Origin of the sequence: Bartonella kosoyi (assembly GCF_003606325.2) — a bacterium.
GTDB lineage: Bacteria > Pseudomonadota > Alphaproteobacteria > Rhizobiales > Rhizobiaceae > Bartonella > Bartonella kosoyi.
The window spans coordinates 1264084-1494769 of record NZ_CP031843.2 but is presented as its reverse complement, the minus strand read 5'-3'; the positions used below and the strand labels follow the sequence as shown (position 1 = coordinate 1494769).

Genomic DNA, 230686 nt, shown 5'->3' with positions numbered 1-230686 from the left:
GTAAAAGTTCTGAACGACGGGGATGACCTGAAACATGAACAAGGGCATCTTCATTCGTAATCACTTTAATACCCAAATCGATGAAACGATTTTGTATCTCAAGAATCGCTTTTTCATTTCCTGGAATACTTCGCGATGAATAAATAACCGTATCTCCAGTAGAAAGCACAATATTCCTCATCCCCTCACGTGACAGCTTAGCCAAAGCAGCACATGGCTCACCTTGGCTCCCTGTGACAATTAAAACAAGTTCTTTTCGTGGGATGTAACCATAATCATCTTCCGTTACAAATGGCGCTAACCCATCCATATAACCAAGCTCTTGTGCAACCATAATACTTCGCTTAAGGGAACGCCCAATGACAAGAACTTTACGCCCAACAGCTTGAGCAGCAAGAGCAATAGAACGTATCCTACCAATATTAGAAGCAAAAGCTGCTATTGCAACACGTCCTTCAGCTTTCGAAATAATCTCAGAAAGACTGGTTTGGACCTGCTGCTCTGATGGAGATATACCATCCCGACATGCGTTTGTGGAATCACAAAGCAATGCTAAAACACCTTTATCGCCTAATGCTCGAAATCTTTTTTCATCCGTCACAGCTCCAAGCGAAGGAGTATGATCAATTTTCCAATCACCCGTATGAATTACAGTCCCCAAAGACGTTGTAATGGCTAAAGATACAGATTCTGGTATCGAATGATTAACAGCAATTGCCTCTATGGCAAAGGAACCAACCTGAAAACAATCCCCTGCTTGAAAAATATTGAATGACATTTTTTGAGATTCAAAATCTGATTGCCTTTTACTTTCCAATAACCCTGCCGTGAAAGCTGTACAATAAACTGGAACTTGTAATTTTGGCCATAAATCAAGAACAGCCCCATAATGATCTTCATGTGCGTGTGTTAAAACAAGACCACGTATATTATGTTTTTCACTTTCTAAAAAACGAATATCAGGGAGAACAAGATCAACTCCTGGTAATTCAGAACCAGCAAAACTAACGCCCATATCAACAAGTAACCATTCACGAAGATTTTGGGAGCCAAACCCATAAGCAGCTAAATTCATTCCTATTTCACCTACACCACCCAGAGGTAAAAAAACAAATTCATTTTTATTGGTTGCAACCATTAACATCTCCCAAGTCATCCAGATAATCTGATGGTAAAATAATTTCGTTAATAACCGACTGCATGAACAGAAGCAGCCGAACCAAAATGAACATCTCCCGCTGTTATAATGGCTGTCTGACCATTTTTTTGTTTTATGATACCGTTAAAATCACGATCAAGACCATCAAAAATACCCTCAACGATTTTTTCATCATTCATGACTTTGACATATTTTCCGAGGTGAGCTGAATATAAAAGCCATTTATTTCGGATTATTTCACACCCTTTTGGTTGTTTCCAAAGAAGGTAATTTCTAGAAAAAGATTCCGTCAAAACCGTAAATAACTGCTCTGCTTCAATATGCAAACCGATACTCTGTAAACTTGAAGTGGGATAGAGTGCATCTTCATAATTATATTTCACATTTATTCCAATACCAATAACCAATGCATCTTGTTGTGATGGCAATTTTAAAATTTCGAGCAAAATTCCAGAGCTTTTAGCACCTCTAAGCAAAATATCGTTTGGCCATTTTAAGCTTACAATATTGTCATTGCCTGTTTTCTTTTCAGCTTTTATAAATTGTTTTATGGCCTCTGCCACGCTGACTCCAGCAACAAAACCAAGTTGAGCAGCGGTTTGATGAACGATATCATCCATTAACAATAGACTACAATAAAGGTTCCCTTTTGGACTATTCCATGCCCTCCCTCTTCTAGCCCTTCCTTGTAATTGCTCTTGCGCAACAATCCAAAGATAACCTTGATGACCAGTTTGCGCTTTTCGTTGCGCAATGAGATTGGTTGAATCAACACTTTTGTACGATTCAATGATATATCCTTGTTTCTTTGCAAAATCTGATAAAATATAAACCATATTCATTAAAATAATACAGCGGCTGCTTGTTCTGCTAATTCAGTAAACCAAATCCCCAAAAAGGTGTAAAATAAAATAAATAATGCAGAAAGACCAAGACAAAACTGAAGCTCTTTTGATAAAATAACAAAATGCGCTTTTGCGTCATCAAACCACATAATTTTAATAACCCGTAAATAGTAAAAAGCGCCAATGACGGAGGCTATCATACCGACAATAGCAAGTGGTGTCAGACCAGCATGAACAGCAGCAGAAAATGTATACCACTTCCCAAAAAAACCAGCCATAGGGGGTATACTGGCTAATGAGAAAAGCTGTATTGTCATGACAATAGCCATAAACGGATTTGTCTTTGCTAACCCTGAAAGATCATAAATATTTTCAACATTGCCACTCTTCGAGCGCATTCCAAGAATAAAAGCAAATGAGCCAAGAGTGGCACCAAGATAAATGGTCATATAAAGAATAACGCTTTTTACCCCAAGCATATCTCCAGCCGATAAACCTACAAGTGCATAACCCATATGGCTGATCGACGAATAAGCCATTAAGCGCTTAATATTATTTTGACCAATTGCAGCAAACGCACCAAGTATCATTGATGCAAGTGCCATGAAAACCAAAATTTGTTGCCATGCAGGCATCGCGCTATCAACATGCCCTAGGGGAATAAAGGTCATCACAATAATACGGATGATTAAAGCCATTGCAGCAACTTTAGGCGCCCCAGCAAAAAATGCTGTAATCGGTGTTGGTGCACCTTCGTAAACATCAGGTGTCCACATATGAAATGGCACAGCAGAAATTTTGAAAGCCAAACCAGCTAAAATAAATACAATTCCAAAAATAACGCCCAATTGTAAATTTTCACCTTTTAAAGCAAGAGCAATTTCGTGAAAACCAATTTGACCGGAAAAACCATAAAGCAAAGAAATACCATAAAGCAGCATTCCTGAAGATAATGCTCCTAAAACAAAATATTTTATACCAGCTTCAGAAGATTTGACATTATTACGATTAATCGCTGCTAAAGCATATAAAGCTAAGGACTGTAGTTCTAATCCCATATAAAGTGACAGCATATTCCCCGCTGAAATCATCAGCATCATACCAAGGGTTGCTAAAAGAACAAGCACTGGAAATTCAAATATATTGAACTTTTGCGCATTCGCAAAACCAACAGACATAATAAGAGCAAAAAGTGCACCAATAAGCGTTAAAATTTTCATATAACGGCCAAAAGAGTCAATAATAAGCGCATTGGTTTGAAATAAGCCAGTCTTTGGAAAAACGATGAGAATAATAATGGTTGCCACAAGAAGAGCCATGGCTAAACCTGTCACGGTTAAAGAAGCACGCGCATTGGAATAAACGCCAATCATAAGCAACATGATTGCCCCTAATGCAATTAAAATCTCTGGAAGAATTAAAACTAATTGTGTTATTATTTCACTTTGCATGAGAATTCTTCCCTGATCTAGTGTAGTTTATTGATGAGGGCTTCTACGGAAAACGCCGTCACTTTAAGAAGTGGCGCTGGATAGATACCAAAGAATATTGTAAGAATAACCATCGGGTAAAGAATAAATTTTTCCCTTGACGAGAGATCTACCAATACTTTTAAACTTTCTTTATCCAAGGAACCAAAAATCACACGCCGATAAAGATAAAGGGCATAGGCTGCTGATAAGATAACACCTGCTGTCGCTAAAATAACAACAAATTTATTCACTTGAAAAACACCTATTAAGGTTAAAAACTCACCCAAAAATCCTGAAGTTCCAGGGAGACCGACATTTGCCATCGTGAAGATTAAGAAAACAACAGCATATTTTGGCATATTATTCACTAAACCACCAAATGCTGAAATTTCACGCGTATGCAAGCGATCATAGATCACGCCAACACAAAGAAATAACGCTGCTGAAACAATTCCATGCGACAGCATCTGATAAATAGCCCCTTGTATTGCCTGTTCATTCGCAGCAAAAATACCCATCGTTACATATCCCATATGCGCTATTGAGGAATATGCAATAAGTTTTTTGATGTCACTTTGAACAAGTGCAACCAACGAGGTATAAATAATTGCAATAAGCGATAATGTGAAAACAAGAGGTGCAAAATCTGCTGAAGCAATAGGAAACATAGGTAAAGAAAAACGAAGGAAACCATACCCACCTAATTTGAGTAAGACACCGGCTAAAATAACAGAACCTGCTGTCGGTGCTTCCACGTGAGCATCAGGGAGCCAAGTATGAACTGGCCACATCGGCATTTTAACCGCAAAAGAAGCAAAAAAGGCAAGCCATAACCATATTTGCATATGGGCAGGAAACTGATAATTGAGTAAAGTTGGTATATCAAGTGTTCCTGCCTGCCAATACATAGCCATAAGGGCAACCAGCATAAGCACTGAACCAAGTAAAGTGTATAAGAAAAACTTGATACTTGCATAAACACGACGTGCACCACCCCACACCCCTATAATGATAAACATTGGAATGAGGCTACCTTCAAAAAAAACATAAAATAATATTGCGTCAAGAGCACAAAAGACTCCAATAATCGCAACTTCAAGAAGAAGAAAAGCAATCATATAAGCTTTTAATCTCTCTTTAACATTCTCCCAGCTTGCTAAAATACAGAAAGGTAAAAGAAAAGCCGAAAGAACAACAAAAAGAATAGAAATACCATCAACCCCCATATGATAGCTAATGCCATTCCCTAGCCAACTGAATTTTTCAACCATTTGAAAATTGGGGTTGCTAGAATCAAATCCTATCCAAATAATTAAAGAAATAACAAAAACAAATATCGTCGTAAAAAATGCGACATTGCGTATATTATGGCGTGCTGCTTCACTATCATCTTTGATAAACAAAATCAGAAGCACACCCACAAGTGGCAAAAATGTAACCGTAGAAAGAATAGGCCAATCGGTCATTAGTTTACGCCCCCGATCATCATCCATGTAATCAGCAATGCAACACCTATAAGCATCGCAAATGCATAGTGGTAAAGATAGCCTGTTTGCATCCGAACAACTCTATTTGTAATATCAACAACACGCGCTGCGATACCATTAGGACCTAGACCATCAATAATTTTACCATCTCCCACTTTCCAAAGAAAAGAACCAACCTTAAAGGTAGGATGAACAAACAAAAAGTTATATAATTGATCAAAATACCATTTTTGGTAAAGAAATTGATATAATCCTGGCATAAAACGAGCCATTTTCTTGGGAAGAGATGGAAAAGAAATATAGAACAAATAGGCAAACATAAACCCAAGAACCATTGCTATAAATGGTGACCATTTTACCCAATTAAAAACGTGGTGGGCATCATGAAGAATATAATTGTGGCTGCTTGTAAACAATGCTCCCTTCCAAAAAGCATCATAAAAGTCACCAAAAAAGTAAGGTTGAAACACAACACCAGCAAATATTGCCCCAAGAGATAAAATAAACAGTGGCATTAACATAACTGGAGGTGATTCATGAACATGATGCATAACATCAGCTGTTGCCCGTGGCTTCCCATGAAATGTCATAAAGATAAGCCGCCATGAATAAAAGCTTGTTAAAAAGGCCGCAAAAACAAGGAGATAAAAAGCATATCCTGAAGCAATATTATGCGATGCAAAAGCAGATTCTATAATCGCATCCTTTGAAAAAAAGCCAGCCGTCCCAAAAAGTGTTCCTGGAATTCCAACACCGGTTAATGCAATGGTTCCGACCATCATCATCCAATAAGTGACCTTTATATGCTTGCGTAAGCCACCCATTTTTCGCATATCTTGTTCATCGGATACAGCATGAATGACAGAACCCGCACCAAGAAATAATAAGGCTTTAAAAAAAGCATGGGTAAAAAGATGAAAAACAGCAGCTCCATAAGCTCCAACACCTAATGCCACAAACATATAACCAAGTTGAGAACAGGTAGAATAAGCAATAACACGCTTAATATCATTCTGTACCAACCCCACAGTTGCTGCAAAAAATGCCGTTGTTGCGCCAACAATAATAATCACGGTCAAAGCAGTCGAAGAAAGTTCAAAAATTGGCGACATACGCGCAACCATAAAAACACCCGCTGTTACCATTGTAGCGGCATGAATAAGTGCTGATACAGGTGTTGGTCCCTCCATTGCATCAGGAAGCCAAGTATGTAAAAGAAACTGTGCTGATTTTCCCATCGCACCAATAAATAATAAAAGACATGTAACAGTAATTGCTGTCTGTCCATCAAACTGCCAGCCTAAAAATGTCATATTTTGTACAAAGTTATTGTCTGCAGCTTTTGCAAAAATAGAGGCAAAATCAACCGATTGGAATAAAACAAAAACACTAAATATTCCTAAGAGAAAACCAAAATCTCCAACACGATTGACCACAAAAGCTTTCATTGCAGCTTTATTCGCAGAATCACGCTGAAACCAAAATCCAATAAGCAAATAAGAAGCAAGTCCTACACCTTCCCAGCCAAAAAACATCTGGATCAAATTATTGGATGTCACCAACATAAGCATCATAAATGTAAACAAAGAAAGATAAGAAAAAAAACGGGACCTTGAAGGATCATGGTGCATATAACCAATTGAATAAATATGCACCAATGCCGAAACACTGTTTACAACAATAAGCATGACAGCTGTTAATGTATCAATATGGAAAGCCCAATTAAAACTTAAATTACCAACAGCGAGCCAATGTAATACTAATACATCAATTGCTGAACTATGACCAAGTGCAAGATTGAAAAATGCTATCCACGACAATATGGCAACAATCACCATAAAGCTACAGGTTATCAATTCACTCGCACGATCTCCTATCGTTTTTCCACCTAGCGCGGCAGTGAGAAAACCCAAAAGCGGAAGAAAGACAATCGTATAATACATCACTGGTTAGCCTTTCATTACATTAACATCTTCAACCGCAATGGAACCACGATTACGGAAAAAAACGACAAGAATTGCTAAACCAATGGCAGCTTCAGCAGCTGCGACGGTTAAGACAAATAAAGCAAATATCTGACCAACGAGATCATGAAGAAATGCCGAAAATGCAACAAAATTGATATTAACAGAGAGTAATATAAGCTCAATAGACATCAAAATAATAATCACATTTTTTCTGTTGAGAAAAATTCCAGCAATGCCAATTGTAAACATCAAAGCAGAAACAGTGAGATAATGCGCAATATCGATATACATATCCATAGCCCCCCTTAAATACCTTTACCTGATTCAACTTGCTTGATTTCAATAGCACTTTCTACCGTTCTAGAAACTTGCTCCGCAATAGACTGTCGTTTGACTCCCGACTTATGGCGAAGTGTTAAAACAATAGCACCAATCATTGCAACTAATAAAATTATTCCAGCAATTTGAAAATAGAAAACATAATCCGTATAGAGAATATCTCCTAATGCTTGTGTATTTGTTCGCTGTCCTAAATCCGGCATTGATTGTGTAACATGCGTTCTTACAACTGGAGAAAAATGGCTACTCACAAAAACAACAATCAATTCTACAGCGATAATAATGCCAATAAGAGCTCCAATAGGTGCATATCGAAGAGCACCACTCTTTAACTCAGCAAAATCAACATCCAGCATCATAACGACAAATAAAAATAAAACAGCAACAGCTCCAACATAAACAACAAGCAGAATAAGCCCCAAAAACTCCGCTCCTGCAAGCAAAAATAAAGCCGCTGCATTAAAAAATGCAAGGATTAAAAATAAAACAGAATGCACAGGATTGCGTGCTGTAATAACAATCACTGCACTTGTTAACATCATAAAAGCAAACAAATAGAAAAATGCCGCCGCTAGATCTGTTAGCATAGGCTTCTCCTTAATTATTCAAACAATTGGTACAAACTTCATACCAGATTACACTTTATCGGAAAATTATCCGACACCTCATTGAGCGATACACTTAACGATAAGGTGCATCTATCAATATATTGCGAGCAATTTCTCGCTCCCAACGATCACCATTCATTAAAAGCTTTTCTTTATCATAATAGAGTTCTTCACGCGTTTCTGTTGCAAATTCAAAATTTGGACCTTCAACAATAGCCTCTACTGGACAAGCTTCTTGACAAAAACCACAGTAAATACACTTAACCATATCAATATCATAACGAACAGTTCTCCGCGTACCATCATTACGTCGCGGTCCTGCCTCAATTGTTATCGCTTGCGCAGGGCAAATTGCTTCACATAATTTACAGGCAATACATCGTTCTTCACCATTCGGATAGCGACGCAATGCATGTTCACCACGAAAACGTTGAGAAACAAAACCCTTTTCATAAGGATAATTAATCGTAGGCTTTGGCGAAAAAAATTGACGCATGGCTAAGAAAAAAGCACTCACAAACTCCAATAAAAGGAGTGACTTTGCCGCCTGAATAAAACCTGACATCGTAAAATCTCCTCTTAAACGAAATTCGTAAACTTTAAAAAAGCCGCAGTTATCACAACCATTGCTAGTGAGAGAGGAAGAAAAACCTTCCAACCAAGCCGCATGAGTTGATCATAGCGATAACGTGGAACAAACGCTTTGACCATAGCAAACCAAAAAAATACAAAACAAACTTTTAAAACAAACCAAATAACACCAGGAACCCAATTAAGCCACCAAACATCCAAAGGGGGCAGCCATCCCCCTAAAAATAAAATGGTTGTCAAAGCGCACATTAAAACAATAGCAACATACTCACCAAGAAAGAAGAGCATGTAAGGCGTTGAAGAATATTCTACCATATGACCAGCAACAAGCTCTGACTCCGCTTCCACCAAATCGAATGGAGGACGGTTTGTCTCTGCTAGCGCGGAGATAAAAAATATAATAAACATTGGAAAAAGAACAAACCAATTCCAATCGAGAAAACTATTAAAAGGAAGACCAAGAGTTGTACCAAGCCCGTGACTTTGTTTCTGCACAATTGTTGTAAGATCCAATGAACCACTTACTAAAATGACAGTCACAAGCACAAAACCAATAGAAACTTCATAAGAAACCATTTGTGCTGCTGAACGAAGAGCTCCTAAAAAAGGATATTTTGAATTTGATGCCCATCCCCCCATAATAACACCATAAACTTCAAGAGATGAAATGGCTAAAATGTAAAGCAAGCCGACATTAATCTTCGCAACTTCCCAGCCCTCATTGACAGGGATAACAGCCCAAGTTGATAAAGCAAGTGTCGCTGAAACAAAAGGCGCTAAAAGAAAAACCCCCTTATTTGCACCTGCTGGGATAATAGGTTCTTTCACAACAAATTTAATTAAATCTGCAAAAGACTGTAGTAATCCCCACGGACCAACAACATTGGGACCACGCCGCAATTGTACCGCAGCCCAAATCTTTCTATCTGCATAGAGAAGATAAGCAACTAAAACCAACAAAACGACCAAAAGAAGAAGTGTTTTTCCAACGATAATAAGTAATGGCAATAGCCAAGTCATAAAGAAATCATACATCATTATTCCTTTTCCTTTGCCCTTACTCTACAGCTTGCATAGCACGGCTTCTTGCAAGAGATGAACATTCAGCCATAACGGCAGAAGCACGTGCTATTGGATTTGTCAAATAAAAGTCTTTAACCATAGAAGTAAATGCTTGACTTTCTAGAGAAACCATTTTTGAACCAAGCGCCTTAAGATCACTTATATCAGAAGGCATTATATCATCAACCGCATCAAGATGTGGATAATCATTAAACAAGCACTGCCTTAATTGAGAAAGAGAATCAAAGGGGAGCCTTTGTCCTAAAACATCCGATAAGGCACGTAAAATAGCCCAATCTTCTTTTGCTTCACCTGGAGCAAAACCAGCCCGATTTGTCATTTGAACACGCCCTTCTGTATTCACATAAAGCCCTGATTTTTCCGTGTAGGCCGATGCAGGTAAAATAACATCAGCAGCATGTGCACCATTATCACCATGGCTACCAATATAAATTTTAAAAGCTTTTATATTGGCCAATTCCACTTCATCAGCACCAAGCAAAAATAAAACTTCACAGGTTTTAAGAATATTTGCAACCCCAAGTTGAGACGTAAAACCTATGTCCAACCCTCCAACGGTCGACGCTGCATTATGAAGAACCCCAAACCCATTCCATTCTTCACTCAGAGCTCCAATATTATCCGCTAATTTAGCAAGGCTTTTTAAAACAGATAACCCTTTATTTCCGCAAACAGCCCCCTCTCCGATAAGAATAAGAGGCTTCTTTGCTTCTTTTAAAACATTAAAAAAAGCATCCTCTCCCCGAATAAGTGTCTTTAATGCGTCACTCCCAGATCCAAGATAAGAATAAGGATACCGTAAATCGACTTCCTCTCCAATGAGCGCGATAGGAAAATTTCCCATCCGTTGGCGTTTTAAAATACGCGCATTTAAAACAGCAGCTTCATGGCGTGGATTAGATCCCACAATAAGTAGGGCATCAGCCCGTTCAATCCCTGCAATTGTAGGATTAAAAATATAACTCGAACGCCCAAACTCAGGTGATAAAGAAACCCCTCGTTGACGACAATCAAAGAGCTTGGAACCCAACGAGATCAGCAATGCTTTAAGGGCATACATTTCTTCAACAGAAGCAAGATCCCCAGCAATAGCTCCAATTTTTTCTGGCGAGATTTTTGAGAGAATCATTTTAATTTTTGCAAAAGCTTCTGTCCAACTGACAGGTTTAAGTTTTCCGTCTTTACGTACATAGGGCCTATCAAGCCGCTGAGTCCGTAATCCATCCCAAATAAAACGCGTTTTATCAGAGATCCATTCCTCATTTATATCTTCATTCGTACGCGGCATAATTCGCATAACTTCACGGCCGCGGCTATCAATACGGATCGCACTGCCAAGCGCATCCATAACGTCAATCGATTCTGTTTTAATCAATTCCCAAGGACGCGCATGAAAGGCATAAGGTTTTGAAGTTAAAGCTCCTACTGGACAAAGATCAATAACATTTCCCTGTAATTCAGATGTCATTGCTTTTTCAAGATATGTCGTAATCTCAGCATCTTCACCACGACCAATCAACCCAAGCTCAGAAATACCTGCTACTTCCGTTGTAAAACGAACACACCGTGTGCAATGAATACATCGTGTCATAACAGTTTTGACAAGAGGCCCAATATATTTATCTTCTACAGCACGTTTATTTTCTGTATAACGAGAACAATCACGCCCATAAAGCATTGCTTGATCTTGAAGGTCACATTCCCCTCCCTGATCACAAACAGGACAATCCAAAGGATGATTGATGAGAAGAAACTCCATCACACCTTCACGCGCTTTTTTTACCATCGCCGTATTGGTAAAAATTTCTGGTGCTTCACCATTAGGCCCCAGTCGTAAATCGCGAACCCCCATCGCACAAGAAGCCTGAGGTTTTGGAGGTCCACCCTTGACCTCAACCAAGCACATACGACAATTTCCAGCAATTGATAAAGTTTCATGAAAACAAAAACGCGGGACTTCAGCACCAGCCGCCTCCGCTGCCTGAAGCAACGTGTAGTAATCAGGGACTTCAATCTCTTTACCATCAACTTTGATATTTATCATCACCCATCCAACCTGCGGACAATCCACTTAAAATTTGCATTCGGTTGCTCTTAAAAAAATCTTCTATCCCACTGCTTCCAAAGCAATATTCTTTCTTTGAACAACATTTCGTGTATATTCATCAATCCTACGCTCGATTTCCGGACGAAAGTTGCGGATCAACCCTTGTACAGGCCATGCTGCAGCATCGCCAAGTGCACAGATCGTGTGCCCTTCAATCTGTTTAGAAACCTCAAATAGCAGATCAATTTCACGCTTTTGCGCTCTTCCCTCAACCATACGTCCTAAAAGGCGCATCATCCATCCCGTACCTTCACGACATGGTGTACATTGACCACAACTTTCATGCTTAAAAAAAGCTGATATCCGCCAAATCGCCTTGATAATATCGGTTGATTTATCCATCACAATCACACCCCCTGTGCCAAAAGAAGATCCGACATCGCGCATCCCATCAAAATCCATGATTGCATCAACCATATCTTCACCGCGAACAACCGGACAAGAAGCACCACCTGGAATAACGGCTAAAAGATTATTCCATCCGCCACGAATACCCCCCGTATGTTTTTCAATTAATTCACGGAAAGAAATACCGAGAGCTTCTTCAAAGGTACAAGGAGCATTCACATGCCCAGAAACCATAAACAACTTCGTTCCGACATTATTTGCACGCCCAATTGATGAAAACCACGAAGCCCCTCGACGTAAAATCGTTGGAACAACCGCTATCGATTCAACATTGTTGACGGTTGTTGGACAGCCATAAATCCCCATATTTGCCGGAAATGGTGGTTTGAGACGAGGTTGACCTTTTTTCCCTTCAAGACTTTCGAGAAGTGCTGTTTCTTCACCACAAATATAAGCACCAGCCCCATGATGAATAATAATATCACAAGCATGACCATATTTTGTTTTTTTTCCAAGCAAGCCTGCTTCATAACATTCATCCACAGCCGCTTGAAGCGCTTCACGCTCACGAATATATTCACCACGAATATAAATAAAAGCAACATTTGCTCCCATTGCAAACGTAGCAATAGCACATCCTTCAATCAAAGTATGGGGATCATGGCGTAAAATATCGCGGTCTTTACATGTTCCAGGCTCTGATTCATCAGCATTAACAACCAAATAATGAGGACGACCATCATTCTGCTTTGGCATAAAGGACCATTTCATTCCGGTAGGAAAACCAGCACCACCACGACCGCGTAAACCTGACGCCTTCACCTCTTCAATAATCCAATCACGACCTTTATCAATAATCTCTTTTAGGCCATTCCAATGCCCACGCAACATCGCAGCCTTTAATGATTTATCTTTTAAACCATAAATATTGGTGAAGATCCGATCTTTATCAGCAAGCATACCCCACCTTTTTTTCTATTACCCGTAGCATTTTTAGCTTTTCCTCAAATGCAATTTTTAAAAAACTTCTTAAAACTCTCTACTTTCAATTAAACGTCGTTATAATATGGATAAAATAATGAAATATCTTTTCAAAAAAATATCTCACTCAGATCCCATTCCTTTATGATCCTTTTTCTTTGAAGATTTGAGAGATTTCCTTTTTTCTTCATCCTCAAGAAGAGAGGTTAAACCACTAATCGGTTCCGATGATTTACGACTGTTTTGTGGCCCCACCGTTATTTCAGAACCTTTTCCTGCTTCAAATGCATCAATAATCTCTTCAAGACGCTCTGCTGTAAGATCTTCATAAGTATCTTTAAAAATCATAACCATAGGAGCATTCACACAAGCGCCAAGACACTCCACCTCCTCCCATGATAATGTTCCATCCTGATTAGTCGTAAAAGGTTCATGATGAATTTTTTTCTGACAAACTTTAATCAATTCATCAGAACCACGTAACATACAAGGAGTCGTACCACACACCTGAATATGCGCTTTTGTTCCTACAGGCTTAAGCTGAAACTGAGTATAAAAAGTAGCAACTTCTAAAACACGAATATACGCCATAGAAAGAATTTGAGCAATATGCTCAATTGCAGCACGTGTCACCCAACCATCTTGCTCTTGTGCACGCATTAATAACGGAATAACAGCCGATTGTTCGCGCCCTACAGGATACTTTTCTATAGTACTTTTCACCCATATCTGATTTTCCTTTGTAAAAGAAAATTCTGTGGGCTGATAGACATCATCTGCAAGACGGCGTACGGACATTAGCGATCAACCTCCCCAAAAACAATATCAATTGAACCCAAAATAGCTGTAGCATCCGCCAACATATGGCCTCTGGTTAAAAAATCCATAGCTTGAAGATGAGCAAACCCAGGAGCACGCAACTTAACACGATAAGGCTTATTGGTTCCATCAGAAACAAGATAAACACCAAACTCACCCTTTGGCGCTTCTACTGCAACATAGACTTCTCCAGGAGGCGTATGAAAACCTTCCGTATAGAGTTTAAAATGATGAATTAGCGCTTCCATCGAGCTTTTCATTTCACTTCGCTTTGGTGGTACAATTTTGCGATCCAAACTCGAAACGGGTTCATTCTTTTCAGTCCCCAATAATCGTTCTACGCATTGACGCATAATTTTTGCTGATTGGCGCATTTCTTCCATACGAATAAGATAACGATCATAACAATCACTATTTTTACCTATAGGAATATCAAATTCCATTTCATCATAACATTCATAAGGTTGACTTTTACGCAAATCCCATGGCACACCAGCTCCACGGATCATAACCCCAGAAAAACCACGCGCCCAAGCTTCGTCAATACTGACAACACCAATATCCACATTACGCTGTTTAAAAATTCGATTTGGTGTCACAAGCGCATCAAGTTTTCCAAGAGAAACAAGAAACGGATCAATAAAATTACCAATATCCTCAACTAAAGATTCGGGTAAGTCTTGATGCACACCACCGGGACGAAAATAATTTGCATGAAGACGAGCACCACAAGCACGCTCATAAAAAATCATCAATCTTTCACGTTGCTCAAACCCCCAAAGCGGTGGGGTCAAAGCACCAACATCCATCGCTTGTGTCGTTACATTAAGCAAATGATTAAGAATACGCCCAATTTCAGAAAACAAAACACGTATCAATTGCCCTCTTTTAGGAACTTTAATACCCAACAACTTTTCAATTGCAAGAACAAAAGCATGTTCCTGATTCATAGGAGCAACATAATCTAAACGATCTAAATAAGGCCCCGCTTGAAGATAAGTCTTTGTTTCCATTAATTTTTCAGTACCGCGATGCAATAACCCAATATGTGGATCTACACGCTCAACAACTTCACCGTCCAACTCCAAAACCATGCGCAAAACGCCATGCGCTGCAGGATGCTGCGGACCAAAATTGATATTAAAGTTTCGAACATTGACCTCAGCCACAATCAACCCCTTATTTTTTTAAAACTTCATATCAAATCTTAAAAAAATCTATCATACTAAAAACATTTAACTACTTAAGAAATACACGACTCTAATATAATGCCTTATCAAAACCAATCTTATTTTTTTCCATCTTCTTTTCCATCACAGGGTAAAATATATTCTGCTCCTTCCCAAGGAGAAAGAAAATCAAAATTACGCATTTCTTGGCGCAAAACAACAGGCTCATAAATGACCCTTTTTGCTTCGTTATCATAACGGCATTCAACAAATCCTGTTACAGGAAAATCTTTGCGTAAAGGATAGCCTTCAAACCCATAATCTGTTAAAATCCGTCTCAAATCTGGATGATCTGAAAATAAAATCCCATACATATCATAGGCTTCTCGTTCATACCACTCTGCACCAGGATAAACCGCGCAAGCTGAAGTAACAGGCGTATTTTCATCTGTGCGAACTTTGACACGTAAGCGTAAATTCTCACGAGGAGATAATAATTGGTAAGAGACATCAAAGCGCTTATCGCGAGAAGGATAATCCACACCACTAATATCTGTAAGATTAATAAATTGACAGCGAGAATCATCACGAACAAACATTAAGACATCGGTAATTGCATCAAGACGTGCCACAATGGTTAATTCACCAAAAGCAAGAACGGACTCTTCAAGTTTATTGCCTAACTTGTTTTTCAAATAAACCGCAAGTTCAACTAATGCTTCATCCATCATAACACGAAAACTCTCTAACGCTCTATGGATCCGGTACGACGGATTTTTTTCTGTAACAACAATATTCCGTATAATAATGCCTCTGCTGTAGGCGGACACCCTGGAACATATATATCTACAGGCACGATACGATCACATCCACGCACCACTGAATAGGAATAATGATAATATCCCCCACCGTTTGCACATGACCCCATAGAAATCACATAACGTGGCTCTGGCATCTGATCGTATACTTTTCTTAAAGCAGGTGCCATCTTATTTGTTAGAGTCCCTGCGACCACCATCACATCAGATTGACGGGGTGAAGCTCGTGGTGCATATCCAAAACGCTCATTATCATAATGAGGCATTGAGCATTGCATCATTTCAATAGCACAACAAGCCAAACCAAAACTCATCCACATTAAAGAACCAGTACGTGCCCAAGTAATCAAGGCATCTGCTGAGGTAATTAAAAAACCTTTATCTGATAATTCAGCATTAATATCACGAAAAAACTTATCATCTGATCCTATCAATTTACCCGTATTGGGGTCAATGATTCCTTTTGGTTTTGGAGCGGTAATCGTTGAATTATTAGATCTTAATTCCATTCAAGAGCTCCTTTTTTCCATTCATATATAAATCCAATAGTCAAAATCGCTAAAAACACAATCATCGACCAAAAGCCAAACATACCTATCGATTCGAATGAAACAGCCCAAGGAAAAAGAAAAGCAACTTCAAGATCAAAAATAATAAACAAAATTGAAACCAAATAGAAACGAATATCAAACTTCATACGTGCATCACTAAATGAATTAAACCCACATTCATACGCCGATAACTTTTCAGGATCGGGAGAACGATACGCTACAATGTAAGGTGTAATCAATAAAACCCCAGCAATAACCGCTGAGACAATAATAAAAATCAAGACTGGCAAATAAGAGCTCAATAAATAAGCCATAACCCTCTTCCATCTTAATAAAACGCCTGAATTTAACATAATGACCCGATATTGCGAGATCAAACAGACAAATTTAATAATCGCTCTATTAATTCTACTCATACTGCTTGAAAGGTATACAGAGCGATACTTTTCTTATCGGCATAGGTAACGCAGAGCAACAAAAGACGCAAGCCCTATTCTTACAAACCATGTAAAAAGGAAGAAAAAATATATACCCCCTAAATTAGACACTCCACCTAATTCACAGCACACGAACATCGTAAAAAGAAATCCATAAAGAAATATAAAATGGCGCGAGTGACGGGGCTCGAACCCGCGACCTCCGGCGTGACAGGCCAGCACTCTAACCAACTGAGCTACACCCGCGCATTCTTTCGCACCAATTTATTCTCGGTACAAGCGGTCGTGTAAGGGGTTCGTTCGTTTATGTCAAGAAGGATTATGCATTTTTTAAAAAAATTATCAAATAACATCTTTATTCTTGCGTTTAGAAAATTTTTTCCTTAAAGAGGACCTATTCAGTTGCTGATCATTGCATTGGGCGATTAGCTCAGCTGGTAGAGCGCCTCGTTTACACCGAGGATGTCGGGAGTTCGAGTCTCTCATCGCCCACCATACTCTTTTACTTTTTATTTAAATTGCTGATTTTGCGTATTTTTTGAGAAGTGAGGAATCCCTGAATAAATGTAAGGGTGTAGATTTTTGAAATTTTTTTGTTAAGCTTTATGCTTTTGGTTTATGCCTGATTAGCACTGTTAAGTTGTATTCTTTAAAATACACAGTTTAACAAATGCTCTAGCATTTTCGGAATTGCTTTCCATCTCTTTAATATCATTCAAAAAATTAAAAGATGTTATTACGAAAGCTTGATTCTTTCATAAAAGGATTTCTCTCTATTGATCTAAGTGTATCGCTCAAAAAGCTTGTTCTTCTATTCAAATCAATCCCTTGCAAATCTTGCGTAAAATTTTATTCAAATAGTGTAAGAATTAATAAAACTCACTGTTAATCAATAAAAACTTTGCCGTGATTATTTACTGAATTTTTCAGTTTTTTCTCTATGAGAATAAATCAGCTGTTTTCTTGAAGTAAATCTTTAATTATACGATATATCTAATTTATCTCTCATAAACTGTCAGAACAATGATATCTTCTTTTCGCACAATATGGACGATCTAAATAGAGTAAATATCTGGAAAGGTAAAATAATTCAAAAATATACGTCCGAAAAAAAATTACTGTAATTTATAAAACATCCCCAACTAAACATATCTTATCACTACGAAAATGATTGTCAGAAATTTTAACAATAAAAATATTGTTTTCTGACAAACTTTTAGACAGGAAAATGAAATGATAACTGTCATATTTGCCTTTTATTTTTTCAAAAAGAATTATTATGTTTACAAGTAAAAATATTAAGGTAACACACTCGAAGAATTGGCTTATGAGGGATTATTTTGCTTGAAATTTAAATAATTTTATAAAAAACACTTTAGAATGCCTATTAAAATGATTGACCTTTTGTAAGAAGTTTGTCAAAAAGCGTATCTAATTTGGAGGGGTGGCCGAGCGGTTTAAGGCACCGGTCTTGAAAACCGGCGTGCAGGAGACTGTACCGTGGGTTCGAATCCCACCCCCTCCGCCACAGCGCTTTTATCGTGCTCTAACTTCTTGATTCTATATATCTTTTTTTAAGGTTCGGGATAAATAAATAAAGGTTCGGGAATAGAATTTTCCAATGTACCTCTACAGAGCACTTCCTTTTTTCCCAACTTTCTCCAACAATTTTTTAAATTCTGCCGAATCCTGTTGTGAAAAATTCTCTAAAGTTTTAACAAACATACTCATAGCTTCACGCCCAAATGAATCAGAAGGTTTGATTGTAAAATTCTTACGACAAATATCAGCCTCTTTTCTTAAGAGAGAAGCCATATCTCGATCTAAGTCATAAAGCTCTATGATCTTGTCTTCCATTCCTACTGGAATGGATTTCTTGCCAATCTCAACAGAAGATAAAAATGCTACAGATATGCCTAGTTTATCAGCCATATCTAAGAGTCGTTCGAAACGATCAATGCGAATTTTTCGTAAAATTTTGCCAAATGATGTAAGCATATAAAAAGTCCTGCTAGAAAAAAATCTTCTTATGATTCTAGCAAATATTTTTGAGATTTTCTCAATTATTAGGAATCAGAACTTCTTTTCTAGGTATTTTTTGAGAACTTTTATGAAAGATTTTTGGGGAGCTAATTTTTTGAAAACCACTGCTTTAAGTGTGCAATGACATTATCTATCGCATCTATGAAGCGGGCAAAATCGAGGATAAGCAAAAAAAGAAAAAAGGCTATCCACTTCATGAAACGAGACATCACTTTCACACTTTGATAGGTAATGATGATTTCTTGAAGCATTTCTTTTTCCGCTTCTGTAAGCTCTGTGTGTTTTTCAGCTTTTTTTCTTACCATGTTTCCACCCACATAAGCGTTCACCCTGTTTATTATGTTTTAAAATCTCTCTTGCTAAGTTTGAACTGATAACCTTCACATCTCTCTTGTCTAAATAAATAGGCAACCAACCAACACAAGAAGAAGCATATTTATGGGTCACGCAACCAGTCAGAGAGAGCAGCACGCACATCAGCATCACTTTTCTGATTAACTTCATTTTCCACCTCAAGTCGTGCTGTTGCTGTCTGTAAAATATTTTCTGTTTGCTTTTGCTGTTCCGCCTTTTTTCCAAGAGTGAAAGCTTTGGCTAAAACTATAAAAAAAGCGGCTAAAGCCGCACCTGTTAACATCAAATTTTTTTTCATCCATAAGATCATAAACAGTGTTCCTTAAAGCGCTTAGCAACAAAGAAAATACCAACCCCTGCTGCTAAAACCATAATAGCAGCGAAAGCCCATTGAATAGGACCATTGCCAGCTAAAAAACCACCAAGACCTGAGAAAGAACCAATAATAGGTGCTAATGCTTCTGCTTTAAAAATACCTGTTGAATCCTTTGTTTCTACCGTTTGATAGTTCGAGGAAACAAAAGCACCTTTCGCCCATAAGCCTGCTTCTGCTGCACGCCGGTGTACGAGACCTTGTAAACGTTTCCCACCCGCTTTGGTCCATTTTTGTAATTCGGCAGGTATTGCTTCATAATCGCCTTTGTTCAGTCTTTTAAGTAACGTAGAATTTTGGAAAGCTGGAATACCTACATTATAACAAAAGGAAACAAGAGCACCAAACTGCTCGTCACTTAAAATCACACCAACTGCTTTTTCTACAGCTTGTTCATATTGCCGCAAATCTGCTAAAAGCATGTTTTCAGCTTTTTTTTCTGTAATCATCATGCCCTCAACAACGGTTGGTTTACCAGCTTTCCCCGTATGTCCATAGCCAATAGTCCAAACACCAGAGATATCTTGATAAGCCCGTAATCGCAAACCTTCCCACTGTTTTAAACAATGTAGACAATCTTTATTTATTTTCCGTGCCATTACTTTATTCCATCCTATAAATACACCTTTATGAGTACTGCTCCATCACCGCCATCGCCGCCAATTTTGTCACCACCGTGTTTCCCATCGAAATATCCGCCGCCACCACCACCAGCTCCATTCCCTCCGCGCCCCCCTTTACCACCTTTATAACTCTCACCACCTTGCCCCATGATAGACCCCATACATTTACCACCACCTCCCCCTCCTCCACCAAGAAAAGAACTTCCACCGGTACCTGCTCTTTTTCCGTCTATTCCACTTCCTCCACCATTCCCACCAGAAAAAATAAAGCTCTCACCACTGATGCCCCCTCTGTTTCCTCCTCCATCCCCACCTTTCCCTCCAAAGTTAACCAGAGCCATAGAGACGGAATATCCTCCTTCTGCTGTAACAAGCCCTTTAATCATTGTCCTACCACCATTGCACAAAATGTTACTGTCATTGCCTTTACCACCACGACCAATGTAAGCTGTTTTTAATTTATCTAAATCAGAACCTTTTATTTTAACATGCACGCATTGACCGCCTCCTCCTCCACCATCCTTAACGCCTCCACCACCACCAGCTCCATTCCCTCCGCGCCCCCCTTTACCACCTTTATAACTCTCACCACCTTGCCCCATGATAGACCCCATACATTTACCACCACCTCCCCCTCCTCCACCAAGAAAAGAACTTCCACCGGTACCTGCTCTTTTTCCGTCTATTCCACTTCCTCCACCATTCCCACCAGAAAAAATAAAGCTCTCACCACTGATGCCCCCTCTGTTTCCTCCTCCATCCCCACCTTTCCCTCCAAAGTTAACCAGAGCCATAGAGACGGAATATCCTCCTTCTGCTGTAACAAGCCCTTTAATCATTGTCCTACCACCATTGCACAAAATGTTACTGTCATTGCCTTTACCACCACGACCAATGTAAGCTGTTTTTAATTTATCTAAATCAGAACCTTTTATTTTAACATGCACGCATTGACCGCCTCCTCCTCCACCATCCTTAACGCCTCCACCACCACCACCCCAAGCCCATACTTCGATATCGGTCTCATCAGTAATACCATCCGGCAATCGAATATCCCCACTTTCTGTCATGAGAATTTCAACAGGTTTGCTAACCCCACCACCATTGTTGCCACCGCCATTGCTATTGCTACTATTGGCTTTGATTGAAGCCATCAGATTGGCTGGTGAAATAAGCGCGTTTATTGTTTTTGTGCCATCAATCCAATCTTGTTCTGCAAGAGGTTGAATGAGATCAACTTTTTTCTGTACACTGCGCGCTATCTCTTGCGCTTTATCGGCTTCTGTTTGTGCAATATTTGCCTCAGCTTTTGCACTGTCTCCCGTTTTTTTTGCTGTCTCAGCCGTTTTTTTTGCATCTACTGCATAATTTTTTGCATCTTTCGCTGTATTTAATGCAACATCCGCAACATTTTTTGCTTCACTTGCAACATGAATCCCTTGTTCTACATCGTCTTCAACTTTATCAATTTTTGCAATCTGTGCACGTTCTGGAGGAGTTAAGATAAGATGCTTTTTCCCCTCCTTCATATTCTCCATATCAAATGCATCTTTTTCTATTTTATCTGGATCATAGACTGATTTTGACATACCGAAAGACTTTGACCCTACAAAATAACTAATGGTGTTTTTGAGATCTACCGGAGATATGGGATAATAAACACCTTCATCTCCCTTCCGCCATTTTTCCATCGTTGGTTGAGTAGAACTCAACCATCGTAGCTTTGATCTTTCCTCTGTGGTTAAGATCTTTTTGGTAGGACCCTCGTGCATATTTTCCATAGAAAATGCATTTGCACCCACATTATCGGGGTCATATGTAACAGCCTTCATATCGCCAAGTCCTAAAGGCGATACTTTTACCCAGCCAGCACCTGATAAAATCGTATTCTCACAAGCTTCACCACTTGCTTCAATATCGTGAATTGTGACCTTATCTTTGTAAGCAAGAGCTCCACTATCTCTCTTTGCAAGCGCCTCATCAGCTTTCTTTCCTTGAGCTGCACTCGCAAAATATTCTACCTCATAAGCCGCAGCACTTCCCACTGAAACCGGTGCAAGAGCCTTACTATCTAAAACACCTTCTTTGACTTCTTCTTTTGTTGCTGGTTCAAGCATAAATATATGTGTGTGATAGGGTAATGGCATCGCGTTTCATTCCTTAATCAGTTCGTTGTCTTGTTGTGTGAGAGAGAGGATTGCAATTCATCAATAAGTTTTTGCATGGTCTCTATGCGTTTATCTGTCGCTTCTTTATATTCTGCCAAAGCGCTTAAAAGATCATGCTGTATGTCGCTTTTGACAAGATCAAGCACCTTATTTAAAGGTGCGTGGACCATTCTATTGCTTGCATAAAAAAGGACGCGAATTTGCTCCGCGTCCGCAATATCATCAATAGCAGACGGATTATTGATCATCTGAAAACCTTATGATTTTATGGCATAAACAACCGGTATATTAACAGGGCGTGTTTCTGCCTCGCCCGTTGAAGAAATCGTTACCTTATGCGTGTGCACTCCAGCAGGTTGTGTTGTTCCTCCAAGAACGGCATAGTGATAAGAGGGATTTCTTCTACCAATATCGTTGGCACTCCATCCCACTCCATTATACTGAAACTCGTGTGTATGCTGCCCTGCTTCTTCAATGGTGGCAACATGCGTATGCGATTTAAGGCAATCTTGCTGTATATCGGCAAATTGTCTATTCCTATCTAAACCGCGTCCATCATCAAAGCCCCGTAAAAACATTCCTCTAAAGTCTGGAACTTTAAAGGTTGTATCGCTATCTTTTCCCCATTTATCCCCTATTGCCTCGAATAATTGCGGATAATCTTTTCGTTTATAGCTTGCACCATCACACAAGAGCCAACCATTTGGGACTTCTTGCATAGCAAAAGTTGCAATAAACCCGCAAGGAAAGGTTTCGACCTTTGGTGGTGGAATGGGGGTAGGATTTAAAAGATACCAACCATCACGATCTTTTGTTGATACACCATCATTATAGACTATTTCATAAATTCCCCCCGTTTGTAACTCACCGCCTATCAATGGCACTATCCCCGTATTGGTTGCTTTATAGAGTGACTTTGCTCCTATATTATTCACATTGATTGTCGCAGGTCCCACATTTGTACCACCCGCTTTAAAGCGTAGAATGATATCATTTTTATATTTTTCTAGAGGTGAAACCGTTGTTAACGTTATGGATGTTGTTTTATCTTCCCCATTCACCATAAATTTTGTATCAAGAGAACCACCATTATCGGCAAGATATTCACGTATACGCTGCATCATGACCCGCGCACTATCATTGACAGAACTAGGTGGTTGTCCCTCTGCCCAATTAATCATGCTATCTGAATGCGCATTTTTATCAGCTGTTAACGACCAATCATAAATATTAGACATGATAAGCCCCCGTTCTTCTTAATAATTCTTCTCGTAATTGTTGCTCTTTTTGCTGCCCATATGAGCGAACAGAATTTCTCCTTGAAGGATCAATAAGAGGCGTTAAATCTATCGGGCGTGCACTTGATTGTGAAAACCCCGCCATCATTGGTTGTTGCATCATTTGTTGATGTGCCATCTCTATTTGTTGATTTTGTGCATCTTTATTCCGTCTTATCAAATCAACCAGATTCATCACCCCCTTTTTAAGCGCACCAGCATCAATCTTTTGCCCCTGCAATGATGTATTTTTCTGCAATGGCATATTTCCCATAGACCGTCCTATGAGAGTATCTCCACTTTCATGAGCATGCATTCTGTTTGGTAATGGCGTGTCATATGCTATCAACGGCTCTCTTGCTTGATCACCTTGAATCGCCTTTTGAAATCTCTCAACACCGCGCAAGGCAAACGTTTCATTAGGCGTGGTTTGGAAGTTGCCTTGGGGGGATTGTGTCATACCCTTCGAAGCACCTCCCGTTTTATTGTAAAGTCCATAAATATGATTCATAAAATCCCCTGCGGTTGCCTCCACATTTCCTCCGTTAAGGACAACTGCTTGATGCCCTAAAAGCTGGCTTGCTGGCATATTGGGATTTTTGATAAGTTTTACAGCCCCTGCTGGTCCTTGTTGGTGCGCCAAATAAAGTTCTGCTGGTGATGGCTCTCTGCCTAATGCTGTGGCTAAATAACGCGTGTTGTCCTTCGTTAATCGCGCCATAGCATCAGTTGCTTGAAAGGGATCAAACTTATTATTCAGTTGATACTGTTTTGCTGTTGAATCGAGAAATTGATACAGCCCTCCTGCATTACTTTTGCTATTTCTTGCATTTGGATTGCCCTTACTTTCTATCATAGCAACCCGTTCAAGAAAGCTTTCTGGCAAACCATATTTTTGTGCTGCCTGTGAGATAGCACGTTTCACATTGGGATGAAAATTGATCATTAGTTTATAACCGTTCTATCAACACTGCTATTCAAAAGAATGCCAACAAAATTGATGAGTTTTGTGTGATCTTCTTTGGTTATTAAGCGTTTCTTTTCTGCTTCATGAAACTTTTTAATTAATTCAACGGCTTTTTCTCTTGCTAACCCAAACTCCCCTTTTTCACGCGCTGTTATGAGAGCCACAATATCCCTTTCAGTCTCTTTATGAATGCCTAAGAGTTTGCGTCTCCATTCCCTTGCAAAAGTTTTCATAGCTGCCTTGATGAGACCAATCTTTCCTATACTCACCCCTTCTATTGTCTTTTCTTCTACTTCACCCATATGGTTTGGCAAGCGTGCAAAAAGCCTTGATCTCTCCACCTCTGGTCGCAACACTTTCATAAGCTGTTTGGCTTTATCCTCACCAAAAATATGCTGTAATTTTTCTTGACCATTTTGCGTATCAAACAAACTCAAAAGATTATGGTCAAAATTTCTTGCATTGCCTGCCGCATGTTCTAGTTGTGAGCGTACACCTTTTTGAAAGGCATCTTTTTCCATCACCCCAAAATCCGAAAGTTGACTTTTAATTGTATCGAGATTAACGCTCTTCTTCAGCGCTTGCTCTCCTTGCTCTAGGGCATCGCCAATAGTACGCTCGTCATAATAAATTTTCCGTGCTTTAGCATAATCTGGAGATGACGTATCCAAAATGTCCAGAATGCGTTGTTTGAACAGAGTCAAATCTCGCGCATACCCTCGTTTTCCTTTGAGACGCGCAGAATTAATTTGATCATCCAAAACCTCTTTCATCTTATGTAAAATCCGCATATTCAGCTTTGGATATCCATTGCTTCCTACAACTGTTGCATCCGCTTCATTGGGCATTTGCGCAATTGCTTTTTTATAGGCTTTTTGAAAGGCAGGAGTTTTTTGCAATTGCGATAAATCTTTACTGACAGCATTGGAAATAGGAGAAGCTTTCGCCCTTTCATAAAATGGTTCAGCTTTTTTCTGTGCTTGTTTGATAATCTCTTGCTTTAAATTAAGCGTATCGACCTTTGGACCCATCACATCTGTCAATGCATCCTTTACCCGTAGTGCACTCGCATCTTGCCTTTCATTCAAACGATTACTTATGAGCGAATATGTATCAGAATCTTTTTTTGCCGCTCTAAAAGCTCTGTCTGCAAGCTCATTATGAAGATCAATAATCATTGAATCAGGACCACGCTGTTTTAATGCTCTCTCAAGCTTATCGACACCTTCATCCCCTAAAGTTTGGCTTACATCCCTAAGCGCTCTATCGCTTATCTGAAATGCTTCTTTTTCTGCCATTTGCGCGGCTTTTGCCGCCATTTCAGCTGGACTTACCGGTCCTCTCAATGCTGCTTTGAGTGATTTTGTTACAAAAGGTGTCACTTTTGACACACCACTGGCAACAAATGGCGTTGCACCACCTAGCCCTGCACCAAACCCAGCAGACATGAGAGTATCTGCAAACCCTTCTCCCTCACCACTGCCTGCTATTCCGCCATAAATAGCTCCAGTTTTTGCTGCACGCCCCAAGCTAAACTTTGCCGCCTCTTTACTTGCTGCGGCTTTTATTGCTGCTTCACCTGCCGCTTTTGCTGCTGTGCGTTCTGCACCTTCTGCCAAAGCAGATTGCACCGCCCTTTCTCCTGCTGCTAGAGCTTTACTGGTTATTTGTGCTCCTGTGGCACCTGCTCTGCTTCCCAAAAGCACATCAGCTCCAATTGCCGCACGACTAGCAGCTGTAGCTGCTGCTGCGGGTGGAAAGAGGGCAGAAGCAATTACGGGTGCCGCAGCACCCGTTACATTTCCCAGAAGAGATGCATAAAAATGATCTCGGTTCGCCGCCCTTTGATAGTCACGCCATCGCTTTGTCACTTCATTATATTTTTTAACCGCCTTTTCATCTCCCTTCCAATAATCCCAAAACCCTGCTTCTAATATTCCAGCTAGTTCATCATCATAGCCCATAGTTAACCCATGAAGAGCTCCCCATCCAAAAGCACCCGCAGCACTTGGATGTGGACCATCTTCTTCTGTTTCTTTTGTGGTACCTTTATTTTCTGTAAAAGAACCACTCAACTTTTCCTTATTTTTTGAAAAAAGCTCTTGAAGCTGTTCTGGTGTATAGTCACTTACATGCCCAATGACTCTCGTATTTTTTCTATGAATGAGAGGAGGAATTAATTCAGCCATTGGTTTGTTTCTCCTTAATGCGTCCATCACTATCAATAAACAGTATGCCTTCCGGCAATGCTTCTATCTGTTTTTCTAGTGAAACATCGGACTGCGTGTTATTTTCCTTATAAGCATCTTCTCCATAGGCTGCTCGGACGAGTTCGCTTGTTGCCTCTGCGCCACCAAAAAGAATTGCTCGTGTTGCCGCATTGGATTTATTGAAAGTGTCAATAACGGTTTTTAAAGATTTCTTCATTTGCTCTGCGGAAAGGTTTTGATACAGTGCCGCTACAGAGTTTTGTAAGGTTTGCAATTCCATATTAGACAAGTTCCCAAAGCCAGATGCACCATTTGGTGAAAATGCTTTCGCTTTTCTCAAGGCATCAATCCCAATATTCGCCTTTAATGAATCAAGCATATGCCCAAAATCTTTTGCCTTAAAACCAGGTACGAACGACCCCCAATAACCCGTAAAACCAGTAACATGCGGGTGTTCCTCAACAATTTTTAGCAATTCTTTAGATGCCGAGAGTATACGATTGGACCTCTCCGTTGTATCCAGAATTTGCATTTGTATTTTTTGATTTTTAATTTCCTGTTCGCGTTGCTCTTGGATTAATTTATGTTCTGCACCACTGCCTGCAATTGGCATCGCACGTATGCCGTTAGGGGCATTTTCATCCTTAACAAACATATAACCTGCTTCGGGCTTTGACAGCATGCTATCAGTATTTCCCCCTAATCCAGAAGCAGTAGAACGTTGTCCCCCTTGGACTGGGATAATTTTTCCGGTGCTTGTTGAGACTTGGAAAGCCATATCCTCAGGCAATCCCTGCTCTGCCTTTTCTTCCGCTGTGAGTGTTCTATAGCCTTCTTGGGGGCTTAACGTGTTGCCTATGACCTTCTGAGCAAGATCTGGATATTGCGCAACTGCTTGTGCGTCTTCATTACTATACCCTTTTGAACGCAAAAACTCTAAAGTTTTCTGACTATCGCTTGTCTGAGGGCTTAATGTGCTGCCAATGATTTTCATGGCAAGATCTGGATATTGCGTGATAGCTTGCGCATCTTCATCGCTATATCCTTTAGACTGTAAAAATTGCAAAGTTTGTTTATGTTGTGCGCGTTCCTTGTTGCCCTGCCGCATAAGAATAGATGCATTTGAAAAACTTTCCTGTGGTGTCTTTCCTAACGCAAGCCCCGCAAAAAAATCCATGAGATGCTCGGAAAATTCTGATTTTCTAAAACGCTCCCATAAGTTGCTTGGATTTTCGTCTTTATGGATAAAGTTCCCAACGGCGTTTACATAATCCGTTGCTTGTTCTGGCATATCATTTGTTTTTAAATGTTCTTCTTCTGAAATAGGCGTATGAGAAAGTGTTTCTTCATTGATAGGGCTGCTTCCTTGCGGATTTTCTGTCATAAACTGCCTATTGCTTTGCGCAATATAATCCATGGCATCTTTCTGCTGTTTCTGTACTCCATTCTCATCAGCTTTATCTGTGTTAGCAACAAACGAAGATTGAAAAGGCAATGTTTCAACGACTTCTTGCTCTGAAATGCCATGCTTGTCTTGCTCTACACCCTCTTTCTCTTTGACAAAATAATTTGAATAATCCGGCAAGGGAGGCATTTGGTTTTTTAAATCATCCGTAGACATAATCAATTCTGCTGGCGTTTTTTTCCCAACTTCTCTTCCTGTTTGAGAGCCACGAATAAGCCCACTAAAATCGACTTTTTCTGGCTTATTAGACTCGTCGCTCGCATCAAAAGGATTTGTGCAAAAAGCAGCGCGTTCCAAAAAACTGGGCTTGTATCGTCCTTCAAACGGTGTGTTTGAAGGCGTGGAATGTTTTTGAAAAAAATATTTAGGTAACTGAAAAAGACCCTGATGTATTAAAGGACGCAAAACTTTTGGATCAAGCAACTTTAAAAGAGAATTCGTGTTTTCTTGTTCCATCACTGCACCCTTTCCATTTCAAATCCAAGCTTGCTATAATCCACATGCAAAAAACCTGTCGCATTATTGTAAAAAACAGCTTCAGGTTTTGATTTCAAAACATCTTGTGCCATCACCCCGCGATAGCGCTCTGGATAACCCTTGTAGTTGTATTCGTAAAGTGTATAGCCATTTCTCTGCCCAGCTTCTGTGATGTTTTCTTTTGCTCTGATGTCACTAAGCCCAGCAAAAGTACCAAGGATAGTTCCAACATTTCCAACGATCTCCCATGGGTTTGGTTTTGGCTGCGGAGTCAATGTTGTCGTTTGTCCCGTTTGCATCCCGTAATTTCCAGCAGAAGCCGTACCAGCTGCAAGCAACTTACTTAACTGGTCCCAATCAAGATTATTCTGCTGTTCCCATTTCTGTCGTTCTGCATCTAATTGTTGTTGATGATTGGCATCAAGCAAACCGCCTCCCGCCAATGCATTGATATTAGCCTGACTTTGACCTTGAAAAAAGTTATTAGCGCCCGCCAATTGATTTTGATTGGCTTGATCAATCATTCCATTGGCTTGCATCATATTGTTGACGTCTTGGTTATATTGCTGTGAGAGAGCTTGGGTTGCTATGCCGCCCAACTCATCTGCTAAAACACCCGTATGTGCACCAGAACCATAACGCCCCGCGCCCGCCAATGAACTGTTAATTGTGTCTGAAGCTTTATTTAACGTGTTTTGAAGTGCTTCATTAAAGTAAGGGTTGTTGCCTATTTGCTGCCCTGAAGCCATGTTCTTTAAATTTTGGCTGGTTGAATTTTGCCCTGTGGCTAATCCATTTAAAGTGTTATTATCATAGTTATGCGTATTATTGCTAAGCCCATTAATCGCATTCTTTGTTTGATCACTTAAACCTGCTACACGCTGTCCATCATAGACGGCTTTTCCACTGCCTTGATTATAAAAATTCATGGCATCTTTAGCAGCACGTTCAAAGATGCCTTTTGCCCATTCAGGTGGTGCATTTGTTTGCGTGGTATTTTGCGTCGTCTGAATTGGTTTTGAACTTTTTCCCATGTTAAAGCTGCTTTCTATATTCTAAAAGATTAACGAAATAGCCATGCGATTTAAGGGATTTTTCCCACCCACGCCGACCGATAATGATAAGTTCTTTCGCCCCTTTTTCTTTGTAATAGGCTTCAATTTGGGGAATAAGCTTCGTTAAGGGCGCTCCTCCTTTTCCCCCAAGCGTAATAATAACCGCTCGCAACACTCCAGTGACAAGTTTTTGTAACTCTGTTGTGACATGTGCCATAAAGTTTTCCTGCTCATCCACAATAATCCAGAGAAGCTTATCTCCCTTCAAAATATCATTTAAAATAATCTCTGGAGTATAATCATCAGGGAATTTTTTATGAAAATAAGATATTGATTTTATAACCTTATCCAAATAGGGCGCCATTTGTTCAACACTCCATTTTTCGGTGTTATAAATTTTAAAATTCATCTTATGCCTGCGGGTTTTAGCGTCACATCAAAGCCTGTTATATGAGTCCATGGTGTGCTTTCTGGTATCCTAAGTCGCAAAGCGTGATAGCGTGCCCTAGAGCGAATATTGTACATCCCACTGCTATAGCCCGCATAACGCTCTTTCGCCCAATTTAATTGACTTCTATTATCAATGATAAAAGCAGCTCCAACGCTTAAAAGACCATTTGTCGTATCTGCTTGAACAAAAGCCTCACTCATAAGATTAATCTGTCTGCCTGTATCTCCTACAGTTTGTGAAGCAATGACAGCTTCCATAGGAGAACCAGCAAAAAAACCAAATCTATTGTCTTCTGTAAACGCTCCCAACATTGGCGCGCCATTTTGCCACATTTTACTATCAAGAGAAGCACGTAAATCTCTCAAGCATTCTTGTACTTCGTCTAAACCTTCTAATGTATAACCTGCCGCAAAGAGAGGAAATAAGAGAAGTCTCTGACCTTTGATGACGCTCCATATTTGCAAAAGCCAATCATAAACATAGATACTCATCCCCATCATATCGTCATTTATAGAAAAATAAACGCGTGAATAGACCGGATCAATACAGGCTCTCATCTCATCAATGGCAAAGTTATTGTACAGCGTAAAGATTGTTTTATCGACTTTGCCAAAGCCAATAGGCAACATCTCACCGGTATTGTTGATTTGATAAAAACCATCATCAGAAACAAAAAAAGTATAGTCTCCACGACTTGTAATTGCCGTGCTACTTTTTGCCCCTATTTTGTCTTTTATTTTGACAAAACTAAATATTATTTTAGATCCCGGAACAAAGGTTGCATGATAAATAGCAGAACGCATAAAAATAAGCGGGTTAGTTGCTTGCGTTGCTCCTTGTATATATTCTCCATCTGGAAAATCCTGATAATCGCAACTTTTCTCACCAACCTTCCAGTGTGTTGCATCATTGAGACCTGACCAATGAACGCGATTTGGCTTATCTGTTAATTTCATCAAACAGACAAAATCTCCCCAAATACGAACAAGTCCAGCACGCGGGGGATTCCCTCCTAAATCCTCAAATCTCTCTGCTGTCTTTAAGGCGAATATTTGCGGTGTATCATTGTTATTAACGGCAATGATATAATCACCAAAGACGGCAAAAGACCAAGGTGCCGTTTCATTGGCGTGATATTGTTCCCCAAGCTTGCTAATATCTTTCCAGCCGCGCGTGCTGTTATCATATTCATAAAGTTTTGTTGACGTCCCTACAATAATCCGCACACCACTCAATGATCTTACTGCATAGACTCCCAAAATAACATCCGGAAAAGGTTCTGAAACCGGTGCAACTTTGGGAACTGGAATATAGGAATTGGGTGCTGGCAAAACATTCACGATCTCGCAAGAATAACCACTATTAATAAATGCAACATCTGGTCTAAACTCAGCAATAGGAATAAAGGTCATCAGAAATCCGTATGTTGAACTCTCAACAAATTCTTGCGCCGTGAAGTCTCAATTTGTAGCGCATCAAGTTGCTCTTGAAACATAGCAAAGGCTGCTGCTGCCATCTGTGGTTCTTTAATAATATTTGTGTAAATTTCATATTTTGCGCGGGTTTTGATCAGTTCATAGGCTTCCAAAAACCATATTGAAGCTTCTTGCGCACTCTCAATGTCTTTTATTCTTATCGGATCAAAAATAAGCCTGATAGAATAAATTCGGTCTGGGATTGGATACAAAATAAGCTTTTGTTCAAAATAACTGTATCGCGTAGGCATGCTATGGTTACAATCATTCACAAGGCTCTCAATAACAAGCGGGTCGGTATGCAAAAGCTTTGATTTGCTGTGATTATCCTCATAAATGTACGCATCAACAATACGAACAGCAGCTGGAATAACTGGATTTTCCTCAGCTCCATAACGGCTTTTGCCATTCATAGTGGTCAAAACAACTTCACGGCTTTCATTGAAATAAAAAGGCAATCGTTCACAAAACCGAATAGCCGAAAATATCGCCTTTTGAACTTGGTCAATATATTCATCTGTTTGATCATCAATTTCATCCTGAATATCATTCACCATCTGAATGAAATTTTTATCATGAGGAACAATGGTCTGTTTGTCTCCAATCGGACCACCCGTCTGTACTATTATTGTCATATGACTCTCTTCCAAATGCCTTAGAATATCTTGAGAGAAGAGGGGACGCAAAAAACAAACGCCCCCTTATGCCTTTAACGATTGGTGTAAAACTCAACAATCACCTCAGCATCACCTTTGGTGCTTTTCTTGTCTCGTGTCATATAAATCGTATTTTCAGCTTCTAATGGAACATCTCGTACTTCCATGGGCACATACACATTGCCATCGGTATTTTGAGTAAGTGCTTTTGTTCCATAATCATCACCATGAGGCTCTTTTCCAAATGTAGCTGTTACATCTTCAAAATCCTCCATAGCATAAACTTTAATGCTTTTGATAAAAGCCCCTCGGGGTAAAACACCAATTTTCGTGATCAACCCTTGGTCTGTACATTTAACACGTGCCCGAAAAAAACTAACCTGCTGTGTACAATTGTTGCGTCCTTGCAAAGGAGGTGGCAATCCCTCATCTATCATGCCAACAGTCTCAACGGTTTCAACAGGTTCAACAGGCTCCTGTGTAATTAGCGATTTTTCTGCCATAATTGTCATCCTTTAATAATTAGCTTGCTTCAGAAAAAGAAGGGATAACAATCGTGCCAAAATCTTGTCCCCCTTGATCAGAATTTGGCAAGGCATAGCGTGACTTTTTCATGCCGATAATGGTTTTTGCTGCAACCCCAAATTCACGTTGATAATCAAACAGTTCTTCAACAAGTTTATAGCGTGTTCCCCCTTTCCCATCGCCTCCTGTTGCTCCATTACCAACGCGCCCATAAGCCATGATAACGCTTTGCGCACCAAGCAACACGGCACGGCGAACAGATGTTACAGGTTCTTGTGTCTTTGAATTGATACCATTGGGAACATGTTCAGCTTCACGTAAGATGACACCGTTATACATCCCCAAAGAGCCATCAAAAATTGGGTTCTGAGACCGTGAACCATCATAAGCTGCTTTGGTAATGTCTAACCACTGCCCGCTCTTGGTATTGGTCCGTAATTGGGTCACTTGTGTTGGGTGGAGATACATCACATAAGCAGATTTTCCATCAACACGAACAGGGCGCAAACGTGGATTAGCAAGTTTAGCGCGTTCGACAGCCTGATCTATAAGATCTAATGTAAAAACATCGTCTTTTGTAAGTTCTTCATCAGTTTTTTTCTTATTCGGGCGAATAATACGCAATTTGCTTGGCTCTAATGGAGCATTAAAACCATAATGTACGGGTTTAAGGGTTATGGTACGTCCTTCAAAGTGAATCCATGGTGCTGTATAACCTGCTGCCTGAATAAAGAACATCAAACTTAAGCGGTCTGCATACCAATCAACAAGTCCATCCTTTGCTTCTGTTCGTAAATTAAATAAGACACGTTGTTGATCAATGGTGCCTTCATATTTTACGCGTACAGCATGAGAAAGCTCGTTAATACGCACCGTTTCATTCATAAATTGGAGTGCTTCTTCATTCCCCTCCAGCGTTTGTCCCTCGCTAACGCCGTCCCCCATCAGTTGAACTCGTAATCCGCTCGTCACAGAGTCACCAGCGGATTTTCCTAACATATCTAATACTTGGATAATGCTGTTTTTGCCTTTTCCCATCAGCGGTGCAATGGGCAACGCCTTTGAAGTTTCTGTGTTTAGCATCTTAGCCCAAACGCCAACGGCTAATGGGTCATTAAGATTTACCTGTGTTACTGCCATTTCAAACAATGCCTTTCTTGGTTTTTAAAACTCGCCTTGCGGCATAACCAAACGATAACAATCACTTGGTTATCTCTGTTGCGCCACCACGCACATCTCACGCTCTGCTCATAATTTGCTCAAATTTTTCGGGATTTTTCTCCACCCATACAGCAAATTCGGCTTCTGGCATGGAAAAGAGTGTTTTCACGTCCATACCACCTGTTGGAACTTGTCCACCACGCGCTGTAAGTGTCCGCGCTGCTTGAGAACGCTCTTGAAGGGTTTCCACGTCATCCTTTATTGGTGCTCCACTATAGCCAAAAGCCTTTGCTTTTTGCACCAGCACCTCTATTGGGTTTATACTGGCTTTCTGACACTGCTGGCATATTTGACGTAATTCAGCACCAATTTGCTGTTGCCGTGCTACAGGGTCTTTCCATTGTGGATAAAGATCTGCCTGCGCTTGTAGGACACTATCTGCTCTTTCGTAGAGATAATCGGTGATACTGTCTAAATCTGGATATTTATCTTGTACCTGCGCTTTGGATTCTTCAAAATAATCCCCTAACTGCTGGCGTTCATATTCCTCTTGATTCAAACGTTCTTGGCTCTCTCTTATACGAGAAAACTCATCAAGCAATTTCTGTTGTTCCTGTACCTTATGACTAAGCCATGCAACATGTGCTTTTGGATCATCTTCTAGGGTAGGAATATTTTCATCGCGGCGTCTTACCGCCTCTTCTTGCATTTGTGCATATTTCTGCGCAAACTCAATGGCAAGTTCACGCGCTTCCATAGCATTTTGCTCTGCCTTTTGGCGTGCTTGTCGTTCTTGCTCTATCACACCAGAATGGGGCTCTTCGCCAACCGGTTCGACAGGGGGCTGTTCAGAACTTTCTTCTGCTTCAAACTCCTCTTCAACTTGCTCAGGCTCGACTAACTCAACAGCATGATCACTGGCAAAATGTTCGTCATAAATTGCTTGTTCTTCAGGTGTAAACTCTTCTTCCATATTCTCTTTTGCTCCTTTAATAGATTTGCGCTCTTGCTGTTGTTGCTCGATACTGTTCCAACTGCGCTCGATACGCCTTTCGCTCTAGGTCGCGCTGCGCTATCTCATTTTTTGCCTGTTGAAGTTCTAGCTGCATGCGGGCTTGTTCTTGTTTCAAGAAAAGTTCAATATTTTTCTGCTGCAACGCTACCTGCTTTTGTTGTGCATCAAGTTGATAAAGTGTGCCCTTTGCTTGTGCTTCTTGCTGGAGAGCAGCAATCTTTGCTTGTTGCTCTGGAGTTAATTGTGCTCCTTGGTTTTGTTGCATCATTTGCTGCTGTTGTTGTTCTTGTTGTGCCTGCTGGGCTTTTGCTGTTAAATTTGCCACCAATGTTGCCGGTAGTGGAGAAAGCTTTAAAAGATCTGGAATCATCTCCGGTGTTAAGAAACCACCAAGCAACGGCAACATTTGCGTAATTGCCGCAAAAGTTCTCTCTTTTTCATTGGGGCTTGTTGGTGAATCATCGACAATAATGTCGTATTCAAGCGTTGTGACAGCTTCACGTGTTAATGGAACATACTGCGCATTTTCTGGTCCAGAAATTCGAACCAAACGCCCATCGGAAAGATAGTTTTGAATCAGATAAAGGATAATCTTTCCCTGTCGACATCGATAAAGCTTAAGATTATCAAATAAGCCCGCAAGCAAATTAAGCGTTGATTGCCGGCGTGTATTTTCTAACACATTCGCTTGATTAACCTCTCTTGTGCCTATAAACTCTGCCGACAATCCTGTGACATGTGTTATTGCTTCACGCGATTCATTAAACAACTGAAAAAAGCCATTAGGGAATTGTGCACTTGGCTTTGGTTGGATTTTTCCTCCTGTAAGCGCCCCGTTTTTAACCCACGTAATCGTATCGGTTCGTGTCCAATTTTCTAATGCTTGGCGCTCATCATCAAAAGCTCCACGTTCTGCCATCAAACCACCTTTGGCTTGACTGTTTAAAATATACATGACTTGGCTAAAATATTTATTCGACCATTTTTGCGGATCTTTTGCGGGGCGAACAATCCCGTAAAACTGGTTTTTAAGCTTATCCAGTGTGCCTGTGATACATTCCCAGCCAAGCTGTCCATCTGGTGCTAAAGGTTTATCAGGCTTTGCTAAAAGACGCCGTCCCAGAAAAGCCCGCTTGACCACCTTTTTATTAAAACGCACCCCTTGTAGTTGTGGTGAAACCCTTTGAAGCTGTTCAAACTCTTGTTTACTATAACTGCGCATCTGTCCTGTTTGAAGATCAGGTGCCTTGAAATAAGCTTCATATTCAAACCAACGGCATTCAACCAGCGTAACATAGCTTTTTTCAAAAGCCGACTGTGATAAAGAATCTGCATTGGCATGATCATTATAAGCATCAAGTGAGACATGATACTCCTCACAAGCGGTTGTATTATCTGTTGTCCAATCAGCATGGAGATCTTCAACTGCCACATTAGGAAAAAGACTTTTAGCATCCTCAATGGGTTTACGATCAACATACCACATACGCTGCGCATCAATGAGATTGGGTCTTACGGCATTGGCATCCCATACCATTTTCAGTGGATCTAAACGCTGGACAGCAGGAATTCCTTCAGGTTCTGTTTCATAATCAAGCCGTGTATCTGTCCAGCCCATGCCGCAAATGACCATATCTTGAAAAGCATCGGAATCGGCATATTCCGCTTCTGCCTCATCACGAAACCATTCTGCTGCTCCAGTGAGTAATTCATTGGATATTGCGGCTCCTGCTTGCCTTGGTTGAAACTGTACTTCACGCTTGTTATTACGCTCAGCCCCAACAATTGCGTTAACAAGGGGGGCAATACGGTTAAAGGTCATAACAGGGCGGCGTTGTGCTTTCAAAACCGCAAGATCTTCTTCAGCCCATTGACGACCATTATAAAAATCAAAATCTTCACGCGCTTGTTCACGCCATTCATTGACGTGTTCAACATCTTCTTTATACCAAGATTTTAAGCGCCTATAGAGTTCATATTCATCAAAATCTGTCGTTTTTTTAGAGTTATAACCTAGAATGCCATCCATGATGCCGCTTCTCTTTCTATAGCGCGATAACGTTCTTGTTGCGGTTTAATGCGTGGTGCTTCATAAACAATGCACATCAATCCAAAGGCATCCGCACCATGACTGGACCAATCATGCTCTGCCCCCAAACCAATACCCCGCTTCTCATCCCACTTCTCGTGATACCAATTGAGTGCCTTACGCCCCGCTACAGTCGTCTCCTCATGAAACCAAACTGAAGGCAAAATACGTCGCACTGCCTCGATACGCATTTTGACAGCACCAGCCCCTTGATTAGGGATGACTTGCGTTTCAAAACCCGCATCATTTAAAGCACTCTCAAAACTCACGTTGTGCACACGGTCTCTTGTTGCCCCATCATGGGGGAGAACCATTAATGCCTTCTCATAGCCATTGTGACGCAACCAACCGATATGCTCGGATAACGGCTGCCCTTGCGCTTCGTAATAATCAAGCACTCTGATCTCTCTACCTACAAATTGTGCTATCCATATCGCTGTTGCATCTGCCTTGGCTCCTGTGCCCCCAATATCCCAAAATGCCCGTATCTGCATTAAAGGATCACGCGCAACACGCCCTATCCGCCCCTCTTGCTCGGCTGCCAACATTTCCTTTTGATAGTAAGCGCCCTGAACCGCTGTAAGATAAGCCCCTTCCCATATATGCTTATAAGTCTCGGGGCGGTTTCTCAAATCATCAAGCCGCGCTTCATTCAAGATCTTAGGAAACTTCGGATTGTCTGACCAATTGATCTTTACACGCTTAATAGCTTCATTGTCTGAAAACCGAAACCGCCTTTCAACCGGTGCATTATCTCGCAACGGGTTCCATGTGACCCATAACTCTGCTCTCCAATCCTCTCCCTCTTCACGTAAAGTCGGTATAAGCGTCTGCCAAGCTGTCTCAGTAACGGGCTCTGCCTCATCAACCCAACAGAGCAAAATACGCCCCATGGATTTGATACTGGCTATATTGCGGTCTAGTCCAGAAAACTGAAACGCTATACGACCATCATTTGATTTAATCGAAGCCTCTCCAACCTTGTAATAGTCCCTTAAAAAGTCATGGGCTTCAATGGCGCGCTTAATCTCCTCTAAAGAACTTTCTGCAAGCGAATTTTGAAACTGACGTGCACAAAGAATAGTCCCTGATATTCCCTGCATGCCAAATTGATAGCCTTTTAAAGCAGCCATTAAGGCAAATGATCTTGTCTTCCCAGAGCCTCGTCCACCCCAAGCCGCTCGTACCAAAGCATCCCCTGTAAAAATAGGGATAAGTTTTGGTACAATCTTAATCTGTCTTGTTGTCATGAACCAAAGGCGCTATTTCCACACGCCCTATCATCTTAATGGCGCCCCCATCTTCCCCCGTCACTTGCAAGGGCAAGATCTTCCCAAGCAACGCTAAATAAGCCGCAGGGCATCTTATTGCCTGCTTTTCCAGATAAGAGATCAAACCATCATCACCATATTTTTTACCAGCACGCTCTGCTGCTTTAAGCACAGCCTCTTTCAAAAGACGTGTTGTTTTATTGGGAACGCCTTTAACCCGCCCTTGCCCCGCCTTTGGTGGCATTTTTTTGGATTGTGGAGCCTGCTTTGTATTTTTCGCTGTCATAAAATACTTTCTCCAAATAACAAAAAACCCCGCAAAACGCAGGGCTCTAAATCATCATGTCAATTTAATAAAAGGAGTTGACGAGGAATTCTCTGCTGTAATTTTAGACGCAATTCGACCAGTACAGCAGCACCATAAAACACCATTATTCACACCATGTCAACAAAAAAATCACGATATTGTATATTTTTTTATTTTATTACCTAAATATAGTGTCTTTAGCACCAAGCAACACCTCACAATTGTACCTTCTAAACGAATCAATTATATGGAAGCGCAAAGTTATTGATTAGCAAAAAGCGGGGGGAATAATGGAAATAATCATAGTCATAGGAGGAATATTAATAATAGCAACTTTGCTGTCTTTTAGGGGCTATTTAAGAATGAATGACTATGAAGAACAATTCGAGTTACTTCAGGAACAGAAAGATCGAGAAATAGAAGTATACAAAGAACAAATTACGAAATCGGATATAAGTCTTTTAAAGAAGGCTCAAGAAATATCGCGAAAATGGATTAAGCAATGGAATACAGAAATTAGGCTGTGGGAAAGGGATATACTAAGAATAAAACATCCAATGATGATAGATGAAGATTGTAAACACCACCATCCCATCATAAAAGATATCTGTACTCAAGAATATAAAGAAATATTGTTTCTCTATGAGAAAGCTCTAGAAACAGAGCTTACTCCTGAGTACAACGAAAAAATCAACGCTTTAATGATGCACACCCACCCTATTTTTAAGAAAACTTATCTAAAAGCAATGCGATTAATGAAAAAAAATGGGATAGTTGTTGAAAAGTTCATAGATCCACTTACAGAAAAAACATGTCATAAGCCTACAATGTTGTTGTTGCATTGGTGGCTATATGTAGTTGATGATATGATCGCGTCTCTGTATGAACAACAACAAGAAGACAAATCTAAAGGAGTATATAAAGAGCTAACATCTATGGAAATCTACTGGCGTAATATATCTAAAAATACAGAATATGAAGAGATAGAAGAGATACTAGAATTCCCATACCATCTGGTCCCTAAGTACGAATCCCTTTTAATTTGTAAAAAGGAACTTCTAGTGTTGTTAAATAACATTTCCGATATTTATAAAGCAGCAAGAAAAAAGTTTATTTATTATAAGAGTCTTCTTGAAGCTGTTACAGAAGGATATATTGCTTTAGATGAGGATTGCTCTGCCGACGAGGTGAAATGGCGACTAAATGAGTATAAAGAAAAAGATAATCTACAAAATTCTGAAGATATTCCAACATTTGAGAGAGCTTATCAACTAGGAGCAATAGAAAGAATTAAATCAATGCTATGATAGGTTAAGCTATTGGAATACACTTATAGGACAAGAGAAGCTAAATATAATCTTCAGTGCTGAAAAAATGAAAACATTGAAAGAGGCTTCCAACGAAGAAAGCAGACAGTTTAATATTCAAATGCGAGAGGCGATTTTTAAAAATAAATATTTTAATTTCGACAGATCTTACGGACACTTGATACAGTATCTGTTATGATATCTAAGCAGTTGTAAATTTTTCTAAAAAACATTTATGCAAATTTTTTCTTAGTTTTTCATATCTAATCGTCCAAGCCAAGCTCTTTCCTCACCTCTTCAGAGCTATAAAAAGTACCCTCTCCCCTTTGAACGCACTCTCTTACTTGTGAAGCTAAATAATAATCCTCCGCTTCCTCTATTCCACGTTCAATAATCTCGCGTAAATAAAAAGACTTTGTACGTCCTGTCTTAGCAGCTAAATTATTCAAACGTGTTTCGAGATCACTTGGCAACCGAATAGATATCGTCATAACGCAGTCCTCATCTTTGTATTCATTGTAATACAAATACAACGAATTGTACAGAAAAACGTTTCACGTCATATCGCTTGCTTTGGCAACATTCTCATAAATGCCGCAAGAAGTTACGTAAGAAATGTTGCTAGTTTAGCAAGGACTTCGTTCATAATCATGGGGGGAACTGCTTCCATTCTCTTCCCCTGACGCGCTGCTATATCGAGAGCACGTGGTTGATCACAACGTATCACACCTGTTGTATGTAATCCCACTCCCATTAATGAAACAGCAAACCCTGCGGTTCTCGCAAAATTTCCTCCGCTTGTAATAGGCAAGACAATAGGTGTTTTTGTTACACGATTAAATGGCTCTGGTGACACAATTAATACAGGACGCGTTCCTTTTTGTTCATAACCCGAAGATGGATCAAGAGATACAAGCCAAATTTCGCCTCGCTTCATCACAACAGCTCTCTACCAACAGGTTTAGCATCAAACCATTCCATATCATCATCCGCAAAATCGTCCGAAGGATTACATTGCGCTAACAATTCTTCAAGAGTGTAATTTGGTAGTGACTGTGGCTTTACAATCAATCGTCCATTATCAATAGCTAAACCCACTTGCGTGTTTTCAGTAAGATGAAGAACATCAAGTAATGCCGGCGGTATAGAGAGCATAACAGACCCACCAACCTTACGTAATTTTGTTGTGTGCATAAAACACTCCCTTTAATATTATATAAAAATATAACATTCTAATGCATATTCTTCAAGAGCTTTTCACGCTTTTATGGAAAAAGAACAATAAACATCTACCATTTATTTTTTTTATCAAAATATTTATGAAGCGCATTCAGAGCAATCTGCAATGAATTTACAAGATGTGGTAATATTTGATCTTCTACAACAAGATATTGTAGAGCTGCATAAAGATTATACTGTTTATAGAGGTATTGTGTTTCTTTGATTACCTCTTGCATGTTACAGAACTGTTCTGTTGCACGTTCAACCCACTTCTCTCTTGCTTTGTCATCAGAAGATGATGGCATTTCATCATAAACAGCGCTTGGCAAACCTTTTGCACACGAATAGTCATTTTTCACTTCAAGATATTTTTGCGCAGCATCATACTGATCTTGAGTAAGAACGCCTTGCAAACAAAGCCGCCCAACATAAGACCCAGCAAGCGGATTTTTAGCCTCTTCTATGGTCAAACAGAAGCGTTTAGCACGCATTTCAATTGCCAATTGATTAACAGGATCTTGACGTACTTTCACTTGTGAAATGTAGGCATCTTTCTTTCTCATACATCCCCCGTATCTGTGGAAATCCACATTCTTATTTTTGCTCTATTTTTTAATCAAAATGGCATGCTGTCATGAGCAGATATGCCATAATCATCAGCACCTGAAGCAATAGCATAACTTTGAGAAGTGACAGATGAAGAGGACGCAGATTGCTCTTTCTTTGCATCAAGCAAATGCAACTCGCCTTTGTATTGTGGTAAAACAATCTCTGTTGTGTAACGGTCATGACCATTTTTATCTTGCCATTTACGGGTTTGTAATTTGCCTTCTACGTAAACCTTTGAACCTTTATGGAGGTATTGAAGAGCAATTTTTGCCAAATGCGGATTAAAAACCACAATGGAATGCCATTCCGTTTTATCTATTTTTTGATTGGTCTTTTTATCGGTATAGCTTTCAGAAGTTGCCATACGAAAATTGACTATTTCTGCTCCAGAAGTCATCGTTTTGCTTTCGGGATCATCCCCTAAATAGCCAATTAACATTACTTTATTTAGCATGTTTTAGTTACCTTAAATTTGTATTTAAATATGTACAAAATCCTAGCATAATTTATCTATTTTTTAAATTATTTCAGTTAATTAATCACAGTTTTTTAAAGTATTGCATTATAATTTTATTTGATAAATTATTCATAAAAAAGATGTGTTATATAGATACCTCAGTCTTGTATTTAAAACTCTTGATATACATACATAAATGTATTAACATAAGATATGAAAATAAGATTTGAATGGGATGAAGCTAAAGCAAAAATTAATCTTAGAAAGCATCGTGTAAGCTTTGAAATAGCAGCACGTGTTTTTGCAGACCCATTCGCCATGGTTAAACAAGACCGTATTGAAAACGGAGAATATCGTTGGCAAACTTTAGGGCTTGTGGACGGTTTTTTATTACTCCTTGTAGCACATACTGTCCATGATGATAAAGATGGCATAGAGGTTATCCGTATTATTTCAGCGCGGCGCGCCAACTTGAAAGAGAGGAAACGTTATGAAGAAGAAATTTCGTTATGAGATTGACGTAGGTAATTTATCGCCTTTGACGGATAAACAAAGGGTTGAAATTGATGAACTAGCGGCAATGCCGGACAGTGCAATTGATCATAGTGATATTCCAACATTAGATGATGCATTCTGGAAAAATGCTGTTCGTAATCCATTCTATAAACCAACGAAAACTATCACAACAGTGCGTGTAGATTCAGACGTATTAGCATGGCTTAAGAGTCAAGGAAAAGGCTACCAGACGCGGATTAACGCCATTTTACGTGATGCTATGCTTCGTTCAATGCGTTGACCTCTCCCTCCTCTAAAAAGCAAGGATTAGAGAGTTATATTAAAAAACTAAGCCGCTTTTACAATTGGTCTTGCTAAAATCTGTTTTGCTTCTTTGATTAATGTTTTGTATTTTGTTTTCTTTTTTTGTATCTACTCAATTGAATATCAAGTGCTTTTTCTAGTTCACGGTCCATTTCATCACAAGACAATGGGTACCCTATCTCACCATCATCTGTAATCTCACAAATCAGTGTATCTTGACCGTGCTTTTCTATCTTCTTATTTGCACTGTCTATTAACGCTTCATAACTCAATACGCTTGTAGGAATAGCGCCCCCGTAAACCCATGCTTTTACTTGCGCTTTGGTGCTAAAATCTGCATTTTCTGGTATGATGTAATACTGACCGCCGTCAAACTTTTCACACTCTCTTGTGCCATCTTCATATTCGTAGAGATTGTAAAAATACTCTGCCGCCCCATCTCCCCAAGGAACATACCCAACAGCCGTTGCAATAAATTTTTTGTGCATTACTTGCATAGGCTGTTTACGTTTTTTAAAGAATCGTCGTTTTAATATTTCCATTTTAATTCCTATTTTTACCAATAGGTTTATTTATCTCAAATTTGACCGTACAGAGCGTTTTATATTACGGATGTGGTTTTCATCATAAAATCTTTAAATCGCTTTGTACGGCGCCTTTTTATCGATTTAAACGCATATCTAATTACAAAACGATCAGCACTTTTCACTATTTTGCTGTTTTTAGGCTGCTTTGGAACTGCTACTGTCATGACACTCTTCACTAGGCTTGCCTATTCTCATGAATGAAATGCGCTTGCCTCCTAAGGCTAGGTTACGCGTATTTTCAACAGCGATAAAAACTTTCTCAGCAGTGCCATAAAGCCCGCTTTCTAAATCGCGACAATACTGCACAAGATCAGCACAAGAGGGGACAAAGGTTGTTGACATGCCTTTGGCTTCTCCCCGTATAAGATTTTTAACAGCTTGCAACAAAGACCAGAGTGAAATGCCGTTAAGAGCTGTGATATAAGCCTTTGCACGTGCCTCTGGATTTGAAACTTTTTTCATTGTCAAACCGCTTTCAAGCATATCAAGAGCCTCAGCAATATCTTCAACAGACGCTTTCAAGGTAAGCAAGTTTTGGACTGTCTGATACACTCCGAAAGCTTGTTCCTCCAGTACTGGTGTCAATTTCATGCCACTGATCAAGGTCCACGGATACTCCTTTGTGACGTATTGCGCCATCTGTTGTGCAATGTTTTGAAGTGGATTCACTAAATCCTGCTTCACGGATAAGGTTACGGATTGTCTCTCCGGTACCACCACAAGTTTTCTGATCTTTTGAAAAGTTTCCATTGTTTTCACCATTGTTGTTCGTGTTTTTTGTTTTTTCTAAATTTTCGATAGCCTTTCGCACCCAGTTACGCCACGTTGCTTGCCAATCGATTTTGGTTGCATTTGCTCCAGCTTTTGAATGCCAGTAATCTCGAAACTTTGCGATTTCCACTTTCACACGCTCTGGAGGCAAGCCCTCTTCGATTGCAAAGTCGTAATCGGGTTCAAAATCCGCAGGCAATCGACAACCCCGATTAGCTTTTGACCGCTTGGCTTTCTTAGGAACGCTTGCTTGCTCGTGAAGGGATGGTTGGTTATCTGCTACCGTTTCGATTTGTTCTGATTGGCTTTTGAGAGCATCAACCTCGATTGACTCTTCAACCAAATCGGTTGTTTCTAAATCTTCAAAATCAGTTTCTTTTTTTGCTAATACGATAGTATTAGTTTTTTTATTATATATGTTATTGTTAATGTTATATGGTATCGTTTCCGTATCGCTTTCGTATTCATTCCGTATAGAATTCGTATCGCCTTCGTATTTAGCTTGTATAGATTTCGTATTATGCTTTACGTCTTTTTCTTTAGATTTTTTCCATCTAGCACTAACAGCTTTTGATGCCGCTTCTGATTTTCCGGCGCTATCACTTAATTCTGCTTCAACATCTAGATTCCATAAACGACCGTCTGCTAAACGAATAATATGACCCGTACTCTGTAAAACATCTAATGCTTTGACAAATGCTTTTACTGAATAGCCAGTATAATTAGCCCAAACCTTAATGTTATTTAAAAGAGGTTCACCTGTGTGAAGCATTTGCAACCGTAATCTCATATATATATTGCCTTCAATAGAAGACAAATAAGTGAGATCAAGAATCCATTTATCAGCAAAAAGCCTTGTCCATGGTATTTTACTGGACATGCATACCCCCTTCTTTCTTTAAATATAAAATTGCCAAAGCATCTGCTTCATTGTCATCACAAGGCGCGTGACCTTTTGCACGCATTGCCTTAATCATTTCTTCTTTTGAAGCATTTCCTTTTCCTGTCGTCGCTTTCTTAATGGTACCAACGGGAATGCCTTCATACGGTATCTGATGATGTTCACACCAAGCTGTTAATGTTGCTAGAAAGCCCCCATAAACATGAGAAGCGTCTGTACCCACATGCCGACGTACCTCTTCAAAATACACTGCATCAATTTCATCAACAGACCTCTTTAGTTCAGAAAGCCATTTCTTAAAGCGCAGATAACGCATACCACCGCCTTCAAAACGGCGTGATTGAAAATCTTCTGTATCACTTGTGATAAAACCATCTGCATCACGAAGCGCCCAGCCAGTCTTGGTACCTAGATCAAGACAAAGAATGGTTTGTGCATTAGTGATCATAATCCCCCCCTTAAATTAATTTGAGCTCTTTATTTTTGCCTGTTTAAGAGTGTGAATGATGCTGTTGATGTTCATTCTTTTCTGTAGAAGCAGTAATATGAGAAGGCATTACTGTTTGTGATTCATTTAGTGCACTAACTTTCTCCACTAGATGAAATGTATCTTTTCTTCGTTTTGTCATTGAACAAATAACTCTATGGGATTTGCTCCCATAATTATGAAGAAACCAATCTAGTGTAACCCAAGATAGTCCTTTTGCTTTAGACAACTGAATAATCATATTCCAGTATTTTGGAGAAATACTATTGCGATCGCGCATTTTACGCGCAGCCTCATAGCTACAACCAACTTCCTTTGCAAATTGGCGTATAGATCCCCAAGACTCCATCAAACTTTTGACACAAAAATCATTAACCATGACAAAATAGTACATTACGTACAATTTTAAATCAAGATAAAATCGTACACAATGAATTAAAAAAATAGTGGATAATGTACAGATGACTTATTTGCCAAAAGATAGACTTAAAATAGCGCGTAAAAATGCTGGATATGCAACACCAAGCGAAGCTGCGCGCGCTATACCAGCTCTTAATCAAAATACCCTAATTAGTCACGAAAATGGAAATCGTGGTATTTCACGCCAAATAGCAGAGCTCTATGGACAAGTATTTAATGTAGATCCGGGATGGATTTTGTATGGTGAATCTCCTCAAGAAAATCCAAGCCTCAATATAAGCATTCCTCTCGTTTCATGGATTAGTGCTGGAGAGTTAAGCGAGCAAGATGGGATAATGGACTTTTCAGATTGTCCTATAACAGAGGCTATTAATCTTCCCGCCGGTGAATGGATTGCTTTGCGTGTAGATGGCGCATCTATGAATAAAATTAGCCCTCCAGATTCTATAATATTTGTAAATATGCGAGACAAAAAACTTGTACCTAATGCCTGCTATGTAATTGCAGATGAATCTGGACAAGCGACATATAAACGATACAGACCTAATGATGATCCGCCTTTTCAGCCTGCTTCATACGACAAAACAATAAAAGCTCCAAAACTTGAAGGTTCTATCTCTATAATAGGTCGTGTACGACGTACTATTCTTGATATGTAAACAGAATACGCTTCTTCGTTCACATTATTAATTAGATACTATCAAAAGATTGAAACGAATTTGATTGATTTTTATCAGTCAACTACAGATTTTTGATTCCCTAAATTAGGCAATGATTCGTCATTTTTTACTTTTTTTTAAAAAAATAGTACATTATGTACTTGACTATATATCGTTCATAATGTACTAATATATCCATAAACCACGCGCAAACAATCGCCAAGAGGCGTTAGGGAGGGGAAATTATGGATAAGCCAATTCTCATTCATTCCGATGAAATTTTATTAGTTGCCTACGATAAAGAGCAATACATTGCAGAGTCTGGACCACTTGATGCAAGCCAAGTTTTAAGCATTGTTGATGAGGTAGATGATGCAATCCAAATCTTTCGCATCAATCCTTCTGAGAAGAGTTGTGAAGATATCTCTGAAGATATTGCAGAAGCATATGTAGAAGCAAATATTGAAGATCTCTATGAGGATAGTGAGGTTCATTACTTTGTAGGTGAAAGTAATGCTTACCACGATCTTTTATCTGAGTTAGCAGACGAAAAATATAATGATGAGATCTACGGGACTTATGAAGAACAAAACAAGTTGCGTCTTTGTGATGTCATTCCTAACTATTCATCATACTACATAAAGGGTTTTTAAAAGCCCCCTCTTTTCTCAAAAAATTACAACACAAACCAATGCCGTTCTTGAGAAAGAGCGGCAAAGGGAGAGTCAACTTAAAGGAAATAAACCATGGAAAAGAAGTACGAATTGACTGATGAAATGGATGAAGTTGGAGGACACACGCTTTACCGCATACGTGCCTTAAAAGATTTTGGAAATGTCAAAAAAGGTGACCTTGGCGGTTTTATTGAAAAGGAAGGCAATCTTAGTCATGGGGGCGATTGTTGGGTTGGAGATTATGCTAGGGTTTATGATAATGCTCGTGTTTATCAAAATGCACATATTTCCGGTTATGCCTATGTTTATGGTGATGCGCGGGTTTATGGAGATGCACTCGTTTCTGATGAAGCATACGTTTACAATTATGCGGAAATTTACGGTGATGCATACGTTTACGGCGACACTAAAGTTTTTGATCATGCACATGTTTATGGCAATTCTCATGTTTATTGTGAAGCACGTGTTTACGATAAGGCAAGCGTTTATGGAAATGCAAAAGTTGGCGGTAATACACACATTTACGGAAATGTAAAAATTTATGGTAATGCGGATTTACGTTATGAAGATTGGATTGGCGGCAATAGCAGAATATCCACTGGAGCAAACTAATGGAAAAGAAGTACGAACTTACAGATGAGAAAGCTGAGTTTAAAGGGGTAACTCTTCACCGTATCCGAGCTTTAAGAGACTTTGGAGTTATTAAAAAAGGTAATTTAGGCGGCTTTATAGAACATGAAAACAACCTATCGCATCATGGTAATTGCTGGGTAGGTGGTAATGCATTCGTCTTATCTTGTGCTTGCGTTTACGATAATGCTCAAGTTTATGATGATGCTGAAGTTTATGGTAGTGCACGAATTAAACATAATGCACATGTTTACGGTTTTGCCGAAATTTATGGAATGGCAACGGTTTCCGGTAATGCACGTATTTATGGTGACGCAAAAATTTATCGTGATGCGGATATTGATGGCGATGATATCATGTCCACTGGAGAAAAAGCATGGTGAAAAAATACGAACTAACTGATGAGACAACTTGGATATACGGAAATAAGTTAACTTATCGCATTCGTGCATTGAGAGATTTTGGAGATGTAAAGGCTGGTGATTTAGGTGGTTTTGTAGAGCACGAAAGAAACCTCTCGCATAATGGAAATTGTTGGGTTCGTGGTTTGTCCGCTGTTTATGATGATGCTGTAGTTTGTGATAATGCGATAGTTGATGTTGCCTCGCAAGTTAGTAAAAATGCCAAGGTTTTTGGTAATGCGCAGGTTACCAATGGTGCTAAAGTTTCCGATAATGCACGTATCTACGACAACGCATGTGTTTCCGGTACAGTGATTTATGAAAATGCGCAGATTTACGGAAATGCAATTGTTTATCCCAATGCAAGAGTTTATGGCGACGCAAAAATTTACGGAGATTCAGAGATCTGCGGAGAAAGTCGTATCACAACAAACGAAAGAAAATAAATCATGTATAAATATGAAATTAAACCTACTTGGTGTGTACAGACAGTTGTGAGAAGTGCTCAAAACCTCGGAGAACTTTGTATTACTATCTCTGGATATGAAGATGACCCCTATGTAGATACCATAATTCCTAAAGACGTCATGAAGGACCTTTTAGGTGAAGATAATTTTAAGAAAATGGTGTCAAATCACACACCTAGATGTACCTATGCATCATACGTAAGCAAAGTATTTAGATGTATTGGATTTGAAATAGGACGATTTTCTAATGATAAAGAAAAAATCTTTATTGCACTTACGTCTAATGATAGACGTAGATTTATATCAATATTAGAAACTGATGACATCATACCGCCTCTGAAATTCAATTTTTAACAACCAAACCAAACAACTTTTAAGCACAAGCGTGATTCACGCCACGGGTGAATTGCGCGCAATGGAGGAAAGCAAAATGAATGAACAAAACACGAACTTAACAGAAGTAAACAAAACAAACAATTGTGAAGTCAAATCTACAGCTATGGAACTTATTTTAACAAGAGCCTTAGAAAACGACGTCGATATGGACCGTCTCGAGCGTCTTATCGCATTGCGAGAAAAAGAAATAGAACGACAAAACTATCAATACTTTGTTTCTGATCTTTCTGCTATGCAAATGGAATATCAAAAAATACATAAAAACGCTAAGAATGCCCATACAAATAGCCAATATGCGACCCTTGACCAACATATTGATGCTGTAAAGGAAACTCTGTCAAAATACCACTTCGCTTTGTTTTCTCGTATCAAAGAACAAAGTCATGACACTATCGTCATAGAAATGACGTTGACACATCCTTCAGGAAACAAAATATCAACAGAAGGGAAATTTCCTTATGATGTTAAAGGATGCAAATCAACTATCCAATCGGTAGGCTCCACCATCACCTACGCACGTAGATATCTCTTAGGAATGCTTCTTAATGTAGCAAGCAAAGAAGACGATACAGATGGAAACATGCCTATCAAATCTGCTGTTCCACAACAGATCAATGAAATCAGAAGCCTCATATCACAAACCCAAACAGAAGAGGAAAAAATACTTGCTTATGCAAACGTTGAAAAGCTTGACGATATGTCTAATGGACAAGCACAAACGGTGTTACATCTTTTGAAAAGTAAACAAAACAAGCAAAAGGTAGAAACGGAACACTCTTTACCATCACAAGAACAACAAACGGCGGTGTGAAATGGAACAAAGAACAGCAGAGTGGTTTCAAGCCCGTTTAGGCAAAGTTACCGCTTCAAACGTTTACAACGTTATTAGTAAAACAGCAAAGGGAACCCCTACAAGCAAATATGAAGACTATAAAATTAAACTCATTACAGAGCGTTTAACAGAAGAAGTAAGCCAATTTTATACAACGCCTGCTATGCAATGGGGCATTGAACATGAAGAAGATGCCCTAAAAGAATATGCATTCATTTATGATACTGAAGTCTCTCAATGCGGTTTTATCCAACATCCCACAATCAAAATGGCTGGTGCTAGTCCTGATGGGTTTGTTGGTGATGACGGTTTAGTTGAAGTCAAATGCCCACAATCCCCAAACCATTTACGCTTCTTTATAGATGACAATATAAAGCCTGAATATCGTGCGCAAATGCAATTTCAAATGGCTTGTACGGGGCGTAAATGGTGTGATTTTATCAGTTATGACCCACGTTTTACGAGGCAATCAACATACTTGCGTATGAAAATCAAACGCATCCACCGTGATGAAGAACAAATTGAACAGATTAATCAAGCGGTCGAAGCCTTTTTAGCAGAAATAGAACAAGAGATGCAAAAGATTTTGGCAAAAGCTGCTTAAACCTATGGGGGTGCTCTCTCCTCCCAGCACCCCCACCCTCTTACTATAACTTTCAACAAATATATGATTCACAACACGGGTGAATTGTAGCTAAAATCAAGGGGAACAGATATGGCACACCGCCCACCTACTATCACGCAACCAGCCATTGCGCGGGCTTTAAGAGAAGCTAAAAAGCAAGGAGCAGAGGTTGTAGAAATCAAGCCTACTGGTGAATTATTAATTCATATCAATAAAATCGCAACACCCAAAACGGCAGATAATACTTATAGCATTGACGATTTTCCACCGCTTGAAAATGAACAAGAAGACTACGATACCAGCAAAACTTGTCGTTCTGTCGACGGTATAAAGTTTTAGCCATGCCAAAACGTCGTCCACCATATCTTGTTTGTGAACGCACACGCCATGGTAAAATCATATGGTATGTACGTATTGGTCATGGACCACGATTTCGGATTGAAGGAACCTATGGAACGCAAGAGTTTGTCGATAATTATACGCTTGCTCTTAAGCAAGCGCAAAATGGCACCTCCAAGAAAAGAAAACAAACCAGACTTGTAGAGGGCTCTTTCGATTGGTTGTTGCATCAATATTTACAAAGCATGCAATGGCATAATCAATCAGAATCTACTAAAAAAGTTAAGTATAGAATTCTGAACAATGTTTCTAAACATATCGGTGAACGCGCATATAAAAGCATAGGAAAACATCATATTCTTGATGCCGTAGAAAGAAGACGTGAGACTCCCGCAGCAGCAAAACATTTTTTGACTTCTTTAAACGGTCTCTTTAATTGGGCAGTTGATAATGCCCTTTTAAACAGAAATCCTGCTTTTAATGTAAAAGCACCAAAATCTCTTAACAGCGAAGGATTAGCGCCATGGTTAGAAGAGGATATCGATAAATATTATAAACAATGGGCTATTGGTACCCATGAACGCGTATGGGTTGATGTGCTTCTTTATACGGGCTTGCGCCGTGGAGATGCCGTTCGTATCGGTTGGAAAGATGTAAAAGATAATATCATTCATCTCAAAACAGAAAAGAGCCAATTTAAAACAGATGTTTTTCTCCCTATTTTACCAGAACTCGCAGAAACTCTTAAAGTTGGTCCCGTAGGTGATGAAACATTCATTTGCGGAAAAGGTGGAAATAAGCTCGTAAAAGAAAGTTTTGGTAATCTGTTTCGTGAAGCATGTAATGCAGCAGGGATTAAAAAATCGGCACACGGCTTGCGAAAATTAGCAGCAACACGCGCCGCCAATGCTGGTGCTACAGTTTCGCAAATGAAAGCGCTTTTTGGCTGGTCAGAAGATAAAATGGCATCCCTTTATACTAAAACAGCCGATAGAAAACGCCTTGCAATAGAAGCCATAAAAAAACTTCAAAAAGGTTAGAGCAATGTGCGGCAGCTAAAAAACAAACCAAAGCCTCGTCAAAATTATGAACGAAATCAAAGCTGCGTTTGAGGTACATCAGAAACCAGAGGAGAAATAGGTGGTTGTGTCTGTTGCATTGTTTGCCATAAATTATAGTTTGTTTGCATATCCAACCAAAATTTTGCTTTACTAAAACCAGCTAATTCTAATTTAATTGCAAGTTCGGTACTCATAGAAGCATGACCGTTAATCACTCTTGATAGAGAAGCTCTTGTCATATGGAGATGATCCGCTAACTTTTGTATCGTTATCCCCATTTCTTCTAAGAAAGCTACTTTTAGAACTTCGCCCGGATGTGCGGGGTTATGCATCATTTGTTTTCGTTCCTTTCATCAATGGTAATCTTGATAATCAACAAGCTCCACATCTGTTCCTATAAAGCGAAAAGTAACACGCCAATTTCCATTCACCCATATAGAATAATATCCTGTAAGTTCACCTTTAAGAGGATGCATTTTAAAGGCAGGTGCTCGCAACATATCGGGTGTCGTAGCACTTGTTAAAGCCGTTAAGATAACGCGTAATTTCTTTACGTGATCTGGTCGAATAGCTTTTGTGGAACCTGTTGTATAAAATAATTTTAAGCCCTTATGTTTGAAACTCACAATTGCCATTAGCACCCCTTGTCGTATATCAACACTATACGATTAATAAAAATAAGAGTCAAGTAAGGTACTGGAAAATCTGGTTACATATTTGGATAAAATGATTGAGAATAAGCTACAAAAAGGTTCGGGATAGACAGAGAAATAAGTTAATAAAATCAATGGAATTAAAATTCCCTTACCCTTATATAAGTTATTGATTACATATAAATATAGCATTCCCACCCCCTCCGCCACAGCGCTTTTATCGTGCTCTAACTTCTTGATTCTATATGTCTTTTTTTAATGTAGCTTGTTGTAGCTTGCCAGCTGTAGCTTGCCAGCAGGTTTTGTATATTTTGCCACCAGGTTTTGTACCAATTTATTTTCTTTTAAGGGTTTTTAAGGTGTTTTCAAAGGGTCTTCAAAGACCTTTCAAAGATCATTTAGAGCCTCTTTAATGAGTCTTTATTTTTCTCTCTTAAAGACCGCAATTTTTGATGATCAATCATTGAGCTGGAATCGTATGACAGGAATCGCATTATTTGAGAAGCAACATACATAAAAGGATATGACTTCTTTTAGCATAAATTGACTGATCGTTTTTCCGTATCCCAAGTATATTATTCAAGTACATTATTATAAAGAGAAGCGTTTGAGGAATTGGGTAAACATTACCCTATTGCTGAACTCATGCAATTGGATCAACTTGATCCTATTGTACCTTTAAGGAATAGGGACAAGTTGTCCCCATTGCTCTCTCCCACCCAAAGTGCAAACATTGCACGTTGATCTCAGAAAGCATTACAACTGATCAAAGGAGCAGGTTGCACTTTTGATCTTCCATTTCCTTCACATAAAATTTCATTGTGATCTGAATATTTCAAAAATAGGATCAACTTGACCCAATTTTTCTTCATCATGCAATTGTGCAATGTTTGCACTATTGCTCCTTTTAGCAATTGGTGCAAATTGCACCAATTGCTCTAAATGTTCATCATCACCGATCACAGGGTAAACATTACCCTTTGATTTTCTGTCACTCAGAGGTTTTCTTTTCTCCTGTTTTGTTTCCCTTATCTGGTGCCTCAAAGGTTATTTCTGTGATGTAGCCGCTTTGCTTTTCATAGCGATGGGTCACGGTAGCAGCCTTCCATGGACCATTGATTTCGCCTCGAAACCCTTGCAGGAGAAGCGGTTGACCCGCCATGATTTCAGGGTATCCCGCAAGAGTTAAGGAGCCACTGCCTACAGCACGGCATAAGCGATCCGACTCGGAAGCAGCCGCCGCTTGTGCTTCTTCTTGACTTGGATAACAACTGCGCAGACGGCGAATGGGGCCAGTAAACCCTGTTTGATGCTTGACTTGGCATTGTTGCCCTTTTGCGCGATCAAAATAAGAAGCTTCAATGATGCCGTATTGCGTACGCGGCTCTAGGGTGAATTCCCAATGGGAACACTCATGTTGATGAATGGTCTGGAGGGGGAGATTGTCCCCGCTTAAAAATAAAAACTTATGGTCTTTGATTAAAAAACGCGCCCGCATGCGATCCGCAAGCCTAGTTAAAAAATCAATCGCCGATTGATCGGTGCGCACCACATAAGGCAAGGTTTGTTTGGTCAATTGTGGACTGACCTTTGCTTGATAACCATGGCGTTTGGCAAGGGTCTCAACAATCTCAGCAATGGTTTTGTGGTCAAAATGTTCACTCGCCTGTTCTTTGATCTCCGCACACATCGAGGCACTTTTGCCACAAAGGCGCAAAATCTCTCCATCACTGCCCCCACAACTGATCACCGTCTCCACAACAAAACGCCCCATAAAGGCACGAATGCTGTCCTGATAGCCAAAGGTGACATGGAGCGCACTGTTACTGGAGGGAATCTCTAAATCATTGCCGCTATCATCAAATTCCGCCTCGAATGTATCGGCTTCATTACCCGCATTGTCTGTGATGGTTGCCGTTAAAAGACGTTGGTAAAAAACTTCATGAACAGGTTTTTCTCCCACCTTAACCACAATAAAAGGGTGTGTGCGCATTAATCCCATAACCGTTTCACCACGCGGTTCTTTTCTTGGGGGATAAATTCAGGCAGAATGACCGTTAAGCCTCGCGGTAAAATTGGACCATATTTGGCAATCTCTGGATTGGCTTCCAATGTGGCTTCACAATAGCCATTTAATAATCCAACTTGAGAACGGTCCCCTAACACAGCCATGGCATGTTGAAAGCAGAGGAGATCGAGACTCATATCCTCCAGCTCTACAACAACACGCTTTTCTGGTATCTTCATAAAGTTTGCCCCACCTGATATTGTCCTTGCGGTTTTCCGCCATTAAAAAAGGGTAAGAGACTGATGGAATAGCGGATACGCTGGGATTGACCGGAGCGACTGATAAAGTCGTGGTCTTTCGTGATACTGGTGATCACCACGGGTCCATGGAGAAGGACACTATAGGTGGTATCATTGATCCAACGAAGCATCTGGACCGGCTTTGCTCTCTTGATCGTTGTGGTGATGGCATCAATGGCTACACGATCACCAAATTCTTCTGGAAACCAAACGCCATGAATGGTTTTGGGATCATTGCCATAGCCAGTAAATTGCAAACTAGGCGACTTGCCAAAACGCTCTAAGCAAACCCATGAGGCAGAGAATTCCTCTTCAAAAGATTGGAAATTAAGCCAGTCCACATAAAATTGATGTGGACCTAACATCATCAAAGGATCTTGCATGCTCCCTCCCATTATTCTATTCCCTCATGCAATGCATTAGCGCGTGCCCGTTGAATGGTGTGAGTAACCGTTCGACCATTAGCAACAGGATCACGAGCGCCATTGACATGCACCGTGACATTTTGAGTGCGATGCATAAGTTTGTGTGTCCCTCCCCTCATTGCCTTCCTGCCATTATTCGGTCCCTCCATGCAGCGCATTGGCGCGTGCGCGTTGAATGGCGTGACTAACCGCACGACCAGTGGCAATGGGATCACGCGCGCCATTGACATGCACCGTGACATTTTGATGGTGCGTGATGGGGACGCGTTCTTTGTCTTTTGCTTCTGTGAGAGGCACATTGGCACGACCAGCCACCGCAAATTGTACAAGGGGCTGAGGCGTTTTGCCTCCTAAAAAACTTGGCAAATAATCTCTTACATCAATCGACCCAATCCACCCCTTTATGCGGTGAGGTAAAGATTTACAAAAATCTGTCAATTGTGAGATGGACGACATAAAACCATTAACAATCCAATTCGCTAAATCTTCCCCGGCTTGTTCCATACCAGCCTTGGCACTATCCGTGAGCTTTTCTTGAGAAAAAAAACGCTTCAACCATTGCCAAAAATTGGAAAGGCTTTGTTTAATCCCCTCCCACAAGCTTTCACAAATTTGAGCAACAGAGGCAAGACCTTGTTTAAACTTTTGCCAATTTTGAGAGAAATCAAAAGCAGCAGCAATGATATTCTTCCAACGGGTGATGGTGCTGGTATCAGCCCCAAAAAAACGCATGACGGCTTCAAAGGCTTGGCCAAAAGCCCGTGTTATCCCCCGTGCAAAGCCCTTTATAAAAGAAGAAACACGGTCCCAATATTTCCACAAAGCAAAACCAGCAGCCAATATGATAGCCACAACAGCAGCAATCACAGCCCCTACCGGAGTAAAAAGCCCCCCCACAACAGAGGACAGGCTTGCCCCAACCACTTCGATCACGGTTCCTATCAAACCAAAGCTCCTCGCAAATGCCGCCCCTGAGACAGCAATCCCCCGCAAAGCACCCACCAACAAGGTCATGGGGCGCAAAAGTTTGAGGAAACGTGCCCCAAACCCTGCGGTGAGCAAGCCCAGTGAGCGCCCTGAAGCCAAGAGCCCGCGCCAACTTGCCTTCAGCATGCGGCTAATAGATCCAAGCTTGATAAAAGAGGCAATCAATTGCAGGATCCCAAGGCGGGTTCCCGCCATGGTAAAACGTACAACCCGTAAAGCGATGTTAAAAGCCATCAGGGCGGCAATGGTTTTGATGATCACACCGGTCAAAACAGGGTGTTCATTAGCCCATGCCATCAGAACGTTTAAAAAACCACCAACAGTTTCCATTAAACTGTTCACATGGGGCAACAAAACCTCACCAATGGTAACCCCTAAAGCCACAATGCGGTTTTGCAACAGTTCAAATTGCCGCATGGCACCGGTTGCTTGTTTATCTGCCTCTTGTTCGACAGAGCCTTTAAAGACTTTTGGGTCTTTCACATAATCTAATGCTTGCCCTAGCAATTCGGGATTGCCAACCAATTTGGCAAAATCACCGGTAAAGTCGCGCCCCGCAATGGCAATCAGCGAACGCATTCCCTGTTCGGATTTGCCCAACACATCAAAAAAACGCACCAAGGTACCGGTGGCATCTTTCTCCAAATCTTCCATAAATTTTTGGCGAGAGAGACCAATATTGGTAAAAGCATCTTCAATATGTTTACCCCCTGCTTGAATACGCGCACTCATAGCATTAAAACCACGTGCTGCACTCTCTGGGACAATACCAGCAGAAATCATCGCCGTCCCAAAGGCTGCTGTTTCGCAGGCTGTCAGTTTAAACATGGTTGCCGCACCGGTGGCACGATTGGTAAAGTCAGACACCTCACTCGCCTTGGCTGCCATGTGGTTGGAAAGATGGTTGATGGCATCCCCTAGATCTTCAATACCTGCTTGATTAAGCTTAAAGACATTGCGCAATTTGGCAAAGCGTTCCCCAATTTGATCCCCCGTCATATCAAAGGCGACCGCTGCCTTGGCAGCATAAATACTAAAAGCCTCGAGATCTTGTTCACCAATGCCTGCTTGGCTGGCACTGGTCATCAATTCTAAGACTTCACGGGCAGCCAAAGGGATTTTTGTAGAGGTTTCCAAAGCAAAACGGCGCAATTCTTTTAAACGATCAAGGGGGCTATCTAGAACCTTTTCCAAGCCCTTCATTGATTGGTCAAATTGCATGGCTTTATAGAGAGGGGCAATTAAGGTTGCCGTTTGAGCAAGCGCCCCCACCATGCGCCCACGCGCATGAATATAAGCATTTTGCGCTTTTTCTGTAGATTCCTTCAAGTGCTCAGGGTCAAACCACCCTTTAAAATGCTTTCGTGTTTGGTTTTGGAAATGCGCAATATCGAGGCTAAAGGCTCTTAAGTCTCGCTTGGCAGAGGCGATCCCCTCTTGCAGATGATTGACAAAACGGACAACAAGAGAAACATCCATGATTGCATCTTATCCTAACATTTGGCTTTCATATTCTTGTTGTTTAAGGCGCGCGAGTTCTTCTCGATAAGCAATCACTTCCAGCCAATCCATCTGGTTAATCTCTGAAGGCGCCCAGTGATAATAAAGGGCTAGTTCTGCTCCAAATTGTCTGGCAGAGAGGATTGGCGTGTGGGAAAAAAAGCAAAAAAAGCCTTAAACACTGCCATAATATCGATAACATCAAGATGATTAATGAAGAAATTTTCTTCTTTTTAGCTAAGATTATTATTGAAGATGATATCAAATCAAGTTGAGGCATTTGGTGCACCCGACAGAATTCGAATCTGTGACCTCTGCCTTCGGAGGGCAGCGCTCTATCCAGCTGAGCTACGGGTGCTTTACACCGATTATCAAAATCAATTGTGATCTTTTAACTAATCATACGATTAGCTTCAATGTTTAAATGATCATTCTCATAAAAAAATTACTTATTTGTAATTTATCTAACAACGCAATCTTCTTTCTTTTCTACAATGATACTTTATCTTGAAATAGCTTCTCTTTTTGTTTTCAATACTCTTTTTATTATAAAAAGAGCTTTGATGATAACTTCAAAACTCTCAAAAAATAAGTTACAAGATAAATTATAAGTATTAGGATAATTCTTAAATGACTACATTACCAAGTCGCTTTCATTTTATTTCCGCAGAAACTGAGGAAGCTCTCAAAGCTACCCAGAAATTAATTTCCGTCTACGGTCATTCTTCTCTGGAAGAAACTGATATTGTTGTTGCAATCGGTGGTGATGGAACAATGTTACAAACCGTACGAGATGTTATGAACACTGGAAAACCCATTTACGGTATGAATCAAGGTTCTGTAGGATTTCTTATGAATGAATTTCATGAAAAAAAATTGCCCAATCGTATTGCTGTCGCCCATAAAAAAGAAATTCATCCCTTACGCATGATTGCAAAAGCTGAATATCAAGAATCGATCGAGGCACTTGCAATTAATGAAGTATCCCTCTTTCGGCAATCTTATCAAGCAGCAAAAATTCGCATTACCATTGATAACAACATACGCATGGAACAGTTAAGTTGTGATGGTATCCTCGTCGCGACACCGGCAGGATCAACTGCCTATAATTTATCAGCACAAGGACCTATTCTCCCCCTTATGGCCCCCCTTATGGCCCTCACCCCTGTTAGCCCTTTTCGCCCAAGACGTTGGCATGGCGCATTGCTTCCCGATACAGTAACAGTGCGTTTTGATATGCTCGAACCTGACAAACGTCCTGTCAATGCTGCTGCAGATAATGTTGAGGTTAAGTCTGTCCATTCAGTGACTATTTCAATGGCAACAGAAGTAACAGCTTCAATCCTTTTTGACTCAAGTCATTCATGGGATGAACGCATTTTATCAGAACAATTTCGCTATTAATGATTGTATTATGCGCTTTATATGTATATGATTGTTATAGTTGGCTTTTTTTGAAAGCATCTTAATACTCTTTAAGAGTAGAGAGTATTGGTTGTACTTATTATTGAGATAGCGAAGTTAAAAGCACAGAGCAATTGATAAAAAAATGATACCATCTTTGAATAGTTTTGATGATTTAGGTCTTTCCGCAAAGGTTATTAATGCAGTAAAGTCAGCGGGATATACAGTTCCAACACCTATTCAAAGTGAAACAATTCCTCATGTCCTTCAAAGAAAAGATGTTCTAGGAATCGCTCAAACAGGAACGGGTAAAACCGCCTCTTTCGTATTGCCTATGCTCACTCTCCTTGAAAAAGGTCGTGCAAGAGCACGAATGCCCCGTACACTCATTTTAGAACCAACGCGAGAAATTGCAGCTCAAGTTGAAGAAAATTTTGATAAATACGGAATAAATCATCGTTTAAATGTTGCTCTTTTAATTGGTGGTGTTTCTTTTGAACACCAAGATCGTAAGTTGGAACGAGGAGCGGATGTACTTATTGCAACACCAGGGCGTCTTCTTGATCATTTCGAGCGTGGTAAATTACTCCTGATGGGCGTTGAAATCCTTGTTATTGATGAAGCTGATCGCATGTTGGATATGGGCTTTATTCCTGATATTGAACGGATCTGTAAACTAACCCCTTTCACGCGTCAAACTTTGTTCTTTTCCGCTACAATGGCGCCAGAAATTACAAAGTTAACAAAACAATTTTTACATTCTCCTGTTTCTGTTGAAGTGACAAAAGCATCTTCAACAGCGACCACAATTACACAACGGCTTGTCAAATCTGGAAATAAGTCATGGGATAAAAGAGCGGTTTTACGAGAGCTTATCCAAAATGAAGGTTCTAAGCTTCAAAATGCTATTATTTTCTGTAATCGAAAGAGAGACATCTCTGAACTTTTTAGATCACTCATCAAACATAACTTTAATGTAGGGGCGCTTCATGGGGATATGGACCAATATTCACGCATGAATACCTTAGCCGACTTTAAAAATAATAAACTGACACTTCTGGTTGCTTCTGATGTTGCGGCCCGTGGACTTGATATCCCAGCGGTAAGTCATGTATTTAATTATGATGTTCCTACACATGCTGAAGACTATATCCATCGAATTGGTCGTACAGGACGTGCAAATCGTCGTGGAAAAGCCTTTACAATCGTAACAAAAGATGATCAAAAATATATCAACGCCATTGAAGAAATAAGCAATGAAAAAATTGAATGGCTCAATGGAGATCTTTCGACTTTAAGTACCGATGATCAAACAGAAGATAGTGTTGTAAAGAAAAAATCTTCACAATCATCAAAGAAAACTGCTGCCAAAGAGGCTCTTGCCCCCCCTAAAAAGACTGTAAAAGAGAATAAAGTAGATTATATCAAAAATGTGAAACGTAAAGAAAATCCATCCGAGCAACAACACTCACGAAAAAATAGGAATTACGTGCCTCTTGGATTTGGTGACGATATTCCTGCATTCATGCTCATAAAAACGCGTAGATAAACCCGTGTTTCATTCTACACGTAAAAATAAATAAAAAACGCTTTTAAAAAGTTTCTCTTATTTCCTAGAGAGTCTTTCTATTACCTTTTCGCGCCCTAAAAGCTGTAAAAGCTTTCCCATTTCTGGTCCATGATCCATACCCGTAAGTGCTTGACGTAATGGCATAAATAAAGACTTTCCTTTCCGCCCCGTTTTTTCTTTTAATACTTTTGTCCAGACTTGCCAACTTTCATCCTTCAATACCCCCTCAGGTAAGAAATTGAGTGACTGCTGTACAAATTCATGGTCCTCTCGTGCCACAGTATCAAAACTCTTTTCTTCATGAATAATTTTCCACCACAAGACAGCATCATTGACTTTATCAATATTGCTTCTTATCGCATTCCAGAAATATTCCGCCTTTTCTCCTTTAATAGAAAGATTTTGAAGGCGCGTTTTAACATCCTCATAATTTAGTTCATGAACAAGATGACTATTCAAAGTATAAAGATCAGAAATATCAAATTTTGCAATGGATTTTGATGTATTTTGTAAATTAAAATGTTCTAAAAGCGCTTCTTGATGGGGGTAGGGATGCACATTTTGTGATGTCCCAATCAAAACAGCAAGACACTGAACAGCTATCGATTCAAATCCTTCTTCCCGTAGGGAACGAATAGAAAGATCATTGTTACGTTTTGAAAATCCTTTTCCTAAAACTGTTGCCAATAAATTGAAATGACCAAAAACCGGTAATTCCGCACCAAGAGCTTTAAAAAGAGCAATCTGAGCTCCTGTATTTGTAACATGATCATCGCCACGAATAATATGTGTAATGGCCATATCGACATCATCCACAACAGACGGTAATGTATAAAGATAGGTTCCATCTTCACGAATAAGAATAGGATCTGAAAGAGAAGCTAAATCTATCGTCTGCTTTCCCTTTACAGCATCATTCCAGCAAACTTCTGTTCGCTTTGTTTGCAAAGGATTATTTTCAAAATTAGGAAGAAGAAAACGCCAATGGGGTTTACGACCTTGTGATTCAAAGTTTTTTTTCTCTTCTGCTGTCAACTTCAATGCTGCACGGTCATAAATGGGAGGCAGTTTGCGTGAAAGCTTTATTTTACGGCGTCGCTCTAATTCTTCTGCTGTTTCATAACAGGGATAAAGCAAACCACGTTGTTTGAGAATTTCTGCCACTTCATCATATCGATTAAATCGTTTAGATTGGTAATAAATTGCATCTGGTTGAATACCAAGCCATTCAAGATCAACAGCAATAGCATCGATATATTCCTGTTTAGAACGCTCAATATCTGTATCATCATAGCGCAAAATAAACTTTCCTTTATGCGCCCGTGCATAAAGCCAATTGAAAAGCGCACTACGGATATTGCCAATATGAATATAACCTGTTGGAGAGGGAGCAAAACGAACTTTAACCATAAAAGAATACTCAATTTTTATCGCGAAAATGATTGACAATAGGATAACGACGATCGCGTCCGAAATTCTTGTAAGTGATTTTTACACCGGGTGCAGATTGTCGCCTTTTATATTCAGCACCATAAAGAAGCTGTTCAATTTTCTCAACAGTTTCTCGGACATGCCCACGTTGAACAACATCACAAATACTCATGTCATTTTCTACAAGAGATTGCAAAATATCATCTAGAATAGGATAAGGGGGTAGAGAATCTTCATCTTTTTGATTTTCCCGCAGCTCTGCAGAAGGTGCTTTTTCTATAATATTGGGGGGCATGACAATTCCTTCTGGTCCCTTTAAATGATACAAATAATTTTTATTGCGCCACTCAGCTAATGCATAAACTTGCATTTTATAAATATCTTTAAGAGGATTAAAACCTCCATTCATATCCCCATAAAGTGTTGCATATCCCACAGCCATTTCTGACTTATTGCCTGTTGTCACCACCATTGAACCAAATTTATTTGACAGAGCCATTAAAAGTGTACCGCGTATACGACTTTGAAGATTTTCTTCTGTTATATCAGAGGGTAAGCCTAAAAAAAGAGGCGATACTATATTCAAAAAAGCCTCAACAGCTTGCTCAATCGGTATGATTTCATAGTGACATCCCAAAAGATGGGCACATTTTTTGGCATCGTTTAATGATTCTTGTGAAGTATAATGATAAGGCATCATAAGAGTGCGAACCCTCTCAGCACCAAGAGCATCCACCGCCATTGCCGTACACAGGGCAGAATCAATTCCTCCTGAAAGACCAAGAATAACATCCTTAAAACCGTTTTTATTAACGTAATCTTTCAAACCTAAAACACAAGCTTGATAATCAGCGGCTAATCCATTGAAAAGATTTTCTTTCGGACCTGAAACACAGTGCCACCCTGTCGTTGTTCGTTGCCAATGACTCAAAGCAAGATGGCTATCAAAGTGTTTCATTTGAAACACCTTTTGACCTTGTCCATTCAAGGCAAAAGACCCCCCATCAAAAACTAGCTCATCTTGCCCACCAACTTGATTAGCATAGATAATTGGCACTCCAGATTGAAGTGCTTGCGTATGAACAACGTCTATACGTTTTAAGGTTTTATTACGATAGTAGGGAGATCCGTTAAGGACCAAAATCATTTCAGCGCCTTTATTGCCAAGCTCTACACATAAAGACGAATCATTCCAAATATCTTCACAAATGACTATTCCCAATTTTATCCCATGATAAACGATAGGTTCAGGACGTGCTCCGGAAGAAAATAGACGCTTTTCATCAAACTCAGCGTAATTAGGTAAATCAAATTTAAAGCTTTCGGCAATGCCTCGCCCCTCATCAAGAAGCATGACACCGTTATAAATATTGCCATTACGCCTTAAAGGAAGACCAATGACAATTCCTGGTCCGCCTACAGTTATTTTTGCTAATTTCTCAACAGCCTCTTCACATGTTTTTGTAAAAGAAGGCTTTAAAACAAGATCTTCAGGGGGATAAGCACTTATGAAAAGCTCTGTGAATAAAACAAGATCAGCCCCCTCTTCTTTAGCCTTTTGATGCGCCATAACGGCTAGAGAAAAATTCCCTTCAATATCACCGACAATAGGATTTAATTGGGCAACGGCTACCCGAAAGTTATCTTTCATAAGTCTTTGTATCACTTCATCAGTTTGGCAACCACAACTTTATTCTTCACCATCGAAAATATTATTTTTTTTAATTCTTTTCGGCCATAACGATCTAAAATAAAAAATGCCAGAAAAATTTTTTCCTACCCACCAGCAACAAGTGCTAATGAATCAGTCACACGATTTTTTTTAAGAAGTTCAGCAACAAGAAAAGCTAATTCTAACGCTTGATCTGCATTTAATCGTGGATCACATTGCGTATGATAACGATCAGATAAGTCATCAATAGAAATAGCATGCGCCCCGCCCGTACATTCCGTTACATCACGACCTGTCATCTCAATATGAATGCCTCCTGGATAGGTTCCCTCTCCATGATGCACTGCAAAAAAATTCTCTACTTCTTTTAAAACATAATCAAAGGGACGCGTCTTATAACCATTGGCAGTAATTGTATTGCCATGCATTGGATCACATGACCATATAACCTCACGCTTCTCGCGTTCAACGGCACGGATGAGTTTAGGCAGATAACTTTCAACCTTATCATAACCAAAGCGCGTAATAAGAGTAAGCCGCCCCGGCTCATTTTCAGGATTTAAAATATCAATTAATTTTAGAAGCTCACCAGACTCCATGGAAGGACCACACTTTAATCCTATAGGATTTTTAATACCGCGACAATATTCAACATGAGCATGGTCAATCTGACGTGTACGGTCACCAATCCATAACATATGACCGGATGTTGCATACCAATGCCCTGAAGTTGAATCAATCCGAGTCAAAGCCTCTTCATAACCAAGCAAAAGCGCTTCATGACTGGTATAAAAAGATGTCTCACGCAATGAAGAATGCGTTTTGGATGTAATCCCTATGGAACGCATAAAATCAATTGCTTCAGAAATACGCTCTGCCAATAATTCATAACGTTCCCCCTGCGGACTGTTAGAAATGAAACTCAACATCCATGTGTGAACATTTTCTAAATTAGCATAACCACCTTGTGAAAAAGCACGCAACAGATTAAGTGTTGCCGCAGATTGGCGATAAGCCATAGACATCCGTTGCGGATCTGGAATACGAGAATCGGCTCCAAATTCAATACCATTAATAATATCCCCCCGATAAGAAGGAAGCTCGACTCCCTCTTTGCTTTCGACATCAGAAGAGCGGGGCTTTGCAAATTGACCAGCAATACGACCAATTTTAACAACGGGTTTAGAACTCCCAAAGGTTAAAACAATCGCCATTTGCAAAAATACACGAAAAAAGTCACGAATATTATCAGCTTCATGTTCTGCAAAGCTTTCAGCACAATCACCACCTTGCAATAAAAAAGCTCTGCCTTTCGCAACAGCTGCTAATTCATTTTTTAAATCACGTGCTTCACCGGCAAAAACCAAAGGGGGATAGCTTCTCAGCTTTCGTTCTACATCTTCCAACATAGACTTATCCGGATAAGTCGGAACTTGCTTAATTGGCCTTTCTCTCCAAGAGTCAGGCGCCCATTCTTTTATCATTATACTCTCTCTAAAAATGAAGCTTCCAAGCTTAGCATATCAAAAACTTTTTACCACACTATGGGGTGTTGTTTAATTTTCTATTTTCTTTCCATTTTCATATATATAACTTGGTTTATACATCGTTACCAATTCTTCTGCCATCGTTGGATGCACCGCCATCGTTTCATCAAAGATATCCTTCGTCAGCTTCCCCTTGAGCGATATTCCAATAAGCTGTGCCATTTCACCAGCATTTTCTCCTAAAATATGAGCGCCTACAACAATACGACTTTCACCATCAACAATGAGCTTCATAAACATTTTCTCTGAACTACCGGAAAGAACATTACGCATAGGACGAAAAACTGTCCGATAAATTTCAAGACTCTTATAACGCTGTATCGCCTCTTCTTCTGAAAGACCTACCGTTCCAATCTCGGGCTGTGAAAAAACTGCTGTTGTAATTAAATCATAATTAGGTTTTGTGGGAATATTTTCAAATGCTGTCTTAACAAAACACATTGCATCGTGTATCGCAACAGGTGTTAATTGAATATGCCCCGTTACATCCCCTACAGCCCAAATATGAGGGATATTTGTTGTCATTTTCTCATCAACAATAACAGCCCCAAACGCATTAACTTCTACACCTGCCTTCTCAAGTCCTAACCCCACTGTATTGGGCATACGCCCTGTGGCTAACATAACTTGGTCGGTGCTGATCGTTTGCCCATTTGATAAAAGAACATTATAGTAATTTTCTGCCGCCTGCACTTGAGAAACTGTTACCTCATAGAGAATAGAAATCCCTTTTTCAATCATTGCATCGTTGAGCAATTGTCGCAAATCGTGATCAAAATCACGAAGAATTAAATCACCTCGATGAAGGAGTGTCGTTTTTACACCTAACTCATGAAAAATATTAGCAAATTCAACACCAATATACCCTCCACCAACAATGACTATTGATTTTGGGAGTTCATCAAGATCAAAAATCTCATTAGAAGTCAGACAAAAATCACCGCCTTCTACAGTCGTATTTGGTGCAACTTTTGCCCCCGTTGCAATCAAAATTTTTTCCGCAGTTACCCGCTCACCCGTAGCAGAAAGCTTTAATGTGTGATCATCGATAAAAGTAGCACGACTTTCATAAATACGCACATTGTTATTTTCTAACCCCTGACGATACAGCCCTTCTAATCTTGATATTTCTTTATTTTTAGCCGCAACCAACTTTTCCCAGCTAAAAATTGGATCCGCATATTTCCACCCAAAACCAACGCTTTCTTTAAATTCTTTTGCATATCGTGAAGCATAAACATAAAGCTTTTTGGGAACACAACCACGAATAACACAAGTCCCCCCTATACGATATTCTTCTGCTATAGCGACACGCTTACCAAGACCTCCAGCAAGCCTTGCTGCACGTACCCCACCAGAACCACTTCCAATAACAAATAAATCAAAATCAAAAGAGCCCACAAACTATTCCTTCTCATATATTTGCAACGATAGGCTAAAGTCATTTATTATTAAATGAAAGTCTTTTTTCTTTTAAAAGAATATTTTTCTATAAAGCAATAGTCTAAAAGGACAGACTCTTCATAAAATATTAAAAACGGCGGAAAAACCGCCGCTTTTAAAAAATCAGAAATTGCTGATTGCTGTCATGATATCAATCAAGTTATTTTTTATTTTCTGGAGCTTCTGATTTTATAGGCATCGTAGAATTATTCAAATTAAGTGTTTCAGACATTTCTTTTTTCACATTTTCTACAAGATCCTGCATAAGAGCAGAACGCCATACATCAAATGCAGAATAGGAATCACGTGCAATATTAGGAACTTCTGTCAAAAACTTTTTACCGGTATCAGAATTATAAAATGCTGTGATTGCATCAAGCTCTTTTTGCGTAAAATATTTTGCATACACATGAGCAATCTCTTTTTCTAGATCAGAGCGCCTTTTAATTAAAGCAAGCGCTTGCTTATCAACGATATCAGAAATAGCTGTTGCCAAATTCGGATCATCACTGATCAGTTCATTTTTAAAATCATGGACTGCGTTCGGTAAAAAACTATCAAATTGATCCGTTGCATGAATGGCCCTAATCGCCTTTCGAGCTGAATCTAAATGTTGATCACTCACACCTTGTGCATAAACCATTCCAATATTCACAAGAAAAATGATTATTGCACCCAAATATATGAAAAAACGCTGAAAAGAAAATATTATTCTCATTTAATGATTACCCCAATCGCTAATTATAATTTAAATTCGTTATTCTACCCAAAATCTTTTTTATTGTGCTAACATATCACCATGTAAATGTCTTTTCTAAAAATCAAATGGTTCTAAAACTTTTATTTGACCATCAGACATAGCGACAATTGCACGTGAAGCCAATCCCAAAAAAAGACCATGTTCAACAACACCAGGAATGGCAAGAAGCGCATCCGATAATAATTTGGGCTGCAAAATGCATCCCCAAAATGCATCAAGAATAAAATGACCACCATCTGTTTTAAAAGGATTTTTTCCATTCATTCGCAATGCAATTTCTCCAGAAAGTCCTAAATCCCCCGCGACTTTTTCGATGGCTTTGCGTGTTGTATGGACACCAAATGGATTCACTTCAATCGGTAGTGCAAAAGCACCAAGTCTTTTGACTATCTTTGTTTCATCAGCAATGACAAGCATTGCACGAGATGCAGATGCAACAATTTTTTCATATAACAATGCTCCCCCTCCTCCTTTAATGAGCATCATCTGGGGACCAATTTCATCTGCTCCGTCAATATCAAGATCCAGTTCAGGTATTTGTTCTAAAGTGCGAACAGGTACCCCAAACTTATGACAGAGTTGTTCAGAATATCGTGAAGTAGCAACACAAGTCACCCGGAGACCATCCGCAACACGCTTACCAAGAAGACGAATAAATTCATTAACAGTTGACCCCGATCCGATACCAAGCCGCATATCATCTTCAATAAATTCAAGCGCTTTAACAGCGGCTCTTTTTTTTAACTGCTGAACATCCATGAATGACTTTACCTTTTATCCGCAAACAACATTTATCACCACTCTTACCACCAATAATAATGATAATAAAAGGCAGACTCTTGACTTAAATCTATCTAAACTTAATCGTCATCTTTTTCTTTGAAGAGATGTTACTCGTTATAGAAATATATGGTAAGAATAAAATAGAATAATCAACAATTATCTTTTTTGTTTCTTTGAGAAAATTTGTTGGTATTTTCCTCATTCGCAATGCAATTGATAAACTGATCAATTTAAAAAACGCACAATATATCAGAAAAATCTTCTGTTATTTTTTGTTTGGTCAATTGTCCAGATACGAAAAAATGCGATAAATTATATGTTTTTTTGTGAAGGCTGTCTGTGCATATTCCATGGTCTATGAGACCCTATCGAAGACCAAATAATATCCCCGCCTTTAGTCACCATAACGCTTCCTCTTGATAATACTTGCTGAGGCGTAAAAATTATTTTTGCCTTATTGTGACATGTTTGATTATGCATTACAGATGTCTGAATAAGGATATCCGCCTCTATGCAGTGATCTACTTCTCCACGTAAAACGATAACTTTTAATCCATTGTCCAATAAGGATGTACATACATCATGATCACAAATAAATTGTCCATGAAACGAAGGACCATACCTTGTTGGTTTAATCGTTTCATTCAAACGAAATGACTTTTTCCATATGGATGTCGTAAACTTAGAATGATGGTAACGATCAATATATAATTTTTTATCATGAATAACGCCCACGAGACGCATATTATCTGCTATAATCAATTGTATAGGTGAGTGTATTATACAAATAGAGATACCAACCACAATAGAAAGACTAAAAAAAAGCCTGATGGGTGTTCTGCAAAAAGTCAATCCAACTAAACCTGTACTCAATAAAACCAACGCAGACAACGGCATAAAACCAGGATTTAAATCAGGAGAAATAGCCTTGATAGCGTGGGCAATCTTTATCACAAGATCAACACCAAACCCCATAATTTGAAGAGGGAGCCATTCGAATCCTCCTAACATTGCAAGAACTGCAATTAATCCAAAAGGAATAACCAAAATTGAGATGATCGGTAAAGCAAAAGCATTACTGATAATGCTTAAAGATGCCGTATTAGAAAAATGATAAGCGGCATAAATTCCACTTGCACTCCCTGCGACAAACGAAGACGCACACGTTGAAACTATTGATAAAAAAGCAAAATTTATTACTCTTTCCCCAACATAAGAGAAGTTTGTTTTTCTTGTACGAAAAAGTGACCTTCTGCTCCACCAATCAAAAAAAGCAATCAAAGCAGCCGTCGCAGAAAAAGACATTTGAAAGCTAGGGCCTAATATTTCATGGGGTCTAATCGCTAGAGTTATCAACCCCGCAATAGAAAAATTACGCATTGTTACAGCAGAGCGATTACACAATATAGCAACCAACATAACAGCAATCATCACAAAACTTCTTTGCGCTGATATTGCTAAGCCCGACAAGAGCAAATAAAAAGCTGTTATCATAAATGCAACAATAGCAGCCAATTTTTTACTGGAATAATAGGAAGAAAAAACTGGAAAAAATGCTAAAAAACTACGGATGGTCAAAAGAACGAGGCCGCTCAACAGAGCCATATGTAAACCTGATATGGATAAAATATGAGCTAATCCAGCCGTACGCAATGCTTCGTTTGTCTCATTTGAAATACCAGCACGCTGCCCTGTTATGAGAGCTGCCGCAACACTTCCCTTTTCTCCTTCAAGCGCTAGATGGATTCTTTGTGTCATCTTCATGCGTAAATTTTCAATTTTCTGTAGAACGATAGCCAATATTCCATCAGACTGCGAAACGGATATTTTTCTTGGTTTTCCTAAATAAAAGCCTTGCGCCCCAATTCTTTTAAAATAATTATGAAAACTAAAATCGTAACCTCCTGGACGCGCCGGCCCAGAGAATGCACGAAGCTTAACCTTCCCATACAGACCATCAGCAATGGCTAATCCAGAGGGCAAATACCTTGCCGATAAACGAACACGATGAAGACTATGGTGTAATATGGGCTTTTCTGTACTCAAAATATCTAAAATTAAACGAAATCCCCCTTTGGGGACTGATTCAATAGAAACAATTCTTCCTGTTAATGTAGTGACAATGTCTCTGCTTAACATGGGTGTTGCAATACGCCATGTTTCTATTTTTGCCGCCAAAGCTCCCAATACAATACAAAACAAAAATCCCGTAGGAATCCATATTTTTCGATAAAAATGCGCAATAGAGAATATTCCCAAAAAGATGCTAACCAACGCCCCCAATTGTTCCCAACTTGGCTCCTGTTCTAAATGAAAATAAAAAATGATTCCGAGGGAAAAAAAGACTAAAATCAGTGAAAAAAGGATACCAAAAGAAACTTCTTTATCGATACAATCCGCTAGCCATTTTCTAACAAAAATGATTTCTTTTTTTAAGAGCATTAATAAAAAAAGATTTTGTTGGTTATAACTACTATTCTTTGTATCATCACAGCTAGAAAAAATACTCCGCCCTATTTGACATGCGTTTTTTCTTTCTATAACAGATTTTGCGGATAAACTCTTTTTACCTTTACTTTGATTAAACATCCGCCCCCCCACTTTAACTCGCAATGCGGCTATTGCACACCCCGCTACCTATGCTAACATAACCTTTCTATAAGTTTCCATAAATAATATCTCAATTTAAAGGAAAATATTCGTGTCTGTTATTACTCGTTTTGCCCCCTCCCCCACAGGATTCCTTCATATTGGTGGCGCTCGTACTGCCCTTTTTAATTGGCTTTATGCAAAACATACCGGTGGAAAAATGCTTCTACGTATTGAAGATACAGATCGAGAACGCTCAACAGAAGCAGCGGTAAGAGCCATTATAGATGGCTTGCACTGGATGGGGCTTAGTTATGATGGTTCCCCTATTTCGCAATTCGAACGTGCAGAACGTCACCGTCAAATCGCCGAACAGTTGGTTGAAAATGGCAAAGCTTATTATTGTTATGCCTCACCTGAAGAGTTAGCTGAAATGCGTGAAAAAGCCCGTGCAGAAGGACGTCCACCACGTTATGATGGACGTTGGCGTAACCGTGATCATTCTGAAGCGCCTCAAGGTATCAAACCTGTTATTCGTATAAAAGCTCCTGAAGATGGAGAAACCATTGTACACGACCGTGTGCAAGGTGATGTTCGTTTTCCTAATAAAGATTTAGATGACTTTATTATTTTGCGTTCTGATGGTTCGCCTACCTATATGCACGCTGTTGTCGTTGATGATCATGATATGGGAGTTACACATATCATACGGGGTGATGATCATCTAACCAATGCAGCCCGACAAACGATCATCTTTAAAGCGATGGGATGGGATATTCCTGTTATGGCCCACATTCCTCTTATCCATGGGGAAAACGGTGCAAAATTATCAAAGCGGCATGGTGCACTCGGTGTTGATGCTTATCGAACAATGGGATACCTTCCTGCTGCTTTGCGCAATTATCTTGTCCGTTTAGGGTGGAGTCATGGTGATGACGAACTCATGTCACTTCAAGATATGATTTCTTGGTTTGATATTGAAGATATTAACAAAGGTGCTGCTCGTTTTGATCTCAAAAAGCTCGATTCCATCAACGGACACTATATGCGCATGAGCAATGATCAAGAACTTTTTGATGCCGCTCTTGATATTCTACCAGAAACCGATGGGGGAGCACAAATCATTGAAAGACTTGATGAACAACGCCGTGTTCAATTTTTAAAAGCAATTCCACATTTGAAAGAACGTTCAAAAACACTGTGCGAACTGATTGACAATGCCTCCTTCATTTTTACGCAACGACCATTACAGCTTAATGAAAAAGCACAAATGCTCTTAGATAAAAATGGACGAACTATTTTAAACGATCTTTATCTTGCCCTGAAAGCTTGCCCTTCTTGGGATACAAAAGCCCTTGATGAAACGCTTCGCTCTTATATCCAAACACAGAATCTCAAATTTGGATCTATCGCTCAACCCCTTCGTGCAGCTCTTACAGGATGCACAACATCGCCAGGTGTCTTGGATGTACTTATTTTATTGGGACGCGATGAATCTCTTTATCGCATCAATGACCAACTTATTACAACAGTAGGTTTATAATGTGTACTGAATATATCTCATCAATGGATATCTATGTAGATATTTCAACGTAATCTAAAAGAGTTTTTTATCTTATATCATTGAAATACAGTTTTTATTGAGTAATAATGATTAATAAGGGAATATTTTTAGATTGCATGTCCTCACTTTTAGAGGCAAATTACCCTCAATATAAGTAAAAAAAGCTTCAGTTATTATATATCTCATACTCTGATGCAGCAGAGTCTTAATTTTTAGAAGAGAAGGATCTGAAAGGAATACCGAATGTCTGAGAATAACGCACATATTATTGTGAATGATAAAAAAGTAGAGCTCCCCTTGCGTAAAGGCACCAGTGGACCTGAGGTCATTGAAATTTCTTCTCTCTACAAAAAAACCGATATTTTTACTTATGATCCTGGTTTTACTTCAACAGCTTCTTGTGAATCAAAAATTACTTATATTGATGGCGATAAAGGCATACTGCTTTATCGTGGTTATCCTATCGATCAATTAGCTGAAAAAGGTGACTTTCTCGAAAGTTGTTATCTTCTCCTTTATGGAGAACTCCCAACACAGCAAGAAAAAAACGACTTTGATCGATGTATTATGCAACATACCATGGTCCACGAACAGTTTGCACGCTTCTTCCACGGTTTCCGCCGTGACTCTCATCCTATGGCTGTCATGGTTTCCTGCCTTGGCGCTATGTCTGCCTTCTATCACGACTCTATTGATATTACAGATCCTCACCAAAGAATGATTGCTTCTGTTCGTCTTATTTCAAAAGTACCAACACTTGCTGCTATGGCCTATAAATATAGTATTGGACAAGCATTTGTTTATCCACGCAATGATCTTAGTTATGCTGCAAATTTCCTCCGTATGTGTTTTGCTGTTCCTTGTGAAGAATATAAAATAAACCCTGTGCTTTCTCGGGCAATGGATCAAATCTTTATCCTTCATGCTGATCATGAGCAAAATGCTTCTACATCTACGGTACGTCTTGCTGGATCATCAGGGGCTAATCCGTTTGCCTGTATTGCAGCAGGTGTTGCATGCCTTTGGGGACCCGCACATGGTGGTGCCAATGAAGCATGTCTAAAAATGCTACAAGAAATAGGTTCTATTAAAAGAATTCCGGAATTTATTGCACGTGCAAAAGATAAAAATGATCCTTTCCGCCTTATGGGCTTTGGTCACCGTGTCTATAAAAATTATGATCCACGTGCAAAAATCTTGCAAAAAACCTGTCATGAGGTTTTAAAAGAGCTCAACATTCAAGATGATCCACTTCTTGATATTGCGATAGAACTTGAAAAAATTGCGCTAAATGATGAATATTTTATTGAGAAAAAGCTTTATCCCAATGTTGATTTCTATTCCGGTATTACGTTAAAAGCTCTAGGCTTTCCAACTGAAATGTTTACTGTTCTTTTTGCATTAGCGCGCAGTGTCGGGTGGGTGGCACAGTGGAAAGAAATGATTGAAGATCCTGCACAAAAAATTGGTCGTCCTCGACAACTCTATACAGGCTATGCTACGCGTGACTATGTTCCTATAGATAAGCGTGTTAATTAAAGAAAAGAAATCAATAAAGCTTCAGTTTACTGAAGCTTTATTGTAAATGATTAAAAATATCCTTTAAAATTTTTTACAAAGATAGTTAATTAATTTTAAATGAAACTATTATTATTCATTCCATCATTAACAAGAACTTTCCTTCTTTCCTGTATTTTTCCCGTCATACTTGATATCAATAACTCATTTTTTTGACTGTAATTTAGCGTAATGATAGCAAAATGGAGACAGATAAATTTTTACATTGCTCCTAAAGAGCTTACAGATTATAAAAATGCCTTATAGTTTTATATTTGTCAGCTTATTGAATAGGAGAACATAATGAAATTATTAGGAAAAGCTCTTATAATAAGCGCAACACTCTTTACTCTATCGGCAAATTCTCAAACACTTAAAATTGCAAGTGATGCTTCTTATCCCCCGTTTAGTTATATTGACTCAAATAATGAGCTTAAAGGGTTTGATATTGATATATCTTATGCCCTTTGTGAAAAAATGAATATTGAATGTACAATTGTCACGCAAGACTTCGAGGGGATGATTCCCGGCCTTCTAGCCAAAAAATATGATGCGATTGTTTCTTCCCTTTCTCCTACAAAAGAGCGCTTACAAAAAATTGATTTTACAGATCCTTACTACAACACAGTATTGGCTATCATTGTTACCAAAAATTCGGGGATTACAGAAATCTCAACACAAGCCTTTAGAGGTAAAAATCTTGGTGTACAATCGAATACAACACAAGCTGCCTATGCAGAGGATCATTACGCCTCTGAAGGCGTGAATATCAAACTTTATCCTACAGCAATAGAAGTTCATCGTGATCTTTTAAGCCATCGGCTTGATATTATCATCTTTGATAAAGTAAAGGCATTAAATTGGCTTGAGAATGAAGGAAAAGATTGCTGTAAGCTTCTAGGAACTTTGGAAGAAACAAAATTTCCTGTTTCAATTGCACTGCGTCAAAACAATAATGATCTTAAAAATAAGTTCAATGAAGCAATAAAAGAAATCCGTTTGGATGGAACTTATGAGAAAATAATGAGAAAATATTTTACATTCGATATCAATTAGATTTGAATCTTTTGAAGAAATGTCTTTTAACTTTTTGTTGGGCATGAAAAAATAGGTGGAAATTTAGCATTTTCATAAGAAGAATTTACATCTATCAAAAGAATTAATTTTTCCTCGATAGTTGAATGTTTATGAAATCCAATAACAACCATGAGGTTGTATTTTTATCTTATCTACATCTAATTTTATATTTAAATTGAATAGCCTTGTTTTTAAAGAAAATCTCTCAGTTTTTACTTATGAAATGATGTAAACTTAGCATTTCATAAAAATTAAGTCTTGTACAGAGTAAGATATTTATTCTTCTTTCAATCAATAAAAAAGATAATTTTTTGATAATAATGTCTAGTATCATAATCTAAAATAAATACCGATAAATTTTTGCATTGCTCCAGAAAAGCTTACAGATTATAAAAACGTGACGATTTCATATTTGCCCGCTTATCCAATAGGAGAATGTCATGAAACTACTAGCAGGAGCTCTTATAATAAGCGCCGCGCTATTCACCCCATTGGCTGATGCAAAAACATTAAAAATCGCCAGTGAAGGTACTTATCCTCCCTTTAGTTATATTGACTCAAATAATGAGCTTAAAGGATTTGATATTGATATATCTTATGCTCTTTGTAAAAAAATGAATATTGAGTGCACAATTGTCACGCAAGATTTCGAGGGGATGATCCCCGGACTTATTGCAAAAAAATATGATGCTATTGTTGCTTCCCTTTCTCATACACAAGAGCGTTTACAAAAAATTGACTTTACAGATCCTTACTACGATACAGCACTGGCTGTCATTGTTACCAAAGATTCGGGAATTAAAGAAGTCTCGTCACAAAGCTTTAAAGGCAAAAATCTTGGTGTACAATCAAATACAACACAAGCTGTTTATGCAGAAGATCATTATGCCTCTGAAGAGGTAAACATCAAACTCTATCCTTCTACAATAGAAGTGAATCGTGATCTTTTAAATCATCGACTTGATGTGATTATTGTTGATAAATTACAAGCATTAAATTGGCTTAAAAATGAAGGAAAAAATTGCTGTCTCCTCCTAGGAACTCTGGAAGAAACAAAATTTCCTGTTGCAATTGCGCTGCGTCAAAACAATAATGATCTTAAAAATAAGTTCAATGAAGCAATAAAAGAAATCCGTTTGGATGGAACTTATGAAAAAATTATGAGAAAATATTTTACAAGCGATGTTTATTAAAGCTCACTATGATATTTAGATGAAACTCACTGTTGATTTCTAAAACGTTATCTAACTCTTTCATGAGGAATACAAGAATGATTGAAAATTTAGCATTGCTATCGTTTAGCAATGGTGGATGGGGAGCGGTTATACTTTCTAGTGCAGGAATGACATTGTCATTGGCGTTATGTTGTGGACTTCTAGGACTTCCTCTAGGACTTCTAAATGCAGTCATGATTCGATCCGATATTAAGATGGCGAAAACTATAGCACGTCTCTTTTCAACGGTGTTTCGTGGGCTTCCAGAGCTTTTAACCTTGTTTTTAGTGTACTACGGATTACAAAGTCTTATTCAAAATGTCTTTGACTATTTTAATCTTGAAGTCATGTTTAGTATCAATGCTTTTGTTGCTGGTGTTCTTGCACTAAGTATGGTTCTTGCCGCTTTCTCTTGTGAAGTTTGGCTTGGAGCATTCAACATTTTTGATAAAGGGCAATATGAGGCTGCTAAAGCTTTAGGGCTTTCACGTTCAACCACATTCTTTCGTATTGTCTTCCCTCAGCTCATCCGAAATGCCTTGCCAGGACTTTCTAATAATTGGCTTACTTTACTGAAAGATACATCCCTCGTTTCAACCATCGCACTTGTTGATCTCATGCGACAAACGAATTTAGCTGTCGCTGCGACCAATAAACCCATGCTATTTTATCTTGTGGCCTGTTTACTCTATTTATTATTTTCAGCGCTTTTTGGCGCAATCTTACGCCATTTGGAAACATACACTCAAAGAGGCTATAAAAAGGTACCAAGTCAATGATTCCTGAATGGCTTTATTTCCTTTTTAACCCTGATCTTTTAAGCCGTTATGGGCCAAAATTTATTGATGGCTTTATTGTTACTGTCGAGCTTGTTTCTATCTCTTGTTCTCTTGGTTTTTTCCTTGGAATGCTTATCGCTTTTGCACGTTTATCAAAAAATACGTTTTTACAATATTTTGCAAATGCTTATGTCTATTTTTTTCGCGGCTCTCCTTTATTAGCCCAACTCTTCCTTTTTTATTATGGACTTGGTTCAATGAACAATTTTTGGCAACAGGTTGGTCTATGGTGGTTTTTTCAAAACGCGTGGTATTGTTGCCTTTTTATTTTCACACTCAATTCTGCTGCCTATCAATCTGAAATCTTTAAAGGAAGTTTTCTATCCGTAACCACTGGACAACGTGAAGCGTCAAAAGCTTTAGGTCTGAGTAATTCTGTCACATTTTTTAGAGTTATTCTTCCACAAGCAATGATTGTCGCATTACGTCCCTTAGGAAATGAGTTGATTTTAATGATTAAATCAAGTGCCATTGCCTCACTTGTTACTGTTTATGATTTAATGGGAATTGCTAAACTCACTTATTCACGTACATTTGACTTCCAAGTTTACGTTTGGGCCGCACTTATCTATCTTTTTATTGTTGAACTCATTCATCGTTTTATTGTTTTTATCGAACATCATCTCACGCGATATTTACGGTAAAATAAAATGATCATAAAAAACTTTACCAAATCAAAATGGTGCATTAATCAATTTATTCATCAATGAAAGAATAAAACAAGATGAATTTAAAAAATAATCAATCAATCTCTTCCAGTAAAAACTCTGTAATTTCCATTCAAAACCTCAATAAATGGTATGGAAACTTTCAGGTCTTACACGATATCAACTTTGATGTTCAAGCTGGTGAACATATCGTTATTTGTGGACCATCCGGATCAGGAAAATCAACGCTAATTCGTTGTATTAACCAATTAGAACAAGCAGAAAAAGGTTCAATTTATATTCATAACGTTGATATCCATACCGCTCCTATACAACAGCAAAAAAATGTCCTGCGAAAGATAGGAATGGTTTTTCAGAACTTTAATTTATTTCCCCACATGAGCGTTATACAAAACTGTATTTTAGCCCCTATGACAGTTCAAGGACTTTCCAAACAACAAGCAAAAGAAAGGGCAACTCGTTACTTAACGCATGTCGGTATTGAAAAATACTGTGAAAAATATCCTTTACAACTTTCTGGTGGACAACAACAGCGTGTCGCGATTGCTCGTGCACTTTGTATGGAACCTGAAGTCATGCTTTTTGATGAACCCACTTCAGCTCTTGATCCAGAAAGTGTGGGAGAAGTTTTGGAAGTGATCGCTCAATTGGCCGATACTGGAATTACAATGCTTTGTGTTACCCATGAAATGGGCTTCGCAAGAAAAGTATCAGAAAGAATACTCTTTCTAGAAAATGGAAAAATTGTTGAAGACACAGCCTCTGACAAATTCTTTACCAACCCTAAAAGTCAGCGTGCCCGTGATTTTCTTGCTAAAATTAAGCATTAGTCATCAAAATATTGTTTTATTTATACAATTTTGCCCCTACTTTTTAAAAGAGTGATAATCTTTTGCGCACCGACAATTCCCGATGGAACTTCAGTTTTCATTTTCTGCTCGACCTCCTCAAAAGCATCGAGTTGAGCTTGGCGCAATAAAGGATTAGATAAAAGTTGTTCTATCTGTCTTGCTAACATGCCAGGACGTATAAATTCATTCAAATATTCTGGAACAATAGGCTTATCAGCAATAATATTCGGAAGAGCAGCACTCCATAACGTTATTTTAGGAAAAATAAATAATTTAGCAAAACGATCAAGTTTATAGCAAAGAACCGTAGGAACTTTTACTAAAGCTAACTCAAGTGAAACCGTTCCATGGGAAGCAAGAGCAACATCTGCTTGTGCAAAAGCACGCCATTTTTTATCTTCACCAACAACAATTTCTACTTTGCTTTTCCAGTCTTGAATAAAGTCATGGATTCTATCCACCAAATGGGGTAAAGTGGGTAAAATAATCTGTAAATGAGGAATACGTTGTACAAGAATCTCTACCGTTTCTCGAAAAATAGGCATTAAAGAAAGAATCTCTGAATTGCGTGATCCTGGCAAAATAACCAATGTAGGCGATGATATTTGTTGATCATACAAATGTCTTTGTTCTACTTGGCACCTTTTTTCTGACTGAACTTTCAAAAGAGGAGGATACGTCGAAAGACGATGTCCAACATAGGTGGTAGCAGGACCACCCAAATCCTGCATAACCTTTTCTTCAAAAGGAAAAACCGCTAAAACATGATCAACAAATTCCCGCATAGCTTTTGCACGCTCTGGCCTCCATGCCCAAACAGTTGGTGCGATATATTTAATGATCGGAATAGAAGGCGCTAAAGCGCGTACCTTTTTTGCAACACGATGCGTAAAATCAGGACTATCAATAATAATTAAACAATCAGGTTGTTCTTGTGCGATAAATTTGGATAAATTGCGAATATGGAGCAACAACAACGGTAATTTTTTCAACACCTCCTTTAAACCTATTAAACCAATATCATGGGAATCAAAAAAGCTTTTTAAACCTAAAGCCTCTAAATGCCTCCCCCCAACCCCTATCAAATGAATATTGCATCCTATTTGTTGTGATAAACAAGAAATTAAATCAGCCCCAAGAAAATCACCAGATTCCTCACCCGCAATCACAGCAATCTTTAATAAACTATTATTCATGATCAAACTTTTCAAATGTTTCTATAAATAGAGAATGTTCATTGGCTTTTTCTATTGTTTTTTTCAATGATAATATTATACTCCTATTTGCCTCCACTGCAATACCGGACAAACCACTCTTTGCAGTGTTCATTATTGTAACGGGCCCAATTGATGGCAAATCAACGCGATTATCCTGTTGTGGTTTTGCACATTTAACAAGAACACCACCTTTAGAGGGGATTTGCCCTCTTTCTCGCATTTCACAAACACGCCACAACATATTATCAGTTCCCTCAGCGCCCTCCAGAGCTACCACTCTTCCTTGAACAACAACAACGGCTTGCCCGATATCCAATTGACCTAAAAGTTTTGCTGCTCGTGCTGCTAAAAAAATATCTTTCTTCTCTTTCTGCGTAGCACGCCGTACTGTTAAATTAAATTCTATGGGCGCTAAAAGATCTGGGACTATTTCATGAGCACCGATAACACAAAAACCATGCTCCTCAATAAATCGTATAAAAGCTTTTAATAATGCATCGTCCCCTTTCCTCAAAGCTCCAATTAACTTAGGCAGCGCTAAAAATGTCGTCCAGTCCAGTCGTAATTGTGTAAGAAGCGGTCGCTTTTTTACACCACCTGCCAAAACAACATTATAAACTCCAGCCTCTTTTAAAACTTTAATGAGTCGCGCTAACTCTACAATTGATAGCTCGCAATGTTCATAACGATAAAGAACAGAATCTGCTTCGCCCTGCAAAAGAACAAGAAAAGGATTCTCTCCATTCTTCTCAAGAGCTTGCGCAACGGTAATCGGTAAAACACCACTTCCTGCTATAATAGCAGTGCGGCCGGAAAGAAAATTTCTGGTACCACAAATTAGCATTTTTAATCCTTACATTATTTTATTCTATCACCTCCAAATTTTGGTGTACAATAAAAACGCTTTCCTTCTTCTTTAATAAAACGAACAACGTCAGCAACAGATCGAAAAGAAGAATAGCAAGAAGCAACATCATTGACACGCTCTTTAAATGGCTTGCTATGATCAAAAAGCATGGCAACCGCATGGCGGAGTGCGTGAATATCTTGACGCTCAAGCCCTGCACGCTTCATGCCAATAATATTGAGTCCGGCAAGTTTTGCCTGCACACCAACAGCTGTTCCATAAGGAATCAAATCACCTACCAGTGCAGATACACCACCGATAAAAGCATGATGCCCAACACGAACAAATTGGTGAACAGCAGCACCACCACCGATAATCACATAATCACCAACAGTAACGTGACCAGCAATCATTGCATTATTCGCAAATGTTACATGATTGCCTACATGACAATCATGAGCGATATGCGCATAACAAAAAAATTGGCAATTATCACCAACAACTGTCATTCCCGTACTCGAATCGGAGCCTCTATGCATTGTTACGCCTTCACGGATCATACAATTTTTACCAATAGAGAGAATCGTAGCCCCCCCTTTATGTTTATTATTTTGCGGATCTGCCCCTAAAACAGCATGAGAAAATACTTTACTCTTGGCTCCTAACATTGTCTTTCCCATTATTACAACATGACTTGTCAAACTACATTCATCACCAATAACAGCCTCTGAACTAATATGGCAAAATGGCCCAACGCGTACATTCTCACCAAGCTGCGCTCCCTTCTCCACGAGAGCAGTTGGATGGATTTTCGTACCGGACATTTTAAAATTCCCATCAAATATCGTTTATTCTTCTTCAACAATCATCGCAGCAATTTCTGCTTCAGCGACGCGAACATTTTCTACTTTTGCCACACACGAAAAACGCCTCATACCCGATCTCTTTTTCAAAAGCTGAACATGAATTTTAAGCTGATCACCAGGCATAACCGGCTTACGAAATTTCGCATTATCAACCGTCATAAGGTAAACTAAATTTGTTCGCTTATTGCCTAAATTTAAAAGTGCTATTGCTCCTGCCGTTTGTGCCATAGCTTCTAAAATCAAAACGCCAGGCATAACAGGCTTTGTGGGAAAATGTCCTGTAAAATGTGGTTCGTTAATCGTTATATTTTTAATACCAATCGCTTCTTGTTCCCCATCAATATTAACGATACGATCGATCAATAAAAATGGATAACGGTGCGGTAATATTGATAGCAATTTTTCAATATCAACAGCCTCTAAATCTTTAATTCCTTCAGTGCTGATCATATCAGCTTCTCTCCTTTTTAACTTTTCCCATACTGCGCAACGTCGCTACTTCACGAAACCATTGTTTAAATGGCCGTGCTGGACTGCCTCCCCATTTTTCACCATCCGGAATGTCATTCATAACACCACTACGAGCAGCAATCTGAACACATTTACCTATTACAATATGATCTGCTACTCCAACCCCCCCGCCAAGCTGAGACATATCTCCTATAGATGTACTTCCGGCAATTCCACATTGAGCGGCAATAAGGCAATAACGACCAATTTTTACATTGTGGGCAATTTGTACAAGATTATCAATCTTGCTTCCTTCTCCAATAACAGTATCTTGAAATGTTCCTCGATCAATCGTGGTGTTCGCACCAATTTCTACACCATCCTCAATAATAACGCGACCAAGTTGTGGAATTTTTTCGATTCCAGAAATACCCCCAACATAACCAAAACCATCTTGCCCAATGCAAACACCAGGATAAAGCTGAACCCTATCCCCTATTAAGGAACACTGAATGGTTACTTTAGGAGCAATATAGCAGTCACGTCCAATACGGCAATTTTCACCGATAACGGCTGTGGATGAAATAAGAGTTCCTGCACCAATCTCAACATTTCTTCCAATAACAGCTCCCGCTTCAATACACACATCATCAGCAAACTTAGCCGTTGGATGAATATGCGCATGCGGTGAAATCTCTTTCTGTCCAAACCAAGGCATTGGCTTGACAGAATCAGGAAATAGAATACGACCAATCTGAGCAAAATCACGCTGTGGTGTGGATGTCACCAAAATTGCCATCGTGTCAGGAACTTTAAAAACAATATCATTCGTACAAAAAACAGCAACAGCAGAACTGTCTCGTAGAGCATCAGAAAATTTCCGATGCTCCACGAAAACAAGAGAGCCTTCCACAGCACTGTCAAGCGAAGAAAGAGTATTGATAACTTTATGAGAAAACTCTGGATTAAGAAGCTTTGCACCCGTCAACTCAGCAACATTTGCAACTGTCAATTGCCGGGACGGCGTAAAAAAAAATGTATCCGCCATCAAAACACTTTCTCTCCCAGCTTAAGCTATTCTCTTCAAGCTTTTCCTTCTTAAAAAACGCTCAAATCAGAACTTCGTAGAAATACCAAAGTTCAATTGCTGCAAACGATCTCCCTCCTGCTTTGTTATTGGCCAAGCATAATCAAAACGCAAAGGACCAAACGGAGAATCCCACATCAAGCTCACACCTGCAGATGAACGCCAAGCACTTTTGGTATGGGTAACAGGTGGTTCACCCTTAAAAACAGCTTTATAATTATTGCCATAGAGCGTAGCAATATCTGCAAATAAAGCACCGCGCAAACCAAACCCTTCAGGGACAACAGGAATAGGAAACTGTACTTCAGCAGTCGCATTCATATAGGTCGTTCCCCCTAAGAAATAAACTTCACCTTTACTGGAAACCTGACGTGGACCTATTCCATTGTATTTGAAACCTCGGAGCATATCCGTATTTGCTTTAAACATATCGAAAATACGAACACCCTCCTTGCCTATTTCGTGGATATAACCACCGCCAAAGGAAAGTAAACCAACAATATCCCTTTGATCAGAGAGAGTCTTATACATCATCGCCTTACCCGTGGTCTTCAAAAACTTTGCACTCCCACCAAGTCCGGCATATTCCTGAAGAAGATGCACGTACCACCCATCATGGGGGTTTCTCATATCATCAATCGTATTATAGGTTAAACCATAACTAATTGATGAACGTTTCCAAGGACTTTGCTTAGCTGCTTGAACAATCGCACCAGAATATTTTCCATATAATTCTATTATATCACTCTCTTTGTTGAAATCATACTCTCCACCAAAGTCATATTCTTCCTGTACATAAGAATAAGCAACATTCGCAGATAATTGATTATTAATAGGGAGAGAAAACCGTAGTGATCCCCCTGTCTGCCGTACATCATAGGCTTTATCAGCACGGTAAGTGCTACGAAAAACATCAACGCCAGCCGATAAACGGTACCCTAAGAAATAAGGATCAACAAATGATAAATTATAATTACGGGATTTTTCTTGCCCTGCCCCTAACCCCAAACGAACGTACTGACCACGCCCCCCAAGATTACGCTCAGTAACAGAAACTTCAAGCGACATACCAGGGCTTGTTCCCCCCGTTGTATAGCCTCCAGAAAGAGAGAGATCTCCTGTTGAAGCTTCAACGACATCTATCACCAAAACAACCTGGTCAGATTGCTCAGTGGGAACCATTGAAATATTAACGGCTTTGAAAAAACCTAAACTTTCTAGACGACGTTTCGCCCGCTGCAATAAAGTTTGATTGTAAGCATCTCCTTCATTTAAATCAATCTCACGACGAATGACGTAATCACGCGTTTTCTCATTGCCACGTATATCAATACGCTGAATATATGCACGTGTACCTTGTTCAATATTATATAAGATTGAAATCGTATGATTTGCTAAATCACGATTTCCCCGTGGTTCAACTTTAGCAAAAGCATATCCTGAATCAGCAACCTTATTATTAATAATAGCAACAGACTGTTCAATATCTTCTGCACTATAAACATTACCTGGCTGAGTTTTAAGCTTGCCTTTCACAGATTGAACGTCAATTCCATCAACATCACTTTCAACCTGAATATCACTAATTTTATAGCGCGGACCTTCATCAAGAACGAAAGAAATTCTATACGTATTGCTTGCAGCATCAAAAACCGCTTTAGAAGAGACAACACGAAAATCTGCATAACCACGATTATAATAAAAGCGGCGTAAAGCCTCTTCATCAGCAGCGAGGCGCTCTTCACTGTAAACATCGCCTCCCAACAACTTCGAAAAAATTCCTGAAGACTTTGTTGAAATCACATCACGCAACCGGCGGCTTGCAAAGACAGTATTTCCCTTAAACGTGATATCACTAATCTTTGTCTTTTGTCCTTCAACAACATTAAACACCACATTAACACGCCCTTTTCCAAGATTAATGGTTTGAACGTTAACAGTGATATTATTACGACCTAGCGTTTTATAAGCTTCACGAATTGTATTAATATCAGCAGAAAGCTTAGCAGAATTAAAAGGCTCATTTGGCTTTAAAGAAATAAATCTTTTAAGATCTGGGTCTTTAAAAGATTTATTTCCCTGAAATAATATTTGATTGACAACCTCATATTCTTTTACGAATACAATCAATTTATCACCCACTTGATTTATTTTAACATCATAAAATAAACCTAACTCGAAAAGATTTTTCACAGCATGATCAACATCACCACTGGAAATCCCTTGTCCAGCTTTAATACCCATATTGTCACGAATCGCCTGAGAACTTACAAACTTATTCCCACGAACCTCAATAGAACGGACTACAGATGCTTGTATTTCTCCAACCGCAGCAATTGACATAAAAACCGTTGCTGGGGCAATCATCCCCATTTTTAACACCAACACAGATGCTGCATTTAAAAACTTTGAATTCGTAGTCATTGGCTTTTTTACCTTACTCTTGTTCCTTGGACACGATGCCTTAAAAAGCTAACTGCCATAACAACCCTTTTACAGCGAGACTTTTTATCCCTTAATTACTCATTATAATGTACGACGCCACAATATTTTGCAGACATGGTAAACAACCTTCAATTTATTTTTGCTATTATTACCCAATTTACAAAGCGTTTTCCATAATTTAATTAGCTAAACCAACAAAAATAATCATTAAAGAAGACAAAAATCATAAAAAGGAGAAGAAGGGAAAAACCTACACGAAAAAAAATTCCCTGAAGTTTAGTGGATATTTTTCTCCCAGTAATGACCTCAATGACATGAAATAAAAGATGTCCACCATCAAGCGGTAGAATCGGAAAAAGATTAATAAGCCCAACGCTTATTGAAAGAAAAGCGGCCAAATTCAATAAAGAGATAAAACCTGTCTCGCTCACTTTCCAAGCAATTTTTACGGTTTTAGAAGGCCCACTTAGCCGACAACGATCTTCTTTGCCTCCGATTAAACGACTCATAAAAAGAACAGTTTGAGTGGCAATAAATACCGTACGGTTTAAAGCTTCTCCTACAGCTGTTACAAAATCATAGCGAATATGTTTTATATAAGTTGGATCTAAACGTGGAGGATTATTTAAATCAACAGGAACACCTACACCGATCATAGCACTTTGTGTTCGATTCCCAAATCCATCATCTCGCTCAATGACTTTTGGGGTAATGACAGTGGTAAACACATGCCCCATGCGTTCTATTTTAAACTCTATCGGTTCTCTTCCATGAAAAGCTACATAATTCATCAAATCTTCAAAACTTTCAACCCGTCGACCATCCATTTCAACAAAACGGTCCCCTAATTCCAAACCGGACTGAATAGCAGGGCTCTCTTTTACCAAAGAACCAACAACGGGTTCAATGGCGAAACGACCATAAATAAAGAAAAAAAACGTTAGAATAACGATAGTAAAAAGAGCGTTGAAAAAGGGTCCAGCAAAAACAGTTGCTGCTTTTTTCCAAGCATGCGCACCGGCAAACGAACCATCAACAATCGGAGATGATGGTGATAATAGCGCCTCATCTTTATCCTCCTCCCCAACAAACTTTACATACCCGCCTAAAGGGATAAGGGCTAAACGCCATTTCGTACCATGCTTATCTATGTAACTGGCTATTTGTGGTCCAAATCCAAGGGAAAAAACTAATGCCTTAATACCACACCACCGCCCAATGAGATAATGCCCAAGTTCATGCACAAAAATGATAAGCATGATGATAAAAAGAATACTCAAACTTCTTAAAAGAAAATCACCCATAGTGACCATATGATTTAAAAGTCCCAAAATATCTTCTCCCCATTAAATCATACTAAAAAGATGAAAAGGTGCATCCATATCAGATATCAATGAACCAATTAAATAAAGAAGACAAGTTGCTCCTACCAATCCATCCATACGATCCATAAAACCACCATGTCCAGGCAATAAAGAACCGGAGTCTTTAACAGAAAACCGTCTTTTAAGCCATGATTGTCCTAAATCACTCAGTTGTGAAACAATTGACAAAACAAGTGTAAGGAGTGGCATAAAAAAACTTGCTAAATTTATATCAAAAAATCCAAAAGCAACCCATATACCACCAAAAACACCGACAAATGTACCACCAAGTGCTCCTGACCATGTTTTATTAGGAGAAAATTGTGGTGCTAATTTAGGCCCCCCTAATGCACGTCCGATAAAATATCCACCAATATCGGTTCCCCAAACTATCGTAAATAAGAAAATAACAACTTGGAACCCCAATATCTCATGATCCCGTAAAAAGCATAAAGCTACAACAGGAAAAGATGCATATAAAAAACCACAAAAAACCCAACCACTGTTTTTTATAGATATAATAGCCAACACCGCAGCCAATACGATTAAAACACAAAAAACCAGCAAAGCAGAGACATTCAACACCAAAAAAAAGCCAAAGAGAAAATAAAAAATACCTGCTAATATCTTTTGTAAAACACACCACTTCTCTTGAGTAATATTCATCCACTCATAAAGAATAAAACTGCCAATACACCATGCAAACAGAAAAAAGGTGGTCCCTCCCAACCATGTTAGATACAAAGCAATAACACCAAACACAAAAGCCGTTAGAACACGATAAACCAAATTAGACAAAACAACATCCAAACAATAAAAATAGAAAATACAAGCTCTAAAATTGATGCAAGAAAAACTTCCCTAAAAACTTCCCTACCCAGTATTTTTATTTCATACTTGTGCAAATCTCTCTTATAATTTACCATAAACAGTTTAGTTTACCAAGATAGCGCTTATACGACGAATAATCAATGAAAGCGGATCAAAAATCTTTCTTATCTAGATTAATCTTAAAATAAACTTCCAAAGATTTTCTTAAACATAAAATGAGAAAGTGGTTATCTACGCCCTACATAAATTAACGCATATAGGTTTGCGTATAAAAGAGCTGCTCTATTAACTCTTCATCATTAAAAAATAAATTACGCCCCATAACATCTGCTTGTCCAATCATCCTGCACACAGGTTTTTAATGAATGGTAAGGAGTAAGGCATTATTTTTTCTGCCATATTACCTCAAACCCATCTTAGAATGTTTGAGTCATTCCTCATGAATATTTCTTATCATGCAGTCAAACAATGCGCTTAAGTAAAGGGCAAAACTCGTAGATTAAAGAATAAAAGCATCAACTCTTTTAAACCAATCTTTCCCCCATCAAGATGATAAAACAACCAGCTCCATCACACTTGCGATCATAGTGCACATTACTCCCTGCTCTTATCCAATAAAAATAATTTACACGCTGGGAGTAGAATATTTTTTCTAGCGAAAAAACCGCCTTAAACGTGCATAATTTCAGATTCTTTTACGGCTAAAATTTTATCGATATCAGCAATAGTTTCATCCGTGAGTTTTTGAACTTTTTCGGATAAACTGTGGGCTTCATCTTGTCCAATTTCACCATCTTTTTCTAATTTTTTCAAATTGTCCATACCATCACGACGAACATGACGTGTCGCAACACGCGCTTGCTCCGCGTAGTGATGCGCAATTTTTACAAGTTCTTTACGGCGCTCTTCATTCAACTCAGGTAAAGGAATACGTAAATTCGTACCATCAGTTATGGGATTCAAACCAAGACCAGAATCGCGAATAGCACGCTCGACAGCTCCTACCATTGTTTTATCCCATACAGAAACAAAAAGCATCCGAGGTTCAGGAACAGAAATATTAGCAACCTGATTGATGTGTACAACAGAACCATAAGATTCAACGGTTAAAGGTTCTAATAAACTCGCCGATGCCCGTCCCGTCCGTAAGCCACCCAACTCATGTTTAAAAGCCGTAATAGCGCCATCCATGCGACGTTTCAGATCATCCATAATTGATGCAACATTCATATTTCTGTCTCCTTCAATTGTCCTTTGAAGCTTACTCTTATTCCGATACCATTGTAAAGCGCCCTGTTCCATTCAAGACCTTCGCTAAACCACCTTTTTCATGAATGGAATACACTATAATCGGCACATTATTCTCACGGGCTAAAGTGACCGCCGTTGAATCCATAACCGATAATCCCCATTGCAAAATTTCAACATGTGTTAATTGGTCAAAACGCTTAGCTGTAGGGTCTATTTTGGGATCGGCTGAATAAATACCATCGACCTGTGTTCCTTTAAGAAGAACATCCGCACCAATTTCTGCTGCACGTAACGTCGCAGCAGAATCAGTGGTAAAAAATGGATTGCCCGTACCACCCGCGAAAATAACAACTTTTCCCTGATTCATATAAGCTATTGCTTTACGTTGCGAAAAACTTTCACAAATTTGTGGCATCGCAATCGCAGAGAGCACGACCGTTTCAACCCCTAATTTTGTCAATGACGTTCGCAATGCTAAAGAATTAATAGCCGTTGCAAGCATTCCCATATGATCACCTGTCACGCGATCCCCCCCATGCGAAGCAACAGCAACACCACGAAAAATATTTCCCCCACCGATAACAACCGCGACTTCTATTCCCATTGCGCGCACTTCTGCAATATCAGCGGCAATACGATCGACAACAGAAACATCAATACCAAAACTCTGCCCCCCCATAAGAGCTTCACCAGAAGCCTTTAAAAGAATACGTTTATACGGAAGTGCTAATGCCATTACATAATCTCCCCAAAAGCATATTGTCTTTTTGCTTTTGACACCACGAAGGGCACCACTTTTTTCACGTGACGCCCTCACAAAAATTATATTGCGTCCATCAGAGACTCTAAAACCAATGGAAGTTTTAAATCTCTGATCAAGAGTTTGCAATAACTAGCCTTTTGCTGCTGCCGCAACCTCTGCAGCAAAATCAGACTCTTCTTTTTCTACACCTTCACCAAGTGCAAAACGAACAAAGCCTGTGATTTTTGCTGGAGCGCCTATTGATTTCTCAGCATCCTTTAAAGCAGCCTCAACAGTCACATCAGGATTCATAACAAAAGCTTGAGAAAGTAAAACAACCTCTTCAAAAAACTTACGCATGCGTCCTTCTACCATTTTTTCAATGATATTTTCAGGTTTTCCAGACTGACGTGCTTGATCTGAAAAAATTGCTTTTTCACGTTCAATGGCACCAGCATCAACATCTTGTGCTGTAAGTGCTAATGGATTGGTTGCGGCAATATGCATCGCAACCTGCCGTCCAAAAGCAAGAGCTGCTTCTTTATTTCCCGTTGTTTCAATTGCAACCAAAACACCAAGTTTCCCAAGCCCATCAGACACACTATTGTGTATATAAGTCGCAACAACACCATTCTCAACAGATAGTTTAGCGGAACGACGAAACGTCATATTTTCGCCAATCGTACCAATTGCATCTTTAATTGTAAGCTCTACAGTCTTCTCAGAGCCTGGATAAAGGGAAACAGAAACAGATTCAACATCACCTGGCGTATTTAAAGCAGCAGTTGCTACTTTGCGCACAATGTCTTGAAATCCATCATTGCGTGCAACAAAATCTGTTTCAGAATTAATCTCAACCAAAACTGCATGTGAATCTTTTGATACAACTCCGATTAATCCCTCAGCTGCTGTACGACCAGCCTTTTTATCTGCTTTTGCTATCCCTTTTTTACGAAGCCAATCAACAGCAGCTTCCATATCACCATTGGTTTCTGCCAACGCTGCTTTACAGTCCATCATTCCGGCGCCAGATAATTCTCGAAGTTCTTTTACTTGTGCAGCAGTAACGCTCATATTTGCCTCTTCATTCTATAACAGTGAAAGCGTGCAAACTTCCTCTGCACGCCTATAACTTTTTCTTTAGATAATAAAAGTACCTTAATTAGGCGTTTTATATTACTCAGAAACTGCTGAAACCGCATTTTCTTCCAAAATAGGCTCCACAGGTGCATCAACTTGAGCTCCTAAATCGACACCCATTGCACCTTGCTGACGTGCAATACCATCAAGAGCAGCACGCGCAAAAAGATCGCAATAAAGAGAAATCGCACGTGAAGCATCGTCATTCCCTGGTATTGGATGTGTTACATCATCAGGATCACAATTAGTATCAATAATAGCAATCACTGGAATGTTTAAACGTTTTGCTTCTTGGAGTGCAATATTTTCTTTATTTGTATCGATAACAAAGATAAGATCTGGAACAGAGCCCATATCTTTAATACCACCAAGCGCACGATTAAGCTTTTCACGATCACGTTCAAGATTTAAACGTTCCTTTTTGGTAAAGCCTTGCGCTTCAGCAGCAAGAATTTTATCAAGCTTTCGCAAACGATGTATCGAATTGGAAATTGTTTTCCAGTTCGTCAGCATACCGCCAAGCCAACGCGCATTAACATAATATTGGGCAGAACGATTCGCTGCATCAGCGATAATTTCAGATGCCTGCCGTTTTGTTCCAACAAAGAGAATACGACCTCCACGCGCAACAGTGTCTGAAACAAGTTTAAGCGCTTGATGTAAAAGTGGAACGGTCTGAGCAAGATCAATAATATGAATATTATTACGCTGACCATAAATATAGGGAGTCATTTTTGGATTCCAGCGATGAGTCTGGTGACCAAAATGCACACCTGCTTCTAAAAGCTGGTGCATAGTAAAATCGGGTAGTGCCATAAATCTTATCCTTTCCGGTTCAACCTCCGCGGAAAAAGCAGGAAAACCTACTACCGGCGGATGCTTGCTAGACTTTCCTCACAGATTATCTACAAACACCCAAACTCCGCGTGTGGAATAGCGCAAACATACTAAACTTTGATTCTTTTTCAAGTTATTTTCTTCAATCATTTAATATTCAGATTTTCACATTGATCAAGATCTTTTCCAAGTTCAAGAAATTCAAGACTGTTCAATTTTGCACGCACTGAAAAAGTCCCATAATCTATATGAAGATCACGCATGACACCATTCTCATGTAAGAGAAAACTGCTCTGATAAACTGGCAAACCATCTTTATTTTCACCATCATCAAAATAAGAGATTGTAACAGGCCAATATTCTTCTTCATCCAATTTTTTCATTTTTTCCGTCTCGCTATCAGATAAAAGCGCTTTCTTTTCCCCGATGACGATACTTTCTTTTATAACTTCATCCGCTTTATTTGTCCCATCAAACACAGTAACATTATAAAAATGATCCCCCGCTTTTGCATGGCGGATAATATTTTTTAGTTGCATCATTGGAAATTCAGCCATTGCAAGCTTATATTCTTTTTCCTTTGGCTTCTTTAAGGTCACTGTAATACCATCTCCCGTTCGCTCCGCGACCCCTTCAGCACGATGTGTAACCTCTTCCCCTTCTTGATCGGTAACATTAAAACGAAACGTACGGCTATCTCCTGTTTCATAACTCGTCGTCTGTTGATCCGTTAAACGGACCGGCATATCTTCAACATGAAGACGGCTAATGAAACGAAAACGTGTGCTATAGCCTTGGCATGCAGAACCAGTAAGCTCGTAAACCATTCGCCCTGACATCCCAGAAATTGTCATTTCATGAGAAACATTATCGAGCTGAAAATCATAAATTGCCCGATGAGGCGCAATAAAAATAGGCTCTTCAGCTCTCGCTGTACAGAAAAAAACAATATATAAAATTATTATAAATAATGCTCTAATCATTCCCAACTTCCAAACTTTATTCCTGTTCCATAACATCATACAATAAGGCAAAAAAGGCTAATTTCTCCATTAACCACACATTTCCTTCAATAAAAAAATAGGTTATGCAATGATATGTTTATAGAATAGTTATGGAGTTTAAATTATGACCAATGTAATTGAAAGAAACTTAAAAAAGTTCGGAATCACTCTTCCTGCAGCAACGCAACCCCTTGCCAATTACATCACAACTTCACAAAGTGGCAATCAACTCTTTATTTCTGGACAGCTCCCTCTTACGAATGGAAAACCTATAGCCATCGGTAAAGTTGGTAGCACTGTGAATACCGAGCAAGCCAAAAAAGCGTCTGAAGCTTGTGCTCTTAATATTCTCGCTCAACTCAAAGCAACTCTGGGTGACCTCAATAGAATAAAACGCGTGGTAAAAATTACTGTTTTTGTGGCTGTTGATTCCCATTTTACCGATATCCCTTTTGTCGCCAATGGAGCTTCTGATTTATTTGTCAATATTCTTGGTGAAATTGGGAAACACGCCCGTTCTGCTATTGGTGTTGCCTCCCTCCCTATGGATGTTCCTGTAGAAGTTGAAGCCATCATAGAAATCTAAATTTTCATTAAAGACAGTGCGTTCCTTAAAAATCACTGAAGGTAAAATATTTTTTTATCTTACACTCTGATAAACCTTGCACTTTTCCATTTTAACATTAAAATTCTACCCTTACAATAAAAGGAAATATTCGTATGAAACAAGCTTATGACAATAACAATATTTTTGCTAAATTAATTCGTAATGAAATCCCTTCTGTTCGCGTTTACGAAGATGATGATGTTATTGGATTCATGGATATCATGCCACAAGCACCGGGTCATACACTGGTCATTCCTAAAAAAAGTTCTCGAAACTTACTTGACGCCGATACTGAAACATTATTTCCTGTTATTAAAGCTGTTCAAAAAATCGCTAATGCTGTCAAAAAAGCCTTTCAAGCTGATGGTATAACGATCATGCAATTTAATGAAGCGGCTAGTCAACAAAGCGTTTATCATCTCCATTTTCATATTATACCACGTATGGAAGGAATAGAACTTACTCCTCATAATGGAGTGATAACACCTACAGAAATACTTGAAGAGAATGCCAAAAAAATTCGTGCTGCTCTATAATAGTCCCTTTTGTAGCATATTCTTAAGATGTTGCGCTTTTCTTTCCTACAGTTTTCTTATTAAAATTTTTCGTTTTACTTTTCTTTGAGCCAACAGATAGACTAGAAGAGGAAATTTCTAACTGTAATCTTTCTTTTTCGCCATTTGATTTTTGTGTCAATACACGAACGATGCCACCGTTGCGTAACTTTCCAAATAAAATTTCATCTGCTAATGGCTTTTTAATATATTCTTGTATAATATGTCCTAATGGGCGTGCTCCCATCTGAGAATCATATCCTTTATTGGAAAGCCATAAAGTTGCAGAAGGACTTAATTCAAAACAGATCTCCCGATCAGCTAATTGTCCTTCAAGCTGAAAAATAAATTTTTGCACGATCTGATTGATAGTTAAGTAAGATAAAGGTGCAAACGGAATGATTGCATCCAACCGATTACGAAATTCTGGTGTAAATAACCGATTGATTGCTTCTATATCTTCACCATCACGGCGGACTTTCCCAAATCCAATCGCTGATTTTGCCATATCTGAAGCACCAGCATTGGTTGTCATAATCAAAATAATATTGCGGAAATCAATTTTCTTGCCGTTATGGTCTGTTAATCGACCATAATCCATGACCTGCAATAAAATATTAAATAACTCCGGATGAGCTTTCTCAATCTCATCGAGCAATAAGACTGCGTGAGGCTTCTGATCAACGGCATCTGTAAGGAGACCTCCTTGATCAAACCCTATGTAGCCAGGGGGAGCACCGATTAAGCGCGCTACCGTATGGCGTTCCATATATTCTGACATATCAAAACGTAAGAGCTCAATACCTAAAGATGATGCAAGCTGTTTTGCAACTTCAGTTTTTCCAACACCTGTTGGTCCGGAAAATAAATAACTTCCTATTGGTTTATCTGGTTCGCGTAAACCTGCTCGCGCCAATTTTATGGATGACACTAAAGCGGAAATTGCCTGATCTTGCCCGTAAACAACATGCTTGAGTTCTCTCTCGAGCTTACTCAATATCTTTTGATCATTCCGCGAAACTGTTTTGGGTGGAATCCTTGCAATTGTCGCAACAGTCGCTTCAATTTCTTTAACACCAATAGTCTTTTTGCGCTGTTTTCGTGGCAACAGCTTTTGTGCTGCACCACTTTCATCAATAATATCAATTGCTTTGTCAGGTAATCGACGATCAACCATATAGCGTGAAGATAATTCTACAGATGCTTTCATTGCCTGATCTGTATATTTAATCTGATGAAAATCTTCAAAGTAAGGCTTCATCCCCTGCAAAATCTTAATCGCATCAGGAACAGAAGGTTCATTAATATCAATCTTTTGAAAACGGCGCTCTAAAGCACGATCCTGTTCAAAAAATTTTCGATATTCTCTGTAAGTTGTCGCCCCAATACATCGCATAGTTCCAGAAGATAATGCAGGCTTTAAAAGATTTGCTGCATCCATATTTCCCCCTAATGTTGCCCCAGCTCCAATTAAGGTATGAATTTCATCAATAAATAAAATAGCATCTGGATAAAGCTCAAACTCTTTAATAACTTGCTTTAATCGTTCTTCAAAATCACCGCGATAACGTGTACCAGCAACAAGTCCCCCCATATCAAGAGAAAAGATCGTTGCATGTGATAAAACTTCAGGCACTTGCCCATCAACAATACGCTTTGCCAATCCCTCAATGATAGCGGTTTTCCCTACTCCAGGATCACCAACCAAAAGTGGATTATTTTTTGATCTTCGACATAAAATCTGAATCATGCGTGAAATTTCTCTTTCACGGCCAATTAATAAATCAGTCTTTCCATTTCGTGCTTTACAATTGAGATCAATACAATAACCCGTTAAAGCATTCGTTACCCTTTCACCATTGTCTGAAATCTGCTGATCTAATTGCTCTTCAAGTCCTTCAAGTAACATGGATAATCCATCATCACGGGTAATACCATGTGAAATAAAACGGACAGCATCATAGCGTGTCATTCCCATCTCTTGAAGAAAATAGGCAGCATGGCTTTCACGTTCAGAAAAAATTGCAACAAGAACATTTGCCCCTGATACTTCATCTTTTCCAGCAGATTGAGCATGTATCACCGCACGTTGGATAACACGCTGGAAAAAAGCTGTAGGCTTTGTATCCTCATCAGCTCTAATCTGTTCATCTAACTCTGAGCGAAGATAGTTGGTTAAGCGCTCGCGCAATTCGTTCACATCTACTTGGCATGCTTGAATAACGGAATTTGCATCGGCATCATCTAACAGTGCAAGGAGAAGATGTTCTAATGTTGCATATTCATGTCGCGCTTGAGTGGCAATTGTTAATGCACGATGCAAGACCTCTTCAAGACTAGGTGTAAAAGATGGCATAATTCCTCACTTCCATTCCATTACACATTGTAACGGATGTTCATTTTGACGTGCACACTCCCTCACTTGTACGATTTTCATTTCAGCAACTTCATAAGTATAAGTTCCACATTCCCCTATCCCATTGTGATGAACATTTAACATAATCCGCGTTGCCTCTTCGAAATTTTTTTTAAAAAAGTTTTTCAAAACGAAAACAACAAAATCCATAGGTGTGTAATCATCATTCAGTAAAAGAACGCGATATAATTTAGGTTTTTGGAGTTTTATTCTAGCCTTAGGTATTATAACCGCACCCTGCCTACCTTCCTTCCAATTCTTGCCCTTTTCATTATGCATAATGCGGGATTTTTCATTATGCATAATATGAGATAGAGAGTTTATTATGAGTGTTTGTCCCATTATTGTTTTCCATGCAGCAAATTTTTTATTAATTTTAAGTTCTTTCAAAACTATTGCAATAGCTCTTTTGTATAAGAAAAAACTTTCCCCCTATGGTTATAGATTGAAGTCACTCATAAAATAATTTCTGTAAACAAATTAGTAATACCATTCGTCTAGACTGCATCAACACGTTACAGAACAGGACGTTTTATAGAGGTTTTTCACAGTAAATGGAGAAATAGGATACTGCAAGTGTATATTAATGATCAAAAAATTATGCGCTGCTATAAAAAGATGGCAATTTCTTTTATTATGTTAGCTTTTTCTTGTTGTTGGGCATCAGCAACACCTCAGGGTGCCTATCCTGATAAGTATGCGGCTATTGTGATAGATGCGTCAACTGGGAAAACTCTCTTTCAAGCCAATGCAACACTGAAACGTTATCCTGCTTCTTTAACAAAAATGATGACATTGTACCTCCTGTTTGAAGCTATGCAGATGGGGCGTGTGACACCCAATACTCCAATTCCTGTTTCACATTATGCAGCAATGCGTCCACCAACAAAAATTGGATTTAAAGCAGGCCAAACAATTTCTGCAGAAGCCGCCGCTAAAGCACTCATTACAAGATCTGCAAATGATGTTGCTACAGCCATTGCAGAATATCTTGGAGGGAGTGAAAAAAAATTCGCTCGAATGATGACCACAAAAGCGCGTAAACTTGGCATGAAACATACACATTTTGCCAATGCTTCAGGACTTCCAGATGTACACAATTATTCTACGGCACGAGATATCGCCACTTTGTCTTTAGCCCTCCGCAAACATTTTCCAAAACAATATAAATTGTTCAAAATAAACAGTTTTAATTTCCGTGGACATACAATTAACAGCCACAATAAACTCGTTAAAATAATGAAAGGGGTCGATGGAATTAAAACAGGTTACACACAAATGTCAGGTTCTAATTTAGCAACTTCAATGCGTCTTGAAGGGCGTTCTATTGTCGCTGTTGTTATGGGAGGTAAATCATCTACTGCACGTGACGAGCACATGGCTAGCTTATTGAATCAATATTTGCCAAAAGCAAACCAAATGAAAAGTGGGGAACGTTTAATGGCCTCTGTACACTATCAATTACCCACTGGCGCAAAGACTCCTATACCGGCTATTAAAGCTGATTCAAGCAATTTTGATGATGAAATTTCAACTATGTTGACAGCATTTGCAGAACAACCTAAAAATTCCAATATCGCAATAATGGCTGTAAATAGGGTCATTGTACCGATACCTAATCCTCAAAAAACTATACCAGTTGAGACACATAAAATTGTAAATGTTTCTTTATCTACAAATGCCGGATGGGCTATCCAAATTGGTTCTCTTCCGAGTAAAGAACAAGCAAACACTCTGCTTTTAAAAGCAAAAAACACAGCTTTTTCTACTTTAACGAACGCCTCTTCACATATGCAACTGTTTGAAAAAAATGGGCAGCGTTACTACCGTGCCCGATTTACGGGATTTCAATCAAAAAAAGCTGCATTTGATGCTTGTTCTACATTAAAGAAAGCAAATTTTAACTGCTATACTGTAGCTTACTAAAAGTTTTTGAATTCTGCGTTAAGGATAGTATTATGACAGATAATGCTTTTGCTTCATTCCATGAAAAAGAAAAATTATTGAAGCAATCATCCCTCCTTTCATTACGTTCTCTTCACGATGCTGCCGTAAAACTTACTGGTTTAAAATATAATTCAACTGCCTTAGATACACAATCTCTTGTTAATCTTCTCATTTGTCAAACGATGCGCAATCGTCGTATCATGCTGCCTCCTGTACGCATCCATTTACGTGTTGCTAGTCAAACTGGTAATGTACCTATTAAAATCCGTCTAGGAGCAACAAATATTTAATTATACAAACCTTTTCTAAAAGAATTATTTAATTATTGCACCATCATCTACAGTCTTAGAAAATCCTTTGATAGACATACTTCTTTATTAAGTCGTAGGAATTATATTTATGGCTTTTTCAATTATCCAATATCTTCAAGCTTCCAATCAAACTATTTTTTAAGGACACAAAAAATACCAAATATTTTTCTACTTTTTGATTTAATAGCAAAAATTATCCTTGATATATTTCTGAAAAAAATGATCCTTACATGGGATGAAAGCTTATCATTTTAGAGGTTATTGTAAAAATACAATAAAAAAAATCCTTTTAATAACGATTTCCTCTACAACAAACACGCCGTAAAAAATAAAATCACTTTCAGAGATGTAACTGGCTTTTTTAATTATTTTCATTGCTTCTAATGATCAAGATACACGAAATTCTTCTTTAGCATCTCATCGGCCTCGCATACCTTCAGCAGAGATTATCCATAAATCATCCTCAATCTAATTCTCACAAATATAAAGCAATAGATGTTTACGAATACCTGTAAAAACAAACGAACATAAAGTTAAATGTGTTATGTGTTGTTTAGCAAAGTTTTTTATATAAAAAGCAGGCTCTTCTCTTCAGTCCATTACTGGTAAATTTTGTGTTTTATGGAGTTATTTTCTTAAGAGAAGCCCATGCTCTTTCTATTGTCTACAAATCAACATCCAAACCCAAACCAACCGCATGTTTGGGATAAATATTCCGACGACTTAGTGTTTTTTCTTCTGTTGCAGCTTTTGGTATGGCAAATGGGAGCGATATTGCATATCTCTTGTTTGTATAATCTCTGAAACAAGTAGAAAACCTAATTTTGGAAAAATATGAAGTTTTAAAATCCTCTAGCCTTGCCATCTCCTTTTAATGCAGCTTTACGGCTTTCAAAAGTATCTAAAGAAATATTCTTTAAATAAGGGAGATTATGCGTTGTCTCATGCTTTTATTTATCGCATTCTCTAATGCTGTCACAACTTTCACATAAAATAAAGAACCACTGGATTGCTCATTCATGAGAATTTTGACAAATATTTTTTTATGTATACGTTTTTATTTCTTTTATTTTTTTGGGACAGTACAGGATTTATAAATAAAGTTGGAGAATAAGCTTTTCTAAGATAGCTCTTAATTATTGCAAATTAGAGTTTCTTTTCAAGGTATTTTTTTATCATATCAGCTGTCCAAAGATCTTTACTTTTAACTTTTAAAGCTCTCTCATACCTCACCACAATTATTCAAATTTAAAACAAATTTGCCTTGAATACTAGAGTATAATCCTCATTCCTTAAACGATATTGCTCTGAAAACTTTTAAAAGCCATAAAATCCAGCTAAAAATTAGTGACAAATTAATCATTCGTTTTGCTTTACGTTTTTTTATTTTTTCCAATAAGACTGTTTTCTTTTTAGAAACAAATCAAACAGATATAAGCGATACTCTCCTTCCAGTCTTGCATGTAAAAGCTGTTACTCGTTTAGAAAGCACAAATCCGTTTCAAATTTATCTTAAGCACGCTACTGAATTAAATTTGAATTTTGATTGATAAGCAACAAAAAACAAAAATTTTCTTAGGAAGAAAAAATGCTGTTCTTCCCCGACGAGTCCAGTTATGGATTGAAAAAATATTTCAGCCCCTAATAAGAGACTACACTCTTAACAAGATATTGCATTCACTGCGAGGCCCCCTTTACTTGTTTCTTTATAGCGTTCACTCATATCATGGCCCGTCTGACGCATTGTTTCTATACAAGCATCAAGAGAAACAAAATGTTCCCCATTACCATATAATGCAAGAGAAGAAGCCGTTACTGCCTTAACCGCCCCCATTGCATTACGCTCAATACAAGGAACTTGGACAAGACCTGCAACCGGATCACACGTCATTCCCAAATGATGCTCAAGCGCAATTTCCGCTGCATTTTCAATTTGAGCCGGCGTTCCACCTAACGCTGCAGTCAACCCCGCCGCAGCCATTGAAGATGCCGTTCCAACTTCACCTTGACATCCAACTTCTGCACCAGAAATAGAGGCATTATGTTTGATAACACCGCCAATCGCTGCTGCCGTCAATAGGAAATTATGTATTCCCTCTTGATCTGAATCATCATTAAACTGAAGATAGTAACGTAAAACTGCGGGGACAACACCAGCGGCCCCATTTGTTGGAGCGGTAACAACACGACCACCTGCTGCATTTTCCTCATTGACTGCCATAGCATAGACTGACAGCCAATCATTTGCCCAAAGTGGATAATTAAAATTTTTCTTTTGATTTTTCAAAAGCGTTTCATGCAGCTTTTTAGCACGCCTTAGAACACGTAATCCACCAGGCAACTCACCTTCTTGTGAAAGACCTCTATCAATACAATTTGTCATCGCTGAAAAAATTTCATCAAGTCCTGCATCTAGAAAAGAACGCTCAATCTTTGTTTCTTCATTTAAGCGCTTCATTTCAGCAATCGAAAGTCCGGATTTTTCCGCCATTGATAACATTGTACGCGCAGAATCAAAAGGATATGGCACCTCAAATGCTTCTGGTTGTATATCACCATTTATATGGTTTAATTCATCCTCAGTCACAACAAAGCCACCCCCGATAGAATAATAAATCTGCCGCAATAGGATATTCCCACCCGTATCAAGTCCTTCAAATGCTAACCCATTTGTATGTCCAGGTAAGATTTCTTTTCGTTCAAAAATAAGATCATGTTGCAAATCAAACTGATAAGCGGGATGCTCTTCTGGTTGCACTTTTTTTTCACGGATAACTTTTTCTAACAGAAATTCCATATTATCAGGATTAACAGTCGACGCTTTTTCTCCTAAAAGTCCTAATACAATAGCTCTATCTGTCGCATGACCAATACCCGTGAAAGCTAAAGAACCGTAAAGATAAACACGTATACGAGAAACTTGAATATCGGATGACTGAGAAAAATCTCGTATCTTTTGCAAAAACATATTAGCAGATGTCATCGGCCCCATCGTGTGTGAGCTAGAAGGACCAATTCCAATTTTAAAAAGTTCAAAAACAGATAAAAACACGTATCACCTCAAAACTATAGTATGGTTTGAGCATACGCTTTTTATAACGTTTGTCTCGTTTAAAATCAAATTGCGAGATAAACTAAAAAAATGACAGCAATAAACACGAATGTCGCTCGTCTTGCTACCACCCAACACTTTCTTTCTATAGTGCTTTCCATAGTCAACCTTTAAAATGAACAATACCCCTAGAGTCATCACTCTCTTAACTTTTGAAGCCTAGTAAAATAAGTGTTAATATGCAAGACTAGAATTTAATGAGAATGTGAAATTTTCACCGGAAATACTTTTTATAATATAGTAAGTCATTCAAAACGTATACTTAATTACACAAAATATTTTATGGATATGCTTCAATGAAACGTACAAAGTTTTCTAATGGTTCTCGTTCTGTCTCAAAGTTATTTTCTGGAGCATTCATATCGCGATAACCAAGTGCCATACCACAGATAACATGGCGATCAGAAGGAATCGATAAAAGTGTACGAATCTGTTTGTGATAATCAGCAAAAGCTGCTTGAGGGCAAGTATCCAATCCAAATCCCCGTGCTGCGAGCATAATAGTCTGCATAAACATCCCCAAATCAAGCCAACTCCCCATTTCCATGTCATGATCCATTGTAAACAAGAGTCCCACGGGTGCATCGAAAAATAAAAAATTTCGTGCTTTTTGAAGAAGCATTTTTTCTTCATCACCTTTTTGAATTCCAAGACTCTGATAAAGATCCAAACCAACTTTCCGACGCCTTGAAAGATAAGGCTCACGCCATTGACGTGGATAATAATGATATTCACGTTCTCCTTTTACACCTGAAAGCACAAGTTGTGAAAGCTCTTGCCCTACTTTATGTAATACACTTCCCGTAAGAACAATCACTTGCCATGGCTGAATATTTGTTCCAGATGGTGCACGTGCTGCAAGTTTTAAAATTTCTTTGATTATTTCCAAACTAACGGGCTGGTCAGTAAAAGCGCGAATTGATTTTCGCGATAAAATGGATTGAAAAATACTCATGGGAGAAACTGCCATTGTCTTTGCTTTCTTTAATTGAAAAATATTTTTTGCTTATTAAGGACAATATATTGCGAAAATACCTTTGCTGCTTTTTGCGCACGCTCTATTTTTTCAAATGACTTACACATTTCACGCAGTGTTAAAGACCATCTACCTATTAAGATAGCACAACCTATCTCTTTTAATAGAAAGAAAATTTTCCAAAAATAGATGAAATAAATTTCATAATTAACGATTATCCCCCAACTCTGCTAAGCTCTCAAAAAAATTCTCCTCAATTCGTTCTAAATCCTGTAGAAGATCATCAATATCATGCTGTATCTTCTTTAAATCAGCTCGCTTTTTATGAATTTCTGCAATTAACTTCTTAAGCTTTTTCTCATCATCAGGTGGATCTCCAACCATAGACAATATCTCAGATATTTCAAACAATGAAAATTTAACTCTTTTAGCACGTAGTATTTGTTTTAACTTATGACGGTCCGTTTGTGTATAAAGCCACGTACTTCCACGCCGTAAAGGAATAAGAAGCCCTTCTTCTTCACAATAACGCAAAGTCCGAGCTGTTATTGAAAACTCACGTGTCAATTCTCTAATTGAATAATATTCGTACATTTTAGCATTCTGTTTTCATAGACCGCATTGTTATAAGAAATATGCCTGTTTTTTATAAAATTTTAGTAAGCACCCTATCCTCTACTTTCCCGCATTCTAAAATATAAAGACATATATTCTTATCATAAGACTTTCTAAATCTTTGCAGAAAATATCAATCAAAAAATTTTCTTAAAATTCAAAATTAATCGTTATTTCACTTATAGATCATCCTCTCTTTTTCTTGAAATATGGCTTTTAGGCTTTACATATCCTGAAAAGAATTTTCTATACTGCCTTTAGAAATAAGAAAACTTTAAAATGAAGCAACAAAAAAGATAAGCATTATTAGAAAATAATAAACGACTATCGGCTTATAATTTTTTATGATTATTCTGGGGAATATGTGACTTCTACGTTTTGATATAAAAAACGTCTGAACCTCTATTCAGACGTTTTTTTATTATGTGACATTGTCTCTAAATTATTCAGCAACGGTTTCGGCTGTCATATTTGTCAACATAGCCTTAGCTGCTTCGTTATTACTAGACTTACGTTGTTCATCTACAATTAAATCATCACGAACTGCTGCAATACGACGAATTTGAGAAATCGTACCGCCTGTACCAGCAGGAATAAGACGACCGACAATAACGTTCTCTTTAAGTCCTTGCAAAGTATCAATTTTGCCAGAAACCGCCGCTTCGGTCAGAACGCGCGTTGTTTCCTGAAACGATGCTGCTGAAATAAAAGAAGGCGTTTGAAGAGAAGCTTTTGTAATTCCAAGAAGAATGGGATTACCAGATGCGGGTTTCTTCCCTTCTGCAATCAAATTATCATTGATTTCATCAAGTTCAATACGATCAACATTATCACCTGGAATATAACCAGAATCTCCAGATTCAGTAATTTCAACCTTTTGCAACATTTGACGAACAATCACTTCAATATGCTTGTCATTGATAAGAACCCCCTGCAAACGATAAACTTCCTGAATCTCATTAACAAGGTAAGATGCCAAAGCTTCAACACCCTTAATCGCTAAGATATCATGAGGGGCTGGATTACCATCAAGGATATAATCACCCTTTTCAATTTGATCGCCTTCTTGGAAGTGAAATAACTTACCTTTTGGAATCAAATATTCTACTGGCTCAAGAGTTTCATCATTTGGTTCAATAATAATACGGCGTTTATTTTTATAACCACGACCAAATCGAATTGTACCACTGACTTCTGCAATAATCGCATGATCCTTTGGACGACGCGCTTCAAAAAGTTCTGCCACCCGTGGTAGCCCCCCTGTAATATCTTTCGTCTTAGCACTTTCCATCGGCAAACGAGCAATAACATCACCAGCTTTAACATAAGCACCAAGCTCAACAGAAAGAATAGTTTCCACTGACATCATATAACGAGCTTCACCTCCCTTATACAATTTAGCAATGGACTTACCTTCTTTATCTGCGTGGATGATAATGGCTGGTTTGAGCTCCGCACCACGTGGATTAGCACGCCAATCAATCACCAAACGTTTCGTAATCCCCGTAGATTCATCAGCAGTTTCAGTGACTGATAAACCATCGACCATATCTTCAAAACCCACATAACCTTCAACTTCCGTTAAAACTGGACGTGTATAAGGATCCCATTCTGCTATACGCTGGCCACGTTTAACCACATCACCATCATCAACAAAAATATGCGCACCATAGCTAACACGATGCACAACGCGTTCTTTTCCTAACTCATCCTTGATAAGGATAGCCATATTACGTCCCATAACAACCAAATGACCTTCAGAGTTACGAACTACATTACGATTACGAATTTCCACCGTACCTTCATAAGATGCCTCTAAATACGATGAATCAACAACTTGTGCAGTTCCTCCTAAGTGGAAAGTACGCATAGTCAGCTGCGTTCCCGGCTCACCAATGGATTGAGCAGCAATAACACCAACGGCTTCTCCCTGATTAACCGGTGTTCCACGCGCCAAATCACGACCATAGCATTTTGCACAAACACCAAGACGTGTTTCACATGTTAAAGCAGAACGAATTTGAACAGATTGAATTCCGGCTTCTTCAATCTTCACGACATCAGCCTCCTCAATCATCGCTCCACCTTCAAGAATAACCTCTCCAGAGACAGGATGTAAAATATCAACAAGGGCTGTACGACCAAGAATTCGTTGCCCAAGAGAGGCAACAATTTGTCCTGCATCAACAATCGGCTGCATCGTAAGCCCTTTTGCTGTACCACAATCAACGGCTGAAATAATAGCATCCTGTGCAACATCAACAAGGCGCCGTGTGAGATAACCAGAGTTTGCAGTTTTTAACGCAGTATCCGCAAGACCTTTACGCGCACCATGGGTAGAGTTGAAGTATTCGTTAACAGTCAGACCTTCCTTAAAATTTGAAATAATAGGTGTTTCAATAATTTCACCCGATGGTTTTGCCATCAATCCACGCATACCAGCCAATTGCCTCATCTGATTAGCTGAACCACGAGCACCAGAGTGTGACATCATATAGATTGAATTCATAGGCCGTTGACGACCTGTTTTAGGATCAAAATCGACGGCTTGAATTCGTTTCATCATTTCATCCGCAACACGGTCTGTACATTTACCCCAAGCATCCACAACCTTATTGTATTTCTCACCCTGTGTAATCAAACCATCATTATATTGCTGTTCGTATTCCTTTGCCAAGGCTTCTGTTTCTGCAACCAAACGTGACTTGCTATCGGGAATAACCATATCATCCTTCCCGAATGAAATTCCTGCACGACAAGCATAAGAAAAACCAAGCTGCATAATACGGTCACAAAAAATAACCGTCTCTTTTTGTCCACAGTGGCGATAAACGTGATCAATCATTTTAGAAATATTCTTTTTTGTCATTTCTTGATTGACAATATCAAATGAGATACTCGAATTTTTTGGCAAAAGCTCACCGATAATCAAACGACCAGGTGTTGTATCATAAAGTTTAGCAACTTCTTTTCCATCCTTACCAATATTCTTAACGCGGCCTTTAATCTTCGTATGAAGCGTTACAACCTTGTTTTCCAAGGCATAATGAAGCTCACCTATATCAGAAAAAGCCATTCCTTCACCGGGTTCTTTTTCAGAAACAATCGAGAGATAATAAAGTCCAAGAACCATATCCTGTGATGGAACAATAATAGGGGCTCCATTCGCTGGATGAAGAATATTATTGGTCGACATCATCAAAACACGGGCTTCAAGTTGTGCTTCAAGAGAAAGTGGAACGTGAACCGCCATCTGATCTCCATCAAAGTCCGCATTAAAAGCAGTACATACCAATGGATGAAGTTGGATAGCCTTCCCTTCAATTAAGATAGGTTCAAAAGCCTGAATTCCTAAACGGTGTAATGTTGGGGCACGATTGAGTAAAACAGGATGTTCACGAATAACCTCATCTAAGATATCCCAAACTTCTGGATGCTCCTTCTCAACAAGCTTTTTTGCTTGTTTTACAGTTGAGGAATATCCTTTTGCATCAAGGCGCGCATAAATAAAGGGCTTAAATAATTCAAGGGCCATTTTTTTGGGAAGACCACATTGATGTAATTTTAATTCAGGACCTGTCACGATAACAGAACGACCCGAGTAATCAACACGCTTTCCAAGTAGGTTTTGACGGAAACGGCCTTGCTTACCCTTTAACATATCTGAAAGAGATTTTAACGGACGTTTATTGGCTCCCGTAATCACACGCCCACGCCGTCCGTTATCAAATAATGCGTCAACAGCTTCTTGCACCATACGTTTTTCATTACGCACAATAATCCCAGGAGCACGCAATTCAATCAGCCGTTTCAAACGGTTATTACGATTGATAACACGCCGATAAAGATCATTGAGATCTGATGTTGCAAAACGTCCACCATCAAGTGGAACCAATGGACGTAAATCCGGTGGAATAACCGGAATTGTTTTCATAATCATCCATTCTGGCTTATTCCCAGATTCAAGAAAATTTTCAACGATCTTAAGTCGTTTAATCAATTTTTTCTGCTTTAACTCTGAAGTTGTTTCAGCTAATTCGAGACGTAAATCATTGGCGATTTTATCGAGCTCCATACTCGCTAAAAGCTCGTAAATAGCTTCAGCGCCAATCATCGCTGTAAACTGATCTTCTCCAAACTCATCAATCGCAAGCATATATTCTTCTTCAGAAAGAAGCTGATGGAGTTTAAGAGATGTCAACCCTGGTTCGGTTACAATATAATTCTCGAAATAAAGAACACGCTCAATATCTTTTAAAGTCAAATCTAAAAGTGTAGAAATACGACCCGGTAATGATTTCAGAAACCATATATGCGCAACAGGTGCTGCCAGCTCAATGTGTCCCATACGCTCACGACGTACGCGCGAAAGGGTAACTTCCACACCACATTTTTCACAAATAATCCCCTTATATTTCATGCGTTTATATTTACCGCATAGACATTCATAGTCTTTAATCGGGCCAAATATACGTGCACAAAAAAGACCATCACGCTCTGGTTTAAAAGTCCGATAATTAATAGTCTCAGGCTTCTTAATCTCACCATAAGACCAAGACAAAATTTTCTCAGGACTCGCAATCGAAATACGAATAGAGTCAAATGTTTGCGCTGGCGCTTGAGGATTGAAAAGATTCATGACCTCGTGGTTCATGCTGTTCTCCTTCAAAGATTCTTAGAACCTGTTGTAATATCTCATTCATTTTGTAACAGATCTTCTTTAAAATACATTGACTTTCAAAAATGATCTGTACAACCTTCAATAAGGTTATTGAGCCTCTTAAAGTAATCAGAGCGCAACCTTTTTCCCGTGCGCTCCTTGGATTATTGTTCTGCCGTATCAGATAACACACGCTGTGCAATAAGTTCACGCGCATCATCAAGTTCTACATTGAGAGCAAGTGAACGCATTTCTTTCACCAACACATTAAAGCTCTCAGGGATACCGGCTTCAAATGTATCATCACCACGCACAATCGCTTCATAGACTTTCGTCCGACCAGCGACATCATCCGATTTTACTGTCAACATCTCCTGCAAAGTATATGCAGCACCATAAGCTTCAAGAGCCCAAACCTCCATTTCACCAAAACGTTGACCACCAAACTGTGCCTTACCTCCCAATGGTTGCTGCGTAACAAGTGAGTAGGGACCAATAGAACGTGCATGAATCTTATCATCAACAAGGTGATGCAATTTCAACATGTAAATATACCCCACCGTTACTGGACGATCAAAAGGCTCTCCCGTACGACCATCATAAAGCGTAACCTGCCCTGAACTATCTAGTCCCGCATCTTCCAGCATCATGTTGATATCAGACTCATGTGCTCCATCAAAAACAGGCGTTGCAATTGAAACCCCTTTCTTCATCTGAAGTGCTAATTTATAAAGGCTTTCGTTATCATACTGACGAACAGGTTCATTATGATTATCATCAGGCATAAGATTTTCAATACGCTGACGTAAAGGAAGTATATCCCCAGTCTCTTGATATAATTCCAACAAATCACCAATCTTTTTGCCCATCCCCGCACATGCCCAACCAAGGTGCGTCTCAAGAATTTGCCCAACATTCATACGGCTAGGTACACCAAGCGGATTTAAGACGATATCAGCATGCGTTCCATCTTCAAGAAAGGGCATATCTTCTACGGGAAGAATACGTGAAACAACCCCCTTATTCCCATGTCGTCCCGCCATCTTATCGCCTGGTTGGATTTTGCGCTTCACAGCCACAAAAACCTTTACCATTTTCATGACACCAGGAGGCATTTCATCACCTCTTTGGACCTTTTCAACTTTATCCATAAAGCGACGTTGTAATGCTTCTTTTGATTCATCATATTGCTTACGCAAAGCTTCAATTTCATTTTGAAGCTTTTCATCCTCAACTGCAAATTGCCACCACTGCGAGCGTGGATAACGTCCCATTACCGTACTATCAAGCTTTTTGCTCTCCGAAAAGCCTTTCGGACCTTCTACAGCGACTTTACCTGTCAACATATCGGTAAGGCGCGCATAAACATTGCGATCAAGAATCGACTGTTCATCATCACGGTCTTTTGCTAAACGCTCAATTTCTTCACGTTCAATGGCCATAGCACGCTCATCTTTTTCCACACCATGGCGATTAAAAACGCGAACCTCAACAACAGTACCAAACGTCCCAGGAGGCATACGCATAGAAGTATCACGAACATCAGATGCCTTCTCACCAAAAATTGCTCGCAGAAGCTTTTCTTCTGGCGTCATGGGACTCTCACCCTTTGGTGTAATCTTTCCAACCAAAATATCACCCGGTTGAACTTCAGCACCAATATAAATAATGCCAGCTTCGTCAAGATTCCTTAATGCTTCTTCCGCAACATTAGGAATGTCGCGCGTAATTTCCTCAGGCCCAAGTTTTGTATCCCGTGCTGCCACTTCAAATTCCTCAATATGAATTGAAGTAAACACATCATCAGCAACAATGCGCTCAGATAACAAAATAGAATCTTCATAGTTGTATCCATTCCAAGGCATAAAGGCGACAAGAACATTCCGCCCAAGAGCCAAATCACCCAGATCCGTGGATGGGCCATCTGCAATGATATCACCCTTTTCTACCCGATCACCGACATGCACAAGAGGGCGCTGATTAATACAAGTGGACTGATTAGAACGCTGAAATTTTTGTAAGCGATAAATATCAACCCCTGATTTTGAAGGATCTAAATCTTCTGTTGCACGGATAACAATACGGGTCGCATCAACTTGATCAACAATACCACTGCGTTTTGCACTTACAGCAGCTCCTGAATCTCGTGCAACAACAGCTTCCATTCCCGTACCAACAAATGGTGCTTCAGCACGTACAAGAGGAACTGCCTGACGCTGCATGTTTGATCCCATCAACGCACGATTCGCATCATCATTTTCCAAAAAGGGAATAAGCGCAGCTGCAACTGAAACCAACTGTTTTGGTGAAACATCCATCAAATCAACATGATCGCGCGGCGCCATTAAAACTTCACCAGCATGACGGCAAACAACAAACTCTTCTGTAAAACGGCCTTCACTATCTAATGAAGAATTCGCTTGAGCAACATAATGCTTTGCTTCTTCCATTGCTGAAAGATAAATAACTTCTTTGGTAACTTTACCATCAATAATTTTACGATACGGGCTTTCAATAAAACCATATTTGTTAACCCGGGCAAATGTTGCTAAAGAGTTAATGAGACCAATATTGGGACCTTCTGGTGTTTCAATAGGACAAATACGACCATAATGCGTAGGATGGACGTCACGAACTTCAAAACCCGCACGCTCACGAGTCAACCCCCCTGGACCAAGGGCAGAAAGACGGCGCTTATGGGTGATTTCCGACAATGGGTTGGTTTGATCCATAAATTGCGACAATTGAGAAGATCCAAAAAACTCACGAACGGCTGCTGCTGCAGGCTTTGCATTGATTAAATCCTGCGGCATCACTGTATCAATTTCAACCGATGACATACGCTCTTTTATCGCACGCTCCATACGTAGCAAACCAATGCGATATTGATTTTCCATCAACTCCCCAACGGAACGAACACGACGATTGCCAAGATTATCAATATCATCAATTTCACCACGACCATCACGTAATTCAACCAACATCTTAACAACAGCAAGAATATCTTCTTGACGCAAAACGCGAACGGTATCTGGACAATCAAGATCCATACGCAAATTCATCTTAACACGTCCAACAGCTGAAAGATCATAACGCTCTGGATCAAAAAACAATGAATGAAACATTGCTTCTGCTGTATCGATTGTAGGAGGCTCACCTGGACGCATTACTCGGTAAATATCAAACAATGCATCCTGTCGACTTTCATTCTTATCCACTTTTAAAGTATTGCGGATATAAGCGCCAATATTCATGTGATCAATATCAAGAATATTGATTTGATCAGCACTAACATCAAGCAAAATTTTCAATACTTTTTCGTCAATTTCATCGCCTGCTTCAAGGTAAATTTCACCTGTTTCGTAATTGACGATATCTTCGGCAAGATAACACCCTAATAAATCATCTTCACTAACTTTAACCGCCTTGAGTCCCTTTTCTGCCAAAGACTTCGCGGTACGAACTGTTAGCTTTTTACCAGCTTCCGCAACAACTTCACCACTCTCTGCATCTATAAGGTCAGAAATGAGCTTCATTCCTTTAAAGCGATCAACAGAATAAGGAACACGCCACCCCTCTCCATCACGCTCATAAGTTACTTTATCATAAAACATTGACAAAATATCTGAGCCATCCATACCTAATGCCATTAACAGACTGGTCACAGGAATCTTGCGCCGCCGATCAATACGCGCATAAATAATGTCCTTAGCATCAAACTCAATATCCAGCCAAGAGCCACGATAGGGAATAACACGAGCAGCAAAAAGAAGCTTTCCTGATGAATGAGACTTGCCCTTATCATGGTCAAAAAAGACACCTGGAGAACGATGCATCTGAGAAACAATAACACGCTCCGTACCATTAACAATAAAGGTACCATTGGTCGTCATTAAAGGCATATCGCCCATATAGACACCCTGCTCTTTAATGTCTTTGATATCTTTGGAGCCAGTATCCTCATCAACATCAAAAACAATCAAACGCAATATCACCTTCAATGGGGCTGCATAAGTTAAATCACGTTGACGACATTCTTCAACATCAAATTTTGGTAAATCAAATTCATAACCAACAAACTCAAGCATAGCTGTACCGGAAAAATCAGAAATAGGAAATACCGATTTAAAAACAGCTTGCAAACCTTCATCTGGTCGTCCACCTTTTGGTTCCTCAACCATGAGAAACTGATCATATGACGCTTTTTGAACCTCAATAAGATTCGGCATCTCTGCTACTTCAGGAATCTTACCAAAAAATTTGCGTACCCGCTTACGACCATTGAATTGAGACATCATTGCGTGAGTCTGAGCCATCGTCGCTCCTTGATCCTTACTCTTCAAGGTAGACCAACCTTGAAAGTTTTATATCATTAACCTGCATATGCAGACCAGTTCACCTGACACCCAATAACGAGCATCATTAACTTTCCTCACCAACACAAGCCTTTTTTAACTTGGCTCTATGATGAGAGATGAGTAGCTCAACCCTATACCCACTATTGCGATTAAACCGTTGGTAAAAGGTTTTTTTACTCATTACTTTTCCTCTTTTTAGAGAAAGAAAATCGGCGAACATAAATGTCCGCCGATAAAATTAAATTTATTTAAGTTCAACTTTAGCACCAGCAGCTTCAAGTTGAGATTTAATTTTCTCTGCTTCTTCTTTAGAAGCCCCTTCTTTAATAGGCTTAGGTGCTCCTTCAACCAGATCTTTCGCTTCTTTAAGACCAAGTCCTGTCAGAGCACGAACTTCTTTAATAACATTAATTTTTTGCGCGCCACCTTCAACAAGAATAACATCAAATTCTGTTTTTTCTTCAGCAGCTGGAGCAGCACCACCAGCAACAGCAGCGACAGCTACAGGAGCAGCAGCCGAAACACCCCACTTTTCTTCAAGTAACTTAGAAAGCTCAGCAGCTTCCAAAAGAGTTAGATTAGAAAGGTCTTCTACGATCTTCGCTAGATCAGCCATTTTTAAATTCCTTTAATTAAAAGATTTGAACCATTATTAAAACTTATTCAAAAAAACAGAAAAGCTTTAAAGCTCTTCCATCAACGTGAATATAAACAGCCTTAAGCCGCCTTATCCTCCTGAGCATATGCTCCAATGACACGTGCAACCTGACCTGCAGGTGCATTAACAACCTGTGCAATACGGGTGGCAGGAGTAGAAATCATACCCACAAGTTTTGCCCGCAATTCGTTTAATGAAGGCAATGAAGCCAATGACTTCACAGCGTCTACAGTTAAACTTGTTGCGCCCATTGAACCGCCAAGGATGACAAATTTGTCATTGCTTTTTGCAAAATCAACAGCAACTTTTGGTGCTGTGATTGGATCTTCTGAATAAGCAATAAGGGTTTGTCCTGTAAATAAACCCGCTATCGATTCAGATTCCGTGCCCTGAAGAGCGATTTTAGCAAGACGGTTTTTGGCGACTTTAACGGCACCGCCAGCTTCACCCATTTTCGAACGCAAATCGTTCATCTGTGAAACTGTCAGACCGGAATAATGTGCAACAACAACAGAACCAGACTTTTGAAAAGCCTCGTTAAGCCATGTAACAAATTCGCGTTTTTCCGCTCTATTCACTGTCTCTCTCCATTTAACAGATTTGCTTAAAACAAACCTGTTGGTTACCTTTGATAACATAAAAACACTTCATGTTACCGATGAGGATCCTGTCCCCTTTTTCACGCACAGCGTTCAAAGGCAACCTTGGCTCAAACCCTTTAAGTCTTTTAACTCTCAGTTTTTACACCAGTCTCATGCAGGTTTTTTTGATTAAGATACTTAAAGCATCACCTACAATCTCGGACAGGATATTCCGGAATTTCTCCCGGTACAACCTAAGCTCTATAAAGCTTAGATAGCTAAATGCCAGTGAAAACCGACATTTAAAATATAATTTTGATCGTCACTTACCTCAAAAAATTATCAATCAGCTTATACTGACTCTGAACGAACCGTTGCTGGATCAACTTTAACACCAACTCCCATCGTTGAAGAAACAGCAACGCGCTTAATATACTCCCCCTTTGCACCTTGCGGTTTTGCTTTAATAACTGCACTTGCAAAGGCTTTAATATTCTCCACGATTTTTTCAACGCCAAAAGAAGCCTTCCCAATACCAGCATGCACAATCCCAGCTTTTTCAACACGAAACTCGACAGCACCACCTTTAGAAGCTTTGACAGCACCAGCAACATCAAGTGTTACAGTCCCAACTTTTGGATTTGGCATCAAACTGCGTGGACCAAGAATCTTACCAAGACGACCAACAAGAGGCATCATGTCTGGTGTTGCAATGCAACGATCAAAGTCAATCACCCCCCTATTAATGCTTTCAAACAAATCTTCAGCCCCCACAACATCCGCTCCTGCTGCCTTAGCTTCCTCAGCCTTATCTCCACGAGCAAAAACGGCAACACGAATATTTCTTCCCGTGCCATTTGGTAAATGAGCAACACCCCGAACCATCTGATCAGCATGACGAGGATCAACACCCAAGTTCATTGAAATTTCAATTGTTTCATCAAACTTAGCTACGGCACGCTCCTTAACCATTGAAACAGCATCTTTTAAAGCGTAAAGTTCATTAAAATCAATATCTTTTCGGATATTTTTTATTCTCTTTGCTACTTTTGCCATAATATTAGCCCACCACTTCTAAGCCCATCGAACGCGCAGAGCCTTCAATCATACGCATCGCTGCCTCAATGTCATTTGCATTAAGATCCTTCATCTTTGATTCCGCAATCGAACGAATTTTATCGCGAGAGATACTTCCTACAGACACCTTACCAGGCTCCTTTGAACCAGATTTCAGCTGCGCTTCTTTCTTTAAAAAGAACGACACAGGAGGTGTCTTGAGAGAAAACGTGAAAGACTTATCTTGGTAATATGTAATAACAACTGGAATCGGTGCCCCCTTTTCCATTTCTTGTGTGGCTGCATTAAACGCCTTACAAAATTCCATGATATTAATACCACGTTGCCCAAGAGCCGGACCAATTGGTGGAGATGGAGTAGCAGCCCCTGCAGGAACCTGCAACTTAAGCTGACCTATACTTTTTTTTGCCATAATAACCTGCCTTCAATTTCACTGGTATACGAACAATTTATCTTGCTTTCTACCCGCTGCAGTGATGTGGTACGGATCATTAAGCCGACAAAAGCCATAAATCACCTCCCACTCCTTCCTTAAAGTAATTAAAACTACTCTAAGACTCATCAGAGTTTTTCAACCTGACCAAATTCCAAATCAACAGGCGTAGGACGCCCAAAAATGAGGACCTCAACCTTAAGACGAGAGCGCTCTTCTTCAACCTCTTGAACAATTCCATTAAACGAAACAAAAGGACCATCAGCAACGCGAACTTGCTCTCCAACCTCAAACAATACAGAAGACTTTGGAGACTCAACCCCTTCCTGAACTTGTTTGAGAATTTGCTCAACCTCTCGATCAGAAATCGGAACAGGACGCGCATCCGATCCTAAAAAACCTGTCACTTTAGGCGTATTCTTAATAAGATGATAAACTTCATCAGTTAATTCAGCACGAACAAGAACATAACCAGGAAAAAATTTTCGTTCAGTATCGACTTTACGTCCGCGGCGAACTTCTACAACACGCTCCGTTGGAACAAAAATTTTTTCAAACAGATGATCAAGTCCTTTTTGCTTTGCCTCCTTATCAATAGCTTCCGCTACTTTCTTTTCAAAATTTGAATATGCCTGAACAATATACCAACGAGCCGCCACAGTCACACTTCCTTACATTCTCAACCAAAAAGATATTTCAGAAGATCAATAACCCGCCAAACACCAAAATGCATAACCTGATCCACAATAAAAAAGAAAGCCGAAGCCAATGCGGTTACCAACAAAACCATAACAGTAGAAATAACCGTCTCGCGACGCGTAGGCCACTTTACTTTAACTGTTTCTGCATAAACTTGCTTCAAAAAGGCAATTGGATTGGTTTTAGATGCCATCGTCACACTATACTCTCTCGCCCTATTACACTCTCTTTTAGCGCTATTGTGTTTTATCCAACAAAATGAATACGAAAAAATGCAAAAGCCACCTTTTAGACTGATGCAATTCTTTACTCTCTATTCAATAGCGTTTCACACACAAAAAAACAAGCCCTAGATAAAAAAAAGAGAAAAAGACAGCAAGATCCGCTCCCCCATATCTAAAATCCTATTCCCCTCTGGCAGGGGCAGCAGGACTTGAACCCGCGACCTGCGGTTTTGGAGACCGCCGCTCTACCAACTGAGCTATACCCCTAAATTTGAAAACTAAAACGCCTTTAGTAACCTTTCAACAAGCATTATTTATTCAATGATTTTAGAGACGATACCGGCACCAACAGTACGACCACCTTCACGAATAGCAAAACGAAGCTTCTCTTCCATCGCTATCGGCACAATCAATGACACATCCATCGCAACATTATCACCGGGCATAACCATTTCAGTTCCTTCTGGAAGCGTAACAATACCCGTAACATCTGTCGTACGGAAGTAAAACTGTGGACGATAATTCGTGAAAAACGGCGTATGACGACCCCCTTCATCTTTCGTCAAAATGTAAGCTTCCGCTTTAAAACGTGTATGTGGGGTAACCGATCCTGGTTTTGCCAATACTTGACCACGCTCAATGCCTTCACGGTCAACACCACGAAGCAGCGCGCCAATATTATCTCCAGCTTGACCTTGATCTAAAAGCTTGCGGAACATTTCAACACCTGTCACCGTCGTCTTAGATGTTGGGCGAATACCAATAATCTCGATTTCTTCTCCAACTTTAATAACACCACGCTCAACACGACCCGTAACAACCGTCCCACGACCCGAAATCGAAAACACATCCTCTATCGGCATCAAGAATGGTTGATCAACAGGACGCTCAGGGGTTGGAATATAATTATCAACCTCGCTCATTAAAAGACGAACCGCATCTTCACCAATGCTTTTATCCTTATCCTCAAGGGCTGCTAACGCAGAACCTTTTACAATTGGGATTTCATCTCCTGGAAAATCATATTTGGATAAAAGTTCCCGAACCTCAAGCTCTACAAGTTCCAAAAGCTCCGCATCATCAACCTGATCAACTTTATTGAGAAAAACAACAATCGCTGGAACTCCAACCTGACGAGCAAGCAAAATATGCTCACGGGTCTGTGGCATCGGACCATCAGCTGCTGAAACAACCAAAATGGCACCATCCATCTGCGCTGCCCCTGTGATCATGTTTTTCACATAATCGGCGTGTCCAGGACAGTCAACGTGCGCATAGTGACGGCTTTCCGTTTCATACTCAACGTGTGCTGTAGAAATGGTAATCCCACGGGCACGCTCTTCTGGTGCTGCATCAATTTGGTCGTATGCTTTAAACTCACCAAAAAATTTCGTAATCGCTGCTGTCAACGAAGTCTTCCCATGATCAACGTGACCAATCGTACCAATATTAACATGCGGTTTTGTTCGTTCAAATTTGCTCTTCGCCATCGCTATTAATCTCTTGTTTTATTCTCTATCTTTGTTAGCACCTAGAAACAGGCCCGCAGAAATGAATTCAACTGGACCCTACACAAGCCCAATCACCACAACTCTTAGGCGGAAAATCCCGCCCACTTTTTAAATAATGGAATATTTTCCATTATACCTACTTGCCTAATCATCAACAACCATTTGGAGCGGGTAGCGGGAATCGAACCCGCATATTCAGCTTGGAAGGCTGCTGCTCTACCATTGAGCTATACCCGCATGACCCACGTACTAACTCTCCTTCGATGAATGGTGGAGGGGGTTGGATTCGAACCAACGTAGCATACGCAACGGATTTACAGTCCGCCCCCTTTAACCACTCGGGCACCCCTCCATTACACCGGCAAAGTCGCGCGATGAGGTATCACGACAATCATCTCGAATACCTATTCAATTCAATCTGATTGCGAAGTGGTTATGACGATTACGATTGTATCTGTCAACAGAATAAATACAATTCTGTACAAATTTCCTGCTCATATCTTTAAATCATAGATTTTTTCTAGCACTTTTTATTATTAAAACGCTATAAAGAAGTTATGAAAGAAAAAACATCACAAAATTCTCATTATGCTCGTTTACGTCGCCGGTATCGCGATACAAAAGCTTCCTCCTCTCGATCTTCTAAAAACATGAGGAAGGAAGCTGCTTCTTTACCGCAAGGAATTATCCATCTTTATGGCATTCATTCTGTCCAGGCTGCTTTAAAAAACCCAAAAAGAATTTTTAAATGTCTTTACGTTACACAAAATGCCTTAAAACGATTAAATATGTCCGAATCAGATTATCCTTGCCCTGTTACATTATGCACCCCCAAATATCTTGATTCGCTGGTTGGAAGTGAGGCAGTTCATCAAGGGGTTGTTTTGGAAACTTCTCCTCTCAAACCATGCAAACTATCGGAACTCACCAATACTGATCTGGTCATTGTCATGGATCAAATTACTGATCCACATAATGTTGGTGCTATTATGCGCTCTGCCGTTGCATTTAAAGCAAAGGCACTCATTACCACTTGCCGTCACTCTCCCCACGAAAGTGGCGTTCTTGCGAAAGCGGCATCAGGGGCTCTGGAAATGATTCATTATATTACTGTACGAAACCTTGCTGAAACTCTTCAAGAACTCCATCAAACAGGTTTTACAAGCTTTGGTCTTGATTCAGAAGGGAATCAACCTCTAGAAAAAACATTAACAGGGAGTAAAATTGCTCTTGTTTTAGGAGCAGAAGGTAAAGGCTTACGAAAAAAAACGCGTGAAACCGTTTGCGCTCTAGCACGCCTTGACATACCTGGAAATATTAAATCATTAAATGTTTCAAACGCAGCAACAATAGCGCTTTATGTGACGCATAAATATCTTAGATTCTAGCTTTTAATTTTTTGTGCAACATCAAAAAAGCCAACCAACAAAAAACCCGCTAAAAACCCACCAATATGTGCTTCCCATGCTATTGAGATACCATTTTCTTCAAACAGAACGGAAAAAATACCTATGATAACATCAGCCGCTAGCCATACACTTATATAAATAAGGACGCCCTTGGAACAAAGGGCTTTTTTGATAGATAATAAAGCTCCCAAAGGTTTTTCGTTCTGCGTATTGACACCTAAATAGCTGCTAGGAAAACCGTAACGTGCAATAGCTCCCATCATTCCAGATACGGAACCTGATGCTCCAACAAGTGATATGATACTTTCTTGATGAAATGTAAAATAAGTCAAAACAGAAATAATTGCCGTTAACACCCAAAAAACTAAAAAACGTAAAACACCAAAATGTTTTACTAAAGGAGAACCAAAAACCAAAAGCCAAACCATATTAAGAGCAACATGTTTAAAACTACCATGCATAAATGAATAACTCACCATGGTATAAAAAAATGCGATAGGATTCGTCTTAAACAACGCTGGTGTAAATGAAAAAAACTCAAAACTTTCAATATAACGCTGATAGGAAAAAAAATACTGAGGAATGCAATAAAGACAAAAACAAAATACGATCAAGACAACAATAATAAAGGGAATATTCAATAAGGGTTCTTTGGGTTGTCTCGGCAATTGGGAAACATTCTTATCTTGATGACGAGAAACTTTCATTATATAAAATCTCTTATTCTTTAAAAGAAATGGTCATTCTTTGCACAAAGTAAAGACACCACTCCTGGTGATACGGAATTTTTTAACGCCTCTTCAAGCCCCTTTTTTAATTTTCAACAGCGCACCGGAAAAAACACCTGTCTGTTATACAAAAGACTTTCAAAAGTATAGATATTAAAAATATAATTTACAAAATGAGTGATATCCTTCTTATTAAAATGTGCAGTTTATCATGCCATGTATAAAAACTTATGAATAAACAAACTGACTTATGAGGCACTCTATCATAAAAATATCAAATACATACATGTTGCTTTCTGCCAGAAATATCCCAATTTTTGCATTTTTTAAATCCGGCTATACTTCAATTCTAAATAATCTTAAACCTCTCTTGTTCTAATAACAGAGCTTGGATTACTTCTACTCTTTGAATGAAAAAAATCTCCATGAGAATAAAGGTCCGCTCAAGACATGTGTTTGCTCTTGATATCATCATTGGTTTTCATAAATTATGCATTTGACATTCTGTTTTCTCATAAAGCCAATTTTTTGATTTATAATGGTAACTTAGTTTTATTCCTACTGCGTTAGAGCTTTAAATATCGTAAGATTCTCTCATCGCAAGCCTATTTATATTGAAGCAATCAAAACCATTCACTTGTACGCTACGAACGAGAAAAGCTGCACAAAAGAGGAATAAGAATGTCTCTTTTGAAAAGTTTTTAAGTGCTCAGAACAGGTTGGCAATATTGGGAGTTGGCAGAGTGTGTGCTGGTGTTTGCTTGCTCCTTCACAAGTGTAAGGTAGGGAATACTTCAATGGATTTATCATTATACCATTCATGGGCTCTGTTGCGAAATGGATGTGACGAGCCTTAAGAGAGGTCTCTTTAAAACAAGCCCGTAAATATGTAATACAATAACGTTCTGTTCTTCATGAGAAATGTGACCTATTCAATGCAAAAGAGTCAATTCATCTCTTGAACAAATATGAACAAGCCTTTCATTTCTAACTCTAACAGATACAACTTAAGAATTTTTTCCTATGAAACACTCGAAAAAATAATACGTTGATTTGCATAGTGCATCCTTGGATTTAAACGGCTCATGAGAGAAACTTTCATTCCCTTCTTAAATAGTAGTATCCACACGTCCTCCATTTATAACGTGCAAGAAAATAGTTTTGATCTTTCAATATAAGACAGTTTGAAATGAAAAAAACATAGAAACCCGAACCTCTCATTCAAATTATAAAATGATAAATCCTCATTATAAATCAATGTATTATAAATAGATAACACACTATTACTGAAGAGGTAGTTTTTGAGAACTCTGCTTGCAATCTTTTAACCACACATCATAAATAGGATGCTCAACAGCGTTCAAACCAGGACTATCTGCAAACATCCATCCTGTAAAAATACGCCGTATTTTTTTATCTAATGTTACTTCATTAACTTCCACAAAACCTGTTGTACGCGTTGGTTCATCTTTAGAGCTCGTATAACAAGCACGGGGTGTTACCTGTAATGCACCATACTGATAAACTTCACCAAGAGAAACTTCAAAACGCGTCGTTCGCCCCGTTATTTTATCAAGACCTGCAAAAACAGCAATTCCATTGCTAATACGTTCAGCCCGCACTCCACTATTTAAGGATAAAAACACTAAAATTCCCATAAAAAAAATATATATAAAATTTCTCACCCTCAACAATAAAAAAAACCTCGTCATATCAAAACCAATCGCACCTTAAAAATAAATCTTGTTATAACGTAGAGCCAAATAAGATAAAAATACACGCGCCCATTAAAACATTTTATTTTTTAGGTGACCACGCATCATAATCTTCACGTACACAAGGAGGCTCATCATTGTAAGGAATAGCCCCCTTTGGTCGATAGGCCTCACTTGTTCCTGTCATATTTGCAACGTGCGGCTTCTCCCATTCATAGGGATGATAATCCTCCTGTGTTGGAGGATACTCACAGCGATGATGAATCCAGCCATGCCAACCTGGTGGAATAGTAGAAGGCTCAGAATAGTCTTTATAAATAACCCAACGATGCGGATAACCATCCTTATGAAGCCCCCCCTCATAATATATATTTCCAAATTGATCTTCCCCTATCCGCTTACCTTTGCGCCATGTAAAAAAACGCGTACCAATGGTATTACCATTCCACCAGGTAAAGATTTGCTTAAAAAAATGAGCCATTTTCTATTCCATTTCTTCAGTATGCTCATGAAATCAATCACTGGAATAAACTTGTTAATGCTTTAATTACCGGTCAATTCAGCACAACTCCAATTAATAGGATAACTTTTTATCCCTTAATTTCGAGAAGATATCATATTTATAAATTCTTCTCCACCCCATAAAATTTAATCTATGCCAAGTTTTATCTTAACTAATTCATTAACAGTTTGAGGATTTGCCTTGCCGCCTGTTGCTTTCATGACCTGTCCAACAAACCAACCTGCTAAAGCAGGCTTTTGTTTTGCTTGCACAACTTTATCAGAATTATTGGCAACGATCTCATCAACAGCTCTTTCAATAGCCTTTGTATCTGTTACCTGCTTCATATTGCGCTCTTCTACAATTTGGCGTGGTTCTCCCCCCTCATTCCAAATAATCTCAAAAAGATCTTTAGCTATTTTTCCAGAAATAACACCTTCTTTTATAAGATCAATAATGCTTCCCAACTGATTTGGCGATACTGGTGACTCTTCAATTTCACGATTATCTCTATTTAAAGCCCCTAAAAGATCATTAATCACCCAATTGGCCACTATTTTTCCATCACGCCCATACGCTACTTCTTCAAAATAATCAGCAATAGCTTTTTCTGTCACAAGAATGGAAGCATCATACACTGTCAATCCCATTTCCTTAACAAAACGTGCTTTTATAGCGTCAGGCAATTCTGGTAAATCCGCCGCCAAAGAATCCACAAATGCTTGATCAAATTCTAATGGCAAAAGATCAGGATCAGGGAAATAACGATAATCATGCGCTTCTTCCTTTGAGCGCATAGAGCGTGTCTCACCTTTAGTGGCATCAAAAAGCCGAGTTTCTTGCTCTATGACGCCCCCATCTTCTAAAATTGCAATCTGACGACGCGCTTCATACTCAATCGCTTGACCAATAAAGCGTATAGAATTAACATTTTTGATTTCACAACGCGTTCCAAAATCTTCACCAGGACGACGAACGGATACATTGACATCTGCACGCATAGAACCTTCATCCATATTGCCATCGCAGGTCCCTAAATAACGAACAATCGTACGCAATTTTGTCATATAGGCTTTGGCTTCATCTGATGAGCGCATATCAGGTTTGGAAACAATTTCCATAAGCGCAACACCAGAGCGATTGAGATCTACGAAAGACATTGTTGGATGTTGATCATGCATCGATTTTCCAGCATCCTGTTCAAGATGTAATCTTTCAATTCCTACTTCGATATCCTCAAATTGGCCTTTCGAATCTGGACCAACAGATATGATAATTTTCCCCTCTCCTACAATGGGATAGCGAAACTGAGAAATCTGATACCCCTGCGGTAAATCTGGATAAAAATAATTTTTACGATCAAAAACAGATTTTAAATTAATATGCGCTTTTAATCCCAAACCTGTCCGAACTGCTTGACGAACACATTCTTCATTCAAAACAGGTAACATCCCCGGCATAGCTGCATCAATAAGTGATACATGATTGTTCGGTTCTGCACCAAATTTGGTTGATGCACCTGAAAAAAGTTTCGAATTTGATATGATTTGCGCATGAACCTCCATGCCAATGATGACTTCCCAATCACCTGTAACGCCAGAAATAAAACGCTTAGAATCAGGAGTACGCGTATCAATGATGTTCATTGCCAATCCACTACCAATATTTTAAAACATATCTCATGGTTTATCTCAAACCATTCACGGTGCAAGGTTATAATATAATACCACAACAAACCCGATTCTATCGGGCTCATTCTGTTCGGGTAAATATTAAGCTTTTTTAGGAGCCTTTTTCTTAGCCGATGTTTTCTCTGCAGACTTTTCTTTCACAGCAGATTTTTTCTTTGCCGGCTTTTCTTCAGAGACATCTAATTCATCATATTCTTTCATCAATTCTTCAATCGTCACTTCTTTATCTGTGACTTTTATCTGCGCTAACAAATGATCAATGACCTTTTCTTCGAAAATCGGAGCACGTAGATTTTCAACAGCTTCCGGAGTCTTACGGAAAAAGTCCATAATCTCTTTTTCTTGTCCAGGATATTGACGAACTTGCTCAAAAACGGCTGCTTTTAGTTCATCCTCACTAACTTTAACACCAACCTTCATTCCAATTTCAGAAAGCACCAAGCCAAGACGGACACGACGTTGTGCAAGGACACGATATTCCTCCCGCGCCTTTTCTTCTGTAACACCTTCGTCCTCAAAACTACGCCCAGCCCTTTTCAAATCATCATTAACCTGAGCCCATATATTATTGAATTCAATTTCTAAGAGTCCTTCAGGAATCTCAAAATTATAATCAGCATCTAAAGCATCAAGAATTTGACGCTTAACTTTTTGACGTGTCATTGAACCATATTGACTTTCAATCTGTCCACGCACAACCTCGCGCAAACGATCTAGAGATTCCAAACCGACTTTTTTCGCGGCCTCATCATCAATTTTTAATTCATCTGGTCTAAAGACAGCTTTGACAGTAATGTCAAACTCTGCTTCCTGTCCTGCTAAATGTGCTGCACTGTAATTATCCGGAAATTTAACAGAAATCGTTTTTGTATCTCCAGCTTTTACACCAACCAATTGCTCTTCAAAACCAGGAATAAATTGTTTTGATCCAAGAATCAGTTGTGCATCATTATCGGCCCCACCTTCAAATGGAACCCCCTCAAGCTTACCTAGATAATCTATGGTAATACGATCACCTTCTTCGGAAGATCCCTCTTTTAGCGAATAATTACGTGTAGAAGAAAGAACGCGATTGACTTGCTCATCAATATCCTTTTCAGGAATAGCTGCAATTTCACGAATAACTTCAATATGCTCAAAAGCTTTAATTTCAATTTTTGGTAAAATTTCATACTTTAAACTAAAAGTAAAATCGGCTTTTCCATCTAGAATTTTCTCATCTTCATCTATATCAATTTTCGGTTGCATCGCTGGGCGTTCATTGCGGTCCGCTAAAACAGAACGTGGCGCATCAGCGAGTATCTCATTGAGAATCTCTGCCATGAAAGATTTACCATACATTTTTCGCAAATGCCCACCGGGCACTTTACCGGGACGAAAACCATTAAGCTTGATTTTACCCTTGGTATCATCCAATCGTTCATTCAACTTTTCTTCTAAATCTTTCGCTGGAACCACGATCTTAATTTCGCGCTTCAGTCCTTCATTAAGCGTCTCGGTAACCTGCATTAAACACCTTCATTTTTCTAAGGAGAGGGATAAACCCACTCTAATCATCATTACATTCTAACACTTCAAGTGTTACATTACCATGAAGCGGAATTCCAGATACGTAGAAATCCGTAGCACTTAAGGGATTGCTTTGGTGCGGATGGAGGGACTCGAACCCCCACGGTCTCCCGCCAGAACCTAAATCTGGTGCGTCTACCAATTTCGCCACATCCGCTTAAACTTAGAAAGCTAATAACCTTATACAAGCGGCGTTTCTATACCATTAATTATAGAAAAAAAGCAAACAAATATATTAAAAAAACTCAATACACCTCTTTCTTATAAAGAACAAAAACAAAATCTATGCTTTTCATACACAGCGACTTACGTTAATAAGTCAACTATGTTAAAGACATTTGATACTCCAATTCATATTATCGGTGGCGGTCTTGCGGGGTGTGAAGCAAGCTGGCAAATTGCTCAATCAGGCATTCCTGTTATTTTGCATGAAATGCGTCCCGAAAAAAAATCAGATGCCCATAAAACCGATAAATTGGCAGAACTGGTTTGTTCAAATTCCTTTCGTTCTGATGATTCATCAACAAATGCCGTAGGACTTTTACATGCTGAAATGCGATTAGCGAAATCGTTAATTATGAAAGCGGCCGATACCAACAAAGTTCCTGCTGGAAGTGCTCTTGCTGTTGATCGTGATGGATTTTCAAAAACTGTAACATCCGCCCTTGAAAACCATTCGCTTATAACGATTAAACGCGAAGAAGTTCAAGAGATTTCTAAAGATTGGAAACATGTTATCGTTGCAACGGGCCCCCTTACCTCACCTGCACTTGCTCAAGAGTTACAAGCGATAACCGATATAAAAGCCCTTTCTTTTTATGATGCTATTGCACCTATTATCCACACTGATAGTATTGATATGAATATTTGTTGGTATCAGTCTCGCTACGATAAAATTGGTCCTGAGGGAACAGGGAAAGATTATCTTAATTGTCCCCTTAATAAGGAACAATATGAAGCATTCGTTGAAGCATTAAAAAATGCTGAAAAAACAGAGTTTCGTGATTTTGAAAAAACACCCTATTTTGATGGATGCCTCCCTATTGAAATTATGGCTGAGCGCGGACTAGAAACTTTAAGACATGGACCTATGAAACCTATGGGCTTAACCAATGCCTATAATCCCACCGTTAAACCCTATGCTGTCGTTCAATTACGCCAAGATAATAAACTCGGAACGCTTTACAATATGGTCGGTTTTCAAACAAAATTGAAATATGGTGAACAAGTTCGCATTTTTAGAATGATTCCCGGTCTTGAAAAAGCAGAATTTGCACGTCTTGGTGGTCTTCACCGCAATACCTATCTCAACTCTCCAATCATTCTTGATCAAACCCTTCGTTTAAAACAAAAAAAACAACTACGCTTTGCAGGACAAATTACCGGATGTGAAGGTTATGTAGAATCAGCAGCTATAGGGCTTCTTGCTGGGCGTTTTGCTGCTGCCGAATATCATCACAACTGTCCTTGCCTCCCCCCACTAACCACGGCATTCGGAGCTCTTTTGAATCATATTACGGGGGGCCATATTATAGATGAAGAAGCAGAAAGACAGTCTTTTCAACCAATGAATATCAATTTTGGACTCTTCCCCCCTATTGCGTCTCTTAAAAACTCAGGAAAACGCTTGCCAAGTAAAGAAAAAAAATTAGCAAAAAAACAAGTTATAACGGCGAGAGCTCTCAATGATTGTATTCAGTGGTTAGCAGATAAAGAATCCAAGAGCTCCTGTTTATAAAAACACACGATTTGTCATTCATCCCATCTACTGAAGAAATTTCTATCATTCTTGTTAAAAAATACATTATAAAACCTTGTTAAAATACTCTCTCAATCAATAGAGACGGCTTTACACTTCATCGTTTATTTAAGAATGTAGGAGTAAAATATTTTGTGTCTATAGAAAAAAAGCTTAATTTTATACACAATTTAATAAATTATCAACAATAAAAATGAAATAACAAATAAATATATTATAAAAAAAATATTCTCTTGCATATCAGAAGTGAAATAAAGATATGAACCTAAAATATTTAAAACAGAGCTGAATATATCTCTTCCATCTCAAATGCCACGAAAAATCGCAATATTGAAATGACGAAGCCGCTTTATAATGTTACAATCCGTTAATTCATCATAACAATTTATGTCTTTCTATAGTGAATGAGAAACTTAAATATCGTAAAATTCTTTTATTTCAGACTCTCTTATAGTCAATCAATAAAAGTGATTTGCTTAGTCAGTTAAATACTGACTCACACAAGCGAAGTTAGTGTTGTAAGTTAAGAGAATTATTGAAAAAGGAATAAAACTGTCCTTTATGCGCCTGCCTCAAATGCCGCGAGCTGATCAAACCATTATAAAACTAAGAAAATAATATGATGGCGTTAATATGCACTTCTATCAAGCAAAAAAGGTGGTTTAGTAGGCTTTATACATTTTACAGCATTTTTTTTGTCTTATATTTATAAGTACTGTTTCTGAATAAAAACTTTAGCCCTTTCACATAACAAAAGCTAACGTCATATTTTATACGCTATGTAATGACTTATTATTAAAGTGGAATATTTATTGAAACGGCTAAAAATATATATTTCACGCCTATGGCATTTTATGCAATTTATGAAATGAGAAAAATGGTACGAAGACTCAAAATTTTTATATGAAAAACGTGTATAATATCCCTGTCTAAAAAATATCTGTAAAAAAACCCGCTTATAAATAAATCGGGTTTTTTTAATGTTTTGTTTAAATTATTTTTTATTAACTGCTTCTTTAAGGCTTTTTCCTGCAGAAAATTTGGGTACAGAACGTGCTGGAATATCAATTTCAGCGCCAGTTGAAGGATTACGCCCCTTTGTCGCAGCACGATGAGAAACTTCAAAAGTGCCAAAACCTGGAAGACGCACATCCCCCCCTGAAGCTAAAGCTTCTGTTACAGAAGCCATAAAAGCATCAACAACAGCACCAGCTTGCACTTTCGAAACACCTGCCTTTTCAGCAACGGAACTAACCAATTCACTTTTATTCATGAGATATTTCCTTTCCCTATATTAGCTGACAACATGACTTAATCATGTTATTGGTCAGTTTATTGAAAAGTACAGCAAACAGAAGTCTTATTTTTATCCAATACATTGTTTTTTTAGCAATAATCACAGTTATTCACGGAATTTTTCACTTTTTTTCAATAAAAAACAAAATAATAACCGTAACATCACCTTCTACACCTAAAAAAATGCCGTTATAAGTGAAATCAGTGAATCAGTGCGCAATCTGTATTCCTTCACTATCGCTGTTCTCTGAACGGATAGGGACAGCCACTGTAGAAGGTTCTTTCCATTCAATAGTGTCAGGAAAACGAACCAAAGCGTGTTTCAAAACTTCACTCACATGATTTACCGGAATAATTTCCATGTTATTTTTGACATCGTCAGGAATATCAACCAGATCTTTTGCATTTTCTTCAGGAATAAGAACTTTTTTTATCCCTCCTCGAAGTGCAGCTAAGAGTTTCTCTTTTAATCCACCAATTGGTAAAACACGTCCACGTAAAGTAATTTCACCAGTCATGGCTATATCTTTATGTACAGCTATCCCTGTAAGGACCGAAACAATTGCTGTCACCATTGCAATCCCAGCAGATGGACCATCTTTTGGTGTCGCTCCCTCTGGAACATGAACATGGATATCGCGTTTTTCAAAAAGTGGAGGTTCTATCCCAAAATCAACAGCACGAGAACGTACATAAGATGCTGCCGCAGAAATAGACTCTTTCATAATATCACGCAAATTTCCAGTTACAGTCATCTTGCCTTTGCCGGGCATCATTACACCTTCAATGGTCAATAACTCTCCACCCACTTCTGTCCACGCAAGGCCTGTCACAACACCAATGTGATTTTCTCCTTCAATCTGATTATAGTGATAGCGTTTAACACCAAGGAAATCATCGAGATTACTTTCTGTAACTTTTACAGATTTTTGATACGTTTTGAGAATTTTTGTAACAGATTTACGGGCAATTTTCATGAGTTCACGCTCAAGATTACGAACACCTGCTTCACGTGTGTAAAACTGAATAATTGATCTTAGTGCTCCATCAGAAATGCTGAGTTCTTTTTTAGACAAACAGTGGTCTTTGAGTGCTTTTGGTAAAAGATGCTGCTTAACAATTTCCATTTTTTCACATTCAGTATAACCAGCAATACGAATAATTTCCATTCGATCCATTAACGGACCTGGAATATTAAGCGTATTCGCAGTTGTGATAAACATGACATCAGAAAGATCATATTCAACTTCCAAATAGTGGTCGATGAATGTACCATTTTGTTCAGGATCAAGAACCTCTAATAAAGCAGAGGAAGGATCTCCACGAAAATCTTGTCCCATTTTATCAATTTCATCAAGCAAGAAAAGCGGATTAGATTTTTTTGCTTTTTTCATAGATTGAATAATTTTTCCAGGCATCGAACCAATATATGTTCGGCGATGTCCGCGAATTTCTGCTTCATCCCGCACACCTCCCAACGAGATACGAACATATTCACGCCCTGTTGCCTTTGCAATAGAGCGCGCTAATGATGTTTTTCCAACACCAGGAGGACCTAACAAACAAATAATGGGACCTTTTATCTTTGACGCACGACTTTGTACAGCCAAATACTCAATAATTCGTTCCTTAACTTTTTCAAGACCGAAATGTTCATTATTCATGATCTTTTCAGCAAAATCTAAATTGTTTTTAATCTTAGATTTTTTACCCCAAGGCATTGCTAATAACCAATCAAGATAGTTACGGACAACTGTCGCTTCCGCGGACATAGGAGACATATTCCGTAATTTTCTCAATTCTGCTCCAGCTTTTTCCTGTGCTTCCTTGGAAAGTTTTGTACTCTTAATACGGTCTTCTAGTTCAGAAAGCTCATCGCGGTTATCATCTCCTGCTCCTAACTCTTTTTGAATAGCTTTCATTTGCTCATTGAGATAATATTCCCGTTGGTTTTTTTCCATTTGCCGTTTAACGTGCGAACGAATACGTTTTTCAACCTGCAAAACAGAAATTTCTCCTTCCATGAAAGACAGAACACGTTCAAGACGGGCTCGTACAGGTAAGAGCTCTAATATTTCTTGCTTTTCTGCAAGTTTAATCATCAAATGAGAGGCAATCGTATCCGCAAGCTTAGATGGATTATCAATCTGCCCTATTGCATTGACCACTTCAGGAGAGATTTTTTTGTTAAGCTTTACATAGTTTTCAAAATAAGCATTCACGGACCTTGAAAGAGCTTCAATCTCAACATCACCTTCTCTAGGCTCTTCTGTAACAGCTGCAAAAGCCTGATGATAACCATCACTTAAAGTAAATTGACTAATTTTTGCACGCGCAGTCCCTTCAACCAAAACCTTTACAGTGCCATCAGGAAGCTTTAAAAGTTGGAGAATATTTGCAAATGTACCAATATGATAAATATCCTCTGATTTTGGATCATCATCAGAAGCGTTTTTTTGTGTCACCAAGAGTATTTGCTTATCAACCGCCATCGTTTCTTCAAGAGCACGAATTGATTTTTCGCGGCCCACAAAGAGTGGAACAATCATATGGGGGAAGACAACAATATCACGAAGAGGTAAAACAGCATAAACCCCATCTCTTAACTCATCTGTCTTTTCATCAATATATTGCATAACTCTCCTTTCTGGAGCCTATGAGCTATCTATAACACCAAGCCCACCCTTAGAAAACCTCAGCTCTCCACAATACATGAAATGGCAATTGCTAACACATAAATCAAGCATTATAATGATATTATTAGAAATGCCTATTAAACACCGTTCGTTACCCACTTTTTATATTGTATATCGCACAATGTCATGCTGATACATTTTCTTTATCTTCTGTACGTTCTGAGTAAATATAAAGAGGACGCGCTTTCCCATCGACAACATCGCTCGAAATAACCACTTCTTGAACCCCTTCAAGAGCCGGTAATTCAAACATCGTCTCAAGAAGTATCTTCTCCATAATAGAACGTAAACCACGTGCACCCGTTTTACGTTCAATAGCCTTCTTCGCAATAGCGCGTAAAGCATCTTCGTGAAATGCTAACTCAACATTTTCCATTTCAAAAAGACGCTGATATTGCTTTACCAATGCATTTTTAGGTTGTGATAAAATTTGTACGAGAGCGTTAATGTCTAAATCCTCTAAGGTAGCCACTATAGGAAGACGCCCAATAAATTCTGGTATTAAACCAAACTTTATAAGATCTTCAGGCTCTAAATCACGAAAAATTTCACCAACACAACGTTCATCAGGAGCCTTAACAGTCGCAGAAAAACCAATAGAAGTTTTTTCACCACGCCCTGAAATAATCCGCTCTAAACCTGCAAAAGCTCCTCCACAAATGAATAAAATGTTTGTGGTATCAACCTGAAGAAACTCTTGTTGCGGATGTTTACGTCCACCTTGTGGAGGAACGGAAGCAATCGTTCCTTCCATAATTTTTAGCAATGCTTGCTGAACCCCTTCTCCAGAAACATCTCTTGTAATAGAAGGATTATCAGCCTTACGAGAAATCTTATCAACCTCATCAATATAAACAATACCACGCTGTGCACGCTCAACATTATAATCCGCCGCTTGAAGAAGCTTTAAAATAATATTCTCAACATCTTCACCCACATAACCTGCTTCAGTCAAAGTGGTCGCATCCGCCATCGTAAAAGGGACATCAATAATACGTGCTAATGTTTGTGCGAGATAAGTTTTACCGCAGCCCGTTGGACCAACAAGAAGAATATTTGATTTAGCCAACTCAATATCACTTCTTTTAGACTGATGCGCCAACCGTTTATAATGATTATGAACTGCGACAGAAAGAACACGCTTTGCATGCTGCTGACCAATAACATAATCATCAAGAACGGATATAATTTCCTGTGGAGTAGGGACTCCATCACGCACCTTAACACCAGAAGACTTATTTTCTTCCCGAATAATATCCATGCAAAGCTCTACACATTCATCACAGATAAATACAGTAGGCCCCGCAATGAGCTTACGCACCTCATGCTGACTCTTGCCGCAGAACGAGCAATAGAGAGTATTTTTTGATTCGTTCCCGCTATTGCTAATTTTGCTCATTTTTCTTTCCTTTCACCACGATATATGAATACTTCGCCTTTTCAAAGGAAGCTTTTCATCATGAAAACTAAAAGACATATAGAAAACCATGGATGTCTCAATATTTTTAGGTGTTTCTCTTAACTTTTTGCGATACTTTTTACAAAACTCTTCGATTAAAGTAGCTGTTTTTTCTATAAAAATTCTTAATCTTTTTCTTCTTTTTCAGTTTCTGCACGATACTGTATAACATCATCAACTAAACCAAACGCTTTTGCTTCTTCTGCTGTCATAAAATGATCGCGATCAAGCGTTCTCTCAATAACCTCATAATCCTGACCTGTATGTTGAACATAAATTTCATTTAAACGCCGTTTCATCTTTATTATATCTTGTGCATGTCGCTCAATATCTGAAGCTTGACCTTGAAAACCACCAGATGGCTGATGCACCATAATACGCGCATTTGGCAATGTAAAACGATGACCTTTTGCTCCAGCTGTGAGCAATAATGACCCCATAGATGCCGCCTGCCCCATGCAAAGCGTAGAAACAGGAGGGCGAATAAATTGCATAGTATCATAAATAGCCATACCAGATGTCACGACCCCCCCTGGCGAATTAATATAAAGACTAATTTCTTTTTTAGGATTTTCCGCTTCCAAGAAAAGTAATTGTGCACAAACAAGCATTGCCATACCATCTTCAACAGGACCATTAATAAAAATAATCCGCTCCTTTAAAAGACGGGAAAAAATATCATAAGCCCGTTCACCACGATTGGTTTGCTCAATAACCATAGGAACAAGGCTTAATGCTGTTTTCATTGGATCACTCATATTTTTACTTTCCTTGTCATATAACAATCGCTTTTTACACATTCAATATTTTTATCCATAGGCTAATATTACTCTCTTGTGCAAGCGACAATCAAGAGCCCTTTAGGATAGATTAAAATCCCAATGGTTAAAATAGCGATAATAACTCTACCTAAACAAATCATGAGCTTCAGGAATGCGGGAAACTGCCCAATGATAAAAACTTCCTTCCTGAGGTCTTTGCGTGGTCTTAGTCTTTCTGTGAATATGAAATCCTATCAAGCGTGAATCTGTAAGCGGTCTTACGCCAAAAGCTGGTTCAAAGATGTGCTCAGTTTTTCGCCCAGTCCAATAATAAAAAGTTTCCTTTTCTTTTGCCTCGTGAAAAAAACCATATTTTTTTGCTAACCGTGAAATACCGTCATTGCCAAATATTGTAACACCAAGATTCCCCGGTAAAATTGGAATTTTTTTTCTCTTTAACCAGAATGGTCTCCAAACACGACGCTTAACCCCAAGCCAATGAGGAATCATTTCTGTGCCTGCCCAATAGTCTTCAAACGCTTTTATAATAGGGTTATCTGGGGGAAAATAAAGGGCAGAAACGCCTACTCTTCTCTTATTTTCTCTTGCCAACCAAACCTTATTCGCATCTGGATAAAACTGTCTAACGAGATAAACATCTGTATCTAACCACACACCTTGTTGATATTTCATCAGCATAACACGAAAAAAATCCGAGAACTGAACAATTGTACATCCTGGTCTATCATCAGAAAAATGGGGGTCAAGGCGATAAATTGCTGAACGTGGTAAAATTGATTCGGCTTTATGCAACTCAACACCAGCAGGGAGATTATCTATTTCTTTATCATAACTAAAAAGCTTAACGCGCTGTCCAGTTTTGACCATTGAGGACAAACAAAGCCTATCCACCAATCTTAACTGTCCACTATACCAAAAAGTACAAATATCCATCAATAATATATCAAAAATATTCCAAACTTACACGAAAAAGTTGTTCAACATCACGAACTCTATCAGCAAGAGCAAAAATCACTATTCTATCACCAGACAAAATACGCGTCTCTGCTGAGAGCTGTATAATTGTCTTATTACGATAAATTGCTCCAATTCTCAAACCATCTGATAAATTAAGCTCTGATAATGATTTACCAACCAATGAAGATGTTTGCATCACTTCAGCTTCAATAATTTCTGCTCGACCATTAAAAACTGAATGAACAGAACGAATACGCCCACGGCGCATTTGTTGCAAAATTTTCGATATTGTAACGCTATGGGGATTAAGATAGGCATCCACACCAACGGCGCGGCTAAACTCTTGATAAGCAACATTATTAATCAACACCATATTAGCTTTACAGCCCAATCTTTTCGCAATGATAGCACTTAAGAGATTAACCTGATCCTGATTGGTCAATGTAATCATTAAATCGGCCTGATCAATTCCCGCATCTTGAAGAATGACTGGATCTAATACGTTACCATATAAAACAGTTGTTTTTTCAAGCTGATCAGCAATTGTGAGAGCTCTTTCTCTTTGCGATTCTATAATCTTTAATTTTAATTTATGGAGACGCTTTTCAATCGCCTGAGCAACATAAAGGCCAATGTGCCCGCCTCCTGCAATAATCATGCGGTGGGCGTCTTGTTCTTTATGACCAAAAAGCCCAACAGCACGACGCATCTGCTCACGAGCAACAACAAGATAGGTTATATCACCAACGCGTAATTGCGTTTCTGAATGTGCAATTAATAATTCCGAGCCACGTTTAATAGCGGTCACCGTCGTGTGAAGATCTGGAAAAAGCTCTGTTAATTGACGCAAAGGTGTATTAATAACGGGACAATCTTCCATACACTCCAAAGCGAGCGCAACAATATCATCATTACAAAAATAAAGAACATCTATTGCACCAGGCAGAGCAATACGACGTAAAACCATTTCCCCAACTTCAACTTCTGGCGAAATAACCACATCAATGGGAATATTCTCTCTGGAAAAAAGTGTCTTATAGCGGGGTTCTAAATAGGATTGTGAGCGAATACGAGCAATTTTTGTGGGAACATCAAATAATGAATGAGCGACCTGACAAGCGACCATATTCACTTCATCAAACAAAGTGACAGCAATCAACATATCAGCTTTGTCTGCATCTGCAGCCAAAAGAACTTCAGGACGAGAACCGTGACCAACAAAACCTCTCACATCCAATGTATCGCGAATTTTTTCAATTAACCTGGTTTCAATATCAATAACAGTAACATCGTGATTTTCAGCAGCAAGACGCTCTGCTATTCCATAACCAACCTGTCCTGCACCGCAAATAATAACACGCATTGTTTTAAGAAACTCCAAGTGCTTTTAGCTTACGGTGTAAAGCTGAACGCTCCATACCTATAAATTCAGCGGTACGCGATATGTTTCCACCCAAACGCCCAATCTGCGCTACTAAATATCTCTTTTCAAACAATTCTCGTGCTTCACGCAATGGTAAATCCATTATACTTTCATCCGAATCCATTTGAAGACGTGGCAAAGGATCACTCACTTCACTAGGAAGAAAATCCGCTGTTATAGGACCATCACCATCCCGCACAAGAATAAGAAGACGCTCAATATTATTGCGTAATTGCCGTACATTACCTGGCCAAGCATGTGTTTGCAAAATAGCGATCACATCATCACTGATTTCACGTGGCTTAATTCCAACCTGCTGTGATATTGTTTTTACAAAATAATGCACAAGTTCTGGAATATCTTCACGACGGGCTGAAAGAGGCGGAACAGTGATAGGAACAACAGAAAGGCGGTGGAAAAGATCTTCTCTAAAGCGCCCGTCAGAAATGAGATTTTCAAGATTTTGCGCTGTTGAAGAAATGATACGAACATCCACCTTAACACGTTTTGTACCACCAACTCTCTCAAATGCCTGCCCCGTTAACACCCGCAGAATCTTACCTTGAGTTTCACGCGGCATATCAGCAATTTCATCAAGATAGAGTATTCCACCATGGGCTTCCTCTAAAGCACCGATCTTGCGCTCTCTTCCCTCCATTTCGCTGCCAAACAACTCTATTTCCATTCTTTCCGGTGTAATCGTTGCTGCATTTATTGTAACAAAGGGCCCATTCGAACGTGTTGAGAGCGCATGAATAGTTCGTGCAACAGTCTCTTTTCCAGCCCCTGAAGGACCTGTTATCATGATGCGACTATTGGTTGGCGCGACTTTTTCTATGATGTGACGCAAATTTCTTATAACGGTTGATTTTCCCAGCAGCTCCAATGTCTCATTTGAACGTTTTCGCAACTCTGAAAGCTCACGTTTTAAATTTGAGTTTTCAAGTGTTCTTTCTGCAACCAATACAAGTCTATCAGCTTTAAAAGGTTTTTCAATGAAATCATAGGCCCCACGCTTTATAGCTGAAACAGCAGTCTCAATATTACCATGACCAGAGATCATCACCACCGGAAGAGCTGGATATTGTGTTTTAATTTCATCAAGCAGTGCTAAACCATCGAGGCGACTCCCCTGTAACCAAATATCTAAAAAAATGAGCTTTGGAATACGCTCACTAATTTGCGCTAAGGCTTCATCAGAGTTACAAGCAATACGCGTTTCATAACCTTCATCATCTAAAATACCAGCAACAAGCTCACGAATATCTGCTTCATCATCAACAATCAAGATATCTGATACCATACTATTCCCCTATCTTATGATTTATGGCTTGTATAATACTACCCTCTTTTCCCCCATCTGAGGGAAATATCAAACGGATCATCGCACCACGACCTTCATAAAAACTCTCCGGTGCATCATGGAGCTCCATGGAGCCTCCGTGATCTTCAACAACTTTGCGCACAATGGCTAGGCCTAGTCCTGTTCCTTTCTCCCGTGTTGTTATATAGGGTTCTAATAACTTTTGTCTTTGCTCTTTAGGAAGTCCTTTCCCGTTATCAACAACATCCACAACCACCCATTCTTCTTGCCGGTAAGAACGGACAAGAATATGACCGTGAATATTTTCCTCTCGCATAACCGAATCAATGGATTCGCTCGCATTTTTGATAACGTTGCAAAAAGCCTGGACAATAAGACGATTATCAAATGCACCCATAAGGGGGAGATTTCCTAAGTCTTGCTCAAATTGAATATCATGTCGCGTCACTTCTATCAAGAAACATGCTTCACGCAGCAATTCACGTATATCTAAGACATGCATTTGTGGTTTGGGCATACGTGCAAAAGAAGAAAACTCATCAACCATACGCCCAATATCTCCAACTTGGCGAATAATTGTTTCAATACACCGCTCAAAGACCTCTCTATCTTGTGTTATAACTTTGTTATAACGTTTACGAATACGTTCAGCAGATAATTGAATAGGTGTGAGGGGATTTTTAATTTCGTGTGCAATACGCCGTGCAATATCCGCCCATGCAGCTGTACGTTGCGCTGCAACCAGGTCTGTAATATCATCAATTGTGAGAACCCAAGATTGTCCCTGCCCATCATCCTCTTCCATCGTAACTTGGACATTACAGACGCGCTCTTTTCCTGCAACGTTTAAAGTGACTTGCTCACGGTGATTTTTACGCCCCAATGAACGTGCAAACTGAAAAACCTGCCAAATTTCAGCACTTAAAGATAAAAGACTTTGTCCAACAACCTGTTCAGAACGAATATCAAACATCGTTTCAATAGACCGATTGATAATGGTAATATCACCCTTATCATCGATACCTGCTACTCCCGCTGTTACACCCGATAACACAGCTTCAGAAAAACGCCGCCTCTCATCAATTTGATCACGCACTGCAATCAACTCATTGCGCCGACTTTTCAATTCACTGACCATGTAATTAAAAGTTTTGGATAATTGCCCAATATCTCCATCTTTTGCTCGTACTGGCACAAAAATTTCCATATTTCCAGAAGCAACATCATCAGCAGCACTAATGAGAAGACGAATAGGACGAACTAAGCGATCAGCAACCGCAATAGCTGCCCAAATAGCGGATAAGAATAAACTAAAAAAAAGACATAAATAAAGCATACCAAATGCAATTTGTGTGAGTAGGCGATTTTCATTTAAATCACGATAACGATCTGTATTAACTTCTGTCAAACGCAAAGCCGATAAAACGCCTTTATCAACGTCACGCACCAAATATAAAAATGTGTTTGGAATATTGTTAAATTTTAAAATAATACCAAAATAATCATGAATGCCTGGTTGAAAAGAAAAAGGCCGCGCACTGGTTGCACGTTCAATAAGATTGGACGGAGGAATTGGGAGTTTATCCTCATCACCAAGAGCGCTCGATACAAAAATAGTTCCGCTAGAACTTAACAAAAATGCACCACGCAAATTGCGTCCTAGAGCATGACGCGTCAATTGCATCCGATATTCAGCTGGATTACGTTCTAAAAGTTTTTTGTTATCAAGCGCAAATGCCATAGCGTAGGATAAATTTTTTAAATTTTGAAGCATTTCATCTGCATAAGCATTTGCTAAATCAATAGAAGAACCTACAATTTGCCGCGTTGTTGTATCAAACCATCGGTCAAGTCCTAAATTGAGTGCTGGACCCGATACAAGAGCGACAGCAACAGCTGGCATGGTTGCAACAAGTGCAAACAATGAAATAAGGCGCACATGAAGACGCGAGCCAGCACGCCTTGAACGCCAAGCACGGATGATGGGGATCATCTCATAAAAAACGATGACAACAAGCCCTAAAACCCAAAAACTATTAATCCCTATAAGAATAAGGGTTACTGTTCTACTAGGAACAACAGGGGTTAATCCAATAAGAATAATAAACGAAACAGAAGCTGTAAGTAAAGCTAATACAATAATTGCAATCCCTAAAAAGATATATACCTTACTTAAACGATATAACTCATCGTTATAAGTATTTTTATCACTATCTTGAGGCTTCATCACAGATGTTGCATTCATCATAAGCTTACAGATCCTTATCCCATTATTCTCATATAACCTTTTGTGACAAAAATTGACAATAATAATACTCCATTTAAAATAGAGCAAATAAATAAAGGACTTCTTCATTTCGCAAAATATCTTTAAAATAAACTGCGCTCGACGATACTTTACAAAGGAAATGCGATGCGATTAACAAAACAAACAAATTATGCTCTTCGAATGCTCATGTATTGCGCAGATAATCAGGGATCACTCAGTCGTGTTTCAGAAATTGCTAAAGCGTATGCTGTTTCAGAGCTTTTTTTATTTAAAATCCTTCAACCGCTTGTTCAAGCAGGCTTTATACAAACAGTGCGTGGACGCAATGGTGGTGTTAAATTGGCTAAACCGGCAACAGAGATTTCTGTTGCTGATGTTTTGAAAGTAACAGAAGATAACTTTTCTCTCGCAGAATGTTTCGATAATGCAGAACCTACTTGCCCATTGATCGATTTTTGTAGTTTAAATATCGCACTTCAAAAAGCATTAAGTGCTTTTTTTGAGGTGTTATCCGTGATATCCCTCGCTGATCTACAACGACCGTCCTTTCACAATCATTTTAAAGTTAATAAACAATAAACTAAAGTTATAAAATAAGGAGATTGAGTATTTCTATTGCAGCAATCATATTAGCCGCTGGACGTGGTGAAAGAGCAGGATCTCCTCATAAAATTCCAAAACAATATCGGCTTCTAGGAAAAAAGCCGATTATTTATCATACCGTGTGCCGTTTTTTGCAGCATCCCGCTATCACAACAATTATCCTTGTTATTCATCCAGAAGATCGTCAAATCTGTGAACAAGCACTCGCCGAATTTAAAGAGCGCTTTATTATCGTTGAAGGAGGCAGTACGCGTCAAATCTCTACCTTACATGGGCTTCAGGCACTTAAAAAATTCAATCCCCAATATGTGCATATTCATGATGGTGCACGTCCCTTTATCGAAAATGAGCTCCTTGATAATATTCATAACACTCTCACACCTCAAGAAGGCGTTCTTCCTGTTCTGCCCATCTCTGATACCCTTAAACGCGTCAATCATCAGTATGTTTTAGAAACAATTCCCCGTACCCATCTTTATAGTGCACAAACGCCACAGTGTTTTCCCTTTGAACCTATCTTAGCGGCCCATAAACAAGCAAAAAGAGTTTGTAAAGAAGATTTCACTGATGATTGTGCAATTGCCGAATGGTTTGGTCTCCCTATGCGCACCATTCCAGGTGATCCTCATAATATAAAAATCACATGGCACAAAGATTTTGATACCGCCCATTTATATCTCCAGAAAAAAATGCAAATGTTCCCTGATATCCGTGTTGGCAATGGTTATGATGTTCATTCTTTCGAAGAAGGGGATTTTCTTATATTATGTGGTATAAGAATCCCTTTTCATAAAAAATTAAATGGACACTCTGATGCGGATGTCGCTCTTCATGCATTAACAGACGCTCTTCTTGCAACCAGAGGTGCAGGAGATATCGGTACACATTTTCCTCCTTCTGATCCCCAATGGAAAAATGTCTCATCAGAAATTTTTCTCCGTCATGCTCTTAGCCTTCTAAAACAAGCAGGAGGGCGTATTGCCAATGTTGATATCACAATTATCGCAGAAAACCCTAAAATTGGTCCCTATCGTCATGCTATGATAGAAAATCTTATGACAATACTTGCAATAACACCGGACCGAATCTCTATCAAAGCAACAACAAATGAAAGGCTCGGATTTATTGGTCGTGGCGAAGGCATTGCGGCTTTGGCAACAGCGAGTATTCTTTATCCAGGAGAAATTCCCAAATGACATATTTTTGTGAAAAACAAGCGCATGAAGTTCTTAATATCTGTCGCCAAAAGAGTTTATTGTTAACAACTGTCGAGTCTTGTACAGGAGGACTCATTGCTGCAAGCCTCACAAATATTGCAGGATCGTCAGATGTCCTCGATTGTGGATTTGTTGTTTATTCCAATGAATCCAAAATGCGCCTTGTTAGCGTGTGTGCTGAACTTATAAAAACCTATGGTGCCGTTTCAAAAGAAGTTGCTCTTGCAATGGCTGAGGGCGGATTAAAACATTCACAAGCTGACATTGCAGTTTCTGTAACAGGAATTGCTGGTCCAGGAGGTGCAAGTCTGAACAAACCTGTAGGACTTGTGCATTTTGCCGTTGCTTACAAAAATCACTCCCCCGTGCACAAAGAAATGCACTTTGGTCATCTTGATCGCAAGGCTATCCGCCATGCAACTGTTGAAAATGCTTTTCAAATGATTCTGGAACGACTTCACTGAATTCCCATATCAATTTCAAAACTCTCTGTTCCACAGAGGAGTCCATAATCATCAGTATCTTGAAAAAAATAATTTATTATCTCCCAACTTAGAAATGAAAGATCTAAATATCATAAGATTATCTCCTGTCCTGTTTATGTTGAATCAAACAAAACCTCTCGTCTCTTGCACGTTACAAGCAGGGAAAACTGTTGCAACATCTAAGAGATAACCAATTATAGTGCAGACTCACTTCTTCATAAGTGTCAATGGAGTGCACAATAGATTTTATACACTTTTACAGGGGTTTTATACTATTTATAAGCGCTGCCGTGAAATGGGTATAACTTGTGCTGAGAGATATTTCTTTAAAGCAAAGCCCATGAATATGTAACACAAGCCGACATCATCACACACTTTGCCAGCTCTCAATATGACGATAACCCTAGGCACTTGAGACCGTTCATAAAAGGCATAACGTTCCTTTCTTTAATAGTTTTTTATCCACACGGCTCTCCCCACTTGTAACGTGCAAGAAACTGGTTTTAATTGATTCAACATCAATAACGCTAGATTATCATTATAAATCAACATCTTTTCTAATTCTATTGTGATGTTCTGTTTAAAGGATGTGCCCTAAAAAAGAAAGAAATCATAAAAATGGAAATCGGTTTTCATCTTTACGCCTTTATAAACAATGTGTCTTGTTAAAAAATAACAGAATAGATTATGTTATTGCAGAACCATAAATCTGATGAGCGCGCTTTTCAAAAGCATCGGTAAATTTACGAAACGCAATATCAAACATTGAGCCCATTACACGTCCAAGTATTTTACTTTTAAATTCATAATCAATGAAAAATTCTACATTACATGCATGAGTATTTTTAATATTATGAAAAATCCAACGATTTTCAAGATATTGAAATGGACCGTCAATATAGTTAACCTCTATCAAACCTTTTTGGGGCTGAAGAAAAACTTGGGTCGTAAAAGTTTCTCGAATAACTTTATAGCCAACGGTCATATCTGCAAGAAGCAATGTCTTTTCCTCACATTCCTTGCGAGAACGTATTCTTAAAGCCTCACACATGGGTAAAAACTCAGGATAACGTTCAATATCTGACACAAGATCAAACATCTCACGAGCACTATGGGCAACTTGCCGATGTGTTGAAAAAGTTGGCATAATTATCTCTGTAAGGCAAATTTTTCATCACGCGCTTTTTGCAAAATGGCAAAATCATCTCCTGCATGATGAGATGAACGCGTCAGAGGATTGGAAGCCATATGTAAAAAACCTTTTACTTTACCAATCTTGGCAAAAGATTCAAACTCTTCAGGAGGCACAAAACGAATAACGGGATGATGTTTTCGCGTAGGCTGCAAATATTGTCCAATTGTCATAAAGTCCACATCAGCAGTACGTAAATCATCCATCAATTGCAGAATTTCATTTCGTTCCTCTCCAAGGCCAACCATAATTCCTGATTTTGTGAAAATTGTTGGATCAAGTTCTTTAACGCGTTGTAACAGCCGAATTGAATGGAAATAACGTGCTCCTGGACGAACCTTCAAATATTTAGAAGGAACTGTTTCTAAGTTATGATTAAAAACATCAGGCTTAGCAGCAACGACAACTTCTAAAGCGCCATCCTTATGACGAAAGTCAGGTGTCAAAACTTCAATTGTCGTTTTAGGCGCTTTTCGACGAATCGCATAAATAACTTTTGCAAAATGCTCAGCCCCACCATCAGCAAGATCATCACGATCAACAGATGTAATGACAACATGCTTTAATTCCATCCGTGCAACAGCATCAGCTACACGTTCTGGCTCGTCATCATCAACGGCAAGCGGAATACCTGTTGCAACATTACAAAAAGCACAAGCACGTGTACATATCTCACCTAAAATCATAAAGCTGGCATGCCGCTGGCTCCAACATTCACCAATATTAGGACAACCTGCTTCTTCACAGACAGTCACTAACTTATGTGTGCGGACAATACCATGCGTTTCTTTATAAACTGGTGATGTCGGTGCTTTTACACGAATCCAATCCGGCTTTTTCTGAACGCTTGTATCCGGACGATGTGCCTTTTCAGGATGACGCAAACGTCTATTCGTAACTCTATCAACAACCGTAACCATTTAAGCCTTTGCCTTATCAATACGAAGTCGCAATGAAAAATATAAGATTTTTCACTCAAAACCAAATCATCAAGCGTTTAAAACTTGACCATAAGCATCCAATACACTTTCTTTCATCATTTCCGATAAGGTCGGATGTGGAAAGACAGTATGCATTAATTCTTCCTCTGTTGTTTCCAGATTCATGGCAATAACAAAACCCTGTATCAGTTCTGTTACCTCCGCCCCTACCATATGGGCGCCAAGAAGCTGTCCTGTTTTTTTATCAAAAATCGTTTTTACTAACCCCTGATCTTCACCCAAAGCAATCGCCTTGCCATTTGCGGAAAAAGAATAACGACCAACACGTATATCATGACCCGCTTCCTTTGCTGCTACTTCTGAAAGACCTACAGAAGCAACTTGCGGTGTGCAATAGGTGCACCCTGGAATTTTTCTTTTATCAAGTGGATGCGTATTTTTCAAACCTGCAAGGTGTTCAATGCATATCACGCCTTCTTCTTCTGCTTTATGGGCTAACATAGGAGGACCTGCCACATCACCGATAGCATAAATACCTGCAATCCCTGTCCAACTCCATTCATCGGTTACAATGCACCCACGATCGGTTTTTATACCCAACGCTTCTAAGCCGATATTCTCAATATTACCCTGCACCCCAACAGCGGAAATCACACGATCAACAGTCATTGTTTCTGTTTTGCCCTGAACATCAATATGTATTGTCACAGAATTGGAAGCTTTTTCAACCTTTGTTACTTTTGCTTGGCAAAGAATACGTAAACCTTTTTTCTCTAACTGTTTACGAGCAAATGTTGAAATTTCAATATCTTCAGCGGGCATGATGTGAGGCATCATTTCAACAACAGTAACCTCAGCGCCCATATCACGATAAAAGGAAGCAAATTCAATACCAATAGCCCCAGAACCTATAACCAAAAGCGATTTTGGCATTGCTGGCGGGATCATCGCTTCAAAATAAGTCCAAATGAGCTTTCCATCTGGCTCAATACCAGGAAGAACACGAGGTCGTGCTCCTGTTGCAATAATGATGTTCTTTGCTTGATAAGTTCCCTTCCCTAATGTTCCTTTAGGAACTGGATTTTGCGGTTGCATAACCGGTTTAGAGGATGAAGAAACTATAATTTCCGCAGGTTGGTTTGCCTTCGCTTCTTTCGTAAGCTTCGCTTCACCCCAGATGATATCAATTTTGTTTTTTTTCATTAAAAAACCAACACCAGCATTTAAACGTGCTGAAACGCTGCGTGAACGTGTCACAACATCTTTGATGTTTGCTTCAATTGAACCATTAATTTTGAGTCCATACTCTTTCGCATGTTCAGCAAAATGTTTCATTTCCGCCGAACGTAACAGGGCCTTTGTTGGAATACATCCCCAATTTAAACAAATCCCTCCCAGATGTTCACGCTCAACAATTGCAGTCTTAAAGCCACATTGCGCGGCACGAATTGCGGTTACATATCCGCCTGGACCTGATCCAATTACAATTACATCATAAAGATTTGCCACAGTAACTCCTCCATGGATATATATAAAATGGATATGAACTTTTTGAACTTAAGACTGAAAATCAACTTCATAAAATCGGCTTATGTTTTTTATTCTACGCTTCACATCAATGCTTTACCCAAACCAGAAACAGCAATAGCATTGATCTTCAAACTTTTTAAATTTGCTTCCACTCTCTTAACATACCCTTTCATAATTTACGTAAAGAGCGGTCATTCAAACCAACATTGCTAATGGATTTTCAATTATCTTCTTAAAGGTCCGCGCAAGCTCTGCCGCTAAAGCACCATCGACAGCGCGATGATCAACAGAAAGTGTAACCGACATAACTGTCGCAACGGCTAATGCACCATTTTTAACAACAGCGCGTTGCTCCCCTGCACCAATCGCAAAAATCGTCGCATGGGGTGGATTAAGGATAGCAGAAAAACTTTTCACACCATACATCCCCATATTTGATACAGCTGTTGTTCCTCCCTGATATTCTTCCATTTTCAATTTGCGCTCACGCGCACGCTTTGCAAAATCCTTCATCTCTTTGGAAATAAGCGATAACGGCTTTTCCTCTGCATGGCGAATAATCGGTGTAATTAATCCATTGGGAATAGAAACAGCAACCCCAACATCACAATGTTTATGATAAAGAATTCCGCCTTCAAGCCAAGAGACGTTCGCATCAGGAACGGCTTTCAAAGAAAGTGCAACCGCTTTGATCACCATATCATTAACAGAAAGCTTATAAGTAGGTTTAGCTTCTTCCAGCATTTTGACCATTGGAGCTGCAGCATTCAATTGTGTCCGCAACGCTAATAGCGCATCAAGTTCACAATCTACGGTCACATAGAAATGTGGAACTTTTTGCTTTGATTCCACCAATCGTGTGGCGATTGTTTTACGCATATTATTATGGGGTGTGAAGAGATATTCATTCTCTTTGAAGAGTTGCAATACCTGTTTGTCAGAATCACCTGCTGCGACTGCCTCTCCAATCCGTGACGAGTCTTGCGAAATATCACCGCCCATAGCTTTTTCTACATCGCACTTAATAATACGTCCATGGGGACCACTTCCAGAAATAAGAGATAAATCAAGTCCTGCCTGAGAAGCTAATCGCCGCGCTAAAGGAGAAGCAAAAAGACGATTCCCTTCTTTACTTTTCTGTACTAATTGCTGAACTGATGATTCATGAGATATTTTTGTCTCCTTTGAATGCAGCGGCTTAAGAGAATATGCCTGTTTTACGCTTTCTGGTTTTTGTGTTGTAGAAGAAGAAGTCTCTTCTACAACTTTTGCAGCTTCAGCTAAGTCTTCACCTTCTTCTGCTAAAACAACAATCAAAGAATTCACTTTAACGCCTTGTGTTCCAGCAGGAACAACGATTTTGGCAACCGTACCTTCATCAACGGCCTCAACTTCCATCGTCGCTTTATCCGTCTCAATTTCAGCAATAACATCTCCAGAAGAAACCTTATCGCCCTCCTTAATATTCCATTTTGTTAAATTTCCCTCTTCCATCGTAGGGGAAAGCGCTGGCATTGTAATTTTAATGGGCATTGTGCTTTCCTCCGTTATGCTCTGTACGTCACAGCTTTAACAGCCTCAATAATTTCAGCAGTATCAGGCAAAGCCAACTTCTCAAGATTAGCAGCATAAGGCATTGGAACATCTTTACCAGAAATCGTCGCAATTGGTGCATCAAGATAGTCAAAAGCCTGCTGCATAACACGTGTTGCTATTTCAGTTCCTACAGATGACTGAGGAAAACCCTCTTCAATTGTTATCAAACGACCCGTTTTTTTAACGGAAGAAAGAATTGTCGGAAGATCCATCGGACGAATGGTTCGTAGATCAATTAATTCAACGTCAATACCAAGTTTCTCAATTTCTGGTAACGCTTGAACAGCATAATGCATTCCAATTCCACAGGCAACAATTGTCACATCTTGTCCAGGCTTATGAATACGCGCCCGCCCAATAGGCAAAATAAAATCATCGAGTTGAGGAACCTCAAATTGATGCCCGTACAAAATCTCATTTTCAAGAAAAATAACAGGATTATCATCACGAATAGCAGCTTTTAGCAAACCTTTTGCATCTGCAGCACTATAAGGCATGATAACTTTCAGACCAGGAATATGACTATACCAGGCAGCATAGCATTGAGAATGTTGAGCACCAACACGAGCTGCCGCACCATTGGGACCACGGAAAACCATAGGAGCAGTCATTTGTCCTCCAGACATATAACGTGTTTTGGCTGCTGAGTTAATAATTTGATCCATTGCCTGCATGGCAAAATTAAAGGTCATAAACTCGACAATAGGACGTAACCCTCCAAAAGCAGCACCAACAGCCAACCCAGCAAAGCCGTGCTCTGTAATGGGAGTATCAATAACGCGCCGTTCTCCGAATTCTTCCAACAAACCTTGGCTAACCTTATAGGCCCCTTGATATTGCGCAACTTCTTCCCCCATGAGAAAAACTTTTTCATCACGCCGCATTTCTTCAGCCAAAGCCTGATTAAGCGCTTCACGGACTGTCATTGTCACCATTTGTGTTCCCGCTGGAATATCAAAATCAGCAGGGATAGCAAAAGTCGGAGACTGCGGAACTGACGGGGAAAGAGAAGGGGAGGATGCTTTAGGTGTTTGTGCTGTATCTGTAGGTTGCGAAATATCCTCAGCACGCTCACCTTCTTCTAATAAAACCGCAATAACACTATTAACCTTTACGCCTTCAGAACCTTCAGGCACAAAAATTTTACCAAGAGTTCCTTCATCAACAGCCTCTACTTCCATTGTCGCCTTATCCGTCTCAATTTCAGCAATAACATCGCCAGAGCTAACCTTATCACCTTCTTTCTTGAGCCATTTAGACAATTTACCTTCTTCCATAGTTGGTGAAAGCGCCGGCATCAAAATATCAATAGACATACTTGCTTCCCTCGCATCAAACTAAAATATCAGTGTAGAGCTCAGAAGCATCTGGCTCTTGATCACTTTGTGCAAAATCCGCCGCATCAGCAACAATTGCACGGACCTCTTTCTCAATAGACTTTAAATCATCTTCGCTCGCCCAATTTTGTTTAAGAATCCGACTTCTTACTTGATCAATCGGATCGTGTTCCTCTTTTATTTTTTGAACTTCTTCTTTAGAGCGATATTTTGCCGGGTCAGACATGGAATGACCACGATAACGATAGGTTTGCATATCAAGAATGATCGGCCCTTTACCCGAACGAGCCCAAGAAATTGCTTTATCAGCAGCACCTTTTACGGATCGAACATCCATACCGTCAACAACAATACCTGGAATTTCAAAAGAAAGACCACGACGAGAAAAATCGGTTTCTGCAGATGCCCGTGAAACGGATGTTCCCATAGCATACTGGTTGTTTTCAATAATATAAACAACCGGCAGCTTCCAAAGTGAAGCCATATTAAAACTTTCGTAAACCTGCCCCTGATTTGCAGCACCATCACCAAAATAAACCAATGTCACATTATCTTTACCAAGATATTGATTCGAAAATGCCAAGCCTGAACCTATGGGAACCTGCGCACCAACAATACCATGTCCACCATAAAAGTTCTTTTCTTTAGAGAACATATGCATCGAGCCACCTTTGCCTTTGGAAAATCCCCTTTGGCGTCCCGTTAATTCTGCCATGACACCACGCGGGCTCATCCCAACTGCTAACATATGGCCATGATCGCGGTAAGACGTAATAACTTGATCACCTTCTTTTGTTGCCTTTAATGTTCCTATAACAACAGCTTCCTGTCCAATATAAAGATGACAAAATCCCCCAATAAGCCCCATACCATAAAGTTGTCCTGCTTTTTCTTCAAAACGGCGAATTAAAAGCATTTCACGATAGGCATCAATTTCTTCCTCTTTTGTAAAAACTGCTATTGGTGCTTTTTTCGTGGTGCTTGATAATGCAGTGTGCGTTACCGACGCAGAATTTTTTTTAAGTCGTTCTGCCATATTAAACTCCCTTTTATGATTATCTAGGAATAACCTTTACGAACGAAAGTTACAAGCCTTATCAATCGGCTTAAACAATATCATTGCTGATTGTCGTTTAAATTAAGCGATTTCTCATTTACCTTTGATATCATTTCAAGGCATTAAGATTGTCAATTCATTTGGCTTAGAAAAATTTAAATTCTTTCGGACATACTCATCCAACATGTCCTTTTCAATATATCCATTGCGTAAAAGAGAAATGCGCTTTTCAATGAATTTCCGCTCAGCTTCTATTTTATGAAGCTCCTTTTCTAATTCGCTAATATACTGATTAACTTCACTGCGTGAATATAATCCATACTCGCCATGATAAATATGGTAACTGAAATAGCTTAAAACACCCACCGTCATAAGAGGTAGTACAAAGCGTACTTTGATTGATCGACGTTTCTGCTTTGTCCACATACAATAGCACAGTCTCTACAGCACAAATTTCTTAATATTCTGCCCAACTATGCACGATTTTGATTAACACCTCATTACCAAATCTACACACGCAAACAATTTGTTACCACCAATTTATCCCCCCCTCAAGACAATCAAAGTAAGCTGAATGCCCCACTTTGTTATATGACAAATATTGGATAGCCTCTAATTTGTGATTTTATGCCCATCTTTATCCCTAAAATTTCCTGTTAAAATGACTATAAGATCAATCAATACCCAAGGTGTAACTATTAAAAAAATCCCTAGAAGCCCAAACCCAAAAAGTGGTATAGTTATCAGACTTATTATATTTATAAGAAGCAGTGCGATGCCCGTTCCAACTTTGCCCACCATAAAACGATGAATTCCTAGTCCACCTAGAAAAAAACAAACAACTGCTAACGTCACTTTTGATTGTTGTGACTGACCTTCAGTCAAGACAGGGAAAATAGATTTAACGGTATCCCCTTCACACACAAAATCAACAACATCACCAACCTTCGGCGGCTTTTTTCCTGACCAATCCCAATTCGCAAACTGATAGCGCTTACCATCAGCACCTGAAATGAAATAATCTCCTTGATCCTCACCGATAATCTTACCTTTCATCTTCACCACCTATAAAATTGTTATTCATAAAGAAGCTTTTCTTCTAATATGATAATATGTTAGATAAACCTCACCGCATGAGTACGATCTGCTCTCACCGTGATATATGACAACTTAAAAAGCTTAAAATCCCCCAACAACTTAAAATTCCCGCAATTATAAGTGGTAATACAAAGCACGTTGTTCGATCTGCACTTTTGTTTTTTATATGAAATAGTACAGTCTTTTTCAATAGTTTTATTTAAATATTTATAGTTTTATTTAATATTTAAAGACATAAATTAAAATAATTTACATTATTAAATTAATATATTAAAAACATTAAAAGTAAAGAAAGTCCCTCACTCTTTACATTTTATATTATTCTAAAATTTCTACCAATTTATAATTTTATCCCCATTTTCATCCCTAAAATATCCGGATAAAATAACTATAAAATCAATAAATGACCAAGGCCCAGTTATTAAAAGTATTCCTAACCCTATAGTAAATGGTATACTTAGTAGGCTTATAAAAAGCATTACAATGCCCGTTCCAACTTTACCTGCCATAAAGCGATGAATCCCCAACCATCCAAAAAACCAACAAACAAGCGCTATCGCCAATCTTGATTTTTCTGACTGCGATTCACTCAAAAGAGGGAAAACAGATTTAACAACATTATCTTCACAGACAAAATCAACGGCGTCCCCTACCTTTGGTGTTTTTTTTCCTAACCAATCCCAACTCGAAAATTGATATCGCTTACCATCAGCCCCTGAGACGAAATAATCTTCTTGATTTTGACCAATAATCTTACCCTTCATCTTTGATCACCTATAAAGCTGCCCCTCATGTGTTATTCATAAAGAGATTATTTCTAATTTGATAATATACCGATTGACCTCACGGCGTAAATAAAATTTGTAGCAACCGTGATAAACGTGAAATTAAAATAGCTAAGCCCCCCCAATAACCTAACGTTTTCTGCTGCTATGAGCAGTAATACAAAACACACCTTAGTTGACTTACATCGTTTTTTTACCTATATAAAATAGCACAGTCTTTTTCAATACTTTATTTAACTGTGCATATTTTTCTTAATATCTCACATTAAAGAGCTAGAGTAAAATAATTCGGTATGATGAACTTAATATATTGATAAAAAGAAAACCAAATTATTTTCTCTTTATTATAAAAATTTTACAGATCTGTAATCTGATTTCCATTTTTATCCGTAAATTTTCCAGCAAGAATGAGTATGAAATCAACAATTGCCCAAACACCAGTAATCATCAATCCAACAACAGATAAAGATAAAACAAGCATTAAAACACCCGTCCGGACTCTCCCAACCATAAAACGATGGACACCAAAAATACCTGCACACCAACAAAGGAGCGCAAACATTATCCTTGAGTTCTCTGTACCTGATCTCAACAATGGAAAAACAGAACTGACTACACCTCCTTCACAGACAAAATCAACGGTATCGCCAATCCTCGGAGATTTCTTTCCCAACCAATCCCAAGTCGCAAACTGATAACGCTTACCATCATCGCCCGAAACGAGATACGTTCCTTGATCTTGACTAATAATTATACCTCTCATCTTAATCCCTATAAATTTAAATGCCTATAAAATAATTGCTCTATATCTTTGATAAGACAGCTCAATTTTATAATCTAAATGATCTTATACTTTCATATTTTTTGCTCACAACAATCAACGATATACATCACCAGCATAACGCGCTTGGTCCCCTAGCATTTCTTCAATACGAATAAGTTGATTGTATTTTGCTAATCTATCCGAACGTGCAAGAGAGCCTGTTTTAATTTGTCCGCAATTCGTTGCAACCGCAAGATCGGCAATGAAAGAATCCTCCGTTTCTCCTGAGCGATGAGATATAATGGCACGATAACCCGCTTTATGTGCTGTTTCTACAGCATCAAGTGTTTCACTCAATGTCCCAATTTGATTAACTTTTATGAGAATAGAATTGCCTACTCCCATCTTGATACCCTCACGCAAACGCGCTGAATTGGTTACAAATAAATCATCGCCCACAAGCTGACATTTTTCTCCAATTGTATCAGTAAGAAGCTTCCAACCTTCCCAATCATCCTCTGCCATTCCATCTTCGATGGTAACAATAGGATAACTTTTCACAAGGTGCGCCAAATAATCGACTTGTTCTTGGATGTCACGACATTTTCCCTCACCTTTATAAAAATATGAACCATTTTTATAAAACTCAGTAGAAGCACAGTCTAAACCAATGGCAATTTGCTCACCTGGTTTATAGCCACATGTTATTATGGATTCCATAATAAAATCAATTGATTGGTCTGCACTTTTAAACTGAGGTGCAAAACCACCTTCATCACCAACATTGGTATTATATCCTGCATCTTTTAAACGCTTTTTCAACGTATGGAAAATTTCAGCACCATAACGGATGGCCTCTCTCACGGTAGGAGCTCCTACCGGAATAATCATAAATTCTTGAAAATCAATCAAGTTATCAGCATGAACCCCACCATTAATAATATTCATCATAGGTGTTGGAAGAATATGCGCTTGCGGTCCACCAATATAACGATACAAGGGTAAATTTAATGAGTTTGCGGCAGCTCTTGCAACAGCCAATGAAACACCAAGAAGTGCATTAGCACCAAGACGGGCTTTGTTTGGCGTTCCATCCAAAGCAATCATCGCTTGATCAATAGCGATTTGGTCTCTTGCATCCCGCCCACCAAGTTCTTCAAGAATTTCGCCATTGACTACAGCAACCGCTTTTTCAACACCTTTCCCTTGATAACGCGGACCACCATCACGAAGCTCTATAGCCTCATGTGCTCCCGTTGAAGCTCCTGAGGGAACCAGCGCGCGACCGAAAGCGCCATTTTCCAAATGAACATCAACTTCTACCGTTGGATTACCACGGCTATCAAGAACTTCACGCCCAAGGATATCGACAATGATTGTCATCTATGTTTCCTTATCCAATAAATAAAAGCCGCGATTCATCTCTAATGTCCTATTCATGAAATACTTCTCTCTTCTTAATTCAATTTTTTTGATAAATCGTCAAATTCCATTAAAGTCTCAAGCAATCTTTGTAAATCATCAATTTTAATCATATTGGGTCCATCAGAAGGGGCATGATCTGGATCTTGATGTGTTTCTAAAAAAATACCGGCAACCCCAACAGCAACAGCTGCACGCGCTAATACTTCAACAAATTGACGCTGTCCACCAGATGAAGCCCCTTGCCCTCCAGGTTCTTGAACAGAGTGTGTTGCATCAAAAATAACAGGCGCCCCAAATGAACGCAAAATAGGCAACGAACGCATATCCGAAATAAGTCGGTTATAGCCAAATGATGTACCGCGCTCACAAAGCATAACATTGGGATTACCACTGTGAACAACCTTTTTTAAAACATTCTCCATATCCCACGGCGCTAAAAACTGCCCTTTTTTAATATTAATAACACACCCTGTTTTTGCGGCAGCAATCAAAAGATCTGTTTGACGACATAAAAAAGCGGGTATTTGTAAAATATCAGCCGTAGAAGAAACAATGCTACATTGCTCTTCGGTATGCACATCAGTCAATATGGGACAATCAAACTCTTTTTTTAAATCAGAGAAAATGACCATTGCTTTTTCAAGACCAATGCCCCGTGCTGCACTCAAAGAGGTACGGTTGGCTTTATCATAACTTGATTTATAAACAAACCCGATACCAAGCTGATCGGCAATTGTTTTAATACGACCAGCCATTTCAAAAGCATGATCACGACTTTCCATCTGACACGGCCCTGCAATTAATGAAAGGGGCATTTCATTTGAAAAAATAACATTTCCAACTTTTACTTCGGCATTTGGTTTTGTCATTTTATCCCTCAAAAGAAAAGTAACCAAATTTATACCTTAAACCAATCGACTTTGTTCTACAGCAGCTTCAATAAAAGAAGCAAAAAGTGGATGGGGTTCGAAAGGACGTGATTTTAGTTCTGGATGATATTGAACACCAATGAACCATGGATGATCTGCATATTCTATCGTTTCCGGCAAAATGCCATCGGGAGACATGCCAGAAAAAATCAAACCACACTGCTCTAGCCTGTCTTTATAATCAATATTGACCTCATAACGATGACGATGTCGTTCAACAATCTTTGTCATCCCATAAATCTTAGCAATATGACTTTCTTCTTTTAATTCAGCAGCAAAAGCACCAAGGCGCATGGATCCACCGAGATCACCATTTCTTGTTCGTTTTTCAAGAATATCGCCTTTGACCCATTCGGTCATTAAACCTACAATTGGATTTTCTGTTTCGCAAAACTCACTTGATGATGCATTCTCAATCTGTGCAATATTGCGCGCAGCTTCTATACAAGCCAATTGCATTCCAAAACAAATCCCTAAAAATGGAATTTTACGCTCTCGTGCAAATTGAATGGCTCGAATTTTCCCCTCTGCTCCTCGAGCACCAAAAGCCCCAGGAACCAAAATTCCATGCGCTTTTTGTAAAGCTAAAACGGAATCTTCTTTTTCAAGAAGTTGCGAATCAATCCACTCAATATTAACTTTTACTTTATTCGCTAAACCACCATGCGCAATCGCTTCGATAAGAGATTTATAAGCATCCTTTAAGCCCGTATATTTTCCTACAACAGCAATCGTAACTTCTCCTTCAGGATGGTGAATACGATGCGTAATATCTTCCCACCGATCCATCTGAGGCGGAGGAGCCGAATCGATTCCAAAGGCGCAAAGAACTTCAGAGTCTAAACCCTCTTTATGATAGGCCATGGGAACGTCATAAATTGTAGGCATATCTAATGCCTGAATGACCGCTTTGGCGCGAACATTGCAAAAAAGTGATAATTTGCATCGCTCTGTTTCTGGAATAGACTGATCTGCACGCACAAGCAAAATATCAGGAGAAATACCAATTGATTGCAATTCTTTGACAGAATGTTGTGTTGGCTTCGTTTTTAATTCACCTGCCGAGGGGATATAAGGCATTAATGTAAGATGGACATAAACAACATTTTGTCGGGAGAGCTCATTACCAAGCTGTCGAATCGCTTCAAGAAAAGGCATGGCTTCAATATCACCAACTGTTCCACCTATTTCACATAAAACAAAATCAAACTCTTCATTTCCCATCATAATGAATCGCTTAATTTCATCTGTAACATGCGGAATAACTTGGACTGTTGCCCCCAAATAATCACCCCGCCGTTCTCGTTCAATGATATTGCGATAAATACGCCCTGTTGTAATATTATCTTGGCTATTTGCAGAACGCCCCGTAAAGCGCTCATAATGACCAAGATCAAGATCCGTTTCCGCACCATCATCAGTCACAAATACTTCACCATGTTGATAAGGAGACATTGTCCCTGGATCAACATTTAAATAGGGATCAAGTTTGCGAAGGCGTACACGATAGCCACGAGCCTGTAATAACGCTGCTAACGCCGCCGCTGCGATGCCTTTTCCGAGGGAAGAAACCACACCACCAGTAATAAAAACATAACGTGCCATGGGCTTATGGTGATAAGCAATTTATTATGATTTTTCCAGCAAAAAATGAAAAAAGAAGCAATTTTTCCTCTAAAATAAAAAAGGTGAAAAAATCACCTTTTTAAAAATCTATATTTTCTTTAAAGAACTATTTTGTATTATGATCCGGAACTGTGTTTTCAAGAACCGGCGGAACTGGGGTTTCCGCTTCAGGATTTTTAAGCGATTTTTGTTCCTGCGGAGAATCGGAAGGACCTCCTAGCTGTTCAAGAATAGAAGGGGAAGACTTGTCATCTGATGATGGAACTGATTCTGAGTTTTTATTGGTAGAATTCTGCTCTGAATTAACCGGTATACGCTTTAAAATATCAGAGCTCGAATTTGATATACTTCCCACAACAGTAAGTCCAATAGACACAACAAAAAAGCAACAGGCTAAGATAGCTGTCAACCGTGTTAAAGGATTTCGAGATCCACGGGTTTTCATCAGCCCTGAGCTATTACTCACACCGAGCCCACCGCCTTCTGAAGGTTGGATTAAGATCACCCCAACCAAAGTAATCACAATCAATAAATGAATAACAATAAGTACTGTTTGCATAAACCCTGCTCTTCCAATAACTCTTTCATAAGCTCTTTACACATAAATAGCACACAATCCAAGAGAGAACTCAAATTTCTCTGTTATAATTTACGACAAACATCGCAAATCGTTAAAAAATCAATGGCTTTTAAGCTAGCTCCGCCGATCAAAGCCCCATTAACATGAGGAATACTTAAAAGCTCAAAAGCATTGGATGTCTTCACGGATCCACCATAAAGCAAACGTATCTTATTGCCTTGATCACCAAAACGAGAGTGCATCTCATCACGAATAAAATGATGCACTTTTGCAATATCTTCTGAAGTTGCCGTATTGCCAGTACCTATCGCCCAAACAGGTTCATAAGCAATAATAGTATTGTCTGCTGTTGCATCATCTGGTAAAGACCCTTCAAGCTGCTGAGAAAGAACATCCAACACTTTATTATTATCACGCTCCTCTAATGTTTCCCCAATACACACAAGCGCCACAAGACCTGCGCGCCATGCTGCTTGCACTTTGGCACAGACAATTGCATCATTTTCCTGATACACTGTACGACGCTCTGAATGCCCAAGAATAACGTGACTTGCTCCGGCTTCTTTAAGCATAAAAGCTGAAATATCTCCCGTATAGGGACCATGATCATCAAAGTGACAATTTTGTCCTCCTAAAAGGAGATTTGCACCATCCAGCATATCAGAAGCACGCGATAAAAGCGTTGCTGGAAGACAAATGAGCGCTTCAAATAGATGATTGAGATCAGAGCTAGCACCTGTAGCAATAGCACGTAACTCTCCAAGCGATTCTCTCGTTCCATTCATTTTCCAATTTCCAGCAAGAAAAGGCCGAATATTTCGAGACATATCTTCACCTCAAGAGCTCTTATAATACTTCATTTATTTGTAGTAACAAATTATAAAACGAAAGCAAATCTTTAAAAGCTTGCATCTTTCGTCTCTTTATTGCAAATTCCATTACTAATTTGATAATAACTTATGTTTAAAATGGAATTGAACAATGCTTGACGTCATAAGAAGTGCTACAAATTCTTGGATTTTCAGAGTTTTCCTTGCTATTTTACTCTTATGCTTCATTCTTTTATGGGGGATACCACAGTTACACACAAAAAGCGAAAGAGATCTTATTACTTCTGGAAATTCCATCGTAACGATCGATGATTATCGTCTCGCACTTGCCGATCAAAGCGTACGTTTAGCACAGGCTGCTCATCTTGGACGGATGTTTACACCAAATGAAATGCAGCAATATCAAATTCCCGCTTTTGTGTTTAATCAATTACAACAAAATGTACTTCTGGATGAACAAACCCGTAAAATGAAAATAAATCTTTCAAAAGATACCATCGCTCATACGATTGGTTCTGATAAGATGTTCCAAATAAATGGTACATTTGATAAAAATTTATTTTATAACTATCTTCAGCATTTACGGATCAGTGAAAGTGCTTTTCTTAATTATTATACCAAACAAGAAAAGCGTAACCAACTTATTGCAGCTTTACTCTCTAATATGAAAGCACCCAATCTCTTTTATAAAGCACTTGCTCTTTATCAAGGAGAAATGCGGAGTGCTGATTATCTCATTATTGATCTAAAAGAAAAGCAAACAATTGCTGACCCTGATCACGAAACACTACAAAAATGGTTTGAAACACATCAAAGTGAATTTCGCACTCCAGAATACCGTACTGTCTCTTTGCTATCTATGGAACTTAATAATTTCGTAAAACCTAAAGATATCTCAACAGATGAGGCTAAAGCCTACTATACCCAAAATGCTTCACGTTTTGTAACGCCTGAAAAGCGCACATTCGAAGAACTACGATTCCCCACACGCGAAGAAGCCGATAAGGCAGCAAAAAAAATAGCCGATGGATTGAGTTTTGATGAACTGGTAAAAACTGAAAAAAAGACTCTTAATGATATAAAAAAAGGGCCTCTTACAGAAAATGAACTTCCTAATCATCTTGCATCTGAAATTTTTGGACTCCCACAAGGACAAATCAGTCCTGTAATAAATGATTTACAGGGACCTGTTCTCGTTCGCGTCACACATATTGAACCTTCAAGCTCTCTTCCTTTTGAAAGTGTAGAAGAAAATATTCGTCAAACACTTGCTAAAAATCGTGCTGCTGATGAGATCCGGAGCAATTATGTATCCATTGAAAATGCTCGTTTTGAAGGCGCTTCTTTTAAAGAGCTTGCAGACCAGTACAAATTAACTCTGCGCACAATTACCCTTGATAAAACAGGCAAAACGCTTGAAGGTACAGTCCTCACGGATTTGCCTCAAAAAGATACTTTACTAAATGCTATCTATCAATCAAATGAAGGCGTCGATCTTGATCCTCTCTCTTTTCAAAATGGTGAATATCTCTGGTATAAAGTCGATAAAATTATTCCAGCCCGCAATAAAACACTAGAAGAAGCTAAGATAGATGTTCTTTCTCAATGGAAAAATGAGGAGATCCAACGCCTTCTCGATGAAAAAGCCCAAAATGCTCTCAAACAGCTTATGGAAGGGAAAAGTCTGGTTGCCCTTGCTCGAACACTTGGTGTTACAAAACAAACAACGCCCCTTCTCCGGCGTCAAGATCCCTCTGAAGTTCTTGGTGTTGAAGGGATTAAAACGTTATTTTCTGGTCCCCAAGGTCATTATGGCATCATAAAAGGTCCGGTTGCAACAAACCGTATCGTTTATCAAATAAAATCTGTAACGATGCCTAAAGATATCACGCCTCATACTCTTTCACCTGAGGTTCGGGCTAATATAGATATGATGATAAGAGAAGATCTTAAGCTAGAAATCCTACAAATTGCCAATCAAGAACATCCTTCGGAAATTAATAGCAAAAATTATAATCAGATCTTTAATACTCTCCAATAAAAAGGGTTAAGAACGGCATTACAATTAACGCTCTCGCAAGTCAGCGAATTTATGGATTTGCGAGAAAATAGGTGATGGATATGTAGTGTCTGTTTTTTTCAACACATTTAGAAATATTATCTATACAAAGGTTTATTTGATATGATATAAAAAAATCAATAAAGTCAATATGTTGAGTGAAATCATTTAATATGAATCCACTTAAGAATCCACGCTTTTATACGTGATTCATTTGACCATTTTTTATATAAGATTATCACGTATGAATAGAGTATAAAAAGCAAATTATGATGTAAATATTATAACGCATGTGTCATTTAAATAAAATGAAAAGCAGTTATCATTCATAACGGTTCATAAGAGCCATTTTTTAATCCTTTCTTATGCAAATTTGATCCACACACTCATCCCACTTACTATGTGCAAATGAGTGGTTTTGATTGAAGCAATATAAACTGATTTAAAATGAGACAATCTTAGGTTATTCAGGACTCTCATTCAATATGAATAACGCTAGATTATCATTATAAATCAATATCTTATCAAAGGTTGTAAGGGGTGTCGTTAATTCAGCTATAAATGTCATGCTTCTTGTCATTACATTTACAGCTTGTCATATTTCTACTCTTAATATTCATTCATAAGGAACCTATTGCTTCTTCCTTCAATGATTTTCATTGACACACCGAACTATGATATGGAAAAAATAAACTCTCATGATAAATTAATATTTTTATATATCATAGCAATCATCAATTACAGATTCATAACTTTAATTTTTCAAAAATGAGCGTTTTTCTATAGCCTTAATAGGCGGCTAAAGTAATTTCTCTCGTAATAAAAGAGAAATTATATTTCATTTGAAAATAAAATACGACCAATACATTTAGAGTCCCCAATACGAAAATTATTTATCAAATGAACCAATCTATTAGGCTTTATCTTATATTTTTGTATAATATATTGATTTATAATAATAATATAGTATTATTTATATTGAATAAAAATCCTAAATACCATAGGATTCTTTTATTCTGAACTCATTCCATGTTGAATCAATCAAAACCTCTCACTTACACATTACAAACGGAATGAGCGTTTGGATAATAAACATTAAAGAAACAACATACCTCTTATGAAGAATTCCAAGGGCTGTCGCAATATTGGGAGCTGGACGCCGATGTAACAATGGTGCCGGCTTGTGCCTCTCAAGCCATCCAATACATTGTATTTTCAAGGTCTTAAAATTTCTTATTCTTTTGCGTTCATAGAAAGAATTACATCAACGTTTTTTATAACAAGGAAATGGTTTGATATTACAGTATCTCTTTTTATCTTCAATATGAAAAAATCAGCTTAATTCTAATGTCGTCATATTCTTTTATAATATCTTTGGAAAATGACCGCTTAGTGCTGCTCTTGTTATCAACCAATAGCGATGTATCAATGACAAAGTTGCACTTTCTTGAAAAATAGTAGCTCTCAGCTGTAGAGCCTTTTGAAGAGAAGCCGGTATAATGACCAATGGAAGAAAAGCTGGTTTAAGAGCTCTAGGTATAGCAAGAGAAGACGCGTAAAATTTGCTATAATGATCGCGTGATAATGCGACCATAGCTTCTACAATACGGTTCTTTTGTTGATCACTGAGACGATGAGAATCCAAATCCTTCCTATTCACCCCTACAGCCTGCAACATATCAGTAGGTAAATAATAGTGATAGCGTGATTGCATGAAAGATAAAAGGCGTAATACACCACTTAGTCCTTGAGCAATTCCTCCATGTTTATAGGTATCTGTAAAATCTTGTGTGGCATCAGGATCTAATATCTGACAAGAAAGCTGTAAAATTATACTTGCTGTCTCACAACAATAATGCTCGAGATCATGAAGGGTTTCTAGTGGGTTGTGATAAAGATCTAAAATTTGTGCATCACAATACCGCAAAAAAGCTGTCTTAGGTAAATTAAAAAGAGTCATTGCTGTCAATAAATCATTCAAAATTGGATGACTTCCACTCGCTTGCATTTCACTATGCGCGATAGAATCATACCACCAGCGTAATCGTATTTCTCCGATGAGAGGATTATGAACACTTTCGCGAATACGAGAAATCTCAGCATTAAATGCATAGAGAGCAGCCAACGCTTTGCGCTTTTTTTTAGGTGCAAATAAAACCGATATATAGCGATCACGATCTATGGTACGTAAAATATCAAGACAATAAGGAAGAGAACTTATCATTCTATGAACCTATTAACGTCCCTTTTTTAGCCATTCAATTAATATTCTCTTTTTATTCATATTAAAAAATGAGAGATAAGGAAATACGGCTCAGAGAATAAGATTTTTAAATGTGTCTTTTAATGCATGATGAATGAAGGTTTCTTTTCTAGTCACTTTTCTTTTCCCAAAGGAAATTTTTTAAAATTAAAAATTAAATTAATCATTTTTTTGATAAAATTTATCTTATAAGCTGAAACTTTCATTTGTCATAAAAACAGCTAAAAATGAACCGTAACATGCGTAATGAAACTTATGACAAAAGACAACGCAAAACTCTTTTTAACTGAATAGATGACAATACACTTTTATAGAAAATAACTGATTATAAAAACTTCATCAAATGATTGACCTCTTCTCTTTTCTAAGAAGCAAAGATTTCTCTCCGCACCAGTCTGGCAAAAATCCAATTGTTTTTGATAAGTTGCTATCGCTCATAAGGAATTAGTTGATAATAATACTTTATCGTTTTGCCTGTTGAATTAGAAACCCTAAGATCATATCATTCTTTCACTTCAAACCTATTCCCTTTCACGTGACACACAAAGCGGATGTGTAGATGTTTTTAAAAAAAAATCCTGCTTATAAATCACCTCAAGTGCCAAAGGCTTATCACTTATGTGATATACTAGGCCCTATAAGCTAGGCCTGCTCTGAATAGCTGCTGTATTAAAAATACACTTAATGTATGAAGTTATGTATATTTTACGTTCCTTATATCACCGCCTTAAACGACGACGGTATTTTACGGTATAGAAAAATAATTGCCTTTGTCCTCTATGCTAGACAAGGGCATTTATTTTATTAAACAATGCTTTACTCTACCGCAAATAATAATGCCGCAACAGCGCGATCTTCAGCCAATAAAACATTAAATGTACGCACCGCTGCTCCTGTACTCATTGTATCTGATGAAATACGCTTTTCCCATAAAAGAACCCGTAACTCTTCAGGCAATCGTAATAATTCAGTTCCAGTCCCTATTAATAAAACTTCAATCTCATTTTCCTCTTCTAAAACACGAGATAGATCCCCTTGAGTGGGAATAGGCTCAGCCATATCAATGCCATAAATTCCTGATGGGACACAAATAATAGAACCTCTATGTGACATATCAGCAAAACGAAATCCACCATTTCCATAAGCATCAATAGGCGCACGACTCGGAAAATGTGCTTCACGAATTTGAATGGCATCGGACATAAATAAGCACCTTTTATTTTTAAAAACCCTCTTATCTTTTACTTCTCACCATAAAAGTTAACGGCAATACAAATAGTGATATGTTAACCCTAGCCCTTCAGAATATTGAGGTAGAGATTTTACTATAAAATTTTGATCGGATCATACAACAAATATATGAAAATTTAGCCATAAACTGCGATTAAATGCTATACTTACCTAGCTTTTAAAAATTTTTCTGATTAGTTACCACAAAGATAAGAAACTTCTCTTTGATGGAAATGAGTGAATTGTTTAAAAGACAGGAAAACTTGTCGTAATATCCTATAAATAAAGCAACCGTTTTAATCGCCTACAGAAAACAAAGACACCACTTTCTGTCGTGACTATAAAAAACATTCCTCCTAATGAAATTGTCTTTATATTTCGATATTTTTTATAAAAATACTTTCAAAATGGTATAAATTGCACTTACACTTTAAGATGCATTTTCCTTATTTTCTTTTGATAAAGTTTTTTCCTCTTTAGAGATACTCACATTTTCTCTCACAGTCTTTTTAGACTTAGACTTTTGTAGCGTTTTCGTTTTAGCATTAAGTTTTGATTTTTTTTCTGCAATCGGCTGACCTTTAACACGGACATCCGCTAATGTTGAACGAACAACACGAATATTCATATTCTCACCAATTTCAACCTCTAGTTCTCCACTCTCGTCGTGAACCTTCGTAACCTTGCCGATAATACCACCACCTGTTATAACTGTATCACCACGACGTACTGCATTAAGCATCTCCTGCCGTTTTTTCATTTGGGCGCGCTGTGGGCGAATGGCAAAAAAATACATAATTGCAAAAATTAAAATGAATGGGATAGCGTTAACAAATGAAATTCCACTGGAAACATCGCCTGCACTTTGAGCATAAGCGTTCGTAATAGACATTTTTATCTCCTATAGTTAAACTTCAGGTATTTCCCACTCTCTTAAAATAAAACTCCGATTCAGAAAAAATTCCTAAAGAATTTATTATAAAAAGTGATAATGATATAATGTAATCTCAGCTTTATGAAAATGCAATAAATCCTTAAGAGACAGAATACAATAAGAAAAAATTTAAAAAACAGATTTATTTTTCTCTCTTATAATCCTACACTAGAATCCTTTTCTCTTACTCAATAAATGAGATAAAACAATTTTTCTAATGGAAAAACTTTAATTTAGAGAGATAATTCATTATTTTCTAATGTCGAATGATAGAGCTCAATACCAAAAAAACGCTCTCATTTCAAACTCTTTGAATTCACCAAAATAATTTTCTTGCCCATCACGCCTGTGAAATGAACATAAAGATAAAAAACCTTTATGATAAGAAGTCAAATATCTCTTCTCAAGCTCCTCAAATGCAAGAGTATTGCAAGCGTTTTGTGTTAACAAATCGTATGATGCTCTTTGTCTTATGCTTCATAAACATAAAGATGATAATCTCTAATGCCCCAAACAAACTGCTCTTCTAAACCAATGACTTTTTGCTGACTTATCACGTTAGACATGTGCTAATATCTTTCGATGATCGAGCGTAATGATAAATCCATGAAACACGTCAATACTTTATCAAATGAGATCGGCTTTGAAAAAAGAAGTAACATAACAGATTGATTATTCGACTCCTCAAACATTGCTTAGTATCTTGAATCATCTACAAGAGCAAATTGAACGGAAATATCATGTTATTACAGAATTAGCACCGAAAGTAGAAGCTTTAGAAAATTTAAACGGTTCTTATGAGTGCTATTGATTTAAGAAGATAAATTGTTTTCATTAAATTTCTATAAATTATAAGATTATTTAAATTTAATGTCATCAATCCCCTTAGTTTTCTAAATATTTAAGAGGATCAACTGGTAACGAATTTTTACGCATCTCAAAATAAACACGTGGCGTTTTAACATTTCCTGAAACACCCGACTTCGCAATCTCATCACCGCGTCTTATTCTTTGGCCTTTATTAACAACAAGCTGACTATTACATCCATAAATAGTGATAATATTATTTTCATGTCGAATCATAACAACATTACCCAGCTCTTTTAATCCATCTCCCGCGTAAATAACGACACCATTTTCCGCTGCCTTTACCGATGATCCTTCAGGTACAGCAATATCTATTCCTCGATTCATTATGGTTCCTTTTTTTTGACCAAACTGGCTTAATAAACGCCCTCGTACCGGCCAACGCATCTTAGAAATCCCTGTGGCTTGCGGCGTCTTAATATTATCTGTACGTGTAACGGTACTTGATAAATCAGATTCATGGTTCAATTGCATCGTCTGTTGAGAAGAATTTTTTTCAGAATTTGATCTGTTCACCTGTGTAGAAAGTGGCGTTGTTACAGGAGCTTTATATATAGGTGAAGCTTTCTTATGCTTTGTAGAAGACGTCATTTGAGATTGGAATGAAGATTCTGCTTTTGACACTGCCCAATCGTTATAACTGGGCACTTTTGAAGTTGCTAATGCACGTCTGCTTGGAAGCACAAGAACCTGACCAATATAAATGGAATTGCTGTTTATACCATTTGCTGATTTTAACGCCTCAACACTAACCCCTACTTGTCGTGCAATACTTAGGAGTGTATCTCCACTCTGGACAATATAAGAGTTCTGCCTAAAAATAGGAGAGCTATCCATTTGTGAACGGGAAAGTGTTCCAAGGTTACGTGGAGGAGCCCCCATAATACGACCATTAGAAGGAGCTCCCCTATCTTGCTGTGGAGAATTATCATCAATCCACGAATCATCACTTGGTTCTACAGGGGGCAATTCAGTACTTTGTATCATTTCTCCGCCATACGATAACATTCCCGGATCTGTAGACATAGAGTTCGCTATATTTGATTGAGATGATACCCTATGATGAGAGACAATATTGGAAAAACGTTGTGAACCAGAACTACAACCAGCAACAATCGTTACCACCGCTAAAAAAGTTATTCTCTGAAAATTATGCCGGAAAATATTATCCAAAGCTTTTAAACACATCGTTTTGCTCACTCATCAATACTCAACTTACTCCATTAAAGCTTTTTTAAATTACCGAAGGGTTAAAATGTGATGCTTTATTCATAAATATCTTTAATTAAGATCAAAATGAATTTAATGGAAAATAAAAAGTGAAATAATTTGCGCTCTTTCTTAAACTTTAAAAATTAAAGTCTCTCCGCAATACCTTTAATAAAAGGTTGATAACGCACTTGAAACAGTTCTAGACACTCAAATCGACTCCCAATTTTTGTATAGCGCGTCACCGTTTGTACCCCTTCATCAGGTCCTATCGCCTGAATGAGAATTCCATTCTCAGCTAAAAGTTCTAAAAATTCCTTGGGTTCATCAAAACGTGATGGCCAAATAAGAATGCGATCAAATGATCCCAAACCTGCCACATTATGACTTCCATCACTCTGCCGTATAACAATATTTTCAATATCCAAACTTTGGAATTTTTGGCGTGCTAAATCAACAAGCGTTTTATAACGATCAACCGTTGTAACACGATCACTTAAGCATGCCATAAGAGCAGTACAAAAGCCAGTGCCTGTACCAATTTCTAAGACACGATGCTTTTTTTTCAATGATAGTGCTGAAAGAATCAAGAGCTGTTCTTCCAAACGTTCCATATATTCCCCACACTCTATAGGAATAACTTTATTATCATAAGCACTATTAAACCACGGAGCAGAAACAAATTGTTGACGTGGAATTTTCTCTAATGCCGAAAAAAATCGCACGTCATCAATGCCTTTGCTACGCATTTTCAGTACAAGAGCAGCCAACTCCTCACGAAATTGCAAAATACCCTTTTGCTCCATAGTATTATTCACTCTCTAATGGAGATGCATTTTTATTGTCCCTACAAACTACTTCTTTTACAATGGCAAAACCTCTTGCGTTTGCATAGTATTCCCTCTTTGCAATAAACGCATATTGTTTTTCCTTTCCCAAAATTAAGCAGTAATACAACGCATGCCTCCCATATAGGGTTGTAAAACATCTGGAACAATAATTGACCCATCAGCCTGTTGATAATTTTCAAGCACAGCAATAAGACAACGGCCAACAGCCGTACCAGAACCATTAAGACTATGAATAAAATGCAATTTTTTATCGCCTTCTTTACGATAGCGAGCGTTCATACGACGACCTTGAAAGTCTCCACAAACAGAACAACTAGAAATTTCACGATAACATTCTTGGCCGGGAAGCCAAACCTCAATGTCATAAGTTTTACGTGCTGCAAACCCCATATCCCCCGTAGAAAGAACTACTGTGCGAAAAGGCAGACCTAGTCGTTTTAAGATATCTTCTGCACATTCTGTCATACGTTCCAATTCAATGAGAGACTGCTCTTCACTGGTAATCGAGACCATTTCTACCTTCCAAAATTGGTGCTGACGCAACATACCGCGTGTATCACGACCAGCAGCTCCCGCCTCTGAACGAAAACAGGGAGATAAAGAAGAAAATCGCAGTGGCAAATCTGATATTTCAAGAATTTCATCGTTGACCAAGTTCGTTAATGGCACTTCTGCTGTGGAAATAAGCCATCGGCCATCTGTTGTCTGAAAGAGATCTTCAGCAAACTTCGGCAATTGGGCTGCTCCGTAAACAATCTCATCACGAACAAGAAGAGGCACAGAAACTTCTGTATAACCATGCTCATTAACATGCACATCAAGCATAAATTGTCCCAATGCTCGTTCTAGCCGTGCTAACGCTCCTGAAAGCACCGTAAAACGTGTTCCAGACAAACGACTAGCGCGCTCAAAGTTCATCTGCTTGAGATCTTGACCAAGATCAAAATGCTCCTTTGGTGTAAAATTAAAGGTTGGAGGTGTTCCAAAATGTCGAATGACGACATTATCACTTTCATCTTTACCTTCTGGAACATCATCCAATGGAATATTGGGAAGTGCTGAAAGAATTTTTTCAAGACTTTCCGTCAGCTTTTTTTCTTCCCCTGTTGCAGAAGAAAGAAAGACTTTAAGCTCTTCAACTTCAGCTCTAAGCCGTTCAGCCATTTGCTGATCAGATGTAGCTAAAGCTTGTCCTATTTCCTTTGAAATCGCATTGCGACGTTCCTGTGCCAATTGGACCTTAGCAACATGGGATCGGCGTGCAAGATCAAGTTGTATTAACCTTTCGGCTTGTGGCTCAAGGCCTCTCCTTACGAGCGCTTTATCTAATTCTTCAGGATTTTCGCGAATCCACTTAATATCAAGCATTAAAATTCCTCATTTATATTGTTTTTATTCTATATCGTTTTTATTCATTTCTCATCGCATAAAAATATACACTTTTCTTAAGCGGATTTTCTTCTCTTTTCTATACCATAAGCCATTAAAATTGAGACCTCATAAAGCGCTATCGTTGGTAAAGCGACTGCAAACATCGTAAAAAAATCCGACGGCGTTATCATTGCTGCAATAATAAAAGAGAGCAGAATAGCCCATTTTCGTTTAGACACCAAATCATGGGACGTTAAAAGTCTAACTTTTGTTAAAAGACTGATGACAAGAGGCAATTGAAAAATCAAACCAAAAATGAGGATAAACGACGTCATAAAGCCCAAATAATCAGAAATACGCACGACAAACTCTATCTTTAATTGAGCATCTGGAAGAAATTGTTGAGAAAGGCTAAACCATAGTATTATGGGCGCCAATAGAGCATAAACAAACGCTCCTCCAATACAAAATAAAATAGGACCACCAATGAGAAAAGGCAAAAAAGCCCTGCGCTCATTTTTATAAAGCCCTGGTGCAATAAAACTATAGAATTGAAAAGCTGTATAGGGAAAAGATAAAATAATTCCTCCAAAAACAGCAAGTTTCATCTTTGTTAAAAAAGTTTCCCATACCTGCGTTGATTGCAAACGAATATTCTCAGGATACCCTCCTGCTATTTTCATTGCCCATTGATACGGCCATAGTAAAAAATTCAAGATATAATCTTTAACAAGAAAACACATCATAAAAGCGATCATAAATGCAACCAAAACCCAAATAATTCGCTGACGAAGTTCAATGAAATGTTCTAAAAGGGGTGCCATATTGGCATCAACTTCATCTTTTTTTACATTCATGAGACATCTTTTTTATCTTTAGAAGCAATAGAAATGCTTTCAAGGTGATGAGAAGCACGAGAGACTGTCCTATCTTTCTTGATTACCTTTTGATCACATTCCAAAATTTCTTTATCTTTTTTTGATTTATGGTGTGTTGTCTTAACATCCCAATTATCGTGGATATCCTCTAATGTATTTTGAGTGGGATCAAAAGTTTCTGCCAACTTCTCGCTTGAATCGTTCATATCCGAACATGTTTTTTGCAAATCATCGCTCTCAATTTGTTTTATTACATCATCAAACTGGTGACGAAGTTCATTTGCTGTTGAATGCATATAAGCTCTTACCCTTGCGATTGTCTTGAGTATTTTAGGTAAATCTTTCGGTCCAACGACAATGATGAGAACAAGTAAGATCACGACAAGCTCTGGTCCATCAATCCCAAACATCGCTTATACTCGACTTCCTCATAAAAAATAATGCACAATGATGATAAAGTTTTTGTTATTTAATACGTTTATTATTTGACACGCTGTTTTTTAGCAACAGATGCCTTTCCTCTTTTAGAGTGAGAGGGAGTCTTTCTGCGTGTTGCTACATGTTTTACCGATAATGGCTGATATTGTTGAGATTCTCCACTAATTACTTGAGAAGTATCAGTTATTTCAACCTTATCCTCAATGCTCTCCTCTTCTTCCTTCATATTCTTTTTAAAAGCTTTAATTCCCTTAGCAACATCGCCCATTAATTCAGAAACTTTACCACGCCCGAAAAGCAATAAAATAAGCAATAAAATTATAATTAAATGTGTCGGTGAAAAAATATTACCCATTATTCTCTCTAACTCTATGCTTTTAAATGCTATCTCACTTATTCATGCTTTCTTTGAAGAAGATATCAAATATCATATCCTCCTTATATATTTTTTTCTTAACTTAAAAGCAATCACACGTTTTTTAACGTAAACGGTGTAAACGAACTTTTATCCTCTCATCTCTTTTTAGGATATCAAACTATTCAAAAATTATAAACAACTTTCTCCAAAGCCCGAAAGGCTTAAAAACTTTTCTAAAGGAACTTTATATGATCCTTTGGACAACTCATCTTCCTGCAAAGATTGTATCCAATATCTTTCCTTTTAAAAACGGTTTCATCCATGAAACTGTAAATATCTCTTTGCAATCAACTTTACCCATGAGACTAATATCATCACCTTCTATAAAAAAAATTTACATGTATCTGAAAATTTTTCGAAAGTATATTCTCTGAAACTGCTTTCTTTGACACATCATTGAACATTAAAGTTTCCTCAACATTCATCTCTTACGAATAATATTTTTGATAATTCTTTGTGTTGCAGGAATCCTGTTATCGATTTTTCATAAGCAATATGAGAAATGATCATCGTCAATAAATCAGTCACATTTTTAAAGATGCGACATCGTACTTTTCTAAATATTAAGTGTGATACCGCAATATGCACTCACTCAAAATGCATATGAGGCAACATTTGTGCGTGTGATCATATCTGGAAATATGTTTTATTAACGTGTAAAATGTATTCATTTATAAAAATCATTCACTTGCACATCACAAACAAGGTTAGCATAGAGAGATCAAAATGATTAAAATGGCTTTTATAGACCAGCTCAAGTGTCAAAGACGCTAGCAAATAAGTTGCAATATTAGGGATATGACGATGCTCGCTTTCATCTTTATTCAATAAAGAGCTTCCATTGAAATGTTTGCCCTCTTCTTGTTCAACTTTCATATAAAAGATTTAAAATTTTAATGAAATAAGTGCTCCCGTGATATTTATATTTTATGTGTATCATTTTTTGATGAGGGGCTTATTTAATTTCTACAAGAAAATTTTTGTAGATATCAATTCTATTATTCTATGCTAATAACCCGATACAGTTATCCATATGATAGAGTTTTTTCCATGAATTATCGGCATATTTACCATGCTGGCAATTTTGCTGATGTTTTTAAACACATTATTGTCATGCGTATTGTAGAGTATCTCAAACGTAAAGAAAAAGCTTTTCGCGTTATAGATACCCATGCTGGTATTGGTATTTATGACCTCTCTTCTTTAGAAGCCCATAAAACAGGAGAATGGCGCGAAGGTGTGCAACGAATTTTTTCAACGCCGATCCCTGAAGATTTGAGAGCTCTGCTTTATCCATGGTGTGATATCATTGATACCCTCAATAAAGGGGAAAAAGAAATTGTATTTTATCCTGGGTCTCCTGTTCTTATTCGTCAATTATTACGGAAACAAGATCGCCTCACCGCAATAGAATTGCACAATGAAGATTATCATATTTTAGCAAAAAATTTTGCTGGCGATTATCAAACAAAAGTTCTGCATTTGGATGGTTGGCTTTCCTTAAATGCTCATTTACCACCAAAAGAAAAACGCGGGTTTATCCTTGTGGACCCTCCCTTTGAAAAAACTGGAGAATTTTCCCGCCTTATTGAGGGATTAATGAAAGCCTATCGCCGTTTTTCTGCAGGAATCTATGCTTTATGGTATCCTGTTAAACATGATAAAGAAATTGAAAGTTTTCTTGATACGCTTTACAAAACAGGGATTCCTAAAATTTTACAGCTTGAAATGCGTATCCGAAAAAAATCAAGTTCACCAACAATGAATGGAAGTGGAATGATTATTATCAACCCTCCCTACCTTTTGGAAAACGAAATTAAAAAACTCAGTCCCTTTCTTATCAATTGTCTTGGACAAGATGAAAATGCTCAAATAACGCACAAGTGGCTTCAAAAAGAACATTTAAATTAGACTTTGCTCTTACGTTTTCCCTAAAAAATACCCTTTCGTAAGATACAAAGGTGGCAAGCCTCTATTATTTTTTAGATAATATCAACATATAATATAATAATGATAAGCTTATAACGATTTCGTGAATTATAGAACAATAAAGCTATTGCACTAACCTCTTTAAGCCTTATATAAAGAGCAAGTTGGTACCTTCATACATTCTTCAGCCCTCAATGTTGCGATAGCGCTTGGAACTTGAGACGGTTCACAAGAGGAATTTTCAGTCTTTTCTTGTACAGTTTCACTCCACTCGGCTCTCCCCACTTTTAACGTGCAAGCGACATGGTTTTTAATATGGTGGTATAGATTTGAAATGAGAGAATCATACGTTTTTCAGGCGTTTAATTCAATGTCAACAATGATAAATTATCTTTATAAATCAATATGTTAACTCTTTATTATTTTTTCTTTTAGAAAATTTTTCCTCTTATCATTATGGATTTCCTCTTCTAATCATTTTTAATGAAACAATTGGCGCGTTCATAAAGCTGTCTTAAATAAACAACTCTCATATTTTTTATGAAAGATAGGCACTCTAAAATCACACTTTTATGCTATAATATGTTATTGATGGACAAAAATTATTAAAGACATAGATAATCGTTATTAAATAAAAAAGAATATTTCATACGTTAAACAAAAAGAATTTCTTGATAAACGGAATGATCCTAAAAAATAATATAAATTGTCCGGAAAATGAACGAGAAAAGCTTTCTTTTCTCTCTAACCTTACATGGAGCAATGCCAATCACAGCAATGAGAAAAATCAATTCCAAGGTGTTAAATTCATACAAGAATTTGTTAAACATCTTCCGCATAAGCCAGGAGTTTACCGAATGATTGGTGAAAATGGTGATATTCTCTACGTTGGCAAAGCTCGTAATCTTAAAAAACGTGTTTCAAACTATGCACGTGAAAAAGGACATAATAATCGTATTACCCGTATGATTCGTGCAACATATCATATGGAATTTATCGTTACCCATACAGAAACAGAAGCACTCCTTTTAGAAGCCAATCTCATCAAAAGATTGCATCCCCATTTTAATGTATTACTCCGTGATGATAAAAGCTTCCCATATATCATGATCACAAATGATCATCGAGCCCCTGCACTTTATAAACATCGCGGTGCTCGAACACAAAAAGCGCATTATTTTGGGCCTTTTGCTTCTGCTGGTGCAGTGACACAAACAATTCATGTTTTGCAACGCGCTTTTTTATTACGAACCTGTACCGATGCAATTTTTGAAAACCGTACGCGTCCCTGTTTGCTTTATCAAATTAAGCGATGTTCTGCACCTTGTACTTATGAAATTAGTGAGAGTGATTATAAAGAGCTGGTGAAAGACGCAAAAGCGTTTCTTTCGGGAAAAGATCAATCAGTTAAAAATGATATGGTTCAAGCTATGCATAAAGCTGCAGAAAATCTTGATTTTGAACAAGCCGCTTCTTATCGCGATCGCTTATCAGCCCTTTCTCACATACAAAGCCATCAAGGCATTAATCCTCAAACGATAAAAGAAGCAGATGTCTTTGCAATTGCTCAAAAGGAAGGAATGACTTGTATTCAAGTGTTCTTTTTTCGCATGGGGCAAAATTGGGGAAACCGTGCCTATTTTCCTAAAGCAGATCCCTCTTTTTCCCGTACTGAAATTTTAGCGAGTTTTCTTGCCCAATTTTACGATGACAAACCCCTTCCAAAAAACATCCTTTTGTCTGAAGAAATTGAAGAAAAAACACTTCTTACAGAAGCATTGAGTCTCAAAGCAAATCACAAAGTGTCTCTCTCTTTACCCAAGCAAGGTGAACGGAAAACGCTTGTTAACCACGCCTCTCTCAATGCTCATGAAGCACTTGAACATAAGCTCGCTGAAACAGCTACCCATACAAAATTACTTCAGGGGCTTGCTAAAACATTCCAACTGCCTTTTCTTCCTCGCCGTATAGAAGTCTACGACAATTCTCATATTATGGGAACAAATTCTGTAGGGGCTATGATTGTTGCTGGTCAAATGGGATTTGTTAAAAATCAATATCGCAAATTCAACATTCGCTCAACAGATATCACGCCTGGTGATGATTTTGGCATGATGAAAGAAGTGATTAAACGAAGATTTTCACGCCTTATCAAAGAGCATGATTTGCCTAGTAAAAGTCAGGACAGACAAGATCAAGAGAATGATCTTTTTCCCATTTGGCCTGATCTTATCTTAATCGATGGTGGTGAAGGACAAATTAACAGTGTGCATACAATCCTTGCTGAATTACAATTGAATAACCTAATCACCGTTGTTGGAATAGCCAAAGGTGTTGACCGTCATGCGGGACGTGAACGGTTTTTTATAAAAGGTATTCCTCCTTTTACACTTCCCCCCCGTGATCCTATCCTCTATTTTTTGCAACGTCTGCGTGATGAAGCACATCGTTTTGCTATTGGAACGCATAGAATAAAACGAAAAAAAGCAACATTCAAAAATCCACTTGATGAAATCGAAAATATCGGTCCGTCAAGAAAACGTGCATTGCTTCATCATTTTGGAAGTGCCAAGGCTGTTGCTGGTGCCTCACTTGAAGACTTGAAAAAAGTGACAGGAATCTCTCTTGCAATCGCACAAAAAATTCATAACCATTTTAATGAAAAATAGGCTTGTTTCATCACTTTAGCCTTGTTACTTTTGGAGAATATGTTCTCCTTCACAAGAATTGAAAATCACTCTATGAAAAATCATACTTTTTCTTTTCCGAATCTTTTAACTTATGCACGAATTGTTGCAGTCCCAATGGTTGTTGCATGCTTTTTTGTAGAAGGACGCCTCCAATCAAGTGATATCGCACGCTGGATTGCCGTGTCCATTTTTATCATTGCATCTATTACTGATTTTCTTGATGGTTATCTTGCCCGTATTTGGGAACAAACATCCAATATTGGTCGCATGTTAGATCCAATTGCCGATAAACTTCTCGTCTCTGCGTGCTTACTCTTGCTTGCCGCAGACAGTACCATCGCTGGATGGACTCTATGGGCAGCCATTATCATTCTGTGCCGAGAAATTCTTGTATCAGGATTACGTGAATATTTAGCTGAATTAAAAGTGAGCGTTCCAGTCTCTCGTCTTGCAAAATGGAAAACTTTTGTCCAAATGATCGCTATTATCTTTCTTTTAGCAGGACCAGCAGGTAATAAAGTTTTTCCTTACACGGTGGAATTTGGCATTACTATGCTGTGGATTGCCGCCCTTCTTACATTGTGGACAGGGTGGGATTATTTTCGTGCAGGTTTAAAACATGTCATCTCATGAAATTGTCTCTTGATTTATAATGATCATTTATCTTTATGCACCTTAAACAAGAAAAGATACCCATAAATCTACTTATTTTAAATCTATTGATGATCAATCAATTAAAACATTCCTTTTGCCCATCACAAACAAAGTTGGTGTCCAGATAAAAGACATTCAAGAAAAGAATAAAGAGGCTTTCTCTCCCCACAAAAACAGTTGTAATATTAAAAGCGAAAAAAGCGATGTATCTCCATATCTGTCAAAGAGATCTATTCTTGTAAGCAAAAACCCAAAACATACTGCTCTGGGCTTTTGCTTCTTATTTACGCTTTTATTAACCAACAATTTCTCTCTCAGAAAACCAAAAAGCAATTTCTGTCTTTGCCGTTTCCGCACTATCAGATCCATGGACAGAATTTTCACCAATCGACAAAGCATGAACCTTACGAATTGTCCCTTCTTCTGCATCACTAGGATTTGTAGCACCCATCACTTCACGGTTTTTAGCTATTGCATTTTCTCCTTCCAAAACCTGTAAAATTGTTGGACCAGAAGACATAAATTCAACCAATTCGCTAAAAAAAGGGCGTTCTTTATGAACAGCATAAAAATTTTCAGCCTCACGCTTGCTCATCCACACACGTTTAGAGGCAATAACACGTAAGCCCGCATCCTCAAGCATTTTGGTAATTGCGCCTGTCAAATTACGACGTGTTGCATCTGGTTTAATCATCGAAAAAGTACGCTCTAAAGCCATTTACTCACCTTTATTTCATTGATAATATTCTCTGACTGTTTCTATAGCGAGCAGGCAGTCCTTTGCCAAGTGACTTTGCAAAAATCTACATAAATTCTCGAATATATAGAATGAAGTGTAAAAAAGACTTCAATAAAATAGATATACCTACAATTATCCCTCCCATCATAAGATGCACACCGAGCTCTCAATAAATGTTGAACTCCTTATTGTACTCCTAAATGCTTCCCATCAAAATTACCATTTAAGCGATAAACATTATAAGAAAAAACCAACTTGTAAAAATAAATACCTTTTATGAAAACCTTCTTCTTTAAAGAAGACAAACCAAGACACTTCGTATCTAGGTTGGAAAACTTCCTCACACACTGAGATCAATTGAAAAACACCCCTATCATTAGAAATGATAGCGTACTCCTATAATTCCCTGAAGAGACTGTTTTGTTTTACGCCCTTTAACATAATGAGCCTCTCCATATAACTTTAACTTCTCACTCACAAAACTGCTCAAACCTATCCCTAATTTACCCGCATTACCCGATAAATCGCTCGTAAATGCATGGCGTTCATTAATCACCGTTTGATTCTCATCTTTATGCTCACGCATCCATGCTGCGGTAATATATGCCTGTGAGGAAGAAGCCATGCCAGAGCCAAATTCATACCCTAAAGACAGACCAACCTCACTGCGCAATGAAGTGAAGGGACGTATATCACCTCTCATGTCATTCGATAACTTGATTTCTTTTCCCTCAACTTGCAACCAAGTAAATTGCCCATAAGGCTGCAACCAACTACTCTTAGACGTCTGAAGTCGATAACCGGCTTCAAAAGAAGTTCCCACAGCCCATTGCGTATAAGTTCCTTCAATCCCTAAACCATTCGTGGAAACAGCCTTTAGGGTATTTTGATAATGGTTATATTTTAAAAGAGCATCCAGATACCATCCACTATGATCTAAATAAGTGACATAAGCCCCAATGCCATAACTATTGATACCACTGGTGCCCCCCCGTGCATGCGCAACACGGACACGATCATAACTGCCAAAACCACCTATATAAAATTCTCCATTTTCCCACTCGCTTAAGCCATTGATCCCTAAAACGATCCCTGTCTGATCGAGCTTAAAATCTATATGCTCTGTCGCTATGCTTTCTTTTGCTTTAATCGCATAGCTCCATAAAGCCGTACTCTTTTTACTGTGATCTAGAATTCCTCTTCCCGAACGCACACTTTGCATTTCATTGTGAAACATCATCGCTGGCGCTACAGACATAGACAAAACTGCATCTGTAGAAGGCGTGGTTAAAAACTGAGAACCTGAAAGTGTCTCACTCAATTGTGGAGAAGGTTGCTTCTGATTGCTTGGACGCAAAGTCATCTGATCGGCTAAAACTTGAGAAGAAGCTGAAACAGCCATCTGTTGTTTATCACCAGAAAGAGGATGTGAAACTGATGGCGGCGACACGACACGAGTCTGATTTTCTTGAGAAGAAGATACTGAAATACTCGAACCATTTTGCGCTTCGCTTAAATGACGTGGAGGTCGTGGCTTAGATTGCTGTGTTTTAGTAAGCCTTTGAGGACTGATATCTTTTCTCTTGGAAGAAGCGCCTTGATCAGACTGTGTCCCCACATCAGGAGATAATACAACAGGATCCTTAGCTTTCTTGTTTGCACATTGTACTTCAGCACTAGAACGTTCTGAATTTTCAGTGGCTCTAATTAAATACCAAATTTTAGAATGACCACTAGAATTAGCACATCTAGTTCTCTTCTCTAAGCGATACTGATAGGTTCCACCATCAACAGCTGTAATACCCCTCCCCGAAAGATCTGCCAGAGTAAAGTTAGCTCCTTCACCTTGGCTTCTATCGGTAATCAAATTGATTCCGCCAACTAAACTATTCCTTTGTGAGAGAGCGTCTGTAATCTCTCGCCCCGAATCTGTAACACTTACTTTGTGATTACCTGAGCCATTATCGATCAACAAATAATCGCTATTATGATCTCCCGTAGCATTGATATTAAAACGAAAATGTAAATCACCCGAAAGCTTTTGAACATAAAGTGAAATATGACGTGGATCATACGGAATAGAATCAAAAATAACAGTCCCTCCATTCCCCCCTAAATCTTCAATTTTTATCTGTGGTTTATGTTGGATATTCCGTTCACCAACCTCAAATATTATTTCATCAGGTTTTCCTTCTAGAGGAATATTTTTCTTAGCCGTATGATTTGTCCTATCACCAGCAAATAAATAAAGTTCCCCATGACCATTGACCCTTACTTCTCCAGTGACATCTTTTGCGCCAACATGTAGCCACGATTTGGCATAATCCGTAATTGTTAAAGTATTCACCAGCCCTCTAGGATAGACAACTTGAATAGCCTGATTCTTCAAAGTAGTTTTCACAGATTCTCCTAGCGCTAAAACGTGCTGCTTACCATTATCAGAGACTTCTGTAGCCGTTGCTCTCCCCCCTTCCTTTCTTTGCCCCGCATAAAGATTTTGTTCTCCATCCTTCCCCACTTTCGCATACCAAGCACCTCCCCCATCATACACATTCTGCTGTCCTATCGCTCCATCTCCACCCGTAACTGTGGAATTATACGCACTACTTCGTCTCAACACGAGTGCAAAATCAATATTTGGCTCTTCATGAACAAACTGCTGACCACCCAAAATTTTGGCCCCCATTGTAGTTCCTCCGCGTGTAACTATTTGCATCCCTCCTTTTTTAATAGAGGACGCCACCGAAATACTTCCATTATCAACAAGCTCTACTTCCCCATATTTAATCGTCATATTATTTTTGAAAATACGTGCAATCATTTCTAATTTTTTTCGTTCCTCTTCTCCATTTCCCACATGGGTTGTTCTTGTTAGCCCTCTATTCCCACTGTCTACTGCACTTGCAGATTGCACAAGACAACTACTTATCATCAATACTGAAAAACTTAATTTGTATTTATACCTCATTATCCACACTCCACTCTCAATTATTTAGAAAAATATCCCGCGGCTACGTAGGTAACGCGTCTTAGATTGTATCATAATGTGTTTTATTTATGTCTAAATACAATTTTTTAGTGTATTTTTTTTAATTTAAACAACTGTAGGTTGTTATTTTATCAAACACTAAAAACGCTAACTGAAGGGAAAAAACTGTATAAAATTCAAACTGTTTACTTGAGTTCAAGGAATAATTTACATATTTGTATTTCAAATTATGGAGGGAAAAGTGCCCATGCCCTTTAACGAGGTCCCACCCCTTATGTAAAACAGAGCGCCCTTGGATTGCATATTCACGGATCTGTTTTAAAGAAACATCTCTCAATATGCCGTGAATCCATTTCCTAACGTCGATAATGAATAGTATAATTAAATCCATTAAAGACCTCCATCTTTACACTTATGGTAAAGCAAGTTGGCTCCATCACACACTTTACCAGCCCTAAAATGTCGCGATAGTTCTTAACACTTAAAGTGGTCCATCAGAAGCATTTTGAGTGCTTTCGTGTACAATTTTACTCTACACGGCACTCTTCCCTATTTATGACGTGCAAGCAAATTATTTTGATTGATTCAAAATGGAGTAGATTTGGAATAAGAAAATCCTACAATATTCAAGACTCTCATTCAACATGCAAAACAATGAATTGTTTTTATTAAATGAATACCTTGCTTTAAAAGAGAGTATAAAAGTATCCTTACTGTTTGAAAAGGTCTCTATACTCTCAAAAAGACGTAGTGAAGCGTTATCTGTTTAATCATGCGAAACAATGATATTTGTAAAGTTAATCAGCCGTATAAAGATGTACTTAGAAACTATAGCGCAATCCTAAAATACCTTGAAGAGCATTTTTAATCTTATGTCCTTTTAAATAATATGCTTCCGCATAAAGTGTTAGGTTATCATTGACCGAACTGTTTAAACCAATCCCTAATTTACCCGCACTACCCGATAAGTCTGTGATAAATTTATACTGATTATTAATTGTCGCATGATTATTATTTATATTCTCACGCAACCAAGCTGCCATTATATAAGCTGTTAATGAAGTTTCTGAATTCACAAAGAATTCATGTCCTGCTGTCAATCCAACTTCACTACGGAATGAAACTAATGGACTTAAATCACCGACCATTCCATTGGAAAGTTTTATTTTTTTACCTTCAACCTGGAGACCTGTTAGCTTGATATAAGGCTGCATCCAAGTATTTGGCGCCGGTTCAAAATAACAACCAATTTCAAATGATCCACCGATTGCCCATTGATTGTAATGACTTTGAATTACTAAACCATTTGTTGAGATGGCTTTCAAATTATCTTTATAATAATTATATTTCAAAACACCATCCATATACCATCCACGGTGATCAAAATAAGTTGCGTAAGTTCCAATGCTATAAGAGCTTAAATCACTGTCCCCCTCTCGTGCATGGGAAACACGTGCTTGATCATAACTACCGAAACCACCAACATATAATTCTCCATGCCTTAATTCATTCAACTGATCAGCACCAAAAACTAAACCTGTCTGCCCAAGCTTAAAGTGTGTATGGCCTGTCGCAATGCGTTCTCTGCTCTTAATCCCATAAGTCCATAGCTCGATATCTTTTCTATTTCTGTTCCAAATTTTTCTACCATTCCGGACAATTTGCAATTCATTGTTAAAAATAAGTCCAGGGACGACAGACAACGTTAACACTGCATCCGTAGAAGGAGTGGTTAATGTTCCCCCAGGAATGAACGGATTTGTAGGATCTGGAATAGAGTTTTCCGGTCCACTGAGACGGTCTGCAGATAAAAACCAAACTTTTCCATTTTCACCCTTTCTTTCTTTCAGACCATACATATAAGTTCCACCATCAAGGGCATTAATATTTTCGCCCTTAAGATCTGTCAGCGTAAAATGCGCTCCACCACTTTGATCCGTAATTAAATCACGCTTGTTTGAAAAAGGTTCCGTGATTTCAACGCCAGAATCAGCAACACTAATCGTATGATTCCCAGCCCCTTTCTCAACGAAGAGATAATCACCACGGCTATGAGCAATGGTGGTATTGAACGCGAAATGTAAACTTCCTGAAAGATTATTCACATGAAGCTGAGAATAATAGGGATCAGAACCTGTAAACGCAAAAATAACACTTCCCTCACCACCTAATTTTTGTATTAAAGAGCTTTTTCCATCAGACTCATCCGTGAGTGAATACAGTTTTGTCTCTTTTCCATTTAAAAGAATATCCTCTACTGTGGTGCGATGTTGTTCATTCCCAGCATAAAGATGAAGCTGCCCAGAATGATTTACCTGTGTTTTACCTTCTAATGTCGCTCCAGCATGCACCCATGATTTTGTTTCATCATTCATTGTTAGATTTTTTACAGATCCATCCGTATCTATTTCCTGAATAGCGTTCTCATTTAAAGTGACTCCAATAGCCTGACCGCCTTTTAAGATATGCTGTTTACCACCAGCAAAAACTTCTGTATCAAATGCAAAACCACTATTTTTTGCATCTTCAGACTTTTTTCCAACCTCTTGGATGCCCCCTCGCATAACTTTTGTATTCCAAACTTTACCCCCGTCATATACTTTTTGTTGGCCTAATATTTCATCTTGACCATAAATGACTGTATGAGAAGCGCTACTCCCTTTAATCTCTCCTCCAACATCCCCCTCTCCGAAAACAAGCTGCTCCCCACCATAAATTTTAGTCCCCTCTACTTTTCCTCCATTTCCAACACTTTGTTGTCCGCCTTCTTTAACGACAGCATTTTTTGAAAAGCCTTGTTTGCCCTTTAAAGCCTGAACATTTTCAATTCCACCATGTTCAATTTTACTATTCTCACTGAGACCTCCTGCATACACATAAAGCTGCGCACCATTTTTTACCGTGTTATCGATAGACCGCCCTGGACTATCAATCTCACCATCATTGGAAATGTATGCTTTACCTTCATTATCAAGGACATAATTTTCAAGCAGTGCCCCATCTTTAATGAAGATAAGCTCTGGTTTTTTAAGAAACGTAGTATTTTGTTCATGTGCATTATACCCAACATTGTTATGATGACTGCTGTCAAACTCCTGCTGGCTTGCAAATATTCTAGTACCCTTAACAAGGGTAAAATCGCTAGGCTTTTTTAAAAAGCCTAATTCATTGCGCGTTCTTACAATGCCATCATTCGATGCTCCAAGGATGCATCTTCCCGTTTTCATATCTTCATTGTATTGATCCTGAAATACTTGATCATTTTCATAACTCGAAGATTGACAAAAAAGCGATGCCCCCCCCTCACTTGCAGAAGCAGCCTGTACAAAACAGCTGCTCAACATGAGTATCCAAAAATTTCGTTTCCATTTATATTGTGTAGCCATATCCTCCCCCCTCTTTACGCCTGCATAGACACAAAACGTAACTAGCTCTACAAAATATATTTTCAACCTTAGATTGTAATAATTCTTCTGAGTAGCCTCATTACTTCACTCAAAGAACTGTTCTTTACCATCTCTTCAATGCGTTTTTGACCAAAAATATAAGGAAATTCCTATATTTCTTCAAAGTTTTTTCTTCAAAGAAAAAAAGTAACACATCATAAACTATAATATAAAATTAGAGCATATAATCTGTCATGAAAAGCGAGTTTGCAGGCTCTGAAAAGTTATTTACGCTTTATTAAAAACTTTCAAAAATAATTATAGATTTGAAAGATAACTATACTCTTATAATTAGAAATGATAGCGTACTCCTATAATTCCCTGAAGAGACTGTTTTGTTTTACGCCCTTTAACATAATGAGCCTCTCCATATAACTTTAACTTCTCACTCACAAAACTGCTCAAACCTATCCCTAATTTACCCGCATTACCCGATAAATCGCTCGTAAATGCATGGCGTTCATTAATCACCGTTTGATTCTCATCTTTATGCTCACGCATCCATGCTGCGGTAATATATGCCTGTGAGGAAGAAGCCATGCCAGAGCCAAATTCATACCCTAAAGACAGACCAACCTCACTGCGCAATGAAGTGAAGGGACGTATATCACCTCTCATGTCATTCGATAACTTGATTTCTTTTCCCTCAACTTGCAACCAAGTAAATTGTCCATAAGGCTGCAACCAACTACTCTTAGACGTCTGAAGTCGATAACCGGCTTCAAAAGAAGTTCCCACAGCCCATTGCGTATAAGTTCCTTCAATCCCTAAACCATTCGTGGAAACAGCCTTTAGGGTATTTTGATAATGGTTATATTTTAAAAGAGCATCCAGATACCATCCACTATGATCTAAATAAGTGACATAAGCCCCAATGCCATAACTATTGATACCACTGGTGCCCCCCCGTGCATGCGCAACACGGACACGATCATAACTGCCAAAACCACCTATATAAAATTCTCCATTTTCCCACTCGCTTAAGCCATTGATCCCTAAAACGATCCCTGTCTGATCGAGCTTAAAATCTATATGCTCTGTTGCTATGCTCTCTTTTGCTTTAATCGCATAGCTCCATAAAGCCGTATTCTTTTTACTGTGATCTAGAATTCCTCTTCCCGAACGCACGCTTTGCATTTCATTGTGAAACATCATCGCTGGCGCTACAGACATAGACAAAACTGCATCTGTAGAAGGCGTGGTTAAAAACTGAGAACCTGAAAGTGTCTCACTCAATTGTGGAGAAGGTTGCTTCTGATTGCTTGGACGCAAAGTCATCTGATCGGCTAAAACTTGAGAAGAAGCTGAAACAGCCATCTGTTGTTTGTCACCAGAAAGAGGATGTGAAACTGTTGGAACGGCTCCTTTAATCATTTGACTTCCCAGATTTGAAACAATTGAAGAAACAGAAGTTGAGGATTTTGAATTCGAATTTCGACGGTTTTCTCTTTGACGAGGTAATTTAATCGCATGCTCTTGTGTATTTGTAAGCGTTGAAAGAGAAGAAACTGGTTGATTTTGACTTAAATGCCGGGCAGATCTGCTTATCCTCCGTGGTCCTCTTGGCGCTCTATCCATGTAAACTGCAGATAAATACCAAACTTTTCCCTCTTCATTCTCAATATTTTTGTGTTTTAAGCCATAGGTATAAGTTCCACCATCAACCATTCCAATTTTTGCACCAGAAAAACTTTGTAGAGTAAAAGAAGCGCCTCCACTTTGATCTAAAATTAAATCAAGTTCTGTTGAAGAAGGATCAACAATTTCAATACCAGAATCAACCACACTTATTGTGTGAGAGCCATAACCATTTTTGATAAAAAGATAGTCACCTTCTCCTTCTGCAAGACTGACATTAAAATTGAAATGAAGACTCCCAGAAAGGTCATCAACATAAAGCTGAGAGTAATGTAAATCGGATTGTGTAGAAGTAAAAATAATATCTCCTACACCACTCAGCTTTTTAATATACGTTTCTGTGTTTCCATATCCATTAGAAATAGAATATAATTTAGCATTCTCTCCCTCTAAATTGATATCGTTGACTGTCGTCTGATGATTTTTTTCAGTATAAAAATGATCATTTCCAGCATAAAGATGGAGTTGCCCCAAATCATGAATTTTTATTTTTCCTTCTAACATTGCACCAGCAAAGACCCATGAATTGGCTCCCTCTTCAATTGTTAGATTTTTTACAATGCCCCCAGCGTGAACTTCTTGAGCACCACCAGTGCGTAAAATTACTGTATTTGCTTCACCCCCTGCGAATACCCTCTGTACACCATCCGCAAAAACCTCAGTATTTATGGCTAAACCACCGGCTTTTTCTGCAAAGTTATCATCATCAGGAAACCATTTAGCAAGAGTTTGTATTCCTCCACTCATCACTTTTGTTCTGACAGCCATTCCATCATCATACACATTCTGCTGTCCGAGTGTATCCCCCTGACTATAAATTATCGTATCATAAGCACTGCTTCCAACAATCCCACCATTCACGTATCCATCTCCCCAAATCAGCTGATCACCACCGTAGATTGTAGTCTGCAATGCTGTTCCTCCTCCTTCTACCTTTTGTTGCCCGCCCTCGTAAATAATCGTAGAATCCGAAATTCCCTGTTCCCCTATAATCTCAGAACCACCATTTTCAATTGTTGTATTCTTAACAAAACCACCAGATTCAACATAAAGTCTTCCAGATCCCTCAACTGTAACGTTAATGGATTGCTTAAGAGCACCTTGCTCTCTATCATCAGAGATATAAACTACCCTGTCATCATCAAGCAAAAAGTTTTGTAGAATTCCTCCTCCCTCACGAATACTGAAATTAATGACATTAGAATATGGATCAAAATTAATATTAACATCTTGCGATGGTGTCATATTTTCTTCTGTTTCAGGAAGCTTATCTATAGGCGATTCGGCATGAGGTGAGGGGATTACAGAAGTAGAAGTTGTTTCCAACGGTGCCAAATACCAAATCTTTCCACCGTTATGATCTTTCGTCTTTAGATCATACAGGTAGGCTCCACCATCAATCATACTTGTCTTTTCACCAGAAAAATCTGTCAGAGTAAAATGCGCATTTCCGCTTTGTTCATGAATTAAATCAAGCTCTAAAGCTAAGTTCTGATTTTGTAGAGAAGAATTGGCAATTTCAATACCAGAATCAATCACGCTTATGGTGTGATGTCCTTCCCCCTTTTTGATAAGGAGATAATCACCGCGCTGCTCCTCAAAATTGGTATTCAATCTAAAATGTAAGTTCCCTGAAAGATTCCCGACCTCAAGTTTAGAGTAATGTGGATTCAATACGGTAGAAGTAAAAATAACACGACCATCACCACTTAAGTTCTCAATCAAAGAACTTTCGCCATCCATCTTAGAAGCAATAGCATACAATCTTGTACCTTTGCCATTTAAAACAATTTTTTCGACTTCAGTACGAGATTGATCAGGGCCAGCATACAGATAAATTCGTCCAGAATCATGAATCATGGTGCTTCCTTCTAATGTTGCACCAAGATGTAACCACGATTGTGCTTGATCCTTAATGATTAAATCTTTTACATACCCCCCTAAATCTATTTTCTGAAAAGCATTCCCTTGTAAAGTAACACCAAAAGCCATTCCCCCCGCTAAAACGTGTTGCTCTCCACCAGAAAAGACCTCTGTATTAAATGCAAAACTACTATAATCGTTTAGATCCCCTTCTACATAAAGATTTTGTACCCCTCCTTCCATAATCTTTGTATGAAAAACCTCTCCATCATCATACACATTCTGATATCCTCGCACCCCATTTTCACCAGAAATGACGGTGTCATAGGCGCTGCTCCTTACCATCTCCCCTTGGATATTAGATTTTCCTGAAACCAACTGCTCACCACTATAAATTTTAGCCCCTTCAGCTTTTCCCCCCTCTTCAATCCTTTGTTGTCCACCTTTATGAACAGCACTATCCTGAGAAAGCCCCTGTATTTTAATAAGCTCAATCCCGCCTCTTTGAATTGTCGTATACAAGCTAAAACCACCGCTATAAACAGAGAGCTTTCCACCATCTTTAACTGTATTACTAATTGAAGTTTCTCCATTACTCTTAACTTTTGTGCTGCTCATGTCAAAGCTAGGATCAGCAATCGTGACAATCATTCCCTTTTCAATAGTCAATTCTGTAAGTTCATCCGGTAATGAAGAAGTAGATGACTGCAAGCTAAAATCAGAAAATAAAGCATTTGTCTCATCAAGAGCATAATTCGCATCTAAATACCAAATTTTACCGGTGCCTTTATCTTTTCTATGCTTCAAACGATACCGATAGGTTCCAGCATCAATCGTTTCGATTTTTTCACCAAAAGTATTTGTCAGAGTAAAACGCGCATCTCCACTATGATCAGAAATTAATTTAAGCTTTTTGTGAGAAGAATTTGTAATTTCACGCCCAGAATCCATCACACTTATGGTATGAGAACCAGAGCTCCTTTCTTTAATGATAAGATAATCACTAAGACGCTTGGCAAAGTTGACATTAAAATCGAAATGGAAAGAACCTGAAAGATCCTCAATATTAAGCTCAGAGTAATGCTTATGAGCCCCTAAAGACGTAAAAATAACTCTCCCATTTCCTTTTAAATTCTGGATATTAACCTGAGGTTTTTTGCCGTTATCTTCGGAAGAAATATCTTCAGAAACAATAATATATAGCTTGGTATCTTCTCCATTTAAATTAAGATTTTCTACTTCCGTAATAGCTTCACCATTCCCAGCATAAAGATAGAGGCTGCCAAAATCATAAACATTTGTGTCCTTATCTAATATTGCACCGGCGAAAACCCATGACCTTGCTTGATGATTAATTGTTAGATTATCCGCGTATCCAGAATTATATATCTTTTGAGTAGCATGATCATATAAAGTAACTTCACTCGCATTCCCTCCTGCTAAGATATTCTGCGCCCCATTTTTAAAAAGTTCAGTACTCAGTGCAAAAGACCCCTCATTGATTGTAAAATCGTCATCTTCTGTATCGGCTGTATCAGCATCTTCTGAGAAGCTGTTATTAAAATTCTCTTGACCATCAAGATTCTGAACGCCTCCTTTCATAACCCTTGTATCAACAGCCATCCCCCCACTATAGACACTTTGTATTCCTGGCATTCCATCGGCAGCCTGAATTTCAGTGCCATAAGCACTACTTGCCTTATCTTCAAGATCCAAACCATCTCCAAGAATTCCCTTACCCCAAATAATCTGCTCACCTCCATGGATTTTAGTCCCTTCAGCATTTGCACCACTTTCAACAATTTGTTGCCCCCCTTTTTTAACCGTGGCATATTCTGAAGTACTTAGATTTTGGACAAACTCAATCCCCCCATGCTCAATTGTTGTATCCCGACTAACACTTGCTGCATCAATGTAAAGTTTTCCACCCTCCTGAACCGTATTATTGATGGAATAGCCTGCATCCTCATAGCTAAAGCTATTTACTGTTTCACCAGAACCTTCAGAATCACGGTTAATAATATAGATAGCAGCACCATTGCTTATTATTGAATTTGTAAGGACTTTAAAGAACAGATTTTCTAATTTCTTCCTTTCCTCTTCTGGAAGCTTTCTTTCTTCTATTGTCTTTTCATACATTATCATTTTTGCTCCCCCCGTTTTTTCTTTTAAGCTCCTCACTTTTGATAATAATTTTCGTGTCTCTTCTAGCTGTTCACTGATCCCTACAGGTGTTAATCGCTTTTCTTTTAGTGTGGATACTCCATCTGCACTCGCAACCTTTACAAAAAAACTACTGGCCATTAGCATCCAAAAACTTAATTTCAATTTACGTTGCATTATTCACACTCCATCATTCTAAATTTAAATCCCTCATTTAGAAAAAAGTGCATAGACCAAAACAACATTCTGTAATGGCGCAACCGCATATTTTTTAAGATAACAAAGCATTTGATGATTAAGCTTTGACAGATCAAATATACACCATGTGTTTTTAAATGTATGCACAACTAAAAGGTTTATTTTTATTACATACACTTAAAAAGTGTTATAATTATATTCATAAAAAAATTTTTTAATATTTCTAAAACATTAATCTACGAAGCAGATTGATCCTCAATAAATAAAAATAGTTAAATTTTAAAGGAAATAGCACTATGCATGAGGAGGATTTTTATGGCTCCATATTTTCATTTCTACAGCGTTTAAAATAGTTTCTTTACTCACTTCAATTTTAATAATATGAAAAACACTTATTGATGTTCATCAGTCCATCATCATTGTTCGAATATATTAAGAAACATCATAATATCGACTCGACACTGATTTGAAATTTTTATAATTATAGTTGGTTAATTCATATTTGATTTGTCATATACTGAAAGGGACATTCTATTCATGTCTATAAACTTAGAAATGCAAGATACAAGCAACAGAAATTCCCCTCGTCGCATTTTGTTTGCAAGCCTTATTGGCCCAACAATTGAATTCTTTGATTTCTATGTCTTTGCCACTGCCGCAGCGCTCATATTTCCTCATGTGTTTTTTCCAACACAAAATGATCAGATTGCCATTTTACAATCTTTCCTGATCTTTGGAGCAGCCTTTTTTTCTCGGCCCTTTGGATCGATTGTTTTTGGACATTTTGGAGATAAAATTGGAAGAAAAGCAACCCTTATCGCCTCTCTTCTCACAATGGGGCTTTCAACAGTCATTATTGGTTTTCTTCCCACATATGAAACCGCTGGGTGGCTTGCCCCTTTCCTCTTAACCTTGTGCCGTATTGGACAAGGAATGGGATTAGGAGGAGAATGGGGGGGTGCTGTTTTGCTCGCAACAGAAAATGCCCCTCCAGAAAAGCGAGGCTGGTATGCAATGTTTCCCCAATTGGGCGTTCCTATCGGTTTGTTTTTATCCATTGCTGTTTATTTAGGCCTGTTATACTTCCTTGATCATGATGCACTTGTCGCTTGGGGATGGCGCATCCCTTTCATTGCTTCAATTATTTTCATGATTATAGGATTATGGGTTCGTCTTTCAATCAATGAAACTGTTCAATTCAAAAAAAATCTTGAAAGTAAAGAACGTGTCAAAGTTCCTATCATCGATGTCTTTTTAAAATGTCCACGAATCTTATTTCTTGGAATATTTTCTGGTATGGGAACATTTGTTTTGTTTTACTTGGTTACTGCATATTTGTTAAGCTATTCAACAAATCATTTGCAGTTGTCATATTATCAAGCTCTTCAAGTTGAAATTGTCGGTGCTATTTTCTGTGGAATTTTTACGATCATTACTGGAAGACTTGCTGATCGTATTAGACGGAGAACTTTGATGATTTGGATTACAATCATCACCGGTATCTATTCTTTCGCAATTCCTTATTTTTTAAATTCTGGAGTTATAGGGGTTCTTGCAATGTCTGTCATTGGTCTGTCTATCATGGGAATGATATACAGTCCTCTTGGTGCTGTTTTGGCTTCACCATACCCAACAGCCATTCGGTACACAGGCTCTTCTATTACTTTTAACTTATCTGGTATCGTAGGAGCCTCTCTTGCACCTTATATTGCGGAATATTTGGTGCAACATTTTGATACATCTTATATCGGCTATTATTTGCTTTTTGCTTCTTTTGTTTCACTGATTTGTTTTGTCGGATTTACAGATGATGAAATATCTAACTAAAATATAATAACGAAGAATAAAATAAGGACTGGCAGAAAAAATGCTGCCAGTCTCATTTTTAGAGACATGGGGTGTGGTATACTCCACCACAATATTCCCGCAAACAATGCACTCAAAAAGAAAAATAAAAAATCCGCAATATTGCTGCTATCAGCAACAGCGAACATTCCTGATAGGATATGCGTTGTCCCTAACCACGAAACGCAAAAAAAAGCCAACATCACAGCCCATAAAACGAGCAAAATTCGATCAATAACCATCATCATGCCGTTTCATTTTTTTTATTATAGGCCATATCTTTAGCATGCCTAAAAGAAAAATCACAACAAAGACCCAACGCCCTCCCCCTGATCCTTCTGCAATAAAAAGTGCTGGATTTACGATTCCTACCAATCCTATAAAAACCAGAATAAAAGATACGAGACGCATTAGACCTGTTTTTCCCAACGAAGATCTTCAGTCTGTTGCCAATACGTTAAATTATGATTTTCCATTTTATATTTTTTCCACTGTGCCCGAGCAAAATTCAACTGCTCATCATTTCTACCATCAAAGAGCACAACAAGACGTTGATAAGAATCGATATTCGAACACACAGCTCCCTCTGTGAGAAAACGAATCTTTGAATCATTCGGATTTTCTTGTCCTATCGTCAAAAATACAGGCTGAAGGTTTGCATATTGATCACACTCCGTTCCATGTCCAATAAATGATTCATCAGCATAAACCCATAAATGCATATCGATAGAATCGCGTTGTTCTTTACTCACACATTGTATTGTTACCTTACCAAAACGCGCTAATGCCCGCTCTACAAGCGTTGGCAAAATATCTTTCAACGTTGACTGCGTCAAATGATAGAATAAAATATCCAACCTCTTAAGCCCTCTTTACCCTTTATAAAAAAGCTAACATCTTTTTTAGAGAAACTTCTATATCCTTCATATAAAAGGGAAACGCTTCAAGATATAAACCTCTTTTTCGATTGAGATGCATTATCTTTTTGCCCGTCATTAAAAAACTCTTTAAAAGATATTTTTTTATTTCTAACATTAATAAAAAAGTTTTTTAAGTTATTTCCTAGATTCTTTGTAGACTATCGTTGAAAATAAAATATAATGTGTGGAAAAATTAAAGGAAATTTAGCGAGCAATTTTTATATTATTTATTTAATAAAAACGTCCAATCCATGGAGGGATGTTTTTTAAACTTTATTATATTTTAACCGAAAGCAGTAGAAATATTGGCTATCGAATTGAAGACTGAGGGTGTTCCCCAATTTATGCGTATTATTGAGTTTTACATCCTGAAGCGTGTCTTTGTTTTGTTTAGTTCTGTTTTGATTGCAGCAGTGGGCGTTAGTTGGACGGTGCAAATTCTTGCACGGATAAATTTTCTCACAACAAGTAAACAAACACTCCTCACAGTTTTGCAATTTTCACTTTCATTGGTTCCTTCTGTTATTTTTCTTGTCATTCCATTTGCATTAGTAATCGCAGTGACAACTATCCTTTCAGCAATGAATCAAGACTCAGAACTTGCTATTATTAATGCCTCTGGCTTCCCTAAGAGTACTGTTTGGAAACCGATTCTTCTTATTGCTATTGTTGCATCATGTATTTCCTTTTCTATAGCTAATTTTGTTGTTCCTCAAGCGCGTCTTCATATGCGACAAATGTTAGCCAATGCTCACTTTGATCTTATTAATCTATTCATTAGTGAAGGAAGCTTTCAAAAACTCGCCAATAACCTTTACATAGAAATTGGTGAACGCAAACCAAACGGCACACTTGAACGTCTTTTCATTGCCGACCAGCGTGACCCTAAAACTGATCTTTTTTATTACGCAACAAAAGCCTCCATTGTAAGCAATAAAAATGGTCGTTTTTTAATCCTCAATAACGGTGAAATAGAAAGAGTCAATCATGAAAATAATAGCGTTTCAATCGTTCAATTTAGCGCATACACCTTTAGCTTAGGGGAATTTATTCCCAGCGATAAAACACCTACTCTTTATCCAAAAGATCGGTCTCTTTCTTATTTACAAAACCCTGACCCAAAAGATCTCTACTATCAACGAAAACCACTCCAATATAAAGCTGAGTTTCACCGCCGACTAACCCAATGGCTCTATCCAATCGTTTTTTCACTTATTGCATTAGCAGCGGCGGGAAATGTAGGCTCCCATCGACAAACACGCCACTCCGCAAACTTTTCGGCGATTGCCCTTTCTTTTCTGATCTATTGGATAGGGTATTTTTTCGCCGAAAAAGCAAAGAACGACCTTGCATATGTTCCTCTCCTTTATCTTACACCCATAGGGACAAGTCTATTTATCTTTTTTATGCTTTTAACGAATCATAAAATTGGACTCCCCGCAAAATTTTATGAGATACTGCAAACCATTTTTCAAAAAATAGTGAACAAATTTGAACATCGAAAATCTCAAGATTCTCTGGATAAAATATCATGATTGGGTGGACACTTGGACGCTATTTTTTTATACGTTACTTTAAGATAACGTGTTATTTTTGGGGAGGGATTTTTGTTCTTGCTCTTTTAATCGATTTTACAGAAAACTCTGGAAGGCTTCCTTCCCTTCCGCATTATACAGCAAAGGATGCATTTCTCCTCTCTGTTTTACGCATCCCTTTTATTATGCAACAACTTATCCCTTTTATTGCACTCTTTTCTGCCATGGCAACGCTTATCTCGCTTAACAAAAAACTTGAACTTGTCGTGACACGCTCAATTGGTGTTTCTGCATGGCAATTTCTTATGCCTGCTTGTTTGGGCGCTTTTCTTTTAGGATTATTGTCAATTTTTCTCATTAATCCACTTGCTGCATGGGGATTTTCTCAAGCAGAAAAAATGATGACTGAATGGCGCAATCATAATGTGCTAACATCTCTTCATGATACACGTATCCATTGGTTAACACAGCGTACAGATTTAGGCAGAACAACCATTGGTGCTAAATTTATCACTGATCAAGGACTTTCTCTTCTCGATGCAACCTTTGTACAATACAAAGACGACGCAACCATCAAAAATTGGATTAACACCCCAAAAGCAACTTTGACCCATGACGCTTGGTTCTTAACAAACGGCACAATCTATAAAATAGGACATCCTCCTGAAAAATTTACCGTGCTGAAAATAAAAACCAATCTCAAACCTGAATTTTTAACGGAGCGTCTAGTGAACCCAGCAACTATTCCATTTTACCAATTGCCCCAAAAAATTATGATTGCACGTTCATTTGGTTATTCCGCTCATAATTTTGATATGTATTTACAATCTTTGATTGCCTTACCGGCATTGCTTGTGGCAATGACTCTCATTGCAGCAACTGTATCTTTAAATTTTACGCGTTTTGGGCAATCTAGAATGTTGATTCTTGGTGGCGTAATCGCTGGATTTATGCTTTACGTTATTTCTGTACTCGTTCAAGCTTTTGGTAATGCTGGATATATTTCACCAATTATTGCCGCTTGGACACCTGTTGTTATTGCATTATTCTTGGGAATCTCTTTTTTACTTCATAAAGAGGATGGCTAAGTGAAAGCATTAATGCGTAAGAAAATCATTTTAACAAAATTAAGTGCTCTCGCTTTTAGAAGTGTTATGGCGATTATTTTAGGGGGAGCATTGCCTTATTGTGCATACGCTCAAAGCCTTATGTCTCCTGCTCAAAGTCGCATTCAAAACTCAGGACGTCCTCTTTTGCTTTCTGCGGATGAACTCATTTACAATCGTGATGAAAACACTGTTTCTGCACAAGGAAATGTCCAAGTCGAATATGATGGCAATAAAGTTGTCGCTCAAAAAATCATTTACAACCAAAAAACAGGACGGCTTATCGCACAAGGAAATGTTGAAATTACTCAAAGAGATGGTAATAAGATTTATTCTAATCAAATTGATATGACCAAAGATCTTGGCGAGGGTTTTGTCAATGCCTTACGTATTGACACAGCCAACAATGTACACTTTGCCGCTCAAAATGCCACACGCAAAAACAATCAGATAACAATTTTTGAAAATGCAACCTATACAGCCTGTGAACCTTGCTCTTATAAACCAGATAGAGAAGTGCTTTGGAAAATTAAAGCCAGAAAGATCATATGGAATAATAGTGTTAAAAAAATTCGGTTTGAAAATAGCAGTTTTGAAGTTTTTGGTGTACCAATTATAAAATTTCCAAATTTTGAGCTCTATGATCCAACTGTCAGGCGTGCTAGCGGTCTGCTTACACCTCATTTTTTCTATACTGATTATCTTGGTATGGGGATAAAGAATTCTTATTTCTGGAATCTCGCTCCCCATTATGATTTTACGCTTTCTTCTACGGTTTATACTCAACAAGGGCTTTTAACCGAAGGGGAATGGCGTCAACGTTTAAAAATGGGCCGTTATAACATTCGCTTTGCTTATATCTATCAAGTGAAACCGCATAGATTTGACAATGATACGATTGATGCACAGCATAAAAACCGTTATATGTTGGCGACAAAAGGGGACTTTCGTCTTAATTCATACTGGACTTATGGATGGGATATTCTGGCACAATCCGATCGGCATTTTAGTCGTGCCTACAAGCTTGAAAACTATAGCGATCCTACACAACTTTCTCAGATCTATCTGAACGGCCTTGCAGGAAAAAACTATTTTGACATGCGTTTTTATCATTTTAAAATTCAAGATTCGATATTGAACGATCCTCATTATGAACGTCACTCTCAACAAGCATGGGTTCTACCACGTATCGATTATTCTTTTACACCAGATGAGCCCATTTATAATGGAGAGCTTACTTTCCACAGCAATATACAATCAATTTACCGGCGTCATGCCGATTTCACTTCACCCAACTGGAACAAAAATCCTCTCAACACTGTACGACTTTCTGGTATGGCTGGAAATAGTTTGCGTTTAACAAATGAGCTTCAGTGGAAAAAGCGCTTTAACACGCACAATGGCCTCATATTAACCCCCCTTCTCTCTCTACGGGCTGACATCCTTACAATCAATGGACAAGAAAATCATGCTGCTTCTGGAGAAAACAATGCCTTATCCACAATTCGCGGCTCAAAAATTCGTGGCATGGCAACAGCAGGATTGGAAGCACGTTATCCCTTCCTTATTACAGCTGCTCATTCTACACATATTATAGAACCAACCGCACAAATTTTTATACGCAATAATGAACAATATATCGGACAACTTCCAAATGAAGATGCACAAAGCTTTGTCTTTGATGCAACCACTCTTTTTCAACGAAATAAATTTTCTGGTTATGATCGTGTAGAAGGTGGGACAAGAGCCAATATAGGTCTAAGATATTCCGGAAACTTTAATGACAATTGGTCTCTTTATGGTCTTATTGGACAGTCCTTTCATCTGGCAGGAAAGAATTCTTTTGCAGAAAAAGACTTTGTTAATGTCGGTATTCATTCTAGCTTAGAGGCAAAACGTTCAGACTATGTTGCTATGTTTGGTGCAACCCATAAAAACGGTTTTTCCTTAGAAACGCGTGGACGCTTTGACAAAAAAACAGGAAAAATCCGACGTAGTGAAATTGAAGCATCACAAATGTGGAAAAAGTTTTGGGCCTCTGTACAATATGCTTATATCGCAAGCCAACCGAATTACGAATATTCACAAGAGCGCCAAGAAATTTCTTTTCAAACAGGCTTAAAACTGGCAGACTATTGGTCCATTAATAGTAACGCCGGTTATGATCTCGTATCTCACACATTTATAAAACGAGGAATTAGCTTGAATTATGCCGATGAATGTTTCGGGGTAACATTCGGTTATCAACAGGTAATGAATCCGGGAAGAAAAACACCTTTGCAGAACTTTAATTTCTCTCTTTCATTGCGTACAATCGCAGATATCGGAAAAAAATAGATTCAAATTTATAAAGAGAATGTATAAGTGATTTAACTTATTATTGTTTTTATGAAAGAAAGCGTATAGTTTAAGTTATTGATGAGAATTAATAAACAATGCGAAAGCTTATTTACATGAATAAATTGAAAACGCGTGTTCTTGCTTTATTTTATATTACATCTTTGAGTGTAAGCAGCCTGCTCATAAATCAATTTTTGATTCCGTCAGCCTTTGCGCAGACAGCTATTGTTATTACAGTTAATGGCAATCCTATCACAAATTATGATATACAAAGGCGTGTTGCATTTCTCAGATTGCAACAAAAGCAAGGCAATTTGGTGGCACAGGCTAAAAAAGAGCTAATCGACGAAGAGCTAAAAAATATTGAAATAAAACGTCGTAATGTTGAGGTCAGCAATGATGAGGTTGATAGAGCTTTTGAAAACTTTGCAACGCAAAATAATATGACCATTGATCAGCTCAATCAGATTCTGATCCAAAATGATATTACTGTGCAACATTTCAAAAATTATATCCGTGGACAAATAGGATGGGGGCGTCTTGTTAGCGCACGCTATCAAGCTCAAATGGGTATGGTTAGTGAACAAGAGGCTGTGCGCAGAATATTAAAAAATGGTGGTGTGAAACCTTCAACCAATGAATATACATTACAGCGCATTGTTTTTGTTATTCCTGCACATCGTCGTTCAGAAATCTTTGAAAGACGTCAAAGAGAAGCAAGCAATTTTCGTGCACATTTCCGTGGATGTGCAAATGCCCACAATCAAGCAAGGGGTATTTTAGACGTTACAATCCGCCATTTAGGAAAGTTTCTGGAACCTCAACTTCCCAGTGCATGGGAGCAAGCTATTCTTGCAACACCTGCTGGAAAAATGACAAAATTACAAGAAACATCTGATGGAATCGAAGCCATTGCTGTTTGCAAAATAAAAAGGGTTTCTGATGATTATGTCTCTCGGCTGATATTTTCTCTTCAAGATAGTAAAAACAGAAGTCCGAAAAAACTTGAAGAATTAAGCGAAAAATATTTAGAAGAACTGCGACGCGTAGCACGTATTCAATAATGACTGCTCTTGTTGTTAGTGGTGGTGATCCTGCCGGAATTGGTCCTGAAATAGCTCTAAAAGCATGGAATTTGCGTGTTCCCCGTCAAGTTCCGGCTTTTGTGCTTATCGCTGATCCAGATGTTATTCGTTCACGTGCTCGTTTTTTACAGATGGATGTTGAGGTGGAATCTGTTTTAATCACCAATCCTGTCAAAAATTTTCAAAACGCTCTCCCTATTATACCCTTAAAAAACAAACAAAGTGACCAATTAGCTTTTCCTTCTCCAAACAATGCTGCCGGAATCATTGAAGCTATTGAGCGCAGTGTTCAATTGATTCAAAATGGACATGCTTCTGCATTGGTTACTTGTCCTATTGCCAAAAAGAATCTTTATAATGCAGGATTTGAATTTCCAGGTCATACAGAATTTTTAGCTGATTTGGCTCATAAAACTTTTCATAAATCTTATCATCCGGTTATGATGTTAGCTGGGCCTCAATTAAAAACAATCCCAATAACTGTTCATATTCCATTCAAAGATGTTCCTTCACAGCTGACCCGTCATTTAATCATTCAAACGGCCTTCATTACTGAATATGACTTAAAAACACGATTTAAAATAACGTCACCTCGGCTCGCTGTCGCTGGTCTTAATCCTCACGCTGGAGAAGAAGGCGCAATAGGAAAAGAAGAGTTTGAAGTGATCACGCCTGCTCTTGAATATCTTAAAAAGAAAGGACTCAATATTATAGGTCCACTTCCTGCCGATACAATGTTCCACAAATGCGCAAGAAAAACATATGATGTTGCCCTTTGCATGTATCATGATCAAGCTCTTATCCCTGTTAAAACATTAGATTTTGATACCACCGTTAATGTCACGTTAGGTCTCCCTTTCATTCGTACGTCTCCAGATCATGGAACTGCTTTTGACATTGCTGATAAAGGCATAGCCTCTCCTGAAAGCTTTATTGCTGCTCTCAAACTTGCTCATCAACTTGCAAAAAATAATTCGATACCATGCCAATAGATAATCTTCCTCCTCTACGTGAGGTCATCGATATATATGGATTGCAAGCGCATAAATCTTTGGGACAAAATTTCCTTTTTGACCTTAATTTAACCTCTAAAATTGCTCGTCAAGCAGGCAATATAGAAGGAAAACCTGTTCTTGAAATTGGTCCTGGTCCTGGAGGGCTCACACGCGCCTTGCTGGCAAAAGGTGCCATTGTAACAGCAATAGAACACGATGAACGCTGTATACCAGCTCTCTTAGAAATAGAAAAATACTATCCGAACAAATTAAAAGTTATTTGTAATGATGCATTGAAACAAGATTTCTCAAAACTCTTTGAAACAATCCCAGAAAAACCACGCATTATTGCCAATCTTCCTTATAATATTGGAACGCAACTTTTATTAAATTGGCTTTTGGTTGAACCATGGCCTCCTTTTTATGAATCCATGACATTGATGTTTCAACGTGAAGTCGCTCAAAGGATTACGGCTAAACCTCAATCTTCTCATTATGGACGTCTTAGTGTCTTAACTGGCTGGCGTACCATGGTTAAAATTGCTTTTGATGTGCCTCCTCAAGCCTTCATACCAGCGCCTAAAGTAACTTCTTCCGTTGTTCATATCATTCCACGAACTCAACCTCTTGTCTGCTCTGCGCAAAAACTAAGCTTGGTTACAAAAACCGCTTTTGGACAAAGACGAAAAATGCTTCGTCAAAATCTCAAAACACTTGGAGGTGAAGTCCTTTTAGAAAAAGCTGGAATTGATGGAACGCGTCGTGCTGAAACGCTCTCTATTTCCGAATTTATAACTTTAGCGAATTTGATAACCTAAAAAGTATAACTGTTTCAAAACAATAAAAATATTAATCAATCTTCTCAGCAATAAGTCTATCAACAAAAGAGCTAAGAAAAGCACATCTCTCGCGTTTCACTGTTTCAGCTAAATAAATCGATTTAATAAGTGATAAAGACTGATCTAAATCTTCATTAATAACCACATAATCGTAAGAACACCAATGTGTTAGCTCCGTTCGTGCATTTTCCAATCGTAAATTGATGATATCTTGACTATCTTCTGCTCGACGATGTAAACGTGAAACAAGCTCTTTCATGGATGGTGGAAGAATAAAAACAGATACTGTATCTCTTGGCATCTTTTTTTGCATCTGCTTGGTGCCTTGATAATCAATATCAAATAACATATCACGACCAGTACTCAATGCATTTTCAACAGTTTCACGTAACGTGCCGTAATAATTCCCATGTACTTCTGCCCATTCAATAAATTCATCTCTATCACGTTTATATTCAAATTCTTCCTTTGAAATAAAGTGATAGTGGAGTCCATCTACTTCACTGGGACGCTTTTTCCTTGTGGTCACACTGACAGAAAGCTCTAATTGTTGATCTTTGAGAAGTAACCCAGAAATTGTTGACTTACCAGCCCCTGAAGGTGAAGAGAGAATAAATAAAAAACCGCGGCGTTGATTTGTTTTTAGAGTATTCAATTCACTTTCAATGACTGTCATTATACCACTCTACTTTGTATAAATTTTTCTTCAAAATTTGAACGACACATTTTATCTCAATCTTTTCCCTAATCAATTTGTGTTCTTTAGCAGTTCTCAATGCTATTTCGCACTTTTATTAAGATAATTTATCAGAAATATATTAATTTCTCTCTTAAATATTTTGTATATACGCTAATCCCACTTATAACATACAAGAAAATAATTTTTCATCATTCTCATCAAAAGTTTAAGGTGAAAAATCTTACTCTATGTGGAGTTCACATTTAGGATGCCAAAAGATGTTATATCATTATACATCAATGTTTTGCCTTCAATTCCCGCCACTTTCGAACATTCATATTATGTTCCTCTAAGGTTCGAGAGAAAACATGTCCTCCTGAACCATCAGCAACAAAATAAAGCACATCACTGCTTGGTGGATGTGCCACCGCCTTCAATGAATCGCGACCTGGATTTGCAATAGCGGTTGGAGGCAAACCATTAATTTTATAGGTATTATAGGGTGTTTCCTTCTCAAGATCTGAACGGTAAATTGCACGCCCCGATGGCTTTCCTTTTCCTCCAAATAGACCATAAATGACCGTTGGATCCGATTGAAGACGCATGTGCTTTGCAAGGCGATTATAAAATACCGCAGCAACCATTGGTCTCTCTGCTGCAACGCCTGTTTCTTTCTCAACAATTGAGGCCAATATGACAAATTCATCAACTGATTTAATGGGTAAGTCAGGGGAACGTGTAGCCCATATCGCATGAATTAATTTTTTCTGTCCCTCATACAATCTGTTTATAATTTCTTGACGCGTTGTCCCCCGAATAAAGCGAACAGTATCCGTCATCAAATACCCCTCTGCAGGCAACCTTTTTGGAAGATCCCCAATCAAAATCTCATTTGCTGCTAATCGATCGAAAACTTGCTGAACCGTTAAACCTTCTGGTACTGTAAATGTATATTCAATGGATTTTCCTTTCACAAGAATATCCATAATATCGTGCATTGAAGCATGAGCTGGAATTAAATATTCACCAGCCTTTAGGTGGCTTGTATTTTTGTGATAACCAACCCCATAAACAAAAATATCTGATGATCGAATGAAACCACGTTTTTCTAGCAATGAAGCAATTTCACGAATTCCTGTTCCCGGATGGATAAGAAGAACTTGTTCTTCCTCAATTTTTCCCTTTTCTTCAAAAATACTTTTTCCAATATAAAGAGGAATACTTATGCCGAAAAGAATAAGCACAATCAGCATGAGAAAAAAATGACCAAGAATAACCAAAGGATTACGAACGATAGATGATTTCCTTTGTTTTTTATGTGTTAACATGCCTAACTATCCGCTTAATGATTCGAAGAGGGATCATTTACATCCTTTAATGATTTTCCACATAGAACATACCCCCCTATAGCGATTAAGGACAATATTACAATTTCTCATTAACCTTATAATAAAGGTGAAAATTCAAAAGCAGAAATTAAATAAAAATACTTTTTATCCCCTAAAACGTCGCATAACCAACGATGCATTTGTCCCACCAAATCCAAAAGAATTGGAAAGAATCGTATCAATCTTTCGTTCACGTGGTTTGTGCGGGACAAGATCAATTTTCGTTTCAATCGATGGATTGTCAAGATTAAGCGTCGCTGGCGCTATATTATCCCGTATAGCTAAAACACAAAAAATAGCCTCAGCAGCACCTGCTGCACCAAGTAAATGCCCGATAGAAGATTTCGTTGATGACATAGAAACTTGTGGTGCATAATTTCCTAAAACACGTTCAACAGCTGCTAACTCTATGGAATCAGCCATCGTTGATGTACCATGAGCATTAATATAATCAAGCTCACTCACATCCACTTGCGCTCGCTTAAGAGCGGCCATCATGCTCCGCTGAGCCCCCTCACCACTTTCTGAAGGCGCTGTGATGTGGTAAGCATCCCCCGATAAACCATAGCCGATAATCTCAGCATAAATACGCGCTCCTCGTCTTTTGGCATGTTCTAGCTCTTCTAAAACAACAACCGCCGCTCCCTCCCCCATCACAAAACCATCACGATCAGCATCATAAGGACGCGAGGCCCGCTCAGGATCATCATTGCGACAAGTAGAAAGAGCTCTACAAGCAGAAAAGCCCGCAAGAGATATTCGATTTATCGGAGATTCAGTCCCCCCTGCCACCATGACATCTGCATCACCGAACATAATCAAACGTGCCGCATCACCGATCGCATGAGCCCCTGTCGAACAAGCTGTCACAACCGAATGATTAGGTCCCCGTAAACCATATTGAATAGACACATAACCAGAAGCAAGATTAATCAAACGACCTGGAATAAAAAAAGGAGAAACACGGCGCGGACCTTTATCACGAAGCGTATAACCAGCTTCAACAATGCCCTCAATCCCTCCAATCCCCGAACCAATTAATGCCCCTGTACAAATCTGATCTTCTTCACTCTTAGGAAACCATTCAGCATCTGTAAGTGCTTGGTTAGCAGCAGCCATTGCATAAACAATAAATGCATCAACCTTCCGTTGCTCTTTAGGTTCCATATATAAATCAGCATTATAGGTCCCCTCTGTTCCATCACCTAAGGGGATACGCGCTGCAATCTGGCATGGCAAATCAGACACATCAAATTCAGTAATACGTCGAACACCACTTCTCCCTTCAAGAAGCCGTTTCCAACTATATTCAATATTACCAGCCAACGGAGATACCAATCCTAAACCAGTAATAACAACACGTCTCATAACTTCTAACCCTGAACTAAACTTCAACTCTCAAAGCTCTCTTTTCAAAAGAGCCCCGAAGAACACAGGCAAAAGCAATAAATGCCTTTGCCCTTTAATCATCATGCAGAAGCTTTATCAATGAATTTGACTGCATCACCAACTGTGAAAATCGTTTCAGCAGCTTCATCTGGAATCTCTACACCAAATTCTTCTTCAAAAGCCATAACGAGCTCAACCGTATCAAGGCTATCAGCCCCTAGATCATCGATAAAACTCGCATTTTCCACGACTTTATCAGCATTAACCCCAAGATGTTCCACAATAATTTTCTTAACGCGCTCTACTGTATCACTCATGTTGAAATCCTCGAATTTATATTTTCCTATAATTTGGTTAACTATATCGGCCCATCTAATCAAGCAATAGATGCATTCCTTTAAAAGATTTTAGCAATGATTTAAAACATCCTGTGGATATCCCCTAAAAAATGAACCAATCTAACATTCCGACATCAATTGATCAACGACCATGTTAAAGAAATAGCGCATCTTTCCATTTCAATCGTTACTATCTAAAATAATACAGCTTATAAATCAATGTGGAATACAAGAAAATACTTAAATCATTGCCATTCCACCATTAATATGCAGTGTTTGACCTGTCATATAGGCTGCTTCATCGCTCGCTAGATAAACAGCAGCTGTGGCTATTTCTTGCCCGCTCCCCATACGCTTCATTGGAATTGCAGCCATAATGGCTTCTTTTTGCTTTTCATTAAGCTTATCTGTCATGGCAGATTTAATAAATCCTGGAGCAATACAATTGACGGTAATGTTTCGTGAAGCAATTTCTTGTGCCAATGCTTTAGAAAAACCTATCAAGCCTGCTTTTGCAGCACAATAATTCGTTTGTCCAGGATTGCCCACAACACCAACAACAGATGTAATATTAATAACCCTTCCATAACGACGGCGCATCATAAAATGCACTAATTCACGCGTCAAAAGAGAAGCAGCTGTTAGGTTAACTTCTAAGACATCATCCCAGTCTTTATCTTGCATACGCAAAAAAAGACCATCCCGAGTGATTCCCGCATTGTTAACCAAAATATCAACGCCATCCATTTCTTTTTCTGAAACTTCAGCCAATTGTTTAATCGATTGACGTTCAGAAAGATTAGTGGGAAACACAAAAACATTCTGTCCTAATTCTGCTGCCAATTCTTTAAGCTTGTCTTCACGTGTTCCATGAAGTCCAACAATGGCTCCCCTTGCATGGAAACAACGTGCTATTGCCTCACCAATTCCTCCTGATGCCCCCGTTACAAGAGCTTTACGTCCTGTTAATCTAAACATGTTTTTAAACTCCTTCATAGATTAAACGCCAAGTATTCCTAGCGCTGATTCTATTTCATCAACTGTTCCAATTGTTACCCCCTTTATATCCTTGTTAATACGACGTGTTAAACCTGTTAATACTTTTCCAGAACCAACTTCAAAAAGCGTATCAACCCCATGAGAACCCATCCATTCTATTGTTTCACGCCACCGTACCCTGCCTGTTACTTGTTGAACAAGAAGAGTAGCAATACGTTCAGGATCACTTTCTGGTGCAACAGAAACATTAGCAATCAAAGGAATAATAGGGGCTGCTTTGTTAACAGTCAAAAGCGCTTTCTTCATGGCATCCGCAGCAGGCTGCATTAAAGACGAATGAAAAGGTGCAGAAACTGGAAGAAGAAGTGCACGTTTTGCACCTTTTGTTGATGCAATCTCTACCGCTATCTCAACGGCTTTTGCTGCACCTGAAATAACAATTTGCCCACCACCATTATCATTGGCAATCTGGCATAGTCCTTCTCCAGAAACAGTTTTGCAAATTTCTTCTACCACGTGCTCTTCCAAACCGATAAGTGCTGCCATAGCGCCTTCACCAACTGGAACAGCAGCCTGCATGGCATTGCCACGAATGCGCAAAAGCCTTGCCGTATCTGTAAGACTGAATGTACCAGCAGCACAAAGAGCTGAATATTCGCCTAAAGAATGACCGGCAACAAACTTTACCTTTGCTTCTATACGAAGCCCTAATTGTTCCATCACACGAATGACAGCCATGGATACAGCCATTAATGCTGGTTGTGCATTGGCTGTTAACGTTAAGACATCTGCTGGTCCTTCAAAAATGATCTCTGATAATTTCTCACTCAAAGCATCATCAACTTCCTCAAAAACCATTCGCGCCGCACAAAATTGCTCTGCAAGCGCCTTCCCCATCCCAACGAGTTGACTCCCTTGCCCTGGAAAAATAAAAGCTGCACCCATTCATCGACTCCTAAAATTGTGCCATTAACTTATTTTCTTTTGACCTTATTCATCCGCAAAAAGTCAAGATAAAGTGCTTTATTTAGAACGAGTATCTCTCTTCAAATTATATCTTAAGGGTGGAATTTGATATAAAAACTTAGGAAAATATGGAGCTATAAACTGAATAATTCCCAAACTTATGAGACTTCCTAAAATGGTACCTGCTAAAATATCAAAGGGATAATGTACCCCTACAAAGATGCGTGCCCAACAGATCAAGCATAAAAACACCATAGCAAATTTAAAAGTACCTTTATATCGGTAAAAATAAAAGCTTGCTGTATAAGCTGCAATGGTCAAGGCATGATTACTAGGGAAAGAAGCTGTTGCTCGATGTTTAATCAGCGGTGTCGTCAATCCTACAACGAATGGGCGTGGATGAAAATAAATGAGAGAAATAAGATAACCTATCAAAAGGGCTATGCTAATGCTCATGCAAATGCTTAACACGACACATCGTTCCCTTTCCCCACCACAAAACCACAATATACAAAGGTGAAGAGGAATCATGTAAATTAAAAACTTTGCGCAAAAAATACTAAATAAAACTAAAATTGACCAAGACTGATGATTGCCGACAAATATCTTAAAGAGCGTAACATCAATCTGGTTTAAAAAGTCCATTTTTTTCTCCTTTACCTGTATGTTACAGTATTACCTCTTTATAGAAGAGGGAAATATATCAGGATTTAATAAATCTATTTTTTTATGTGTATAAACTTGCTATTTTAAAAGATAACCTGTAGATATGAAATGTTCTTTGCCGGCATTTAGCTGGAGGTTGAACGGAGGGCTGTAAAATATCAGTAGGAAATACAATGTTTCCGGCCTCCCGTGTCTCCGCTCTGAGATGTCTCAAATTATAAACGCGTCCTTTCTTCTTTGGATTTCCCAAAAAGGCAAGTCGCAGAGGCTTTGCGCTAAAACCGGTAAAATTTAATTGAAGAAAGGCAAAACAATGGCTCTTTATGAACATATGTTCCTTGCCCGACAAGATGTTGCACCGCAGCAAGTCGATGAACTTTTGAGCCTTTACAAAGGCGTCATTGAAACGCACGGTGGAAAAGTTGGGCGTATAGAAAATTGGGGACTTCGTCCTCTTGCTTATCGTATTCGTAAAAACCGTAAAGCTTATTATGTCTTGGTCAATATTGATGCACCAGCTGCAGCAATTGCTGAAATGGAGCGTCAGATGCGAATCAATGAAGATATTTTGCGCTATATGACCATTCGTGTAGAAAAACACGAAAAAGAAAAATCTGCGATGCTTTCGCACCTTGATCGCAATGCGCACGCTGGTCAGGATGAGGAGCGCTCTCGCTCCCCACGTCGTCAACGTGAAAATGCTATTGAAGAGGTAGAATGATGACTGATACGAATCAAAACTCTGCACGTCGCCCTTTTCATCGTCGTCGTAAAACATGTCCTTTTTCAGGGGCTAATGCGCCTAAAATTGATTATAAAGATATCAAATTGTTACAACGTTATATTTCTGAACGTGGAAAAATTGTTCCTTCACGAATTACGGCTGTTAGTCAGAAAAAACAGCGTGAATTAGCTAATGCTATCAAACGCGCTCGCTTTTTAGGCTTACTTCCATACGTTATAAAGTAAACGATCAAGATACTTTGCAACTGGAGAAATTCTCCAGTTGCTTTTCTTATAGGGTTTAGAAAAATAGCTTATTGTATTCTATGCTAAGCTATTAAATGTAAAAGTTGAGGTATCAACATGCCTCTAACTGCAAAAAGCAGGACAGCGACAAATGAAAAAAAATCGTACTGATGAGATATTAACTGGTGTTTTGGCGGGATTGTTTGCTGTTGTGATAGGCATGGCAATCATCAGTGTTGCCAATATCGCTCCCTTTTTTTCTTTTTTTCTTGGCTGTTTTTTTTCATTGCCAATCTTTATTGTTGCGTTCGGTCAAGGAACATTTGCCAGCTTCGTTGCTTTGATAAGTGCGACTGTTGTTCTTTTCATTGCCACGGACATCTATATTGCTCTTGGGCTTATGCTGTTATTTTTTCTTCCTGCTGTTTATGCCTCTTGGCTTCTTGGATTAGCACGACCAGCGCAACAAGAAAACACATTAATATGGTACCCATTATCATCCGTTATTTTTCATTTAACTAACTTTATTGCTCTTATAGTCACCTTCATTGGACTCTATGTGAAAGCCAGTTCAAATACTCCTCTCATTGCAAAAAAAATCATTGAAAACATCGCACAAACTTTAAAACAATTGCCATCATTACAAGAAGCTAATATGCTTAATTTTAGTGAATTTTTAATGGCACATGCTGCAACTTTAGCAGCTATCGCTTTGGTATTTTATAGTTTGATTTTTCTCATTGGTAATCTTTACTTTTCAATGATAACAGCCCAATATATGAAGTGGCTGAAAAGACCTCGAGATGACTGGAGCAAAACTCTTCGCCTTCCAATTTCTGGAATTGTCATTTTCATCCTTGTTTCCATCGCCTCAATGGCTGAATTGAACGATTCTCTTCATTTGGGGACACTTGTCTTTAGCTCTGCCTATACTGTTATCATATCAATTAGTGGTCTAGCATATCTTCATAATATTACAAAAGGGGTTAGCGGTCGGGTTATTATACTTTCCTTTGTTTATATTGCTATTTTAACTGTCGTTTTTTTCCTACCTGTTTCTTGTATGATGCTTTTGATGGGCATTTGGGCTGCTATTCAATACAACTTTCAATCACACAAAAAACTTCCCTAAATTTATTTGTTCGAAAGGAAAAACTATGGATATTATTCTACTTGAGCGCATTCCTCGTCTTGGTCAGATGGGTGATATTGTCTCAGTGAAAGATGGTTATGCACGTAATTTTCTCTTGCCTCAAGGGAAAGCTTTACGCGCAAATGAAGAAAATAAAAAACATTTTGAGATCCAACGCGCACAACTTGAAGCACGTAATCTTGAACGCAAAAGTGAAGCACAAAAAATTGCTGAAAAACTTGATGGTCAATCATTTATTGCTGTTCGTTCTGCTGGTGAAACAGGACAACTTTATGGATCTGTGTCAACGCGTGATATTGCTGAAATCATAACACATGAAGGATTCTCTATTGGGCGAAATCAAATTGAACTTAATCATCCAATAAAAATGATCGGTCTTCATACGATTACTCTTAGCCTCCATCCTGAAGTTCAAATTTCTGTGGTTATTAACGTTGCACGCTCTACCAGTGAAGCACAACGCCAAGCAGAAGGTGAAACGCTTACTTCTGCTGAAAAAATATATGATATTCAAGAAGAAATATTAGAAGAAAATCAGGAAGAATTGTTGGCAGAAAAAATTAATGACAACGATATAAAAAATGCTCATCAAGAAGCTTAATTGCTTCTTTTGCTTTCTGTTTTATATATTTGATTCTATTTAAAATATTGGTCATAAAATACTCATGCCTTAAAGCTGAGTATTTTATGGTTTTTATATGTAAAGAACTAATTTTTATGAAAAATTGGAGATATGGCATATAAGAACATCCCATACCAAAAATAATAACAGCAATAAGGAGAAATGCTTTTGCTTCTCCAGCATAAAAGCAAAAATAATTTAAAGCTCTACCCTTAAGAGTGAATTTTGCATGAGCGGTAAGTTAATGATATCGTCGCGTGATCTACAATGATTCCACTTATAAAGAAGTCATTCTACTTACACCAGTATTAGAATTTTAAAATCACATAATTTCAAAGTATTTCGATTTAGAGTGCTGAAACTACCACTTAAAATCATATATTATAAAAATAAAACACACGAAATAGATGCTATATAAATAATACGCGAATGATAAATGAGCAGTGAGAAGAAAGTTTTTAAAAATGATATGATTTTAACTTAAAATGAAGCTTTGTAGCTCTATTCTTTTAATGTAAGATTTTCAATTTATTGCCTAAAGTCGCTAGACTTGGAGTTTTAGTGGGAAAAGTTTATGGAAGAAACTAGCGTTGTTAATATCAGCTCTTCGAAAAAAGAAGCTTCCCCTTCTTTTCGGCAACTTCCACATAATATTGAAGCTGAACAGGCATTACTTGGTGCTATCTTTATCAACAATGATTCTCTCGACCGCGTTTCGGATTTTCTAAAGCCAGAACATTTTTTTGAACCGTTGCATCAAAAGATTTATGCTGTTTTATCTCACCTTATTAAAACAGGAAAACTTGTAGATCCGGTTACGATCAAGCCTTATATCCAAATGGAAGAGAAAATTGGAGATATTACTGTCTACCAGTATGTTGTTCGCTTAGCCAAAGAAGCAGTCACCATTATTAACGCTGAAGATTATGGACGCGTTATTTATGATCTTTTTATCCGTCGTTCTTTGATTAATCTTGGAACTGAAGTTGTCAATACAGCCTTTGATGCTCCTGTAGAGTTTTCGCCTTCCAAACAAATTGAAACTATTGAAAATCAGTTATTTGAGCTAGCAGAAAAAGGGAAATATGGAGGCGGATTTGAAAATTTTAACGAGGCTGTAAAAAAAGCACTGGATATGGCAAGTGCTGCGAAACAGCGTTCTTCACAATTATCGGGGATAGCTACCCATATTAAAACACTTGATGAAAAAATGGGGGGATTACAAGCATCTGACTTAATTATCCTTGCGGGACGCCCCGGTATGGGTAAAACTTCACTAGCAACCAACATTGCCTTTAATATTGCCAATGCTTATAATCATAATGGTAATATCCAAGACAATGAGGGCGGCGTTGTTGGGTTCTTCTCACTTGAAATGTCCTCAGAGCAGCTTGCAACACGTATTATTTCTGAACAAACAGAAGTCTCTTCTTCTGATATTCGACGGGGGAACATTTCAGATGAACAATTTTCAAAAATCATCCGTGCAGTGAACCAGCTCCAAAAAGCCCCCCTTTATATTGATCAAACTGGGGGAATATCAATTACGCAACTGGCTGCCCGTGCTCGGCGCCTCAAGCGACAACATGGCTTGGATGTCTTGTTTATTGATTATATCCAACTCATGACAAGTAGCTCAAAGCGTTCATCTGAAAATCGTGTTCAAGAAATTACAGAAATTACCACAGGGTTAAAAGCATTAGCGAAAGAATTGAATGTTCCTATTATCGCTCTCTCTCAACTCTCACGTCAAGTCGAAAATAGAACGGATAAACGTCCACAACTCTCTGACTTACGTGAATCTGGTTCTATCGAGCAAGATGCCGACATCGTCCTTTTTGTCTATCGTGAAGAATATTATTTCAAAAATGAAGAACCCAAATTAGGTACTTTGGAACATCAAAAATGGCAAGATGAAATGGATAAAATTATGGGGAAAGCTGATGTCATTGTTGCAAAACAGCGTCATGGTCCGACAGGAATCATATCCCTTGCCTTTCAATCTGATTTCACACGCTTTAGTGATCTGGCAGATAGCAATTATCTTCCAGAACAAATCGGTTAAATCACCATGGTACGGAACCGTATTCAATTTATCTGTCAAAATTGTGGAACCGTCCATTCTCGTTGGGCCGGGAAATGTAGCGCCTGTGGAGAATGGAATTCTCTTGTTGAAGAAAATATAGATGGTGGCATAGGAAGTGGTCCTAAGCAGAATACGCGTAAAGGACGCATCGTCGCCCTTACATCTCTTTCCGGAAATCTCCAAGATGCTCCACGTATTCATTCTGGTATTGCTGAACTTGATCGTGTTACTGGTGGGGGCTTTGTCCGTGGATCAGCACTCCTTGTTGGGGGTGACCCCGGTATCGGAAAGTCAACATTGCTCACACAAACAGCTGCGGCTTTATCACGCAAAGGGCATAATGTTATCTATGTCTCAGGTGAAGAGGCTATTGCGCAAATTTGTCTGCGCGCGCAAAGGCTTGGCGCTCATAATACAGAGGTGAAACTTGCTGCTGAAACCAATGTTGAAGATATTCTAGCAACCTTAAGCGAGCATAAAAACCTTGATATGGTGATTATCGATTCGATTCAAACCCTATGGTCAGATATAGCAGATTCAGCACCGGGCACTGTCACACAAGTCCGTATTGGTGCTCAAGCTATGATACGCTTTGCCAAGAAAACAGGCGCTGCTGTTGTTCTTGTTGGTCATGTGACAAAAGATGGACAAATTGCTGGCCCTCGGGTCGTTGAACATATGGTTGATGGCGTTCTCTATTTTGAGGGTGAAGGAGGGCATCATTATCGCATTCTTAGAACTGTAAAAAATCGCTTCGGACCAACAGATGAAATTGGTGTCTTTGAAATGTCTGATAAAGGATTACGCGAAGTGATTAATCCATCCGAATTGTTTCTAGGGGAACGCAATGAAAAAGCACCAGGTGCTGCTGTTTTCGCCGGTATGGAAGGAACACGCCCGATATTGGTAGAAATTCAAGCGCTTGTTGCTCCTTCTTCTCTTGGAACACCACGACGTGCGGTTGTCGGATGGGATGGAAATCGTCTTTCTATGATTCTCGCCGTTTTAGAAGCCCATTGTGGCATTCGTTTTGGACAGCATGATGTCTATCTGAACGTGGCAGGTGGATATCGTATATCAGAGCCTGCTGCTGATTTAGCTGTAGCTGCTGCTTTGGTCTCTTCTCTTGCCAATATCCCTTTGCCAACGGATTATGTATATTTTGGTGAAGTTAGTCTTTCAGGAGCGACACGCGCTGTTGCACATTCAGCACAACGCATCAATGAGGCAAAAAAACTCGGCTTTCAAGGGGCATTTCACCCTACGACAACAACCGAAATGATGAAGTCGCTTAATTTTCAACAAAAAACTTTCTCCGACCTTCCCGAACTCGTTGCCACGCTTACCACAAGTAAAAAATGGTCTACACCACAGGCAGGATAATATAGAAAAAACGCTATAAAATATAAAATATCCTTGCTATAAGAATAAAAAATGACCTAACAAAAATATATTTGCACACAGATTTAAAGAACACAACTTTATGTATAAGGAACAAACAAATGATCATAACAATCCTTGATGGAATTGTCGTAGTAGTCATCCTGTTGTCCGCTTTTCTTGCTATGCTTCGAGGATTTTCACGTGAAGTATTATCGTTGGTTTCTTGGGCAATTGCAGCTGTTACGACACTGTTTTTATTCAAGCCTGTCTTACCTTTCTTTGAACAATATCTCTCTAATAAAATGATTGCATTGATCACAACATTGGTCACAATTTTTATTGTTGTTCTCATTATTACTTCGATTATTACCATGAAAATCTCCGATTTTATTATTGATAGTCGAGTTGGTATCCTTGACCGTACTATTGGTTTTATTTTTGGAGCACTTCGCGGTTTACTGATTATGGTCATCGGTATGTTGCTGATTAATGCACTTATTAAACCCGAGCACCAAGCAGACTGGTTAAAAAATGCCAAAACAAGGCCTATTTTGGATTCACTGGGACAAAAAGTTTGGGAAATACTTCCAAAAGATCTTGGATCTGTTCTCGAAAAGGCAGAAAATTTGTTTAAAGACAGCGATAAACATACGAATAAGAAACAACCTCATGAAAAAACGCTTCTTAAAAATGGAGAATAGCTTTTCATGCGGAAAGAGAACTAAATGATGTAAAATGTGATATGGATGATTCTTCCATATCACAACTGAAAGAATATGATGATAAAAAGCGATATTTCCTGCCAAGAATTTTCATTAGATGATGATACCCTTCATGAAGAATGTGGGGTTTTTGGTATTCTTGGGCATGAAGATGCTGCAACGTTAACCGCTCTTGGACTCCACGCACTTCAGCATCGTGGGCAAGAAGCAGCTGGGATTGTTTCTTATCATAATAAAATATTTCATCAAGAAAAGCATTTAGGTCTCGTTGGTGATCACTATACAAACCCCGCAACACTTGCACGCTTACCAGGGAATCGCGCTATTGGACATACCCGTTATTCAACAACTGGAGAAGTGGCATTACGCAATGTTCAACCCCTTTTTGCTGAATTGAAAGCTGGGGGTATTGCTATTGCGCATAATGGTAATCTTACCAATGGTCTTACATTGCGCCGTGAACTCATCGCTTCTGGTGCTATCTGTCAATCAACATCAGATTCAGAAGTTTTTCTCCATCTTATTGCCCGCTCGCGTTATGAATCCTCTTCTGATCGTTTTGTTGATGCAATTCGGCAAGTAGAAGGTGGGTATGCTATGTTAGCACTCACACGTACAAAGCTTATTGCGGCACGCGATCCAACAGGAATTAGACCTCTCGTGATGGGAGAACTTGATGGAAAGCCAATCTTTTGTTCTGAAACGTGTGCTCTTGATATTATTGGAGCAAAATATGTCCGTGATGTTAAAAATGGAGAAATCATTATCTGTGAAATACAAAAAAATGGGGAAATTACCAAAAAAATTATAAAACCAGAAAATACAAAACCAGAAAAACTTTGCTTATTTGAATATGTTTATTTTGCCCGACCGGACTCAATTGTTGGAGGGCGTAGCGTTTATACAACACGCAAAAATATGGGAATTCGTTTAGCACAGGAAGCCCCTTGTGAGGGCGATGTTGTGGTCCCTGTTCCTGATGGTGGAACACCTGCAGCGATTGGCTATGCACAAGAAATTGGAATTCCCTTCGAGCTTGGTATTATTCGTAATCACTATGTTGGCCGCACTTTTATCGAACCAACACAACAAATTCGCGCTTTTGGCGTCAAGTTAAAACATTCGGCAAATCGTCCTGTGATTGAAGGAAAACGGGTTATTCTGGTTGATGACTCTATTGTACGAGGAACAACATCCCTTAAAATTGTGCGAATGCTTCGCGATGCAGGAGCAAAAGAAGTTCATATGCGCGTCTCTAGCCCTATGATTTTCTATCCTGACTTTTATGGCATTGATACACCTAAAGCCGAAAGCCTTTTAGCGAATCAATATCCAGATTTAAAATCTATGTGCAATTTTATTGGAGCAGACTCTTTAGAATTTCTTTCAACAGATGGATTATATCTTGCTGTAGCAGGAGAAAAACGAAATAACGCCGATCCACAATTTACTGACCATTATTTTACTGGATATTATCCTACGCATCTGGTTGATCAAGAAAACCTCTCCAAAATTCATCAATCATCTGTCCTTAAAACAAGAGATTAATGATGACAAAACGTGACTTTAGTCTCCATGGGCGTATCGCACTTGTTACTGGTGCATCAAGAGGAATTGGATATTATTTAGCTCTCGAGCTTGCTGCACGCGGTGCTCATATTATTGCTCTTGCACGAACAGTCAGCGGACTGACTGAATTGGACAATCAAATCCGAAAAAAAGGGGCTCTTGCTACCCTCGTTCCGCTCGATTTACATCATATGGAAAACATCGATGCTCTTGCACTCTCAATTGCCAATCGCTGGAAAAAACTCGATATTATCGTTGCAAATGCAGGAATCCTTGGAACACTCTCACCAATAGCGCATATAGAAAATACGGTCTTTGAAGATGTCTTTCAAATCAATCTTTTCAGCCAATGGCGCTTAATAAAAGCTGTTGAGCCTTTATTACGTGAATCTGACGCTGGACGAGCCATCTTGTTATCCTCAAGCGTTGCTCATGTTGCACGCTCTTTCTGGGGGGCTTATGCAGCCTCTAAAGCGGCTTTAGAAATGATTGCTCGTTGTTGGGCAGAAGAACTCAAACAAACTCCTATTAAGATTAATTGTGTCAACCCTGGAGCCACACGTACAGCTATGCGCGCTGAAGCTATGCCTGGTGAAGATCCAGAAACGCTCCCCTCACCACAAGAGGTTGCAAAAAAAATAGTCCATTTGCTCTCACCTGATTTAAAGGAAACTGGAAAACTCTTTAATGTCCGTGAAAATCGGTTTGTGGATTATTATGCCCCTCATTGATATCATCTGAAATGTAAATAGACCAATCTCTCTCTTTCCTGCACTTCTTAACAAAAGAATGAAGCAGTTTATGATTCTTGGCTAGCTTTTTTAGCATCAGCCTTTTTCTCTTCTAAAGCGGCCCGTTTATTATAAGCAACGAAACTACAGGGGAGAAAAATCATATAGCTAACAGCTGTAATCAATAAAGTTTTCCATGTGTAAGTCGCAAGAAAACCGACATAAATAACAATGACCAACATGCAGGGTATAACGATATCACGCCTCAAGTTTTGATCAATTGTCTTTGCATTCCACACTGGTAGGCGACTAATCAAAAGAAAAGCGATAATGACTGTATAAAGACTAAAAAACAATGCCCACCCCCAATTGGGGACCAAACCAAGAGCACCTAAATAGGTAGGTAATAAAAGGAGTAACGCTCCTGCAGGTGCAGGAACACCAACAAAATAACTTTTCTGCCATTGTGGGATATCAGCATTATCCAACATCACATTAAAACGCGCTAATCGCAAACAACAAGCAACACAATAAACAAGAGCTGCAACCCAACCAATGTGGTGTGCTTGATTCAAAATAAAAGAATAAACAATAAGCGCAGGGGTAACACCAAAATTGACAATATCAGCAAGAGAGTCCATCTGTGCCCCGAAAGATGAACTCCCATCTATTAAACGTGCAATGCGACCATCAGCACCATCTAGAACTGCAGCCAAAAGCACCATTAAAATAGCAGCCTCATAGCGATTCTCAAAAGCTAAACGAATGCTGCTCATCCCTGCGCAAATTGCCAAAATAGTAATGATATTGGGAATAACATAGCGCATTGAGGTCGATGAACGTCGCCGACTTGCAATATCATCATGCTGCCCCTCAGGATTGAATGAAGAAAATGGCGAAAAATTTTTCATTGGGTGGCCCTAATCGTATCTGAAATCCGTTGTAGCACTCTTATCATCAAAAGACCCTAAAACTGTCTCTCCAGCGATGGCTGTCTGTCCAACCGCAACACGCAATTTCATTTCAGTTGGTATATAAATATCAAGGCGAGAACCAAAACGAATCAACCCAAATCGCTCTCCCGTGATAACAGCATCATTTTCTTTTGACCAACAAACAATCCTACGAGCAAACATCCCTGCTATTTGTACGATAGCAATTTTACCATGCTTGCTCTCAATGACCACCCCATTCCGCTCATTAAACTGACTAGCCTTATCAAACTCCGCATTGGTAAACCTACCTGGATGATAAACAATAGACTCTACTGTACCACTGATAGGAATACGGTTGATATGGCATGAAAAGACGTCCATAAAAATGGAAATACGAACCATTTCATCTTTCCCTAAGCCTAATTCTTCAGGTGGAACACATGATTCTACAAATGAAATACGCCCATCTGCAGGCGACATAACCCAATTTGGATTCAAAGGGATCACACGATCTGGATCACGAAAAAAGTATATACACCACACCGTGAGAACAAGACCACACCAAAACAACGGACTCCATATCCAACCAAGAATGAGCGAAATAACAAAAAATGCTACAATAAAAGGATAGCCTTCTTTATGAATCGGGACAAAGCTATTATGGACAGATTGTAGAATACTCATATCATTTCCTATTCATCGTAAACTTAAACAAGCAATAAATCTTTTTGTTCCTCTTGCTTTTATGTATTTTATCAATCACTCCATATAAAGATAGAGATTACATTTTGCCCACCTTATTTTTTACGATTAACAATACCCGTTTCATCTTCTTCACGCATTTTACGTAATTTTTCTTCAGCTTGCGATGCTTCAAGCTGCTTATTCCACATTGAAGCATAGAGACCTTTCTTTCGTAAGAGCTCTGTATGCGTCCCATTTTCAATAATACGACCGCTTTTAAGAACCAAAATTTCATCAGCATTGATAACCGTAGAAAGACGATGTGCAATAATCAATGTTGTACGTCCACGACTTACAATATCCAATGCTTGTTGAATTTCCTGTTCCGTTGCCGTATCAAGAGCTGCTGTCGCTTCATCTAGAATAAGAAGTGGGGGGGCTTTTAAGAGTGTCCGTGCAATAGCCACACGCTGTTTTTCACCCCCTGATAATTTGAGACCACGCTCTCCTACCATAGATTGAAAACCTTCCGGTAATATCTCAATAAATTTTGATATTTGTGCCATTTCAGCAGCTTTGTACACCTCTTCATCTGTCGCATTTGGGCACCCATAGCGAATATTATAGGCAATTGTATCATTAAATAACACTGTATCTTGTGGGACCATGCCAATCGCTTCACGCAAACTTTTTTGTGTTATGTCACGAATATCCTGCCCGTCAATTGTGATAGAACCTGCATCAACATCATAAAATCGAAAAAGTAACCGAGAAATAGTTGATTTTCCTGCACCCGATGGACCGACAATGGCGACTGTTTTTCCTCCAGGAACTTCAAAATTAATATCTCTGAGAATCTGACGCGTCGAATCATAAGAAAATTTTACCTGATGAAAACGAATGGTCCCATCGCTTATCTCTAATGGTCTAGCATCCAATTTATCAATGATTTCTTTCTGAACATCTAAAAGATCGAACATCGCTTCAATATCCGTTAAACCTTGTCGAACATCACGATAAATTGAACCAATAAAATTCAGTGGAATGGAAAGTTGCATTAAAAGGGCATTAATAAAAACAAAATCTCCTAAAGTTTGTGTCTTATAAAAAACTTCATAAGCCGACATTAGCATCATGATCGTCATTCCAATACCAAAGATAAGAGCCTGACCAAAATTAAGCCAGCTTAATGATGTCCAAATCTTTGTTGCGGCTTTTTCATAACCCGCCATAGAAGCATCAAAACGATCGGCTTCTAGAGTTTCATTGCCAAAATATTTGACCGTTTCAAAATTTAAAAGAGAATCAACAGCGCGCGTATTTGCCTCAGTATCTGCTGTATTCATTTGTTGACGAATGCGAATACGCCAATCACTCGCCTTAATGGTAAAAAAAGTATATAGTAAAACCGTTATAACAACAATGAGAAGATAATGCCATCCGTAGTTGATATAAAATACAAGAGCCGTTAATACAAATTCTAAAACTGTCGGTACGGTATTGAGAATTGAAAATCTTACGATCGCTTCAATTCCTTTTGTCCCACGCTCAATCACACGAGAAAGCCCACCAGTTCGGCGCTCTAAATGAAATCGTAAAGATAACTCATGAATATGGACAAAAGTTTTATAAGCTAATTGACGAACAGCATATTGACCAACAGTGGCAAAAAGGGAGTCGCGTAATTGATTTAATCCAGCCTGCATAATCCGCGCGACATTGTATGCCAAAACGAGCATGATAGGGATAATCAAACTGGACGGAAACCATTCAGGGAGCTGAAAGCTTGTATCAAGCACATTCGTAGAATATTTAAAGAAATACGGCACAGATATGAGAACGAGCTTGGACAAAACAAGATAAAATACTGCCCATAGTACACGTATTTTCAGATCACGCCGATCCACCGGCCACATATAAGGCCATAAATTGTAAAGTGTGTGTAGAGTTGTCCCTGTATCTGATGATACAGTTTTCGTCATTTCATTGCGTTTCATAAAGCCCTTACTTCTCTATCATCCACACGAAAAAGGCAAAACACCCCCCTGTGGTTGTTTATAAGTTTCTTACGCTTTTCAATAAGCTATACCTACTCGTTGTTTGAAGTTAGACTGTTTTTGAAAAAGGAACAAGAAATAATCCATTATACAACTTATTATTTTGATCTGTATTCTCATACCACTCTGCTGCAAATAAATTTTCAACTTTTACATGCTTTTTTTTCAATTCTGCCTGAAGCCACTTTTTTGTCTTACCAATCTCTTTAAGACCATCATCAATAATTTCACCATTTTCTACGACAATCGTCGATTTCTTTCCCTCTTCCTTTTTAATAACAGTGCAATCACCATTGGTTTCCAAACAAACAAAAGCTGCTTCATGTAAACTACAGCCTTTAGTACGCAACATTGTAATCAAATCATTCACACTGATCCCTAAGTTCTTAATCTTATCCATTTGAAAGACCCCATCTAAAACCAGTGCAATATTTCGTCCTGCAATGAGACGACGAAAAAAAACTGAATAGCGTGAAAAAAAATTAAAAGAGGTAACCAAGGCTTGCCAAATCAGTAAAACAAGCAATAATTGAATGCAGCTAATACTCTGATTATAAATAACGCCTCCAATGATACTTCCCATCACAAAATTACTGACCAAATCAACCGGCGTCATTTGACTAAGACTACCACGACCCGTCGTTCTTAAAATAAATAGGAAAGCAACAAGACCTACAGCCAGCTTAAGCGCGATATATCCATAGTGATATAAAAATTCCATTATATTCTCCTTTTAATTTATGAGAACTGCTGGAATAGAGAAATTAGAATCGTTTTATTTCCCACACGGTTATGCGCTCACCACTCTGCGGATCCTTACTATCTTTTAAGAGAACCCCCTCGGCTGCAAGCTCATCACGAATTGTATCCGCAGCTTCCCACTCTTTATTATGGATAAGCCACAATCTTTCGGCAATGCGCTGATCAATAAATTTTGAATCAAGAGAGGTTTTTTTTATAAATAATGGGCAATCTATTTCTTTAATCCATTCTTGTCGTAATAGTCCTAACAAATTCATCCCATTGGCAAGAGCCCAAGCATCCCCTGCTTTATAAAATTTTCGCAAAAGAGTGAATGCTTTTGGTGTATTAAGATCATCACTGAGAGCATCTATTAAAGTATCCTCAATTGCTTCATTGTTTTCCATCATACTCTTTTTATTGCGAAGCAGTTCATACCAACGATACAGTTCACTGCTTGATTGTATTAAACGCTGCACTGTCCAATTTAATGGTTCACGATAATGCGTTTGGAGCATTGAAAAACGTGCAGATAACCCCGCCCAATTTTGCTTCATTTCATCGGCTAAAACACCATTAAATTCCAAAAAATCATTTTCTAAAACAGCATGAATGGTTATGAAATTGCCAAAGCTTTTCGACATCTTTTTACCTTCAACTTGTAAAAAGCCGTTATGCATCCAAAAATTAGCCATTCGCTCCGTCCCAAAAGCTGAACAACTTTGTGCAATTTCATTTTCATGATGAGGAAAAATTAAATCAAGTCCACCACCATGGATATCAAAAATATTCGCGATCGGATCATCACAAATTAAACCACCACCATAGGGCGCTAATAACTTTGCCATTGACATGGCAGAACATTCAATATGCCAACCTGGACGACCTAAAACAGAAATTCCTCCTGGCGATTTCCAACCTGGCTCTCCTTCCGCAGAAGGTTTCCATAAAACAAAATCCATCTCCTCCCTTTTATAAGCAGCAACATCGATACGCGCCCCTGCCCTCATTTCATCTAAAGAACGATTTGCAAATGCCCCATAATGGGGAGGATTTTTTATGCTGCTTATAGAAAATAATATATGATTTTCTGCTTTATAAGCATGCCCCTTTTCAAGCAATCTTTCGATGAGAGCGCGCATCTCCTCTAAATGCTCGGTTGCACGCGGCTGGCTGGTTGGCAATAGACAACCAAGTGCTATTGTATCCTGTTGGAACTGAGAATATGTACGTTCTGTTAATTGACGAATAGCATCATTTAGTGACAAATGGGGATATTCGTGGGCGGCTCGTGCATTAATTTTATCATCGACATCAGTAATATTACGCGCATAGAGAACATGATCTTTGCCATAAACATGACGCAATAAGCGAAATAAAACATCAAAAACAATGACAGGACGTGCATTTCCTATATGAGCATAATCATAAACTGTTGGGCCACAAACATAAAGACGTACTCTTGTCGGATCTATTGGTATAAAATTTTCTTTTTTACGTGTCAGCGTATTATAAAATCGCAACTCTTTCATCATTATACTCCGTGGAGATATTACGCACCGCTCCCTTAGATGTCCTCTTATCTCAAATTATCGCATTATGCAGTTTAGACTAAAAACTTTTACCCTCTCGTCAATTCTTCTTCCCTCATTGTCATTGAGGCTCTATCCAATCACTTATCATAAAAACAATCTTTTTTATTTGATTGAACAAAAACATTCTATAGATAAAAAGCTTTTCCCTCCTTGAAGAAAACAAGTTTAGAAAAAATTTCATAAGTAATAGAATATTTATATGAAAAATAGATGATAGGAAGCAAATCTTAAAATTTTAATCACACAAAGCTTCATCAGTATTTTCAATATTCCACAATGGGTTCCTTACTGTCCCTTACGCCCTATATTTTATCATCAATCATTGAGAATAATATCGCAATTAACCCTATTTTTTAACATCGTTCTGATGACACAATTATTTATTTGTACAGAGTTTTATTCAAAGAAGGTAATAAACAATAATGCGTAATAAATTGAGAAAAATCATTCTTTTAATACTCCTTGTCATTTCAATGCCAACCTTCGCGCAACAATCTCCACCTTATGAGAAAAAATTACTTCGCCTCGCAGAAATTTTAGGATCATTGCATTCTCTCCAAAATCTTTGTGAACCTCCAACAAACCAATGGTACGACTATATGAACGCACTGATTGAAGCAGAACACCCGACTCCCAAAAGACGCACTTATTTTTATGAAGCATTTAATGAAGCCTATCGTGCTTTCTCAGAAAATTATCATCATTGTACACAAGCAGCCATTGAAGCCAATCAAAGATATATTCAAGAAGGAAGAGCTTTATCTGAAAATCTTCTCATGCAGTATAACAACTAACCTGTATAAAAAGCATCTCCTTCAATTTAAGTGATATCAATGATGCCCTCCTCACAAGTGAAGAGATCAATAAATTGCTTTTGAAAATAAAGAAACTTTTGAAGAAGAGTGCCTTGATATGCTTTGATTCTTATGAGCGCCTTTCCTTGGTAAAAAATCGTTCTTTGGCTTCCTCCCCACTTTCAAAGGATGAAAACTCTTAATCCAATCTGGTTTGTAAATAGCCCAAGCGCTCGTGCATTTTACTTAGCTTTCCACCATGTGATGTGCTTTGAAACTCTGCAAAAAAACGAAGAATATTCATCACACACTAAAAAACACTTACGTGTTAAGGAGGCTGATATGCAAAACAGAACGCCATTGATTTGCCAATTCACGCGCTTTTTTTAAAGAAACATGTTTTAAGGCACCCAATCCCATTTCACGACGCCGACCGTGAATGGTATAATGATAAAGCCATTGAGCACCGCCATCTTTACGCTTATGAAGTAGCAAGCCAGCACCATCATTATATTTGCCAGCTCGTGGGTGTTGCGACAGATCTTGCATTAAGACGGTTCATAAGAGTCATTTTTTAATCCTTTCTTATACAGTTTTTACCCACACGCCAGCCCCGCTTATGACGTGCAAGCAAGTGATATTAATTGATTCAATCTGAGAGGGTTTAGAATAAGAAAATCTTACTATATTCGTAATTCTCATTCAATATGCAAAACAATGAATTATCATTATAAATCAATGTGTTATATGCCTTATATCACATCATCGCTCTATAAAAGATGGTGTTTTTGGCATAACAAAATAAATCTGATGCTATTTACACTAAAGTTTCTATAAATTTAACAGGCTCTCCTTGTGAAGGTGTGACAATTTCACCTTCCCACATAACGCGCATACCACGGACAACAGTTCCGACAGGCCAACCTTTAACCTTTTGACCATCATAAGGAGTCCAACCAGCACGTGAACCAATTAAGCTATTCGTTATGACTTCTTCTCGCTTAAGATCAACAATGGTCAAATCAGCATCATATCCAACAGCAAGACGTCCTTTACAGCTTATACCAAAAATACGACTAGGGCCATGTGACGTGAGATCAACAAAACGCTCAAGAGACATTTTTCCTGCATTCACATGGGTCAACATAATGGCTGCTGTTGTTTGCACTCCTGTCATTCCTGAAGGTGAAGAGGGATAAGACTGAAGCTTGTCCTCAAGGGTATGAGGCGCATGATCTGAGCCTAAAACATCAATAATCCCCTGTTGAACACCGTACCAAAGAGCTTCACGGTGGCGCGGTTCACGAATAGGTGGATTCATTTGAATTAATGTACCAAACTGTTTATAATCATCAGCCGTAAGAGTCAAATGATGGTGTGTCACTTCAATTGTTGCGACATCTTTATGTTTTTTTAGAAAATCAATTTCTTCTTCTGTCGAAAGATGTAACACATGAATGCGTGCTTTTGTCTCATGGGCAATTTTTACCAAACGCTGCGTACACTTTAACGCCGCAATTTCATCACGCCAAATCGGATGTGAAGATGTATCCCCTTCAATACGCAGTATTTTACGCTCTTTAAGCCTTTCCTCATCTTCAGAATGAAAAGCTGCACGACGGCGTGTATTTTGCAAAATAAGACGTACACTTTCATCATCATCGACCAAAAGATCACCGGTAGAAGATCCCATAAAGACTTTAATTCCAGCGGCACCAGGAAGTCTTTCTAATTCAGACAGTTCATGAGCATTTTCACGCGTTCCTCCAACCCAAAATGCAAAGTCACAATGCATGCGATGAAATCCGCGCTTAACCTTATCGCTTAATGTTTCTTCTGATGTTGTCAATGGATTGGTATTAGGCATCTCAAACACTGCTGTAACCCCTCCTAACACAGCAGAATATGAGCCACTTTCCAAATCCTCCTTATATTCATTGCCTGGCTCACGAAAATGCACTTGACTATCAATAATTCCCGGCAAAATATGAAGCCCTGTACAATCAATCACCTCACCAGCCGCAGCACATGTAAGGTCGCCAATTTCAGCAATACGGCCATTTGTAACACCAATATCACGCTTGCTTTTTCCATCATGATTCACAAGTGTTGCACCTTTAAAAATTGTATCAAATGTTTTAAACATAGCCATGCTCCTTACATATTGCTCACTTATCGATTATGTAACTTTGAGCAGAAAGGCAAGAACCATGATTGAAAAACAGAATGCCATTTGCTTAAAAAACCGCAAAATTATTCAAATTACAGGCGAAGAAGCAACAGATTTTTTACAGTCCCTGATCACAACAGATGTCAAAAAAATAAGTCCCCAAGAAATTTTCCCTGGAGCCCTCTTATCCCCACAAGGAAAGGTCCTTACTGATTTTCTTATCGGTAAAAGAGAGAATGGTTATTTTATCGATATTGTGATGTCTTTGGCCGATATACTCTACAAGCGTCTATTGCTCTATAAACTGCGTAAAAAAGTAGAAATTACTCAGCCCTTACAAGATCTTGTTACAGTTTCTTGGAAAAATGAATCAGATACTTTAAATTTTGATTCAAATTTTGTTGATAAACGTTTCCCGGAACAAGAAAAAATAATACGAATCTACGGTAAAATTCCTTTTTTGGCTTCAGAAGATTATGACACATGGAATCAATTGCGTATTCGGTATGCAATTGCGGAAAGTGGCCAAGACTATGAAGTTGGCAAAATCTTTCCTCATGATATTAATTACGATCAAATCAATGGATTAGCCTTCAACAAAGGGTGTTATATTGGACAAGAAATTGTTTCGCGAATGCACCACCGACGTGCAGCACGTCGCCGTATCTTGATTGTAAAAGGCCAGCGTGATCTCCCCCCTCAATCGGGCATTGAAGCAGGAACAAAAGTGCTTGGCCACTTAGGAACATGTGTTACAAATGAAGCTCTCGCTTTGATGCGTATTGACCACGTCAAAGATGCTATGGACCATAACATTCCCTTTACCGTAAAAAACATTCCTGTCACCATACATATTGCTAAAAATATGAATTTTACCTTTCCTGAAAATACTGTAGAAAATACGCATGGCTAAAGCTGAATTATTAAAAAGTGGAGAAGCCCGCGCTTGGCAAAGAATGCTCTCTGGACGCAGACTTGATCTTCTCAATCCTTCTCCTTTTGATATTGAAATTGAAGATATCGCTCATGGACTTGCTCGCGTAGCACGTTGGAATGGTCAAACACGAGGAGAGCATGCCTATTCTGTTGCACAACATTCACTTTTGGTCGAACAAATATTTCAAAAACTTTTTCCACAGTCGCCACGGAATGAATATCTCTGTGCTCTTCTTCATGATGCACCAGAATATGTCATCGGCGATATCATTTCACCCTTTAAAGCTGTCATAGGAAAACAATACGAACGCATTGAAAAGCGCATCCAAGATGCAATCCACATGCGCTTTTCTCTTCCCGTTGATCTTTCTCAAAAACTTTTAAAAAAAATTAAACAAGCCGATCGTATTGCGGCATATCATGAAGCCATCACATTTGCTGGATTTAATACAGAAGAAGCCCTTCGCTATTTTGGCTCTCCCAATAATATTTCACCCGATGATCTTCGTTTACACCCCTCCTCTACACAACAAATTGAAAATGCATTTTTAACGCGCTTTAATGACCTAGATGCTCAAAGATTATAGGCTCTTCGCATTGTTGATTTTTTTTCATTACAGATTCATCACTCTGATTTATAATAATAATTTATCGTTTTTCATATTAAATGAGTCCCCCTCATATGGTAGGTTTCACTCGTTTCAAATCTATTTATCTTGAATCAATCAAAATCATTTGCTCGCATATCATAAACAGGGAAAGCCCTAGGGATTAAAACTGTACAAGAAGACTAAAAATGTCACTTATGAGCCCTCTCAAGTAGCAAGCGCTCATCAGCAACATTGAAAGTTGGCAAAGTGTGTGATGCTACCCATGTGTTTTTTTATGAAGCGTAAAGATGGTCGTACTTTATAAAGTTTATACACTTCCTGAGAACTTTTCCATTATAGCATTCACAAATACTGTCGCAAAATAGAATGAGGGGTCTAAATATTTCTTTAAAAAAGTACATAAATTAGCACCCCAATGGTATTCTGTTTTGCATGAGAAAACTTCTTCCATTAAAGCAATGGAAAAAATCATAGCTAAAATTGCATACAAAAATATATGAAATAATGCACGTTCATTATAAAAATAGACAAATGTTTTCTTGTCGAACTTTTTAACTTAAACGAGAATTTATTTCAGTTTATAAACTTCCCTATCCGCTGGAAAAGAACGGGATGTAACATCCTCTGCATAGTTTTTGATTGCGGTTTTCATGGCTTGTTCAAGGTCTCCATAACGACGTACAAATTTGGGTACGTGAGCACCATAGCCCAACATATCTTCCATCACCAAGACTTGTCCATCACATTGATTGGATGCACCAATACCGATTGTTGGAATAGAAAGATTTTCTGTCAATTTTACGGCTAAAGGTTCGACAATCCCTTCCAAAACAATAGCAAAAGCACCAGCCTTTTCAATCGCTGCTCCGTCATCTTCAATTCTTTGCCAATCACTCTCTTTCCGTCCTTGTGTCTTAAAACCACCAAAACGATTGACTGCTTGGGGAGTAAGACCAATATGTCCCATCACTGGTATGCCACGTTTACATAAAAAATCTATTGTTTCCGCTATATAAACTCCACCTTCAAGCTTTACAGCTCCACACCCCGTTTGTGCAAGAATACGCGATGCATTAAAAAAAGCCTGCTCTTTACTTTCTTCATAAGAGCCAAAAGGCATATCAATAACGACAAGAGCTTTTTGAGATCCATGCACCACAGCCTGCCCGTGTAAAATCATCATATCTAAAGTAACAGGAAGCGTTGTCTCAAACCCATATACCACCATACCAACGCTATCGCCAACCAAAAGAATATCGCAATAGGGGTCAGCAATCCGCGCAGTATAAGCTTGATAAGCAGTTAAAGAAACAATCGGCTGTTGTCTCTTTCTTTCGCGTATTTGAGAAGATGTTATACGCTTTACAGTTTTATGGATACTCATTTTCCACCCTTCTCTTGCAATATGTATTGATCAATAAGCCTTACCTCACCAAAGCGAACAGTAAGAAGTAAAACCGCTGGTTTATTCAATGTTCCTTTGACCTCGCATAAAGTTTCCATATCCCGTAAATCTATCGCTTCAATGATTGCACGCGTTTCTTTTTGTAAAGTATCATGAACAATTTTACATAATTTATCAACCGATCGTTCGCCTTCATGGTAAAGCTTTTCAGCAGCTTTGCCACTTTCAGGAATAATTTTGGCCGCTTTACGATCTTCTAATGTTAAAAACTGATTGCGTGAAGAATGCGCAACACCATCTGCTTCACGTAGAATAGGAACGCCAACAATCTCAACAGGAAAGGCTAAATCTTCAACCATACGCCGAATAATTAAAATTTGTTGAAAATCCTTTTCTCCAAAAAAAGCCTTGTCAGGCTGAACAATATTAAAAAGCTTAGCAACAACACTCGTTACACCACAAAAGTGCCCTGGACGTAATTTTCCCATCAAAATACGTGATAATTTTTCCACTTGCACAATTGTATCATTTCCCAAGGGCCACATTTCTTCCACAGAAGGCGCAAAAACACATTCAACACCCGCTTTTTCCAATAAAGCACAATCGCTTCTTAAGTCTCTTGGATATTGATCAAAATCTTCATCAGGTCCAAATTGCTTTGGATTGACAAAAATGGAAACCAATACGCGATCACACATGGCTTTTGCACGCTGTACTAATGCCAGATGCCCCTCATGGAGTGCTCCCATTGTTAGGACTAAACCAATCGAAAAGCCTAAACTTCGTTCTTCTGAAGTATATTGGCGAACTTCAGCAATTGTCTTTAAAATTTTCATTTTCCCATTCTATTCAATTATGATCAGATCAACAAACAAATGCTTGCATACTAAATCGACGCTCAAATAACTGTATCAAATTCATCCGCACCGACGGCTGTTTTATATCTCGTGGCTCCCAGACATGACGCATAAGAAAAAAACCCGTTAAATTAAAACCATTTATTATATCCCTAAAATCAGTAGGACGAGTCGTTCTTTGCACAAGAAACTGTGGAAGAATGAGAAGCTTTTTTTTCCAAGGTTCCCCTGCTTCTTCACAGACAGCCCGTCCAGATTTTGGCGATACGTAATAAAGTTTTTGCTTACGACCTGTCGCAGCACAACAAGATAAATCAAGACCAAACCCGAGTTCTTCAAGAAGCCGCATTTCAAAACGCACCAGCAATTCTGCATTTACAAATGGTTCATCAAAATTCTGCATAAAAAGGTGTAAAATATCATATAAAACGGGGTGGGGATCACGCTCTGGAAGAAGCCGTAAATGAAAAGCAATCAATTGCAAAGCATACAGTGCTTCTGGTAAACAGATTAATCGTGCCGCATGGAAATCAAGGGCTTCAAGGCGAAAAAGTCCCAAATGTTCTTCTAAACGCGCACTCCATTCAGCCTCCACAAAATTCCCAGGCTGAAGAAGAGCTGCCATACGACGCGAACGCCCCCCTTTTACCACCCCCATATAACGCCCACGTTCACGCGTTATAATCTCAAGAATAACACTTGTTTCACCATATTGGCGCACACCAAGAATAACAGCTTGTTCTTTCCACTTCATTTTATTTTAATTATTTTAAAAAATCCAATCCCATTTCGCGATAACGTTCTGGATCGGTATCCCAATTATTACGCACTTTCACAAAGAGAAAAAGATGAACCTTTTGATCCATAATTTCCATAAGCTCCTTGCGTGCTGCTTGACCAATCGTTTTAATTGTATCGCCTTTTGCTCCTAAAACAATTTTCTTCTGACTCTCACGCTCTACATAAATAACTTGATTAATTTTAACGGAACCATCTGAACGCTCTTCAAAGCTTTCGGTTTCAACCGTTGAGGAATAAGGCAGTTCATCATGAAGACGAAGAAAAAGTTTTTCACGCGTAATTTCAGCAGCAAGATGACGCATAGGCATATCGGAAATTTGATCTTCCGGATAATACCATGGCCCCTCCTGCATCATGTTACTCAACGCATGAAGTAAATCCTTGCAACCAGAACCGTTTAAAGCAGAAATCATAAATGTTTGCGCAAACTTCACACGTTCATTGATTTTAGTGGTTAACGCTAAAAGAGATGATTTAACAACTGTATCAACCTTATTTAGCACAAGAACTTTTTCTTGTTTCATAGTGTTTACAATATCTAACATCCTATCAACTTCATCCGAAAGACCACTTTGAGCATCAATTAACACGAGTAGAACATCAGCACTCTTAGCCCCTCCCCAAGCAGCAGAGACCATGGCACGTTCTAAACGCTTATGAGGACGAAAAACACCCGGTGTATCAACCAACACAATTTGTACATCATCATGAATGACAATACCGCGGATTAAAGTTCGTGTTGTCTGTACTTTATGCGTTACAATTGAAACCTTTGTTCCAACCAATTGATTAACCAATGTTGATTTACCGGCATTCGGCATTCCAATAAGCACAACAAATCCAGAACGCGTTTTCATAACGTCACTCATGATCATTTTTTCCCACCGTTTTCCACACCCCCTCTCGTCGCAAAATTTTTTCAGCGGCCATTCTTTCGGCATTTCTTTTAGAGCTCCCCTGCCCAATCTCTGAAGCAAAACCTGAAATACTGACCTCTACCATAAAAACAGGATCGTGATCTGGACCTGAACGTTTGATGACCTGATAATGTGGTTGTGCATTGCCTTGGATATGCGCCCATTCTTGTAATTCTGTCTTGGCATCACGTCGAGCTGCATTCATTTTCTTTGCCCGACTTTGCCAATATTTTTGAATAAAAGGACGAACGCTTTCCAACCCTCCATCAAGATACATCACTGCAATCAAAGCTTCCACGACATCTGCATGCATATTGATGAGCCGACGCCCTTCAAAATTTCTCATCTCAAAACCAACTTGGATCATATCAGGCAGCCTCATTTCGCGTGCAATATCAGCACATGTCTGCGCATTGACCAGATGATTTAAACGGACTGATAATTCACCTTCACTTGCCTGAGGGAAAAGTTGATACAGCATCTCTGCAATCAAAAGCCCTAGAACCCGATCACCTAGAAACTCTAGTCGTTCATAATTTCCCTGTTCCGAATCTTGTACACTCGCGTGTGTTAATGCTCTTTTTAATTTCTCTTCATCTTTAAAACGATGCCCCGTCAGCTTGAAAAGCTGATCAATCATGAGACGTCTCATCGTTGTTTCCTTGCTTGATTAGCGGTAAATCATGAACCGTATTTATGAAAGAAAACAAACGTTTCCAACGCACATCAAATGGCCAGCGCCAAAGCTGCCAAGCACTTGAACCGTTACTGATAGAAAAGAAAATCACGCTCGCGCGACCAATAAGATTTTCTTCTGGAACATAGCCTACATCCAAACGACTATCATCTGAATTGTCACGGTTATCCCCCATCATAAAATAATGTCCCTGAGGAACTTCAAAGACTTTTGTATCATCAACTTTTGGGATGAAAGCTAAATCAAGCGTATCGTAGCGAACACCATTCGGCAATGTCTCGCGATAGACCTCAACGGGATAGTTCACTTCCGTTATATCAGAATTATCAATCTCTCCCATAAAGTGACGTGAAACAGCCTTGTCATTAATATAAAGAACACTTTGACGAACTTGTATACGATCACCTGGCAGCCCAATAACGCGTTTTATATAATCGATCTTCGGATTACTTGGTAAACGAAAAACGACCACATCTCCCCGTTGAGGTTGGGATGCCCAAATACGTCCAGAAAAAAGGGGAGGAGAAAAGGGGATGGAAAAACGAGAATACCCATATGCATACTTAGAAACAAAGAGATAATCCCCCACTAATAAAGTAGGACGCATTGAACCGGAAGGAATACTAAAAGGCTGGAAAAAAAGTGTCCGAATAAAGGCTGCCAAAAGCAAAGCCTGTATTAAAACAGAAATTAA

The 230686-nt window shown here is 38.6% G+C and carries 205 protein-coding genes, 8 tRNA genes and 2 pseudogenes (2 of these 215 running past the window's edge); 56 read left to right on the top strand and 159 right to left on the bottom strand.

Going from position 1 to position 230686, the window contains the following annotated elements:
* From D1093_RS06535 to D1093_RS06455, 17 genes are all read right to left on the bottom strand, one after another.
* Positions 1-1138, bottom strand: partial view of a ribonuclease J gene (locus D1093_RS06535; RefSeq protein ID WP_120101476.1) — the 5' portion only. 539 nt of this gene lie to the left of the window's left edge; 1138 of the gene's 1677 nt are visible here — the first part of the coding sequence; the start codon lies at positions 1136-1138; its stop codon lies off the left edge, out of view.
* A 47-nt stretch (positions 1139-1185) separates the two neighbouring features.
* Positions 1186-2001: a biotin--[acetyl-CoA-carboxylase] ligase gene (locus D1093_RS06530; protein WP_174767399.1), complete on the bottom strand. Its 816-nt coding sequence runs from the start codon at positions 1999-2001 to the stop codon at positions 1186-1188.
* Entirely contained in the window at positions 2001-3455 is a 1455-nt protein-coding gene (gene nuoN, locus D1093_RS06525; RefSeq protein ID WP_120101475.1) for an NADH-quinone oxidoreductase subunit NuoN, read from the bottom strand. The genes D1093_RS06530 and nuoN overlap by 1 nt, the downstream gene beginning before the upstream one ends.
* Before the next feature lie 17 nt (positions 3456-3472).
* A complete protein-coding gene (locus D1093_RS06520) occupies positions 3473-4942 on the bottom strand; it encodes an NADH-quinone oxidoreductase subunit M (protein ID WP_120101473.1) in 1470 nt (489 codons plus the stop codon).
* Positions 4942-6906, bottom strand: a complete 1965-nt coding sequence (nuoL, locus tag D1093_RS06515) for an NADH-quinone oxidoreductase subunit L (protein WP_120101471.1) — start codon at positions 6904-6906, stop codon at positions 4942-4944. The genes D1093_RS06520 and nuoL overlap by 1 nt, the downstream gene beginning before the upstream one ends.
* Before the next feature lie 6 nt (positions 6907-6912).
* A complete protein-coding gene (gene nuoK, locus D1093_RS06510) occupies positions 6913-7221 on the bottom strand; it encodes an NADH-quinone oxidoreductase subunit NuoK (RefSeq protein ID WP_120102367.1) in 309 nt (102 codons plus the stop codon).
* A 14-nt stretch (positions 7222-7235) separates the two neighbouring features.
* Positions 7236-7856 (bottom strand): NADH-quinone oxidoreductase subunit J, encoded by a 621-nt coding sequence (locus D1093_RS06505; RefSeq protein ID WP_005773590.1) that lies wholly within the window; start codon positions 7854-7856, stop codon positions 7236-7238.
* 94 nt (positions 7857-7950) lie between these two features.
* Positions 7951-8442: an NADH-quinone oxidoreductase subunit NuoI gene (gene nuoI, locus D1093_RS06500; protein WP_120101470.1), complete on the bottom strand. Its 492-nt coding sequence runs from the start codon at positions 8440-8442 to the stop codon at positions 7951-7953.
* A gap of 14 nt (positions 8443-8456) precedes the next feature.
* Positions 8457-9503 (bottom strand): NADH-quinone oxidoreductase subunit NuoH, encoded by a 1047-nt coding sequence (gene nuoH, locus D1093_RS06495; protein WP_120101468.1) that lies wholly within the window; start codon positions 9501-9503, stop codon positions 8457-8459.
* Between the two features lie 22 nt (positions 9504-9525).
* Positions 9526-11595, bottom strand: a complete 2070-nt coding sequence (nuoG, locus tag D1093_RS06490; protein WP_120102366.1) for an NADH-quinone oxidoreductase subunit NuoG — start codon at positions 11593-11595, stop codon at positions 9526-9528.
* Positions 11596-11658: 63 nt separating this feature from the next.
* Positions 11659-12966, bottom strand: a complete 1308-nt coding sequence (gene nuoF / locus D1093_RS06485) for an NADH-quinone oxidoreductase subunit NuoF (RefSeq protein WP_005775116.1) — start codon at positions 12964-12966, stop codon at positions 11659-11661.
* A 144-nt stretch (positions 12967-13110) separates the two neighbouring features.
* A complete protein-coding gene (gene nuoE, locus D1093_RS06480; RefSeq protein WP_005775115.1) occupies positions 13111-13785 on the bottom strand; it encodes an NADH-quinone oxidoreductase subunit NuoE in 675 nt (224 codons plus the stop codon).
* Positions 13785-14975, bottom strand: coding sequence for an NADH-quinone oxidoreductase subunit D (locus D1093_RS06475; protein WP_005775114.1), 1191 nt, complete (start codon positions 14973-14975; stop codon positions 13785-13787). The genes nuoE and D1093_RS06475 overlap by 1 nt, the downstream gene beginning before the upstream one ends.
* A gap of 119 nt (positions 14976-15094) precedes the next feature.
* The gene (locus tag D1093_RS06470) at positions 15095-15703 is read right to left on the bottom strand and encodes an NADH-quinone oxidoreductase subunit C (RefSeq protein WP_174767418.1); all 609 of its coding nucleotides are present in this window, start codon (positions 15701-15703) and stop codon (positions 15095-15097) included.
* Between the two features lie 17 nt (positions 15704-15720).
* On the bottom strand, positions 15721-16302 hold the full coding sequence (locus D1093_RS06465; RefSeq protein WP_120101467.1) for a NuoB/complex I 20 kDa subunit family protein: 582 nt from the start codon (positions 16300-16302) through the stop codon (positions 15721-15723).
* Entirely contained in the window at positions 16293-16658 is a 366-nt protein-coding gene (locus D1093_RS06460) for an NADH-quinone oxidoreductase subunit A (protein WP_005773599.1), read from the bottom strand. Before D1093_RS06460 ends, D1093_RS06465 begins: the two co-directional genes overlap by 10 nt.
* Before the next feature lie 292 nt (positions 16659-16950).
* Positions 16951-17027 (bottom strand) — tRNA-Asp (locus D1093_RS06455).
* 173 nt (positions 17028-17200) lie between these two features.
* Here D1093_RS06455 and D1093_RS06450 point away from each other — a divergent pair.
* Positions 17201-17276, top strand: a tRNA-Val gene (locus D1093_RS06450).
* 943 nt (positions 17277-18219) lie between these two features.
* Positions 18220-18309: transfer RNA gene (locus tag D1093_RS06445), tRNA-Ser, on the top strand.
* Between the two features lie 101 nt (positions 18310-18410).
* Here D1093_RS06445 and D1093_RS06440 read toward each other — a convergent pair.
* From D1093_RS06440 to D1093_RS06340, 21 genes are all read right to left on the bottom strand, one after another.
* Positions 18411-18779, bottom strand: coding sequence for a helix-turn-helix domain-containing protein (locus D1093_RS06440; protein ID WP_120101465.1), 369 nt, complete (start codon positions 18777-18779; stop codon positions 18411-18413).
* Positions 18780-18910: 131 nt separating this feature from the next.
* Positions 18911-19129 carry a hypothetical protein gene (locus tag D1093_RS06435; RefSeq protein ID WP_007346742.1) on the bottom strand — a complete coding sequence of 73 codons (219 nt, stop codon included), beginning with the start codon at positions 19127-19129 and terminating at the stop codon, positions 18911-18913.
* Positions 19110-19328: a hypothetical protein gene (locus D1093_RS10250; RefSeq protein ID WP_120101462.1), complete on the bottom strand. Its 219-nt coding sequence runs from the start codon at positions 19326-19328 to the stop codon at positions 19110-19112. Before D1093_RS10250 ends, D1093_RS06435 begins: the two co-directional genes overlap by 20 nt.
* Positions 19261-19488, bottom strand: coding sequence for a hypothetical protein (locus tag D1093_RS06425; protein WP_120101460.1), 228 nt, complete (start codon positions 19486-19488; stop codon positions 19261-19263). The genes D1093_RS10250 and D1093_RS06425 overlap by 68 nt, the downstream gene beginning before the upstream one ends.
* Entirely contained in the window at positions 19485-20150 is a 666-nt protein-coding gene (locus tag D1093_RS06420; RefSeq protein WP_120101458.1) for a lysozyme, read from the bottom strand. The genes D1093_RS06425 and D1093_RS06420 overlap by 4 nt, the downstream gene beginning before the upstream one ends.
* 14 nt (positions 20151-20164) lie before the next feature.
* Entirely contained in the window at positions 20165-22321 is a 2157-nt protein-coding gene (locus D1093_RS06415) for a hypothetical protein (protein ID WP_120101456.1), read from the bottom strand.
* Between the two features lie 17 nt (positions 22322-22338).
* The gene (locus D1093_RS06410) at positions 22339-22590 is read right to left on the bottom strand and encodes a hypothetical protein (protein WP_120101454.1); all 252 of its coding nucleotides are present in this window, start codon (positions 22588-22590) and stop codon (positions 22339-22341) included.
* A 9-nt stretch (positions 22591-22599) separates the two neighbouring features.
* A complete protein-coding gene (locus D1093_RS06405; RefSeq protein WP_120101448.1) occupies positions 22600-23580 on the bottom strand; it encodes a tail fiber protein in 981 nt (326 codons plus the stop codon).
* Positions 23573-24565: a transglycosylase SLT domain-containing protein gene (locus D1093_RS06400; RefSeq protein ID WP_120101446.1), complete on the bottom strand. Its 993-nt coding sequence runs from the start codon at positions 24563-24565 to the stop codon at positions 23573-23575. Before D1093_RS06400 ends, D1093_RS06405 begins: the two co-directional genes overlap by 8 nt.
* Positions 24565-26775: a hypothetical protein gene (locus D1093_RS06395; protein WP_120101444.1), complete on the bottom strand. Its 2211-nt coding sequence runs from the start codon at positions 26773-26775 to the stop codon at positions 24565-24567. Before D1093_RS06395 ends, D1093_RS06400 begins: the two co-directional genes overlap by 1 nt.
* On the bottom strand, positions 26768-28717 hold the full coding sequence (locus D1093_RS06390) for a hypothetical protein (RefSeq protein ID WP_120101442.1): 1950 nt from the start codon (positions 28715-28717) through the stop codon (positions 26768-26770). The genes D1093_RS06395 and D1093_RS06390 overlap by 8 nt, the downstream gene beginning before the upstream one ends.
* On the bottom strand, positions 28717-29772 hold the full coding sequence (locus D1093_RS06385; protein WP_120101440.1) for a tail fiber domain-containing protein: 1056 nt from the start codon (positions 29770-29772) through the stop codon (positions 28717-28719). Before D1093_RS06385 ends, D1093_RS06390 begins: the two co-directional genes overlap by 1 nt.
* Before the next feature lies 1 nt (position 29773).
* Entirely contained in the window at positions 29774-30157 is a 384-nt protein-coding gene (locus D1093_RS06380) for a hypothetical protein (protein ID WP_012231024.1), read from the bottom strand.
* A 41-nt stretch (positions 30158-30198) separates the two neighbouring features.
* Positions 30199-31656: a hypothetical protein gene (locus D1093_RS06375; RefSeq protein ID WP_120101439.1), complete on the bottom strand. Its 1458-nt coding sequence runs from the start codon at positions 31654-31656 to the stop codon at positions 30199-30201.
* Positions 31656-32354 carry a phage adaptor protein gene (locus tag D1093_RS06370; protein WP_012231020.1) on the bottom strand — a complete coding sequence of 233 codons (699 nt, stop codon included), beginning with the start codon at positions 32352-32354 and terminating at the stop codon, positions 31656-31658. The genes D1093_RS06375 and D1093_RS06370 overlap by 1 nt, the downstream gene beginning before the upstream one ends.
* A 74-nt stretch (positions 32355-32428) precedes the next feature.
* On the bottom strand, positions 32429-32878 hold the full coding sequence (locus D1093_RS06365; RefSeq protein ID WP_120101437.1) for a hypothetical protein: 450 nt from the start codon (positions 32876-32878) through the stop codon (positions 32429-32431).
* Between the two features lie 19 nt (positions 32879-32897).
* The gene (locus tag D1093_RS06360; protein ID WP_120101435.1) at positions 32898-34040 is read right to left on the bottom strand and encodes a N4-gp56 family major capsid protein; all 1143 of its coding nucleotides are present in this window, start codon (positions 34038-34040) and stop codon (positions 32898-32900) included.
* A gap of 97 nt (positions 34041-34137) precedes the next feature.
* Complete coding sequence (locus tag D1093_RS06355; RefSeq protein ID WP_120101433.1) at positions 34138-35034, bottom strand: hypothetical protein; 897 nt, start codon at positions 35032-35034, stop codon at positions 34138-34140.
* Between the two features lie 16 nt (positions 35035-35050).
* Positions 35051-37105, bottom strand: coding sequence for a portal protein (locus D1093_RS06350; RefSeq protein ID WP_120101432.1), 2055 nt, complete (start codon positions 37103-37105; stop codon positions 35051-35053).
* The gene (locus D1093_RS06345; RefSeq protein ID WP_120101430.1) at positions 37090-38415 is read right to left on the bottom strand and encodes a PBSX family phage terminase large subunit; all 1326 of its coding nucleotides are present in this window, start codon (positions 38413-38415) and stop codon (positions 37090-37092) included. Before D1093_RS06345 ends, D1093_RS06350 begins: the two co-directional genes overlap by 16 nt.
* Positions 38396-38722 carry a hypothetical protein gene (locus D1093_RS06340; protein WP_120101428.1) on the bottom strand — a complete coding sequence of 109 codons (327 nt, stop codon included), beginning with the start codon at positions 38720-38722 and terminating at the stop codon, positions 38396-38398. The genes D1093_RS06345 and D1093_RS06340 overlap by 20 nt, the downstream gene beginning before the upstream one ends.
* A 311-nt stretch (positions 38723-39033) precedes the next feature.
* On the opposite strand from D1093_RS06340, the gene D1093_RS06330 reads away from it, so the two are divergent.
* On the top strand, positions 39034-40050 hold the full coding sequence (locus tag D1093_RS06330) for a hypothetical protein (RefSeq protein WP_100129667.1): 1017 nt from the start codon (positions 39034-39036) through the stop codon (positions 40048-40050).
* Positions 40051-40313: 263 nt separating this feature from the next.
* Here the strand turns inward: D1093_RS06330 and relB are convergent, their stop codons facing one another.
* The 5 genes from relB to ssb form a co-directional block, all read right to left on the bottom strand.
* The gene (gene relB, locus D1093_RS06325; RefSeq protein WP_120101427.1) at positions 40314-40541 is read right to left on the bottom strand and encodes a type II toxin-antitoxin system RelB family antitoxin; all 228 of its coding nucleotides are present in this window, start codon (positions 40539-40541) and stop codon (positions 40314-40316) included.
* A gap of 113 nt (positions 40542-40654) precedes the next feature.
* Positions 40655-40987, bottom strand: a complete 333-nt coding sequence (locus D1093_RS06320; protein WP_120101425.1) for a type II toxin-antitoxin system PemK/MazF family toxin — start codon at positions 40985-40987, stop codon at positions 40655-40657.
* A complete protein-coding gene (locus D1093_RS06315) occupies positions 40987-41244 on the bottom strand; it encodes an AbrB/MazE/SpoVT family DNA-binding domain-containing protein (protein ID WP_120101424.1) in 258 nt (85 codons plus the stop codon). Before D1093_RS06315 ends, D1093_RS06320 begins: the two co-directional genes overlap by 1 nt.
* Before the next feature lie 95 nt (positions 41245-41339).
* Positions 41340-41834, bottom strand: coding sequence for a hypothetical protein (locus D1093_RS06310; protein WP_120101422.1), 495 nt, complete (start codon positions 41832-41834; stop codon positions 41340-41342).
* A 53-nt stretch (positions 41835-41887) separates the two neighbouring features.
* Positions 41888-42334, bottom strand: a complete 447-nt coding sequence (gene ssb / locus D1093_RS06305) for a single-stranded DNA-binding protein (RefSeq protein ID WP_120101420.1) — start codon at positions 42332-42334, stop codon at positions 41888-41890.
* 216 nt (positions 42335-42550) lie between these two features.
* On the opposite strand from ssb, the gene D1093_RS06300 reads away from it, so the two are divergent.
* Both D1093_RS06300 and D1093_RS06295 read left to right on the top strand, forming a co-directional pair.
* Positions 42551-42850, top strand: a complete 300-nt coding sequence (locus tag D1093_RS06300; RefSeq protein WP_120101418.1) for a BrnT family toxin — start codon at positions 42551-42553, stop codon at positions 42848-42850.
* On the top strand, positions 42828-43133 hold the full coding sequence (locus D1093_RS06295) for a BrnA antitoxin family protein (protein WP_120101416.1): 306 nt from the start codon (positions 42828-42830) through the stop codon (positions 43131-43133). Before D1093_RS06300 ends, D1093_RS06295 begins: the two co-directional genes overlap by 23 nt.
* A 97-nt stretch (positions 43134-43230) precedes the next feature.
* Here the strand turns inward: D1093_RS06295 and D1093_RS06290 are convergent, their stop codons facing one another.
* From D1093_RS06290 to D1093_RS06270, 5 genes are all read right to left on the bottom strand, one after another.
* Positions 43231-43698 carry a hypothetical protein gene (locus D1093_RS06290; RefSeq protein WP_120101414.1) on the bottom strand — a complete coding sequence of 156 codons (468 nt, stop codon included), beginning with the start codon at positions 43696-43698 and terminating at the stop codon, positions 43231-43233.
* A 180-nt stretch (positions 43699-43878) separates the two neighbouring features.
* A complete protein-coding gene (locus D1093_RS06285; protein ID WP_244613970.1) occupies positions 43879-44295 on the bottom strand; it encodes a hypothetical protein in 417 nt (138 codons plus the stop codon).
* Positions 44249-45394 carry a DUF1376 domain-containing protein gene (locus D1093_RS06280; protein ID WP_120101410.1) on the bottom strand — a complete coding sequence of 382 codons (1146 nt, stop codon included), beginning with the start codon at positions 45392-45394 and terminating at the stop codon, positions 44249-44251. The genes D1093_RS06285 and D1093_RS06280 overlap by 47 nt, the downstream gene beginning before the upstream one ends.
* Entirely contained in the window at positions 45384-45863 is a 480-nt protein-coding gene (locus D1093_RS06275; RefSeq protein ID WP_120101408.1) for a crossover junction endodeoxyribonuclease RuvC, read from the bottom strand. The genes D1093_RS06280 and D1093_RS06275 overlap by 11 nt, the downstream gene beginning before the upstream one ends.
* A 43-nt stretch (positions 45864-45906) precedes the next feature.
* Positions 45907-46281 (bottom strand): hypothetical protein, encoded by a 375-nt coding sequence (locus tag D1093_RS06270; protein ID WP_120101406.1) that lies wholly within the window; start codon positions 46279-46281, stop codon positions 45907-45909.
* An 82-nt stretch (positions 46282-46363) separates the two neighbouring features.
* On the opposite strand from D1093_RS06270, the gene D1093_RS06265 reads away from it, so the two are divergent.
* The 10 genes from D1093_RS06265 (at position 46364) to D1093_RS06220 (ending at position 52385) form a co-directional block, all read left to right on the top strand.
* On the top strand, positions 46364-46981 hold the full coding sequence (locus tag D1093_RS06265; RefSeq protein ID WP_120101404.1) for a S24 family peptidase: 618 nt from the start codon (positions 46364-46366) through the stop codon (positions 46979-46981).
* A 245-nt stretch (positions 46982-47226) separates the two neighbouring features.
* Positions 47227-47634, top strand: coding sequence for a hypothetical protein (locus D1093_RS06260; RefSeq protein WP_120101402.1), 408 nt, complete (start codon positions 47227-47229; stop codon positions 47632-47634).
* 93 nt (positions 47635-47727) lie between these two features.
* Complete coding sequence (locus D1093_RS06255; protein WP_120101400.1) at positions 47728-48267, top strand: hypothetical protein; 540 nt, start codon at positions 47728-47730, stop codon at positions 48265-48267.
* On the top strand, positions 48267-48668 hold the full coding sequence (locus D1093_RS06250; RefSeq protein ID WP_120101399.1) for a hypothetical protein: 402 nt from the start codon (positions 48267-48269) through the stop codon (positions 48666-48668). The genes D1093_RS06255 and D1093_RS06250 overlap by 1 nt, the downstream gene beginning before the upstream one ends.
* Positions 48662-49132 (top strand): hypothetical protein, encoded by a 471-nt coding sequence (locus tag D1093_RS06245; protein WP_120101397.1) that lies wholly within the window; start codon positions 48662-48664, stop codon positions 49130-49132. Before D1093_RS06250 ends, D1093_RS06245 begins: the two co-directional genes overlap by 7 nt.
* 3 nt (positions 49133-49135) lie before the next feature.
* A complete protein-coding gene (locus tag D1093_RS06240; RefSeq protein ID WP_120101395.1) occupies positions 49136-49507 on the top strand; it encodes a hypothetical protein in 372 nt (123 codons plus the stop codon).
* A 76-nt stretch (positions 49508-49583) separates the two neighbouring features.
* A complete protein-coding gene (locus D1093_RS06235) occupies positions 49584-50360 on the top strand; it encodes an ERF family protein (RefSeq protein WP_120101393.1) in 777 nt (258 codons plus the stop codon).
* A 1-nt stretch (position 50361) separates the two neighbouring features.
* Positions 50362-50985 (top strand): lambda exonuclease family protein, encoded by a 624-nt coding sequence (locus D1093_RS06230; RefSeq protein ID WP_120101391.1) that lies wholly within the window; start codon positions 50362-50364, stop codon positions 50983-50985.
* A 111-nt stretch (positions 50986-51096) separates the two neighbouring features.
* On the top strand, positions 51097-51345 hold the full coding sequence (locus D1093_RS06225) for a hypothetical protein (protein ID WP_100129737.1): 249 nt from the start codon (positions 51097-51099) through the stop codon (positions 51343-51345).
* Positions 51346-51347: 2 nt separating this feature from the next.
* The gene (locus D1093_RS06220; protein ID WP_120101389.1) at positions 51348-52385 is read left to right on the top strand and encodes a tyrosine-type recombinase/integrase; all 1038 of its coding nucleotides are present in this window, start codon (positions 51348-51350) and stop codon (positions 52383-52385) included.
* A 56-nt stretch (positions 52386-52441) separates the two neighbouring features.
* Here the strand turns inward: D1093_RS06220 and D1093_RS06215 are convergent, their stop codons facing one another.
* From D1093_RS06215 to D1093_RS06175, 9 genes are all read right to left on the bottom strand, one after another.
* The gene (locus D1093_RS06215; protein WP_120101387.1) at positions 52442-52741 is read right to left on the bottom strand and encodes a HigA family addiction module antitoxin; all 300 of its coding nucleotides are present in this window, start codon (positions 52739-52741) and stop codon (positions 52442-52444) included.
* A gap of 18 nt (positions 52742-52759) precedes the next feature.
* Positions 52760-53041, bottom strand: a complete 282-nt coding sequence (locus D1093_RS06210; protein WP_012230946.1) for a type II toxin-antitoxin system RelE/ParE family toxin — start codon at positions 53039-53041, stop codon at positions 52760-52762.
* An 834-nt stretch (positions 53042-53875) separates the two neighbouring features.
* Positions 53876-54022, bottom strand: coding sequence for a hypothetical protein (locus D1093_RS10245; protein ID WP_244613969.1), 147 nt, complete (start codon positions 54020-54022; stop codon positions 53876-53878).
* Positions 54023-54050: 28 nt separating this feature from the next.
* Positions 54051-55061: a phage late control D family protein gene (locus D1093_RS06200; RefSeq protein ID WP_150222289.1), complete on the bottom strand. Its 1011-nt coding sequence runs from the start codon at positions 55059-55061 to the stop codon at positions 54051-54053.
* A complete protein-coding gene (locus tag D1093_RS06195) occupies positions 55052-55306 on the bottom strand; it encodes a tail protein X (RefSeq protein ID WP_120101381.1) in 255 nt (84 codons plus the stop codon). Before D1093_RS06195 ends, D1093_RS06200 begins: the two co-directional genes overlap by 10 nt.
* Positions 55303-55749 (bottom strand): phage tail protein, encoded by a 447-nt coding sequence (locus D1093_RS06190; protein WP_120102364.1) that lies wholly within the window; start codon positions 55747-55749, stop codon positions 55303-55305. Before D1093_RS06190 ends, D1093_RS06195 begins: the two co-directional genes overlap by 4 nt.
* Before the next feature lie 11 nt (positions 55750-55760).
* Positions 55761-55940, bottom strand: coding sequence for a hypothetical protein (locus tag D1093_RS06185; protein ID WP_150222287.1), 180 nt, complete (start codon positions 55938-55940; stop codon positions 55761-55763).
* The gene (locus D1093_RS06180) at positions 55924-58257 is read right to left on the bottom strand and encodes a phage tail tape measure protein (RefSeq protein ID WP_120101379.1); all 2334 of its coding nucleotides are present in this window, start codon (positions 58255-58257) and stop codon (positions 55924-55926) included. Before D1093_RS06180 ends, D1093_RS06185 begins: the two co-directional genes overlap by 17 nt.
* A 302-nt stretch (positions 58258-58559) precedes the next feature.
* Positions 58560-58636, bottom strand: a tRNA-Arg gene (locus D1093_RS06175).
* Positions 58637-58908: 272 nt separating this feature from the next.
* Between D1093_RS06175 and D1093_RS06170 the strand changes: the two genes are divergently transcribed.
* On the top strand, positions 58909-59682 hold the full coding sequence (locus D1093_RS06170) for an NAD kinase (RefSeq protein WP_120101378.1): 774 nt from the start codon (positions 58909-58911) through the stop codon (positions 59680-59682).
* A 145-nt stretch (positions 59683-59827) separates the two neighbouring features.
* The gene (locus D1093_RS06165) at positions 59828-61231 is read left to right on the top strand and encodes a DEAD/DEAH box helicase (protein WP_120101377.1); all 1404 of its coding nucleotides are present in this window, start codon (positions 59828-59830) and stop codon (positions 61229-61231) included.
* 57 nt (positions 61232-61288) lie between these two features.
* Here D1093_RS06165 and gltX (D1093_RS06160) read toward each other — a convergent pair whose 3' ends face one another.
* From gltX (D1093_RS06160) to D1093_RS06130, 7 genes are all read right to left on the bottom strand, one after another.
* Positions 61289-62662: a glutamate--tRNA ligase gene (gene gltX / locus D1093_RS06160; RefSeq protein ID WP_120101375.1), complete on the bottom strand. Its 1374-nt coding sequence runs from the start codon at positions 62660-62662 to the stop codon at positions 61289-61291.
* A gap of 10 nt (positions 62663-62672) precedes the next feature.
* Entirely contained in the window at positions 62673-64334 is a 1662-nt protein-coding gene (locus D1093_RS06155; protein WP_120101373.1) for an NAD+ synthase, read from the bottom strand.
* Between the two features lie 125 nt (positions 64335-64459).
* Entirely contained in the window at positions 64460-65839 is a 1380-nt protein-coding gene (locus D1093_RS06150; RefSeq protein ID WP_120101371.1) for a class II 3-deoxy-7-phosphoheptulonate synthase, read from the bottom strand.
* A 72-nt stretch (positions 65840-65911) separates the two neighbouring features.
* On the bottom strand, positions 65912-67303 hold the full coding sequence (gene gor / locus D1093_RS06145) for a glutathione-disulfide reductase (RefSeq protein WP_120101369.1): 1392 nt from the start codon (positions 67301-67303) through the stop codon (positions 65912-65914).
* A 202-nt stretch (positions 67304-67505) separates the two neighbouring features.
* Positions 67506-68063, bottom strand: a complete 558-nt coding sequence (locus tag D1093_RS06140) for a DUF2059 domain-containing protein (RefSeq protein WP_120101367.1) — start codon at positions 68061-68063, stop codon at positions 67506-67508.
* A 96-nt stretch (positions 68064-68159) separates the two neighbouring features.
* A complete protein-coding gene (gene rpiA, locus D1093_RS06135) occupies positions 68160-68864 on the bottom strand; it encodes a ribose-5-phosphate isomerase RpiA (protein WP_120101365.1) in 705 nt (234 codons plus the stop codon).
* 336 nt (positions 68865-69200) lie between these two features.
* The gene (locus D1093_RS06130; RefSeq protein WP_120101363.1) at positions 69201-71477 is read right to left on the bottom strand and encodes a ComEC/Rec2 family competence protein; all 2277 of its coding nucleotides are present in this window, start codon (positions 71475-71477) and stop codon (positions 69201-69203) included.
* Positions 71478-71589: 112 nt separating this feature from the next.
* On the opposite strand from D1093_RS06130, the gene gltX (D1093_RS06125) reads away from it, so the two are divergent.
* The 7 genes from gltX (D1093_RS06125) to D1093_RS06095 all read left to right on the top strand — a co-directional run bounded on the left by gltX (D1093_RS06125) (position 71590) and on the right by D1093_RS06095 (position 79226).
* The gene (gene gltX, locus D1093_RS06125) at positions 71590-73020 is read left to right on the top strand and encodes a glutamate--tRNA ligase (protein WP_120101361.1); all 1431 of its coding nucleotides are present in this window, start codon (positions 71590-71592) and stop codon (positions 73018-73020) included.
* Between the two features lie 264 nt (positions 73021-73284).
* Entirely contained in the window at positions 73285-74580 is a 1296-nt protein-coding gene (gene gltA, locus D1093_RS06120; RefSeq protein ID WP_120101359.1) for a citrate synthase, read from the top strand.
* Between the two features lie 321 nt (positions 74581-74901).
* Entirely contained in the window at positions 74902-75654 is a 753-nt protein-coding gene (locus D1093_RS06115; protein ID WP_120101357.1) for a transporter substrate-binding domain-containing protein, read from the top strand.
* A gap of 461 nt (positions 75655-76115) precedes the next feature.
* Positions 76116-76868, top strand: coding sequence for a transporter substrate-binding domain-containing protein (locus D1093_RS06110; RefSeq protein ID WP_005773625.1), 753 nt, complete (start codon positions 76116-76118; stop codon positions 76866-76868).
* Positions 76869-76945: 77 nt separating this feature from the next.
* Positions 76946-77668, top strand: coding sequence for an ABC transporter permease (locus D1093_RS06105; protein WP_120101355.1), 723 nt, complete (start codon positions 76946-76948; stop codon positions 77666-77668).
* Positions 77665-78372, top strand: a complete 708-nt coding sequence (locus D1093_RS06100) for an ABC transporter permease (RefSeq protein ID WP_150222285.1) — start codon at positions 77665-77667, stop codon at positions 78370-78372. The genes D1093_RS06105 and D1093_RS06100 overlap by 4 nt, the downstream gene beginning before the upstream one ends.
* 80 nt (positions 78373-78452) lie before the next feature.
* On the top strand, positions 78453-79226 hold the full coding sequence (locus tag D1093_RS06095) for an amino acid ABC transporter ATP-binding protein (protein ID WP_120101353.1): 774 nt from the start codon (positions 78453-78455) through the stop codon (positions 79224-79226).
* Between the two features lie 20 nt (positions 79227-79246).
* Here D1093_RS06095 and lpxB read toward each other — a convergent pair whose 3' ends face one another.
* The 13 genes from lpxB to D1093_RS06030 form a co-directional block, all read right to left on the bottom strand.
* On the bottom strand, positions 79247-80443 hold the full coding sequence (gene lpxB, locus D1093_RS06090; RefSeq protein ID WP_150222283.1) for a lipid-A-disaccharide synthase: 1197 nt from the start codon (positions 80441-80443) through the stop codon (positions 79247-79249).
* On the bottom strand, positions 80436-81308 hold the full coding sequence (locus D1093_RS06085; protein ID WP_150222280.1) for an LpxI family protein: 873 nt from the start codon (positions 81306-81308) through the stop codon (positions 80436-80438). Before D1093_RS06085 ends, lpxB begins: the two co-directional genes overlap by 8 nt.
* Positions 81309-81322: 14 nt before the next feature.
* The gene (gene lpxA, locus D1093_RS06080) at positions 81323-82135 is read right to left on the bottom strand and encodes an acyl-ACP--UDP-N-acetylglucosamine O-acyltransferase (RefSeq protein WP_120101350.1); all 813 of its coding nucleotides are present in this window, start codon (positions 82133-82135) and stop codon (positions 81323-81325) included.
* Between the two features lie 24 nt (positions 82136-82159).
* Entirely contained in the window at positions 82160-82627 is a 468-nt protein-coding gene (gene fabZ / locus D1093_RS06075) for a 3-hydroxyacyl-ACP dehydratase FabZ (RefSeq protein WP_012231508.1), read from the bottom strand.
* 1 nt (position 82628) lies between these two features.
* Positions 82629-83675, bottom strand: a complete 1047-nt coding sequence (gene lpxD / locus D1093_RS06070) for a UDP-3-O-(3-hydroxymyristoyl)glucosamine N-acyltransferase (protein WP_120101348.1) — start codon at positions 83673-83675, stop codon at positions 82629-82631.
* Between the two features lie 66 nt (positions 83676-83741).
* Positions 83742-86138, bottom strand: coding sequence for an outer membrane protein assembly factor BamA (gene bamA, locus D1093_RS06065; protein WP_120101346.1), 2397 nt, complete (start codon positions 86136-86138; stop codon positions 83742-83744).
* 203 nt (positions 86139-86341) lie between these two features.
* Positions 86342-87490: a M50 family metallopeptidase gene (locus tag D1093_RS06060; RefSeq protein ID WP_120101344.1), complete on the bottom strand. Its 1149-nt coding sequence runs from the start codon at positions 87488-87490 to the stop codon at positions 86342-86344.
* 15 nt (positions 87491-87505) lie between these two features.
* Entirely contained in the window at positions 87506-88321 is an 816-nt protein-coding gene (locus D1093_RS06055) for a phosphatidate cytidylyltransferase (RefSeq protein WP_120102362.1), read from the bottom strand.
* 702 nt (positions 88322-89023) lie between these two features.
* A complete protein-coding gene (gene frr / locus D1093_RS06050) occupies positions 89024-89584 on the bottom strand; it encodes a ribosome recycling factor (protein WP_005773638.1) in 561 nt (186 codons plus the stop codon).
* 37 nt (positions 89585-89621) lie between these two features.
* Positions 89622-90341: a UMP kinase gene (gene pyrH, locus D1093_RS06045; protein ID WP_005773640.1), complete on the bottom strand. Its 720-nt coding sequence runs from the start codon at positions 90339-90341 to the stop codon at positions 89622-89624.
* A gap of 156 nt (positions 90342-90497) precedes the next feature.
* Positions 90498-91421: a translation elongation factor Ts gene (gene tsf / locus D1093_RS06040; protein WP_120101343.1), complete on the bottom strand. Its 924-nt coding sequence runs from the start codon at positions 91419-91421 to the stop codon at positions 90498-90500.
* Between the two features lie 102 nt (positions 91422-91523).
* Positions 91524-92303 (bottom strand): 30S ribosomal protein S2, encoded by a 780-nt coding sequence (rpsB, locus tag D1093_RS06035; RefSeq protein WP_120101341.1) that lies wholly within the window; start codon positions 92301-92303, stop codon positions 91524-91526.
* 167 nt (positions 92304-92470) lie between these two features.
* Entirely contained in the window at positions 92471-93307 is an 837-nt protein-coding gene (locus D1093_RS06030; RefSeq protein ID WP_120102361.1) for a cell envelope integrity EipB family protein, read from the bottom strand.
* A gap of 145 nt (positions 93308-93452) precedes the next feature.
* Here D1093_RS06030 and D1093_RS06025 point away from each other — a divergent pair, with 145 nt between their 5' ends.
* Both D1093_RS06025 and D1093_RS06020 read left to right on the top strand, forming a co-directional pair.
* The gene (locus D1093_RS06025; protein ID WP_005773644.1) at positions 93453-93914 is read left to right on the top strand and encodes a RidA family protein; all 462 of its coding nucleotides are present in this window, start codon (positions 93453-93455) and stop codon (positions 93912-93914) included.
* Between the two features lie 134 nt (positions 93915-94048).
* On the top strand, positions 94049-94471 hold the full coding sequence (locus D1093_RS06020; RefSeq protein ID WP_120101340.1) for an HIT family protein: 423 nt from the start codon (positions 94049-94051) through the stop codon (positions 94469-94471).
* A gap of 22 nt (positions 94472-94493) precedes the next feature.
* Here D1093_RS06020 and clpA read toward each other — a convergent pair whose 3' ends face one another.
* Entirely contained in the window at positions 94494-96845 is a 2352-nt protein-coding gene (gene clpA, locus D1093_RS06015; protein WP_120101338.1) for an ATP-dependent Clp protease ATP-binding subunit ClpA, read from the bottom strand.
* Between the two features lie 6 nt (positions 96846-96851).
* Positions 96852-97247, bottom strand: coding sequence for an ATP-dependent Clp protease adapter ClpS (gene clpS, locus D1093_RS06010; protein WP_120102359.1), 396 nt, complete (start codon positions 97245-97247; stop codon positions 96852-96854).
* Positions 97248-97481: 234 nt separating this feature from the next.
* Here clpS and D1093_RS06005 point away from each other — a divergent pair, with 234 nt between their 5' ends.
* Positions 97482-98831 carry a D-alanyl-D-alanine carboxypeptidase gene (locus tag D1093_RS06005; RefSeq protein WP_120101336.1) on the top strand — a complete coding sequence of 450 codons (1350 nt, stop codon included), beginning with the start codon at positions 97482-97484 and terminating at the stop codon, positions 98829-98831.
* Positions 98832-98863: 32 nt separating this feature from the next.
* Positions 98864-99142 (top strand): hypothetical protein, encoded by a 279-nt coding sequence (locus tag D1093_RS06000; protein WP_005773650.1) that lies wholly within the window; start codon positions 98864-98866, stop codon positions 99140-99142.
* Positions 99143-100823: 1681 nt separating this feature from the next.
* Here D1093_RS06000 and D1093_RS05995 read toward each other — a convergent pair.
* From D1093_RS05995 to D1093_RS05925, 15 genes are all read right to left on the bottom strand, one after another.
* The gene (locus D1093_RS05995; RefSeq protein WP_120101332.1) at positions 100824-102215 is read right to left on the bottom strand and encodes an L-serine ammonia-lyase; all 1392 of its coding nucleotides are present in this window, start codon (positions 102213-102215) and stop codon (positions 100824-100826) included.
* 340 nt (positions 102216-102555) lie between these two features.
* Complete coding sequence (locus D1093_RS05990; protein WP_120101330.1) at positions 102556-103245, bottom strand: nitroreductase; 690 nt, start codon at positions 103243-103245, stop codon at positions 102556-102558.
* A 213-nt stretch (positions 103246-103458) separates the two neighbouring features.
* Entirely contained in the window at positions 103459-103845 is a 387-nt protein-coding gene (locus tag D1093_RS05985) for a MerR family transcriptional regulator (RefSeq protein WP_120101328.1), read from the bottom strand.
* Positions 103846-104308: 463 nt separating this feature from the next.
* Positions 104309-108520: a DNA-directed RNA polymerase subunit beta' gene (gene rpoC, locus D1093_RS05980; protein WP_120101326.1), complete on the bottom strand. Its 4212-nt coding sequence runs from the start codon at positions 108518-108520 to the stop codon at positions 104309-104311.
* Between the two features lie 170 nt (positions 108521-108690).
* Entirely contained in the window at positions 108691-112842 is a 4152-nt protein-coding gene (gene rpoB / locus D1093_RS05975; RefSeq protein ID WP_120101324.1) for a DNA-directed RNA polymerase subunit beta, read from the bottom strand.
* 286 nt (positions 112843-113128) lie between these two features.
* Positions 113129-113500, bottom strand: a complete 372-nt coding sequence (gene rplL / locus D1093_RS05970) for a 50S ribosomal protein L7/L12 (protein ID WP_005773658.1) — start codon at positions 113498-113500, stop codon at positions 113129-113131.
* Positions 113501-113601: 101 nt separating this feature from the next.
* A complete protein-coding gene (gene rplJ / locus D1093_RS05965) occupies positions 113602-114120 on the bottom strand; it encodes a 50S ribosomal protein L10 (RefSeq protein ID WP_012231475.1) in 519 nt (172 codons plus the stop codon).
* 354 nt (positions 114121-114474) lie between these two features.
* Positions 114475-115179, bottom strand: coding sequence for a 50S ribosomal protein L1 (gene rplA, locus D1093_RS05960; protein ID WP_120101322.1), 705 nt, complete (start codon positions 115177-115179; stop codon positions 114475-114477).
* A 4-nt stretch (positions 115180-115183) separates the two neighbouring features.
* Positions 115184-115612, bottom strand: coding sequence for a 50S ribosomal protein L11 (gene rplK / locus D1093_RS05955; RefSeq protein WP_005773661.1), 429 nt, complete (start codon positions 115610-115612; stop codon positions 115184-115186).
* Positions 115613-115761: 149 nt separating this feature from the next.
* Entirely contained in the window at positions 115762-116292 is a 531-nt protein-coding gene (nusG, locus tag D1093_RS05950; protein WP_005773664.1) for a transcription termination/antitermination protein NusG, read from the bottom strand.
* Positions 116293-116312: 20 nt separating this feature from the next.
* On the bottom strand, positions 116313-116525 hold the full coding sequence (gene secE / locus D1093_RS05945) for a preprotein translocase subunit SecE (protein WP_005773665.1): 213 nt from the start codon (positions 116523-116525) through the stop codon (positions 116313-116315).
* A 222-nt stretch (positions 116526-116747) separates the two neighbouring features.
* Positions 116748-116823, bottom strand: a tRNA-Trp gene (locus D1093_RS05940).
* Positions 116824-116870: 47 nt separating this feature from the next.
* Positions 116871-118046, bottom strand: coding sequence for an elongation factor Tu (gene tuf / locus D1093_RS05935; RefSeq protein WP_005773266.1), 1176 nt, complete (start codon positions 118044-118046; stop codon positions 116871-116873).
* Between the two features lie 184 nt (positions 118047-118230).
* A tRNA-Gly gene (locus tag D1093_RS05930) sits at positions 118231-118304 on the bottom strand.
* Positions 118305-118335: 31 nt separating this feature from the next.
* A tRNA-Tyr gene (locus tag D1093_RS05925) sits at positions 118336-118419 on the bottom strand.
* A 205-nt stretch (positions 118420-118624) separates the two neighbouring features.
* Here D1093_RS05925 and D1093_RS05920 point away from each other — a divergent pair.
* Positions 118625-119455, top strand: a complete 831-nt coding sequence (locus D1093_RS05920; RefSeq protein WP_120101320.1) for a TrmH family RNA methyltransferase — start codon at positions 118625-118627, stop codon at positions 119453-119455.
* On the opposite strand, the gene D1093_RS05915 is transcribed toward D1093_RS05920, so the two are convergent.
* From D1093_RS05915 to D1093_RS05890, 6 genes are all read right to left on the bottom strand, one after another.
* Positions 119452-120183 (bottom strand): rhomboid family intramembrane serine protease, encoded by a 732-nt coding sequence (locus tag D1093_RS05915; RefSeq protein ID WP_120101318.1) that lies wholly within the window; start codon positions 120181-120183, stop codon positions 119452-119454. The two genes, D1093_RS05920 and D1093_RS05915, sit on opposite strands and share 4 nt — an antisense overlap.
* A gap of 1304 nt (positions 120184-121487) precedes the next feature.
* Positions 121488-121916 (bottom strand): DUF2155 domain-containing protein, encoded by a 429-nt coding sequence (locus tag D1093_RS05910; RefSeq protein WP_120101316.1) that lies wholly within the window; start codon positions 121914-121916, stop codon positions 121488-121490.
* Positions 121917-122001: 85 nt separating this feature from the next.
* Entirely contained in the window at positions 122002-122400 is a 399-nt protein-coding gene (locus D1093_RS05905) for an NADH:ubiquinone oxidoreductase subunit NDUFA12 (protein ID WP_120101314.1), read from the bottom strand.
* 167 nt (positions 122401-122567) lie between these two features.
* Entirely contained in the window at positions 122568-124067 is a 1500-nt protein-coding gene (gene gatB / locus D1093_RS05900; protein ID WP_120101312.1) for an Asp-tRNA(Asn)/Glu-tRNA(Gln) amidotransferase subunit GatB, read from the bottom strand.
* A gap of 126 nt (positions 124068-124193) precedes the next feature.
* A complete protein-coding gene (gene tig / locus D1093_RS05895; protein ID WP_120101311.1) occupies positions 124194-125621 on the bottom strand; it encodes a trigger factor in 1428 nt (475 codons plus the stop codon).
* Positions 125622-125755: 134 nt separating this feature from the next.
* A tRNA-Leu gene (locus D1093_RS05890) sits at positions 125756-125838 on the bottom strand.
* A 168-nt stretch (positions 125839-126006) separates the two neighbouring features.
* Between D1093_RS05890 and trmFO the strand changes: the two genes are divergently transcribed.
* Positions 126007-127419, top strand: coding sequence for a methylenetetrahydrofolate--tRNA-(uracil(54)-C(5))-methyltransferase (FADH(2)-oxidizing) TrmFO (gene trmFO, locus D1093_RS05885; RefSeq protein ID WP_120101309.1), 1413 nt, complete (start codon positions 126007-126009; stop codon positions 127417-127419).
* Positions 127420-128434: 1015 nt separating this feature from the next.
* Here trmFO and D1093_RS05880 read toward each other — a convergent pair.
* The 8 genes from D1093_RS05880 to D1093_RS05845 form a co-directional block, all read right to left on the bottom strand.
* Positions 128435-128713, bottom strand: coding sequence for an HU family DNA-binding protein (locus D1093_RS05880; RefSeq protein WP_005773674.1), 279 nt, complete (start codon positions 128711-128713; stop codon positions 128435-128437).
* A 232-nt stretch (positions 128714-128945) separates the two neighbouring features.
* A complete protein-coding gene (lon, locus tag D1093_RS05875; protein ID WP_120101307.1) occupies positions 128946-131372 on the bottom strand; it encodes an endopeptidase La in 2427 nt (808 codons plus the stop codon).
* A gap of 184 nt (positions 131373-131556) precedes the next feature.
* Positions 131557-132831 carry an ATP-dependent Clp protease ATP-binding subunit ClpX gene (clpX, locus tag D1093_RS05870; RefSeq protein ID WP_005775056.1) on the bottom strand — a complete coding sequence of 425 codons (1275 nt, stop codon included), beginning with the start codon at positions 132829-132831 and terminating at the stop codon, positions 131557-131559.
* Between the two features lie 185 nt (positions 132832-133016).
* Positions 133017-133649: an ATP-dependent Clp endopeptidase proteolytic subunit ClpP gene (gene clpP, locus D1093_RS05865; protein ID WP_005773677.1), complete on the bottom strand. Its 633-nt coding sequence runs from the start codon at positions 133647-133649 to the stop codon at positions 133017-133019.
* A gap of 147 nt (positions 133650-133796) precedes the next feature.
* On the bottom strand, positions 133797-134606 hold the full coding sequence (locus tag D1093_RS05860) for a glycosyltransferase family 32 protein (protein ID WP_120101306.1): 810 nt from the start codon (positions 134604-134606) through the stop codon (positions 133797-133799).
* 10 nt (positions 134607-134616) lie between these two features.
* Positions 134617-135993, bottom strand: a complete 1377-nt coding sequence (gene trkA, locus D1093_RS05855; RefSeq protein ID WP_120102357.1) for a Trk system potassium transporter TrkA — start codon at positions 135991-135993, stop codon at positions 134617-134619.
* Positions 135994-135997: 4 nt separating this feature from the next.
* Positions 135998-137356: a nitrogen assimilation response regulator NtrX gene (gene ntrX / locus D1093_RS05850; protein ID WP_120101304.1), complete on the bottom strand. Its 1359-nt coding sequence runs from the start codon at positions 137354-137356 to the stop codon at positions 135998-136000.
* Position 137357: 1 nt separating this feature from the next.
* On the bottom strand, positions 137358-139622 hold the full coding sequence (locus tag D1093_RS05845; RefSeq protein WP_120101302.1) for a sensor histidine kinase NtrY-like: 2265 nt from the start codon (positions 139620-139622) through the stop codon (positions 137358-137360).
* A gap of 168 nt (positions 139623-139790) precedes the next feature.
* Between D1093_RS05845 and rirA the strand changes: the two genes are divergently transcribed.
* Genes rirA through D1093_RS05830 form a run of 3 tightly spaced genes read left to right on the top strand, consistent with a single transcriptional unit; the run spans position 139791 to position 141930 of the window.
* Entirely contained in the window at positions 139791-140225 is a 435-nt protein-coding gene (rirA, locus tag D1093_RS05840; RefSeq protein WP_120101301.1) for an iron-responsive transcriptional regulator RirA, read from the top strand.
* A gap of 23 nt (positions 140226-140248) precedes the next feature.
* Positions 140249-141445 carry a bifunctional 2-C-methyl-D-erythritol 4-phosphate cytidylyltransferase/2-C-methyl-D-erythritol 2,4-cyclodiphosphate synthase gene (locus D1093_RS05835; RefSeq protein ID WP_174767398.1) on the top strand — a complete coding sequence of 399 codons (1197 nt, stop codon included), beginning with the start codon at positions 140249-140251 and terminating at the stop codon, positions 141443-141445.
* Positions 141442-141930, top strand: coding sequence for a CinA family protein (locus D1093_RS05830; RefSeq protein WP_120101299.1), 489 nt, complete (start codon positions 141442-141444; stop codon positions 141928-141930). The genes D1093_RS05835 and D1093_RS05830 overlap by 4 nt, the downstream gene beginning before the upstream one ends.
* A gap of 706 nt (positions 141931-142636) precedes the next feature.
* On the opposite strand, the gene D1093_RS05825 is transcribed toward D1093_RS05830, so the two are convergent.
* The 15 genes from D1093_RS05825 to tpiA form a co-directional block, all read right to left on the bottom strand.
* The gene (locus D1093_RS05825) at positions 142637-143098 is read right to left on the bottom strand and encodes a type II toxin-antitoxin system RatA family toxin (protein ID WP_120101297.1); all 462 of its coding nucleotides are present in this window, start codon (positions 143096-143098) and stop codon (positions 142637-142639) included.
* Between the two features lie 2 nt (positions 143099-143100).
* Positions 143101-144063 carry a lipoyl synthase gene (lipA, locus tag D1093_RS05820; protein ID WP_012231419.1) on the bottom strand — a complete coding sequence of 321 codons (963 nt, stop codon included), beginning with the start codon at positions 144061-144063 and terminating at the stop codon, positions 143101-143103.
* Between the two features lie 69 nt (positions 144064-144132).
* A complete protein-coding gene (lpdA, locus tag D1093_RS05815; protein ID WP_120101296.1) occupies positions 144133-145593 on the bottom strand; it encodes a dihydrolipoyl dehydrogenase in 1461 nt (486 codons plus the stop codon).
* Between the two features lie 216 nt (positions 145594-145809).
* Positions 145810-147147, bottom strand: coding sequence for a pyruvate dehydrogenase complex dihydrolipoamide acetyltransferase (locus D1093_RS05810; RefSeq protein ID WP_120101294.1), 1338 nt, complete (start codon positions 147145-147147; stop codon positions 145810-145812).
* Between the two features lie 14 nt (positions 147148-147161).
* Entirely contained in the window at positions 147162-148526 is a 1365-nt protein-coding gene (locus D1093_RS05805; RefSeq protein WP_120101293.1) for a pyruvate dehydrogenase complex E1 component subunit beta, read from the bottom strand.
* Positions 148527-148542: 16 nt separating this feature from the next.
* Positions 148543-149583, bottom strand: coding sequence for a pyruvate dehydrogenase (acetyl-transferring) E1 component subunit alpha (pdhA, locus tag D1093_RS05800; RefSeq protein ID WP_120101291.1), 1041 nt, complete (start codon positions 149581-149583; stop codon positions 148543-148545).
* 135 nt (positions 149584-149718) lie between these two features.
* Positions 149719-150030 (bottom strand): FtsB family cell division protein, encoded by a 312-nt coding sequence (locus tag D1093_RS05795; RefSeq protein ID WP_120101290.1) that lies wholly within the window; start codon positions 150028-150030, stop codon positions 149719-149721.
* A gap of 186 nt (positions 150031-150216) precedes the next feature.
* Complete coding sequence (locus tag D1093_RS05790; protein ID WP_120101288.1) at positions 150217-150660, bottom strand: TM2 domain-containing protein; 444 nt, start codon at positions 150658-150660, stop codon at positions 150217-150219.
* Between the two features lie 374 nt (positions 150661-151034).
* On the bottom strand, positions 151035-151466 hold the full coding sequence (locus tag D1093_RS05785; RefSeq protein WP_120101287.1) for a TM2 domain-containing protein: 432 nt from the start codon (positions 151464-151466) through the stop codon (positions 151035-151037).
* A 376-nt stretch (positions 151467-151842) separates the two neighbouring features.
* Entirely contained in the window at positions 151843-152250 is a 408-nt protein-coding gene (locus D1093_RS05780; protein ID WP_120101285.1) for a TM2 domain-containing protein, read from the bottom strand.
* Between the two features lie 114 nt (positions 152251-152364).
* The gene (gene eno, locus D1093_RS05775) at positions 152365-153633 is read right to left on the bottom strand and encodes a phosphopyruvate hydratase (protein WP_120101283.1); all 1269 of its coding nucleotides are present in this window, start codon (positions 153631-153633) and stop codon (positions 152365-152367) included.
* Positions 153634-153707: 74 nt separating this feature from the next.
* Positions 153708-154544 (bottom strand): 3-deoxy-8-phosphooctulonate synthase, encoded by an 837-nt coding sequence (kdsA, locus tag D1093_RS05770; RefSeq protein ID WP_120101281.1) that lies wholly within the window; start codon positions 154542-154544, stop codon positions 153708-153710.
* A 36-nt stretch (positions 154545-154580) separates the two neighbouring features.
* Positions 154581-156209, bottom strand: coding sequence for a CTP synthase (locus D1093_RS05765; protein WP_120101279.1), 1629 nt, complete (start codon positions 156207-156209; stop codon positions 154581-154583).
* A gap of 127 nt (positions 156210-156336) precedes the next feature.
* The gene (gene secG / locus D1093_RS05760) at positions 156337-156789 is read right to left on the bottom strand and encodes a preprotein translocase subunit SecG (protein WP_120101277.1); all 453 of its coding nucleotides are present in this window, start codon (positions 156787-156789) and stop codon (positions 156337-156339) included.
* 83 nt (positions 156790-156872) lie between these two features.
* On the bottom strand, positions 156873-157637 hold the full coding sequence (tpiA, locus tag D1093_RS05755; RefSeq protein WP_120101275.1) for a triose-phosphate isomerase: 765 nt from the start codon (positions 157635-157637) through the stop codon (positions 156873-156875).
* A 154-nt stretch (positions 157638-157791) separates the two neighbouring features.
* On the opposite strand from tpiA, the gene D1093_RS05750 reads away from it, so the two are divergent.
* Positions 157792-159681: a peptidyl-prolyl cis-trans isomerase gene (locus D1093_RS05750; RefSeq protein ID WP_120101273.1), complete on the top strand. Its 1890-nt coding sequence runs from the start codon at positions 157792-157794 to the stop codon at positions 159679-159681.
* 1381 nt (positions 159682-161062) lie between these two features.
* Here the strand turns inward: D1093_RS05750 and D1093_RS05745 are convergent.
* From D1093_RS05745 to tatA, 9 genes are all read right to left on the bottom strand, one after another.
* Positions 161063-161923: a phytoene/squalene synthase family protein gene (locus D1093_RS05745; protein ID WP_120101271.1), complete on the bottom strand. Its 861-nt coding sequence runs from the start codon at positions 161921-161923 to the stop codon at positions 161063-161065.
* An 855-nt stretch (positions 161924-162778) separates the two neighbouring features.
* Positions 162779-163165 (bottom strand): Mth938-like domain-containing protein, encoded by a 387-nt coding sequence (locus D1093_RS05740; protein WP_120101270.1) that lies wholly within the window; start codon positions 163163-163165, stop codon positions 162779-162781.
* 457 nt (positions 163166-163622) lie between these two features.
* Positions 163623-164084, bottom strand: a complete 462-nt coding sequence (gene yajC / locus D1093_RS05735) for a preprotein translocase subunit YajC (protein ID WP_120101268.1) — start codon at positions 164082-164084, stop codon at positions 163623-163625.
* Positions 164085-165011: 927 nt separating this feature from the next.
* Positions 165012-166181, bottom strand: a complete 1170-nt coding sequence (locus D1093_RS05730) for a M23 family metallopeptidase (protein ID WP_120101266.1) — start codon at positions 166179-166181, stop codon at positions 165012-165014.
* Between the two features lie 167 nt (positions 166182-166348).
* On the bottom strand, positions 166349-167008 hold the full coding sequence (locus tag D1093_RS05725; protein WP_120101265.1) for a protein-L-isoaspartate(D-aspartate) O-methyltransferase: 660 nt from the start codon (positions 167006-167008) through the stop codon (positions 166349-166351).
* Between the two features lie 135 nt (positions 167009-167143).
* A complete protein-coding gene (serS, locus tag D1093_RS05720; RefSeq protein WP_120101263.1) occupies positions 167144-168421 on the bottom strand; it encodes a serine--tRNA ligase in 1278 nt (425 codons plus the stop codon).
* A 77-nt stretch (positions 168422-168498) separates the two neighbouring features.
* Positions 168499-169281 (bottom strand): twin-arginine translocase subunit TatC, encoded by a 783-nt coding sequence (gene tatC, locus D1093_RS05715; RefSeq protein WP_120101261.1) that lies wholly within the window; start codon positions 169279-169281, stop codon positions 168499-168501.
* Positions 169278-169712 (bottom strand): twin-arginine translocase TatA/TatE family subunit, encoded by a 435-nt coding sequence (locus D1093_RS05710; protein ID WP_120101259.1) that lies wholly within the window; start codon positions 169710-169712, stop codon positions 169278-169280. The genes tatC and D1093_RS05710 overlap by 4 nt, the downstream gene beginning before the upstream one ends.
* 71 nt (positions 169713-169783) lie before the next feature.
* Positions 169784-170095 (bottom strand): twin-arginine translocase TatA/TatE family subunit, encoded by a 312-nt coding sequence (tatA, locus tag D1093_RS05705; protein WP_120101258.1) that lies wholly within the window; start codon positions 170093-170095, stop codon positions 169784-169786.
* Between the two features lie 1113 nt (positions 170096-171208).
* Here tatA and D1093_RS05700 point away from each other — a divergent pair.
* The 3 genes from D1093_RS05700 (at position 171209) to pgsA (ending at position 175410) form a co-directional block, all read left to right on the top strand.
* Positions 171209-172069 carry a 23S rRNA (adenine(2030)-N(6))-methyltransferase RlmJ gene (locus tag D1093_RS05700; protein ID WP_120101255.1) on the top strand — a complete coding sequence of 287 codons (861 nt, stop codon included), beginning with the start codon at positions 171209-171211 and terminating at the stop codon, positions 172067-172069.
* 701 nt (positions 172070-172770) lie between these two features.
* The gene (gene uvrC / locus D1093_RS05695; protein WP_120101253.1) at positions 172771-174756 is read left to right on the top strand and encodes an excinuclease ABC subunit UvrC; all 1986 of its coding nucleotides are present in this window, start codon (positions 172771-172773) and stop codon (positions 174754-174756) included.
* 72 nt (positions 174757-174828) lie between these two features.
* Positions 174829-175410: a CDP-diacylglycerol--glycerol-3-phosphate 3-phosphatidyltransferase gene (pgsA, locus tag D1093_RS05690; RefSeq protein ID WP_005773717.1), complete on the top strand. Its 582-nt coding sequence runs from the start codon at positions 174829-174831 to the stop codon at positions 175408-175410.
* Between the two features lie 316 nt (positions 175411-175726).
* Here pgsA and ndk read toward each other — a convergent pair whose 3' ends face one another.
* The 4 genes from ndk to bafA (D1093_RS05670) all read right to left on the bottom strand — a co-directional run bounded on the left by ndk (position 175727) and on the right by bafA (D1093_RS05670) (position 188446).
* Positions 175727-176149, bottom strand: a complete 423-nt coding sequence (ndk, locus tag D1093_RS05685; protein ID WP_120101251.1) for a nucleoside-diphosphate kinase — start codon at positions 176147-176149, stop codon at positions 175727-175729.
* 397 nt (positions 176150-176546) lie between these two features.
* A complete protein-coding gene (gene bafA / locus D1093_RS05680; RefSeq protein ID WP_120101250.1) occupies positions 176547-179138 on the bottom strand; it encodes a BafA family autotransporter in 2592 nt (863 codons plus the stop codon).
* Positions 179139-179980: 842 nt separating this feature from the next.
* Entirely contained in the window at positions 179981-182545 is a 2565-nt protein-coding gene (bafA, locus tag D1093_RS05675; RefSeq protein WP_120101246.1) for a BafA family autotransporter, read from the bottom strand.
* Positions 182546-182896: 351 nt separating this feature from the next.
* Positions 182897-188446 carry a BafA family autotransporter gene (gene bafA / locus D1093_RS05670; protein ID WP_120101245.1) on the bottom strand — a complete coding sequence of 1850 codons (5550 nt, stop codon included), beginning with the start codon at positions 188444-188446 and terminating at the stop codon, positions 182897-182899.
* A gap of 558 nt (positions 188447-189004) precedes the next feature.
* Between bafA (D1093_RS05670) and D1093_RS05665 the strand changes: the two genes are divergently transcribed.
* The gene (locus D1093_RS05665; RefSeq protein ID WP_005775049.1) at positions 189005-190294 is read left to right on the top strand and encodes an MFS transporter; all 1290 of its coding nucleotides are present in this window, start codon (positions 189005-189007) and stop codon (positions 190292-190294) included.
* Here D1093_RS05665 and D1093_RS05660 read toward each other — a convergent pair.
* From D1093_RS05660 to D1093_RS05650, 3 genes are read right to left on the bottom strand one after another with little or no spacing between them, the layout of a single operon-like run.
* The gene (locus D1093_RS05660; protein WP_120102354.1) at positions 190291-190554 is read right to left on the bottom strand and encodes a hypothetical protein; all 264 of its coding nucleotides are present in this window, start codon (positions 190552-190554) and stop codon (positions 190291-190293) included. The genes D1093_RS05665 and D1093_RS05660 overlap by 4 nt on opposite strands.
* Positions 190544-190723 (bottom strand): hypothetical protein, encoded by a 180-nt coding sequence (locus tag D1093_RS05655; protein ID WP_120101243.1) that lies wholly within the window; start codon positions 190721-190723, stop codon positions 190544-190546. The genes D1093_RS05660 and D1093_RS05655 overlap by 11 nt, the downstream gene beginning before the upstream one ends.
* On the bottom strand, positions 190723-191169 hold the full coding sequence (locus D1093_RS05650; protein WP_120101242.1) for a DNA polymerase III subunit chi: 447 nt from the start codon (positions 191167-191169) through the stop codon (positions 190723-190725). The genes D1093_RS05655 and D1093_RS05650 overlap by 1 nt, the downstream gene beginning before the upstream one ends.
* A gap of 407 nt (positions 191170-191576) precedes the next feature.
* Between D1093_RS05650 and lptF the strand changes: the two genes are divergently transcribed.
* From lptF to rsmA, 6 genes are all read left to right on the top strand, one after another.
* On the top strand, positions 191577-192767 hold the full coding sequence (gene lptF / locus D1093_RS05645; RefSeq protein ID WP_120102353.1) for an LPS export ABC transporter permease LptF: 1191 nt from the start codon (positions 191577-191579) through the stop codon (positions 192765-192767).
* Positions 192764-193855: an LPS export ABC transporter permease LptG gene (lptG, locus tag D1093_RS05640; protein ID WP_120101240.1), complete on the top strand. Its 1092-nt coding sequence runs from the start codon at positions 192764-192766 to the stop codon at positions 193853-193855. Before lptF ends, lptG begins: the two co-directional genes overlap by 4 nt.
* On the top strand, positions 193856-196210 hold the full coding sequence (locus D1093_RS05635) for an LPS-assembly protein LptD (protein ID WP_120101239.1): 2355 nt from the start codon (positions 193856-193858) through the stop codon (positions 196208-196210).
* A gap of 116 nt (positions 196211-196326) precedes the next feature.
* Entirely contained in the window at positions 196327-197277 is a 951-nt protein-coding gene (locus tag D1093_RS05630) for a SurA N-terminal domain-containing protein (protein ID WP_425290649.1), read from the top strand.
* Positions 197277-198290, top strand: a complete 1014-nt coding sequence (pdxA, locus tag D1093_RS05625; RefSeq protein WP_120101235.1) for a 4-hydroxythreonine-4-phosphate dehydrogenase PdxA — start codon at positions 197277-197279, stop codon at positions 198288-198290. The genes D1093_RS05630 and pdxA overlap by 1 nt, the downstream gene beginning before the upstream one ends.
* Positions 198281-199111, top strand: coding sequence for a 16S rRNA (adenine(1518)-N(6)/adenine(1519)-N(6))-dimethyltransferase RsmA (gene rsmA, locus D1093_RS05620; protein ID WP_120101231.1), 831 nt, complete (start codon positions 198281-198283; stop codon positions 199109-199111). The genes pdxA and rsmA overlap by 10 nt, the downstream gene beginning before the upstream one ends.
* Positions 199112-199142: 31 nt before the next feature.
* On the opposite strand, the gene gmk is transcribed toward rsmA, so the two are convergent.
* From gmk to D1093_RS05585, 7 genes and pseudogenes are all read right to left on the bottom strand, one after another.
* Positions 199143-199808 carry a guanylate kinase gene (gmk, locus tag D1093_RS05615; protein ID WP_120101230.1) on the bottom strand — a complete coding sequence of 222 codons (666 nt, stop codon included), beginning with the start codon at positions 199806-199808 and terminating at the stop codon, positions 199143-199145.
* A gap of 299 nt (positions 199809-200107) precedes the next feature.
* Positions 200108-201219, bottom strand: a pseudogene (gene mltG / locus D1093_RS05610) (endolytic transglycosylase MltG).
* Positions 201220-201304: 85 nt separating this feature from the next.
* The gene (gene fabF, locus D1093_RS05605) at positions 201305-202567 is read right to left on the bottom strand and encodes a beta-ketoacyl-ACP synthase II (RefSeq protein ID WP_120102351.1); all 1263 of its coding nucleotides are present in this window, start codon (positions 202565-202567) and stop codon (positions 201305-201307) included.
* Between the two features lie 101 nt (positions 202568-202668).
* Positions 202669-202905, bottom strand: coding sequence for an acyl carrier protein (locus tag D1093_RS05600; RefSeq protein WP_004860281.1), 237 nt, complete (start codon positions 202903-202905; stop codon positions 202669-202671).
* A gap of 261 nt (positions 202906-203166) precedes the next feature.
* A complete protein-coding gene (gene fabG, locus D1093_RS05595) occupies positions 203167-203904 on the bottom strand; it encodes a 3-oxoacyl-[acyl-carrier-protein] reductase (RefSeq protein WP_120101226.1) in 738 nt (245 codons plus the stop codon).
* Positions 203905-203925: 21 nt separating this feature from the next.
* Positions 203926-204870, bottom strand: a complete 945-nt coding sequence (fabD, locus tag D1093_RS05590) for an ACP S-malonyltransferase (protein ID WP_120101224.1) — start codon at positions 204868-204870, stop codon at positions 203926-203928.
* 78 nt (positions 204871-204948) lie between these two features.
* A complete protein-coding gene (locus D1093_RS05585) occupies positions 204949-205536 on the bottom strand; it encodes an undecaprenyl-diphosphatase (RefSeq protein ID WP_120101222.1) in 588 nt (195 codons plus the stop codon).
* Between the two features lie 334 nt (positions 205537-205870).
* Here D1093_RS05585 and rpsF point away from each other — a divergent pair, with 334 nt between their 5' ends.
* The 9 genes from rpsF (at position 205871) to D1093_RS05535 (ending at position 214792) form a co-directional block, all read left to right on the top strand.
* Positions 205871-206278: a 30S ribosomal protein S6 gene (rpsF, locus tag D1093_RS05575; RefSeq protein WP_120101220.1), complete on the top strand. Its 408-nt coding sequence runs from the start codon at positions 205871-205873 to the stop codon at positions 206276-206278.
* A complete protein-coding gene (gene rpsR / locus D1093_RS05570; RefSeq protein WP_005773744.1) occupies positions 206278-206526 on the top strand; it encodes a 30S ribosomal protein S18 in 249 nt (82 codons plus the stop codon). Before rpsF ends, rpsR begins: the two co-directional genes overlap by 1 nt.
* A gap of 151 nt (positions 206527-206677) precedes the next feature.
* Entirely contained in the window at positions 206678-207658 is a 981-nt protein-coding gene (locus D1093_RS05565; RefSeq protein ID WP_120101218.1) for a hypothetical protein, read from the top strand.
* 25 nt (positions 207659-207683) lie between these two features.
* Entirely contained in the window at positions 207684-208280 is a 597-nt protein-coding gene (gene rplI / locus D1093_RS05560) for a 50S ribosomal protein L9 (RefSeq protein ID WP_120101216.1), read from the top strand.
* A 595-nt stretch (positions 208281-208875) separates the two neighbouring features.
* Positions 208876-210366 carry a replicative DNA helicase gene (locus D1093_RS05555; RefSeq protein WP_120101214.1) on the top strand — a complete coding sequence of 497 codons (1491 nt, stop codon included), beginning with the start codon at positions 208876-208878 and terminating at the stop codon, positions 210364-210366.
* A gap of 6 nt (positions 210367-210372) precedes the next feature.
* On the top strand, positions 210373-211770 hold the full coding sequence (gene radA / locus D1093_RS05550; protein WP_120101212.1) for a DNA repair protein RadA: 1398 nt from the start codon (positions 210373-210375) through the stop codon (positions 211768-211770).
* A gap of 119 nt (positions 211771-211889) precedes the next feature.
* Positions 211890-212471 carry a CvpA family protein gene (locus D1093_RS05545; RefSeq protein ID WP_120101210.1) on the top strand — a complete coding sequence of 194 codons (582 nt, stop codon included), beginning with the start codon at positions 211890-211892 and terminating at the stop codon, positions 212469-212471.
* 78 nt (positions 212472-212549) lie between these two features.
* The gene (gene purF, locus D1093_RS05540) at positions 212550-214040 is read left to right on the top strand and encodes an amidophosphoribosyltransferase (RefSeq protein ID WP_120101208.1); all 1491 of its coding nucleotides are present in this window, start codon (positions 212550-212552) and stop codon (positions 214038-214040) included.
* Between the two features lie 2 nt (positions 214041-214042).
* Positions 214043-214792 carry an SDR family NAD(P)-dependent oxidoreductase gene (locus tag D1093_RS05535; RefSeq protein ID WP_120101206.1) on the top strand — a complete coding sequence of 250 codons (750 nt, stop codon included), beginning with the start codon at positions 214043-214045 and terminating at the stop codon, positions 214790-214792.
* A gap of 68 nt (positions 214793-214860) precedes the next feature.
* Here D1093_RS05535 and pssA read toward each other — a convergent pair whose 3' ends face one another.
* From pssA to cysS, 5 genes are all read right to left on the bottom strand, one after another.
* Positions 214861-215703: a CDP-diacylglycerol--serine O-phosphatidyltransferase gene (gene pssA / locus D1093_RS05530; RefSeq protein WP_120101204.1), complete on the bottom strand. Its 843-nt coding sequence runs from the start codon at positions 215701-215703 to the stop codon at positions 214861-214863.
* A gap of 9 nt (positions 215704-215712) precedes the next feature.
* Entirely contained in the window at positions 215713-216411 is a 699-nt protein-coding gene (locus D1093_RS05525; RefSeq protein WP_120101202.1) for a phosphatidylserine decarboxylase, read from the bottom strand.
* A 113-nt stretch (positions 216412-216524) separates the two neighbouring features.
* A complete protein-coding gene (locus tag D1093_RS05520; protein ID WP_120101201.1) occupies positions 216525-218408 on the bottom strand; it encodes an ABCB family ABC transporter ATP-binding protein/permease in 1884 nt (627 codons plus the stop codon).
* 109 nt (positions 218409-218517) lie between these two features.
* Positions 218518-219189, bottom strand: coding sequence for a DUF421 domain-containing protein (locus D1093_RS05515; RefSeq protein WP_120101199.1), 672 nt, complete (start codon positions 219187-219189; stop codon positions 218518-218520).
* 43 nt (positions 219190-219232) lie between these two features.
* Entirely contained in the window at positions 219233-220741 is a 1509-nt protein-coding gene (cysS, locus tag D1093_RS05510) for a cysteine--tRNA ligase (RefSeq protein ID WP_120101197.1), read from the bottom strand.
* A 485-nt stretch (positions 220742-221226) separates the two neighbouring features.
* Between cysS and D1093_RS05505 the strand changes: the two genes are divergently transcribed.
* Entirely contained in the window at positions 221227-221598 is a 372-nt protein-coding gene (locus D1093_RS05505; RefSeq protein ID WP_120101196.1) for a TIGR02301 family protein, read from the top strand.
* A gap of 342 nt (positions 221599-221940) precedes the next feature.
* Here D1093_RS05505 and D1093_RS05500 read toward each other — a convergent pair.
* Together D1093_RS05500 and D1093_RS05495 are read right to left on the bottom strand one after the other, a co-directional pair.
* Positions 221941-222169 (bottom strand): annotated as a pseudogene (locus D1093_RS05500) (Arm DNA-binding domain-containing protein); the annotation flags it as partial.
* A gap of 246 nt (positions 222170-222415) precedes the next feature.
* On the bottom strand, positions 222416-223744 hold the full coding sequence (locus tag D1093_RS05495) for a dihydroorotase (protein WP_120101193.1): 1329 nt from the start codon (positions 223742-223744) through the stop codon (positions 222416-222418).
* 64 nt (positions 223745-223808) lie between these two features.
* On the opposite strand from D1093_RS05495, the gene ygfZ reads away from it, so the two are divergent.
* Both ygfZ and D1093_RS05485 read left to right on the top strand, forming a co-directional pair.
* Positions 223809-224681, top strand: coding sequence for a CAF17-like 4Fe-4S cluster assembly/insertion protein YgfZ (ygfZ, locus tag D1093_RS05490; protein WP_120101192.1), 873 nt, complete (start codon positions 223809-223811; stop codon positions 224679-224681).
* Entirely contained in the window at positions 224674-225291 is a 618-nt protein-coding gene (locus D1093_RS05485) for a YfbR-like 5'-deoxynucleotidase (protein ID WP_120101190.1), read from the top strand. Before ygfZ ends, D1093_RS05485 begins: the two co-directional genes overlap by 8 nt.
* A 592-nt stretch (positions 225292-225883) precedes the next feature.
* Here D1093_RS05485 and panB read toward each other — a convergent pair.
* The 6 genes in view from panB to lepB are tightly spaced (at most 28 nt apart) and all read right to left on the bottom strand, a layout consistent with a single transcriptional unit that may run on beyond the window.
* The gene (gene panB / locus D1093_RS05480) at positions 225884-226699 is read right to left on the bottom strand and encodes a 3-methyl-2-oxobutanoate hydroxymethyltransferase (RefSeq protein WP_120101188.1); all 816 of its coding nucleotides are present in this window, start codon (positions 226697-226699) and stop codon (positions 225884-225886) included.
* Positions 226696-227556, bottom strand: coding sequence for a pantoate--beta-alanine ligase (panC, locus tag D1093_RS05475; protein WP_120101186.1), 861 nt, complete (start codon positions 227554-227556; stop codon positions 226696-226698). The genes panB and panC overlap by 4 nt, the downstream gene beginning before the upstream one ends.
* 28 nt (positions 227557-227584) lie before the next feature.
* Positions 227585-228331: a DNA repair protein RecO gene (recO, locus tag D1093_RS05470; RefSeq protein WP_120101184.1), complete on the bottom strand. Its 747-nt coding sequence runs from the start codon at positions 228329-228331 to the stop codon at positions 227585-227587.
* Positions 228332-228341: 10 nt separating this feature from the next.
* A complete protein-coding gene (gene era, locus D1093_RS05465; RefSeq protein WP_120102349.1) occupies positions 228342-229247 on the bottom strand; it encodes a GTPase Era in 906 nt (301 codons plus the stop codon).
* Positions 229240-229947 (bottom strand): ribonuclease III, encoded by a 708-nt coding sequence (gene rnc, locus D1093_RS05460; protein ID WP_120101182.1) that lies wholly within the window; start codon positions 229945-229947, stop codon positions 229240-229242. Before rnc ends, era begins: the two co-directional genes overlap by 8 nt.
* Positions 229928-230686 carry the 3' portion of a signal peptidase I gene (lepB, locus tag D1093_RS05455; protein ID WP_120101180.1) on the bottom strand. The gene runs 54 nt beyond the window's last position, so only the last 759 of its 813 coding nucleotides appear in the window; the start codon falls outside the window, past its right edge; it ends in the stop codon at positions 229928-229930. Before lepB ends, rnc begins: the two co-directional genes overlap by 20 nt.

What these genes read in the sequence shown, in the direction of transcription:
- D1093_RS06530 (WP_174767399.1), bottom strand. Translation starts at nt 2,001, where the DNA reads ATGAATATGGTTTATATTTTATCAGATTTTGCAAAGAAACAAGGATAT.
- nuoN (WP_120101475.1), bottom strand. Translation starts at nt 3,455, where the DNA reads ATGCAAAGTGAAATAATAACACAATTAGTTTTAATTCTTCCAGAGATT.
- D1093_RS06520 (WP_120101473.1), bottom strand. Translation starts at nt 4,942, where the DNA reads ATGACCGATTGGCCTATTCTTTCTACGGTTACATTTTTGCCACTTGTG.
- nuoL (WP_120101471.1), bottom strand. Translation starts at nt 6,906, where the DNA reads ATGTATTATACGATTGTCTTTCTTCCGCTTTTGGGTTTTCTCACTGCC.
- nuoK (WP_120102367.1), bottom strand. Translation starts at nt 7,221, where the DNA reads ATGTATATCGATATTGCGCATTATCTCACTGTTTCTGCTTTGATGTTT.
- D1093_RS06505 (WP_005773590.1), bottom strand. Translation starts at nt 7,856, where the DNA reads ATGCTAACAGATCTAGCGGCGGCATTTTTCTATTTGTTTGCTTTTATG.
- nuoI (WP_120101470.1), bottom strand. Translation starts at nt 8,442, where the DNA reads ATGTCAGGTTTTATTCAGGCGGCAAAGTCACTCCTTTTATTGGAGTTT.
- nuoH (WP_120101468.1), bottom strand. Translation starts at nt 9,503, where the DNA reads ATGTATGATTTCTTTATGACTTGGCTATTGCCATTACTTATTATCGTT.
- nuoG (WP_120102366.1), bottom strand. Translation starts at nt 11,595, where the DNA reads ATGATAAATATCAAAGTTGATGGTAAAGAGATTGAAGTCCCTGATTAC.
- nuoF (WP_005775116.1), bottom strand. Translation starts at nt 12,966, where the DNA reads ATGCTTGCTGATAAAGATCGGATCTTCACCAATATTTATGGTTTAAAA.
- nuoE (WP_005775115.1), bottom strand. Translation starts at nt 13,785, where the DNA reads ATGTCCGTACGCCGTCTTGCAGATGATGTCTATCAGCCCACAGAATTT.
- D1093_RS06470 (WP_174767418.1), bottom strand. Translation starts at nt 15,703, where the DNA reads ATGGATGAAGCATTAGTTGAACTTGCGGTTTATTTGAAAAACAAGTTA.
- D1093_RS06465 (WP_120101467.1), bottom strand. Translation starts at nt 16,302, where the DNA reads ATGGAATTAAGATCTAATAATTCAACGATTACCGCTCCAAAACCAAAA.
- D1093_RS06460 (WP_005773599.1), bottom strand. Translation starts at nt 16,658, where the DNA reads ATGGCTTATTTATTGAGCTCTTATTTGCCAGTCTTGATTTTTATTATT.
- D1093_RS06440 (WP_120101465.1), bottom strand. Translation starts at nt 18,779, where the DNA reads ATGCTTACATCATTTGGCAAAATTTTACGAAAAATTCGCATTGATCGT.
- D1093_RS06435 (WP_007346742.1), bottom strand. Translation starts at nt 19,129, where the DNA reads ATGGTAAGAAAAAAAGCTGAAAAACACACAGAGCTTACAGAAGCGGAA.
- D1093_RS10250 (WP_120101462.1), bottom strand. Translation starts at nt 19,328, where the DNA reads ATGAAGTTAATCAGAAAAGTGATGCTGATGTGCGTGCTGCTCTCTCTG.
- D1093_RS06425 (WP_120101460.1), bottom strand. Translation starts at nt 19,488, where the DNA reads ATGATCTTATGGATGAAAAAAAATTTGATGTTAACAGGTGCGGCTTTA.
- D1093_RS06420 (WP_120101458.1), bottom strand. Translation starts at nt 20,150, where the DNA reads ATGGCACGGAAAATAAATAAAGATTGTCTACATTGTTTAAAACAGTGG.
- D1093_RS06415 (WP_120101456.1), bottom strand. Translation starts at nt 22,321, where the DNA reads ATGCCATTACCCTATCACACACATATATTTATGCTTGAACCAGCAACA.
- D1093_RS06410 (WP_120101454.1), bottom strand. Translation starts at nt 22,590, where the DNA reads ATGATCAATAATCCGTCTGCTATTGATGATATTGCGGACGCGGAGCAA.
- D1093_RS06405 (WP_120101448.1), bottom strand. Translation starts at nt 23,580, where the DNA reads ATGTCTAATATTTATGATTGGTCGTTAACAGCTGATAAAAATGCGCAT.
- D1093_RS06400 (WP_120101446.1), bottom strand. Translation starts at nt 24,565, where the DNA reads ATGATCAATTTTCATCCCAATGTGAAACGTGCTATCTCACAGGCAGCA.
- D1093_RS06395 (WP_120101444.1), bottom strand. Translation starts at nt 26,775, where the DNA reads ATGGCTGAATTAATTCCTCCTCTCATTCATAGAAAAAATACGAGAGTC.
- D1093_RS06390 (WP_120101442.1), bottom strand. Translation starts at nt 28,717, where the DNA reads ATGGAACAAGAAAACACGAATTCTCTTTTAAAGTTGCTTGATCCAAAA.
- D1093_RS06385 (WP_120101440.1), bottom strand. Translation starts at nt 29,772, where the DNA reads ATGGGAAAAAGTTCAAAACCAATTCAGACGACGCAAAATACCACGCAA.
- D1093_RS06380 (WP_012231024.1), bottom strand. Translation starts at nt 30,157, where the DNA reads ATGGCGCCCTATTTGGATAAGGTTATAAAATCAATATCTTATTTTCAT.
- D1093_RS06375 (WP_120101439.1), bottom strand. Translation starts at nt 31,656, where the DNA reads ATGACCTTTATTCCTATTGCTGAGTTTAGACCAGATGTTGCATTTATT.
- D1093_RS06370 (WP_012231020.1), bottom strand. Translation starts at nt 32,354, where the DNA reads ATGACAATAATAGTACAGACGGGTGGTCCGATTGGAGACAAACAGACC.
- D1093_RS06365 (WP_120101437.1), bottom strand. Translation starts at nt 32,878, where the DNA reads ATGGCAGAAAAATCGCTAATTACACAGGAGCCTGTTGAACCTGTTGAA.
- D1093_RS06360 (WP_120101435.1), bottom strand. Translation starts at nt 34,040, where the DNA reads ATGGCAGTAACACAGGTAAATCTTAATGACCCATTAGCCGTTGGCGTT.
- D1093_RS06355 (WP_120101433.1), bottom strand. Translation starts at nt 35,034, where the DNA reads ATGGAAGAAGAGTTTACACCTGAAGAACAAGCAATTTATGACGAACAT.
- D1093_RS06350 (WP_120101432.1), bottom strand. Translation starts at nt 37,105, where the DNA reads ATGGATGGCATTCTAGGTTATAACTCTAAAAAAACGACAGATTTTGAT.
- D1093_RS06345 (WP_120101430.1), bottom strand. Translation starts at nt 38,415, where the DNA reads ATGACAACAAGACAGATTAAGATTGTACCAAAACTTATCCCTATTTTT.
- D1093_RS06340 (WP_120101428.1), bottom strand. Translation starts at nt 38,722, where the DNA reads ATGACAGCGAAAAATACAAAGCAGGCTCCACAATCCAAAAAAATGCCA.
- D1093_RS06330 (WP_100129667.1), top strand. Translation starts at nt 39,034, where the DNA reads ATGGAAATAATCATAGTCATAGGAGGAATATTAATAATAGCAACTTTG.
- relB (WP_120101427.1), bottom strand. Translation starts at nt 40,541, where the DNA reads ATGACGATATCTATTCGGTTGCCAAGTGATCTCGAAACACGTTTGAAT.
- D1093_RS06320 (WP_120101425.1), bottom strand. Translation starts at nt 40,987, where the DNA reads ATGAAGCGAGGCGAAATTTGGCTTGTATCTCTTGATCCATCTTCGGGT.
- D1093_RS06315 (WP_120101424.1), bottom strand. Translation starts at nt 41,244, where the DNA reads ATGCACACAACAAAATTACGTAAGGTTGGTGGGTCTGTTATGCTCTCT.
- D1093_RS06310 (WP_120101422.1), bottom strand. Translation starts at nt 41,834, where the DNA reads ATGAGAAAGAAAGATGCCTACATTTCACAAGTGAAAGTACGTCAAGAT.
- ssb (WP_120101420.1), bottom strand. Translation starts at nt 42,334, where the DNA reads ATGCTAAATAAAGTAATGTTAATTGGCTATTTAGGGGATGATCCCGAA.
- D1093_RS06300 (WP_120101418.1), top strand. Translation starts at nt 42,551, where the DNA reads ATGAAAATAAGATTTGAATGGGATGAAGCTAAAGCAAAAATTAATCTT.
- D1093_RS06295 (WP_120101416.1), top strand. Translation starts at nt 42,828, where the DNA reads ATGAAGAAGAAATTTCGTTATGAGATTGACGTAGGTAATTTATCGCCT.
- D1093_RS06290 (WP_120101414.1), bottom strand. Translation starts at nt 43,698, where the DNA reads ATGGAAATATTAAAACGACGATTCTTTAAAAAACGTAAACAGCCTATG.
- D1093_RS06280 (WP_120101410.1), bottom strand. Translation starts at nt 45,394, where the DNA reads ATGTCCAGTAAAATACCATGGACAAGGCTTTTTGCTGATAAATGGATT.
- D1093_RS06275 (WP_120101408.1), bottom strand. Translation starts at nt 45,863, where the DNA reads ATGATCACTAATGCACAAACCATTCTTTGTCTTGATCTAGGTACCAAG.
- D1093_RS06270 (WP_120101406.1), bottom strand. Translation starts at nt 46,281, where the DNA reads ATGGTTAATGATTTTTGTGTCAAAAGTTTGATGGAGTCTTGGGGATCT.
- D1093_RS06265 (WP_120101404.1), top strand. Translation starts at nt 46,364, where the DNA reads ATGACTTATTTGCCAAAAGATAGACTTAAAATAGCGCGTAAAAATGCT.
- D1093_RS06260 (WP_120101402.1), top strand. Translation starts at nt 47,227, where the DNA reads ATGGATAAGCCAATTCTCATTCATTCCGATGAAATTTTATTAGTTGCC.
- D1093_RS06255 (WP_120101400.1), top strand. Translation starts at nt 47,728, where the DNA reads ATGGAAAAGAAGTACGAATTGACTGATGAAATGGATGAAGTTGGAGGA.
- D1093_RS06250 (WP_120101399.1), top strand. Translation starts at nt 48,267, where the DNA reads ATGGAAAAGAAGTACGAACTTACAGATGAGAAAGCTGAGTTTAAAGGG.
- D1093_RS06245 (WP_120101397.1), top strand. Translation starts at nt 48,662, where the DNA reads ATGGTGAAAAAATACGAACTAACTGATGAGACAACTTGGATATACGGA.
- D1093_RS06240 (WP_120101395.1), top strand. Translation starts at nt 49,136, where the DNA reads ATGTATAAATATGAAATTAAACCTACTTGGTGTGTACAGACAGTTGTG.
- D1093_RS06235 (WP_120101393.1), top strand. Translation starts at nt 49,584, where the DNA reads ATGAATGAACAAAACACGAACTTAACAGAAGTAAACAAAACAAACAAT.
- D1093_RS06230 (WP_120101391.1), top strand. Translation starts at nt 50,362, where the DNA reads ATGGAACAAAGAACAGCAGAGTGGTTTCAAGCCCGTTTAGGCAAAGTT.
- D1093_RS06225 (WP_100129737.1), top strand. Translation starts at nt 51,097, where the DNA reads ATGGCACACCGCCCACCTACTATCACGCAACCAGCCATTGCGCGGGCT.
- D1093_RS06220 (WP_120101389.1), top strand. Translation starts at nt 51,348, where the DNA reads ATGCCAAAACGTCGTCCACCATATCTTGTTTGTGAACGCACACGCCAT.
- D1093_RS06215 (WP_120101387.1), bottom strand. Translation starts at nt 52,741, where the DNA reads ATGATGCATAACCCCGCACATCCGGGCGAAGTTCTAAAAGTAGCTTTC.
- D1093_RS06210 (WP_012230946.1), bottom strand. Translation starts at nt 53,041, where the DNA reads ATGGCAATTGTGAGTTTCAAACATAAGGGCTTAAAATTATTTTATACA.
- D1093_RS06200 (WP_150222289.1), bottom strand. Translation starts at nt 55,061, where the DNA reads ATGGGATTAATGCGCACACACCCTTTTATTGTGGTTAAGGTGGGAGAA.
- D1093_RS06195 (WP_120101381.1), bottom strand. Translation starts at nt 55,306, where the DNA reads ATGAAGATACCAGAAAAGCGTGTTGTTGTAGAGCTGGAGGATATGAGT.
- D1093_RS06190 (WP_120102364.1), bottom strand. Translation starts at nt 55,749, where the DNA reads ATGCAAGATCCTTTGATGATGTTAGGTCCACATCAATTTTATGTGGAC.
- D1093_RS06185 (WP_150222287.1), bottom strand. Translation starts at nt 55,940, where the DNA reads ATGGAGGGACCGAATAATGGCAGGAAGGCAATGAGGGGAGGGACACAC.
- D1093_RS06180 (WP_120101379.1), bottom strand. Translation starts at nt 58,257, where the DNA reads ATGGATGTTTCTCTTGTTGTCCGTTTTGTCAATCATCTGCAAGAGGGG.
- D1093_RS06170 (WP_120101378.1), top strand. Translation starts at nt 58,909, where the DNA reads ATGACTACATTACCAAGTCGCTTTCATTTTATTTCCGCAGAAACTGAG.
- D1093_RS06165 (WP_120101377.1), top strand. Translation starts at nt 59,828, where the DNA reads ATGATACCATCTTTGAATAGTTTTGATGATTTAGGTCTTTCCGCAAAG.
- gltX (WP_120101375.1), bottom strand. Translation starts at nt 62,662, where the DNA reads ATGGTTAAAGTTCGTTTTGCTCCCTCTCCAACAGGTTATATTCATATT.
- D1093_RS06155 (WP_120101373.1), bottom strand. Translation starts at nt 64,334, where the DNA reads ATGAAAGATAACTTTCGGGTAGCCGTTGCCCAATTAAATCCTATTGTC.
- D1093_RS06150 (WP_120101371.1), bottom strand. Translation starts at nt 65,839, where the DNA reads ATGATAAAAGAATGGGCGCCTGACTCTTGGAGAGAAAGGCCAATTAAG.
- D1093_RS06140 (WP_120101367.1), bottom strand. Translation starts at nt 68,063, where the DNA reads ATGAGAATAATATTTTCTTTTCAGCGTTTTTTCATATATTTGGGTGCA.
- rpiA (WP_120101365.1), bottom strand. Translation starts at nt 68,864, where the DNA reads ATGGATGTTCAGCAGTTAAAAAAAAGAGCCGCTGTTAAAGCGCTTGAA.
- D1093_RS06130 (WP_120101363.1), bottom strand. Translation starts at nt 71,477, where the DNA reads ATGTTTAATCAAAGTAAAGGTAAAAAGAGTTTATCCGCAAAATCTGTT.
- gltA (WP_120101359.1), top strand. Translation starts at nt 73,285, where the DNA reads ATGTCTGAGAATAACGCACATATTATTGTGAATGATAAAAAAGTAGAG.
- D1093_RS06115 (WP_120101357.1), top strand. Translation starts at nt 74,902, where the DNA reads ATGAAATTATTAGGAAAAGCTCTTATAATAAGCGCAACACTCTTTACT.
- D1093_RS06110 (WP_005773625.1), top strand. Translation starts at nt 76,116, where the DNA reads ATGAAACTACTAGCAGGAGCTCTTATAATAAGCGCCGCGCTATTCACC.
- D1093_RS06105 (WP_120101355.1), top strand. Translation starts at nt 76,946, where the DNA reads ATGATTGAAAATTTAGCATTGCTATCGTTTAGCAATGGTGGATGGGGA.
- D1093_RS06100 (WP_150222285.1), top strand. Translation starts at nt 77,665, where the DNA reads ATGATTCCTGAATGGCTTTATTTCCTTTTTAACCCTGATCTTTTAAGC.
- D1093_RS06095 (WP_120101353.1), top strand. Translation starts at nt 78,453, where the DNA reads ATGAATTTAAAAAATAATCAATCAATCTCTTCCAGTAAAAACTCTGTA.
- lpxB (WP_150222283.1), bottom strand. Translation starts at nt 80,443, where the DNA reads ATGAATAATAGTTTATTAAAGATTGCTGTGATTGCGGGTGAGGAATCT.
- D1093_RS06085 (WP_150222280.1), bottom strand. Translation starts at nt 81,308, where the DNA reads ATGCTAATTTGTGGTACCAGAAATTTTCTTTCCGGCCGCACTGCTATT.
- lpxA (WP_120101350.1), bottom strand. Translation starts at nt 82,135, where the DNA reads ATGTCCGGTACGAAAATCCATCCAACTGCTCTCGTGGAGAAGGGAGCG.
- fabZ (WP_012231508.1), bottom strand. Translation starts at nt 82,627, where the DNA reads ATGATCAGCACTGAAGGAATTAAAGATTTAGAGGCTGTTGATATTGAA.
- lpxD (WP_120101348.1), bottom strand. Translation starts at nt 83,675, where the DNA reads ATGGCGGATACATTTTTTTTTACGCCGTCCCGGCAATTGACAGTTGCA.
- bamA (WP_120101346.1), bottom strand. Translation starts at nt 86,138, where the DNA reads ATGACTACGAATTCAAAGTTTTTAAATGCAGCATCTGTGTTGGTGTTA.
- frr (WP_005773638.1), bottom strand. Translation starts at nt 89,584, where the DNA reads ATGAATGTTGCATCAATTATGGATGATCTGAAACGTCGCATGGATGGC.
- pyrH (WP_005773640.1), bottom strand. Translation starts at nt 90,341, where the DNA reads ATGGCATTAGCACTTCCGTATAAACGTATTCTTTTAAAGGCTTCTGGT.
- tsf (WP_120101343.1), bottom strand. Translation starts at nt 91,421, where the DNA reads ATGAGCGTTACTGCTGCACAAGTAAAAGAACTTCGAGAATTATCTGGC.
- rpsB (WP_120101341.1), bottom strand. Translation starts at nt 92,303, where the DNA reads ATGGCACTACCCGATTTTACTATGCACCAGCTTTTAGAAGCAGGTGTG.
- D1093_RS06030 (WP_120102361.1), bottom strand. Translation starts at nt 93,307, where the DNA reads ATGATTAGAGCATTATTTATAATAATTTTATATATTGTTTTTTTCTGT.
- D1093_RS06025 (WP_005773644.1), top strand. Translation starts at nt 93,453, where the DNA reads ATGACCAATGTAATTGAAAGAAACTTAAAAAAGTTCGGAATCACTCTT.
- D1093_RS06020 (WP_120101340.1), top strand. Translation starts at nt 94,049, where the DNA reads ATGAAACAAGCTTATGACAATAACAATATTTTTGCTAAATTAATTCGT.
- clpA (WP_120101338.1), bottom strand. Translation starts at nt 96,845, where the DNA reads ATGCCATCTTTTACACCTAGTCTTGAAGAGGTCTTGCATCGTGCATTA.
- clpS (WP_120102359.1), bottom strand. Translation starts at nt 97,247, where the DNA reads ATGGGACAAACACTCATAATAAACTCTCTATCTCATATTATGCATAAT.
- D1093_RS06000 (WP_005773650.1), top strand. Translation starts at nt 98,864, where the DNA reads ATGACAGATAATGCTTTTGCTTCATTCCATGAAAAAGAAAAATTATTG.
- D1093_RS05990 (WP_120101330.1), bottom strand. Translation starts at nt 103,245, where the DNA reads ATGGCAGTTTCTCCCATGAGTATTTTTCAATCCATTTTATCGCGAAAA.
- D1093_RS05985 (WP_120101328.1), bottom strand. Translation starts at nt 103,845, where the DNA reads ATGTACGAATATTATTCAATTAGAGAATTGACACGTGAGTTTTCAATA.
- rpoC (WP_120101326.1), bottom strand. Translation starts at nt 108,520, where the DNA reads ATGAACCACGAGGTCATGAATCTTTTCAATCCTCAAGCGCCAGCGCAA.
- rpoB (WP_120101324.1), bottom strand. Translation starts at nt 112,842, where the DNA reads ATGGCTCAGACTCACGCAATGATGTCTCAATTCAATGGTCGTAAGCGG.
- rplL (WP_005773658.1), bottom strand. Translation starts at nt 113,500, where the DNA reads ATGGCTGATCTAGCGAAGATCGTAGAAGACCTTTCTAATCTAACTCTT.
- rplA (WP_120101322.1), bottom strand. Translation starts at nt 115,179, where the DNA reads ATGGCAAAAGTAGCAAAGAGAATAAAAAATATCCGAAAAGATATTGAT.
- rplK (WP_005773661.1), bottom strand. Translation starts at nt 115,612, where the DNA reads ATGGCAAAAAAAAGTATAGGTCAGCTTAAGTTGCAGGTTCCTGCAGGG.
- secE (WP_005773665.1), bottom strand. Translation starts at nt 116,525, where the DNA reads ATGGCATCTAAAACCAATCCAATTGCCTTTTTGAAGCAAGTTTATGCA.
- tuf (WP_005773266.1), bottom strand. Translation starts at nt 118,046, where the DNA reads ATGGCGAAGAGCAAATTTGAACGAACAAAACCGCATGTTAATATTGGT.
- D1093_RS05920 (WP_120101320.1), top strand. Translation starts at nt 118,625, where the DNA reads ATGAAAGAAAAAACATCACAAAATTCTCATTATGCTCGTTTACGTCGC.
- D1093_RS05915 (WP_120101318.1), bottom strand. Translation starts at nt 120,183, where the DNA reads ATGAAAGTTTCTCGTCATCAAGATAAGAATGTTTCCCAATTGCCGAGA.
- D1093_RS05910 (WP_120101316.1), bottom strand. Translation starts at nt 121,916, where the DNA reads ATGACGAGGTTTTTTTTATTGTTGAGGGTGAGAAATTTTATATATATT.
- D1093_RS05905 (WP_120101314.1), bottom strand. Translation starts at nt 122,400, where the DNA reads ATGGCTCATTTTTTTAAGCAAATCTTTACCTGGTGGAATGGTAATACC.
- gatB (WP_120101312.1), bottom strand. Translation starts at nt 124,067, where the DNA reads ATGAACATCATTGATACGCGTACTCCTGATTCTAAGCGTTTTATTTCT.
- tig (WP_120101311.1), bottom strand. Translation starts at nt 125,621, where the DNA reads ATGCAGGTTACCGAGACGCTTAATGAAGGACTGAAGCGCGAAATTAAG.
- trmFO (WP_120101309.1), top strand. Translation starts at nt 126,007, where the DNA reads ATGTTAAAGACATTTGATACTCCAATTCATATTATCGGTGGCGGTCTT.
- D1093_RS05880 (WP_005773674.1), bottom strand. Translation starts at nt 128,713, where the DNA reads ATGAATAAAAGTGAATTGGTTAGTTCCGTTGCTGAAAAGGCAGGTGTT.
- lon (WP_120101307.1), bottom strand. Translation starts at nt 131,372, where the DNA reads ATGCAATATATTGATGAAAAGACAGATGAGTTAAGAGATGGGGTTTAT.
- clpX (WP_005775056.1), bottom strand. Translation starts at nt 132,831, where the DNA reads ATGAGCAAAATTAGCAATAGCGGGAACGAATCAAAAAATACTCTCTAT.
- clpP (WP_005773677.1), bottom strand. Translation starts at nt 133,649, where the DNA reads ATGAGTGATCCAATGAAAACAGCATTAAGCCTTGTTCCTATGGTTATT.
- D1093_RS05860 (WP_120101306.1), bottom strand. Translation starts at nt 134,606, where the DNA reads ATGGATATTTGTACTTTTTGGTATAGTGGACAGTTAAGATTGGTGGAT.
- trkA (WP_120102357.1), bottom strand. Translation starts at nt 135,993, where the DNA reads ATGCGTGTTATTATTTGCGGTGCAGGACAGGTTGGTTATGGAATAGCA.
- ntrX (WP_120101304.1), bottom strand. Translation starts at nt 137,356, where the DNA reads ATGGTATCAGATATCTTGATTGTTGATGATGAAGCAGATATTCGTGAG.
- D1093_RS05845 (WP_120101302.1), bottom strand. Translation starts at nt 139,622, where the DNA reads ATGAATGCAACATCTGTGATGAAGCCTCAAGATAGTGATAAAAATACT.
- rirA (WP_120101301.1), top strand. Translation starts at nt 139,791, where the DNA reads ATGCGATTAACAAAACAAACAAATTATGCTCTTCGAATGCTCATGTAT.
- D1093_RS05830 (WP_120101299.1), top strand. Translation starts at nt 141,442, where the DNA reads ATGACATATTTTTGTGAAAAACAAGCGCATGAAGTTCTTAATATCTGT.
- D1093_RS05825 (WP_120101297.1), bottom strand. Translation starts at nt 143,098, where the DNA reads ATGCCAACTTTTTCAACACATCGGCAAGTTGCCCATAGTGCTCGTGAG.
- lipA (WP_012231419.1), bottom strand. Translation starts at nt 144,063, where the DNA reads ATGGTTACGGTTGTTGATAGAGTTACGAATAGACGTTTGCGTCATCCT.
- D1093_RS05810 (WP_120101294.1), bottom strand. Translation starts at nt 147,147, where the DNA reads ATGCCCATTAAAATTACAATGCCAGCGCTTTCCCCTACGATGGAAGAG.
- D1093_RS05805 (WP_120101293.1), bottom strand. Translation starts at nt 148,526, where the DNA reads ATGTCTATTGATATTTTGATGCCGGCGCTTTCACCAACTATGGAAGAA.
- pdhA (WP_120101291.1), bottom strand. Translation starts at nt 149,583, where the DNA reads ATGGCAGAACGACTTAAAAAAAATTCTGCGTCGGTAACGCACACTGCA.
- D1093_RS05795 (WP_120101290.1), bottom strand. Translation starts at nt 150,030, where the DNA reads ATGTGGACAAAGCAGAAACGTCGATCAATCAAAGTACGCTTTGTACTA.
- D1093_RS05790 (WP_120101288.1), bottom strand. Translation starts at nt 150,660, where the DNA reads ATGAAAGGTAAGATTATCGGTGAGGATCAAGGAGATTATTTCATTTCA.
- D1093_RS05785 (WP_120101287.1), bottom strand. Translation starts at nt 151,466, where the DNA reads ATGAAGGGTAAGATTATTGGTCAAAATCAAGAAGATTATTTCGTCTCA.
- D1093_RS05780 (WP_120101285.1), bottom strand. Translation starts at nt 152,250, where the DNA reads ATGAGAGGTATAATTATTAGTCAAGATCAAGGAACGTATCTCGTTTCG.
- eno (WP_120101283.1), bottom strand. Translation starts at nt 153,633, where the DNA reads ATGACAATCATTGTCGATATCCTTGGGCGTGAAGTTCTTGATAGCCGT.
- kdsA (WP_120101281.1), bottom strand. Translation starts at nt 154,544, where the DNA reads ATGACAAAACCAAATGCCGAAGTAAAAGTTGGAAATGTTATTTTTTCA.
- D1093_RS05765 (WP_120101279.1), bottom strand. Translation starts at nt 156,209, where the DNA reads ATGGCACGTTATGTTTTTATTACTGGTGGTGTGGTTTCTTCCCTCGGA.
- secG (WP_120101277.1), bottom strand. Translation starts at nt 156,789, where the DNA reads ATGCAAACAGTACTTATTGTTATTCATTTATTGATTGTGATTACTTTG.
- tpiA (WP_120101275.1), bottom strand. Translation starts at nt 157,637, where the DNA reads ATGTCTCGAAATATTCGGCCTTTTCTTGCTGGAAATTGGAAAATGAAT.
- D1093_RS05750 (WP_120101273.1), top strand. Translation starts at nt 157,792, where the DNA reads ATGCTTGACGTCATAAGAAGTGCTACAAATTCTTGGATTTTCAGAGTT.
- D1093_RS05745 (WP_120101271.1), bottom strand. Translation starts at nt 161,923, where the DNA reads ATGATAAGTTCTCTTCCTTATTGTCTTGATATTTTACGTACCATAGAT.
- D1093_RS05740 (WP_120101270.1), bottom strand. Translation starts at nt 163,165, where the DNA reads ATGTCCGATGCCATTCAAATTCGTGAAGCACATTTTCCGAGTCGTGCG.
- yajC (WP_120101268.1), bottom strand. Translation starts at nt 164,084, where the DNA reads ATGTCTATTACGAACGCTTATGCTCAAAGTGCAGGCGATGTTTCCAGT.
- D1093_RS05730 (WP_120101266.1), bottom strand. Translation starts at nt 166,181, where the DNA reads ATGTGTTTAAAAGCTTTGGATAATATTTTCCGGCATAATTTTCAGAGA.
- D1093_RS05725 (WP_120101265.1), bottom strand. Translation starts at nt 167,008, where the DNA reads ATGGAGCAAAAGGGTATTTTGCAATTTCGTGAGGAGTTGGCTGCTCTT.
- serS (WP_120101263.1), bottom strand. Translation starts at nt 168,421, where the DNA reads ATGCTTGATATTAAGTGGATTCGCGAAAATCCTGAAGAATTAGATAAA.
- tatC (WP_120101261.1), bottom strand. Translation starts at nt 169,281, where the DNA reads ATGAATGTAAAAAAAGATGAAGTTGATGCCAATATGGCACCCCTTTTA.
- D1093_RS05710 (WP_120101259.1), bottom strand. Translation starts at nt 169,712, where the DNA reads ATGTTTGGGATTGATGGACCAGAGCTTGTCGTGATCTTACTTGTTCTC.
- tatA (WP_120101258.1), bottom strand. Translation starts at nt 170,095, where the DNA reads ATGGGTAATATTTTTTCACCGACACATTTAATTATAATTTTATTGCTT.
- D1093_RS05700 (WP_120101255.1), top strand. Translation starts at nt 171,209, where the DNA reads ATGAATTATCGGCATATTTACCATGCTGGCAATTTTGCTGATGTTTTT.
- uvrC (WP_120101253.1), top strand. Translation starts at nt 172,771, where the DNA reads ATGATCCTAAAAAATAATATAAATTGTCCGGAAAATGAACGAGAAAAG.
- pgsA (WP_005773717.1), top strand. Translation starts at nt 174,829, where the DNA reads ATGAAAAATCATACTTTTTCTTTTCCGAATCTTTTAACTTATGCACGA.
- ndk (WP_120101251.1), bottom strand. Translation starts at nt 176,149, where the DNA reads ATGGCTTTAGAGCGTACTTTTTCGATGATTAAACCAGATGCAACACGT.
- bafA (WP_120101250.1), bottom strand. Translation starts at nt 179,138, where the DNA reads ATGAGGTATAAATACAAATTAAGTTTTTCAGTATTGATGATAAGTAGT.
- bafA (WP_120101246.1), bottom strand. Translation starts at nt 182,545, where the DNA reads ATGGCTACACAATATAAATGGAAACGAAATTTTTGGATACTCATGTTG.
- bafA (WP_120101245.1), bottom strand. Translation starts at nt 188,446, where the DNA reads ATGCAACGTAAATTGAAATTAAGTTTTTGGATGCTAATGGCCAGTAGT.
- D1093_RS05665 (WP_005775049.1), top strand. Translation starts at nt 189,005, where the DNA reads ATGTCTATAAACTTAGAAATGCAAGATACAAGCAACAGAAATTCCCCT.
- D1093_RS05660 (WP_120102354.1), bottom strand. Translation starts at nt 190,554, where the DNA reads ATGGTTATTGATCGAATTTTGCTCGTTTTATGGGCTGTGATGTTGGCT.
- D1093_RS05655 (WP_120101243.1), bottom strand. Translation starts at nt 190,723, where the DNA reads ATGCGTCTCGTATCTTTTATTCTGGTTTTTATAGGATTGGTAGGAATC.
- lptF (WP_120102353.1), top strand. Translation starts at nt 191,577, where the DNA reads ATGCGTATTATTGAGTTTTACATCCTGAAGCGTGTCTTTGTTTTGTTT.
- lptG (WP_120101240.1), top strand. Translation starts at nt 192,764, where the DNA reads ATGATTGGGTGGACACTTGGACGCTATTTTTTTATACGTTACTTTAAG.
- D1093_RS05630 (WP_425290649.1), top strand. Translation starts at nt 196,327, where the DNA reads ATGAATAAATTGAAAACGCGTGTTCTTGCTTTATTTTATATTACATCT.
- pdxA (WP_120101235.1), top strand. Translation starts at nt 197,277, where the DNA reads ATGACTGCTCTTGTTGTTAGTGGTGGTGATCCTGCCGGAATTGGTCCT.
- rsmA (WP_120101231.1), top strand. Translation starts at nt 198,281, where the DNA reads ATGCCAATAGATAATCTTCCTCCTCTACGTGAGGTCATCGATATATAT.
- gmk (WP_120101230.1), bottom strand. Translation starts at nt 199,808, where the DNA reads ATGACAGTCATTGAAAGTGAATTGAATACTCTAAAAACAAATCAACGC.
- fabF (WP_120102351.1), bottom strand. Translation starts at nt 202,567, where the DNA reads ATGAGACGTGTTGTTATTACTGGTTTAGGATTGGTATCTCCGTTGGCT.
- D1093_RS05600 (WP_004860281.1), bottom strand. Translation starts at nt 202,905, where the DNA reads ATGAGTGATACAGTAGAGCGCGTTAAGAAAATTATTGTGGAACATCTT.
- fabG (WP_120101226.1), bottom strand. Translation starts at nt 203,904, where the DNA reads ATGTTTAGATTAACAGGACGTAAAGCTCTTGTAACGGGGGCATCAGGA.
- fabD (WP_120101224.1), bottom strand. Translation starts at nt 204,870, where the DNA reads ATGGGTGCAGCTTTTATTTTTCCAGGGCAAGGGAGTCAACTCGTTGGG.
- D1093_RS05585 (WP_120101222.1), bottom strand. Translation starts at nt 205,536, where the DNA reads ATGGACTTTTTAAACCAGATTGATGTTACGCTCTTTAAGATATTTGTC.
- rpsF (WP_120101220.1), top strand. Translation starts at nt 205,871, where the DNA reads ATGGCTCTTTATGAACATATGTTCCTTGCCCGACAAGATGTTGCACCG.
- rpsR (WP_005773744.1), top strand. Translation starts at nt 206,278, where the DNA reads ATGACTGATACGAATCAAAACTCTGCACGTCGCCCTTTTCATCGTCGT.
- D1093_RS05565 (WP_120101218.1), top strand. Translation starts at nt 206,678, where the DNA reads ATGAAAAAAAATCGTACTGATGAGATATTAACTGGTGTTTTGGCGGGA.
- rplI (WP_120101216.1), top strand. Translation starts at nt 207,684, where the DNA reads ATGGATATTATTCTACTTGAGCGCATTCCTCGTCTTGGTCAGATGGGT.
- D1093_RS05555 (WP_120101214.1), top strand. Translation starts at nt 208,876, where the DNA reads ATGGAAGAAACTAGCGTTGTTAATATCAGCTCTTCGAAAAAAGAAGCT.
- radA (WP_120101212.1), top strand. Translation starts at nt 210,373, where the DNA reads ATGGTACGGAACCGTATTCAATTTATCTGTCAAAATTGTGGAACCGTC.
- D1093_RS05545 (WP_120101210.1), top strand. Translation starts at nt 211,890, where the DNA reads ATGATCATAACAATCCTTGATGGAATTGTCGTAGTAGTCATCCTGTTG.
- purF (WP_120101208.1), top strand. Translation starts at nt 212,550, where the DNA reads ATGATAAAAAGCGATATTTCCTGCCAAGAATTTTCATTAGATGATGAT.
- D1093_RS05535 (WP_120101206.1), top strand. Translation starts at nt 214,043, where the DNA reads ATGACAAAACGTGACTTTAGTCTCCATGGGCGTATCGCACTTGTTACT.
- pssA (WP_120101204.1), bottom strand. Translation starts at nt 215,703, where the DNA reads ATGAAAAATTTTTCGCCATTTTCTTCATTCAATCCTGAGGGGCAGCAT.
- D1093_RS05525 (WP_120101202.1), bottom strand. Translation starts at nt 216,411, where the DNA reads ATGAGTATTCTACAATCTGTCCATAATAGCTTTGTCCCGATTCATAAA.
- D1093_RS05520 (WP_120101201.1), bottom strand. Translation starts at nt 218,408, where the DNA reads ATGAAACGCAATGAAATGACGAAAACTGTATCATCAGATACAGGGACA.
- D1093_RS05515 (WP_120101199.1), bottom strand. Translation starts at nt 219,189, where the DNA reads ATGGAATTTTTATATCACTATGGATATATCGCGCTTAAGCTGGCTGTA.
- cysS (WP_120101197.1), bottom strand. Translation starts at nt 220,741, where the DNA reads ATGAAAGAGTTGCGATTTTATAATACGCTGACACGTAAAAAAGAAAAT.
- D1093_RS05505 (WP_120101196.1), top strand. Translation starts at nt 221,227, where the DNA reads ATGCGTAATAAATTGAGAAAAATCATTCTTTTAATACTCCTTGTCATT.
- D1093_RS05495 (WP_120101193.1), bottom strand. Translation starts at nt 223,744, where the DNA reads ATGTTTAAAACATTTGATACAATTTTTAAAGGTGCAACACTTGTGAAT.
- ygfZ (WP_120101192.1), top strand. Translation starts at nt 223,809, where the DNA reads ATGATTGAAAAACAGAATGCCATTTGCTTAAAAAACCGCAAAATTATT.
- D1093_RS05485 (WP_120101190.1), top strand. Translation starts at nt 224,674, where the DNA reads ATGGCTAAAGCTGAATTATTAAAAAGTGGAGAAGCCCGCGCTTGGCAA.
- panB (WP_120101188.1), bottom strand. Translation starts at nt 226,699, where the DNA reads ATGAGTATCCATAAAACTGTAAAGCGTATAACATCTTCTCAAATACGC.
- panC (WP_120101186.1), bottom strand. Translation starts at nt 227,556, where the DNA reads ATGAAAATTTTAAAGACAATTGCTGAAGTTCGCCAATATACTTCAGAA.
- recO (WP_120101184.1), bottom strand. Translation starts at nt 228,331, where the DNA reads ATGAAGTGGAAAGAACAAGCTGTTATTCTTGGTGTGCGCCAATATGGT.
- era (WP_120102349.1), bottom strand. Translation starts at nt 229,247, where the DNA reads ATGAGTGACGTTATGAAAACGCGTTCTGGATTTGTTGTGCTTATTGGA.
- rnc (WP_120101182.1), bottom strand. Translation starts at nt 229,947, where the DNA reads ATGAGACGTCTCATGATTGATCAGCTTTTCAAGCTGACGGGGCATCGT.